Genomic DNA, 230,686 nt, shown 5'->3' with positions numbered 1-230,686 from the left:
TTTCAATGAAAAATATTTAAATGATGCTGATGCTGTTTTAGGCATGTACCATGATCAAGTGTTGCCAGTATTAAAATACAAAGGCTTTGGTCGTTCAGTAAACATTACTCTTGGTCTACCTTTTATTAGAACATCGGTGGATCACGGTACTGCATTAGACCTGGCAGGGACAGGTCAAGCGGATACAGGGAGTTTCCGAACAGCGCTCACGCATGCGATAGATTTGGTAGAGAAGAAATAATGAGAAATGATGTCCATTTAGGACACAAAGCGCGTAAACGTTTTGGTCAAAACTTCCTGAACGATCCATACATTATTGATGGAATCGTATCAGCGATTAACCCAAAACCAGGTCAAAACCTGGTTGAAATCGGTCCTGGTCTCGGTGCAATCACTGAGCCGGTAGGTCGTGAAGTGGATAAGTTCACAGTTATCGAATTAGACCGCGATCTGGCAGAACGCCTACGTACTCACCCTGAACTGGCGGATAAGTTGACCATCCATGAGGGTGACGCTATGCGTTTTGACTTCACTCAATTAGTGAAGCCAAACAACAAGCTACGCATTTTCGGTAACTTGCCGTACAACATCTCTACACCATTGATGTTCCACCTTTTTGAATTCCATAAAGACATTCAAGACATGCACTTTATGCTGCAAAAAGAAGTGGTAAACCGCTTAGCCGCCGGCCCTGGCAGCAAAGCTTACGGCCGTTTAACGGTAATGGCTCAGTACTACTGTAAAGTGGTACCAGTACTGGAAGTGCCGCCAACGGCATTCGTTCCACCACCGAAAGTGGACTCTGCCGTTGTTCGTTTAGTGCCATATGAAGAGCTACCATGCCCTGCGAAAGATCTGCGTTTGCTGGATCGCGTTTGTCGTGAAGGCTTTAACCAACGTCGTAAAACAGTTCGTAACTGCTACAAATCGTTGTTAAGCACAGAAGTACTAGAAGAGCTAGGTGTTAATCCAAGCATGCGTCCAGAGAACCTGACGCTAGAACAATTCGTCGCGATGGCGAACTGGCTTGCGGATAACCCGCAGCACTAAGAACTCAAACAATGAGCCAAACCCTTGCCGGTTTGGCTTATTATTATTGGGATATTACGTTTCTGAGGAGTGCACATGGACTTCATTCAACCTTGCATCAAAATTCAAGTTCACACCAAATACATCGAAGAACAGTCCAATCCTGAGCTACAACGCTACGTTTTCGCCTATATCATCACCATCAAAAACCTTAGCCAACAAACCGTGCAGTTAGTGAGCCGTCGCTGGTTAATCACAGACTCGAATGGCAAGCAAATGACGGTTGAAGGTGATGGTGTGGTGGGTCAACAACCTTTTATTCCAAGCAATGATGAATACACGTACAGTAGCGGAACCGCGTTAGAAACCCCTGTCGGCGTTATGCAAGGGCACTACAAAATGCTGGATGAAAAAGGACAGGAGTTCATCACCGAAATTGAACCCTTTCGTCTTGCTATTCCAAATGTTTTAAATTAGTAAATTGGAGATTCAGTGGCTACCTATATTGTTGGTGATATTCAAGGCTGTTTTGATGAATTGCAGCGACTACTAGAACAAGTCTCTTTCTCTGCGAAAAAAGACCAACTTTGGCTCGCTGGTGATTTGGTCGCCAGAGGGCCTAAATCACTAGAAACTTTACGCTTTGTGAAGTCGCTTGGCACAAGCGCAACCGTGGTGCTTGGTAATCACGACCTTCACCTGCTCGCCGTTGCTCACGGGATAAAAAAGGTCAAAGATAAAGATAAAACCGCGCCTATTTTCACTGCACCCGATAAAGAAGATCTATTGGCATGGCTAGCTCAGCAACCTCTTATGGCCGAGCATGACGAGTTCGTGATGTGTCACGCTGGGATATCACCGCAGTGGAATCTAAAAACCGCAAGAAAATGTGCCCGCGAAGTTGAACGCATCATCCAAAGTGAAGAGCTGCCTTGGCTCTTAAAAAACATGTACAGTAATCAACCTGATTCCTGGGATGACTCTCTACAGGGTTTGGACCGATACCGTTATATTATCAATGCTTTTACGCGGATGCGCTTTTGTTTCCCCGATGGTCGTTTGGATATGGATTGTAAACTACCACCACAACAAGTTTCCGGTAACGAACTTATTCCATGGTTTGATGTACCTCAGCGCGTTCACCTCAATAAAACGGTGTTATTTGGTCACTGGGCTGCACTACAAGGCCATGTAGACGAAGAGATCATCGGTCTGGATACTGGCTGTGTTTGGGGCGGAAGCCTAACCATGATCCGTTGGGACGATAAGAAAATCTTTACTCAGGATGCGTTAAGTTAAACACTGAATAATAGTCGATAATCCATCGTAGGGAGAATGCCTGTCACCTAACATCTCCTGTAGGGTCATTCCAGCGAGCCTTAGCGAGACTAGGAATCTAATATCCGCACGCTGCGGGTAGATAGAGATACCTTTAACAACAAAGTACTCGTATAGAAGATCCTGAATCACGCTCCTCCGTCGCTTTCAGGATGATGGCAGGCCGGGATGGCCGCTCGCTGTTATACGAACGGCATTACCGTATTAAATACGCTGTTTTAATCTCGAATTACTTTTCTAACACAGTAAAGCGCATGTTGTAGGCGTTCTTCTCATCGGCTTGATACGTTTCTGAGTAAGTTTCCTTAAACTCGTCTCCCCAATCTGGGAACTGAGTATCACCATCAATCGCGGCTTCAATGTGTGTTACATACAGTTTATTGGCCATCGGTAGGCAAGCTGCGTAAATCGCACCACCACCAATGATCATCACTTCTTCCACGTCACCAGCAACTTCTAAAGCTTGCTCAATCGATGTTACGGTAGTAACGCCTTCGATCTTTAGTGTCTCATCACGGCTGATAACAATATTCAAGCGACCAGGTAAAGGGCGACCAATAGACTCATAGGTTTTGCGTCCCATCACAACCGGTTTTCCCATGGTACAACGCTTAAACCAAGCGAAATCGGCGGGAAGATGCCAAGGCATTTGATTGTCTTTGCCAATGATGCGATTGTCGGCCATCGCGGCAATCATACTAATGATCATGTTAGGTCCTTATACAATTGGTCTGCGGCGATAGAATAACAGCCCTGGAACAGCAAGACCAACAGCTAAACCTGCAATAATAAACATGGCCTTAAGAAAGTTCTCCATACAAGTTGCAACGAGCTCAGGTGAATAACCGATATGGTTGATCTCAACCATGGCTATCATTGCTTTGTAAGCAAACACGCCAGGTACCATCGGGATCAAAGCTGCCACAGTGAACACTTTTGGGTGCGCGAGAAAGCGGCGAGACCAGTACACACCAATCATCCCAACTAGCGTCGCGGCAAAAAAGGTCGCCCATTCAATGGGAATACCAAACTGCATCATCAAATAACGGCTGCCGTGTCCAATCGCGCCGCCAACAGCGCAATACACTAAAGCTCTTTGTGGCACGTTAAAAACCAGTGCAAATCCAACTGCGGGAATCGCAGCGAAAAACATGTCATTCAGCAGGCCAAGCATCAAATCAAACAAACTCATTAGATTGCCCACCCCCAAATTCCAGTAACGCTCATCGCAGCAACGATGCCCAAACACGTCGCCAACGTCAGTAAGCTGGCCATCACAAACCGGGCAATACCCATGTTAATGTGCCCTTTCAGCATGTCTGCCACCGAGTTAATCAACGGGAAACCCGGTACGAGCATTAATACCGACGATGCCATTGCAACGGTGGGCAGATTGCCGATTTGGTAGATTTCCGCTTGCGCAGAAATTAAGGTCGTGACAAAGGCGGTCGCTGCAAAGTTCAGTAAAGGATTAAAGTGACGATGACCAATTTCTTGGCGAACGATCATGCCACCAGCTGATGCTAAAAAGGTCATAACAAATACCCCCAAATCACCACCTGCCAGATGACTGAATGCCGCACATGACAAGCCAATCATAAACACCACCAGCCAGCGGTTATAACGCTCTGGACTGATGGCGTTCAGCTTTTTCTGCGCCATGGTTGCATCGAGCAGCCCACGCTCCATCATGATGCAGATACGTTGAATTTGCGTAATAACGCGCATATTAATGCCACGATCGGCACAACTTCGGGTAGTGGTGATGCAGTGTCCATCCATTACCGTCGTTACAACCAATGCATTGGCTGATAGCGCAACCGCAACTTCATTAACCCCACAAGCAAGGCCAATACGGCGCATAATATCGCTCACCAGAGTACTTTCAGCACCATGAGCGAGTAGCATTTGCCCGGCCTGGGCAACAAGGCGAGAAATAGATCGTTGAGTGGATACCGCCAACTCTCCAGACGGTATGGTTTCTAGAGTCATAAATAAGTCTAATTCCTTTTAGGGTGTTGCTCATTCATACGCGAGAGGTCCAAACTAGCCCTCAAAAATCACGACGTATCGGCTATTGTGCCGTAAATCACACCATCTAAATATGATTTAGATACAAAAAAAGCCGCAATAAATAATTGCGGCTTAATGAATTATAGACAAACAGGCATTATTTGACGGTTCTGATTAGTCACGAACGTAGACAACGTGACCGTCATCTTCTTCATCGTCCCAGTCATCCCAATCGTCGTCATCATCTTCAGTGATAACGTCTTTACCCGCCATCGCATCTTTATGGTAGTCATCCCACATGAAGTTAACTTTATCTTCTTCAGCCACTTCTTCCTCTTCGCGAGGTAGATTATCCATAAAGTCAGCCAGTTTGTAACAAAGCTCTTTAGTGCCGTTACGGTTGATCGCCGAGATCTTAAAGTACTCGTCTTCCCAGCCTAGTGCGTCTAAGATTTCTTGGATCTTCTCATTCGCTTCTTCTTCAGGCATTAAATCAACTTTGTTGAATACTAACCAGCGTGGCTTGCTTGCCAGTTTTTCACTGTATTGCTCTAGCTCATCAATGATCGTTAGTGCATTTTGCACCGGATCAGACTGATCAATTGGCATAATATCGATCATGTGCAGCAACACTCGGCAACGCTCTAAGTGCTTCAAGAATCGAATACCAAGACCAGCGCCATCTGCTGCACCTTCGATAAGACCTGGAATGTCTGCAACAACAAAGCTTTTCTCTGGTACGACACTCACTACGCCCAAGCTTGGGATCAACGTCGTGAATGGGTAATCAGCGACTTTTGGTTTTGCTGCTGAGACTGCGCGGATAAAGGTTGATTTACCTGCATTAGGTAGACCAAGCATACCAACGTCAGCAAGAAGCAATAGCTCAAGGCGAATTTCACGTACTTCACCTTTTGTGCCTAATGTTCTTTGACGAGGCGCGCGGTTTACTGAAGATTTGAAACGCGTGTTACCTAGACCGTGCCAACCGCCTTTTGCGATCATCACTTTCTTACCGTGTTCAGCAACTTCTGCCACGATTTCATTTGTGTGGATATCCACTGCGCGCGTACCTACAGGCACACGAAGAACGATGTCTTTACCACGTTTACCAGTACAGTTACCACCGCGGCCATTCTCACCACGCTCCGCTTCGTAGAAGCGCTGGAAACGATAATCAATCAGAGTGTTAAGGTTTTCATCGGCTTGGATATAAACATCACCACCGTCGCCACCATCACCGCCATCAGGGCCACCTTTAGTGATGAATTTTTCACGCCAGAAACTGACAACGCCGCTACCGCCGTCGCCAGCCTGAACTTTTACTACCGCTTCATCTACGAACTTCATCTTTTACTCCGACTACTTCGTGCGTGGATTAAATCTACTTTGTCATCTGACAATTTTAGCAGATGACAGATCTAAGCTCCCAGCCCACAAATAAGGTGGAAACGAGAAACTTCGATATGTCGACTGCCATAAATAAAAAACCCCGCCGATTCGGCAGGGCTTTTGAATTCAGCTTAAAGCTATTAAGTAACTTGGTAAAAACCTAATTACTCAGCTTCGATGCTTACAAACTTACGGTTCTTAGGACCTTTCACTTCGAACTTCACTTTACCTTCAGTAAGAGCGAATAGAGTGTGGTCTTTACCGATACCTACGTTGTTACCAGCGTGGAACTTAGTACCACGTTGACGAACGATGATGTTACCTGCAAGTACAGATTCACCACCGAAACGCTTAACACCTAGACGTTTGCTTTCTGAATCGCGGCCGTTACGAGTAGAACCACCAGCTTTTTTGTGTGCCATTGTTAAACTCTCCTAATAGATTAAGCGTTGATACCAGTGATCTTCACTTCAGTGAACCACTGACGGTGACCCTGTTGCTTACGAGAGTGCTTACGACGACGGAACTTAACGATTTTAACTTTATCGCCACGACCGTGTTGTACAACTTCAGCAACAATTTTGCCGCCCTCTACAAGAGGAGCACCAACTTTGATGTCTTCGCCGTTAGCAACAAGAAGAACTTTATCAAATTCTACAGTTGCACCAGTTTCAACGTCTAATTTCTCTAAACGAAGAGTTTGACCTTCGCTTACACGGTGTTGTTTACCACCAGATTGGAAAACAGCGTACATATTTTACTCCGCTTTTTCCGCACAGCCTTTCTTGAGGGTGTGCGCTAAACTAATCATCAATAGGGCGCAGATTCTACAGAATAGATGCTCCTATGACAAGCCATATTTTGAAAAAATTGGCGAAAAGCTAATCGCCAAAGAAAAGTGCGGCAATCATGCCCTTTAGTAATGTATTAATCAACGTTTTTTAGTGTATTATTCGACAATTATATAAATCGAATAAGCCTTGCAGGGTCTAACTTCAGCCGGATATACGATGGATTTTAAAACTATCCAAGCGCTTACTGCCGATGACATGGCAAAAGTGAATGAAACAATTCAAGCCCAACTTAATTCTGATGTCTCTTTAATCAACCAGCTCGGTTTTTATATCGTGAGTGGTGGAGGCAAACGTCTGAGACCGCTTTTAGCGATACTGTCAGCCCGCGCACTTGGTTACCAAGGCAACGGTCATACAATGGCAGCTGCGTTTATTGAGTTCATCCATACAGCGACTTTGCTGCATGATGACGTGGTCGACGAATCAGACATGCGCCGCGGTAAAGCAACTGCGAATGCTGCATTTGGCAATGCTGCTAGCGTGTTAGTTGGGGACTTTATCTATACTCGCTCATTCCAAATGATGACGGAGCTAGGATCCATGAAGATCCTTAAGCTAATGAGCAACGCCGTAAACGTGATCGCCGAAGGTGAAGTTCAGCAGTTGATGAACTGTAACGATCCTGACACGACAGAAGAAAGCTACATGCAAGTCATCTACTCTAAGACAGCACGCTTATTTGAGTCTGCAACTCAAATTGGCGCAATCTTAAACGATGCTCCTGAGCATGTTGAAATCGCAATGCAAAATTACGGTAAGTATTTGGGTACTGCGTTTCAGCTTATTGATGACGTCATGGATTACACCTCTGATGGCGAAGACATGGGTAAAAATGTGGGGGATGATTTGGCTGAAGGCAAGCCAACTTTACCTCTACTTCACGCTATGCGTAATACCACGCCAGACAATGCCATCATGATTCGCGAAGCAATTGAGAAGGCCAATGGCATGGATCGCTTAGAAGAAATTCTCGCGGTGATGAAAGAGGCCGGATCTCTGGAATACACGACGCAAAAAGCACTAGAAGAAGCAGACAAAGCAATCGAAGAACTATCAGTATTGCCGGAATCTGAATACAAGCAAGCGCTTATTACTCTGGCTCATGTCGCGGTACAACGCACGAAGTAATCATAGCAACCCATAACGCAAGACTTAAAACAAAAAGGAAGAGCAAGCTCTTCCTTTTTTGTATCTGATACCTAATGCCGTGATAGGCGCTAGTAATATCTGTCACTACCGCCATGCAGTTGTGGGTCATCTTCTATTTCATCAAAGCTAACCGCAATCTGCTGATCAGAGCCTTGTTTCGACAACAGTACCGTCTCTGCTTCACGGTCGACCACCAATATAGTACCTACGCCCTGCTGGCACTCAACAACCATGCCTTTACGGATTCGACTTGCTTCCATCATCTTCTCCTTCACCACGTTGTTTTTATCAAGTAATTTTACGAAGCAGAGAAGCCAAAGATCAAAAAAGCCGATCATTTTGATCGGCTTTCTTCTTATTCGAGCTTTCTAGATTACTTTGCGAATTCAACACCAATGTTGATGTCGCCATTTAGTGTTTCTAGCATACCGTCTAGTGCAGACTTTTCGTAGTCGCTGAGTTTGCCGTAGCTTAGTACTTCTTCTACGCCTTCTTTACCCAGTTTCACAGGCTGTGCGAAGTAAGTCGCATGTTCACCGTCGCCTTCAACGTATGCACATTCAACTACGCCTTCTTCACCTTGAAGAGCACGAACTAGAGACAGACCAAAGCGACATGCAGCTTGGCCCATTGATAGTGTTGCACTACCACCACCCGCTTTCGCTTCTACAACTTCGGTACCTGCGTTTTGAATACGTTTCGTTAATGCTTCTACTTCTTCAGCTGTAAACTCAACGCCTTCCACTTGAGACAGTAGAGGTAAGATCGTTACGCCAGAGTGACCACCGATAACAGGTACGCGAATGTCACCTGGATCTTTGTCTTTTAGCTCTGCAACGAATGTTTCTGAACGGATAACGTCAAGTGTTGTTACACCGAACAAGCGACGCTTATCGTAAACACCCGCTTTCTTAAGTACTTCAGCGGCAATTGGCACTGTTGTATTTACCGGGTTTGTGATGATACCAACACAAGCTTTCGGACAAACAACCGCAATCTTCTCCGCTAGCGACTTAACAATACCAGCATTTACATTGAATAGATCCGCGCGATCCATACCAGGCTTACGAGCAACACCTGCAGAAATCAGCACAACATCCGCACCTTCTAGTGCTGGAGTAGGATCTTCACCCGCGTAACCTTTGATAGAAACTGGCGTCGGGATGTGGCTAAGATCAGCAGCCACACCAGGAGTTACTGGAGCAATATCGTATAGGGCTAAATCAGAACCAGCAGGAAGACGGTTCTTAAGTAGAAGGGCCAGGGCTTGACCGATGCCACCAGCGGCACCAATAACGGCTACTTTCATGTAGTTCTCCTTGAGAGTATTCTCTTATAAACGTATTCGTAGGGTAGTTTGTAACCAACTTAAATAAAGCTATCGGAATCACAACTTGATTACAATCAATTAACGCTAGCTTTGCGACCTCGCGCAACTCGCTGTTACCGTGCTACAAATGGGGCTTGGATTATTCTTTTATTCTGTTGAAATGACAAGGAATTCAAGAAAACAAAAACAGCCCTACTTCATATAGTTAAAGAATTCCATGTGGTATATAGTTTACAGTGACGTAACTAACATAATACTGGGACTCTTTGGCACCGCATGAATATATATGCGAGAATATGCAAAATTGCTGACCCGTAATAAGAGATTCGTAATGACTATGCGCAATTCAGAAAAACAAGACAACTTAGTCCGCGCCTTTAAAGCCCTATTAAAAGAAGAGAGCTTTGGCTCACAGGGTGAGATTGTTGATGCACTCAAACAACAAGGATTTGAAAGCATTAACCAATCGAAAGTATCACGCATGCTGACTAAATTTGGCGCCGTCCGCACACGCAATGCAAAAATGGAAATGGTTTACTGCCTTCCTGCTGAGCTAGGCGTACCGACTGTAAGCAGCTCTTTGCGTGAACTGGTGCTAGATATTGACCATAACGCGGCATTAGTTGTTATCCATACTGGCCCTGGTGCTGCGCAGTTGATTGCTCGCTTGCTTGACTCACTGGGTAAATCCGAAGGTATTCTTGGTGTTGTTGCAGGTGATGACACTATCTTTATCACTCCAACGATGGCGATTACGACTGAACAGTTGTTCAAATCAGTGTGTGAACTGTTCGAATACACTGGCTAAGTTCTTTCACATTTAGATCAGCTAACTCTTTGTGGGCTATAAAAGAAATCTCATTTTGTAGCCCATGATTTATGTAAATTTTTTGCTTATCCAGACCATTATTTAACCACCTATTTTGTGATTAACATCACGCAATTGATCTTTTTCACTTCGTTCACTTAATACTTATTAAGTGTTTGTTATAAAAAGAATTAAATCACAAATCTAACACTATCCTCCTGCACAAGATTCAGACTTATCAACTATAACATTTAACAATTGGATAATTTTCTGCCAATTTTTTGTTATGATTCGCTCGCTTTTTCAAACGATTGGATTGGAAAAGATGCCGTTTCCAAATAGGAAACTCCAGAAGTGATTTATGGTTATTTCCGGGTAAATAATGAATATAAGGAAGGGAAATTCATGGCATTTAACAAACTTCTCAAAGTAGGCGCTATCGCTGCAGCAGTAATGGGTGCAGGCGCAGTTAACGCTCAAGAGTTTATTACTATCGGTACTGGCTCTGTTACAGGTGTTTACTACCCTACTGGTGGTGCTATCTGTAAATTGGTCAATAAAGGTCGTAAAGAACACAACATTCGTTGTTCAGTAGAATCGACTGGCGGCTCTATTTACAACGTTAACACTATCCGTGCTGGCGAGTTAGATTTTGGTATCGTGCAATCGGATTGGCAGTACCACGGCTACAATGGTACGAGTAAGTTTGCGGAACAAGGCCCGTACAAAAAGCTACGTGCAATGTTCTCTCTTCATACAGAACCTTTCAACATCATTGCTCGTGCAGATTCAGGTATCGAAAACGTTGAAGACCTAAAAGGTAAGCGCGTAAACATCGGTAACCCTGGCTCTGGTGACCGTGCAACCATGGGCGTTGTTATGGAAGCGATGGGCTGGACAAACGACAGCTTCAAATTGGCTTCTGAACTAAAGGGCTCTGAGCGTTCTCAAGCACTTTGTGACAACAAAATTGACGCATTCATTTACATGGTGGGTCACCCGAACGGTTCAATCAAAGAAGCAACAACATCATGTGATGCTAAGCTAGTTTCTGCAACAGGTCCGAAAATCGATAAGATTGTTGCTGATAACCCATACTACGCCTTTAGCTCAGTGCCGGCTGGCATGTATCGTGGCACAGACAAAGACGTAAACAGCTTTGGTGTTGCGGCAACGATGGTTACAACAGCAGACGTTTCAGACGATGTCGCTTACAACGTTGCAAAAGCCGTGTTTGAAAACTTCGATACGTTCAAACGTCTACACCCTGCGTTTGCAAACCTGAAAAAAGAAGACATGGTGAAAGCGGGTCTATCTATCCCTCTTCACCCAGGTGCAGAAAAATACTACAAAGAAGTGGGTCTACTTAAGTAACTTCCTCAGACTCCAAACTCACAGGCAGGAAAAGATGGTTTTCTGCCTGTTTGAGCATGCAGGTTGTAGCACGTGCTAACCGCATGCTTCATTCGCCAGTTTTCTTCCGAAAATTGCGAGTTCATACCCAAGAAAAACTTAAACGCCGCCTAGCAGAGTCTCCAAAATTCAACACTTTGAGTTCAGGCAGCAAAATACTCGAAAGCAAACTTCGCTCCATTCGCTACACTGATAAAGGCGAAGTGTGGTTCTCGATAAAAATCCGACAGGACCATCAATAATAAGGAAAAAGTACATGGCGACGAATCAAGCTCCGTCACAAGATGTGCAAGAAATGGTGGCTCAGGCAGACACAGGTGCACGTAGCCCCTCGGGAATGCAAGGACGAATCCTTTGGTTTGTTCCTCTGTGTTGGTCACTATTTCAATTATGGTACGCATCTCCGCTACCATTTATTTTTAATTTCGGCGTACTGAACGACACGGAAGCGCGATCAATCCACCTCACTTTCGCGATCTTCTTGGCTTTCACTGCTTATCCAGCGATGAAAAATTCCCCTCGCGATCATATCCCTCTTGTCGATTGGATATTGGCGCTAGCAGGTAGTTTTTCTGCGGCATATATTTACCTTTTTTATACCGAGCTAGCTGGACGTTCCGGTGCACCAACAACGGTAGATATCGTCGTTGCTGTCATCGGTATGGTTCTCCTTTTAGAAGCAACACGCCGAGCGCTCGGTCCACCACTGATGGTGGTTGCTGCTGTCTTCCTTACTTACACCTTTGCCGGCCCTTACATGCCCGATGTTATCGCGCATAAAGGAGCGAGCTTAAACAAGGCCATGTCTCACTTATGGCTAACAACGGAAGGTGTATTCGGTGTCGCATTAGGCGTTTCAACCTCTTTTGTGTTCTTGTTTGTATTGTTTGGCGCCATGCTGGAACGCGCTGGCGCAGGTGCTTACTTCATTAAAGTCGCCTTTTCTTTACTGGGTCATATGAAAGGTGGTCCTGCAAAAGCGGCCGTTGTTGCATCTGGTTTATCCGGGCTTGTTTCTGGCTCTTCAATCGCAAACGTGGTAACCACTGGTACCTTTACCATTCCATTGATGAAACGTGTCGGTTTTCCGGGCACCAAAGCGGGAGCCGTTGAAGTTGCCGCCTCAACCAATGGTCAGTTAACGCCACCAATCATGGGCGCGGCGGCATTCTTGATGGTGGAATATGTCGGTATCTCCTACGTTGAGGTGATTAAGGCTGCCCTACTTCCGGCACTTATCTCTTACATCGCTTTGATTTACATCGTTCACCTTGAGGCGTGTAAAGCGGGTATGACAGGTCTTCCTCGTCGCCACAACCCAACGTTAGTACAAAGTTTGCTTTCCTTTACTGGCACAATCTTGGGACTGTGTGTGATCAGCGCATTGGTTTACTACGGAGTGGGTTGGACGAAAGATGTCTTTGGTGATGCCGCGACGCCAATTGTTACGGTTGCCCTGTTAATTGCGTACGTTGGCTTGGTGAAGATCTCAGCAAATCATGTGCAAGATGGCGCAATTGAGATTGATGCAGAGTTAACAGAAGTACCAGATCCTGGCCCAACGGTTAAATCTGGTTTGCACTATCTACTGCCTATCGTTGTATTGGTTTGGTGTCTGACTGTAGAGCGCTTCTCGCCAGGTCTTTCAGCATTCTGGGCAACAGTGTTCATGATTTTCATTTTGCTGACTCAGCGTCCATTGATTGCTCTGTTATCAAAGCAAGGTGACATGATGCAGCAAACCAAAGATGGCTTCGTTGATCTGGCTGAGAGCTTGGTTGCTGGCGCTCGTAACATGATTGGTATCGGCGTTGCAACGGCAGCGGCAGGTACCGTGGTTGGGGTCGTCACCCTAACGGGTATTGGCCTAGTTATGACCGACTTCGTTGAGTTTATCTCTGGCGGTAGCATCATTCTTATGCTGCTGTTTACTGCAATAATCAGCTTGGTTCTTGGGATGGGTCTACCGACAACGGCGAACTACATCGTCGTCTCTACGTTGATGGCACCGGTTATTGTCACGCTAGGTGCAGCACATGGCTTGATCATCCCACTCATTGCGGTGCACTTGTTCGTTTTCTACTTTGGTATTTTGGCCGACGACACCCCACCCGTAGGTCTTGCGGCATTTGCGGCGGCTGCGATTGCTAAATCAGACCCAATTCGTACCGGTATCCAAGGCTTTACTTACGATATTCGAACCGCCATTTTGCCATTCATGTTTGTGTTCAATACCCAACTACTATTGATGGGGATAGACTCTTGGTGGCATTTAGCACTCACGGTTATCTCATCGATCATTGCGATGCTGATCTTTTCCGCCGCTACACAAGGATGGTGGTTCACACGTAACAAGTGGTGGGAAACCGTTCTATTATTAGTACTGACATTTTCGTTTTTCCGTCCTGGTTTTTGGTGGGACATGCTGTATCCAGCGAAAGTTCTTTCTCCTGGCGTTGAGGTAGCTCAAATCACGGAAACGCTAAATGTAGGAGAATCATTGGAGCTACGTGTTGCCGGCGAAAACCTTGAGGGCGACTACATCGAGAAAACGGTTCGTCTTCCATTCGAAGACAGTGCGACAACAGCGGAAGCACGTATTTCGTCTATGGGTCTGATGCTGACCGAAAGCGACAACAAAATGATTGTCGATATGGTCGAGTTTGGTAGTCCGGCAGAGTCTGCAGGTATCGACTTTGATTGGGAGATCAAGTGGGTGATCCAAGATGCAGAACGTCCGATGAAAGAATGGGTATTTGTGCCATGCTTAATGATTTTGCTGGTGCTTGCCATGAACCAAAAACGTCGTGCTCGTAAGGAACAATTGAGCGCATAACCGATTTGGCCCCGAGGACAAGGGGCCTTAGTGAGAGACATTGAATGTACAAACAAATTCTTGTTCCGGTTGATCTAAATGACCAAGGCTTTTCAGACCGAGCGGTTGAACTAGCGGTTTGGCAGGCAAAGCAAGCGAATGCGCAAATCCACCTCCTAACAGTACTACCTGGTATTCACATGTCGATGGTTGCTACATACTTCCCAAAAGATGCAGCAGCCAAAATGAAGCAAGACGTGAAGCAGCAATTAAAAGCTTTTGCCAATAAGCATATTGCTGAAGATGTTGTGTACCAAGTGCATGTTGCTGAGGGCAAAGCCTACGCGACGATTCTTGATTATGCAGAGCGCTTGGGCGCTGATCTCATCATTATGCCAAGTCACAAGCGTTCTAAAATCAATAAAGTAATGCTTGGCTCTGTCGCAAGTAAGGTCGTGGAATATTCTCCAATCAATGTGATGGTCGTGAAACCGCAAGGTTAAACAACTAAAGAAACGAAAAAGGACGCTAACATTAGCGTCCTTTTTATATTGAACAAGTAATGATTATGCCATTACTGGGTAATCAGTATAACCTTCTGCTCCACCTAAATAAAAGTGCTCAGGTTTTGCCTCATTAAGAGGTGCATTTTTCTTAAATCGCTCAACTAAATCAGGGTTGGCGATAAATGGAACGCCAAATGCGACCACATCAACTTGATTTTCTGCAATTGCCGTTGTCGCTTCTTGTGCACTGTAGCCCACATTGGCCATTAGGTAACCTTGATAGTTTTCGCGTGCTGGCTTGAGAACATCTGCTTTTTGTACGCCCTTTAGATCCGCACGCATCACGTGCCAATAAGCAAGATCGAAAGCATTAAGTTGCTTAGCTAAGTAACGAACCAAGCCAACCGGATCGCTGTCTTTCATGTCATTAAATCCATTTAATGGTGATGTGCGCAGCCCTACTCTTCCAGGTCCCCATACCTCGACCACTTCTTTAACTATCTCAAGTAAAAAACGGGCACGATTTTCGACTGAGCCACCGTATTCATCAGTACGTAAATTCGATCCATCACGAAGAAAGTTATCGATAAGATAACCATTGGCGCCATGTATCTCCACACCATCAAAGCCTGCTCTCTTAGCGTTTTTCGCACCTTGCTTAAACGCTGCCACAATGGAAGCTATCTCATCCACTTCGAGTGCTCGTGGTACCGTATATGCTTGCTTACCTGAAGGGGTATGAACTAACTCATCACGAATGGCTAGTGCGCTCGCTGCAACAGGCGTTTTCCCGTCATTCAGTTCAGGATGACAAGCGCGTCCCGCATGCCAAATTTGCAATACGATCTTACCGCCTCTTTCATGAACCGCATCCGTTACCTTTTTCCAAGCTGCAATTTGTTCTTCGTTATAAATGCCCGGTTCTGCCATAAAAGCAGACGTTCCTTCCATCACCATGGTGCATTCAGCAATGATAAGTCCAGCACTCGCGCGTTGAGCATAGTACTCAACCATAAGGTCATTCGGGATATGATCTGCGCTGGCACGAGCGCGCGTTAAAGGGGCCATAATGGCACGGTTATTTAATGCTAATTGACCGAGTTCGATAGGAGAAAATAAGTCTACAGAGTTGGACATGTTGTTTACCTCAAATGACAATAACTTGATGGCTAAGGATGAAGAGCCAGACTATAATCAGATCAATATTGAAACAATATGGATAATTGAAAGTGATTGTTCGAAATTTAGAAACAATTGACTTTAGGACGCTCTCTATCTTTGTCACAAGCTGTCGACTACTGAGCTTAACCAAGTGCGCGCTGGAGTTAAACCTACCAAAATCTACTGTTAGTAAAGCCATAACCAAACTCGAACAACACTTTGAAGCCAAGCTCCTAGAGCGCACGACCCGAAAGTTGGTGATTACCGAAGCTGGTCAAATGGTTTTAGAGCGTGCTGCAAGCTTAGTTGAGGAATTTCACTCGATTGGTCAAGACGTTCAGGAAATGGAACAGCAGATCCAAGGTCGGCTTCGCATTGCTGCGCCACCAGCCTTGGACGCGTATATGGCTGAGCACATCTTTTTACCATTTTTAAAACAATGGCCAAAAGTACAAATTGCGTTAGAAGCATCGAACGATTTTGTTGATCTATTTTCACACGGTTTTGATATGGCAATTCGAGTCGGCCAGATCGTCGATGATCGACTGATTGCTAAAAAATTGGGTTACACCACCCGAGTATTGGCCGCCAGTCCTGAGTATTTAGCTGAGTGTGGCGTACCTAAAACGCCAGAAGATCTGACAACACACAACTGTTTGAGATATCAGTATGTTTCAGAGATAGGCCCTTGGACGTTGATTTCGCAGGACAGCACCGTCAACGTCTCGGTAAGCAGTAACTTCTCTAGCACCACCGTAGAAGCGGTATTAAAAGGCGCACTCAAAGGATTGGGAATCGCTAACTTACCTATGCAAAACATGACGCAAGAGCTAGAAAATGGCTCCTTAGTCAGAGTCTTACCTCAATGGCACACGGTACCAATGCCCATTTATTTAGTCTATCGTCCTGGCGCAAACCGAACGCGACGAGTACAAGCGATGATTGACCATATCATGAGCCTAAGATCTCAATTTGAATTTGGTCCTCGACATGGTTTGTGTTGCGGAGAAGCATAACCCAGCCACCATTGAGCATTAGCGTGCGGCTCGGATAAATGCCGAAAGCTTCTCACTAGCATGCTGCTCACTCAATGCAGACATACTATCCGCCGCTTCCACTTTGCCATCAGCCACAAACACAAAGTGGCTGGCAATGGCTTTGGCATCGCTTAAATGGTGCGTGACCATCAATACGGTTATTCCCCGCTCTGCCGCCAGTTTTTTTACCAAGCTCAGCATCTCTTCACGTAAAACCGGATCAAGCGCCGAGAAAGGCTCATCCAACAGCCACATGGGATGAGGCTGAACAAAACAACGCGCCAAGGCAACACGTTGACGCTGCCCTCCAGAAAGGTGCTCAGGCAAACGGTCGAGGTACTCTGCAACGCCAACTTGCTGCGCCGCTTGTTCAATCTGACGCTTTTGGTCTACAGTGAGCTTTAGCCCTGGGTGTAAACCTAAGCCAATGTTGTCACGCACCGACAAGTGAGAAAACAAGTTATGCTCTTGGAACAGCATGGAGAAAGGACGCTGATAAGGCTCTTTACGCACAATAGACTCACCATCAACCCGAATGTCACCTTGGTCAGGATGGATAAACCCAGCCACCAACGCCAGCAACGTCGACTTTCCAGCCCCACTTGGTCCCATCAGCGACACTATCTGACCTTGCTCAATCGTTAAGTCAAAACGAAACAGCTCACGTTGGTAGGTGTACTGCACATCATCCAACACTAACATTACGCTCTCTCCTTCGTTTTCAATACTTTCTCAATCAAGGCAAAACAGCCCACACTCAACAACAACAAGGTCACCGATACCACCGCAGCCGCGTCCATCTGATAGCTGCCAAGCAGCTGGAATAAATACAGAGGTAAAGTGCGGAACTCTTGCCCGCCAAACAACGCGATAGCACTTAAATCGCCAATCGCAAACATAAAGCTGATCGCAAACGCATGTGCGAATGGCTTGCGCAGAGCCTGCCACTCCACCACTTTAAAGCGTTGCCAGCCACGCATGCCTAAGCTGGCACACACATACTGGTACTGTTGCTCAATATGCAGCATTGGCTGTGCCAGCGTTTTGATCACGTAAGGCAAAGCCATCAAACCGTTCACCAAAATCACAACAAAAAACGCCAAGCTAAAAACATCGGTAAATGATCGCAACAGCAAGAATAATCCGGTGCTAATCACCAAACCTGGCGTCACCAAAATAATGGTGCCGATTAACTCAATCTGATCGGCTCGCGTGTTTTTGTACTGCAACCGCCAACGGCGACTGGTCAATAGTATGGACACCCCTGCAGCGACCGCAAGCGCACTGGCTAACCCTGCCACTTTGAGTGAGTTAGATAACGCAGACCAAAAACGTTCATCGGTTAACACCGTCCAAACTTGTTGGTTGATGCCACTCAGTAACACCATCAATAACGGTGGTATCACCAGTAAAAAGGCACCTATGATCCAAAAGCTATCCCAAGCTTTTGACCACCCATGATCCTTCGTTAAATATTGCTGTACCGATGTGCTGCCAGCACTGATAGAAACAGGCTTTGTTAACTTCTGCACTCCAATCGCAAGCAGTCCACATAACAGCATCTGCCACAGCGCCAATAACGCCCCAGCTTGTAAATCAAAATCAAACTTAATCGCTTGGTAAATTGCCAATTCAATGGTGGTAGATTTTGGCCCGCCCCCCAATGCCATTACAGTGGCGAAACTGGTAAAACACAGCATAAATACCAAACCACAAACGTGGGGAAGTTGCTGTCTTAAACGCGGCCATTCCACCCAACGAAACTTATTCCAATGGTTCATACCTAAATGCGCACACAGCTTATGTTGCTCGGCAGGAATAGATTCTAATGCTTGCAACAGCAAGCGCGCCGCGTAAGGTAAATTAAAGAACACATGGGCGAGTAAAATGCCGTTCAAACCGTAAATAGAAAATGGCAGTTTGCTATCGAAACTCTGTAGCCACTGCGCTAACAAACCGCTGTTGCCATAAATCGCTAATAGCCCGAAAACACCAACCAAAACAGGCAAAACTAGCGTCGATGCAAACAGCTTAAGCAGTAATGATTTACCAATAAATTGGCGACGCGAAAGCGCGTGCGCAACTGGAATGGCCAAGCCAACACTGAGCAATGTGGAAAGAAAAGCTTGGTAAAAGCTGAACTTGGTGACATGTTGATAATACGGGTCGTCCCATACCACAGACACATCAAGTGAAGGGGCTTGAACAATCAAAGCACCTAGGGCAGAAACAACAAAGGTCGCGATGATCATCGCGACCCCTAAACCTATTTTTGGAACAGAATTCAAAGGTAAAACCTATCTCATTCAGATGAGGGGTGGAACGTCAGCTAAAATGTCAGTGCGCTTTGCCATTCGCGAATCCAAGACTTACGCATTTTTGCCACTTCATCAGCACTAAAGCTCAACGACTTGTTTGGAACGCTCAAGGTTTCAAAACCTTTAGGTAACTCAACGTCAGTAACAGGGTACATCCAGTTACCCGTTGGCATCGCTGACTGGAACTCATCACTTAAAATGAAATTCATAAATTGATCAGCAAGTTCTGAATTTTTTGCCCCTTTCACTTTAGCGGCGACTTCAACTTGCATGTAGTGACCTTCAGCAAAATTCGCCGTCGCAAACTTTGAATCGTTTTCCGCAATTAAGTGGTACGCAGGTGACGTAGTGTAAGAAAGCACTAAGTCCGACTCGCCGTTAAGGAACATGGAATACGCTTCTGACCAACCTTTCGTGACCGTTACGGTTTTGCTCGCTAGCTTCTGCCACGCTTGCGTCACATCGTCGCCATAAATGGATTTCATCCACAGCATCAAGCCTTGGCCCGGCGTTGACGTACGCGGATCTTGATAAATCACTTTCAAATCGTCGCGCGTTTCCACCAGCTCTTTCATGCTTTTCGGCGGATTAGCCAGTTTCTCTGTGTTGTACACAAACGCGAAGTAGCCGTAATCGTACGGTACAAACGTCGTGTCGCTCCAACCATTTGGTAACACTGTGTTAGCCGTATCCACATTGTGCTCGGTAAGCAGACCGGTTTTCTTCGCTTCTGCCATCAGATTGTTATCCAAACCTAACACGATGTCGGCTTTGCTATTACCGCCTTCAAGACGAAGACGATTCAGGATCGACACACCATCGTCCAACGCCACGAAGTTAACGTCACAGCCACATTTTGCTTCAAAAGCTTGCTCGATTTTAGGACCTGGTCCCCAATCTGCGGCAAAAGAATCGTAGGTATAAATAGTTAATGGGTTTTCAGCAGCAAACGCTGAAGTTGAAGTAATTGCAGCTAAGGCAATCAGACTTGAAGTGGTTTTCACTGCTCGCTCTCCATGAGTATTTCAGAGAAATAAGTTGAGCGGCACAGGGTTGAGGCGGCTATTAAGGACTTCCAATATCCAGACTCAATTCCTACGCCAGCATTATCTGGTTCAGGTAATACGGGTCCCTAGTAAAGCACTTAGGTCTCAGCGCCCAAATGCATTGATTGACTCAATGCTAAATGGGTTTGCTCCCCGATGAGTTGGATGGATTGTAAAGGTATTTGAGTGGTTACACAATCAGCTCACGAACGCTGGTCATAACCCCAACGAGGCACTAAACCTTGCTCAATACCTAAGTGGTCGAGAATTCTCGCCACCATAAAATCCACTAAGTCTTCAATGCTCTTTGGCTGATGGTAGAAACCCGGAGCCGCTGGCATGATGGTGACGCCCATTTGCGATAGCTTGTGCATGTTCTCCAGATGCAGCGTTGAAAATGGTGTTTCGCGAACGACGAGCAACAACTGCCCACGCTCTTTCATCACCACGTCAGCGGCGCGCTCAATCAAGTTATCCGACATACCATGCGCGATCGCCGCAACACTTCCTGCTGAACATGGGCAAACCACCATTTGCTTGGGTGCCGCAGAGCCAGACGCTACCGGTGAGAACCAGTCATCTTTACCGCAAACGGTGATGTTATTTGGATCACAGTTGAGATGCTCCACCAACGCTTGCTTTGCGGCTTCAGGCCCACTTGGCAACTTAAGGTTGTGTTCGGTTGCCATCACGACACGAGCCGCTGAAGAGATCAGAACGTAGACATGATAATCCGCCGCGACCAAACATTCTAAAAGGCGCAGACCATAAGGCGCACCAGATGCTCCAGTTAACGCTAAAGTGATGGCTTTTTCTGCTTGCTGCTGTTTGTTTTGCATAAAATCAGGCTTTTTGTTTAAGTTGCTCGAGGATCTTGCCGTGAATACCGCCAAAGCCACCATTACTCATCACGAGGATTTGGTCACCTGGCTGCGCACGTTCAACGATTTTCGCTACAAAGTTATCGATGTCAGCGTCAACAAAAGCAGGTTGCTGACATTGTTCCGCGATATCTTGCACCGACCATTCGATGTTGTCTGGTTGGAATAAGAACACTTCATCTGCGCTGTGTAGCGAATCCGCGAGTGTGTTTTTGTGCACGCCGCGCTTCATAGTGGCAGAACGAGGTTCCAACACGGCAAGAATGCGTTTTTCGCCTACCTTGTTACGCAAACCACCGACGGTGAGTTCAATTGCCGTTGGGTGATGCGCAAAATCATCGTAAACCGTCACACCTTGCTCTTCACCTTTTAACTCAAGACGGCGCTTGGTGTTAATGAAACGGCCCAGAGCCTGACACGCAAGCTCCGGCGTTACGCCAACGTGTCGCGCCGCGGCAATCGCCATTAACGCATTATCAACGTTATGATCACCCACCAAATCCCATTCGACGGTACCGACCTTCTCGCCTTGTAGAGCAACTTCAAATTTTGAGCCATCGACCACTAATTTGTGCGCCTGCCAGTCGCCATCAACACCTGAAAACTGCTTTTCTGTCCAGCAACCACGCTCTAATACATCCGCCAAAGCTTGGTCTTGCTTCGGAGCTAAGATTAAGCCATTGCCGGGAACCGTTCGCACTAAATGATGGAATTGGCGCTTGATCGCCTCTAGATCATCGAAGATGTCTGCATGATCAAACTCAAGGTTGTTCATGATTAAGGTTCGAGGATGGTAGTGCACAAACTTAGAACGCTTATCGAAAAAAGCACTGTCATATTCGTCCGCTTCAACGACAAAAAACATGCTTTCGCCCAAACGAGCAGAGACTCCAAAGTTACCAAGTACTCCACCAACTAGGAAACCAGGTTGATAACCGCAGTCTTCGAGTATCCAAGCCAGCATGCTCGACGTAGTCGTTTTACCGTGTGTACCCGATACCGCCAATACCCAGCGATCGTGCAGCAAAAACTCGTTGAGCCACTGCGGACCAGAGGTGTAGCGCATGTTGGTATTGAGCACATGTTCAACACATGGGTTACCACGGCTCATGGCATTACCAATCACCACAAGGTCTGGTTGAGGGTCGAGTTGAGACGGGTCGAAGCCTTCAATAATTTCAATACCTTGAGACTCAAGCAACGTGCTCATCGGTGGGTAAACGTTGGCATCAGAACCAGTGACTTTATGCCCTAATTGGCGAGCTAAAATCGCAGCGCCGCCCATAAATGTGCCACAGATACCCAAGATATGAATGTGCATAAACTAAACCTTGTAATGCGTTCTTTAATGCTTTCATTATCGCGATCACAACCAGAAAAGCGAGAGACTTTAGCCTTCTTCTTGCAGTCCCTTTCACAAATATGACAAGGTTGAACACAGACTGTACAACCTCTTGCTTACTGATGAATCCCTCAAACAAGTCTACAAATAAATTGAGATCTCAAACAGTTACTTCATTACCATTAAAAAGATCTGCGACTTAAACTTACATCTAGCGCAATCGTTTAACATCCATAAAGAGATGCTCACTTGCGCACTACCCCCAATGAAATGAAAATGTAAGGATTAACCATGTCAGGACTGCGCACCCTAGGCGAGTTCATTGTCGAAAAACAAGCGGATTTCCCCCACGCTAGCGGTGATCTATCATCCCTTTTAGCCTCCATTCGTTTAGCTGCAAAAATCGTTAACCGCGAAATCAACGCAGCGGGTCTCGGTGATATCACTGGTGCTGTAGGCACGGAAAATGTCCAAGGTGAAGACCAGCAAAAGCTCGATGTTTACGCAAACGATAAGTTCAAAGCCGCGCTTGAAGCTCGTGACCAAGTGTGTGGCGTTGCCAGTGAGGAAGAAGACGAAGCGGTTGCTTTCAACAAAGAGCTCAACCAAAACGCCAAATATGTGGTACTGATGGACCCACTTGATGGTTCTTCTAACATCGATGTTAACGTCTCTGTCGGTACTATCTTCTCTATTTATCGCCGTGTTTCACCTATTGGCACACCAGCGACAGAAGAAGATTTCCTTCAGCCTGGTCATAAGCAAGTTGCCGCTGGTTACGTGATTTACGGTTCATCAACCATGTTGGTTTACACCACGGGTAACGGCGTAAACGGCTTTACTTACGACCCATCTATCGGCAGCTTCTGCCTTTCTCATGAAAACATGATGATTCCAGAAGAAGGTAAGATTTATTCGATCAACGAAGGTAACTACATTCGCTTCCCTCAAGGGGTGAAGAAGTACATCAAGTACTGCCAAGAGAATGTGCCAGAAGACGGTCGTCCATACACTTCTCGCTACATTGGCTCATTGGTTGCTGATTTCCACCGCAACTTACTGAAAGGTGGTATCTACCTTTACCCTAGTACGCAAAGCCATCCACAGGGCAAACTGCGTCTGCTTTATGAATGTAACCCAATGGCGTTCTTAATTGAGCAAGCGGGCGGTATTGCATCAGACGGCGTCAATCGCATCATGGATATCAAACCAACCGAATTGCACCAACGTGTGCCTTTCTTTGTTGGTTCTAAGAACATGGTTCGCAAAGTTGAAGAGTTCCTTGAACTGCACCGCGACGAAGAATAATTTCAGACCTTTGTCCAACGCGGCAGGTGTTTACCTGCCGCGTTTTTGTCGCTAAAGTGAAACGCGAATTTATCATCAGATGAAGCCGCTTCTGTGTGACTCATCGTTAATGAAAAGGAATATTCTAATGAGCTTAAACCATGTGCCAGCAGGCAAGTCGCTGCCTGAAGATATCTATGTCGTGATCGAAATTCCTGCAAATGCAGATCCAATCAAGTACGAAGTAGATAAAGACTCTGGTGCGGTATTTGTCGACCGTTTCATGTCTGCACCAATGTTCTACCCATGTAACTATGGCTACGTGAACAATACGCTGTCTCTTGATGGCGACCCAGTCGACGTACTGGTACCAACACCATACCCACTCATGCCAGGTTCAGTGATTCGCTGCCGTCCTGTTGGCGTTTTGAAGATGACGGATGAGTCAGGTGAAGACGCAAAAGTGTTTGCGGTTCCACACACCAAAATCTCGAAAGAGTACGATCATATCCAAGATGTGGACGATATCCCAGAACTACTGAAAGCGCAGATCACGCAATTCTTTGAGCGTTACAAAGAGCTTGAAGCAGGTAAATGGGTGAAAGTGGATGGTTGGGCAGATGTTGCTGCCGCTAAAGCTGAGATCCTAGAATCTTACGAGCGCGCTCAGAAAAAATAAGCATCACTGCTAATACAAAATTAAAAAGAGCTGCTTTAAGGCAGCTCTTTTGCTTTTCATCTTGTGTAAGTCAACTAGATAGGCGCGCCTGCAGAAGACATTCGGCCGGCGTCATAGTCATGCTGAAAGAAAGGGTCTAGGTCATCACAAATACCAAAATACGGACGCCCGATAACACCAAGCATATACGCGCTTTGTTCACAATACTCTTGCTTCCCTTGCTGATAACCCATTTGATAGGCCATGATCAGTTCAGGCGTAGCATGATTAGTACCATCCAGTGCAGCGATACGATCTTCAGATAAAACTCTTAATCCATCTAAGGCAGACTGCTTACCAAACGCTTGCCAGTCGGTAGCATTACTCGAGGTCGGCAGGGTTGTTTGCGCGCATGCAGCAAGAATCAACGCCATTGCTCCAATTACGAATACCTTCATCATGACTCCTTAGTGACCAGCTCGTCGCTGTTGATAATGTCAGTATAGCTCACACCTTTTGACACCAATCTCCGGAAGCGATTTCTTCGGTCAGTTGTTCAGTATCTTGATACAAGTAGATCCAAGCTTGGCCAAACGGCGTGACGATACTCTCTCGACGATACTCTACTGGCACATCTTCCAACTTATCTAGCTCGGATAAGGTTTCATCATCAATCAGATACACTTCACCTTGTATCGAGCGCTGCCCAACAGACAACGCGGGATAAGGACCTAAGTCATACAGTGCGAACTGAGCGTCCGTTTCATGCTGACCAAGAAACTGGGCCGAGCTCAGAAAGTGATGATTACACTCTCCTTTACGCAAGGTCCCATATACAAAAACTAAATGCTGCATAACCACTCCTTAGTCATGAACTTTATGTACGCAGGCGAACAAGCTCTAATCGAACTCAAATTGATAGAGTAGGTCAACCGCACTATCTACACCAGAAACCGCCTCTAAATACAGATCTTGCATCAATCGATAACGCACTGTGAACTCGCCTAGTGAGTTAAAGATGCCGACGCCGTATTTCACCTGTAATCCCGGCAGAATGTAACCACTGACGGTCACTTGAGAATCATCGCCCGACCCCGCTGTATCCAATTGTAAATCTTGAACCCCAAAGGCTTCGCCGATTTCACCAACCACGCGTCCACTCTTTGCCAAACTTAGGCCGATCAACGTGGTCGTCATAGCATTGCCTCCCGCTTCGCCATCAATGTCTTGACCACGAAGTAGGTAAGAGAGCGCATTCGCTTGAGGCATCGCTGGCTCAGAGAATATCTCCACATTTGGATCCGATGCTGGTCCTGTTACACGCACACCAGCAATCACGTCATCTTGGGTATTATCTGGATTTCGAATCGCCTTAATAGAAACGTACGGCTGATCTGCCGGACCATTCATTAAGATCTTACCTTCTTCAATCACCAAATCCTGACCAAAAGAGCGGTAAGAACCGTCGACGATATTAACCTCACCAACGATGAACGGACCTTTATCTTTCTGTGTCACATTGAGGTTACCTTTCAGACCACCTTTCAAGCCAAAGGCGGCCAGTTGAAAGTCATCACCGATCTTAATGTTGATATCCGTTTCAACATCAAATGGCATTGGCTCGATATCACTCACAGGCTGTAAGTTCTGGTCCAAAATCACGGTGTCGCTTGAAACACCAACCGCACTTGGTGGCAGCTCTTCAACCACAACTCGTCCCCAAGGCAGATTAATATTACCTTCGACCTTAGCAAGCTGTGGTGTGACATCAATGGTCATGTCCGGCTCAACTTTGATTTTTACCATTGGTGGAAGATCCACCTGAAGCTCTTTCGCAAATACGCGCGCTTTGGTATGCCAATTTTGTAGATCCTGCCAATCGGCCTCACCGGTCACTTCCAACTCACCATCTGGCGTCATGATACCCGCATCAAGATCCGCTTGGTGACCTTTAAAGTTGATCGCGACCTGACCGGAGTTAATGTCTATCGGCGTGACTTCACCTTGTAGCTTCATTTGATCAATCAAGAACTGACCGTTGACCTTAGGGTGCATAACATCACCAGATATCGCCAAATCAGTATTCATATTCGCTTTGAATAGGCTGTACTCACCTATCAACGGCGCTAAGAAATCCAGATGGAATGTCGATAGCGAGACCTTACCGTCAATCTCAGGCTGCTCAGACGTTACATCGACCAAAGAAACCTGACCAGATAAGTCACCGTTGTCTCTCACATCAAATAACCACTCAGCATCTAACTTGTCTTTTGCCAGCGCCGCTTTAAAGCTAAAGCTTTCCCAACCAAGAGTTATCGGCTGCTCTAGTGCTTGCTCTACTTGACCTTTAGGCATATCAACGTTCACCGTGACTTCCGGCTTCATCTCTGGTGCCCATTTTGCTGTCGCTTGCGCGTTGACCGACCCTTGTAATTTCGTCTCTGGCGGCAGGAACTGCTTGATTTGTTCAAAGTCAAAGTCGTTCACGGCTAACTTGGCTTCGCCACTTTGACCAACACTAATATCTTCGGTCAAACAAACACTCGAATTGGCTTGCAGCCAACAATGTGCTTGAACATCAGCGATTTGTTTATCGATGTTGACTTTAACCGCCGTCGATTTCTGCAACGCCCAAGGTCCCTGCGGCGTGCTCAAAGTAAGACGACGCAATGCACCATCCCAGATCATTTGCGGCTTCTGTATGAATGAGCCTTCAATTTCTAAGCTGGTTGATACAATGTCAGACACCACATCTAGCGTCAGTTGGTGCAGTTTTTCATCCCCAGAAACTTCAAGGTCTGCACTATCAACTTTAATGTCGTCGTAGGTAATGTTGTTCGCAATGAGGCTTAAGTTCGCTTTCGGTGCTGGCAGAGGCGTCACATCCCCCTTCAAGGTTATGTTTTCAACGTTCGCTTGCTGCTGCCAGTTCACTTGGTTTAGCGCTAGGTCTAATTTGATGTCAGGCTCTTTCAAGCTACCACGCAGCGCAACATTGCCCTGCATCTTACCTGCAAGATCCGGAACACTTTTCGCAAAATCGGGGAAGTTAACCTCAACATCCATTAATATCTGCTTATCAATCTTACCCTTGGCACTCAATTGGTTAGGGCCATGAGAAAGCGCTAAACCTTGCGTGGTAAGCTGAATGTCTTCACCTTTGCCATTCTTATCAGACGCTTCCAGTTGGCCTTCCACATTCAGCGGATAACCGCGCAAAATGCCATCGATATCTAACTTAGGTAAACTGACTTGCCAACCGCCTTGTTCTGTTAAAGAACCTGAAGTCGAGAGGCTACCACTGATATCGCCTTCCGCTTCTTCCCATTGAAGCCCTGGTTGAATATGTTGCAAATTAAGGTCAGCTTGCCAGTTGATTGGCGCAGCCCAATTCGCCATCACCTGACCGGATAGCTCACCGCCCAATGTTTTGACTACCAGGCTTTCAAGATCGATTTGCTCTAATGTGCCATTGCCGTTTAGTGCAACATCTACAGCAGGAATATCTTTACCCGAAGCTTGTGTTTCTAGTGCCACAGTGTATCCATCCAGGGAACCTTTTGCAGATAAACTTGGTACCGATACTTGATAATCACTTTGACCGATTAACGGCCATTGCGCTTGCACATTTTTGATTGCAACATCAAAAGGTAACTGCGCTTTCAGGAGCTGAAGTTCACCTTTGATCTCCGCTTCGACTAATTCAGATAAGGTCGCAGTGAGAGAAAGGTCTCCCACCGAACCAGCAGCTGACAGCGACAGCTTTTGCCCTTTCGCATCCGCTTGCTTCACCAGCGCATCGAGCTGAGCTTTGAGAGGATAGTCAGCAGAAAGCGTTACTTGCGTGCTTAACTTACCTTCCACTTCAGGCATATCGAGCTCTAATGTTTTCAGATCAACACGGTCGCCCCCCGCTTTCGCTACAACACCAAGGTGGTGAACGATCACCGGCTTCTCACCTGCAAGCTTGAAGTTATGAATATCGAGGCGTCTTGCTTCCACAGTGAGTGGAATCCACACCTCGGGTAACACAATATCTTGCGGCGGAGCGTCAGCGTCTTTCGGCTCGTCTGTGGCCGCTTCAGGTTCAGCTTCACTTGAAGCCAGTGCAACATTGATGTCTTTTAATGCCGTCGGCGCAATCACTAAACGGTCGCCTTGCATAGAAAGACCGGTAGAGAAATCTTGCCAGTCAATTTGGTTGCCTAAAATGTTTAAGTTAATGTCATCAAAACTGACCTTATTAACAAAAATAGGGACTGGTGTACTGACTGTACGTAATGGCGGTGTCTCCTCTGGCTCTTCGCCTGCCGGAGGGAGCTCTGGCATCTGAAAGTTAACACCTTGCAGGGTTAGCTCATCGACACAGACTTTAGGATCAAAGAAACAACGGAAGTTAACCGCTAACGCTAAACGATCGACTTTTGCGTCGATGTTCAAAGATTCGTCGATAAAACTGACGTTCTGTAGCTCAAAACGAGGAAATAATGAACCCTGAACTTTCTCTATCTGTAGTTGCGGTAAAGCCTTTTCTGCTCCCCACAACGCGAGCTTAAGACCAGGGTGAGTAAATAGCACTGTCGCAACAAAAATGATGAGCAACAGCAATAGACCAATCAAACTTAGCGACAGCCATTTGGTCCACTTAAACATCATTTTGATCATAACTCAGGCCCCAATGAGAAGTGGATGCGGAACTCTCTTTCTGGTTTTTCATCCAGTCCCCACGCAAAATCAAAGCTAACCGGTCCAACCGGAGACGCCCAACGGATACCCACACCAGCACCCGATTTCCATTCAGGTGTTTCGTTAAATGCATCGCCAATATCGTAGAAGGTGGCTGCCCACCAGTTTCCATACACGCGATATTGATATTCTAATGTGCTGCTAACGATGTATTTACCACCCGTCAAGGCGCCACTTTCATCCACAGGTGAAATAGACTCATATCCATAACCACGAATGTTGTTATCACCACCAGCGAAGAAACGCAGAGAAGGCGAAAGCTTTTCAAATTCGTCAGTGATGTTCGCACCACCTTCTAAACGGAACAAACCACGATGATTATCACCGATCCCGCGGATCCAAGATGATCGCCCTAATAGGCGCAATACTCGCGTTTCTGACAGCAAAGCAGGATCACCATATTCGATCGTTACACTTTGCTTATCCCCCCACATTGGCATGTTGCCACCACGGACACGAGTTCGTGAAAAAGTGGCTCCGGGTAACACAAATTGCACCCCATCATCTTGCAGACCTTGAGAGAAGTTTTCGTACAAGTGACGAACATAAATGGTTTTATGCCAGCCGCCATCAGTTAGCCAATGTCGCTCAACTGCCAGGTTGGATTCCAAACTCTCCGTATCTCGATTATCAAGGTGCTTTAAACCAAATTGCAGTTGGTAGTATTCACGCAATACATCATCAAGCGGGATTTTGTAGCCTGCCGTGATCGTCTGTTCTGGCTTTGATAGTGATAACGCCGTATTAAAGCTGTGACCACGTGAACTAACCCATGGTTTTTTCCATTTTAACGTGCCACGCACACCAGTATCGGTCGAGTAACCAAGGCCGGTTTCTATTTGGTTTTTTGACGCTGGCGCGAGCGAGACCTTAATTGGCAATTCGCGTCCCTCATCCAATTTACTTAAATCAGGCTCCACAAAAACCGATGAAAACCAATCGGTATTAGACAGGTTTTGGTTGTACTCCCCCACTTGCGAAACTAAGTAAGGTTCACCAATTTCAAAAGGTCGCATTGATTCAACACGGTTTTCCCAAATCTGACTGCCAGTAATGTTAATCGGACCAAAGTGATAACGAATACCACTGTCATAATGCAAACGCACATTCGCTTCATTGAAGTCAGGAATCACTTCAAGTTTGCTGAGCTTGTAATCACCATTGAAATAACCACGCTGCAACGCCAAGTTACGAATACCCGATTTCAGGCTATCGTATTCGCCTTGATTCAATACTTTGCCGACTTTAAGCGGTGAACGTTCAATAAGTTTGGCGAACTCTTCATCGTCTTTTGCTTCACCTGTGATCACCACATCCATGACTTTCACTTTCACAGGTAAACCCGGCTTGATGCTGACGATCAACTCATCATTCCCTTCCGGAATAGAGTATGAAATTTTTGCATGATAATACCCAAGCGCATTGAGAGCTTCAGTGATACTTTGATCTAATCTCGCTTGAAAACGCAGAGAAGTGGAGTAGTCCTTCGCTGGAATGGACGACAGGTACGCACTGACATTCTCTTCTAAAGCGCCATCGATGCCTTTTAAAGTCAAAGAAACATCGGCATAGGCACCATGAGAAAAGGCAAACAGGCCAACAATGGTGAGGAGAGCTTTTTTTATCATGCTTTTTTGGCTGAATGAGGTTAAGTAAACGTAAATAATGATAACGCCAATTAAAGTCTAAGTCTGTAATATTAATAGGTTTAACGCGGTCTATGTCATCACAGCATCAGATACAGACGAAATGAAAAAGTTCGCAAATTTAAGACACGTATTGAAGGACAAATACCATGCTCAACAAACAAACATTGATCAGTATAGAAGATGCCTTGCCAGGTAGAGATCAACCGATGCAGGTTGAAGATCATCATTTTGTAAATAAATCTAACTTAAAGGCACCATTGGAGCCGCATCAACAACAAATTCTGCTGGGAATGGGCTGCTTTTGGGGGGCTGAGCGCGTATTTTGGCAACTGGATGGGGTTATCTCCACTTCGGTTGGCTACGCCGGTGGATATACACCCAATCCTACTTATGAAGAGGTGTGTACGGGTAAAACAGGCCATACAGAGGTAGTACGAGTCGTCTTCGATGAACGCGTGATTTCCTTAGAAAAACTACTGGCCGTTTTTTGGGAGAAACATGACCCAACCCAGGGGATGCGTCAAGGTAACGATTTGGGCACACAATACCGTTCGGCTATTTACACTTATTCCGCGAAGCAGCAAGAGAGCGCAGAAAAATCGAAGCTCTTGTATCAACAAGCACTGCAAGAGGAACTACGCGCGAATATCACCACTGAGATACAGCCAGCGGGCCCGTATTATTTTGCCGAAACTTACCACCAGCAATACCTGGCTAAAAACCCTGACGGTTACTGCGGTATCGGTGGCACAGGTGTTTGCTTTCCACCCAGCTTACAAAGTTAGTTCCTAGGACTAACTGAAACCAAAAAGAGCGACCGAATAGGTCGCTCTTTTTTGAAATCGAAAACTAAATTCAAGCCAACGGGCTCTTAAACAGACAACGAAGCAATCACTTGGTTGACTTCTTTAAAGATGGTGAGTCTTTTCTGATCGTTGACGTCAGGGAGCAAAACTTTGCCATTGTCGAACTGAAAACATCCAACCCCAGCAATAAAGAATTGACCTTTGAACAACGTTTTAACGAAACGTGCCACTTGTAATGGTCGGTATACAGCAAACTCACGTAGCATAACTCACCTCAATTCCTTTGAGAAAACACGGATTGCTTATTTATCCTCTGCAATCTTGATGCGCAATCTGCGACGAGGTTCATTTTAGCAAATTCTAAATATAACGCAATATTACACCACCCCATACGTTAAATAAATGTTATCAACAGTTCTACAAATTTCCTAGATCTGGATATATACTGGAAAACTTCCAACTCGTACGGAATATAACAATATGAAAACTAAGACTCTCCTACCTTTACTATTGGCTATAACGCCAAGCTTTGCGTTTGCACACAACCTATCTGTCGGTGAGACCGTTCCTTCTGCCAAGGTCGCGGCTTATGGCGAGATTGTTTTGCAAGGTGAGGGCGTGGCATACCAACCATGGGCAACCCAGCATATGCAGGGTAAGGTTCGTGTTATTCAAGCAATCGCAGGTCGTAGCAGTTCAAAAGAAATGAACGCCCCTTTGATGTCAGCAATAACCGCCGCGCAATTCCCGCAAGAAAGCTACCAAACAACTACGATCATTAACCAAGATGATGCCATCTGGGGGACAGGTTCGTTCGTGAAATCTTCAGCCCAAGACAGCAAAAAAGAGTTTCCTTGGTCATCTATGGTTCTGGATGAAAATGGCGTAGTCGCCAACACTTGGGATCTTAAAGAAGAAAGCTCTGCCATTATTGTTCAAGACAAAACAGGCAAAGTGCTGTTTGTAAAAGAAGGCGCACTTGAGCAAGATGAAATTGCAAAGGTGATCGAGCTAATTAAACAGAACATCTAGTCTCGTTGCTTGGCTCCTTAATATCCGTAATACGCAATATAAGGAGCCATGCGACCAAACTTAAAGCTGAGATTTCTGTTGCCCCTAGTTGAACGCTTAGTGATTCCACCAAGGAGACTGTCTCAGATTCGGCGACATCACATGTGTTGACGTAAATTTTCCCACTAGCCAACAAAAGAGTGAACTTTTACTCATTATGGGTGTTATATTATAACAGTCGGTAAGAGGAGCTCAGATGTACCACCACCAGCAAAAGATACGGAAGCATTGGCATCGCACTGTTTTATTTTTCAGTGTCGCGTTGCTGATCGCTTGGAACTTTGCGGTAATCCTTCATCAAGTTGATCTGACTCCCGAACACCACACACACCATCATTGCCAGCTATTTTCTGGGGTTCAGCACGGCATAGCCAAAGCTCAACCGACCCTATCGACGCCAACATTTACGCGCATCCAATACCATGATGTCTTTCAGCGCCTTGTTAATAGTGAAGACATTCGTGGTGCAGCTCGTGCCCCGCCTTATTTTGCTTAATTTCCAAACTATTCCACACTCAACATAATTTGTGCGTATTCCTGCACCTCACGTGTCAGCGAATCGCACCTTAGTAAATACAAATCTGATCCGGTATTGCTCGGGTTAGTGCCAGCAAAATTAGGAAACACAAAATGTCATCGAAACATATTTTAGCGCTTGTCATTGGTCTCTCTTTATCGACAGCAGCAAATGCGGACGAATACCGCCAGCACGGTGCTCATGTGCATGGTCACGTCGAATTTAATATCGCCCAAGATGGAAAGGATCTGTTAGTGGAGATTACTGCTCCCGGTGCCGATGTGGTCGGTTTCGAGCATGCTCCAGAAAATGAACAACAAGAGCAAGCACTTAAACAAGCCATTGCCACCCTAGAAGACAGCAACACACTGTTTGCGATTAACGCGCAAGCCAATTGTGATATTGAAGAAGCTTACGTAAACCATAACCTCAGCACCCCTCATGAAGACCATGATCATAGCGAGCACGGCCATGATGACCATGCAAATCACAATCATGAAGGGCACGAACACCATGATCACCACAATGAACATCATGATGAACATGAGCACCATGACGGTCACGATGCTCACCATGAGGAGCATGAAAATGGCGGACATGGTGAGTTTTCGGTGCAATATCGCTTCAGCTGTGACCAAGTTAACCAACTCAGTCACATTCAAACCGACTGGTTTAATCAATTTCCAACGACAGAGTCAATCAACGTCAATATATTCACTGACACCATGCAATCAGCCATCAAACTGAGCAAAGATAACTCCCAAATCGTAATCAAATAACACGAGTGGCGTGTAAGTACACACTTACACGCCAATGCTTTGGTGATTTAGTATGACTGAAATCATGTCAAACGTTGTTGAGCTAAATAATGCCCAGTTTGTCTGGCCCGGTTCAACACACGCAACCATTCATATTCCACAGTTACATATTGCCCAAGGTGAGCACGTATTTATCAAAGGTCCCAGTGGCTGCGGTAAATCTACGCTGCTTGCCCTACTAACTGGCATCAACACGTTAACATCAGGCTCTCTATCCGTACTGAATACTGACCTTGTTAGTTTAAGTGCAAGTCAAAGAGACAAATTTCGCGCCGATCACATTGGCTATATCTTTCAGCAGTTCAATTTATTGCCTTATTTAAACGTACTTGAAAACGTACTACTGCCTTGCCAATTCAGTCAAACACGACGTGGCCGCGCGCTTTCAAGAACGTCATCTCAAACGTTAGAAGAGCAAGCTCAAGCTCTGCTTGAAAGGCTCCACCTACCCAGCGAGCTTCATGCTCGTCCGGTATCGGAACTGAGCATTGGCCAACAACAACGTGTTGCGGCTGCACGAGCACTCATTGGGTATCCGGGGTTAGTGATTGCTGACGAGCCAACCTCCGCTCTAGACCACGATAACCGTAAAGCGTTTATTGAACTCCTGATGGAGCAAACGAATCAAGCCAACGCTACGCTGATCTTCGTCAGTCACGATCCAACGCTTGAGCCCTTATTTGACCGCACACTTAACCTACCAGATATTAACCAAGCATCTAACCTAGGAGCCGCATCATGAGCGCTGTTGCAAAGCTCGCGTGGAAGAGCTTAATCAATCGTAAGGCGACGGCAATATTAACCATCATGACAGTCGCGATTTCTGTCATACTCCTTTTAGGAGTAGAACGCATTCGTACTCAGGCAAAAGATAGCTTCGCCAATACAATTTCAGGCACCGACCTCATCATTGGTGGCCGTTCTGGACAAGTGAACTTGCTGCTCTACTCTGTATTTCGCATTGGCAATGCCACCAACAACATTGACTGGAAGAGCTACCAAGAGTTTGCCAATCATCGAGCAGTAGATTGGGCGATTCCAATCTCACTTGGCGACTCGCACAAAGGATTCCGAGTCATGGGAACCAACCACAGCTATTTTGAACACTATAAATTCGGAAGTAAGCAATCACTAACCTTTTCAGAAGGCCAAGAATTCAATGGTTTATTTGAAACCGTGCTCGGTTCTGATGTCGCAAAACAGCTGGGGTATCACGTCGGTAGTGAAATCATCATTGCCCACGGCATTAGTGATGTAGGCTTTAGCCGACATGACAACCTACCATTCAAAGTTGTCGGGATTCTTGCGCCCACAGGCACGCCAGTCGACAAAACCGTTCATGTCTCGCTAGAAGCCATCGAAGCCATCCACGTCGGATGGGAAAGCGGTGCACGTTTAGGCCCAACACCCAAGGCACAAGACCTCAAAAACAGAGACTTTCAGCCCAAGCAAATTACCGCGATGCTGGTCGGTTTGAAATCTCGTATTCAGACTTTCGCCCTACAAAGGCAAATCAACACTTATCCCAAAGAACCGCTTAGCGCGATTATGCCCGGGGTTGCGTTGCATGAACTGTGGGGAATGATGTCTGTTGCCGAGCAAGCCTTAATGGCAGTGTCTGGCTTTGTGGTGATTGCAGGATTACTCGGCATGCTAAGCAGCTTATTAACCAGCTTGCAGGAGCGCCGCCGTGAAATGGCGATTTTGCGCGCTATGGGAGCAAGACCTCGTCATGTTTTCTCATTGTTGATCAGCGAAGCCAGTCTACTTACTGCTGCCGGAATTGTGACCGGAGTGGCAGGGCTGTATGCCATTCTCGCCATCGTGCAACCCATCATTCAACAACATTATGGAATACATCTGACTTTAAGCCTCTTATCGCCCTATGAATGGATGCTATTAGGTTTCGTACAATGCGCTGGAATTGTAATTGGTTTCATCCCGGCTTTTCGCGCCTACCGACAGTCACTAAGTGACGGAATGACAATAAGGATTTAATAAAATGTGGAGAAAAATACTCGCAAGTTGCTTGCTGATCGTCTCATTTATAGCACCAGTACTCGCAAGCGAGGAGCCATTAACGCTCGACTGGATTGATCTAGTACCAGAGAAAGAACGCAAACTGTTCGACAGTATGGGCATGCCAGCTTCTGATCACAGTGGCGGCGCAGCGCAACAGTCTAAAATTGGTAACGTTCGACCAGAGCTAAATGGAAGCCAAGTTAAAATCCCAGGCTTTGTCATCCCGCTTGAAGGTGACGCGAATACCGTCACAGAGTTTTTGTTGGTGCCATACTTTGGAGCTTGTATCCACGTTCCACCACCGCCACCAAACCAAATCATTTACGTGAAGTTTCCCAAAGGCGCACCCGTTCAAGAACTGTGGGATGTCATATATGTGGTTGGGGAGTTGAAAACCGAGACGATAAGCCACGAGCTGGCTGAAACGGCTTACGTTATTGAGGGATCGAAAATAGAAGCCTACGACGATATGTAGTTTAAGTCGTTGACATGCATCGGTACACCTAAGGCGTCACATCGGCGCCTTTTTTAGTTCTGTGTTACACGATATAACGAGACAAATACGCTAATACGCCAACATAAATAACCAAAAGAAACGCTATCGACAGGTGCTTTTTGAGTTTACCTGCTTCTGAGAACTTCATTGTCCCTCCAAAATAACGATAACAATTTTAACAACTCATTATCATTTTGGATAGCCCTATTCGTTCAAAAACTGAGAACTCCTATCTGGTCGCCTGGTTAGATAAGGTGTAAATTTAAACAAGCGAACAGCGCAGTTCTTGGTAGGAAAATTAATGGCAGAACCGACAAAGCAACCTGTTGTCATCGAACATCAGTCAAACGCACAAAAAAATACGCAACAAGAAAAGAAGCAGGGCTACATCAAAGACAGTGCCAGCAAGGTAAAAACCATTGCCCAAATACACGGTCTTGATGCCTTACTACAAACCGATCCACCAGCCAAATCCGCGCTTGAAAGAGCCCAACTGCGTGAACAGAGACGCCAAGAACAGCGACAAAAAAACCTAGAGCAGATTTTAAAGCTAGCACACAGTTCATGCCGAGATGAAACTGCCGGAGAGCCTGACCAAGACTGGTTGTATCGTTTTTTTGAAATGGCTCAAGACATCCATAACAGCGCGATGCAAAAGTTATGGGCTCAAGTGATGAAGCGTGAAGTGACAAACCCAGGCTCGACGTCTATGAAAGCGCTCAAAGTCCTCAAAGATATGTCACCAAAAGAAGCGCAAACTCTGCAAAGAGCCGCCTCTCTGGCGTGCAGTTTTGGAGGGGATCACAGTCGCAAGCTGTTAATTGGTTATAAAGCGCAAGGAGGAATATTTAGCTTCGGCAAACGAGACATCGCCAACAGCTTAAACATGGGAAGTTTTCAGCTGCCCTATTCAAGTTTGTTGCTGTTGATTGAACTAGGGTTACTGCATAGTACCGAGCTTGAATCTGGCGAAATTGGTATCGAGACGCCATTGATCCTCACCTACCAAGGTAAAAACTTGTCGCTGAACGTGAACAGCAAAGGCGTCCGTCTTTTATATTACCGCTTCACGCCAACAGGCAATGAGCTCTGTACCTTGCTCGGTAACAAACCACATGCCGACTACTACGACCAAATGCTTGCGCTTTTAAATCATAGGTTTAGTGTCCATAGTGACGCTAAAAGTACGGTTCATCATACCGTGTAGGCAGTTTGAGAAGCATTTGACCACCCATGATCCAAATGCTTCTTAAGCCGTTCAAAGAGCTTGAGGTCACCAATGATCCAAATGATTATTTATCGGATCACTGCACGCGACTTAAGCGCTTCCAAGCACAAGTCCACCAGCTCATCGACGCTTTTTTCGCCCGCTGGTAAATCGACTTCCGGATTCTTCGGTGCTTGATATTCAGAATCAATACCAGTGAAGTTAGGAATTTCTCCCGCACGTGCTTTGCGGTACAAACCTTTAGGATCGCGACCTTCGCAGACTTCTAGAGATGCATTGACGAACACTTCGATAAACTCACCTTCTGGCAATAAGTCGCGCACTAGTTGTCGCTCTGCACGATGCGGTGAAATGAACGCCGACAACACAATTAAGCCTGCATCCGCCATCAGTTTAGCCAGTTCACCAATACGACGAATGTTCTCGCGACGATCCTGTTCAGAAAAGCCCAAATCACTACACAGGCCATGTCGCACATTGTCACCATCCAATAAATAAGTGTGGTAACCCAATGCTGCAAGGCGATTTTCCAACGCCCCCGCTACGGTTGATTTACCCGCTCCAGATAAGCCGGTAAACCACAGTACGGCAGGTTTTTGTTTCTTTAATTCAGCACGAAACTGTTTATCAACCGAATGCTGGTGCCAAACAATGTTTTCATCTTTTACCGTCGTTTCGGCAGTCATAACGTATCCTTGTAAATATCGGAATTAAAACGGGAAGAAGACCGGAATCAAAGTAAGTACTAATACAGAGTACACAATCGAAATCGGCACACCAATTCTCACATAGTCGGTCAATTTATAATTTCCTACGCTGTACACCAGTAAGTTGGTTTGATAACCGTAGGGAGAAATAAAGCTCGCACTGGCGCCAAACAAGACCGCCATAATGAATGGCATCGGATCTACGCCATAACCGATCGCCATGCTATAGCCAATAGGAAAAGAAAGCGCAGCCGCGGCATTATTCGTCACCAGTTCAGTGAGAACTAATGTCATGATGTAAGTTGCGACCAAGGCTCCAAACACGCCCCAGCCATTGAACGCTTCAATAAACATCGCTCCCATTCTCTCTGACAAGCCGGAAGAGATCATCAATTGAGCGATGGACAAAGCAGAGCCGACAATCACAACGATATCAATTGGGAAACGGCGGCGCAGTTCTGAAATCTGTACAATGCCAAACGCGATAAGTGCGATAAGATACGCGGCAAGGCCTTTAATAATCGGTACTAGCTCTAATAGCGCACACCCAATTACGGCAGCAAAGCCCAGTAGCACGATGGAGGATTTATTTGTATCAAGCCGAGCGCTAGAGTCCAAATCATGCACTAAAACAAACTCTTTACGATGAGCTCGGCGCTCCGATTCAAAACGCTTCCCCGGAACCAGAACTAACGTGTCACCTGGCGCTAAGGTAATGCTACCCAAACCGCCCTCTAGGCGCTCATGGCCACGACGAATAGCGACAACAACGGCATCAAAGCGGTCACGGAATCGGCTCTCTTTAAGTGTTTTATAGCAAAACGTCGCGGATGAGCTCACCACAACTTCAATAAAATTTTGCCCATTCAAGTGCTGCTGACCAAAAAGCTTGAGGCCCGGAATTTCTTGCAGGGTCGCGACGCTCTCAACATCACCACAAAACAACAATCGGTCTTTCGCATTGAGTACGAAATCCGGTCCTACAGAGGAAACCGTCACGCCATCTCGTACAACCTCCGCAAGAAACAGTTTGCGCAGCGCACGTAAATTATTCTCGCTGACCGTGCGCCCAACTAACGGTGAACCAGGCTCTACGCGAGACTCAAGAAAGTACGGTAAATCTTCTTGGCTTTGATCATCGTAGTTCGGCAGTAAGTAACTGAGCGGGATAAGAATCAGCATTCCTCCCACCAACACCGCCAAGCCAATCATCGTGGGTGTAAAAAAGCTCAGGCTCGGCAAACCGGCATCCTCAACAAAGCTGTTGATGATTAAGTTAGTCGACGTACCTATCAAAGTTAATGTGCCACCAAAAATGGCGGCGTAAGACAGCGGGATGAGTAATTTCGAAGGCGCATGCTGCTGATTACGCTTAATCGCCCCAATCAATGAGACAACCACGGCGGTATTATTCGTGAATGAAGAGAGCAAGGCCGTTGATACACCGAGCTTAGCGATCACACTACCTAACTGGCCTTCAGAAATACTACGGCTCACCCAACTGATTAGTAACGTTTTTTCTAAAGCACACGATGCAAGAATCAGCAGAACCAGAGTCAATAACGAAGAGTTGGTAAAGTTGGATGCGATCGTGGCTGAATCCATCATTCCCGCCATAAATGCAATAAAAGCGGCACCCGCAAAGACATAACTAGGCTTAATTTTTGTGACAAGCAAACAAGTGATAATGCCAAGCAAAATCGCTAATACAAACCCTTGTTCCCACATAGCCTTTCCTTACCAAATCGCCCAAAGGGCACAACAACGACTCATTTATCCGTGAGACACCAGACAAACGAGTAAACAGACCAAAATCAGCGCAAGCGAAAAGAACATCAGAATGCTCGGTTTTCTTGGGCTTCACCGAAGCATTCTGGTATTAGGAGAATAACCTAACTGCATTTCGCAACTCAGTTAGGCAACGACGCCCCAAGCACAACAACAGACAGAATCAGAGCTTATCGTGCTCGGGCGCACCAATTACTTTTTCAGCAATTGGCTGACGTCTTTTGCTTCCCAGTGTGGGAAGTGTTTACGCACAAGTGCATTCAGCTCAACTTCAAACGCAGAGATGTCCGTCAAATCGCGCTCAACCACCGCGAGGCTTTCTTTGACCATGCCAGCACCGACCGTCACGTTCGTCAGACGATCGATAATGATGAAGCCGCCGGTATCAGCACAGTCTTGGTAATTGTCCAGCGCAACTGACTCATTGAGAGACCATTCACACAAGCCAATACCATTCAATGGCAGCTCTGCCGCACTATGAGTCGATAGGTTGTTGATATCATATTGGTGACGAATCGCTTCAACATGGCCCACAGTTTTCTTACCCGCGATTTTGATGTCGTAGTCACGGCCCGGTTGCAGAGGTTGCTCTGTCATCCATACCACATCGGCAAGCAAGTGGTTTGTGGTTTCCACTTGAGCATTGTCTAGGACAATCAAATCGCCACGGCTAATATCGATCTCATCGCTTAGCGTCAGAGTGACCGCTAACCCAGCACGAGCTTCCTCAATATCACCATCAAACGTAACAATGCGTGCAACAGTTGACGTTTTCCCCGATGGCAATGCTTTGATGGCATCACCGACTTTGATCGAACCTGAAGAAATCGTCCCCGCAAAACCACGGAAATCGAGGTTAGGACGGTTAACGTATTGCACTGGGAAGCGGAACTCACCCGCACCTTTTTCTTGATCCACATCGACCGTTTCAAGAAGTTCAAGCAATGACGGGCCTTTAAACCAGCTTAGGTTTTGCCCTTTATCCACCACATTGTCACCTTCAAGCGCCGAAATCGGGATGATTTGAATATCAATATCCCCGGTCAGGTTCTCAGAAAACTTAAGATACTCATCGCGGATTTCTTCAAAGCGCTCTTGCGAGTAATCCACTAAATCCATCTTGTTGATCGCCACAACAAAGTGTTTCAAACCCAGTAGGTTGGAAATAAAAGAGTGACGACGAGTTTGATCAAGAATGCCTTTACGTGCATCAACTAAGATCACCGCTAAGTCACACGTCGATGCGCCTGTTGCCATATTGCGCGTGTACTGCTCGTGCCCAGGAGTATCGGCGATGATGAACTTACGTTTCTGCGTCGAGAAATAGCGGTAAGCCACATCAATCGTGATCCCCTGCTCGCGCTCAGCTTGTAAGCCATCGACCAACAACGCAAGGTCAGGCTTTTCACCCGTGGTGCCCACACGTTGGCTGTCTGAGTGCACTGCCGCTAGCTGATCTTCATAAATTTGTTTTGAGTCATGGAGTAAGCGACCGATTAATGTACTTTTACCGTCATCCACCGAGCCACAAGTCAAGAATCTAAGTAACGACTTGTACTGGTGTTGTGTTAAATAGCCTTCGATACCAAGCTCGGCTAATTGAGCTTCAACTGCACTGTTCATTATCTTTCCTTAGATCCTTTAGAAGTAACCTTGACGTTTCTTAAGCTCCATCGATCCTGACTGATCGTGGTCGATCGCTCGGCCTTGGCGCTCACTCGACGTTGCCACCAGCATCTCTTCGATAATGCCGGTCAAAGTGTTCGCTTCAGACTCGATAGCCCCAGTTAATGGATAACAACCAAGAGTACGGAAACGCACACTCTTCTCTTCGATCACTTCACCCGGTTGAAGCTCCATACGATCATCATCAACCATGATTAGCATGCCGTCGCGTTCAACAACTGGACGTTTGTCAGCGAGATAAAGCGGTACGATCTCGATATTTTCTAAATAGATGTATTGCCAAATATCAAGCTCCGTCCAGTTCGAAAGTGGGAATACACGTATGCTCTCCCCTTTATTGACCTGACCGTTGTACGTCTTCCACAGCTCTGGACGTTGATTTTTAGGGTCCCAGGTATGGTTCTTGTCACGGAACGAATACACTCGTTCTTTTGCGCGTGATTTTTCTTCATCACGACGAGCGCCACCAAAAGCAGCATCGAAGCCATATTTGTTTAGCGCCTGCTTAAGACCTTGCGTTTTCATGATGTCCGTATGCTTTGACGAGCCATGAACAAACGGACTGCAGCCCATTGCTAGACCTTCTGGGTTCTTATGTACCAAAAGCTCAAAGCCGTATTTGGCAGCGGTGCGATCGCGAAACTCAATCATCTCGCGGAATTTCCAATCGGTATCGACATGCAAAAGTGGGAATGGAATTTTGCCCGGGTAAAACGCTTTACGCGCTAGGTGCAGCATCACTGATGAGTCTTTACCAATCGAATACATCATGACTGGGTTATCAAACTCAGCCGCAACTTCGCGGATAATATGGATACTCTCCGCTTCGAGTTGTTTAAGGTGAGTTAAACGTTGTTGGTCCATGTTTTGTATTTCCTTTTTAAGCTTGAAGGCGCATTACGTCTCTAATCTTTGGTCTGAAATTATATGGAGTTGGCAATAGCACTTTTGTTGAATTCAGTACTAGACAAAAACCAGTCTAACTTTTGAGACAGTCGCACTACCTCTCCGACAACAATCAAAGATGGCGATTGAGCTTCCTTCGATAAATCAGAGAGTTGGGAGAGCTCTCCCGTAAATACTTTTTGTTGAATCTGCGTACCACGCTCAATAATGGCAATCGGAGTCGACGCAGAACGACCATGCTTAATGAGTTGATTCTGAATATAGTGTGATTTCATCAGCCCCATGTAGATCACTAAAGTCTGATTCCCACGAGCCAACGTTGACCAATCCATCTCATCGCTTTCTTCTTTCAAGTGGCCGGTCACAAAGATGGCCGATTGCGCGTAATCGCGATGAGTCAGTGGAATCCCAGCATAGGCCGTTGCGCCAGCTGCCGCGGTAATGCCAGGGACGACCTGAAAACGGACGCCTGCATCAGCAAGCACTTCCAGCTCTTCACCGCCACGACCGAATACAAATGGGTCACCACCTTTAATGCGCACTACTTTGTAGCCCTGCTTGGCAAAGTCCACCAATAGCTGGTTCGTCTTCTCCTGCGGCACACTGTGATGCCCAGCTCGCTTCCCAACGCACACTAAAATCGTATCGCTAGGGATCAAGGCCATGATTTCTTCAGACACCAAGTAGTCGTACAAAACCACATCGGCTTGCTGCAAACAATTCAGTGCTTTCACTGTCAAAAGTTCAGGATCACCCGGCCCCGCCCCCACTAAGGCGACTTCACCAGGCTGTAGCGATTGCTTTGCAAAACGAGTAACACCAGCGACTGGGTTGTCAGAAACTAACCGAGGCTTTGGTTTAGGAAAAGAAGTGACTGAATCGTTCGTTGCCATGTGCTTGCTCATCGTCCATTGATATCGTTATGCAAGCATTATGGCGGGGCGTTTATATTACCTGAAATTCTAAAATTTCATTTTTTATTCAAAAATCTGCTAAGAAGTTTTTGTTTGGTCTCATTCAAAAAGCGTGAAAAAGTCGGCGGTTAATATGAATAAGGTTCAGTAAACTGATTTCTGTTCACAGTTTTCTGTATCTTTATCATTAAGTTGCACCAGCGTTTGATACATTACGCGGTACGATTCCCCCTTCCCATTGAATTGGAGCACCAAATGAAAGTGGCAGTTCACCCTATTTCCCTCGCAGTGTTAAGTAGCATGCTAACGCTTGCTGGCCCTGCGATGGCCGATACCATCAAGCTTCGTATCATCGAAACCACCGACATTCACACCAACGTGATGGATTACGATTACTACAAAGACCAACCATCACAGCAAATCGGTTTAAGTCGCGCTGCGACTATAGTGAAGCAGGTAAAGTCCGAGGCAGAAAACACTGTATTAGTAGATAACGGCGATTTAATTCAGGGCAGCCCAATGGGTGATTACATGGCGGCGAAAGGGATTAACGCTGGCGATGTGCACCCAGTCTACAAGGCGATGAACCAACTAGACTACGATGTGGGCAACATTGGCAATCATGAGTTCAACTATGGCTTAGGTTTTCTACAAAAGACGTTGGCGGGCGCTAACTTCCCTTACATCAACGCAAACGTATTTGATAAAAAAACCGGTGAGCATTACTTCAAGCCTTACCTGATCAAAACCCACACCTTTAAAGACACAAACGGCGAAGCGCATCAAATAAAAGTGGGTTATATCGGCTTTGTACCACCACAAATAATGGTGTGGGACAAGAAGAACTTAGAAGGCAAAGTCTTTGCTAAAGACATTAAGGAAACAGCAGAGAAACTGATTCCTCAAATGAAGAAAGAAGGCGCAGACGTGATTGTGGCGATTCCACACTCGGGCATTTCTACTGACCCATACAAGCTTGGCGCTGAAAACTCAGTTTACTACCTCACAGAAGTTGAAGGTATTGATGCGATTGCTTTTGGCCACTCTCACGCGGTCTTCCCAGGGAAAGACTTCGCAAACCTACCTGGTGTTGATACCGAGAAAGGGACCATCAATGGTGTGACGTCAGTGATGCCTGGTCGCTGGGGAAGTCATGTAGGTGTGATGGATTTGATGCTGAAAGAGAAAGACGGCAGATGGCAAGTCGTCGAAGGCCAAGCAGAAGCACGCCCTATCTTCGATAAAGTGAATAAGAAGTCATTAGCTAAAGCCGATGAAGATATTGTGAAAGCGTTAGAAGAAGATCACAAAGGCACTCGTGAATTTGTAAACCAACCAATCGGCAAAGCAAATGATGTCATGTACAGCTTCTTGGCATTAGTGCAGGACGACCCCACCATTCAAATCGTTAACCTTGCTCAGAAAGACTACGTAGAACGCTTTATTCAAGGCGACCCAGACCTTTCTGACATTCCAGTACTGAGTGCGGCAGCACCATTTAAAGCCGGCGGTCGTAAGAACGATCCGAATAACTTTACAGAAGTAGAGTCCGGTCAGCTCACCTTCCGTAATGCGGCCGATCTTTACTTATACCCAAACACCTTGGTTGCGATGAAAGTGAAAGGTAAAGAAGTTCGCGAATGGCTAGAGTGCAGTGCGGGTCAATTCAACCACATCGACATCAACTATCCTAAACCGCAATCTTTGATTGATTGGGATAATTTCCGTACTTACAACTTCGATGTTATTGATGGGGTTAACTACCAAATCGACGTTACCCAACCGCCGAAGTACGATGCGGATTGTAAAGTGATTAATCCAGATTCTCAGCGTATTGTGAATCTGACGTTTAATGGTAAGCCTGTCAATCCGAAGCAAGATTTCATCATCGCAACCAATAACTACCGTGCTTATAGCAATACTTTCCCTGGTACAGGCCCAGATTTCATTGCATTTGACGCACCAGATGAAAACCGCTCTGTCGTCGCCACTTATATTTCTCGCGTGAGTGAAGAAAAAGGAGAAGTGACACCAAGCGCTGACAACAACTGGTCTTTCGCACCGATTAAGTCCGATAACAAGCTAGATATTCGTTTCGAAACCTCCCCTAGCGATAAAGCGGCGCAGTTCATCAAAGAGAAAGGACAATACCCAATGAAACGCGTGTCAACAGACGACATTGGTTTCGCAATTTATCAAATCGATCTGAATAAATAAGGTTGATTTGACAACAACACTAAGCGGCTCTCATGAGCCGCTTTTTTGTTATCAATAAAACCCGTTAAAATAAAGAAAACCGTTTCTGAGTTATCACATGCACAGCGATCTTTTTTCAGACTTAGTCAATCATGGCTTCTTAGACACAGAAGCAAACCAACTTATCGAAAATGGTGAGTTACTCGAACTGCCTACGCGCCACATTCTTAACCACCAAGGAGAGTTTAGCTCGCACCTTTACTTCATTATTGAAGGGTTATGCCATGCAAGCTATCTCACTGAGCAGGGCAAAGAGTTCAGTAAAGAGTTTTATTGGGAGAAAGACTGGGTTATCGGCTTTGAGAGCATAATTAAGAACCAACCTTCGCCTTACTTATTGGAAACGCTGAGCGCTTGTCAGCTATTTTGCTTACCAATTGAAACGCTGCATCAATGGCGAGCAGAAAAACACGCCATTTACTTAAAGCTACTCGAAAACCAACTGGTTAATAAAGAGAACAAAGAACGCTTTATGCTGCTCTACTCCCCAGAGGAACGATATCAACTATTTTGCGCCCATTACCCAGACTTAAAGCTACGTATTACCGATAGCCAAATAGCTGCTTATCTTGGGATCACGCCTATCAGTTTGAGCCGAATTAAAGCTCGCTTAACTAAAGATCACACATCCAAATAAACTCGAAAAAGAAAAGGCTCTTCAAACGAAGAGCCTTTCTATGCTATTTAAGAAGCCGCGCCCGGAACTGACGCCCTTTCATCTTGCCATTACTAATGGTTTGTAGAGCCTTTTTGGCAGCTGACTTCTCGACCGCAACGTAGGCGCGCATCGGGAAAAGGTGAATCTTGCCAACTTGAGAGCCTGGGATACCATTTTTTCCAGTCAGACATCCTAAGATATCACCCGGTCGTACTTTCTGTTTCTTACCGCCATCAATGTTAATCGTCACCATCTTCGCTTGGTATGGCTGCTGATTTGATTTGGCAGGCAATGTTGCTGGTACCACGTCCATGTCCAGGTATTCTTCAATACGAGCTACACGCAAACCGTCTTTCTCTCCAAAGAAGCTGAACGCCAAACCTTTACTACCTGCACGGCCTGTACGACCGATACGGTGTACATGAACCTCAGGATCGCGCGATAGCTCAAAGTTAAAGACTGCATCAAGGTTATCTACGTCCAAACCACGCGCCGCGACGTCTGTTGCGACAAGGATAGAAACACTCTTGTTAGCAAACTGCACCAATGCTTGATCGCGTTCACGCTGTTCTAAGTCCCCATGGATATCGATAACGCTGAACCCTTTGCGATGCAACTCATCTGCGACACTTTGCACTTCTTTTTTGGTATTGCAAAAAACCACAGCGGACTCTGGTTGGTGAGTCAGTAGCAAGTTCGCCAACGCTTCATCACGCGCTTCCGAACCTTCAACTTTGTAGAAATGCTGAGCAATGCTTGAGGTATCATGAGTCGATTCCACCTTAATGACTTCAGGCGTCTGCATAATACGCTGCGCAATTTGCTCAATTTTCTCTGGGAAAGTAGCACTGAAAAGTAGAGTTTGACGCTGCTTTGGCGCTGCATCAATAATCGCATCTAATGCGTCTTGGAAACCCATGTCCAACATGCGATCAGCTTCATCTAGCACCAAGGTATTCAGCTCGCTCAGGTTAATTCGGCCTTTCTCAAGGTGATCCAAAATACGGCCAGGTGTGCCGACTAAGATATGCGCGCCATGCTCCAGAGAACCAATTTGTGGCCCCATTGGCATCCCACCGCAGAGAGTAAGCACTTTAATATTATGAATGCCACGACCTAAAGTACGAATTTCCTTCGCGACTTGATCCGCAAGCTCACGAGTTGGACACAATACTAATGACTGGACACGAAAGCGTTTGACGTTAAGGTTCGATAAAACACCCAAACCAAATGCAGCGGTTTTACCTGAGCCCGTTTTACCCTGCCCGATGACATCACGATGTTTTAGGATTGCAGGCAAACTCAAAGCTTGAATTGGCGTCATGTGGGTGTAGTTCAGGGAATCAAGTGTGGCGAGTAACGCTGGGTTTAGCCCGACTTGATCAAAAGTTTGTTTGCTCACGGGAATATCCTCAGGTGAGATGAAAAGAGGGCACATTATCACCAGATTTGGTGGGAAAACCAGTGATAATTAACCTTTGTTAATGAGTATGAGTACAAAACAAAGTAAAGTCAGTCACTCTACTCTCATGACGGATGACAACATGCTCACTTGGATTACTTTGCCCTTTGCTCAACTGACAACCACACAATTGTATACAATGATGAAATTACGTGTGGATGTATTCGTCGTTGAACAAACCTGCCCTTATCCTGAACTGGATGGCAAAGACACACTGGAAGGTGTTTATCATCTAATAGGTTACCACGGTGATGAACTGGTTGCTTGCGCACGATTGCTACCCGCTGGCACGACGTATGACAATGTGAGCATTGGTCGAGTCGTCACCAAACAAACTGCGCGTGGTGATGGTCTGGGACATAAGTTGCTGGAAGAGGCATTAACACAGTGTGAAATATTGTGGCCAGGACAGACGATTGATATAGGAGCTCAAGAGCATCTCATCCAGTTTTATGCGAGTCATGGATTCAAAGTTATTTCTGATAGCTACCTAGAGGATGGTATTCCTCATGTGGATATGCGAAAAGAAGCCGTAGCGATATAACGCGTTCATTGCTAGGTCAACTAATTCAAAGATAGATAAACTAAAAAGACGCGATACCTTCGCGTCTTTAGCTCATTTGAAGCATCTACTTATTGCGCCCAAAGGTCCCATCCGATAAGCGGAAAAACATGACGGACCGGCCGCTTTTCTCTAGTTGCAGCATATCCAACTCGCCTTCATCGCTAAGCTTAAAGCGAATCAATTGTCCTTGTTTAATTTGGCTCAGCGGCTTATCACTGCCTTCGATTTTTACTAGAGCGCTAAGATCCGCCATCGAGAGCTGATTACTTCTGAAAACCTGCGCCAACGTGTCGCCATTTTTAACCGTGTACTCTTTCCAGTCTTCGGATTTCGGCCCAGAATTCTGAGAGGTTCTTTGCTGGCTTAAACTCTGTGCGTTCAGCTGAATCGCTACGCGCTGATGATCGACCTCAGCTTGCTCAACTGATTGTTCTGTTTTATTCGGCAAAGGAATAACAAGGAGTACCAGAATCAATGGTACTAAAACCATCAAAGCTCGTTGATGGAATTTCGGTAGGCGCAGCCAAAACTGCTTAACAGGCTGTATACGCTCCAACCACTGCTCTTTGTTGAACGGCTGCTTCCAGTCGATAGCAGCGAATTTTTGTTTAACCAATTCGACATAGTCGACTTGCTGCTTTTTCTTTCTGCGACGATTCATTTTAATGAGTCCCTTAATACTTCTACTGCCAGTATAAAAATACCGACGCGGAGAGTATATGTTTTTCACTAAACTAAAATGGAATTTGGATTAAATTAGCAGAAATTTCACTTGGAGTAAGAGATAAGTCACACCCTGGCCGCCTCAATTAAGCATTCAGTAGCAATCATTTAAACCTAAGCTCGAAACTGATATCCTGTTGCCTTTATCACTCCTAACAAGAGCGACATTCATGTCTGAAATTAAATTTGAAACTGCAGAACAAAAAGCAAGCTACGGCATTGGTCTGCAAATGGGTCAGCAACTTGCCGGTTCTGGTCTTGAAGGTCTTAGCGTTGATGCTATCGCAGCGGGTATTGCAACAGCACTAACTGGTGACATGCCATCAATCGAAATTGATGAAATCAACAAAGCACTACAAGAACTTCACACTCGTGCAGAAACCGCTCGCCAAGAAGCAGCGAAAATTGCAGCAGCAGAAGGCGAAGCGTTCCTAAAAGACAACGCACTACGCCCTGAAGTTAACGTTCTAGACTCTGGCCTTCAGTACGAAATCATTTCTGAAGGTACTGGTGCAGTTCCAACAGCAGAAAGCTCAGTTCGCGTTCACTACCACGGTGAGCTAACTGACGGTACTGTATTCGATAGCTCTGTATCTCGCGGTCAACCAGCTGAGTTCCCTGTTACAGGCGTAATCAAAGGCTGGGTAGAAGCACTACAACTAATGCCTGTTGGTTCTAAGTGGAAACTATACGTACCACAAGACCTTGCGTACGGTGAGCGTGGCGCTGGTGCAGCTATCCCTCCATTCGCAGCACTAGTTTTCGAAGTAGAACTACTAGATATTCTTTAATTGAAACCATTTTCAATTATGATTTAATAAAACGGCGCATTAGCGCCGTTTTTTTGTCTAAACTGAATAGACTTTCTCACCTCTAAACCTTTCATTCTGATAGCCTTTAAAACAATAAAATCACGTTAAAAACGCTCAACCTTCGGAGGTACTATGCGTAAAACACTCCTGACTCTGGCACTCTTATCAATGAACATTGGTAGTGCACACGCATTCTTAGATTCCGTCACGCAAAAAAGTAAAGAAAGTGGCCTAATGGATATGGTAGGTAGTAGCCTGAACACTGAATCATCTCCATTGACAGACATGCTAACTAGCCAATTACCTGTATCTACAGAACAAGCGGCTGGAGGTAGTGGCGCACTACTCGCTTTGGCTCAAAGCCAGCTTTCACAAGAAAATAGCAGTGAATTACAGTCTTTGATTCCTGGGCTTTCAAACTTGCAAGGAGCACAAAGCTTACTAGGGAATATTGAGAATATTAGTGCAGTAAAAAGTGCATTCGATACGTTGGGTTTAGATCCCTCTATGATCAGTCAGTTTGCTCCAGTAATCTTGGATTACTTGAGCAAGCAAGGCGCTAGCGAGGGACTTCTAAGTTCGTTGGGCGGGTTGTGGAATACTAGTAAATAAGCGCAAGTGATAATCACTTTTTAAATTGCCAGTCTGCATGGAGTAAAATAAATGCAGGCTGGATATAAAGATTTACTGAATCGCAGATACAAAAAAGCCGAGCGTTAGCTCGGCTTTCTCGTTCTTACGAACTGATTACTCAGCAGCTTCTTCAGCAGCTGGGCGATCTACAAGCTCAATGTAAGCCATTGGAGCTTTATCACCAGCACGGAAGCCAGCTTTTAGGATACGAGTGTAACCGCCCTGACGAGCAGCAAAACGTGGACCTAGTTCGTTAAATAGTTTTGCAACTACTTCGTTGTCACGAGTACGTGCAAATGCTAGACGACGGTTAGCAACACTGTCAGTCTTAGCTAGTGTAATCAAAGGCTCAACTACGCGACGTAGCTCTTTTGCTTTTGGCAAAGTAGTCTTGATAACTTCATGACGTACTAGAGAGCTAGCCATGTTGCTGAACATCGCTTTGCGATGTGAGCTGTTGCGGTTGAGTTGACGACCACTCTTACGATGGCGCATGACCTAATCCTTCTAACTAGTATCGATTAATCTTCAGCGATTGATGCAGGTGGCCAGTTTTCTAGGCGCATGCCCAGAGACAGACCACGTGACGCAAGTACGTCTTTAATCTCAGTAAGAGATTTTTTACCAAGGTTAGGCGTTTTAAGTAGCTCAACCTCAGTACGTTGTACTAGATCACCGATGTAGTGAATCGCTTCTGCTTTCAGACAGTTAGCAGAGCGAACTGTTAGTTCAAGATCGTCTACAGGACGCAGTAGGATCGGATCGAATTCTGGCTTCTCTTCTTTCTCCTCAGGAACTCGTACATCACGAAGATCTACGAATGCATCCAATTGTTCAGCTAGGATTGTAGCTGCACGACGGATTGCTTCCTCAGGTTCTAGAGTACCGTTTGTTTCCATATCGATAACAAGCTTGTCTAGATCAGTGCGCTGTTCTACACGAGCTGCTTCTACAGCGTAGGCAATTTTGTCTACTGGGCTGTAAGTAGCATCTACTAGTAGGCGACCGATTGGACGCTCGTCTTCTTCGTTATGGATACGCGCAGAAGCTGGAACATAACCACGACCACGTTCTACTTTAATACGCATTGCGATTTCAGCGTTGTCATCCGTTAGGTGACAAATAACGTGTTCAGGGTTAGCGATCTCTACATCACCATCATGGGTGATGTCACCTGCAACCACAGGGCCCGAGCCTGATTTGTTCAAAGTAATGAACACTTCATCTTTGCCTTCAGCAACACGCACTGCCAAACCTTTAAGGTTTAGAAGGATTTCAAGAATATCTTCTTGTACACCTTCTTTAGTGCTGTACTCGTGAAGTACGCCTTCGATTTCTACTTCTGTCACTGCACAACCAGGCATAGAAGATAGAAGAATGCGGCGAAGTGCATTACCCAGAGTATGACCAAAGCCACGCTCTAATGGCTCAAGAGTTACTTTTGCGTGAGTCGAGCTGATTTGTTCGATGTCAACTAGACGTGGCTTAAGAAATTCTGTTACAGAACCCTGCATTGTGTCCTCTCTTTAGTTTAAACCTTACTTAGAGTAAAGCTCGACGATCAATTGTTCGTTGATGTCAGCTGATAGATCAGAACGCTCAGGCATACGCTTGAATGTACCTTCCATCTTGCCACCATCTACTTCAATCCAAGTTGGTTTTTCACGTTGTTCAGCAACTTCTAGAGCCGCTTTAATACGAGCTTGCTGTTTAGCTTTCTCGCGAATAGAAACAACGTCATTAGCCGCTACTTTGAAAGAAGGAACGTTTACAACTTTACCGTTTACTAGGATAGCTTTGTGGCTAACTAGCTGACGTGCTTCTGCGCGAGTTGCACCAAAGCCCATGCGGTAAACTACGTTATCAAGACGACCTTCAAGAAGCTGAAGTAGGTTTTCACCAGTGTTGCCTTTTAGGCGAGCAGCTTCTTTGTAGTAGTTACGGAATTGTTTTTCTAGAACGCCGTACATACGACGTACTTTTTGCTTCTCACGAAGCTGAACGCCATACTCAGATAGACGACCGCGACGAGCGCCGTGTACACCTGGTGCGTTATCAATTTTACACTTGGTATCGATCGCGCGAACACCAGACTTAAGGAATAAGTCAGTGCCTTCACGACGGCTAAGCTTCAGCTTAGGACCCAAATATCTTGCCATGATTCTTCTCCAATTGTCCTAGAAACGTTATACGCGACGTTTCTTAGGTGGACGACAACCGTTATGAGGGATTGGTGTAGCATCAACGATGTTTGTGATGCGGAAACCAGCGGCGTTTAGTGCACGAACAGTTGATTCGCGACCTGGACCAGGACCCTTAACCATAACTTCCAAGTTCTTTAGGCCGTATTCTTTAGCCATTTCAGCACAACGCTCAGCAGCAACCTGTGCAGCGAACGGAGTAGACTTACGAGAACCACGGAAACCAGAACCACCTGCAGTAGCCCATGCAAGAGCGTTACCTTGACGGTCAGTAATGGTTACGATTGTGTTATTGAAAGAAGCATGGATGTGCGCAACGCCATCTGCAACTTGCTTGCGTACGCGCTTACGAGCGCGAGTTGGTTGTTTAGCCATTGTACTCTACCTTCCCGATTATTTCTTGATCGGCTTACGCGGACCCTTACGGGTGCGAGCGTTGGTTTTAGTACGCTGTCCACGTAGTGGTAGACTGCGACGATGACGAAGACCACGGTAACAGCCAAGGTCCATAAGACGCTTGATGTTCATAGATACTTCACGACGTAGATCACCTTCTACAGTGTACTTAGCTACACCATCACGCAGTTGATCGATCTGCTCTTCAGTTAGTTCACTGATCTTAACATTTTCAGCAATACCCACTTCAGCTAGAATAGCTTGAGAGCGAGTTTTACCGATGCCGTAGATCGCTGTTAGAGCGATTACTGCATGTTTCTGATCAGGAATGTTAATGCCTGCTATACGGGCCATTATTCACTCCTAAGTGTTTCTATAAAAGAATTAGCCGCAGCAAAGCCCGTTATGGATACGCTGCGGAATACTACTTCTTTTGCACGCAAAAGGTAGGCCGAGGAATATACTCGACCCAACCTTCATTTTCAAGTAAAAATTTCTGCTAATTAGCCTTGGCGCTGTTTGTGCTTTGGCTCACTGCAAATCACGCGAACGACACCGTTACGCTTGATTACTTTACAGTTACGGCAGATTTTTTTAACGGAAGCACGAACTTTCATTGCTAAACTCCGTAAATGAAACTGAGTCTACCGCCGGATTAACGGCCGTAGCCTTTCAGATTCGCTTTCTTCAACACAGAATCATACTGTTGAGACATCAGATGAGTCTGTACCTGTGCCATAAAGTCCATAATTACAACAACTACGATTAGTAGCGATGTACCGCCGAAGTAGAAACGTACGTTCCACGCGACCATCATGAACTCGGGAATCAGACAGATAAAGGTAATGTACAGTGCACCAGCAAGGGTTAAACGTGTCATTACTTTATCAATGTACTTCGCTGTCTGCTCACCTGGGCGGATACCGGGTACGAATGCACCAGACTTCTTCAAGTTATCTGCTGTTTCACGCGGGTTGAAAACCAACGCCGTGTAGAAAAAACAGAAGAAGATAATTGCTGCTGCATAAAGCATTACATACAACGGTTGACCTGGGCTAAGAGCCAAAGACACGTCAGTTAACCAACCGAACGCGCTGCTCTCGCCGTTTTGACCAAACCACTGAGCCAATGTTCCTGGGAACAAGATAATGCTTGATGCAAAAATCGCTGGAATTACACCTGCCATGTTAATTTTAAGAGGCAGATGCGAACTTTGTGCAGCAAATACTTTACGACCTTGTTGACGCTTAGCGTAGTTAACGACGATTCGGCGTTGACCACGTTCCATGAAAACAACGAAGTAAATGACTGCAAAAGCTAATACCGCGATTAGCAACAGAAGAAGTACATGCAATTCACCTTGACGCGCTTGCTCGATTGTTTGACCGATTGCAGAAGGCAATCCAGCAACAATACCTGCAAAAATCAGTATCGAAATACCGTTACCAATTCCTCGCTCTGTAATTTGTTCACCTAACCACATTAAGAACATGGTACCGGTTACTAAACTTACGGTAGCAATTAGCGTAAACATGGTTTGGTTGATAACAACCAGATTGTCGACCATGTTTGGTAGGCCAGTTGCAATACCTATAGCTTGGAAGGTTGCAAGTACAAGCGTGCCGTAGCGTGTGTATTGGCTGATCTTACGACGGCCTGCTTCACCCTCTTTTTTGAGTTCAGCTAACGCTGGATGAACTACAGTTAGCAATTGGACAACAATAGATGCCGAAATATACGGCATGATGCCCAATGCTAATATAGATGCACGCTCAAGAGCACCACCGGAGAACATGTTAAACATTTCAACGATGGTACCTTTTTGCTGTTCGAACAAATCGGCAAGTACAGCAGCGTCAATACCAGGAATCGGCACAAAGGAGCCGGCTCGGAATACTAAAAGTGCACCAATTACGAATAACAAGCGCGACTTTAGTTCACTTAAGCCGCTCTGAGCACTACGAAAATCTTGTCCTGGTTTCTTAGCCATCTGTACCTCGTTCCTCGAGATTATTCCTCGATTTTACCGCCTGCAGCTTCGATTGCAGCTTTAGCGCCTTTAGTCACACGTAGACCTTTCACAGTCACTGCTTTGTTGATTTCACCAGAAAGAACAACTTTTACAAATTCGATGTTCTTAGTGATGATGTTAGCAGCTTTAAGACTGTTTAGATCAACTACGTCACCAGAAACTTTCGCTAGCTCAGCTAGACGAACTTCAGCAGACACTAGGCTCTTACGAGAAGTGAAACCGAATTTTGGTAGACGTTGTTTCAGAGGCATCTGACCGCCTTCGAAACCTGGACGAACACTGCCGCCAGAACGTGATTTTTGACCTTTGTGACCACGGCCACCAGTTTTACCTAGGCCTGAACCGATACCACGACCTACTCGCTTCGCAGAAGTTTTCGCGCCAGCAGCCGGTGCTAGAGTATTCAAACGCATTCTGATTACTCCTCAACTTTAACCATGTAGTAAACCTTGTTGATCATACCGCGAATACACGGAGTATCTTCAAGTTCTACTGTGTGGTTGATTTTACGAAGACCTAGACCGCGCAAAGTAGCTTTGTGCTTTGGCAGACGACCAATTGAGCTTTTAGTTTGAGTTACTTTAATAGTTGCCATGGTGTTCTTACTCCGAAATAGATTCAACAGTTAGACCACGTTTAGCAGCAACCATTTCTGGTGACTTCATGCTACCTAGTGCATCGATCGTTGCACGAACGATGTTGATAGGGTTCGTAGAACCGTACGCTTTAGATAGTACGTTGTGTACACCAGCAACTTCTAGTACTGCACGCATCGCACCACCTGCGATAACACCAGTACCTTCTGCAGCAGGCTGCATGTAAACTTTAGAGCCCGAATGGCGACCTTTCACTGGGTGGTGAAGAGTGCCTTCGTTTAGAGCGATCGTAGTCATGTTACGACGCGCTTTTTCCATTGCTTTTTGAATCGCTGCAGGTACTTCACGAGCTTTGCCGTAACCGAAACCTACACGACCATTACCGTCACCAACTACTGTTAGTGCAGTGAAGCTCATGATTCGACCGCCTTTAACCGTCTTAGATACGCGGTTAACTGCGATTAGCTTTTCTTGCAAATCATTCGCTTGAACTTGTTGTTCTTTAGCCATCTTCCAACCCTACCTTAGAATTTCAGACCAGCTTCGCGAGCAGATTCTGCTAGCGCCGCTACTCGACCGTGGTATTGGAAACCAGAACGATCAAATGCAACTGCAGTTACGCCCTTCTCAAGAGCGCGCTCAGCAATAGCTTTACCCACTGCTTTAGCTGCATCAACGTTACCAGTGTATTTCACTTGCTCACGGATCGCTTTTTCTACAGTAGAAGCTGCTGCGATAACCTCAGAGCCGTTAGCCGCGATAACCTGTGCGTACACGTGACGAGGAGTACGGTGTACAACTAGGCGAGTCGCACCCAGTTCTGCAATCTTACGACGTGCACGTGTAGCACGACGGATGCGAGATGCTTTCTTATCCATAGTGTTACCTTACTTCTTCTTAGCTTCTTTAGTACGCACATTTTCATCTGCGTAACGAACACCTTTGCCTTTGTATGGCTCAGGCTCACGGTAAGAACGAATGTCAGCCGCAACTTGACCAACTAGTTGCTTGTCAGCACCAGTGATCACGATTTCAGTTTGGCTTGGACATTCAGCTTTAATACCCGCTGGCAACTCGTGCTCAACTGGGTGTGAGAAGCCTAGTGTTAGACCTACAGCATTGCCTTTGATAGCAGCACGGTAACCTACACCTTTAAGAGTTAGCTTCTTAGTAAAGCCTTCAGTAACACCAACAACCATGTTGTTAACTAGAGCGCGAGCAGTACCTGCTTGAGCCCATGCGTTAGCAACACCTTCTTTAGGACCGAAAGTCAGGTTATTTTCTTCCTGAGCGATTACAACTGCATCGTTAAGAACGCGAGTTAGTTCGCCTTTCGCACCTTTTACAGTGATTTCTTGGCCGTTTAGTTTCACCTCTACGCCAGCTGGAATAGCGACAGGTGCTTTTGCAACACGAGACATAGTCTACTCCTTATTAAGCTACGTAAGCGATGATTTCACCACCAAGACCTGCTTTACGTGCAGCGCGGTCTGACATAAGACCCTTGGAAGTTGAAACGATAGCAATACCAAGACCACCCATTACAGAAGGAAGTTCATCTTTCTTCTTGTAAACACGTAGACCTGGACGAGAAACACGTTTAAGTTGCTCGATTACTGGTTTAGCTTGGAAGTACTTAAGTGTAACTTCTAGCTCAGGTTTTGCTTCGCCTTCAACAGCGAAGTCAACGATGTAACCTTCAGCTTTTAGTAGTGCAGCAATTGCAACTTTAAGCTTTGAAGAAGGCATTTTTACAGCAACTTTGTTTGCTGCCTGACCGTTACGAACGCGGGTCAGCATATCCGAAATCGGATCTTGCATGCTCATATGATTTACTCCAAATGATTAAGTGGCAATTACCAGCTAGCCTTACGAAGACCCGGAATCTCGCCTTTCATGCAAGCTTCACGAACCTTAATACGGCTTAGACCGAACTTACGTAGGTAACCGTGTGGACGACCAGTTTGGTTGCAACGGTTGCGCTGACGTGATGCACTTGAATCACGTGGAAGAGATTGCAGTGTAAGAACCGCGTTCCAACGATCTTCTTCAGATGCGTTTACATCGCTGATGATAGCTTTTAGCGCTGCACGCTTTTCAGCGAACTTAGCTACTAGCTGTGCACGTTTAGCTTCACGTGCTTTCATTGATTGTTTAGCCATAACAGTAACCCTTCACCTTACTTACGGAATGGGAAGTTAAAGGCAGCCAGCAGAGCACGGCCTTCCTCATCAGTACCAGCAGACGTCGTAATAGTGATGTCTAAACCGCGTACACGATCAACTTTATCAAAGTCGATTTCCGGGAAGATGATTTGCTCGCGAACGCCCATGCTGTAGTTACCGCGACCGTCAAAAGACTTAGCGCTAACACCACGGAAGTCACGTACACGTGGAAGAGCGATGTTAATTAAACGCTCAAGAAAATCCCACATACGTTCGCCACGCAAGGTTACTTTACAACCGATAGGGTAGCCTTCACGGATTTTGAAACCTGCAACAGATTTGCGCGCTTTTGTGATAAGTGGCTTTTGACCAGAGATCGTTGCCATATCAGACGCTGCATTTTCTAGCAGTTTCTTGTCGTTGATTGCTTCACCAACACCCATGTTTAGGGTGATTTTCTCGATTCTAGGGACTTGCATGACGCTTGTGTAACCGAACTGTTTGGTCAGTTCAGCGACTACAGACGACTTGTAGTAATCATGCAGTTTCGCCATAGTAGAACTCCAAATTACTTCTATTAGTTAGAAACGGTTTCGCCGTTAGACTTGAAGAAACGAACTTTTTTGCCGTCTTCAAAACGGAAACCGATACGGTCAGCTTTACCAGTAGCTGCGTTGAAAATCGCCACGTTAGAAACGTCGATTGCTGCTTCTTGCTCTACGATACCGCCTTGGATACCCATAGCTGGAACAGGTTTCTGATGCTTCTTAACTAGGTTGATACCTTCAACGATAACTTTACCAGTTGCTAGAACCTTAGTTACTTTACCTTTCTTGCCTTTGTCTTTACCAGCAAGAACGATTACTTCGTCATTACGACGGATTTTAGCTGCCATTTCTACGTGCTCCTTACAGAACTTCTGGAGCCAGTGAAACGATCTTCATGAACTTATCGCCACGAAGTTCGCGTGTCACAGGACCAAAGATACGTGTACCGATTGGTTGCTCAGTATTGTCGTTTAGCAATACGCAAGCATTTCGGTCGAAGCGAATGACAGAACCGTCAGGACGACGTACGCCTTTACGGGTGCGCACTACCACCGCCTTCAGAACATCACCTTTTTTAACTTTACCGCGAGGGATTGCTTCCTTCACAGTAACTTTGATGACGTCACCGATATGTGCATAACGGCGGTGAGAGCCACCCAGAACCTTAATACACATTACGCTGCGTGCGCCTGAGTTATCAGCTGCGTCCAGCATACTTTGCATTTGGATCATGTTAGTGCTCCGCTAAATATTAATAACTAGACCCATCACGGGTCGGGCTGCCTCTTTAAAAGGGACGCGAATTGTACCACCCTTTTTTGTGATTGGGTAGTCAAAAAATAAACGGCTCCAAAAATATTTTGGAGCCGCTTTAGTTTCATAGAATTAACGAGATTAAATCTTCGCCTTTTCTAGAACTTTTACCAAAGTCCAAGACTTAGTCTTAGACAGTGGACGACACTCTGCGATTTCAACTGTGTCGCCTAGGCCACACTCGTTGTTCTCGTCATGTGCGTGTACTTTAGTCGTACGTTTTACGTATTTACCGTAGATTGGGTGTTTTACGAAACGTTCGATAGCAACAGTGATAGACTTGTCCATCTTATCGCTAACAACACGACCTTGTTGAGTACGTTTTACTTCGCTCATTATGCGCCTGCCTTCTCAGTCAAAACAGTTTTCACACGTGCGATATCACGGCGTACAGCTTTCAGAGTATGAGTTTGCTGTAGTTGACCAGTCGCAGCTTGCATGCGCAAGTTGAACTGTTCACGTAGCAAATTCATTAGCTCAGCGTTAAGCTCTTCAACGCTTTTCTCGCGTAGATCTTGTGCTTTCATCACATCACCTGCTTAGTTACAAATGTAGTTTTGAAAGGCAGTTTACGTGCCGCAAGACGGAACGCTTCACGTGCCAATTCTTCAGGTACACCACCCATTTCGTACATAACCTTACCAGGTTGGATTTGGGCTACCCAGTACTCAACGTTACCTTTACCCTTACCTTGACGAACTTCAAGTGGTTTTTCTGTGATTGGTTTGTCTGGGAACACACGGATCCAGATTTTACCTTGACGCTTAACGTGACGTGTCATTGCACGACGTGCCGCTTCGATTTGACGAGCAGTTAGACGACCACGGCCAACAGCTTTAAGACCGAATTCGCCGAAGCTTACATCAGTACCTTTAGCTAGACCACGGTTACGACCAGTCTGAACCTTACGGAACTTAGTACGTTTAGGTTGTAGCATCTGTCGACTCCTTACTTACGGCCTTTACGCTGCTTCTTAGGCTTGTCGCCTTTAGGCTCTACAGCGTTAGCTGCTGGCATACCACCTAGGATTTCACCTTTGAAGATCCAAGTTTTAATGCCGATCACACCGTATTGAGTGTGAGCCGAAGAAGTTGCGTAATCAATGTCAGCACGTAGAGTGTGTAGAGGCACACGGCCTTCACGGTACCACTCTGAACGTGCGATTTCAGCGCCGCCTAGACGACCGCTTACTTCCACTTTGATACCTTTAGCGCCTAGGCGCATTGCGTTTTGTACTGCGCGCTTCATAGCACGACGGAACATAACACGACGCTCTAGCTGAGACGCGATGCTGTCACCAACAAGTTGCGCATCTAGTTCAGGCTTACGTACTTCAGCGATGTTAATTTGCGCTGGTACACCTGCAATTTTAGCTACAGCTGCGCGTAGCTTCTCAACGTCTTCACCTTTCTTACCGATAACAACGCCTGGACGAGCAGTGTGAATAGTCACACGGATGCTCTTAGCAGGACGCTCGATAACGATACGTGATAGAGACGCTTTTTTCAGTTCACTTGTAAGGAACTGACGTACCTTGAAGTCGCCGTCTAGGTTGTCAGCGAAATCTTTGGTGTTAGCAAACCATGTAGCATTCCAAGGCTTAACGATGCCTAGACGAATACCATTTGGATGTACTTTTTGACCCATTGCTTACTCTCCTAGTCTCTAGCGATCTGCTACAACAACAGTGATGTGGCTTGAACGCTTCAAGATACGATCCGCACGACCTTTAGCACGAGGCATAATACGCTTCATGGTTGGGCCTTCATCTACAAAGATTTTTGCGACATTCAGATCGTCAATATCTGCACCTTCGTTGTGCTCCGCGTTAGCGATAGCAGACTCTAGAACTTTCTTAACTAGTGCAGCAGCTTTTTTGTTGCTGAACGTTAGGATTTCTAGAGCTTGGTCAACAGATTTACCACGGATTAGATCCGCAACTAAGCGAGCTTTCTGAGGCGAAATGCGAGCAAAGTTATGTTTAGCAATTGCTTCCATTATTTACTCCTTAGCGCTTCTTAGCTTTCTTATCCGCAGCGTGACCGCGGTAAGTACGTGTTGGTGCGAATTCACCCAGTTTGTGACCGATCATTTCATCAGTTACAAATACTGGTACGTGCTGACGACCATTATGGACAGCGATGGTCAAACCGATCATCGTAGGGATGATCATTGAACGACGGGACCAAGTCTTAATAGGCTTTTTGTCTCCGCTTTCCACCGCTTTCTCTACCTTCTTCAGCAAGTGTAGGTCAATAAAAGGACCTTTCTTGAGAGAACGTGGCATGGCGATTCCTCTTTATATAGATTACTTGTTACGACGACGTACGATGTACTTGTCAGTGCGTTTGTTCTTACGAGTCTTGAAGCCTTTAGTAGGCATACCCCAAGGAGATACTGGGTGACGACCACCAGAAGTACGGCCTTCACCACCACCGTGTGGGTGGTCAATCGGGTTCATTACAACACCACGAACCGTTGGACGGATACCGCGATGACGTGATGCACCTGCTTTACCAAGTTCACGTAGCATGTGCTCAGAGTTACCAACTTCACCGATTGTTGCACGGCCTTCAGAAAGAACTTTGCGCATCTCGCCAGAACGTAGACGGATAGTTACGTACGCACCGTCGCGAGCAACGATTTGAGCGTAAGCACCAGCCGAACGAGCTAGCTGACCACCTTTACCAGGCTTAAGTTCAACGTTATGTACTGTTGAACCTACTGGGATATTACGCATTGGTAGAGTGTTACCAGCTTTGATTGGTGCATCAACACCAGACTGAATAACATCACCAGCTACAACACCTTTAGGTGCCAGGATGTAGCGACGCTCACCGTCTTTGTAAAGAACTAGAGCAATGTTTGCGCTACGGTTTGGATCGTATTCAAGACGCTCAACTGTCGCTGGAATACCATCTTTAGTACGTTTGAAGTCAACTACACGGTAGTGGTGCTTGTGACCACCGCCGATGTGACGTACTGTGATACGACCCTTGTTGTTACGACCACCGTTCTTAGAGTTTTTCTCTAGAAGAGGTGCGTATGGCTTGCCCTTGTGTAGGTCAGCGTTAACAACTTTAACAACGTGACGACGACCAGGGGAAGTCGGCTTACATTTAACAATAGCCATTTTTAACTACTCCTGTTATTCCGCGCCGCCAACGAAGTCAAGATCTTGACCTTCTTTCAAAGTAACGTACGCTTTCTTAACGTCGCTGCGGCGACCTTGGCGTAGACCTTGACGTTTGGTCTTACCCTTAGTGATAAGAGTATTTACAGACTTAACTTCAACTTCAAATAGCTTTTCTACAGCTGCTTTGATCTCTTTTTTAGTCGCATCTTTAGCTACTTTGAAAACGATAGTGTTCGCTTTCTCAGCTGCCATAGTTGCTTTTTCAGAGATGTGCGGTGCACGTAGAACTTTTAGGATACGCTCTTCAGTGATCATGCTAGCATTTCCTCTACTTGCTTAACTGCTTCTGCAGTCATTACAACTTTGTCAAACGCGATTAGAGATACTGGATCGATACCAGCAACATCACGTGCGTCAACTTTGTATAGGTTACGAGCAGCTAGGAATAGATTCTCATCTACTTCGCTAGTCACGATTAGAGCGTCAGTTAGCTCAAGCTCTTTAAGCTTAGCAACTAGCTCTTTAGTCTTTGGTGCTTCAACTGAGAAGTTATCAACAACGATTAGACGCTCTTGACGAACAAGCTCAGAAAGAATGCTCTTCATAGCACCACGGTACATTTTTTTGTTTACTTTTTGGCTGTGATCTTGTGGTTTCGCAGCAAAAGTAACACCACCTGTACGCCAGATTGGGCTACGGATTGTACCAGCACGCGCACGGCCAGTACCTTTTTGACGCCATGGCTTAGCGCCACCGCCAGAAACTTCTGAACGTGTTTTTTGAGCACGAGTACCTTGACGAGCACCTGCTGCGTACGCAACAACTACTTGGTGTACAAGAGCTTCGTTAAACTCACGTCCGAAAGTAGTTTCGGAAACAGTTAGTGCATCGGCACCTTTAACCATTAGTTCCATTACTTACTCCTGAGACGTTATGCTTTAACAGCTGGTTTAACGATCACGTTGCCGCCAGTTGCGCCTGGGACTGCACCTTTAATAAGAAGCAGGTTGCGCTCAGCGTCAACACGTACGATCTCTAGGTTTTGAGTCGTTACACGCTCAGCACCCATGTGACCTGCCATTTTCTTGCCTTTAAATACGCGACCTGGAGTCTGACATTGACCGATAGAACCAGGAGCACGGTGAGACAATGAGTTACCGTGAGTCATATCTTGAGTACGGAAGTTCCAACGCTTAACAGCGCCTTGGAAACCTTTACCCTTAGATGTACCAGTAACGTCTACTTTCTTAGTTTCGTTGAATAGTTCAACAGTTAGTTCTGAACCAACTTCGAACTCTTCGCCGTTTTCTAAACGGAATTCCCAAAGACCGCGACCAGCTTCAACGCCAGCTTTAGCAAAGTGACCTGCTTCAGCTTTGTTTACGCGGTTAGCTTTCTTAGAACCAGCTGTAACCTGGATTGCTGCGTAGCCGTCAGTTTCAAGAGTTTTCACTTGAGAAACACGGTTAGCTTCAACCTCAACAACAGTTACTGGGATAGAAACGCCTTCTTCAGTAAATACGCGGGTCATGCCCACTTTACGACCGATTAGACCAATCATACTTCTAATCTCCCTTAACCTAGGCTAATTTGAACGTCAACGCCCGCAGCAAGGTCTAGACGCATTAGAGCATCAACAGTCTTGTCTGTTGGCTCAACGATGTCGATTAGACGCTTGTGAGTACGGATTTCGTACTGGTCACGTGCTTTCTTGTTAACGTGTGGAGAGATAAGAACTGTGAAACGCTCTTTACGAGTTGGCAGTGGGATTGGACCACGAACCTGTGCGCCAGTGCGCTTAGCTGTTTCAACGATTTCCGCTGTAGAAGCATCGATTAGTTTGTAATCGAAAGCTTTTAGGCGGATACGGATACGTTGGTTCTGCATGAGACAGAGCTCCAAATTTAATAAATTACACAAACAATATCGCCACTCAAACTCGTCAAGACGAGAGAATGCCGATTGATTTATGTGAAACCGTAGCATCCAAGATTAGGACGCATTGTCAGTTAATTTTCGATTAACTATCCCTATATGCCAAAGTCACCTTTGGGGATAGTTTTTCCGAAGAAAAGATAGCTAATTGTATTAACCGCGAACATAAGCTGAGTATACATTACCTCGCAAATCCTTAGATTTGCTCGCTCCTCACTGCTCATTGGTTCACAACTGGCTTAACCAGTGCGTTGCATTATACAGATCACACTTTAGGTTGCAAGCGCTGAGTGAAAAATAATCGGGAATATTCCAAACCCTATACATCCCTCTTCGCTTGGTAGCCATTAAACAAAAAGGACGCCGAAGCGTCCTTTTCTAAACTGTAATCGTAATAGCGGCTGCTATTATTTCTTACCGCTTGATAGTGCACCGAAACGCTTGTTGAAGCGATCAACACGGCCGCCTGTATCAACGATACGTTGCTTACCAGTGTAGAATGGGTGACACTTGTCACATACGTCTAGGTGGATAGACTCTTTACCTAGAGTAGAGTTGAACTCAAAAGAGTTGCCGCAAGAACAAGTCGCTTTTACTGCTTTGTATTCTGGGTGGATACCAGCTTTCATGGGATAACCTCAATAGTAGGCCGTGTCGCTATACGAATCTAAGCCGCACACCACACGCAATTAATAATAAAATGGGATACCGCATCAACTAATTGCCGAAGCCATATCTCAAGGCGCGATATAGTAAAGAATCACATTGCTCGGATCAACACATTTGGCAACTTTTTCGCCACTTTTTTAGCCAGACTAATCATAGAGGCACGATTCACGCTGAATCACATAGCTTTACTCGAATTTCCATACCGATTTTAATAGACTCTCATTTCCTTTCCCTCTTTTTAATAGCTAAGAATTTATGCGTCCAACCATTGCTAGAGTGGCATTACCCGTTCCGCTCGACAAACAATTTGATTACGCCATTCCGGGGCACCTGTTTCCGATCATTGGTGGACGCGTTTCCGTACCTTTTGGACGCCAAACCTTAGTCGGCATCGTCACCGCAATGGTGAACGACTCCGACTTTCCTAAAGATCAACTTAAGCCAATCAAAGCGGTATTAGACTCCCAACCGATATGGCCAGAGACGCTTTATTCACTGCTAAATTGGTGCAGCCAGTTCTATCAGTACCCTCTAGGTGACACTCTACACAATGCAATGCCTGCCGCGCTGAGGAAAGGCAAACCGGCCGACTTTGCAACGCTACAAGAATGGCAACTGACAGAAGCAGGAAGAAATAAGCTCATGCAAGGGCTTGGACGTGCGATAAAACAACAGCGTGCACTCCAAATGATGATCAACGGCCCAATCTCGCATCAAGAGCTCTTGGATCAAGAAGTAAACTCGACCATCTTAAAAAATCTCGAAGAAAAAGGTTGGGTCGAGCGCATCGAGAAAAAGCCGACCATTACGAAATGGAGTCAAAATGTAGAGTGTGCGGTAGAGAAACCAAAGCTTAACCATGAACAAGCACTCGCGATTGCCAGCGTAAATAGCCAAACGGGCTTTGCTTGCTATTTATTAGAAGGGGTAACTGGCTCTGGTAAAACCGAAGTTTACTTAAACCTTATCAAGCCCGTTCTAGAGCAAGGGAAACAAGCATTAGTTTTAGTACCTGAGATCGGTCTAACGCCCCAAACCATCAACCGCTTTAAACATCGATTTAATGTCCCGGTAGATGTGATTCATTCCGGTTTGAATGAAACAGAGCGTTTGAACGCCTGGTTATCGGCTCGCGATAAAGCCGCGGGGATCATCATTGGTACGCGCTCAGCCCTACTGACACCTTTTGCTGACTTGGGGATTATTATCGTTGATGAAGAGCATGACGCCTCGTATAAGCAACAAGACAGCTTGCGTTACCATGCCCGTGATGTTGCCGTCATGCGTGCCCATAAAGAGCAAGTACCGATTGTCCTTGGCTCAGCGACGCCAGCGTTAGAAACCCTACATAATGCACTGTCTGGTAAATATCACCATTTAACACTAACCCAACGAGCTGGCTCTGCCGTGCCAACCACCAATAAAGTGTTAGATGTAAAAGGTCAGTATTTAGAAAGTGGCTTATCCGCCCAACTGATTGCAGAAATGCGCAAACACTTAAAAGTGGGCAATCAGGTTATGTTGTTTCTTAACCGCCGAGGTTTCTCGCCCGCTTTGATGTGCCATGAATGTGGTTGGATTGCAGAATGTAAACGCTGTGATGCGTACTATACGTTCCACCATTACAGCAACGAAATACGCTGCCATCACTGCGGCTCACAACAACCTGTCATTCATCAGTGTCAGGGATGTGGTTCAACTCAACTGGTTACCGTCGGCGTAGGAACGGAACAGCTCGAACAACAATTGGCTCAGTTGTTTCCAGAATACAAAGCCATTCGCATCGACAGAGACAGCACACGTCGCAAAGGTAGCTTGGAAGATGCCCTTGAGTCGATTCGTAAAGGTGAATACCAAATACTGATAGGCACTCAAATGCTGGCTAAGGGGCACCACTTTCCAAATGTAACGCTCGTTGCTCTTTTGGATGTTGATGGCTCTCTATATAGTAGTGACTTCCGCGCTTCGGAGCGATTAGCTCAGCTGTTTATTCAGGTCGCAGGTCGTGCTGGCCGAGCAAGTAAACCTGGCGAAGTGATCCTACAAACTCACCATCCTGAGCACAGCTTGCTGCAAGCCCTACTTCAAAAAGACTATCGTCACTTTGCTATGACAGCTCTGGAAGAACGTAAGCTCGCCCAGCTTCCGCCTTATAGTTTCTTGACTCTGTTTAAAGCAGAAGCAAACCAAAGTGAAGTGGTTGAAGACTTCTTACGTCAGGTTCGCTTTACCTTAGAATCGCATCCTTTATTTGACAACACTTGCATGGTGCTGGGTCCAACACCATCACCTCTCGCCAAACGTGCAGGCAAATACCGCTGGCAGCTGTTACTTCAAACCCAGCATCGTTCATTGATGCAAAAGTTATTAACCAGTGCCAAACCTGCTATTGAGTTGTTGCCAAATGCCAAGAAAGTTCGCTGGAATTTAGACATAGAGCCACAAGATCTCAGCTAGCAAACGTTTAACTATGTAATGAATTACCATTTAATGTGATAAACATCACAACGGGATTGCAATTTTTGTTAAACAGACCGTAACTTTCACTTTAGAAATGAATAGACTATCCAAATTAGAAAAGTCTAAAGTGACTTGTTCGCACAGGCTTAGATTAAAACAATGACTATTCCCACAAATTGATGTCGCAGTGAAGAATCCATTTTTCCACTTGTTAACACGAACTGAGCGAAGAGCAAACGATGCTCTAACTCAGCGTGATTATTATGATTTCAAACAGGAATAACGTCATCTTGGCAAAAAATAAACGAGAGGTTAAAAACTATGGCGACAATGAAGGATGTTGCCCAGCTTGCGGGAGTGTCTACGGCTACGGTATCTCGAGCATTAATGAACCCAGAGAAGGTCTCTTCTTCAACGAGAAAAAGAGTAGAAGATGCCGTACTTGAAGCGGGTTATTCTCCAAACTCATTAGCGCGTAACTTACGTAGAAACGAATCAAAAACCATTGTCACTATCGTTCCCGACATCTGTGATCCTTATTTTTCTGAAATTATTCGCGGTATTGAAGATGCTGCCATGGAACATGGCTATCTAGTCCTGCTGGGCGATAGCGGACAACAGAAGAAACGTGAAAGTTCTTTCGTTAACCTCGTATTTACTAAGCAGGCAGATGGAATGCTACTGCTTGGCACAGATCTACCGTTCGATGTCAGTAAGCCAGAGCAAAAGAACTTACCTCCGATGGTAATGGCGTGTGAATTTGCGCCTGAACTCGAGCTTCCGACAGTACATATTGATAACCTGACCTCAGCATTTGAAGCGGTGAATTACCTAACCCAATTAGGTCATAAACGCATTGCTCAAATCTCTGGACCAGATACAGCAATATTGTGTCAGTTCCGCCAGCAAGGCTACCAACAAGCTCTGCGCCGTGCCGGCATCAATAAAGATCCACAATATAGTGTCATTACTGAGTTCTCTTTTGATGGCGGAGCAAAAGCCGTTCGTAAACTGCTCGAATTGCCAGAGCCACCAACGGCTATTTTCTGCCACTGTGACACAATGGCCATCGGCGCAATTCAAGAAGCGAAAAAGCTTGGCTTACGAGTACCGCAAGATCTCTCTGTTGTGGGCTTTGATGACATTAACTTCGCTCAGTACTGCGATCCACCGTTGACCACTATCTCTCAGCCTCGCTATGAGATTGGTCGACAAGCGATGCTAATGATGCTTGAGATGTTAAAAGGACACGACGTGCATTCAGGCTCGCGCCTACTTGAAACTAACCTCGTCATTCGCGGAAGTGCAGCGCCACCACAGCGCCCTTAACCTAAAAATTAGGTATTCATACCCAAAGCGGTGCTAAGGCGCCGCTTTTTATTTGCCCCTCCTGCTTTTTGTGTATCCCCGAATAAATATAAGCAAGAACGGAAACACACTCCTACACTCGGGCGTTGTCGCGCTTTAGCTATCAAGATTCTATCAATAGGGTGTTTTCTCAACTCGTTCTGGATTAACATATTTGCAAGAATCCTTGATGACCAGAAATAACCGTGGCAAATAGAGATTATGTAAGACGGGGGCGAGGCGCCCCAAAAAAGTCGACAAAAAAACAGCCGCCGAGAAGAAAAAAACCTTGGCGTAGTGGCCTGCTCGCTATCTTGCTCGTGGGTGGTTTTGGCTATGGTCTTTACCTTTTGAGTAGCGACCCAGAACCCAAACAACCTGTCGTGAAGCAGCCAACAACCACTGTAAGCAAACCAAAGCCGAAAAAAGACTTGCCGCCACCACCAGAAGAAAAGTGGGAATATGTTGAGTCACTACCGAAACGTGAAGTTGAAGTTGTGGCCAAAGAAATTGAAGTTTCTAAAATTCCTTACATCATGCAGTGTGGCGCGTACAAAACCCAGGCACAAGCGGAAGAGCGCAAGCTTGCAATCGCGTTCCAAGGGATGTCGAGCAAGATTCGTAAGAAAGAAGGCAGTTCATGGTATCGCGTGGTGCTAGGTCCGTATAAGTTCAAACGTGATGCAGAACGTGACCGTCATAAACTGCAACGCGCGAAAATCGAGCCATGTGCGATTTGGAAAGAAAATCTTTAAACTCAGGCCCTAGGAGCTAAGATCCTAGGGCCTTTCTTTTTGCCCCCTTGAATCCCCATTTCTCCTCCCCCATATACTGAATTAAATCCAAAGAGAAATAATCAAGAGGTCGACTGTGACTACCATTGTATCTGTACGTCGAAATAATAAAGTCGTCATCGCGGGTGATGGCCAAGTATCTCTAGGCAATACCGTAATGAAAGGTAATGCGCGCAAAGTTCGCCGCCTATACAACAACCAAGTACTAGCGGGCTTTGCTGGCGGCACTGCAGATGCCTTCACCCTTTTCGAGCGCTTCGAAAGCAAGCTACAAATGCACCAAGGCCACCTAACTAAGGCTGCGGTTGAGCTAGCCAAAGACTGGCGTAGCGATCGTGCTCTGCGCAAGCTCGAAGCCTTGCTTGCCGTTGCCGACGAAACCGCATCGTTAATCATTACCGGTAATGGTGATGTCGTACAGCCAGAACACGACCTGATTGCGATTGGCTCTGGTGGTGCTTACGCACAAGCTGCAGCAACCGCCCTACTAGAAAACACAGATCTAGATGCTCGTGAGATCGCGGAAAAAGCCCTCAACATCGCGGGTGATATTTGTGTCTTCACCAACCACCACCACACAGTAGAAGAGCTAGACTCAACGGTAGAGCCTGAAAAACCAACCGCGTAATCGTAACGAAGTAAGGAAAGAATATGTCTGAAATGACGCCTCGCGAAATCGTTCATGAATTGAACCGCCACATTATCGGTCAAGAAAAAGCCAAGCGTTCGGTTGCGATTGCACTTCGTAACCGCTGGCGCCGTATGCAGCTTGAAGAAAGTTTGCGTGCCGAAGTGACGCCAAAAAACATTTTGATGATTGGTCCTACTGGTGTTGGTAAGACTGAAATAGCACGCCGCCTAGCAAAACTGGCAAATGCACCATTCATCAAAGTTGAAGCGACAAAATTCACAGAAGTGGGTTACGTTGGTAAAGAAGTTGAAACCATCATCCGTGACCTGACTGATGTCGCGGTAAAAATGACGCATCAACAAGCGATGGAAAAAGTAAAATTCCGCGCTGAAGAGCAAGCGGAAGAACGCATTCTTGATGCGCTACTGCCACCAGCACGTGATAGCTGGGGTCAAGCAGAGCAAACGGAAGAGTCTTCTCACACTCGCCAGATCTTCCGTAAGAAACTGCGTGAAGGCCAACTAGACGATAAAGAAATTGAAATCGACGTAGCCGCACCACAAATGGGCGTAGAGATCATGGCGCCCCCAGGTATGGAAGAGATGACTAACCAGCTGCAAGGCATGTTCCAAAACCTGGCAGGCGACACTAAGAAAAAGCGTAAGCTGAAAATCAAAGACGCAATGAAAGCGTTAGCGGAAGAAGAAGCGGCGAAACTGGTAAACCAAGAAGAGCTAAAAGAAGCTGCGATTTTCAACGTTGAAAACAACGGCATCGTATTTATCGATGAGATCGACAAGATCTGTAAACGCGGTGAGAGCTCAGGGCCAGACGTTTCACGCGAAGGTGTTCAGCGCGACCTACTTCCATTGATTGAAGGCAGCACGGTATCAACCAAGCACGGCATGGTAAAAACAGACCACATTCTGTTTGTTGCATCTGGTGCATTCCAAGTGGCAAAACCATCTGACTTGATCCCAGAATTGCAAGGTCGTCTACCAATTCGTGTTGAGCTAGAAGCACTAAGCAGCAACGACTTCAAACGCATTCTGACAGAGCCAAAAGCCTCTCTAACAGAGCAGTACGTGGCGTTGATGAAAACGGAAGATGTGGACATCGAGTTCACAGAAGATGGCATCACGCAAATCGCGGAAGCGGCATGGACGGTCAACGAAAGCACAGAAAACATCGGTGCTCGTCGCTTACACACCGTTATGGAACGCTTAATGGATGAAATCTCTTACGATGCGGCGGAGCAATCTGGCGCGAAGTTTGTTATCGATGCCGCTTATGTGAAAGAGCGCCTAGGTGACACGATTGAAGATGAAGATCTAAGCCGCTTTATTCTTTAATCGCAATCTATCCCACCAAAGCCCAGAACCTTGTTTCTGGGCTTTTTTGTTTAGAATGACGGTCACTTAAACAACATCTAAATCAAAAGATCTGGTCATTCTAGCGAGCTCAAGCGAGACTAAGAATCTAGTAACAGCACACCCTATTCTTTCCCACCCACCTTAACCACCGCACAATCGGATGATAGATTCTGAATCACGCTCGTTCCTCGTTGTTCAGAATGACGGTCATTGTGACAACACCTAAATCAAAAGGTCTCGTCATTCTAGCCGGCTCAAGCGAGACTAAGAATCTGCTAACAGCAGGCGCCTACTCTTCCGCTCTCACCTTCACCACCGCACAGCCGAACGATAGATTCTGAATCACACTCGTTCCTCGCTGTTCAGAATGACGGTGACTTTGACAACACCTAAATCAAAAAGATCTCGTCATTCTAGCGAGCTCAAGCGAGACTAAGAATCTGCTAACAGCAGACGCCTATTCTTTCCCACTCACCTTCACCACTGCACGACCGGACGATAGATTCTGAATCACACTCGTTCCTCGCTGTTCAGAATGACGGTGACTTTGACAACACCTAAATCAAAAAGATCTCGTCATTCTAGCGAGCTCAAGCGAGACTAAGAATCAGGTAACAGCAGACGCCTATTCTTTCCCACTCACCTTCACCACTGCACAACCGGACGATAGATTCTGAATCGCCCTTTGACTTCTAGTTGAGTTGTTTTAGGTCAATAGCGTATCTGCCTCTTTGTGCTTATACTGGGCACATTGGTTACTAGCACGAAATTTCCATGAAACAATCTTTACAGATCTGGCTTGAAGCCGCTCGCCCAAAAACACTACCTCTGGCATTAGTCTCTATCTTAACGGGTAGCGTACTCGCCTACTCGGCGGGTCATTTTTCACTGACAATTGCCATCATGGCTTTCGTAACCGCGACGTTGCTGCAAATTCTGTCCAACCTGGCAAACGACTATGGCGATGCTGTTCAAGGTACAGATAACGACAAACGCCTTGGCCCATTACGAGCGATGCAGTCTGGCGCGGTAAGTGCGAAACAGATGAAACAGGCGATTATCTTTAACATCGTTCTGACCGCTATTTCTGGCTTAGTGTTAGTTTTCTATTCACTAAGCTCACTGGAAAGCATTGTGACGTTTATCGGACTGGGAATTTTAGCCATCCTCGCGGCGATTGCTTACACCATGGGTAGCAAGCCATACGGTTACGTGGGGCTTGGCGATATTTCAGTTTTCTTGTTTTTTGGTTTACTCGGCGTATCCGGTACCTACTTCTTGCATACCGGTCACGTAGACACCACTCTATTCTTACCTGCTTTAGGCTGCGGTTTACTCGCTGTTGCAGTACTCAACATCAACAATATGCGTGATATCGAGAACGACCGAGAGTGTGGTAAACGCACGGTCGCAGTACGCTTGGGTCAACGTAAAGCCAAGCAGTACCACTTTATCTTACTTGGCGGAGCTATCCTTGCCTTTGCGGCTTACTTGTTAATTCAAGACAAACCCGTTTGGATTAGCTTGCCATTTTTACTTAGTATTTATTTCGTGGCCGATCATGGTAAAGCGGTTTGGCATACACAAAAGCCCGCTCAGATAGCACCAATGATGCCAGTCATCGTGAAATGCTCTTTAGTCACCAACGTTTTGTTTGCAACAATTGTGGTAGCTCAAACTCTAGTAAGTTAAAAAAGGATTGTCATTGCATTGACTTAATGCCTAGATATACTCAAAGACAACCAATTTCTGTTTAGAAAGGTACGCTATGGAATACAATACCTCAGCACTCTGTGATATCTACCTCGATCAGGTAGATGTGGTTGAACCAATGTTCAGTAATTTTGGCGGTCGCGCTTCATTTGCCGGGCAAATCACCACCATCAAGTGTTTTGAAGATAATTCGTTGATCCGCGAGACATTAGAGCAAGACGGACTTGGTCGCGTTTTGTTAATTGACGGTGGCGGTTCCCTACGTAAAGCCCTTATCGATGCAGAAATTGCAACTATTGCGGAAGAAAATGAGTGGGAAGGCATTGTCGTTTACGGCTGTGTTCGTGAAGTTGATGAGCTCGAAGATATGAACTTAGGTATTCAAGCCCTCGCTTCGATTCCTGTTGGTGCGACCAACCAGGGTATTGGCGAATTAGATGTACCAGTCAATTTTGGCGGCGTCAGCTTCTTACCTGAAGATTATATTTATGCCGATAGCACCGGAATTATCCTGTCGCCTGAACCATTGAATATTGATTTAGAGTTGGATGAAGAAGAATAACGAGTCTTAGGTACCTAAGTTATAGGACCTTCTCTTGGCTATCAGAATCGAGCTTGTCCCAACGATTTTCAACTTGCCCAAAACACAAACACCCGCTTAACGCGGGTGTTTTTAATTTGGAATGAAGAAGCCGGATTATTCCACTTCGTCCATTTTGCCAAGTAGTGCACGAATGCGCTCTTGCCATTGCGCATGCTCTTGCTGTGCTTGTTGTGCTTTTTGCTCTAGCTCTTCTCGTTGAGAGCGAAGCTCGTTCGCTTCTTCCGCAAGTTTTGCTTTATCTTCTTTCAGCTCTTCGACTTCCATCTGAAGAAGAGTGATTGTGTCAACTGCAGTTTGAATTTTAGATTCTAGTTGTTCTAGTACTTCAAAAGACATCTTGGCCTACCTATGTTATTCCGTTGGGACGATGTGCGAGATTGATGCACACCTAACCTATATAAGGTTCATTCTACTCAGCGTCGCGATGAGAAACACTCACTATATTCGATATTTCGCATCATTCGGTCAAAAAATCGGCGCAATCTCACTAAACGCTGACTTTTCTTATCGCCGAAGCATTTTTGAGCAAGGATTTTGCCTCCCGCCACGCTAAAAATCGCCCTAAGTATTGATCAAATTCAAGTTAGATAAAGTAAAAGCTCCGCAAAAAGGCAAACGTTTACCCTACGTTGTGATAGAATCGCCGCGCAAATTCTTCTTCCCTCTTGCTTACTTGGAGACATCATGAAACGCGATTTAGCAATGGCATTTTCCCGTGTGACTGAAGGTGCAGCTTTGGCTGGTTACAAATGGCTTGGCCGTGGCGATAAAAATGCAGCCGATGGCGCAGCTGTTGAAGTTATGCGCACCCTACTGAACAAAACAGATATCAGTGGTGAAATTGTCATTGGTGAGGGTGAAATCGATGATGCGCCAATGCTATACATTGGTGAGCAAGTGGGTATTGGTGGTGATGAAGTAGATATTGCAGTCGACCCGATTGAAGGGACGCGTATGACGGCAATGGGGCAATCTAACGCACTAGCCGTACTTGCCGCAGGTGAGAAAGGCAGCTTTCTTAAAGCGCCAGATATGTACATGGAAAAACTGGTTGTTGGCCCTGGTGCAAAAGGCGTGATTGACTTAGAAAAGCCGTTAAAAGAGAACCTAGAGAACGTAGCAAAAGCCCTGAACAAACCACTTGATACCCTCGTCGTTATTACCCTTGCGAAACCTCGCCACGATGACGTTATTGCAGAAATGCAAGCAATGGGCGTACGTGTCTTTGCGGTGCCTGATGGTGACGTGGCTGCCTCTATTCTGACTTGTATGCCAGACAGTGAAGTGGACATGATGTACTGTATTGGCGGCGCGCCAGAAGGGGTCGTATCAGCCGCGGTGATTCGAGCGCTAGACGGTGACATGCACGGTCGTCTACTTCCGCGTCACGAAGTAAAAGGCGATACTGAAGAAAACCGCATTTACGGCGCAGACGAACTAAAACGCTGTGATGAAATGGGCGTAAAAGCGAATGTTGTCCTCAAAATGGAAGACATGGCCCGTAGCGACAATGTGGTATTTTCAGCTACAGGCATCACTAAAGGTGACTTGCTAGAAGGCATCTCTCGCCAAGGCAATATCGCAACCACAGAAACGCTGCTCGTGCGTGGTCGATGCCGTACTATTCGTCGTATTAAGTCGACTCACTACCTAGATCGTAAAGATCCAGAAGTGCGTGATATTATTCTTTAAGCATTTCTCGAGGCTCTAGCCAATCTGAGTTGGAGCCTTTCTTTCTCACACTCGTTCCTCGCTGTTCAGAATGACGGTGACTTTAATAAGCTCTAAATCAAAAGAACTCGTCATTCTAGCGAGCTCCAGCGAGACTAAGAATCTAATAACAGCAAACTCCTATTCTCTCCCTCTCACCACAACCATTGCACAACCGAACGATAGATTCTGAAGCACACTCGTTTCTCGCTGTTCAGAGTGGCGATATATATTGGTTCGCATGAACATAGACCCAACAGCTCCCCACTCAAACTAAGTCAACACTTTTCTTTACTAACCCTATCGCGCATAATATGTACTGACGTATAAATGGTGGGTATATGAAGACTGTAGATAGGATATTGCAAATCGTTAAGCGTGATGGTTCCGTCACTGCAAAACAACTCTCTTCTGAGCTGGGTATGACAACTATGGGGGCACGTCAGCACCTTCAGAGTTTAGAAGATGATGGCATCCTGTCTATTCATGACGTCAAAGTCAAAGTGGGTCGCCCCGCTCGCCATTGGTCTCTCACTCAAAAAGGTCATGAGCAATTTGCTGACCGTCACGGTGAGTTGACCATTCAGTTTATAGAGGCTGTCGAACACATTTTTGGCAAAGATGGACTGGACAAAGTCACATCGGAAAGAGAAAAACTCACGTTACAAAGTTATCGTCAGCACCTTGAGCAATGCAACTCTCTGCAAAGCAAACTAGAAACTCTTGTGACACTAAGAGAGCAAGAAGGCTATATGGCCGAGCTTGAGCAAGATGAGAACGGATTTATCTTGATCGAAAATCACTGCCCGATTTGTAAAGCCGCAACTCGCTGCCCAAGCTTGTGCCAATCAGAATTAAGTGTCTTTCAGTCTTTACTTGGACGTGACACCAAAGTAGAGCGCACCGAGCATATCATCAGCGGTCAAAGACGCTGCGTGTACCGCATCCAACAACTGCAGTAACCACCACAACCAAACATCGACATGCCGCACTTATTCAATCTCAAGCTTAAAAGCTTCTCTTATAAGTGAGACGGCTGAAGAATTCATCCTCTCTCCTCTTTCTAGTGGTATAGGCTTTTAGTAACTAAAGGCAATTTCCATAAGGATTTGGAGAGCATCAATGTCTACTCTACGTCACTACTCTTCTCAAACGCTTCCGCCATTCGATGAAATGGTTCGAATGGCAGAGCGAGATCCAGAAGCTTTTGAGCAATTTCGTCATGAAATGGCAAAAGAGATGATCGAAAGTGCATCAGAAAACATGCAAGAAAGACTGTGGGCTCAGCAAAGCCACATCGATAGGGTCATCAGCACGTGTAAAAACCCTCACCACACCAATGTGGTATTGATGAACGAATTACAAAAACAGGTCGTGAAGTTCAGAGCGGCGCTACAAGGGGAAACGGCACCGACTCAAAAAGCGGATGTGGTTAGTTTAGAGGCATTTAAAGGTAGGGATGATTTTTACTGATACTCAGTAGATAGATCGAGAAAGTTAGGGTTCGTTTCTCTTACCAAGGCTAACTTCCACTCACGCTTCCACTGCTTGAGCTGCTTTTCTCGGTTTATGGCAGTAGCCATATCGTCGAATAACTCAAAGTAAACGAGCTTATGAACGTTGTATTTCTTGGTAAATCCCTCAACTACTCCGTTTTTATGCTGCCATATTCTTTGAGGCAACTGACTGGTAACACCAATGTAAAGAACGGCGTTGTTGTTTGACGTTAGGATATAAACGCAAGGTGTCCTATCGATGATTCATTCTCCTTCATGATTCGCTGTTACTTTTCCATTGTAATTCACTCGCTCAGTTCAAACTCGGAGCGCTCTGTGCGTAGATTCTGAATCACGCTCGTCCCTCGCTGTTTAGAATGACGGTTCTATTTAATAAGAGAAAGTCGTCATTCTAGCGAGCTCAAGCGAGACTAAGAATCAAGTAACAGCAAACTCCTATTCTTTCCCACTCACCTTAGCCACAGCTCAAGCGGACGATAGATTCTGAATCACACTCGTCCCTCGCTGTTCAGAATGACGGTGAGTTTAACAGCCTCTAAATCAAAAGAGCTCGTCACTCTATCGAGCCTTAGCGAGACTAAGAATCTGGTAACAGCAAGCTCCTATTCTCTCCCGCTCACCTTAGCCACTGCTCAAGCAGACGATAGATTCTGAATCACCTCGTTCCTCGTTGTTCAGAATGACAGTGGCTTTAACAGTCTCTAAATCAAAAGAGTTCGTCATTCTAGCGAGCTCAAACGAGACTAAAAATCTGGTAACAGCAAGCTCCTATTCTTTCGCACTCACCTCAGCCACGGCTCAACCGGATGATAGATTCTGAATCACCTCGTTCCTCGCTGTTCAGAATGACGGTGGCTTTAACAGCCTCTAAACCAAAGGGGATCGTCATTCTAGCGAGTCTTAGCGAGACTAAGAATCTACTTTCAGCGAGCACGTTACTTAAAGCGATTACTCCGGCTCAGGGCCATATTGGTTTGGTCCTGATGTCCCCTTTAAGAAGCCACATTCAATTAGAATCCATAAACCACAAATCAGAGAAATGGATGCAACGAACATTTGCGGTGTCGACGGCTCTTGTGCGACAGGGCTGGTCATTGGCGTGGCGATTCGTCCGATAATCAGCGGAATATTCAGTGCTAGCCAATAGATTGATTTGTTGCGGTCATGCCAACGCTTGGTGGTGATCGCCAAATCAGGGATTAACAAAATCACCAAGAAAATAGGGAGAAGTAAATAGGAGAAAGTAGGAAATAGCTTACTGATTCCAGCACCAAAACCTAGAATAGAGACATAGTAAATGACGTTCCAAATCCAGTAGGTTTTACGGTTTATACGCCCTTGAAAAGAAAACAGTAACTCTTTAGTCGACATCAAATTTTACCCCAAAATAGAAAGGTTATAGATTAGCCGAGTCGATATAATTTGGAAAGTACACCTGCAGTGTAAGCGCCAACAGCGCCGTTACAACAAGCAGAGCGAGACTAAGCTCAAGCAACGATAAACACTCGATAAGGCCTATTAGCCTTCAGCTCCCTTGCATCTCGCGATGCTTAACCCTGCTCGCTATTCTCAAGAAACTCGGTTCAACCTAATTCACTACCTTCTGGAAGCTTTCTACGTCCATGTCTCGGATATTGACCGTTAAGCTGTGCACGTGACTGGCTTGCGTTTGAAGTGTCGCCATCAAGGCTCGTGACAGTTCTCGCTTCTGCTCTTGGGAACGGCCAGATAGCAAATCAAAGTTGATATGGATAAAGTCGAGGCTATCGCCCTCTTCCCCAATTAACCAATTGTGGCACCTGAGCGTTCTAGATTTCACTGACGCGAGTTCAAAAAGGCCACTCTCTAACGCCGTTTTATGTAAGTCCTCCAGCAACCCCTGAACATTGACACGTTCTTCAACCGAGTTTGAATACTCTAAAACGAGATTTGGCATTTTGATTCCTTTCTACAACAATTAATTCCAGCGCGTAGTAATACCAATCTCAGCAGCAATTTCCGAGGAATGAACTATCATTCTGTCTACGTGATCACCAATCGATTGCTTTTGACAAAAATAACAGGATCGATGCTTGGTCGAATCAGTAAAGAAAGCCGGACAAGACATGACGCCAATCATGATCTGTTCACATTATTCTGTTATATTCCTACGTAGATTTTTTACATTAATTGACTATTTACATTAAAGATAAGGGAGATATTCCTATGCGTCGTCCTGTAGTGATGGGTAACTGGAAACTAAACGGCAGCAAAGCAATGGTAACTGAGCTGCTAACTGGTCTTAACGCAGAACTTGAAGGCGTTGAAGGTGTTGACGTAGCAGTCGCTCCACCAGCACTTTACATCGACCTAGCAGAGCGAGTAATCGCTGAAGGCGGTAACAAGATCATCCTAGGTGCTCAAAACACTGACCTAAACAACAGCGGTGCGTTCACTGGCGATATGTCTCCAGAAATGCTGAAAGATTTCGGTGCTACTCACATCATCATCGGTCACTCAGAGCGTCGTGAATACCACAACGAATCTGACGAGTTCATCGCGAAGAAATTCAACTTCCTAAAAGAAAACGGCCTAACTCCTGTTTTCTGTATCGGTGAATCTGAAGCGCAAAACGAAGCTGGCGAAACTGAAGCTGTATGTGCACGTCAAATCAACGCAGTTATCGACACTTACGGTGTTGAAGCTCTAAACGGCGCAATCATCGCTTACGAACCAATCTGGGCTATCGGTACTGGTAAAGCAGCAACCGCTGAAGATGCACAGCGCATCCACGCTTCTATCCGCGCACTTATCGCTGCGAAAGACGAAGCAGTTGCAGCACAAGTAATCATCCAATACGGCGGCTCTGTTAAGCCAGAAAACGCTGAAGCTTACTTCTCGCAACCAGACATCGACGGCGCTCTAGTTGGCGGTGCTTCACTAGACGCGAAAAGCTTCGCAGCAATCGCAAAAGCAGCGGCTAAAGCAAAAGCTTAATCTCGTTTTTACTGAGAGTAGAAATAACAAAGGGATGCATCATGCATCCCTTTTTGTTTGTGTATTAGATTACACACGATCATCGTAACTAAAGTCTAATCACTACCAAATAGGTCTCGCGTGTACACCTTATCAGCCACATCAGTAAGTTCTTCAACCATACGGTTAGAGACAATCACATCGGCGCTTTGTTTAAACTCATTCAGATCGTTGATTACACGTGAGTTAAAGAACTCGTCTTCCTGAAGTACTGGTTCATACACCACCACTTCAACGCCCTTTGCCTTGATACGCTTCATAATACCTTGAATAGACGAAGCGCGGAAATTATCTGAGCCAGCTTTCATTATCAAACGGTATATCCCAACCACTTTAGGTTCTCGTTTGAGAATAGACTCAGCAATAAAGTCTTTACGAGTTCGATTGGCTTCCACTATGGCCCCAATAATACTGTTTGGGACATCTTGATAGTTTGCACGAAGTTGCTTGGTATCTTTTGGCAGACAATAACCGCCATATCCAAACGAAGGGTTGTTGTAGTGGTTACCAATACGCGGGTCCAAGCCAACACCTTCTATAATTTGGCGAGAATCAAGATTATGTGCCTCAGCGTAAGAGTCTAGTTCATTGAAATAAGCTACGCGCATCGCAAGGTAAGTATTTGAGAATAACTTAACCGCTTCTGCTTCTGTAGAGTCAGTAAACAGGACTGGGATATCTTCTTTTATCGCTCCTTCAACGAGAAGGTTGGCGAATGTCTCAGCACGCGCACTACGCTCCCCGACAATTATACGAGAAGGATGCAAGTTATCGAAAAGTGCCTTTCCTTCACGCAGGAATTCTGGTGAGAAAATAATGTTTTCACAACCTAGCTCTTGCTTAATACGCGCAGTGTAACCCACTGGTACTGTAGATTTAATCACCATTACAGCACTTGGGTTAATCGCCATTACATCCTTTATCACCGCTTCGACGGAAGCAGTATTAAAGTAGTTGGTTTGTGGGTCATAATCCGTTGGCGTAGCTATAACAACAAAATCGGCCCCTTTGTAGGCAAACGCTTTATCCGTGGTAGCAGTAAAGTCTAGTTTTCTATTAGAAAGAAAATCTTCAATTTCTTTATCTACAATAGGTGAGCATTTGTTGTTAAGCTGCTCAACTTTTTTTTCTATAATATCAAGTGCAACAACTTGGTGGTTTTGGGCTAACAACATCGCATTAGAGAGCCCGACATATCCCGTACCGGCAACTGCTATTTTCATTCCAATACCCTAATCTTTAGTTCTTATATCAGAATATCAATAGTTTTAATTTTTGGATAGTGAAACAATATTGTGCAACCTAAGCTTCATACATTAGAAAATAAAAAAGCGGCTCATTGGCCGCTTTTTGCACATCGTATTACTCTATGAGTTTAGTCTAACTGAGTTGATAGGTAACGCAGGTAGGCATTACGTAAGCGAATCTTATTCTCTTCAAAGTAATCACTACCATAGCGACCACGGTTGAAGTAACGACGTAGCATGCTGTTGTCCATGATAAGCTCATCACCTTGCCCATCACTTAAGTAATTCACGTCATTGCCTACTCGTGTCATCACATTAAAGTCATAGGCCTCGTTGCCTCGAACCTGCAACAAACCAGGAGACATATCGCGCCAAGGTGTTAGTGGTAACTTGACTGAAACAGCCACAAACTGCTCTTCATCAGTATCTTTGTACTTAGTAACCTGATAAGTAGCGGAAACCTCAATATCCTCAAACCAATGAGAGGTTGTTAGCTTGGCACCGACATCACCTCGCCAAAACTCACCCGCTGTCGCGTTAAACTGCCAATCCCATTCAGGCATTGAGAAAGTATAGCGAGCTAGCGAAGTTTGACGATCGAGAGTCTCGTATCCATTTTCATCTTTCTCATCAACGTGCTGGAAATAACTCATTTCTAAGCTAAAGGCATGCGCACCGGACTGAGAAAACCATGTTGATTCACTTCTCGCGCCAATATAATCTGTTTTCGCCAAACCGACGGATACTTGGTTCGCGATATCAACATAAGGCAAACGGAAGAATTGATGCAACATTGCACGCTCGATATCATTCTCGTACGCGCTATCTTCAAAGTATCCCCATTTTTCATAATCGTCACTTTCTGCTAACGGCAGAATATGGCGAACATCGACAGCGGCACCAGACCAAAGATAGGTATATAAGTTGCTCGACATGGCAAAGGAGTAGTCATAGACCCCAAACTCTGTCGCAACGGCATGGCGAACCATAGGAGAAAAAACAAGTTGAGAGTCTAGTACACCGCTATTTACGCGCTCTGTTTTCCAATTAACCAGCTCAAGTTTCTCGGCTAAATCTCGTGTCGTGAACTTAATATCCTCGCACGCAGCAGAACCATTGATAAAACTTTGATAACAAGACGAATTCGCTTGCACACTAACAACAGGCTTTTGGTTTGCGAGCATAATTAGCTCAATGCGATCCGACTCACCGCCCACTTCTGATACGGCATTTTGACCTAGGTGACTAGAAATGATCCCCATAGCAACACCTAAACCGTCGACTTGGTTATGGTTATAACGACGGTTTTCTAGTGCAACTACCGTCGTTTGGTTCAACAGACCAATTTGAATATTCACGAAGCCTTCATTACGAAGCGTGCTCACCAAAGTAGAGATAGAAACCTCTTTGGCTTTCTTCTGCTCCAAAGACAGCCTTTCCATCAACGTGACATTATTGCGAGAGTAATCGCGAGAACGCGTGTACCCGGTGACTAGAGGTACTGAAAGTGCCGCGTTCCAGATATTTTGCTCATCTGTATTGTGGCCTGAATATAGCTGATAACTGAGTGAAGCTGTCACATCATAAGGCAGTGTACCTTGTGGAGTAAAAAGTTTTACCGATGAGTTGAACTCCACAGCATCGTATTCCCCACTAACCTGTAAAAAGCTCAATGGTTGATACTCAATACCACCGAATGGGCCATCCATCACACCCAATTCGATATCAGAGAACCCGTAACCTGCCGACACTCGAACTGGAGCAAAGTCGAAAGAGTAGTCCGCAACCGCATATTTAGTGCTGAACTGATTGGCAGAACCACCTAGATCTTGAATACCTAAAGCAAAGTCTAGATTCTCAGTTCCCCAAAAGTTAGGAACCTGATATTTGAAAGACATCGATAGATCACGAATGTCTCCACAATCGTAAAAACAGTTAGAGGTATAATCGTCAGTGACAATTCTTCCGTGGGCCTCTAAACCCTCCAGCAAACCAAACGAAAACTTGAGAGAGTCTAAATCCTGAACGGCTTTTCTCCATGGTAAGCCTTGAGCATACGTAAAAGAAAAGTCTCCGTAATTTAACGACTGCGCATTAGGGGTAAAAGTCAAACCCGTAAAGCTTTGGTTGGAAGGTAACGTTTCCAACTCGTGAGCGGTAAGGGAGGTACTTACCAGTAGCGGCAGCGATAAAGCTGCTATCCCTGTTTTAATCGTTTTCTGTGCCATCAGTTTTAGCCACTGTTAATATATTGAATACAGAAAAAGGCACTCAGAAGTGCCTTTTTGATATTGTGATATGCCGATACTGGGCTCGTCATAGGTAAATCTCCACAGCGAGCACCACGAAAGCATATCTTATTAATTTTTCTATTATTTACCAATCAAACAAAAGCATCAAGTTTCACTTGCATTACTTTGCTTTAGTTCAAAAGTATATAACTCCGCAGTGCGAGTATTTTGCTTCCATACAAGGTCTTCAATGCCATCTACTGGGTTAAAATCTGTAGGGGCCTCGAGCAGTAAACGACGAATCACTTCGTGTTGGAAGTTGTGGCAAGCAACATCGAGCTTGTCGATCAAGGTCTCATACTCTTTCAATGGCAAATAACTTTCTTGGGCTGTCATAATGCGAGCATGTGCCGTTTCGGAAACATTATCATCCCCAATCAACAGCTCTTCATATAACTTCTCACCAGGCCTCAAACCAGTGAAGAGAATTTCTATATCGCCATGAGGATTGTTTTCATCTTTAACTTCAAGGCCGGATAAATAAACCAAATTCTTCGCTAGATCGACAATCTTAACTGGCTCCCCCATATCGAGAACAAATACATCGCCACCTTTACCCATTGCCCCTGCTTGAATGACCAACTGAGCGGCTTCCGGGATCGTCATAAAGTATCGAGTAATGTCTTTATGAGTGACCGTAATAGGCTCTCGCTTTTCAATTTGTCTTTTGAATACAGGAATTACCGAGCCTGACGAACCCAGTACATTACCAAAGCGCACCATACAAAAGCGCGTGCCAAGGTTTGGGTTGCTCTCACGAATTCGATTTTGTTGCTCCGCTAACGCTTGTAACCCCAACTCAGCCATGCGTTTAGTCGCACCCATGACGTTCGTTGGTCTAACGGCTTTATCGGTAGAAATGAGAACGAAATTCTTCACACCAGCATCAATCGCGGCTTGCGCTGTGTAGTAAGTGCCAAATACGTTGTTTCGCACACCTTCAACAACGTTATACTCCACCAGAGGAACATGTTTGTACGCTGCAGCATGGTAAACTGTGTCCACTTCAAACGCCTTCATGGTTGTTTCTAAGCGATTTTGTCGCTGTACAGAGCCAACTAGAGGCACAACCACAATGTTTAGCTTCTTAGCCTTGATGATTTGGCTTAGCTCACTGTGAACCTGATACAAGGCAAACTCAGACAGCTCAAATAAGATCAATGATTTTGGCGAGTAGTTCAAAATCTGACGACATAACTCAGAACCAATTGAGCCACCAGCCCCCGTCACCATGACCACTTGGTTCTTGATGTTTGCTTCCATCAAAACTTGTTGCGGCTGAACAGGATCACGACCTAACAAATCACCAATCGGAACCTCTTTCAATTCATCAATTTTCGCCTTACCCGTAAGGATATCTTTCATATCTGGAACGGTTTGGATTTCAACCGGAAGTTTAGAGATTCGATCCAAAACCTCCTTACGACGTTTATTCGAAGCGCTAGGAATGGCCAGTAAGATTTTTTTCACTTCATGCTTTCTGATCGCCTTTATCGCATTATCTGCGGTATAGACTCGATAACCCATTAACATTGTGTTTTGCAGGGTTTTATCTTCATCCACAAAGCTGATAACTCGGTAGGTTTCTGATTGTCGCAGCGCAAACGCAAGCTCACGACCAGCACTACCTGCACCATAAATGAGGACTGGATCTCCGGCCTTATGTACCGATTGAGCAACCAAACTTCTTACTAACAGACGGCTAGTCCCTACTCCTATTGCTAGAAAAGCGGCATAAATAAAAGGAATCGAGCGTGGTAATTGGGCATCGAATGCGAAAGCAAAACTGGCCACACAAAGCGCAGATAGAATAGTACCCAACCCGACGACTGCCAGCACATGAAAGCCTAAATAGCGTAATACCGCTCGGTAGAGGCCAAACGCGACAAAGACAGCAAGGGTACAAACAACGGTGGCAAGCAATACGTAGTGACTGCTTGTATCTGGAAGTGGACGGAACTCACCGATGCGAGACCAATAAGCAAACATAAAAGCTGCAGAGATAATAAAGAAATCCACTCCGATACTAATAAGGCGCTTTTGATATCTCGGTAAAGACCAAATGACGTTAAGTTTGGAATTATTTTCAATCATGACAGTATGTAAGCCTCATTACCCCAAGTTTATTTTTTAAGAGTTTGGTGGTAATGCTAGTTAATGTTATGAGATAGCCTGAGCAAAGATTATACAACCTGATGATTATGTATAGAACCATTATTTGCATATTATCTCGCTGCATTGCATCTTTTAAGCAATATGCGTAACAGACGTTTTACATTTTTCATCAAGTAGTGGGACGCATTGGTAGGAAAAAATTATAGATAACGATGCGTTAAGGCATTGTTATTTATGCATCCCACTCAGACTGAACAGGTTTACTTCTGCGCCTCTAACAACACTTCACGGATCACGCAGCTGATTTTAGCAACTTCTTCTGGTGTTAATGTCGGATGGACCAAAAACATCAAACTGGTTTCACCTAACTGCACCGCATTTGGTAGGCGTTTTTCTGGTCGCCATGGCGTATTATCAAATGCTTTTTCTAAATACACCTCAGAACAGCTCCCCTGATAAGCCGGAACGCCACGTTCTACAATGGTTTCCACAATGCGATCTCTCGTCCAGCCCTCTGCCAAATGTTTAGGCTCAACAAATAGGTAGTGTTTGTATTCTGCGTGCTGCGAATGCTCAGGCACGTGAACACGGCGAACGATATTGAGATCTGCAACCGCCTCATCGATTTGTGCCGCATTGGCTTGACGTTTTGCCGTCCATTCTGACATGCGAGTCAATTGAATACGACCAACCACGGCTTGTAGCTCAGTCATACGCCAGTTGGTTCCAAAGCTGTCGTGCAACCAGCGAAAGCCCGGTGGATGTTGACGGTTATAAATCGCGTCATAGTTTTTACCATGATCTTTGTAAGACCACATTTTTGACCACAAATCTTTATCATTTGTGGTCACCATGCCACCTTCACCGCCTGTGGTCATGATCTTATCTTGACAGAAAGACCAAGCACCAATGTGACCAATTGTGCCTACACTGCGCCCTTTGTATTTTGCGCCATGTGCTTGGGCACAATCTTCAATAACAGAAAAACCATGTTTTTCTGAAAGTGCCATAATGGCATCCATTTCTGCAGGCATGCCAGCTAAATGAACAACAATGACCGCTTTCGTCTTAGGGGTTAGCACCGCTTCAATCGACTCAGCCGTGATGGCTTGGCTATTGAGTTCCACATCCGCGAACACAGGATTGGCGCCAGCCGTAACAATAGAAGAGGCAGAAGCAAGAAACGTTCTAGGCGTCGTAATGACCTCGTCCCCTTCACCAATCGCTAACGCTTTAAGCGCGACATCGAGTGCAAGGGTACCGTTGCTTAGTGCAACAGCATGATCACATCCAACCCAAGCTGCGAATTCTTTTTCGAACTCACGGCACTCACTACCCGTCCAGTAGTTTACTTTGTTTGACAGTAGTACACGACTAACTGCATCAGCTTCTTCTTGAGTAAAAGAAGGCCATGGAGAAAATGGAGTATTAAGCACGATGTCACCTAAATAAAAATTATTCTAAGAATGTTATTTTGACTTGTTTACGAGCTGTGCAGGCGTACCCACAACAGTTTGCAAATCTGGTACATGGTTCACGACAGTCGCACCCGCTCCTACCATAACCCCCGTACCAATGGAAATAAGTTGTTTAACTTGGCTTCCGATACCGAGCCAAGTACCCTCCCCGACAGTTACCCCACCAGCAAGATTACAACCAGGGCTAACATGTACGCCATCCTCTAAACGGCAGTCATGATCTATCGTTGAGGACGTGTTAATAATGCATGCTTTACCAACTTTGACAAAAGGGTTGATGACAGCACCAGCCATGACCACCGTACCTTTATCAAGCTGACTATGCCGACTAATTGTGGCCCTAGGGTGCTCTAGTACAGAGAATTTAGCGCCAGCTATACTCAGTTGCTTCTGCTTTTCTAACCTGACTTTATTATTGCCGACTGCTATGACCGTCAGATCAAACTGCGCCGCTACCTTTAACAAGGTTTCGGAATTCCCTTTGACTGGCCAATGCTCAACATTTTGCAACTCTGGCCAGCGGTCATCAAAAAACTCAATGTTTGTATAACCATTTAGCTCCGCAATTTCAGCAACGACTTTACCGTGACCACTAGCGCCTAAAATTGCGCAAGTTCTATTCATTGATTTCGCTCTGCTTTGATTGACCAGTAAAAGGTTCTATCGTGACATGGCCATCCGCCGATATTCCTTCCTTCACAAACACTTTTTTAACGGTTAGGAACAGAATTTTGATATCTAGCCACAGGTTACGATTATCGACATACCAGACATCGAGCTTAAACTTATCTTCCCAGCTGATTGCATTACGCCCATTAATTTGAGCCCAGCCCGTTACGCCTGGCCTTACTTCGTGACGTCTTGCTTGCTCTTGACTATAAAGCGGTAAGTACTGCATTAATAAAGGACGTGGCCCCACTAAACTCATCTCACCTTTCAATACGTTCCACAACTCCGGAAGCTCATCAAGGCTTGAATTTCTCAACTTGTCTCCAAACGGAGTCATTCGCTCGGAATCAGGAAGTGGATTTCCTTGTGCATCGACCGCATCTTTCATGGTACGGAACTTAACCATTTCAAATGGTTTACCATTCAAACCAGGGCGAGTTTGACGAAACAACACTGGCGAGCCTAAGTTTTTACGTATTTTCCAAGCCACGAGCGCGATAATTGGCGAAAGCAAAATAAGCCCAAATAAAGAGGCACAGAAATCAAATAACCTTTTCATTATTTACCTCTGCAGATTTCACATCTGATTGAGCCGTTCCTACTACCCACTGAACCCATTTATCAGCTAACAACTGACGGTCAAACTGACTTTCGGCAAGCTGTCGAGCGGATGCCCCCATGTTAACAAGCGCCTCTCGATTATCTGCCGCCTGCTCTAAGGCATTTGCAAATGCCTGCGGATTTTCCGGAGCCACAGTAAAGCCACACTGAGAATCTTCTATCATCCCTGCTAGCCAACCTGGATAGTTATTAATCACCGGGAGACCCGCAGAAATATAATCGAAAAATTTATTCGGAGATGTTCCGTAATAAAAAGCAGGGATATTTGCCAACACTTGCATTCCAACATCAGCACTTGCCATTAACCCCGCCAACTTCTGCTTATTTACAGGAGGGTGAAATACAACGTTATTCAGCTGCATCTCTTGAGCTTTGGCCTCCAATTGTGGTTTTAGCTTACCTTGCCCCACCAAAACTAACTTAATATCATTTCGGCCACGGCTTTGTAACTCTGTCGCTGCATCTAAGACAGCATCCAAGCCGTTCGCCATACCATGAGTGCCAGTGAAAACCGCCATCAAATCTTCTTGCGTGACACCCTCTGGTCGCCATGGTTCGCTTGGTTGAGTAAAGATGGAGAGATCACAGCCATTGGGTACCATCGCTATTTTGTCTGTAGGCACTCCACGCTTCTTGATTCCCTCGACAATGCCAGGAGAAAGGCCAATACAGCGATTCGCACTTCGATAAGACGCCCATTCTAATAGAGACATCAAACCCAAAATGATAGGGTTTTTGATTACCCCCATTTCTTTTGGTAATTCAGGCCACAAATCCCTTACTTCAAATACAAACGGCTTTCCACGTAACCAACGTGCAAAGATACCTGGAATACCCGCTGTTAATGGGGTTGTTGTTGCAAACAATACATCGTATTTTTCCGTAAAAGCTAAGCCGATACTTTTTAGGGCAAATTTAACAAATGTCATGCTTCTTTTAAGAAAGCCATCTGAGTTGGAATACGCCAAATCAAATTCAATAATGCGGATACCATCGACGACGCCCTCACGTTTGCCACCAATAAACTCTGACTCTAACCCTGTCTCTCCTCCACCATATGTGCCACATACCATAGTGACATTATGCCCATGGTGAATGAGGCGCTTTGACATCCCGTAGGAACGTATTCCTGTGGAACCCTTAGGTGTTGAAAAGTGCTGGTGAAAATAAAGAATATTCATTATCTGTAATTATACTCTGTCGTTATTTTGCCATCTGACGTTACTTCGATTTCCAAAACAGGAATGGAAGTTTCTTGGTAGTAATAGCGAGACTCTTTTCCTTCGACTAACTCAAGTCGTTTGATGTCGGTATTACTATTTATCGTTATAGAATGAATATGGTTGGTGATGCGATTGCCTTCTATCATCCATTCCCCTGGACTCAGGCGCCAACGTAGTATCGCTTTGTTCTGTACACCTTGAATATCATCTACAACTCGCAGCGCACTGTTCGAAAGAGAAATCTCTCTTTTATGACTGCACCCCAAATAGTCACGGTAACTAGCGCTACAATATTGGCGATCTTCATCCCAATGGACATTTTCAGCCTTAAGCCAAGCACCTAAGAGAAATCTGCTCAAGCGTGGCATTTGTTCATGCTCATCAAACTGAACAGTATTATGACTTTGCGTTCCACCATAGTAATCGATATATGCTTGACCAGCATTGTAACTAAAGGTGCCACCGTCTCTTAACAGGTTTACACCATCAAGCCAAAAGTCCACATGTAGAGCATCGTTTTGAGCAGGTCGAAAACGAAATATAGGGTAATTGAATAGTGCAAACGCTCCAGTTTGGCTTCTTAATCCGGCGTATCCACCTTGCGCAAAATGGAATGAGCTCGGTTGGTTGAGTACTCGCTGAGATTTACTTAATCCCAGAAGTTTAAGTGGCTCATCATAGCTACCTGCTTTTTCCCAAGCAGATGACTGTAAGAACAGGACTGAGGCAAGCTGAACCGTTGGGCGAAAATCTCGATAATCCGAGTCACTTAAAGGTAACAACCTTGCGCCATCATTATGACCTAAATTAGGTGCATCCCCATTTACTTCTTGAATCAACTGATATAACCATTGAGTCGCCAAACCAATTTTTGTATACAACGACGGACTAAACGACTTGAGATTAAGTTCCCGCCTCCATAGCTCAGCCATTGAGTAAGTATCTAACATAACTCGGTGATAGTTGACTGAATACTGGCTGAATGTTCCATCACAATCGATTAAATGCTTTGCTCGATTCTCTAACCACTTACGCCCCATTTTTTGCCAGCGCATAGCGCTTTTATCGCCATTGGAAACAAGCCAACTTCCACCGATAAATAGGGCTGCAGCTTCCGAAGTGCCATGGTTGTTATCTTGAGCAACGGCATAAGAGATGGTCGGGGCAATGCGTTTTAAGTGGGCTTTAACAAATGCCAACAGTCCAGGTTCAGGACTTTCAACTTGATTCAGTAATTTAGCAGCCATAGCCAAATGCATGACTCTTATTGACGCTTCTTGACCACACTTCCAGTTCGGCCCCAAATAAGGAGAATTGTGTTTTAGCCAATCTTTCGTAGTTGCATTCAGCTCATCAAGCGCTTGCTCTCTTCCAGAAAGATAATCCTTCGCTAAGCCTAGTACCCAGTCGAATCTAGATGCTTCCCAAATCCCTTTAATATCACCAACATTAGAATCAAAGTCAGACAAACAAAACCAAGGTTTATTCATGTTGGAGTAGCATTTTCCAGTTAATGCGCTCTCCGCCCATCGCAATTCACTGACTAATCGCTTCGGCTTCCAACCAAAAGGGGAGAATTGGTATCGCTGACTAGATTTACATTGAACTGAAGCAGATAAAGGACGAAACAAAAGCCCCGATATCGAGGCTTGATTGAGACGCTTAACTGGGTTTAATCCACTTCGGACACCTAGTTGGTAAACTGCCACTCTGGCTAAATTGAGAACACCCAAGTTCTTTGCAGTTTGCGCTTTTAGTTTGAGACTCATTGTTTACGCAATTGCTCTGCTATTTCAATTGTCACTCTTGCTACTTCGAATAGCTCTCGAGGTGGAATCGGCGACTCTTTACCTGATTCAATAGCACTAAGGAAAGCAGCCGCACAACCTGTTTGCCCTTTGTCTTGTTTCCATAAATTCATTTTACTAAAGCCAGGCCAACCAAAACCTTTTAACTTACGGAAGTTGTCTAGTTGAAGCACTCTACCTGCTGCGAAAACTTCTACGCGCTCTTTCGGGAAGTTAGCAGCACCATTAGCTAAGTAGTGGATAGTGCCGAAAGAACCATCAGCAAAACCAAGAATAATCGCAGCTTTATCTTCCGTGATATCAACACTATCAACATCACCCATACGACGACACTGCACAGAAACAATCTCTGAATCAGCTAGGTATCTCATTAGATCAATGAAATGGCACGCCTCGCCAATAATACGACCGCCGCCAATTTCATTATCTTGCGTCCAGTGATCCGCAGGGATAGATCCAGCATTCATGGTCATCATAAAGCTCTTAGGTTCTTTCACTGACGAAAGTAGCTCTTTCATTTTTTGCACTTGAGGCGAAAAACGGCGGTTAAAGCCAACCATTAACTTTGGCGCTGAAGCAGTAGATGCTTTCGAATAATAGGTAGCTTCCACTTCCGCAAGCTCTTCTAGAGTGACGGCTAAAGGCTTTTCTACAAATACGTTTTTACCTGCATTGAGCGCTTCAGAAACAAAATGAGCATGGCTGTTATGGCGCGTAACAATTGCAATTGTGTTAATTTCTGAGTCAGAAATCATGGCGCTTGTATCAGTGGTGGTTTTTGCAAAACCAGCTTTTTCGCCATGAGTTACTCCATTAATACCACCAGAAGTGGCAATAGTATGTAGTTGAGCGCCTCCCGATTTAAACGCAGGGATCAACATGCGAGAAGCGTAGTTCCCTGCCCCAACAAACCCAACAACAGGCTTAGATGCTTCAAAAGTCGCTTCGCTGTTAAGTGTGATAGACTTTTCGTGGCGAACACTGGAATCACTCTGATATTGAAGCAAAATACCTAGCGCTGACTTATCAGAAGTTAGTAATTCATATGCTTGCGCTGCATCTTCAAATTTAAATCGATTAGTAATAAGTGGTTTAACATCAACTTGGCCAGAGGCCATCATGTCCAAGATAGCTTCGAAATTTCGTTGTTCAGTCCAACGTACAAAAGCATATGGGTAATCTTGACCATTATCTTCGTAGTTGGCATCGTAGCGACCAGGGCCATAAGAACAAGAGACTTGGAAGGTTAGTTCTTTCTCATAGAAATCCGCACGATTTAGCTCTAAGCCAGTCACACCAACAAGGATAATGCGGCCGCGCTTACGACTCATTCGTGCAGCTTGTGTCACTGGATCATTTGATTTTGTCGAAGCAGTAATAATTACGCCATCGACGCCGTTTCCACGGCTAAATGCCATACCAGCTGCAACAGGATCTTCACCTTTACCAGGGTTACAAACTTCCGCGCCGAATTGCTTCGCCAGCTCCAACTTCGCATCATCGTAATCAATCGCCAGTACCCGACAACCTTGAGCACGCAGCAATTGAACGGTTAGTAAACCAATTAAGCCAACACCAGTAACCACAAACGCTTCACCTAATGTTGGTTCAGCTAAACGAATCCCTTGTAGACCAATACTCGCCACAACCGTAAACGATGCTTCCTCATCGGATACGTTGTCTGGAATTAAAGCGCACAAATTTTTAGGCACACGAACGACATCTGCATGAGGGCCGTTCGATACAACGCGATCACCTTCTTTGAAGCCCTGAACACCCTCACCAACGGCGTTAACGACACCAACGTTGCAATAACCCAAAGGTAATGGTTGTGCCAACTTAGACTGCACTGCTTCCAATGTTGTCATCAAGCCATCTGTCTGCACTTTTTCCAACACCATTTTTACTTTGTCTGGCTGCTGGCGGGCTTTATCTAACAAACTCGCTTTACCAAAATCTACGAGCATACGTTCTGTGCCTGCAGAAATTAATGAGATACTGGTATCGATTAATAAATTACCTGTTGAGGCTTTTGGTGCAGGCGCTTCCACTAGGTTAGAACCGCCTTTAGCCATGTCTTGTAGTATTTGTTTCATTTAATGAACCTCAGAAATTACAAATTTTATCTTTCCATTATTAGTTCTTTTAAACTTCTCAGAATAATCAAAATGCAAGTCCAACTCATTATTAAAAATGGAGTTTAACTCTTTAAAGAGTCTTTTTTCACATTCATTTCCCCAGGATTTATTAACAGATAAAATAATAGTCAATCTGGTTATATCATCTTGAACCAATTGAACTTGTTCAATAGAAGTGAAGTTTTTAAACACATGACCAATTCTAGCAATTTTTCTACCGCTGCTCAGTGTTATAGTGTCATCTGCTCTGCCATCTACGGAGCTTACTTTCCTAGGAAATGAATTCTCTTCAACTCCTATTGCGATATCCCCTGTCTTGTACCTAAACAATGGAAATACTAGATTATTAAAGTTTGTACCTATGATTTCTTTTTGGCCATTCTCATTTGTATTGAACTCTACCATAGAGAAGTCTTCATCAATTGTGAGGTACTCATCATTAGGCCTTTGTGAAAAGTTTGCAACTGATTCAGCAAGGCCATAGTGTTGCTTAGGCTCACATAAAAAAAATTGACTTATAACTGAAGACTGCCACGATTTTAAGCTCTCAGACCCGATAGTAACAAGAGTCGGCTTATAATCTAAAGCATACCCGGATGAAATTGCTAAACTAGAAAGTTGAGATAATAAAGAAGGATAACCATGAATCCATTTAGGCTTCTTTCTATTTAGTTCATCTACGTAGTGCTTTATATTATTTTTAGAAATATTATAGGCACAGAAATATATCTGGCGAGAGGATGAATTATATCTACAAAACGGAGGAACGTTATTAAAAACAAATCGTCTTCCAGAGAAAATCGCACTAATAGTTTTTTCATCCACCCCATATTCTCGCCGATACCTCCACCAAGTAGCCCAGCGATGCCACTCCGTTTCTCTAGTTTCATAAAAAGATAAGCCGGCACCGGTGGTACCACTAGTGCTAATTTTTAGAATTTTATTTGAAAAATTAGAAACATATATATTAGAAACATTTTTCCTGACTTCTTCTTTTGATAGAAGTGGAAGTTTTTTTAGTTCTTCGAAAGGATCATTTCCAATGTTTATATCATAATCTGAGAATTTTTTTGCCCAGTACTTAGATTGTTTTGCGACTTCAAATTGAATGTTTAATTTTTCTGTTTGAAGTTTCAATATTTCATCTTTATTAGAAAGATCACGCGACAATATGTCATCCATAATGGATTTGTAGTTTCCTCCATACCTTCGATAATCATTATAGTAGCCGTAAAGAGAAAAAATTGAGTTTTGCATAGAAATTGGAAGTTTAGAATAAATTTTTTTCAAGGTAAATTCCAACTAAATAGTCTTAATAAAATCAAGTAGGCTAGAGACACTTGAAACATGTAAATCGCTCACATTATTGCCATGCCCCGTTAGGCATTTTTTTAAACCTGTTAAAAAGCTAACTCTGTTTTCAGATTTATATATATAACAAGCAGAAGGGCGATCAATAACATCACTAACAAGTACAGGTGTATTAGATTGAATAGCCTCTAGGACGGCAACAGACGAACCGTCATAGTTAGTCGTCCTAACGTATACATCAGCCAAAGATAAAGCATACTTAAAGTCAATTGCATCTGAAATATAAAGATACTTGCCAGTTTTAAATTCTTCTTTAATTCTACTTTCGAATGTTCCACTCAAATCAATAAACAAGACAAATATTTCATTGTTAACAACCATTTCCTTTACTGAATCAATAAAAAAACCAGTTCCATATACTTCTTTTCCGTTTCTAAACTTATTATTATTCGTATAAAAAAGTACTATAGGCAATATATTAAACTTAGTTTTTCTTTCAATTTCCTCATGAATATGGTTGTTCAAGAACTTACTATCAGTACTTTCCATACCCTCTAAAAATATCGAAGTTTGCTTGAAAATTTTCATCTTAGGGTGTTTATTATGAATATGATCATAAACCTGCTGATTCAATACGATAACGCCGTTGGCAACTTTCAAAGAAAGATTATTGAAAAAATTTTTGGAATTAAAATTCGACCCATGAACAACAAAAACAGTCTTCTTGCAAATTAGTTTAGAAATCAAACAATATATGAGCCTTTTTTTAGGATTAGACCAGTTAACATGACCAACATTATTACTTCTTCCCCAAAAGTAACTTACCAGTCTTCTTACATCAAATAGATCCCTTTCAAATGAAAGATTAGATAAAGACAACATTAGATTCAAGATAGATATTGTGACGCCACCTATAGGTGGGGGAATCTTTCCAAAAATTATAAATCTCATAACATTTCCTTTCACTCAACGTTATTATAATAATATTCCCAAGTGTAACGATTTAGTTTACTACTTATGTTATTATAGTCACATAAAGAAATAGCACGCTCCCAATCTTTATAATCCATATTATCTATAAAACTAGTGAATATAACATTGTTTGAGAAATAACTAGAATAGTCACCAATTTCATTTGAAATAATTGGTACAACTCCACGACTAAGATATTCAAGAAACTTAATTGGTGAAGCTGTCGAATTTATGACATTTTCATCTCTAATCAAAAATCCGAAATGAGACCGATCTAGTTCCTTAAGTACAAAATCACGATCACCTGATAATACTTCATATGATTCTATTGTGTAACTCCTTATAATTTCTTCAGCCTTTTCTTGGTCAGGTGTCACTACGATCAGGTGTTTATTTGACATATTCAAACTTTGATAAATATTAAGGATTTCTTCAAAATTCTGCCACTTTGACAAGCCGCCGACATAAATAAAATTGAAAGTCTTACTGCCATAACATAGTTTTTTTGTTTTCTTGTTAATATCTTTATCTGAGATACAACAAGGTATGACCTTTATATCACGTAAACCAAACTCTCTAATGAGATACGACTTCATATTCTCAGAAACACAGTAGACTTCATCTGCAAAAACGAAGCAGAATTTTTCTAAGGTCCTCAATATACTCTTTCTTATTTTAGATTTATTTCTTAAATATGACTCTTCTGAAATCAATCCTCTAAAATCAAAAATCAGTTTGATACGACCAAATGAAATTAACTTTAAACATAAAGAAAAAATAAAATCAAAAACGGATCTCGTATATATGCTTTCAATATGACATTTATTTGAAAGCAAATTTAAAGCACCTACTACAATGTTGGCTCTTGTTTCGTTAAGAAAATATTTATCAATTAGTTTACTATTTTTAACGTAGATATAAGAGTTGCTTGAATAGTTGTATCTAGACAAAAATTGAGATTTAAACACACCAACTGTAATACTTGATGGCAGAATAAAAACATTAGCTCTTCGCACTTCTGTTACCTATAACTTTGGCAGGGTTACCTGCAACAATACTATTATCTAAAATATCCTTAGTTACAACAGAGCCTGCACCAATAATTACCCCTTCTCCAATTTTCACCCCAGGTAATATAGTTACTCGAGCTCCAATCCAAACATTGTCAGAAATTATTATTTTCTTGTAGTTATTCATTCCCTGATAAATAATCGGAATATCCAAACTTTCAAAATGATGATTTCTTCCATATATAATGCAGTCTTTCGCCATCATTACGTTATCTCCAATATCTAAATCTGCCCTTATCCAACAATTAGCACCTAAATCAGAATTATTTCCAATTTTTATACTTTGCCCCCAACAAAAGTTAGCTTTTTTATGTACATTAAAAAATCCATTAGAGTGTGTAACTAAGTTTCTGACGATATAATATCTAAGTAACTGACTAATGCGACCCAAAAAAGGTACATTCGAATGAGGGAAGTGCTGTAGAAGGCCGTAATATATAGCGTAGGAAATCCACCTTTTACATTTATGTATTAGTTTTTTCATATAGGCCCAATGCTCTAATTGTGAAATACCCAAAGAAAGTAATATAAAAAACTTGTTGTAGTGTTATTGTTGCACACATTAAAAGCAATCCTAAATACCCCAAAAACAAACAATTAGAAACTGATGATCTTCTTTTAAATTTGAGCATAGGGAAAATATATACCAATAGAAATAATATCAATCCTAAGCTCCCGAACTCAGCGAGGTTTTGGATATATGTATTATGCGCAGAGTCATTAATAACACCATAAACCCCACCCACACCTATGCCTAAAACTGGATTATCATACCAAGAATCAAGTGCCATACTCCAAAAGTCAAATCTCCCTGAAGCACCATTATTTATTATTGAATCTTCAATCGTGTATATTCTTGCATAAACATAATCACCGAGAAAAAGAAGAGAGCTGAAAAACACTCCAATAATTAGTATTAATATATTTTTCTTTTCACCAAAACTTGAGCTTGTTACTAACGCTAAAAATATTAGCAATGACAAAATCACAAACGCACTTCGACTCATTGTCCCAACTACTTGCATAATATTAAATGCAATAAAAGTAATAAAAATAAGACCGCCAGAACTTTTTGAACTATTCTTTTTTAAGTAAAATCCAAGTGATATCAAGGCCGGAAACATGTGTAGTGCTGCCGTATAATTTGGCTCCTGGCCTATCCATAAGAGCCTACTTACTAACTCCCCATCAAGAAGATATTCTGTTCTTGTGTTCCAATCGATATCACCAACCATAATTACGTTATTCAATGCTGATTCCTGACCCTGATACAAATAAATAGCTTTATATATCAGAGCTAATGAGGAAGCGAGCATAATATGATACAAAGCACTTCCTATATTGTTGGGGTTTACAGATAAAAACAGAAGAGACAATAAGATTAATGAAAGGACATAAGGGACGTAATATTTAATCCCAACATCAGTTAAATTAAAAACAACAGAAAATGTCACAAAAACTAAAAGAAGAACATTGATCAAATAATAATAATAATCAAACCTTGTTATTTGTAAATATTTCCATGTTTTTAAAATAAAAATATTCACAAACATACTTATCATAACGATTATTGTAAACAAAGGGAACCCTGTTATAGCAGGGAGAGGGGAATATAATAAATAAGGAATGAGATATATTAAGTTTATACCTTTTAAAACCGAGTAAGAAACCAATAACAAGAAAATAATCGCTGATATTTTTTCATTTGAAGTTAGGAAGAACTGACAAGTACTTATAAAAAACAATAGGGGGATAAAAATTTCTTTATTTAACTTCATCATATATACTTGCTATTCTATCAGATACAGCTTCCCAAGTTAGAATAAAAGAGGTATCAAAATCTTTTTTTTCTTCTCCTTTTTCTAATTTCAATAATGCATTAGTGATTGATTTTTCATTGTTAGGGTTTATTAAAAATGAGTTTGACTTTATTTCACTTTGAATAGGAAATGATTTTGATACAATGAGCTTACAATTAGACGCGGCTGCCTCATAAAGTACAAGAGGCATGACCTCACTAAACGAAGGTAATATAAACGCATCTGCTTTTTTATATTCATTTAGTAACTCTTTAGAAGAATAAGGGATTGGACCTTTTAAGACAACATTATCCTTTGCATGAACCAGTAAATCTCGATGATATTTAATATCCTTAATTGGCCCTACAATAGTGTAATTAAACCTAGTTTCTCCGCTCGAAATACTATTAATTGCTTTAACCACTGAAAGCTGATTTTTTCTTTTTTCTACAGTGCCAACCTGTAGTAAATTAATGACATTATTTTTTCTTTTACCTTTAGATTGAAAAAACCTTGCTTCTGTACCATTAGGTACTACTTCAATCTTACTCCTAGGGATATTGAAAACAAAAGATATCAACTCTTTCTCTTGTAAATTAAGAGCGATAATTTTATCTGATATAAAAAACACCTCTTTCGTTCTCTTTATATCACTATATACACCTGGTAATTTTGAGAGGTATGTTTTCATTTTATAAAGGTATTTACTTTGACTGAACGCATTTAAAACAGGGCTTATAACTACCTTTATACCTCTATCTTTTGCTTTTTTCGCAAGATAATTGTTCGATGAGTCTGTCGCAAAAAGATGTAAAATATCGCAATCACAATCTAAATCCTTCCACTGATCATGCAACGTAACCTCTATTCCTTTTTTTATTAACTCAGCTCTAGTCAAAGATATCTGGTTTTGCAGTCCACCAATATTTAAACCTATCCTTGAATAGGTAGAAAAAACCACTTTCATTTTATATTCCTATATCTAAACAAATATAATGATGACATTAGCAATGACAAAGATGCCATTATATTAATACTATAAAATGCTCCTAAAAAACCCATATTTAAGATAATAAAATAAGAGACAAATATCGATACAATAGAAAAGACCAGATTAATCATTGATAAGGCTCCAGATTTCTTTATCTGTATGATTTTCAAGACGAATATATAGTTTGTTATTGTAATTACGATCCAGTTACATAGAAACAAAAAGCCATTCATTATATCTTCATCATTATTATGATACATCATTACAAATATTCTTTCTAAAATTTCACGAGTTATATATATACCGAACAATCCTACAGATAAAAAAACTCCCCCCCTAAGTATTACAGAAGCACAGTTGTATCTAGATAGTAATTTTAATAAACTGCCTTTTAATAGTTCAAAGACTCTCAATGCTGCTGATGGCATTTGCATTGCAATATTATATTTGGCCAAAAAAGCACTTGAAAGCAAAGAAGCCAATAAAATATCATTAACCTTAGTACTTCCTAACGAAGTTAATGATAGTAGATAATTTGATTTTGTCTTATTAAAAATCTTAATTATTAACCTCAAACCAATACGAAAAGTTAATTTAGATTTAGAGAAAAATTTGTATTCTACAAAAAACGGAAGGATTGCAATAATTCTTGCTGCTATATTACATATAATGAGATTAGTAGAGTTAATTTCAGAATATAGAATTAATGAAGTTACAGATGTTAACCTTATTATATCAAACAATAATGAAGAAAATCCAGATAATAATCCTCTCCCTCTTATATAGTTTGACTGCACTAGAAATGTATTATTATATGTAACAACTCCAAAAATAAAGGCAGTTATTAGAAGAGCCATTTCATTATAAAAAATTGAAGCAAGAAAAGCCATAAAAAACAAAGTTATTGAAATAACTATTGAAAATGACATCAATCTAGGAATGATGACTTTTAGGTAACCGGCCTCTTTGTCTCTTACTTTTGAATAAAAACCCAAATAATAATTTCTAAATCCAAGATCAAATATAATCATCCCTATCTGTGAAAATAATAAGAATACAAAAAAATCACCTATAACTTCAAAAGTAGAACTCCTGACTATTAAGATATTAAATACTAAAGAGGATATTAATGTTATAAAAGCGCTAACTATATTAATATACATAGGTAAGTCATTTATTGCCAAATACCCTTGGTATCAATAATCAGTCTATTGTTTATTGACATTACTTTAAAATCCTTGTGATCCACCAATAAAACTTGCACATCAGCTTCTTTTGCGGCTATATCAAACTCTACCAGTTCAACATTCTTGAGTTTCACAGGAATAGCTTCGATATTTGGCTCTACAGCGATTACACGACCTGCATGCATCTCTGCGATTTTTTGTGTAATTGCCATTGCTGGGCTTTCACGCAAATCATCAATATCAGGTTTAAAGGCCAAACCGTAACAAGCAACCGTCACCTCGCGGGCTGTTTTGTCTGGGTTTGCTTGTAAAAACTCGGCAATTGCCAGTTTTACTTTATTAATTACCCACTCCGGTTTGCCGTCATTCACTTTACGTGCCGTGTGGATAATTTGTGCTTCTTCTGGTGTTTTTGACACAATGAACCAAGGATCAACCGCAATACAGTGGCCACCTACACCAGGTCCTGGCTGAAGGATGTTTACGCGAGGGTGGCGGTTCGCCAATGCGATCAATTCCCATACATTGATGTCTAGCTTGTCGCAAATGATTGAAAGTTCGTTAGCAAAAGCGATTTGAACATCACGCGAGCTGTTTTCTGTCAGTTTTGCCATTTCCGCTGTGCGCGCATTTGTCACGACACAATCACCTTGCACAAAAGTACGGTACAACTCTACTGAGCGCTCAGAGCAGCGAGTAGACATACCACCAATAACGCGGTCATTTTCTACCAACTCACGAACAACGTGGCCAGGCAATACACGCTCCGGACAGTGAGCGATATTCACATCCGCTTGTTCACCATGCGTTTGTGGGAAAGTCAGATCACCACGAACTTCAGCTAGCCAAGCGGCCATTTGCTCTGTGGCCCCCACTGGTGACGTAGATTCAAGAATAACGAGGTCACCTTTTTTAAGAACTGGTGCAATGGCTTTACTTGCCGCCTCAATGTAAGACAAATCAGGCGCTGGTACTTCACCTTCTTTACATGGCAAAAATGGCGTTGGAACCGCAATTAAGAATGCATCTGCCGGCTCTGGCGCTGTGGTTGCTTTCAAGTAACCTTCAGACACGGCTGCATTTACGATCATATCGAGATCCGGTTCAACAATATGGATTTTACCTTGGTTGATGGTATCAACCGCGTGCTGGTTTACATCAACACCTATTACCCTTTTCTTACGTGATGCAAACATCGCTGCGGTTGGCAAGCCAATGTACCCTAAGCCAATAACTGAGATTGTTTCAAAAGACATAATTTTTCCTAACTAAATGATTATTTTGCTAATTCTTCTAAAATGCGCTGACATGCTAGACCATCACCATAAGGGTTGTGTGCAAAGCTCATCGCTTGGTAAGCATCTTTGTCATTAAGTAATACATCTAAACCAGTGACAATCTTATCTACATCTGTACCCACTAGTTTTACTGTGCCCGCGGCAACAGCTTCTGGTCTTTCTGTTGTGTCACGCATGACTAATACTGGTTTGCCTAGCGAAGGGGCTTCTTCTTGAATACCACCGGAGTCGGTTAAAATGATATGCGCGCAACTCATTAGGTAGATAAATGGCAGATATTGTTGAGGCTCGATAAGATGCACATTATCGACGTTTGACAGAATGCGATTTACTGGTTCTCTTACATTCGGGTTTAGGTGTACTGGGTATAAGATTTGTGCTTCAGGGTGGTCTTGCGCGGTTTTAGCTAAAGCTTCACAAATGCGTTCAAAGCCGCCACCAAAACTTTCGCGACGATGACCAGTGACCAAAATCAGCTTTTTGCTTTCATCAAGCATTGGGAATTGGCTTGCCAACTGTTGGTTAAGCGCACTGTCGCTATCAATTTTGTCTTTAACCATCAATAAAGCATCGATAACGGTATTACCCGTCACACAGATGTGTTCAGAGCTGATATTTTCTTGTAGCAGGTTGTGTTGCGAGGTTTCTGTAGGAGCAAAGTGATACTTAGTTAGTGCTCCTGTTAGCTTTCTATTGGCTTCTTCTGGCCATGGGGAGTAAATGTTACCGGTGCGAAGACCGGCTTCTACATGACCAACAGCAATTTGCTCATAATACGCGGCCAAGCTTGCTGCAAAGGTGGTGGCCGTATCACCATGGACTAACACGACATCCGGTTGAAACTCCTGAAGTACGGGTTTTAGTTCCAGTAAGATACGGGCCGTTACATCGTTCAGTGATTGACCAGCCTTCATCAAGTTAAGATCGTAATCTGGCTTTATTTCAAATAACTCTAATACCTGATCCAGCATTTCTCGGTGTTGAGCGGTAACGCAGCACTTCGCGTCAAATCGCTCATCATTTGCAAGCGCATGAACTAGCGGAGCCATTTTAATGGCTTCCGGACGTGTACCAAATACGGTGAGAATTTTCTTTTTAGACATTGTAAATAACCTAGGCCAAAGAATAGGACGTTGATGTGAATAATCGCGAGTGATGGATACAACGCTTCTGCTTACATTAAAAAAGCATTGTTGCCGGACAGCACAATAACCCCAGAGGAAAATACACAAACGAATGCGCCACAAGTGCGCAAGCGATACCTTTGGGGGAATAGAAATCTAGGTAGATAATTTAGGCGGGTCAGTCATTATCAAAAAAAGAAACTTTTATGAAGACTGTCGTTGATAGGTATTAGTGATAAACCTGATGCCTAGCCATTATCTTTTCAAAACAGTATTCATTACTGTTTTGTCCTCCTCTGACGTAACAGGAGGTGTTTTAAGTGTTTGTTTGAAGCCTCTATTTTAATTATAGAGCCTTGCCAGAAATGCAACTATGTGCTTAATTGTATTTATATTTATCTGGTGACATTTTTATGTCACTTAGAGAGCTTTGTTTTGCTTTTTGGCACGCTACCGCCCTTAGGTCTGGCTCCTAAAGGCAATGCATTTGGTTTTTTATCATTTGTGCTCAAGGCAAAGGATTGTATAGCAAACAGGTTGCAACGAAAAGTACAAGACTGACAAAAAAATGGCTTTTTTATGACAACTAACCAAGATATAAGGTGCCAGTTTAACCAGAAAATCGTAAATTCTGCCTACCTAAAGTGCGTTTTATAATACGCATTTATTCGTTTATATTTATTACAAAATGCAAAAAGTTGCCTATGTGGAATATGCATCACAATTTAATGCAACTTAAAGCAACTCTTAACACTCCCCTAGCATTTTGACTCCTACTTTCGTGTTTATCTGGTCGGTTACCCTCCCTCTTCTTTCTTCGATTCATTACATTGATGCCTATGAAAAGGAGATAGCTATGAAAGTACTTCATCATGGTGGGAAGGATACGGTGACAGGCTCTTGTCACGAACTGCGACTTGAGCAAGGGAGCATTTTGATCGACTGCGGGTTATTTCAAGGAAAAGATGCATTGGTAGGTCGTCATGATCGTTCGCTGGCGATAGAGTTTTCTTTAACCAAGGTAAAAACGCTGGTACTGACCCATGCTCATATTGACCATATAGGCCGATTACCATGGCTACTCGCTGCTGGTTTTAAAGGCAAAATCTACTGCACACAAGCAACTGCTGAGTTGGTCCCTCTTATGTTAGAGGACGGATTAAAGCTACAGCTGGGTTTAGGCAAACATCAACGGCAACATATATTAAATCTAATTAAGCAACGATTGGTGCCATGTCAGTACAATACATGGCTTCCTCTTAAGGGGTTGGCTTATATACGCTTTCAACCTGCGGGCCATATTTTAGGTTCTGCTTATTTGGAATTTAAACTCTCAAATAATGACGTAGTGGTATTTTCTGGTGATCTCGGTCCAAGTGATACGCCTTTACTCCCAGATCCGAAACCTCCTGAAAAAGCAGACTATTTGTTTATTGAGTCGACCTATGGTGATAAGCACCATGAAAGCGTGAAAAGTAGAAGCACTCGATTGCTCTCTATTATCGAACATGCGCTGGAAGATGGTGGTGTGATTGTTATTCCTGCTTTTAGTGTCGGTAGGACACAAGAACTGTTATTCGATATCGAACAGCTTCTGCACCAGGAGTCTTTATATGGTGCCCTGCCAATTATTCTTGATTCGCCTTTAGCACGAAAAGTGACAAAGACTTATCGGCGCTTTAAAAAGCTTTGGGGTAAAGAAGCAAAAAGGCGTTTGGATCAACATCGTCATCCTCTCGGGTTTGAACAATGTATTACGATTGAGACTCATACTGAACATATGAGATTGGTGAATCGTCTGGCGAGCACTTCTGAACCGGCTATTGTGGTTGCTGCTTCTGGGATGTGCGAAGGTGGTAGAGTGGTGAATTACCTCAATGCATTGTTACCAGATAGTCGTAATGATGTGCTGTTTGCTGGCTATCAAGCTGAGGGAACGCTAGGGAGAGAAATTCAAGAGGGTGCGAGTGAGGTTGATATCGAAGGAAAGAAAATTAAAGTTAAAGCTCAAATACATACGATGTCTGGCTATTCTGCTCATGCAGATCAATCCGATCTAATTCGCTTTGTAGAAGGAATTAATCCACCACCGAAAGAAGTGCATTTAATTCATGGTGAAGCGGAAGCACAAAATACTCTGTATAAGATATTGCAGAACTATCCAAACAAATAACAAACGACAAATTGACAATAACATCACAATCAAAGTCAAGAATGAGTTGCAGATATAATTATTAAAGCACCCTTTATATGTGATACATGTTTACGTCAAATCGGAAAAAGAGTTTGTCATAATAAATCACATAAAAGCTAAAAAAATACCCTCCTTCAACATCTAGTTCTTAGCGCCAAACTCCAGTCGTTCAGTTATTTATATGTATTCTCTCTCCTGTCTATACTTAATGCATAATAAACTACTTATTTCACATCAACTACTTATGAAACATTCCCCTAGAAAAACCAAAAGAACGCATACCACCCTGATACTTATAAACCTTCACGCTCAACCTCCCCCAATGATAACGTTTTTCAGTAGTACTAACTCGTTGCCCTCTTGCTGAGACTAGGAGTTTCGTAGTAACCTACTTCGCTATATTAGATAGTTGTCCTCGGCATAGGATAAAACTCCGTATGCTTGGCTACTCAACCTTGACAAGTAGCGACAACTAAACGGCTCATCCACAAAAAGATAAACCATTGGAGGCCCTGCGTGTTATGGATTACGCAAAACCGTAGGGCGGTAGCGTATCAAAATGAGATTAAAAACACCTCTTTACAAATTGATATCGATTGTATCAGTTTCTCTGCTACTCACCGCTTGTAGTAGTAAACCTAGAGAAGTGGTAGCAGGAGTTCCCTTAGTTTCTTCTTCACTTCAGGAGTTCAATGGTCAAATCATTCCAGAAAAATATTGGCCTGTTTTAGCAAATACAGATTCTACTGTCCTTCAACATCCAGAAGCTTCGATTCGTCTAGGCCCCTTCTATACATCGGCATTAGGTAACATGTGTCGAAATTTTGAGGTAGTAAACAACCACGGCAAAACGTCAAGAGTTGCATGCTTATACAAAAACCCTGAAGCCCCTAATGGCAAATGGTACATCATGAAAAACATCGTCGAAGACGCTACGTTTCTGAACCTTTAAAATCAATCAATTATGAGCAAAACAATCAAACAATGCTTAAGCGCGGTAGCTGTTTCCCTAATTTCTCTAACCGTAACATCAAATGAATTGACTAATTCACACTCTCTACAACCTTCTTTATCAGATCTTTCCGGAACCTCTCAGTCAAAGTCAATATCCCACAGTCAACCCACCCCCAATCAAGCTCTGGAAAACGGTACTTACACATCAGAAAATAGGAACAACTTACTTCTCCCCGGCGAGACTGATGTGAGACTACTGCTCCCTTCTTCTGGAGAAAACCTTCCTCCTCCCTATGGAGCAAACTTGTTTGCTGGAGGTTACGAGTCAGAACGAAGTGATGGATTAAATGAAAACTACTTGATTGCACCCGGTGACAAAATCAATATTTGGCTCTGGGGAGCGGTAACATATGCAGATGTTGTAACTGTAGATAATCAAGGAAATATTTTCATTCCTGAGATTGGACCAATTAAAGTTCAAAATGTAAAAGCAAGTGAAGTCAATAATTTTGTCACTCAACAAATTAAAAAAGTATACACAAACAACGTAAGCATTTATGTAAATCTATTAACTGCAACGCCTGTAAGTATCTATTTATCCGGTCCCGTCATCAGACCAGGTCAATATGCTGGTATGGCCTCCGATAGCCTCCTTTACTTTTTAAAACGAGCTGGCGGTATCGACTCAGAACGTGGAAGCTACCGAGAAATAGAAATAAAAAGACAAGGGGAAGTTATCGCAACGGTCGACTTATACAATTTCATTAGTACGGGGACACTACCTAAAATCAGTTTCAAAGATGGTGATGTAATCCTTGTAAAACCACAAAAATCAGCAATTACAGTTTCGGGTGGTGTCAGAAACCCTTTCCGTTTTGAGTTAGAAAGTAACAAATCAACTGGTAAAAAGTTGACCGAATATTCAAGGCCTTTAGCAAAAATCAGCCATGTTGGCGTCGTCGGAAATCGGGATAGTGGTCCATTCTCACTTTATATGACATACCAAGACTTTCAGTCATTTGAGCTAAAAGATGGCGATAAAGTCATTTTCAACGATGATCTGCATGCTCAAGTTATTGATGTTCAGGTTTCAGGAAGCTATTTAGGTCCTTCCTACTTCGCAGTTCAAAAACGGACTAGGCTACATGATCTGCTAAACTACATTCCGGTCGACCCTCAATTGGCTGACACTGGTTCAATCTACATTCTACGTAAAAGTGTTGCTGAGCGCCAAAAAGAGATGATTGAAGAATCATTAAATCGACTAGAAAGAAGCGTTTTCACTTCACCTGCATCTTCTGATGGTGAAGCAGCGATCCGAGCAAAAGAGGCAGAAATGGTGCTTCAGTTCACCGAACGAGCAAGACGAGTTAAGCCTCTTGGAAAAGTCGTTATCTCAGACGGTGGTCATATTGCAAACATATTACTAGAGCAAGGCGATATTATAACCATCCCAAATAAAACTGATTTGATCCAAGTTGGTGGTGAAGTCCTTATGCCACAAGCAGTTGTATATAATCCAAAAGCCACAATTGATGATTACATTGCATGGGCAGGTGGGTTTACTGAAAGAGCTGAAGACTCGAGAATCGCGATTGTAAGAGCGAATGGACTGGTCGAGTTTGATAGCCCAAATCAGATAAAAAAAGGGGACCAAATATTAGTATTGCCAAAAGTAGACGAAAAAACTATGCAAGCGGTTAAAGATATCACTCAGATTATTTATCAAATTGCCGTAGCGGCAAACGTGGCAATTAACTAAACCCATAACGTAGGAAACGTGGGAAGCGAGACAGAAACTTCCCTAACATATACATAATTATGGCAGTAGTAAAAAAACGAAGTACTTTGACAATATGGGGAGATGTAATCTTCGCCATATTTCTACGAGAGATAAAAAGTAAATTCAACGATAAACTTGGTGTAAGCTGGTCTGTCATATCACCAGTCGCATTTATCATGATTCTTTCCCTAATGCGTGGAAAAATGGACGGTGGAGAAACACACGGTGTTCCCACTTTCTTTTTTATGGTTTACGGCATGGTACTGGTGCAAATGTTTCTTTCAACGGTTAGCGCAGTTTCTTCTTCAATAACAAGAAACAAAGCCCTATTTGCTTTCCGCCAAGTTCAACCTATCAGTTCGGTTATTGCTATCGCAGGTTTTGAGCTGCTTTCAAAAATCTTTGTCTTACTCATCATATTTATTATTGCGTATTTCCTGCATATGGACGTTCACTTAAGTGATCCCCTTTTAGCATTGAGCAATTTAATCCAAGTATGGTTGATCGCTACGTCACTAGGGTTGATATTTGCTTTAGGTCATTCATTTGTTCCTGAAGTCGAAAAGTTACGGAGCCTGGCTATGCGTCCTATGTTTTTTATTTCCGGGACTTTTTTCAGTTTACAGGACATACCCAAAACACATTGGCACTGGCTGGACTGGAACCCAGTTCTTCATGCTGTTGAATTAACACGCTTTTCTGCATACTCATCCTACGGAAGCGTAGGCGTAAGTCAGGCTTACCTAGCAGTATGCTGCTTATTACTCTTACTACTTTCACTTTCTCTCTATCAAATTCTTTGGAAGCAAGCGATCAGTCGCTAAGAAATATCACGATGATTGAACAAAAATTTAGAAAATTCAGAAATTCATTGACAGATGAGCAGTTTGAAGATCCAGTATATTTGGAAGGGCAAGCAAGAATTATTGCCATTAGCGATGCCGCTTTATCCAATCGAATTCTTGAAAAGGCAAAAAGCCTACAACAACAAAAAGTTAATAAAATCAATGCGGTTATTCGTAGAAATAATCGAGTGTTGGAAAATGAATCTCTTGAGAATCCTTCACAGGAAAACGTTGAAGTAGAAGAAAGCTCTTCAGATGAGCAAAAGAAGCCACAGAATGAGAGTTCATCACTAACCGAAATTCAAAAAGATGATGTTACGCCAACAGCTGAAAGTGAAGAAAAACCGTCTGTCGAAGAACAGCCTGAACATGTTAAAACAGGCAGCAGAGGACTGTTGGTAAAATATCCCCTTTTAAAAAAGCAGTTGCCTGTTTTAGTTATTATTTCTTTTATATTTCTGTTTGCTTTTTATCAGGTATTTGCCGCTTCTCCTCGGTTTGAAAGTCGAGCCCAATTAATTGTAGAACAACCAGATGCAATGGCCACAATGGATACGTCTATGGCACTGTTAACTGGTTTAGGCGTTCAAACAGCCACCTCGGACAATCAACTACTAAAAGCATACATACTTTCAAATGATATGCTTGCGTACCTAGAAAGTCAGTTGGCCTTAAGAGAGCATTACACCAGTTCAGGCATAGATGTATTCTCCAGACTTCCGGAAAATGCAAGCTTAGAAGAGTTTGCTGACTACTATAAAAAACATATCAAAGTGGATATTGATGAAAAGTCGAGTGTTATTACAATTCTAGCCCAAGGTTTTGATATCAATTTTTCTCAGCAACTCGTCGAAGCTATTGTTGAAAGAGCAGAATGGTACATCAACTCAATTAGCCATCAGCTAGCAGAGTCTCAACTAGAATTCATCCGCAATGAACACCATCTCGTTGAAAAGCGCTTAGAAAAGTCACAGATCAACCTTCTCAATTTCCAACAAAAATATAATTTGCTTGATCCCACTGCCGAAGGTGTTGCTATGCAGCAAATCGCCTACAGTTTGGAAGGAGAAATTTCAAAAAAAGAAGCTGAGTTAAAAACTTTAAGAAAGATCATGAGCGATGAATCTTCACAAGTACAAGGCTTAAAGATACACCTTAAAGCTCTTTACGAACAACTCAATAATGAAAGAAGTAAACTATCAAACGAGAATGGCAATAATATTGCTGTCAGTGAGTTGCTTGCAAAATTCACGGACTATAAAGTTAAAATGGAATTGGCTTTACAAGCTTATACTTCATCGCAAATCTCTCTAGAGAAAGCCAGAATTGAAGCATACAAACAAATTAAATATTTAATTGTAGTAGAAGCCCCAACTAAACCAGAAGAAAGCACCTACCCAAGGGCAGTATATAATATTTTGCTGTTTTCCGTCGTGATAATAGGACTTTCTTTGATTTTAAAAATAATCGTTAGTGTAATTAGAGAATTACGATGAAGAAAATTTTAACCGTATTCGGAACCCGCCCAGAAGCAATCAAGATGGCACCTCTTGTGAAAGCATTAGAAGCAGATGCTCGTTTTGACGCTAAAGTATGCGTTACTGCGCAGCATAGAGAAATGCTAGATCAGGTATTGGAGCTATTTTCAATTGAGCCAGATTACGACTTAGATCTAATGAAAGCAGGTCAAACCTTAAATGACGTGACTGCCCGTATTTTATTAGAGCTAAAACCCGTTCTGCAAGAGTTTAAACCGGATGTAGTGTTAGTCCATGGTGATACTGCCACCACCTTTGCAGCAAGCCTTGCAGCTTATTATGAACAAATTGCAGTCGGTCACGTTGAAGCCGGATTACGAACCGGAAACATTTACTCTCCGTGGCCAGAAGAGGCTAATCGTAAGCTCACAGGAGCACTAACCAAATATCACTTCGCACCAACCGAAACGTCAAAAGAAAATCTTTTAGCGGAAGGCTACCCTTCAGATGCCATTACAATTACCGGCAATACAGTAATTGATGCTCTTCTGACGATAAAAGACAACATCGAATCGAATACCGAACTGACTTACAGCCTGGCTGAAAACTTCCCATTCCTTAAAAAAGATTCAAAACTAATTCTCGTGACCGGGCATCGAAGAGAGAGTTTTGGGGGAGGGTTTGAACGTATCTGCCAAGCTCTGGCAAATGTCGCAAAAACACATCCAACAGTGCAGATCGTTTACCCTGTTCATCTCAACCCTAATGTTCGTGAACCTGTTAACCGTATTCTTACAGGCATCAATAATATTCACCTTATTGAGCCTCAACAGTACCTGCAATTCGTTTATCTAATGAATCGTTCTGACATCATTTTAACTGACTCGGGTGGTATTCAGGAGGAAGCGCCTTCTCTTGGTAAACCTGTACTTGTCATGCGTGACACAACAGAGCGTCCTGAGGCGGTTGCCGCAGGAACGGTAATACTGGTAGGGACAGATATCGAGAGAATCACCCTCGAATTAAACACGCTACTTTCAGACTCGACAGCCTATGGGGAGATGAGCAAAGCCCACAACCCATATGGTGACGGCAAAGCTTGCGAGCGCATTTTAAACGAACTTGCTAAATAAGCTTAATTTTTATTTTTAATATTAAAGGATACAAAAATGTCATTTGAAACTATTTCTGTAGTTGGCTTAGGCTACATCGGACTTCCGACTGCTGCTATGTTTGCATCTCGCAAAAAAAAGGTTGTTGGTGTTGATGTAAATCAGCATGCTGTCGATACAATTAACAAAGGTCAAATTCATATCGTTGAACCTAAACTAGATATGATTGTACATGCAGCCGTAAACGAAGGTTTCCTGAAAGCAGTCACTACTCCAGAGCCTGCTGATGCATTTTTGATCGCTGTACCCACTCCTTTTAAAGGTGAGCACGAGCCGGATCTTTCATACATCGAAGCAGCTTGTAAAGCAATCGCACCTGTTTTGAAAAAAGGCGACTTAGTAATTCTTGAGTCAACTTCACCAGTAGGTGCCACTGAACAAATGGCTGAATGGCTAGCAGAAGCCCGCAACGACTTGACTTTCCCTCAACAAGTAGGTGAAAGTGCTGACGTTAACATCGCACACTGCCCAGAGCGTGTACTTCCTGGTCATGTTGTCCGTGAACTTGTAGAAAACGACCGTGTAATCGGGGGCATGACTAAAAAATGCTCAACTCGCTCTGTAGAACTATACAAGACTTTTGTCGAAGGTGAGTGTGTTGTTACAAACGCCCGTACGGCCGAAATGGCGAAATTAACAGAAAACAGTTTCCGTGATGTTAATATCGCATTCGCAAATGAACTGTCTGTCATCTGTAGTGAGCTAGACATCAACGTTTGGGAACTAATTGCCCTTTCCAATCGCCATCCGCGAGTAAATATTCTTCAACCAGGTCCGGGGGTAGGTGGCCACTGTATCGCAGTTGACCCTTGGTTTATTGTTTCGAAAACACCAGAACTTGCCCGCTTGATTCACACTGCACGTCTTGTGAATGACCAAAAACCTGATTGGGTTATCGATAAAGTTAAAGCGCAGATTGCAGATCGTCTTCTTGCACAACCAAACAAATCAGCAGACCAACTGACGGTCGCTTGCTACGGACTTACGTTTAAGCCTGATATCGATGATCTACGAGAAAGCCCATCGCTGAGCATTGCAAGACGCGTTGCTCAGCTTAACCTTGGCACAGTTCTTCTAGTTGAACCAAACATAGAGACATTGCCATCAGGCTTCACTGCGAACTCTGAGCTGGTTTCAACAGAAATCGCTCTCCAACATGCAGATATCCATGTACTTCTTGTTCCTCATAAAGAATTCGTTGAAGTATCAGTGAAATTCAATGAGCAAGCTAACGTAGTTGATACAGTAGGACTAACTAAGTAACTTATCTGATTAACAAGTGGGGAGCATTTGTTCCCCACAATTCTTTAGAAAGAAAAACACCATGCTATCAAGAACAAATAACTTAGTCGCAAAGATTAAGAGAGCTTTAAAGAGAAGAATTGACGAAAAGAAGAGAGCGTCTGAGTTAGTACTAAATTATAACGAACGTTCACTATCAAATAAGGCACTATCACATCGTTGCTTAATCAATAATAACTGCAATTTCGTTGAACTATATGGCGATATTAAGTCAGCCGATGAGGGAGACTGTGCATTTTTAGCGATCGATTTCTATGATGAACTAGCAAGACCAACATCTTGTAAGCAACCCTTCCATGGTTTAAAAAGCAATGATAGATATTCCTGCTATTCATATTTATCTAAAGATAAGTTTAAGCTTCTAGTAAAAATCCCAGACAATGCTTCTAGTATGTCTTTTAGAATCAGCTCTAGAAAAAACAAAGAAGCGGTGCTACTGCCAGGAACTTCTCTTTTCCAATTTTCTCTTAACTTTGCAGATGACGTATCGAATACGATAGCGACTTTCGATAGCTTAGATTCTAACTCGAATATTAATCAAAAAAGTATTGATAACACCTTATCCCAATACAAGGATAAGCATTTAAGAGTCTTACTATCTTTCCTATATGACCACTACAAAGATCTAAACTATAAAATAGCGTACCACATCGGATTCAATAAGCTGCAGATAACTAAATCGCTAGGATTAGCACAAGAGTTAAAAACCTTGTTAAATTTCAATGGCGAAATGAGAGAGTTAGCTAAGTTTATCGATACGGTAAACACAATGGAAATTCCAGGATGGAAGATGTCATCACGAAGAATCAATGATGATATTGATAAAATGGATAATGGATTCTCCTTTGATGAAACTGGGGAAAGAAAATACCCAAAATCAAATGTCGCATTCTATCTCCTCCATAACTCACTTCCTTACAACTCTGGTGGGTATGCAACACGAAACCCATGGACTCTTAAAATGCCTGAACAACTCGGGGTATGATGTTCACGGTGTCAGTCGTCCCGGTTTTCCTAGTGATCACAAAAAATATATCAGCAAAGACTTACCTGATGTGATCCCAGAGAAAGACACGATTGACAATGTTGACTATTTGCGATGTGACCAAAAAACACGGAAAAGCAGCTTGACAATAAGTGAATATGTAGACACTTACAGCGATCAATTAATCAAGCTTTCCGATACACATAAACCATCAATCATTCATGCAGCCTCAAACCACCCTAATGGTCTGGCAGCAGTAAAAGCAGCAAAGAAACTCGGCATCAAGTCAGTCTATGAAGTTCGCGGTCTCTGGGAGATAACTCGCTTATCTCGTCAAGATGGCTGGGACAACACTGAACAATATGAGTTTATGGCGAAGATGGAAGCGGAAGCCTGTATTCACGCGGATAGAGTTCTTACGATTACGCACGCTTTAAAGGATATCATGATTGAACGTGGTGTTGATAAAGACAAGATTTCCGTGGTACCAAACTGTGTAAATGTAAGTGACTTTACTCCATTTAAGGAAAAAAATGCCACATTAATGAACGAACTTTCAATTAAAGATTCGGACGTTGTCATTGGCTATATTGGTAGTATTGTAAACTATGAAGGACTTGACGACCTAATTAAGGCACTGCATCTACTAAAATCTCAAAACGTAAATAACTTCAAGATGCTAATTGTCGGTGACGGTGCTTACCTTAGCCACATAGTAGATTTAGTTAACACATTCAAGTTACAAGACCGAGTTATATTTACTGGCCGCGTTCCGCATGAGCAAGTAGATGACTACTACTCTTTGGTAGATATTACTCCTTTCCCTCGTAAGCCATTCTTGGTATGTGAAGCTGTTTCACCGCTAAAACCTTTCGAGGCAATGGCTAGTGGTAAGGCTGTCCTTGTATCTAGTTGTGCAGCTCTGACTGAAATCGTGAGTGACGGCTACAACGGAGTTGTATTCGAGAAGGGTAATGTTGATAGCTTTGCAAATAAGTTACGTGAATTAATTGAAGATCCTGCATTGCGACAGAAATTAAGCCGCAATGGTTATGAATGGGTTGTAAAAAATCGAGATTGGACTTATTCAGCAGGAATTATCGATAACGTATACCAAGAACTATTAGCGGAGCAGTAATTGATGACCCTACCTACTGACGTGTTTAACGAAACATATGACTCTCTCATTCCTATCGAGTGTTTTTTGAATAGAGTTTTCCCACCTGGTTTCTATGATAATGAAATTGAGGGTATTGTTCACAAACGCCTATTTAAACCAAGAAAGGATTGCGAGCCATACCAGTTAGTATCACCTATCGATTGGGAGGGCTCAATCCATAGTTCAGATAGAAACTGGCGCATGCAACTCCAGGGATGGGCAATGTTCCATCCTATAATGAATATTTTCGATACATTTGAAAATAAGGAACTTCTGGTAGATTATTTCTTTGACATCGTCACGGACTGGATGGAAAAGCATGGTACTGATAATGACCATACCACTACCTCAAGAATGCCTTCGAGTTATGCCTGGTATGACATGTCGGTAGGTTTCAGGGCGCTGGTTCTAGCATTTTTTATAAATAGAATCAGCTATCATAAGCTTAATATTGATCAAAGTAGATGTAATTTACTCGCGCGAGCAGCTGAGAAACATTTAAACAATCTGTGTTTCAGCGATGCATTTAGCTTAAACAATCATGGCCTATTCCAAATTCAAGGACTTATGGCCTTAATTAATTTAACTACGTTCAGTGAAAACTCAGAACGGAAGAAATATGCTTTAGAAAAAATGGAAGAGCTTATTTTTTCACAGTTCACTAGAGAGGGTATTCACAAAGAACATTCTCCACACTACCATTTCTACGCCACTGACACGGCCTTGTCTATTATTAAGACTGGTTGGTATAGCAGTTCAAAAACAATAGAAGACATTGTTTTATTGGCTGACAAGAATAAATGCTGGATGGTTGACCCATTAAAACGGCCAGTATGCGTTGGAGACTCAATATTAACTGAGCAAAAGAGACTCACACTTCCAGATGGTTCTGGAGAAAAAACAATCGTAGGCGATTTTTCTGAGAGTGGTTATAGCATTGTAAAAAGTGATTGGCAGGGTGATGTTGATACTTCTCATATGCTTTTCCTGACTGGTATGTATCATACTAAATCACATAAGCACAGAGACTGCCTGTCATTTGAACTATTTAATAATGGTACTCGCCTACTATGTGACTCAGGTAAATACGGTTACCGAAGTGATAAATACCGTAACTACTTCCTAAGCCACCGAGCTCATAACACTGTCGAGATTGAAGGGTTTGACATTATAAAAATCAAACCATATCAAACTTGCCTAAATGCGGTTGTCAAAGACAAGAACGACAACTACATTCTGGAAGGTAAACTAGACTACCCTGCAATAAAACATCACCGTAAGCTCAGCTACAAGCCAAATAATTGGCTTCTGGTGGAAGACAATTTACAGTTTGCTCGTGGTAGATCGTTTACTCAATGGTTCCACTTAGGGATTGGCTTTGAACTGGTCAGCTATAAGAACGGCTACTACAAGTTTATCAATAAAAGCAATCAAGTTATTGAAATTGAATGCCTGAATAAAGAGTTAGAAACTACGTTTAGCTTTGGCGATGAATCAGCCATGCAGGGATTTATCTCTGAGAAGGACTACATGTACGAAAAGGCGGTTGCTATCGGGTTTTCTGGTAACGCTAAAGCATGTAACGTACAAACTATTATCAGATACAGCAATGACACGAGTTTTAAAGAGTACCTTTCCACAGATAGAGGTGCTGGGCAAATCGTTTCTGATGAGCTGAAATCAAGTCTGAAACAGCCATTACTGAAAAATATTAAGAATTTTTTTTTTGAAAATGAAAATATTAATATTCCGCAGGGAAAATCTACAATTTCTTGCCTAGTTGATGACGTTCCTTTACAGTTTTACTCCGAGCGTAAGAAAAAAGCCGATTCTCTTTTAATTATGTTGCCCGGTGCAACCAACAGGGCTAAAGGCTATGTTGATTTTCAACGGCACTCATGGTCGGAAGATATAAATTGTCATGTTGTTAGCTTTTCGGATCCGACCATATCCTCAGAAAATGAGCTATCAATTGGTTGGTTCCAGTACAAAGAGAAAGTAAACTGTATAGCGTCACTTTCAAAAGCAATTACAGCAATTGCCAAAAATTTGAATATTGATCAGAAAAATGTATGTATCTTCGGCTCATCAGCCGGAGGGTTTACTTCACTGAAAGTATCAGAATACCTTCCTGAACCGACAGTGATTGCCATTAACCCTCAGCTTTATCTTAACTTGTATACTCGTAGTCATTTTGAGTCAATGGTAAACTACTCTTACAACGGTAAGGATATAGAGTCTAAGACTCACCCTCTTCACGAAAGAATAAGTATTTCGTCAGAAAAGATAAAACAGAGAAGCAATCATACTTATATTGTGCAAAATAGTGACGATGTTAGACATTATGAAAGACATCTTAAGCGATTTATTAATGAATACTCAGATGAGAACTTAAACCTCAATGAAGTGAATAATTGGCATGAGATAAAATCAACAGATGGGCTTAACATTGTAATTTATAAAGACCCAGAGCTTAGTCATTCACCACCAAACCGAAGTGACACATTAGAATTGATTAAATTTATATTTAAAAACGCATAAAAACAGATAGAGTTCAGTTAAACTGAACTCTATCTAAACTCAACCATAATATAATAAACGTCGAAAAATTATTGGTATAAATGCTGTATGAGTAAAAGAATATCCATGATTGTATGGAATGAATTCCTTAATGATGCACGAGTATTAAAAGAAGCACAAACACTACAGCAATCTGGCTACCAAGTTAGTATTTATGCTCTCCATACTCCCGGAGTTACGCAGGAACATGAAGTATTACCTGAAGGTATACATGTAATACGGATAGGAAGGAGTCCTTTATGGAAATTCAGAAAAAATAAAACCTCAGCTTCAAGGAAGAATGTTACTACAACACCAAACAAACCTAAGTCTATGGCTGCACACAGGCAATTACTGAGACTCGCAGCACGAACGTGGACACATTGCGGTCTTTGGTATGGCCTGATTAAGAGTAAGCCAGATGCTATTCATGCTCACGATGTAAACGTCTTACCGACAGCATGGTTAGCATCAAAAATCAGAAGAGTACCTTTGGTGTATGACGCTCACGAGATAAGCACCAGCCGCGAAGGTTATCAATCCTTTAGAAAAATCGTAGGTTGGATCGAAAAAAAGATCATGCCTAAGACTGCTGGGACCATTACAACTACGGACATGCGAGCCAAATATTTTGCGCTAGCATATAAAATAGAGCGCCCTTTAGTACTGCAAAACAGACCTCGCTTCATTGCATCTGAAAAGCAAAGCGATTACTTACATGAGTATTTAAACCTACCTGAAAAAAGCTGGCCTATTGTCTTATATCAGGGAGGATTACAGCCAGGTAGAGGGTTACGAAAGTTAGTTCAAGCCGCCGCCTTAGTACCTAACTGTTACTTCGCCTTCATTGGCGGAGGGCGACAGGCACTTGAACTTCACAATCTTACAGCATCGCTCAACTTAGAAAACCGTGTTAAATTTATTCCTACGGTCCCATTAGCAAAGTTACCTCTGTTTACGGCTTCCGCTGATGTAGGAGTTCAACCAATAGAGAATACATGCTTAAACCACTACACGACTGACTCTAATAAACTGTTCGAGTATGCATTAGCTGGCATTCCTGTATTAGCAACAGATTTTCCTGAAATTCGTAAAATTGTAACATCTTTTGAAATCGGTCAAGTCGTCAAGGGACAGTCGTACCATGCCTTAGCTGACACATTAAGGCTTATGTTGAATAATCCAGAGCAACTGAATAAATATAGAAACAATGCAATAAAGCACAGAGAAAACTTATGCTGGGAAGAACAAGAGCATAAATTAGTTAATCTATATCGTTCTGTTTTGGGGGAATAGTGGTAGTCAAACGCCTCCTCATTTTGAGTTATTATTATGAGCCAGATCTATCGGCCTGTTCATTTCGAACCACAGCTTTAGTTAGGCATCTGACCGAGAAGTATCCAGAGTTGGAGATTGATATTCTAACGACTTTGCCCTCTCGTTATTCTTCTTACAGACCCACAGATGTGAGTAGCATTGAACAAAGTAATGTTCACGTTCATCGTATTGCAGTACCTGAGTTCAATGTGGGACTTAAAGGCGAACTAATCTCAGGATTATACTATTATCGGCAAGTTATGAAATTTACCAAAGGAAAACATTATGACTTGGTATACGGTACTAGTTCAAAACTTGCAACAGCTACACTGGCAAAAAGAATCGCCTCCCAAACGTCAGCCCGTGTTTTCCTCGATATTCGCGATTTATTTGTTGAAAATATACGTGATATGTTTAACCCAATGCTCAGTCGCATGCTCTTGCCAACGCTAAAACTAGTTGAAAAATATACATTTTCAAACGTTGACAGAGTGAACATCGTATCAGAAGGGTTTAGACAGCATATTGAGCGTTATGTTGACAGCAATAAAATTAGCGTGTTTACCAACGGCATTGATTGTAGCTTTATTCCACTGGATAAACCACAATACCATCAACCTAAAGGAACGACTATCAGACTCGTCTACGCTGGTAATATTGGACGCGCGCAAGCCCTGGAAAAAATAATACCTAAGCTGGCAAAGCGCTTAAAAAACAATATCGAAATAACTATTATCGGAGATGGACGTAAGAATGCGAAACTTATCTCGGTATTGCAAAGTGCAAAGCTAACCAATGTCATTGTTCATCCACCAGTACCTAGAGATGAACTACTTAATTATTATAGTCACGCTGATGTTTTATTTTTGCACCTGGATTCTTGTGCATGCCTAGAGCATGTTATTCCTTCTAAAATTTTTGAGTATGCAGCAACGGGACTTCCACTGCTTTGTGGTGTACAAGGTTATACTAAACAGTTTATCGAACAAAATGTTTCAAACGCCAAAGTTTTCATACCGAATGATGTGGAACACTGTATTACCCAATTAAAAAGCCTTAATCTAAAACAGATAACCAGAACAGAATTTATACAACAGTTCTCTCGAAATAATATTATGAATGGTATGACAAAAGAGATTGGCAGGCTTCTATACGTAGCAGAAAACCATGAATAGGTTCCGTATATTAAACTCACTACGCAATTATGATTAAACTAGATAACTTAACTAAATACTACCCTTCCCAGCTAGGCAATCAGTATATCTTCCGAAATGTATCTTTCCGATTTCCAGAAGGTCATAATGTTGCAATTCTTGGCTCAAATGGTGCTGGTAAGTCAACGTTATTCCGTATTATTGCGGGTAGTGAATATCCTAATTCAGGAAAAGTAATCACTGACAAAGCCATTTCTTGGCCGGTTGCTTTGGCAACAGGTATTCATCCTCAAATGACAGGAAGAGAAAACACCCGTTTTATCGGTCGTGTCAATGGAGTAGCAAATCTAGATGAATATGAAGAGAAAGTTAAAGCATTCGCCGAGCTAGGTATAAAGTATGACTTGCCAGTAAAAAGTTATTCCAGTGGTATGCGCTCCCGTCTAGCTTTTGGGTGCTGTATCGCAATTGACTTTGATGTTTACCTCATTGATGAGGCTACATCGGTAGGGGACCAAAAATTTCGTAAAAAGGCAAAGCAAGCGTTACTTAACAAGAGCAAAACCGCTAATGTCATCATGGTTAGTCATGATATAAAGGAAATTCGAGAGTTTTGTGATAGTGCTGTTATTCTACACAAAGGCAATTTAACTTTCTACCACGAGCTAGAACAAGCGCTAAAGATATACAGATCTCTATAATGTCAGAAAATAGTTAATATTTTCAATAAAAACACTGAGAGCCAACCCCGTCACCAACCAATGTGAGGAAAGATGAAAAACCTGCAAGGTTACGTTACAATTGAGCGATTGTCTGTATGTACTACTATATAATAATTTACAAAACGCCGTGCCTAGCTTTAACATGTTACTCTTGATTTTAGTTTCACTCACTATCTCGACTTTTAGCCTCCTTTCCTTGAGAAAAGTGGCTTTAGCTTTTGGATTAGTAGACAAACCAGACGTAAGGAAGCGACATCAAGGTGATGTCCCTTTTATTGGGGGAATTTCTCTTTTTATTACACTTACAGCCGTCTCTTTAATTTCCCCTGAGCTCATTCCTAACAGAGATTATTTTCTTGTGTGTGGTTTGATTTTGACGTGTATTGGAACGCTAGATGATAAGTTAGATATCAATGCAAAAACTAGGTTAATATTGCTTTGTGCCATCTCTGTTTGTTTGGTGCTCACTAAAAACATTTCCCTTACAAATCTAGGTAATCTTTTTGGTGAAGGTGATGTAGTTCTCTCATACGGAGATACTCTGTTAACAACCGCAGCTGTGATCGGTTGTATTTCTGCCTTCAATATGGTCGACGGAATTGATGGATTACTAGGAGCGCTCGCATCCGTCGCTTTTGGGGCTTTAGCGTTTTTATTTTATTCTGCCGGTAACACTCAACTCACTATTTTTTGTATTATTTTCATAACATCGCTATTTCCCTACATTTTATTCAACCTCGATTTGATACCAAAGCGCTCATTTAAGGTCTTTATGGGTGATTCTGGAAGTTTTTTGATCGGTTTCACAATCATTTGGTTGATAATACACAGCTCTCAAAAGGTAGACGGGGGGGCACTTGTACCTATCATGAAACCTGTGACTGCGCTTTGGATTATTGCCCTACCCCTTATGGATATGGTCATTGTCATGATGCGCCGAATAAGAAAAGGAAAGTCTCCTTTAAAACCAGATAGACTGCATCTACATCATATCTGTACACGACTAGGCCTATCTTTTCGTCAAACATTGATGCTGCTTTTTACTATTTCCTCTTGCCTTGCACTCTTTGGAGTATGGGGGCAGATGTCTGACAAGCCCGAAAGCATTATGTTTTTGCTATTTCTATCCGCCTTTCTTATTTATATCCTAATCATGAATAACATATGGCGCTTTACTGTTTTTGCTAGGAAAGCAAAAACTAAAATAAGTACATCGTCTACAATTAGCTAGCACTTATATAATTTTAATGTTTATTACTATCAACATCATAATAAACCACAAACAAGCTTCGATTCTAGCAATCATACTTTGAGGCATCGATAACCGAGTAAGATAGCCAGCTTTCTGAATAGAAAGCTAACTTGTAATCTTTCAGTTATTTACAAATACCAATTACCTAGCCTAAAATACCTATTGAGCTCTATATAAGCTCAAACATCGATGTTTTAAAAACGTATACACAAGGATCAACAATGAAAAATACAGCTCTAGCTATTCTTATGGCTCTAAGCGCATCAACTGCATTTGCAGCAGAAGAAGCAGGTTCAGCAGGCGCAGCTTCTGCATCTGCAACAGGCACAACAGCTGTAGCAGTAGGTGCGGCAGCAGCAGTAACTGTAGTAGCAGTTGCAGCGTCAGATAGCGATTCAACATCTACTTCAACATCTACTTCTACTTCTACTTCTACTAACTAATTTCGTTTTGTAGACAGAAGATAATCGCCCTGAATGATTCAGGGCGATTTTATTTGCAAGAGGGATCAATGAACATCTTCAGAACGTCCAAATGGATACAACTACTCCTCACTCTTCCGCTACTAGGTTTGCTCTTTGGCTGCACACAGAAATTCAATGATGTTTCAGCAACCGTCCAAGAAGCTTACGGTAACTACATCGATGTAGAGATGACCCCAGAAGAAATAAATGCCGTTCCTTATGCCAGTGCCTATTTGAGACTTGGGAATCAAAAACAGGTCTTTGTTGTTTTAGCTTTTGCAGAGCAAAACCCTCTCAATGGAAAAACACAACTAAAATGGGTAAGTGCTGACAAAGCTATGATCGTTACGGAGAATGGGCATATCGTCAAAACGATAGGTCTACAGAATGGGGACTTAGCGGGTGTTTATGGTGATGTGCCAGATTTTTCTTCTGATTCAGCCTCTGCCAACTACGCACTCTCATACGACTGGGCGACACAATATCGTTATGGCTTTCCAGCAAGTGTGACTCGTTCTTACTCTGGTCAAGAAACGTTGACGACACCAATGTCTAGCGCGACGACCAATGTATATAAAGAAACTGTTGAGTTTAGTAGTCTTTCCCACAGTGTCGAGAATATTTATTGGGTTGATGAACTAGGTCAGGTTGTTAAAACCTTACAATATTTAGGTCCTAATATGATTCCGGTTGAGTTGACCATTTTAAAGGGGTATCGTAAATCATGAGCAAGCGACTAATCACATTATTCTGTTTGGTCATGCCACTTTTGAGCTCATATAGTTTAGCTCAAACAGAAACCTCTACAACACAGTCATTAAATGTTGAGTTGCTGGAGGTAGGCAAACAGCTACAATTTCGAGGGCCGGCTCGTTTAGAAAGCGTATTAGCACTTGCTAAGGAGCAAAGCTTCTCACTGCAATACTCTCTTGGTACGACTTTGTTTGATAAATCAGATCATGCCGAGAAAACCTCTACCGCTTTAAAGAACTCGGTACTCAATCAAATGATTCAACACAATTTGGTTGCACATCCATTCTACAAATTTATTCAGAAGCAAAACTTTGCACCACGCTTACTGTCTGCGATCGATGTTGATAAAATTCGACTAGATAAATTCGACAACCCTCTGTTGCACGGCGATTACCTTCTCGCAAGCCCTATACGTGAAGAACAAGTGTATTACTTAGGAAACCTAAATAGCGTGTATTCCATCACGGCTCAAGCAGGCATCCCCTTGCAAAGACAAATAGAGAATTTGAAAGGTAGCATTGGTACGTTGTCAACGCCGCCAGTGTTAATCTATCCAGATGGTCACGTAGTTAAGCCTCATCATGGCGCCTGGTTAACGACACAATATTACTTACCACCTCTGACATTGGTATATATCCCGTTTGGTGATCTTGAACGTTCTGAAATTGACCAAGATATTGTCCGCCTACTCACTCAACTGATACCAAATTCCGCAAAGAGACCACAATGATGCCAATTAGAAAAAGCTTAACTCTTTCTTTAATGGGCCCAGCATTGGTTTGGGCTCAAGAAGTACCCTTTGAGGCTCCCTCGTTACAGCCTTCTCAATCTGATTTTGGTGGTGTTGGCTTAATGCAGATGCCAACCGGACGTATGGCTCCTGAAGGGGAATTCAACTTTTCTGTTACCGGTAGTGATGAGTACCTTTTTTACAACGTTACTCTGCAACTAATGCCTTGGTTAGAAACAACCATTCGTTATACTTCGGTGCGAGATTTGCTCTATAGTAAGGATCCTAGTTTCTCGGGAGATACAAACTATACAGATAAAGGTATTGACTTTAAAATTCGATTGCTAAAAGAATCTCAGTATATTCCTGAGCTATCACTGGGTGTTCGAGACTTTGCTGGTACCGGCTTATTCGATGGAGAATACATAGCAGCTACGAAGCGGTATTCCAACTCTGAGCTAGGGACCTTTGATTTTACTTTAGGTATGGGCTGGGGCTACCTAGGAACTAGAGATACGGTCACAAACCCTTTTTGTAAAGCATCAGACAAATTCTGCGATAGACCTTCAGAATTTCTATCTACTGGCGGAACAACTAACTTCGATAGAGCCTTTAAAGGCCCTGCTGCCCTTTTTGGTGGTATTGAATATCAAACTCTTCATAAGCCTCTTCGCTTCAAGCTTGAATACGACGGTAACGATTACAGCACAGACTACCCTGTAGTTCAGGCCGGTGTAGATATGTCTCCCCACACGCCATGGAACTTTGGTGTGCTCTATCGTCTAGGAATGGCCGATTTTCGTTTAAGTTATGAACGTGGAGACACGCTGGTCGCAGGCTTAACGCTAAACACTAATTTCAATGACATGCCATCATTCTGGCGAGACACACCAACACCAGAAGTAGAAAGCAATCAGCCAGAAGAACTGTCTGATGTTGACTGGGAACGTGTAACAGAAGATTTAGACAAAATTGCAGGTTACCAAAACACGCGCATTTATGTTGATGACAACACCGTAACTGTCGTTGGTGAGCAGAAGAAATATCGTGACCGTACAGAGGCACATGAAAAAGCGGCAGCTGTACTCCATAATGAAATGCCTGACGATATTGATACCTATGCGATCAATGAACGCAGCCGAGGCTTAGTCGGCGAACAAACGATTATTTCCAAAGAGAAATATCGCGACTTTACACAAGTTAATTACATCAATCCGAAAATAGAAGATGCAACCGAAAAAGCTAGCAATAAGCCTAGTGGAGAGTCTGTCTATGATGGTTTTGAACGTTTTGATTGGAGTTTTGCACCTAAGCTTGTTCAAACTCTCGGTAACGCAGAAGATTTCTACCTCTTTAGTGTAGGGCTAAGCGGTAATGCCTCATACTGGCTGACGGACAACCTTGAAATTGGCGGTTCGTTATACTGGGATTGGTATAACAACTACGATAAGTTTATCTATGTCACTCCACCTGATGGCACTACCGTTCCTCGTGTTCGCACCATGTTCCGCGCTTACCAAAATGAACATGCTGTAACCATGTCAAACCTACAATTGACTTGGTTCCAAGAGTATTCCAATACGATGGACCAGCAATTCTACGCTGGCTATCTGGAGAGCATGTTTGCCGGAGTCGGTACCGAGTTTCTTTACCGACCACAAGGAGCTAACTGGGCGATTGGCGCTGACGTCAACTTAATTTCTCAACGTGATCCACAAAGTTACTTCGGTGTTTACGATGAGAAATGGCAAAACGTGCCAGAATATGGACGTCCGTTCCAAGTTATTGATAAAGGATTCACTGGTTTTGTATCTGGTTACTACTACCCTCAATGGGAATTCCTGCAAGATTTGATGATCCAAGTCGATGTTGGTCAGTTCCTAGCTGGCGATGTTGGTACACAAATCAATGTTTCTAAGCAGTTCAAGAGTGGCGTAATTGCTGGCGCCTTTGCCTCATTTACAGACTTGTCTGCGGATGAATTTGGTGAAGGTAGTTTTACTAAAGGTTTCTACTTGTCGATTCCGTTTGACATCATGACCGTTAAGCCAAGTAACAATCGTGCGAACTTTAGTTGGCAGCCTCTTACTCGTGACGGAGGGCAGAAGCTCGGCCGCAAATACAGCTTAATTGAGTTAACCGACGAACGAAATCCTTGGTACCAAAGACCTAACCGTTCGGATGTGGAATAATAAAGTAATCAAGGGAGCTGAGGCTCCCTTTTTCATATCTAGATACTGAGCAATAGAAGACTCAAACCTATCTTCCTGCTTCCAATAGCGCTACTTTTCGTTTCTTGCTAGAATTCCTGAGAAAATTTTAATCTATGGTGGAAGTTCTATGATCATCGTAACTGGTGGCGCTGGCATGATCGGCAGCAACATTGTTAAAGCACTAAACGAAGCTGGTATTAACGATATCCTGGTTGTCGACAACCTAAAAAATGGCAAAAAGTTTAAGAACTTAGTTGATCTGGACATCACAGATTACATGGATCGTGACGACTTTCTGACCCAAATTATGGCGGGCGATGATTTTGGTCCGATTGAGGCAATTTTCCACGAAGGTGCTTGCTCTGCAACGACTGAGTGGAATGGTAAGTACATGATGCTAAACAACTACGAGTACTCTAAAGAGCTGCTTCATTACTGTTTAGATCGCGAGATTCCATTCCTATACGCTTCTTCAGCAGCCACTTACGGCGATACAGATACTTTCGTTGAAGAACGCGAATACGAAGGCGCACTGAATGTATACGGTTACTCGAAACAGCAGTTTGATAACTACGTTCGTCGCCTATGGCAAGACGCTGAAGAACATGGTGAGACCCTTTCTCAAATCACCGGCTTCCGCTACTTCAACGTATATGGCCCACGTGAAGACCACAAAGGTAGCATGGCATCAGTTGCGTTCCACCTCAACAACCAACTTAACGCAGGTGAAAATCCTAAATTGTTCGCGGGCAGCGAATCATTCAAACGCGACTTCGTTTACGTTGGTGATGTCTGTAAAGTAAACCTGTGGTTCTTAGAAAACGGCGTATCAGGCATTTTTAACTGTGGTACTGGCCGTGCTGAATCTTTTGAAGAGGTAGCAAAAGCAGTTATCAAGCATCATGGCAAAGGCCAAATTGAAACCATCCCATTCCCTGAGCACCTAAAAGGCGCTTACCAAGAATTCACACAAGCGGATCTGACCAAACTGCGCACCGCAGGCTGTGATGTTGAATTCAAGACAGTTGCAGAAGGCGTTGCCGAATACTTGACTATCCAAAACAGTTAAGCACCACAAGGTGGCAGAACCATAACCTGCCACCTTTACTCAAGTGCAATAGCCTGTATCATTCCTTAATATCTTTTTTCTCATTTAAACCACTTCGCCAGTACACGAATAGGTAACTAGACACGCCATGACCATAAAACGTGATGACTTCGACCATAAAGCATATAACCCTGAGTTTAAGCGCCACTTCCTGTCGCCTAAGTACTGGGGCACGTGGTTAGGTGTTCTCTTATTTTTACCTTTATCATTAATGCCACTGGGTTTACAAAAGTGGTTGGCGAAAACCATAGCCAAAAAACTGTCGAAATCCCACAAAGGGCCAGCTCACCGAGCGAGGGTTAACTTTGAGCTGTGTTTTCCAGAAAAGTCGTTCCAAGAACGTGAAGCTTTAATAGAAAAAACACTCTACACAGCAGCCATGTTCTTTTTTCGCTTCGGGTTACTAAGTTTACGCTCACCAAAGTGGCTTCAGAACCGTTGCCAAATTCGCGGCCTAGACATTTTACGACAGCACATTGATAACAACGAAAATGTGATTTTAATGGTTCCCCACTCTTGGGCTATCGATGTGCCTGCTATCTTGCTCGCTTCAATGGGAATGCCAGTTTCTGCAATGGCGAAAAAGCAAAAGAATGATGTTGCCGACTGGCTGATGCACAAGCAAAGAGTTCAATACGGTGGCCGTGTTTATGAACGCTCAGGTGGCATTAAGCCTTTTCTGAAATCCATTCGAGATGGCTATGTAGGGTATTATCTACCCGATCAAGATCACGGCCCAGAGCATAGTGTGTTTGTCGATTTTTTTGCCACACGTAAAGCAACGCTACCTGGTTTAGGCAAAATTGCAAAACTATCACGCTCAAAAGTATTGCCTCTATTTGCGTCGATGAACACAGAAGACGGTACGTTTGATATTGAGATTTTACCGGCGTTTGAGCTGGATAAAGGCGAAGAGCAAGACGCTCGTACCTGTAATGAAGCCATTGAATATTTTGTCGGTGATAAGCCCGAACAATATATGTGGGTACTGCAGTTGCTGCACTCTCAAGAAGACGGCAATAACTATTACAATATCTTTAAGCCTAGATATGATACTGATTGGCAAGTAAATAAATGAAAAAGATTTTAATTATTGGCCCTGCGTGGGTCGGCGATATGGTAATGTCGCAATCGTTATATATCGTATTAAAGCAACGTCATCCAGATAGCCAAATTGACGTTATCGCTCCAGGATGGTGTAAACCGATTCTTGAGCGTATGCCTGAAATCCACCAAGCGATTGAAATGCCTATCGGTCATGGTGAATTTAACTTATTAGGCCGCAGGGAAATTGGTAAATCATTACGTGAAAAGCAATATGACCACGCCTATATCTTGCCTAAATCGGCGAAATCAGCACTGATCCCATGGTTTGCCAACATTCCTCTTCGTACTGGCTGGAAGGGAGAAATGCGCTATGGTTTATTGAATGACTTACGCCCCAACATGAAGTCTTTTCAATACATGGTAGAACGCTATGTAGCATTAGCTTATCCAAAAGCAGAGATGGTGGACTCCAACTCCCTTGGCGGGCTTGAAACCTTGCCCCGCCCACGCCTTGCAATCAACGCGGCTGAGCAACAAGCCACGCTCAAAAAGTTCAACTTAACGCAAGACCAACCAATCATTGGACTGTGCCCAGGAGCAGAGTTTGGTCCTGCCAAAAAATGGCCCGAAACACACTACGCTGAAGTTGCGACGCAAATGGCTCGATCTGGGCATCAAATCTGGTTGTTTGGTTCTCAAAAAGACTTAGAGACTTGTAACAATATCCGCGCACTTGTCCCGACGCAATTCCATGAGAACATTCATGTTCTAGCAGGCCAAACCAGCTTAATTGAAGCGGTCGATCTACTTGCTGCATGCAAGGCTGTTGTCGCGAATGACTCAGGCTTAATGCATGTGGCTGCTGCGGTTGGTTGTAATGTTGTTGCCGTGTATGGCTCAACTTCACCGAAGTACACCCCCCCACTCGCAGAAAAAGTGGAGATTGTTCATACCGATATTGATTGTCGCCCTTGTTTCCAGCGTGAATGTCAATACAAACACCTTAAGTGCTTGACAGAACTTTCGCCTAAGCAAGTGCTAGATAGTATCCAAAAACTTGACGCCATTACGATAAGCTCATGTTAGTTCGTATTGTTTATACCTTACTACTCGCTCTAGCATCACCGCTGCTTTTATTTGGTTTGTACAAGAGCAAACCAAATAAGCCTAAGTTCGGCTCTCGCTGGAGAGAGCACTTTGGCATAACTCCCAAGCTAAAAAGCAACGACAAACCTATTTGGATACATTCCGTATCTGTTGGTGAAAGCATAGCAGCAACACCTTTAATCAAAGCCCTTAAGGAACAAAACCCCGAACAATCTATTCTAGTTACTACAACAACAAGTACCGGAGCTGAACAGATTGCTAAGTTGGGTGATTTAGTTGAACACCGCTATATGCCAATTGACTTTGGGTTCGCTATCAAAGGTTTTCTTAAAGCAGTGCAACCAAAACAGATGTTGATCATTGAGACTGAGCTGTGGCCAAACACGCTTCACAATGTTCACAAAGCGGGTATCCCTATAACTGTCGTGAATGCGCGCCTATCTGAAAAATCGTGTAAGAACTACGCCAAAATACAGCGGCTTTTTAACCAACTTCATCCATGCCTAACTCAAGTACTCTGCCAAACAGCTTCAGATGCCGAGCGCTTTGAACGCTTAGGCGTCGAGAAAAAGAAACTATCCGTTACCGGTTCTATTAAGTTCGATATTCAAATATCAGAGCAAGTGAAACAGCAAGGACAGCAGCTTCGAGCCCAGCTTGGAGACGATCGTCCGATTTGGATTGCCGCTAGCACCCACAAAGGCGAGGACGAACAGGTATTAGATGCACATAGACAAGTTTTAAAATCTCATCCAAATGCTTTACTCGTTTTGGTTCCTCGCCATCCAGAACGATTTGATGATGTATTCACGCTTTGCCAACAGCAAGGCTTTAACACTGTGCGTCGTACTTCAACGCATGCAGTAGAGACAAATACTCAAGTATATCTCGGCGATACTATGGGTGAGATGCTAACTTTGATGGGTGCAGCAGACATCTGCTTTATGGGTGGCAGTCTAATCGGAGATAAAGTCGGTGGACACAATGTGTTAGAGCCAGCAGCTCTGGGAGTACCTGTAATCACCGGACCAAGTTATTACAATTTTACAGAAATTGTTAATCTTCTTAAAAAACATTCGTTCTGCAATATCATTACAAAAGTTAACGAACTCAGTAACTTGATAGATAATCACTTTTCATTAAGTACAAACTCTATAAGTTTGCATAGTGCAAATTTCATCGCTAATTATACAAATGTTGTGAATAAAATAGTAACAATAATCTTTGAGAAAAAATAATGAAAAACATCATTACGTATAAGAGAATTCAATCTAATTATGAGAACGTATGTTACGTAAACTCAATTTTCGCACTTTTTTTATACTTATATATTAATAAAGGGGGCCATAATACACTGTTCGTTAGCCATATTGACTTCCAGGCTCTGTTAGCGAATAGTAAGTTAGATAACGTAGTCATTGTTAACACTAAGCTCAACAAAAATTGGGACTCTTTTCTTTACAAAATGGGACTTCTACAATATGACATTACAACTCTAATTAAAAAGAAAAAGTTTTTTGGTCACGATCACCTAACCTATGCGTTTCTATTCGATTTATCTCATGGCTCAGTTCTAGAAGATGGTGCTGGAAACTATAATGGCCCAATACCATACAAAAAAAGAGTAAAACGCGCTTTAAAAGGCAGAGTTGTCTCTCCTTTGGGCTATGGAAATAAAATAACTAGCATCTATTTATCAAAACCAGAACTTGTAGACTCTCAATTACAAAGCAAAACAAAAGTCTTCGATGTTGTTGATATGTTAGACTACACCAGAAATTTTAGTTTGCAGATGATCCTAACGCACAGCTTCGAGTCTCTTAGTGGAAAAAACATTTTATTTACTCAACCTATCAGCGATCTGGTGACGGAAGATGGAAAAATAGAGCTGTACAAAGAAATTGCTGAGAAATATAACATTACAGTAATAAAGCCACATCCTCGCGAATGTACAGATTATACTAAGCACTTTTCTTGTTTGGTTCTAGATAAATTTATACCAGCTGAAGTTCTTATTTCTCCAGATGATAAAAATGTTCATCTTTATACTTTGAACTCAACCTCTGTACTGAACCTAAAAGAGGTCAATGATAATATACAAGTTGATTTACTTGCACAGGATCTACACGATTTCCTTACTCAATGGAAAACAGACAAAAACCTGAAATAAGAAAATTTGAACCATTAAGTAATATAATGCCTTGTAACAAGGCATTATATATCAGTTCGTTTTGCCCATAAAAAACTCAGCCAATTCAAAATCCAACTTCTGATCGATATCAAAAGAGACTCGGTTATCCATAACATAGGCGTATGACTTAGCGGTATAATGAATTTTTTTTTGTTCCAGCAGATCTCTGGCATCAAAAATGTATATCGCTCCATTTAGTCGGTAAAACTCTCCGAGGTCTTGTGAACGATTAAGTGCTTCTGGCCTCAAAAATCCCCCCATCGAACCATCTTCCGGAAGCGTGTTCGACCATAGCGGGGAGTGCTCACATGGTGTAACAGAAACCACTGACAAAGCTTGCTTTTCTATGAACAACTCCAGAGCTTCATTAATGTGCTGAGTGGTGCGTAAAGGGGATGTCGGTTGTAACAAGACAAGTATCTCATCACCTTTACCAAACTTTTCAAGCGTGTAAATCAACACACTTTCTGTTTTCGCTGTATCAGAAGCCAAATGTTCCGGCCGCAATTCAGGAACTTCAGCCCCGAATTGTAATGCAATATCTGCGATTTCTTGATCATCAGTACTCACCAAGACTTTGTCGATGTATGGGCAATTATTCGCAGCATCAATAGACCAAGCAATTAAAGGTTTACCGTTTAGCGGTAACACATTTTTTCTAGGCAAGCGCTTACTACCCCCACGAGCAGGAATGAGCGCAATTACTTTTTTACCATCGATCACTACAGTACACCTAACGTATGGATATCTGCTTGAGCGCGATTAAAATCATCCATTCTACCAATGTCAAGCCAGTACTCGTGAATTGGAAACATGAGTACATTTTCACGTTCATTCATATGTTGCTCAAGTAAAGTCGGCATATCAATATGATGATTTTTCGGTACGGATTGGATGACTCTCGGAGATACAACGTATATTCCGGCATTAACAAAAAAACGTTGGATTGGTTTTTCTACCATGCTGGTAATTCTATTGCCATCGCCATTGATGACACCATACGGGATCTGATAATCATATTCACGGACACACATCGTTGCATCAGCTTGATTTTCTGTATGGAACTCCAGAAGTCGCTGAAAATCAACTTTCGTTAAGACATCGCCATTCATCATTATTAATGGCAGGTCTGCTGGTAAGTCCTTAGGTAGCAAACCCAAAGCACCACCAGTACCTAACGGAGACTCTTCATAAACGTAGGTGATATTGACCCCGAGCTTAGAGCCATCACCAAAATACTGCTCAATCTGCTCCGGCATGTAATGAGTAGAAATATAGAAATTAACAAAACCAGCCTTAATGAAGCTTCGAATAACCGTTTCTAAAATAGGCTTACCACCAATTTTGAGCATTGGCTTAGGACATGTATCAGTCAGAGGTTTCAACCGAGTCCCGAAACCACCAGCCATGAGAAAAACGGGATTTTGATAGGTTGGTTGACGTAGCGCACCGTGCAAAGTTTCTAAACCAACCACTTTTCCGTTTTTTATCAATGGAATAGAAAGAACGCTACGGCTCTCCATTGCTGAAATTAACTCTTCACGAGGGGTGTTAATGTTAGCCGTCAATGGGTTAGTGTTCATCACTTGCGCTACATCAGCAGTCAAAGGCAAGTTTTTAAGCAACCCACGACGAATATCACCATCCGTAACGACCCCCAAAAGATGGTCATTATCGTCAACAACTAGCACAACTCTCAACGCTTCATTGTTTATAATTTCTAACGCATCAAGTAATGAACTGGTTGGCTTAATTAAAACATTTTTCCAACAATGACTCATGCTTAACCTATTTTCTAAATCATTTAAAACTTTTCATTGTTACCCTATATGGGTAACAGATCGTATCCATTGGCACATTTTGAGTGATTGTCGCTCCAGCACCTACAATAGAGTTTGTATCTATTCGGACGTTTTGAATCACCGTAGCCCCAGCTCCAATATAAACATTATCGCCAGTCAGAACTTGACCACACAGCGTTGAACGAGGGGCCAAATGGTTAAAAGATCCAATATCACAGTCATGCTCAACTATAACGCCAGTATTCACTATTGTATGGCGACCAATTCTGGCTCCGGCTTGAATAATGGCACTGGAAAGAATTTGCCCCCCCATATGAACTTCCGCAAAAGGAGATACTTGAGCAGAAGAGGCAATCACTGTTTCGAACTGGTACCCACTCGCTGTATAAAACTCAGTTAGCTTGCTTCTTAAGCCCGATTTGGGGAGAGCACCAATGCCATTGACTAGCAAAACTTCGTTACAATCAAACCTAAAGACATCTTCGTCTTTGCGAAAATGGGGTAGCTCGTGAAAAATGCCGCGCTCACTCAGCTCATCCGGGCAAATAACCGCCAAGATCTCTCTTTGCTGCTGTAGAAGTACATCCACTAGTACACTAGCGTGACCACCTCCACCAATAATGACGAGAGGCTTCAAGCTCTCTCTATTCAAAGATTAAATCTCCTGCTTGATAAGCCTTACTGGCTGGCTTATCCAGTAGTTCCCAAAATTTATAAGGAGAAAGGCCCGTGCCAGGGCGTTTTATAGTCAGGTTATCCTGAGTAAAAACTTCACCTACAGCGATGTTCGTCGCTGCAATCAAGCTCTTCCTAGCTACCGCTTTGTTCTTTACCTCAGAAACCGTTGGGCTTTTCACTCCAACACCTAACGCAACTTCCACCTGACGAATAGCTGAAACCATTGCAGTCAACTCGCTCGGCTCGAGCGAAGCTTTATGATCTGGCCCTTCCATATTCTTATCTAGAGTAAAGTGCTTCTCTATTAGTACCGCTCCGCGAGCAACTGCCGCAATTGGGATTGTGATGCCTTCACTATGGTCAGAATAGCCAGCGGGTAGTTCAAAGGCGTTAGCAAGAGTATCCATCGCCTTAAGGTTTATCTCTTCCATTGGTGCAGGGTATTCTGTCGTACAATGCAGTAGCGTCACTTTTTCTTTTAAGGCTTTTTGCCCCACTTCAGAGGCATAAGCTTTTTGAAAATTTAGCTCACTTGGCGTGGCATTTTGATCGGCAGTGTAACCAAAAGCAATCACTCCCAAAACAGCTTCTATTTCCGAGAGTGTAGCCATTCCTGTAGAAACAATGAGATCACAACCTGTACGTGCATGTTCTAAAACTAGAGGGGCGTTAGTAATCTCGCCCGACGGTATTTTTAATCGGGTGAGATTCAAATCGTTAACAAGGAAATCTAGACTCTCAGAGTCAAAAGCTGTCGATAGAAACTCAATACCGATTGACTGACAATGCTCTACTAGTTGGTGATGAACATCATAAGAAAGTTCTAACCGACTAAGCATCGCAAGTTGAGACTCTTGCTTTTGCGTATTTGCTACTTGATATTCAGCTTGTTTTGCTTCAGCTGTAACTAAGTTTTTAGCTTTAAAAGTTTGAAACTTAACAATATCAGCACCAGCTTTATGCGCCGCATTGACTAGCTCAAATGCCAACGTCTCATCACCATTGTGATTTACACCAGCTTCAGCAATTATTAATGTCATAGAGTCTCTTTATATCGTCTTTAAATCTACAATGGAATAATTATACATTATCAAAATCTAGGTCGAAAAAGGCTTTACTCGGCTCAAAACGCAAAGTCTTAATCATGTCAATCACCTGCCCGCTTGTATCGCCTTGCCCATAAGGATTTAAGACAACCTCGTTGCTATCGCTTTTGTAAGCTCTCTGCACAGCCGCACTTATTGAAGCAGAAATATCTATCTGATTAGGCTTACAATTTAGGACACTCTTGGCGGCCAAACGCCCTTTTTGTCTTGAACCAATATTAACGGTAGGTACATCAAAAGCAGGCACTTCGATAATCCCACTCGAAGAGTTACCAATCACAGCAGCTGCATGCTTTACCGCACTCAAGTAACGTACTTGCCCAAGAGATGGAATAGCTAATACACGTTGTGGGTTAGCTTGAGCATATTGTTCCAAAATAGGGATAATACGTCGTCCTCCATCATCAGCATTCGGATAAGTAAGGATTACTTGATGATTGGGAAATTCATCTAATGCGCCTAAAAGCGCTTGAAAGCTTGCCTCAGGCTTCTCATCACCTAAGGTCACTGGGTGATATGTAACCACAAAAAATGGTTGAGTTAGGTTAAAGGCAAGTGACTTAGCAAGCTCATCTACCGTCATAAACGTTGCGCGTTTTAGGTGGTCTAGACCGATAGCACCCACATTTTTTACTCGGTCGGGCGACTCACCTAACTGAATAACACGCTGCCTGTAATCCTCTGTGGACGTAGCATGCAAATAGCTTAATTTGGTAATCGCATGGCGTATTGCATCATCATACGCTCCTTCAGTGATCTCCCCACCGTGCAAGTGAACTATAGGGATACGCAGTATCATTGCCGTTTGTGCTGCGGCAAGAGCTTCAAATCGGTCGCCTAAAATGACCAATACATCAGGTTGCAGTCTTGAAAGAGCATCAGCAAAGCCAAGTACTCCTAGTCCCATACTTTTCGCGGTCCCAACTGCCGAATCGGATGAAAGTAGAATCTCAATTTTTTCATCAATGACAAAGCCGTCTTGCTCTATCTGTTGATAAGTTTCGCCAAACTCTGGCGAAAGATGCATACCAGACACCAAGAGCTGAAGTTTCAACTCAGGATCATCTTGAATATCCTTTAGAAGCCAGTAAAGCAGCCCGTACTCTGCTCTCGTCCCGGTAAACACGGCGACTTTCTTTTGCTGCTGTGTCATGTTTAATCTTGCCTTAACGATTTAGTGCAACTGGAGTGCTTGGTAAGTTAATTAAATGCGCCTCGATGAACTCTGAGTGACTTAAATCACCACGCAGTGCACTTTCAAACATCGGCAAACGATGCATCAACTTCCAAATTGGACGAGTCATCACGCCCGCGGCATTAGTCTCTTGTAATATCGCTTCTCGCGATTCGATATCCGGACAAATGATCGCATTGAGCCAGTAGTTTGAGTGTGCGTACTCAGGCTCGGTCACAAACTGAACATCGCTACCAGAGAAGAAAGCTTGATACTGCTTTGCTAACTCACGCTTTTGTGCCAAGTACGTTTCTATCACTTCCATCTGCGCACAGCCAAGTGCAGCATTTAGATTTGGCATACGATAGTTAAACCCAGGTTCATCGTGATAAAACTCATAAGGATGAGGTACTTTCGCGGTCGTAGTCACATGCTTAGTATGTTGGCCTAACTCTTTGGTCTTACACAACACTATACCACCACCACCTGTCGTAATAATCTTATTGCCATTAAAGCTAACCGCACCAAAATCACCAATCGTTCCAGTGTGTTGACCTTTATAAAAAGATCCTAAGCTTTCTGCCGCATCTTCAACCAAATTAAGCTGCCACTTGTGACAAATCGCAATCAATTCATCTAACTCAACGGGATGACCAAACGTATGCATGGGCACAACAGTCCTAATGCGTTGACCCGTTGTTTGATGAAAACACCCTTCCTCTGTAAGCTTTGCGTGTTCCATTAAGTAAGCATCAACCGCTTTAGGGCACAAACCAAGACTAACTTTTGAAACATCAACAAAAATAGGCTCGGCCCCCATATGATAAAGGGCATTGCAGGTAGCCACAAAAGTGAGGGCCTGAGTGATCACCAAATCACCACGTTGCACACCTGCCATATACAGCGCAGCATGCAATGCAGCAGTACCATTAACAGTTGCTACCGCTTTTTCACTGCCAGTGTATTGCTCTATTTTCTGTTCGAATTGATCAACAAACTTACCGACGCTTGATACAAAAGTACTGTCAATAGTCTCCATCACATACGCTTTTTCATTGCCTTGGAAAGCTGGCGCGTGTAATGGAATAAAGTCTTCGGTTTTATACGTATCTTGCACAAATTCAACAATCGATGTTGGATTCATCATTCGCTCCGCTTACATCTTGCTGTCTAGGTATTTTCCCGTTTCTTTGTGGCCAAAGTCGGGAATCATGGTAAAGAACAATTCTACAATTTGCTCCTTGTTCCACTCACGTTTATCTTTCATCTCAGCAATGCTTTGCTCGAACAAAGTCAAAAGAGCTTGTTCGAAAAGAGGTTCATTTTTGATGATGCCTAAGTTTTCAAAGCGTTCCATATCAAGGACTTCTTTATCCGTGAAGAACTCCTCAAAATCTTTCTCACCCGTAGTATCACTTTCTGTAAACAAGCAAGGCCATTTACCTTGCTCAGGTAAAGTTTTCGCCAGTTCACGAGCCTCATCTTCACTGCTACAGAGATATGGTTCATAACCCAATTGCTCTAGATATTTCACTGCAATATCAGCAAATGAAATTAAGTGAAGCGCTTCACTCAATTTAGGGAAAAAGATGTCTCGGTTTTCACCAAAAATACAAGACATCAGGCAGAGCTCACCCGACTCTTGTGGCGTTACGAAATAGCGCTTTATGTCATTAGGAGCAACAATAGGTTGACGCTTTTGAATACGTTGATTGAAGCCGTGCAGTAAAGAGCCGTCAGAAAATGCGACATTGGCAAAGCGAGCGGTTGAAATCGACATTTGCTTACTTCTACGCATCAAGAACATCTCCATAATGCGCTTAGACGCTCCCATCATATTGACTGGATTTGCCGCTTTGTCTGTCGATACACAGAAATATTTCTTCGCTCCAGATTCTATTGATTGCTGGATGGTCTTATCTGTATTGAATATATTCACGTCGATCATACGCATAAGTGTGAAAGGATCTTTTTCACTGCGCACGTGTTTCAGCGCTGACAAGTTCAACACGTAGTCAAACTGCCCATCCGATTTGATAAACGCATCGTACTCAATGGAACCAATATCCAATGCGAATGTTTGAAAATCGCCATCAATGTAACCAAAAGAGCTACGAATATCACGAACCAACTCAACCATATTATTTTCACTAATATCAACAACATGAAGTTTCTTTGGGTTACGTTTAAAAATCTCTTTCGTGACCGCTTGACCAATAGAGCCCGCCCCACCTAAGACAAGAAAGCGAGATTCAGAGACAATCTTTGACAATTCAACTTCTTGATTTGAGATGTCTTGAGTGAATAAAGCATCGGTACGACCGATAAGAGAGAGAATATTGCTCATATTTAGCCTTGAAAATCTGGGTGTGGCCTAGCTATAAAGTGTAGCTAGCTCTTGAAGTGAACGTTGCTCTTCTGCATTTATTTTAGAGGCATTAGCTTTAACATCAATCTGTTTTCCTAAACTGCTCGCTAGCTCATCAAATGTAGAAAAACTACAGAGTTCAACATTTTGTGCATCTTTAAAGAACAGTTCATTGTGGCTTCCTTTCGCCACATAAACCTTACCTTGCCCCCACTTCATCAGTTGACGGGCGGTACTAGCTCCGCCTCTAGGTTGAAGCACAAGATGGGTGCACGACATCACAACGGCCGTGTAAGCTAGTGGGGGAAGTGAAGTTATGACAGACACATCGACTGTTTGCTTCTTTATCTTTTGCAAATAGGTTAAATAAAGATCTAAAAGAAGACGTTTTCGCCACTGCTTTACAGGCCACATCACAACAAACTTGTATTCCGTGTGCACTCCAGCTTTTATTAATGCACGCAACATCGCTTTAATGTTTTGATATTTAAATGCATTAGGTTTAGTACCTAAAAGGATACTTTTTTTCTTATTTTTTTCGTCTGCATAAACAGAAATCGCCAGAGTCTCAGCAGATTTAGTGGGTAATGTGTCGAAGACAACACTAGAATCAACAAGACAAAAATCACACCTTTCTAATACTTGGCTCAACTTCTCACGAAACGCACTATTTAAAGCAATAAACTGCTCTTGTTGACTTAAAACCCAAAGATCATTCTCTGTAATGTTAAGCTTAACATCTGCAACTAAGCGTCCATGTTTATCTTTGCACCAAAGCCATCTGTCAACCTCATCATCCGTGATAAACATATAACACTTGCTCTTCATTTGTGGACTAAGCTCGAGAACCTCTCGAATTTGAGCAGAGTTAAGTGCACTCAGAGAGAAATAAGTTATCGTTGAAGCGTTCAAAAAAATAGAGTTGTTCACCTTCTCGTAAGAAAAGTAAGTGACACCATCAATTTTCTTAGGGTACTGAGATTCAATATCACCACATCCGAAAATGACGACACCTAACGTCTCGTGATTAATGCCAGCTTTCTCAATTAAGGCATCAATAAACAGAGGGGAAAAGTAGTCTGTGCTAGACACTAAAAAAATATGTTTAATCTCGTTGCTTTGCATTTTTACAATTCCATGCGCCCTAAAACATTTTTTATAGCATTAATAACATAAGACTGCTCACTATCACTCATATTGAAGTACAGTGGTAGTCTTACCAAGCGCTCACTTTCTTGTGTCGTATATATATCACTGCCGACAAACCGACCAAACTGTTGGCCAGCTGGTGAGCTATGCAATGGAATATAGTGAAACGCAGAAACTATGCCCTCTTCACGAAGCATTTCAATAAACTGGCTTCTCAATTCCAGATTTTCCAGTTTCAAGTAGAACATATGCGCATTGTGCTGACATTCAAAAGGAACAGTTGGCACTTCTATATTGTGTTTTGCGGCAAGAGGCGTAAGCTCATCTAGATATTTTCGCCAAATTTGTAGCCGTCTTTGGTTAATCCCTTCAGCTTCTTCAAGCTGTCCCCAAAGGTATGCTGCTTGTATCTCACTTGGAAGCAAACTACTACCAAGATCAACCCAAGTATATTTGTCTACCATACCACGGAAGAACAAGCTTCGGTTCGTCCCCTTCTCTCTGACAATTTCTGCACGCTCAACAAAAGATTGGTCATTAATAAGAAGTAGTCCACCTTCACCACCGGACGTATAATTTTTCGTCTCATGAAAACTATATGCACCTAGATGGCCAATTGCCCCCAACGCTTTCCCTTTGTAAGTAGACATCACACCTTGAGCCGCATCTTCAATAACAATGAGTTTATACTTCTCTGCAATACTCATGATCGTGTCCATCTCACAAGCAACACCAGCATAATGTACAGGTACAATAGCAACCGTTTTTTCAGTGATTGCAGCCTCAATTTTGGTTTCATCAATGTTCATCGTATCTGGACGAATATCAACAAACACCACTTTTGCACCACGCAGTACAAATGCATTCGCAGTGCTAACAAAAGTGTAGCTTGGCATAATCACTTCATCACCAGGCTGAATATCGATCAGCAAAGCGGCAAGTTCAAGCGCATGGGTACATGAAGGCGTTAACAAAGTCTTAATACAGCTCGCTCTGTTTTCAAACCAACTCTCGCATCGTTCAGAAAGTGGCCCATCTCCCGAGAGTTTACTTCCTTGGATAGCTTGCTCAATAAAGCTAAGCTCTTTACCTACAACTGGGGGCTTATTAAATGGAATCATTAATCTATCTCTCTGGGGTTACAATCAATAGAATTTCATTCTAAATTTATTGATCGGCAAGAAATCTCGAGCTTGGTTTTCTTCCTTCACTACTGCTTTGGTGATTTTCAACAAGCCTTTACCACAAATTACAACGGGGCAGCCATTTTCAACAAATATCACTTTACCAACATGCCTATGCTCACAAACCACATCCTGTACTACTTCAGCATCCAAGACCACCACTTTATTCTCATCAACATTAGTAATAGCTCCAGAATATGGGTACCCTACAGAATCAATAAATCGTTTAATGTATGTAGAACTTTGATTCCAATCGATCTCATAATCAGATTCGTCTCGCCATATTGAATATGTCGCTAATGACTCATCTTGTTGTGAGGATTTTATTTCTCTTCCGGAATGTAAACTATTAAATATCAAATCTGCCAGTTTTATATAATTGAGGTTATTCACTTCAATTGCATCAGATAATTTTATTGGATAGTCAATAAATGAAGTAGCTTGTGCAATAATATCACCTTTATCATACTCATCTGAACCAAATAGAGCTGTAACACCAATTTCATGCTCACCATTAATTAAACTATTCACTAGCGGAGCAAAGCCTCTATATCGAGGTAAAATAGAGTCATGGAAAACAATTAACTTGCTATCTTCGATACTTCTAATCATCCAGCGCCATGACACTGCTAACACATAGGATTCTTGAGGTATTGTGTAAGTGTCATTATGATAATAATACTGAACACCGTAGTTGATAGCTAATTGTCTCAAATTTTCACTATAATCATCTTTAATATTTTTATCTTTTCCTATAACAAGGAAATCAACAATTTCTCGATATTTTTCAAATAAAAGGGTAGCAACTTCATACCCTTTTTTAGTCATCGCATGTAATACTATTTTTTTACACATAACAATACCTGAAGCTTGGACTCGTTTTGGGTAATCTCTATTTAGCTTGATGAGCAATCATCACAAATAATTTTATTTAAGTATTGTCCGTAGTCATTTTTTAACATTGGTTGAGCAAATTGGATAACTTGAGAAGTTGATAACCACCCATTGCGCCACGCAATCTCTTCTAAACAGGCAACTTTAAGACCTTGAACATTTTCAATGGTTTGAACAAACGAAGAGGCTTCATGCAGGCTTTCATGTGTTCCAGTATCTAACCAAGCAAAGCCGCGCCCTAGTAATTGAACATTCAGGTCACCTTGCTCAAGGTACATTTGGTTTAGCGTCGAAATCTCTAACTCACCACGAGATGAAGGTTTGACTTTTTTTGCCAATTCGACGACTCGGTTATCATAAAAATATAGCCCAGTGACAGCATAATTGGATTTAGGCTTTACTGGTTTTTCTTCAATCGAAATCGCCTGCATATTGGCATCAAATTCTACAACGCCAAATCGCTCTGGATCTTTAACCTGATAACCGAATACCGTCGCACCACGGCTCTTCATCGCAGCTTGCTGAAGAATAGGAGTGAACCCTTGTCCATAAAAGATGTTGTCACCCAGCACTAAACATACTGAATCATCGCCAATGAATTCTTCGCCAATGATGAAGGCTTGAGCTAAGCCGTCTGGACTTGGTTGAATCGCGTATTGCAACTCAATGCCAAACTCTGAGCCATCACCTAATAGGCGCTGAAAACCCTCCAGGTCTTCTGGCGTGGTGATGATCAAGATTTCACGAATGCCAGCAAGCATGAGTACCGACAACGGGTAGTAAATCATTGGTTTGTCATAAACCGGCAGTAACTGCTTAGAGACACCGCGTGTAATAGGGTAAAGGCGAGTGCCCGAGCCGCCTGCTAAAATAATACCTTTCATTATTCGCCCGCTCCTAGTCGCTCAAGACTGTATGAGCCATCAAGCACACGCTGCCACCATTGCGGATTATTGAGGTACCATTCGACGGTTTTGCGAATACCGCTTTCAAAGGTTTCTTCTGGCGTCCAGCCAAGCTCTTGAGCGATCTTGGTGGCATCAATTGCGTAACGCACATCATGACCAGGGCGATCTTTGACATAAGTGATCAAAGATTCATAAGAGTCGACCCCGGCCGGCTTGTCTGGTCGCAACTCTTCAAGCAAAGCACAAATGGTTTTCACCACTTCGATGTTGGCTTTTTCGTTATGGCCACCAATGTTGTAGGTTTCACCGACTTCACCTTCGTTGACCACTTTGTACAGCGCGCGTGCATGATCTTCCACAAACAGCCAATCTCGGATTTGCATACCATCGCCATACACAGGCAACGGCTTGCCGTCGAGGGCATTTAAAATCATCAGAGGGATCAACTTCTCTGGGAAGTGGTACGGGCCATAGTTGTTGGAGCAATTGGTGACAAGTGTCGGTAAGCCATAAGTACGTTGCCAAGCGCGAACCAGATGATCGCTCGAGGCTTTTGACGCTGAATATGGGCTACTCGGCGCGTATGAAGTGGTTTCGGTGAACAAATCATCCGTTCCCTCAAGGTCACCATACACTTCATCCGTAGAAATATGATGAAAACGGAATGCCGATTGGCGCGCTTCATCTAGGTTCGACCAATATTGTCGGGCCGCTTCAAGCAAATGGTAAGTGCCCATCACGTTGGTCTCAATAAAAGCAGCAGGACCATCAATAGAACGATCGACATGAGATTCGGCGGCCAAATGCATCACCATATCGGGTTGATGCTCTGAAAACACGCGGTCTAGTTCAGCTCGGTCACAGATATCCACTTGCTCGAAGTAGTAACGTTCACTATCTGAGACATCAACCAATGACTCTAGATTCCCTGCGTAGGTCAGTTTATCTAAATTGATAACAGTATCTTGAGTGTCACGAATGATATGTCGGACAACAGCTGAGCCGATAAAACCAGCTCCACCGGTTACTAATATTTTCTTCACGAATGTTACCTACGTTAATTTGTGTGTCATCAGATACACATGAATACTTTATGATTATTGTAGTTTATAGACTCACTCGAGCATCGTTAGACTCAAGAAGGCTTACTTAGGGCAATCAATTATAAAATGATAAAAAACCCAATTAAATTTGAGAAGCGTAACCGTCCTGCAAATGCTCAAAATCGGATTCTTGCCAAATAATCTGTCGCTTTAAACGCTCTTTATTAAATGAACGCAGGAGTCTATTTAGATTTTGAGCCTTCCAGTCACCAGAAGCTTCAAAACGGCACTTATCAAAATCGATAATCCATACCTTATCTTTGTCGTCGATCAAGATATTGTGGATATTCAAATCGGTATGGTTAACGCCAACCTGATGCATCTTGGCAATTTCTTGCCCTATTTTTTGATACATGTCTGCCGATAAAGACTGTTCTTGCAAGATGCTCACCAAATCTCTGGCGTTTGGGATTCGCTCACTTAATAAATCAGCTTGATAGAAGAGTCCTGACTTTACGGCTCTTGCTGCAATAGGACGAGGAACGTGCACCCCAGCCTCGATTAGCGCCAACAAAAGCTGAAACTCTTGCGCACAACGGGTGTTATCCCAGCCAGAGAACCAATAATGATCGTTAACTAACTTCCCAAACAAACCACCACGACGGTAATGACGCAGTGCCGCTTGCATGTTCTCTAGTTGGATAAACCATGTCGTGCCTCGCCCCGTCGCACTGCCAACCACCTTGTCTAAGGACTGCCAGTATTCCGCATCAAATATCGGTTGGCTAGGGTCTGTAATGATCTCGTCATCAAACCAGATCATTTGGTTGTTGTTTTGATACTGTTGAGTCACGCGCTTACCCTCTAGCCGAAATATCGGCTGGCTAATATATACAACCAAGTAAATCCGGCGAACGCCAATGCAACCATAACGGCAGCAGAACCTATATCTTTAGCTCGACCACTGAGTTCATGCCGTTCAATACCGATACGATCCACTACCGCCTCAATCGCTGAGTTTACAAGCTCTACAATCAAGACTAATACCACGACCCCGATCATTAAGATACGTTCAACCATGCCGACATCCACTAGCCAAGCCAAAATCACAGCAATACTCAACAGAGCCAACTCTTGTCGAATGGCAGCTTCATGCTTAAAAGCCGCTTTTAATCCTTGGATCGAATAACCCGTCGCTTTAACGATGCGCTTTAGCCCGGTGTTACCCGGCTTGCCAGATTCTTGCGATTGATGTGGTGTTGTCTTTGACATTGCAGAACACTTATCAGTACTTAGCTATATTCGAGCCGTGTATTTTACATTTATTGGGGATGTCTGCATAATTTACCTGCCTCTATTCATCGAATCAGACAATAATTATGTTCACTTCTGCCCCATCGTCACTATGCGTCTTGCGTTTGTCCGCTATCGGAGACGTTTGCAATACTATCGCCACCATTCAAGCTATTCAGAAACACTGGCCTTCGACCCAGATTACTTGGATAACGGGTAAACTTGAAGCCCAGTTATTAGCCGCCATCGATGGTGTAGAAGTGATTGTTTTTGATAAAAAAGCGGGACTAGATGGCTACAAATCACTTTGGCGACAGCTGAAAGGCAGAGAGTTTGATGCGCTATTGCATATGCAGTACGCGATTCGAGCGAGTGTCGCAACGTTGGGCATTAAAGCAAAATACAAACTTGGTTTCTCTTCTGATAGAAGCCAGGACTTTCAAACACTATTTACCAATGTCAAAGTGCCTTCCCCGCAATCTCTGCATGTCGCAGATGGCTTAATGGCCTTTGCCCATCAAATTGGGGTACCAAAGGCAGAACTAGACTGGGTACTTTCTTATTCAGACCACGACCAAGCTTGGGCAGAGTCTCATATTTCTCGTAGTAAACCTAACCTGCTGATTGTGCCTGGTGCGAGCAAAGCTTATAAGAACTGGAACGCGGAAGGTTATGTGGATGTGATTCATCACGCCAGAGCAAAAGGCTGGAACGTGATTCTGGCAGGCAGCCCTGCTCAGGTAGAATTGGACCTGGCAGAGACCATTCAATCTCGCTTGGAAGAACCGTGTCTAAATTTAGTTGGACAAAGTTCAATTCTGCAAATGCTTGCGTTAATAGATAAGGTTGAAATGGTCATCGCCCCCGATACCGGACCAGCACACATGGCGAATGCAATGAAAACGCCAATCATCGGGCTCTATGCACACCATAATCCGCTGCGAGTAGGACCTTACCGTTATCTAAAATACGTTGTCTCAGTGTATGAAGAAACGATCTTTGCGGAAACAGGCAAAAACAGTCACGAGTTAAGCTGGCGAACTCGCGCTAAAGATGAAACGGCAATGAACCGCATTACTAACACTCAAGTAATGAGCATGTTCGATCAAGTCTTAGAAGATTTGTATCCTCAATACCAGTAAACTTACTGTCTTGATTTGTTAAGAAGGAAATGACCTTGTCCAAACCAACCTTAGCCGTTGCCTTAATTGTAAAAAATGAAGAGAAGCACTTACAAGCTTGTCTAGACACAGTAAAAGATTGGGTCGATGAGATTGTCCTTCTAGATTCGGGCAGCACTGATCGTACCGAAGAAATCGCCCGACAATACACAGATAAGTTTTACACCAACCTAGATTGGCCAGGATTCGGTAAACAGCGCCAACTTGCGCAGCAATACGTTACGGCAGACTACGTTTTATGGCTTGATGCAGACGAACAAGTCACTCCAGAGCTAAAAGAAAGTATCTTACACGCGGTATCAGCCAATAAGCCGAACGTTTTATACAAGCTTAACCGACTAAGCTCAGCGTTTGGTAAGTTCATCTACCATTCTGGTTGGTCTCCAGACTGGATTGTGCGCTTATATCGCACCGAATATACGCAATATAATGATTCGCTCGTTCATGAAAAAGTTGATGAGAAAAACTATCAAACTGAAAAACTGGATGGTCGACTGCATCACTACACTTACGAGCACCTTCATCATTACATCAATAAAACCACTGGCTACCTCAAGGCCTGGACGGATGAACGTGAAGGTAAAAAGAAATCCGGCTTAACCACTGCAATTGTTCACGCTCTTGCGAGCTTTTTGAAGATGTATGTTCTCAAACGAGGCTTCCTTGATGGCAAACATGGTTTCATTCTAGCTTGGCTAAGCATGCACTCTACTTTTGTAAAATATATCGATCTCTACTTACGTGAACAGGCAAAAAAATCATGAAAACGACTTTAATTATCACCACTTACAACTGGAAAGAAGCATTAAAAGCGGTGTTAGAAAGCGTGAAACGTCAAACCGTTTTGCCTGATGAAGTCATTGTTGCAGATGACGGTTCTCGAGACGATACCAAAGCAATGATCGACCAACTTCGTGACGGCTTTCCCGTGCCACTTATCCATAGCTGGCACGAAGATAATGGCTTTCAACTTTCGATGAGCCGCAACCGTGCTATCGCAAAAGCATCAGGTGACTACCTCATCATGATTGATGGCGACATGGTATTGTCTCAAACGTTTATTGAATCACATAAGCAAGTCGCAAAGCCAAATTGGTTTGTACAGGGTGGACGTGTGTTAACGGATGAAAACTGCAGCAAGGCCATCATGGAAAACGGCTTAGTACCTTCTATCTTCAGCAAAGGCATTCGCAATCGTAAAAACTGCATCACCAACGCTTTGCTATCGAAATGGTTCTCTTACGAGCGCAATAACGATAAAGCCACTCGCGGTTGCAACATGGCGTTTTGGCGACAAGATGTCATCGAGGTGAATGGCTTCAACCAAGATTTTGTTGGATGGGGACGCGAAGACAGCGAGTTTGTTCATCGCATGTTGAATGCGGGTAAGTCACGTCTTTACCTAAAATTCGCAGGTGTAGGCTACCACTTGTACCACGTAGAAAACTCTCGTGCGTCACTCGGACAAAATGACGAGATTTTAGAGAACACCATTAAAAACAAGCTTAAACGCTGTGAGAATGGTGTTGATCAGTTTATTTCAGAGGATTGCAGCGATGAATAAAAAGGTTATCTATCCTGGAACTTTCGATCCAATTACCAATGGCCATTTAGATTTAATCGAACGCACAGCAAAAATGTTCGACTCAGTAACAATTGGAGTTGCAGCTAGCCCTTCGAAAAACACCATGTTCTCATTGGATGAGCGTGTAGAACTGGTCCACCAATGCTGTCAACACTTAAGCAATGTCAGCGTTGTCGGCTTTAGTGGTTTACTTGTGGATTTCGCCAAAGAACAACAAGCTTCGATCCTAATCAGAGGACTTCGCACAACAATGGACTTTGAGTACGAGTTTGGTTTGACGAGTATGTACCGTAAGTTACTACCCGGACTAGAAAGTATTTTTCTTACCCCTTCAGAAGAGTTCGCGTTCTTGTCCTCAACAATAGTAAGAGAAGTAGCGATTCATGGTGGAAATGTCGCCCAATTCGTTCCGAGCCCTGTAAACACAGCCATCTTAGAAAAACTACATTCAGCATGAAAAAGTTAAAGTATTACTTATCTAACGGAATACTCGCTTATTTACCTTCTTTTTTGTTTCGTTATTCCGCAAAAAAACTATTAGCACAAGCCCCAAGTTATGATGAAAAGTACTTGCGTGAACGCGTTAATTATTACAATAAACATACCACGAGCTTCGAACTGACTCCTCCAGATCTTACGAAAGTAAAAGACTTTAAAAAAACGGGCGGCAGCGCTTATTACTATGATCTATTGAAGGTTATTAAATGCTTCCCCAAAAAGGCTGTCTTCAAATATGTCAATGGCGATGTCATTGATGTACCAAACGAGCCGAGTTTTTTAAAAAGTCGACCTATTAAAGGAGAGAACACCAACTCGGTCCTACTAAAGCTAAACGCCGTTAGACACTACTTTTTTGTGGACAAAGACAAGCCGTACCAAACTAAAAAAGACATGATTGTATGGCGTGGGACGGGATTTCGACCAAATCGAAGAAAACTACTTTCTCGTCATTTCCATAATCCTCGCTGTAATATCGGTCGAGTGGATACGCAGGATAAAGATCCAGAACAACTGAGCTACGTGACCCCTTCAATGAGTATCTCAGAACAACTTGAGTACAAATTCATTTTGAGCTTGGAGGGAATGGACGTCGCAACCAATCTTAAGTGGATCATGTCCTCCAACTCTTTGTGCTTCACCCCTAAGCTGCGCTATGAAACATGGTTTATGGAAGGCAAACTAAAAGCGGGTGTGCACTTTGTTCAAGTCAAAGATGATTTTTCTGACCTAGATGAAAAAATGGACTACTACTTAGAACACCCTGACAAGGCAGAAGAAATTATACAGAATGCTCATCAGTGGGTTGAGCAATTTAAAGACACCAAACGAGAAAGGTTGATTTCTCTATTGGTCGCAGAGAAGTATTTTAATCTTGCAGAAACGAAGAAAAGGGTTACCTAAATCTATTAGGTAACCCTGAAATAACTAGTAGTTGTACTTAATTTTATTGATAACACGCTGAATCATGTTAAGGGGATTAAAAGTCTTTTTCCCCTTACGTTTATTAGCAATACTAGTCAGGTTATCTTCTCTTTTCGCTACCACTATTGGGCTGATGTAACCATAACAACCACTTAATTTGGGAATCGCTAACCACTTGTCAATTGGCACAGCATAAGCCGTTTTTCTCATGCTGCTTAATAGATCTCTAGCTCTCAATGGTGTAATGCCATAACACACAGTTGGAAACGGCTTCTTTTCTTTTACATCTGATATTTTAAAAGGTTTTTCTGGGTCTAAAATGTAGCAGAAGTTAGTAAAATTCACTAAGCCACAACTTTGGATATAAGATAGTACGTCATCAGCAAGTAATCTTGATGCTTCACCGATGAACTCAATATTGTCTTCAAGAACAATCGCAGGCGTTCCAGACGCAACAATCAATTCCCATGCTTGAGAGTGTGTCTTAAAACAACCAATCTCTCCAGCCATGATCGCTTTTTGGCGAAACTTATGAGAGTAACTTTCATACTCTTTCTCTAGCTTAAGAAGATCATCATAAGAATCTGAGTAAACAAATTCAAAATCGATACCCTTTAGGTAATTTTGAATGCGATTTACTCGCTCTTCATTTCCAGTTGTAATAACAAACACTTTCAATGGTGTATTACTGCTTAGTTCCACCGTTAAACCCTCAGCTGATTTAGTGCAGCTCAATATAGTATCTACCCCTATAATTATTAGCAAGGATACTCATTGTTGAGCGTGAACTATCAATAACTCTCCAAGCCTATTATTTCTGACACTCACTACAAAAGAAGGTATTACGCTGCCCTATTTTTAGCTCTTGAAGTCGTTCGCCGCACTCTGGGCATGGCTCTCCGGCTCTTCCGTAAACTAGTAACTCTTGTGCAAAGTAACCCGGCTTTCCATCGGCTTGCGCAAAGTCTTTCAGCGTAGTCCCACCTTGCGTAATGGCAATCTCAAGTGTCATTTTGATATTTTCAACAAGTAACCCCCACTCTTGAGAAGTTAGCTTACCTGCAGGCCTTGAAGGGTGAATTCGAGATTTAAACAACGACTCATTCGCGTAGATGTTCCCGACACCAACCACGACTTTGTTGTCCATGATGAACTGCTTGACGGCAACACGCTTATTTTTAGCTTTCTCCGCTACATATTCCGCATTGAACTCTTCAGTTAAAGGCTCAGGCCCCATGTTTGCTAGTACAGCATGTGACTCGCCAGGAGCACACCACAGCCATGCCCCAAAACGACGCGGATCGTTATAACGCAGTATTTTTCCACTGCTTAGTTTGAGATCCACATGATCGTGCTTTGCTGGCGGAAAGTCGGCATCTAGGACACGTAAAGACCCAGACATGCCCAAGTGAACAATGGCTGTACCTGTGTTTGTCTCGATCAGTAAGTATTTCGCACGACGGCTAATCGCACGGATCACCTGCCCTTCCAATTTTTTAAGCTCTATAGGAATATCCCAGCGCAATTTAGGCGTTCGAAAAGTAAACGACTGGATCGTTTGTCCAACCATGTGGGGGCTAATCCCCATACGACTGACTTCAACCTCTGGCAACTCAGGCATTAGATTCTCCAATTCACCGGCTAATAGTTCTCGCTGCTAGCATAATCGAAAAGAAAAACGATAAATAGGGAAGCTTGTTAGGGGTATAGGCGCAAAAAGGCTCTACTCTGGCATAAGGTAGTTTTCATCGACGGAGATAGCGACCCATTTGTCTTGCCAGGTTTTAAATAGCCAGAAATCAGGTAAACGAAAGAAAGTCACCCGCTGCGGCTCTTCGAGATCCTGATACCAGACTTCTACCGTTTCAGGTACCGTCAGGTTAGGTTTTAAATGATCGAACTGTTCCGAGGTAAGCTCGGTCCCTTCCAATGATTGCCAGCGTGATACAAGTTCACTGATCGGTGCATCGACTTTGACGTTGGATTGCCATCGTCCATCATGCAGTTCGAACTCCCAGCCACTATAGTACAAAGACTCCACCGTATAGTCGGAGCGAAGTACATTTGGGTAGGGGTCTGCTTGGTCTGTTAATAGGTAAGTTTTGATCCACATCGGCGCATTTAAGATCACTATAAACGCGATAATGCCCAGAATAAGAATATTGTTCCATCGGCGGCGACGAGCCGGACTCACACGCATAACCATCTCTACTCTCTTATAGTTATGAGTAAACTACCAAAGAGTATTGAGCTTGACTAGAACAACGGTGTGCAAGTGTGTAGAGAATTGGTGGCAAAGCGGTAGAGAGCGATAAATCAAAAATTCTAGTGTAGCGTCGGACCGATAAAATGACTTCAGCAGTGCTTTATTATCCGATAACGTACTGAACACTTTTTCAGCACTTTTTTATTCAGGTAATAAAAAACCCAACTCGAAAGTTGGGTTTTTCAATTCATCAAAGAGACTGAAACCAATTATTTGATTTTTGCTTCTTTGTACATAACGTGCTGGCGAACTACTGGATCAAACTTTTTGATCTCAAATTTGCCTGGCATGTTACGCTTGTTCTTATCAGTTGTGTAGAAGTGGCCTGTACCTGCAGAAGATACTAGACGGATTTTCTCACGAACGCCTTTCTTTGCCATTGCTTATTTCCTCTTAAACGTTTTCGCCACGTGCACGCATGTCTGCAAGAACAGTATCAATACCTTTCTTGTCGATGATGCGCATACCTTTAGCAGATAGACGTAGTTTAACAAAACGTTTTTCGCTCTCTACCCAGAAACGATGAGTTTGTAGGTTCGGCAGAAAACGACGCTTAGTAGCATTTCGTGCGTGTGAACGGTTGTTACCCGTTACTGGACGCTTACCAGTTACTTGGCATACTCGTGACATGAATGTCTTCTCCAAAATCGTTTCAGCTCGATATCAACCTTGGTGGCCGAACCTCTCTATCTCTCGAAAAGAAGTTAGAGGTTAAGAACCGCTATGGAAAATCCATACAAGGCTATCAAAGGTCGCGCATTATACTAACTTGATATGCATTGCTCAAGACCCGAACAGATCCTTTTTACAGGTTTTCGTGATCTTTTTTTAGACAGCAGATTTTTTTAGCAGTCCAAGCTGAATTCAGTTAAAAATTTAGTGGCGTGGATGATAGCAGATTTTTAGCAACTAACAACCTAAAAAACGCACAGTTATATCCAGCCTCTTTCAGCAAAAGAGACACTTTCCCCATCTCCGATGACGAAATGGTCCAAAATACGAATATCCACCAATGCTAATGCGTCGGTGAGACGCCTTGTAATCCTTCTGTCAGCTTGGCTCGGCTCAGCGACGCCTGAAGGATGATTGTGCGCTAAAATCAAAGCCGCCGCGTTATGATGCAGAGCACGCTTAACAACTTCTCTCGGATAAACCGACGCGGCATCCAACGTTCCTTCAAATAAAATTTCATCTTTTATCACTCGGTGCTGGTTATCGAGAAAAAGAATATAAAAAGCCTCTCTTTGCCGATCCCTTAAAATAGAAGACAGATATAACTTAGTTTGGTCGGGACTGGTTAAGGCATCACCACGCTTTAGCGTCTCCGCCAAGTAGCGTTGCGTCATTTCTAGTACCGCTTGCAACTGAACATACTTGGCTTGCCCCAATCCTTTGTGACGACAAAACTCTTGCTCTGATGCTGAAAATAGTTGTCTGAGCGAACCAAAGTCTTGAATAAGGAAGTCTGCAAGCTCAATCACGTTCATTCCGCGGGTGCCTGTACGCAAGAAGATGGCCAGTAGCTCAGCATCGGTCAATGCTTGCGGTCCTCGTTGCAACAGCTTCTCCCTGGGCATGGACTCAGTTGGCATAGCTTTCAGTATCATCTGATGTCTCTTTATATGGAAAGTGCCCCTATTCCACAAAACAAAAAGCGAAAGTCGAGTGTGACTTTCGCTTTCTTCGTACCATCAGTGCTTTCAATGCAACTTAACAGTTCATCAGAGTTTAAAGTTGCCAACCAAGCCGTGAATTTCTGTTCCAGACTGTGATAGCTGCGTGCTGATTGACTCGGCATGCTGCAACGTCTCATTAATGTTGTTCACGATCTGTTGAATAGCCACTAAGTTTTGGTTGATGTCTTCTGCAACCGCACTTTGCTCTTCGGCGGCAGACGCGGTTTGAATACCCATATCTCGAATCGTACCGATAGAATGATGAACACCAGAAAGAGATTGCTGAATGAGCGCGGACTCTTCCGCCGTTTTTACACCTCGTTTTTGGCTCACCGACATTGTACTGACCGCTCTTGATACACCATTTTGCAGCTGCTTAAGCATGTCACCAATTTCATGAGTACTATTTTGCGTACGACTGGCTAGCGAGCGAACTTCATCCGCAACGACGGCAAACCCTCGGCCTTGCTCACCCGCTCTAGCCGCTTCAATCGCCGCATTTAGGGCCAACAAATTCGTTTGCTCAGCTATCTCGCCAATCACATCCAGCACTTTGGTTATTTTTTCGGTTTGTAAACTCAACTCAGAAATTGCATCTGACGTACTGTCTATCTCCCTCACTAGCTCGGTAATACCTTCAATTGCTTGTTCCACTTCACGCTGAGCTTCGGTAACTTGACTGTTGGCATCCTCAATCGCCTGTGCAGTCGCATTGGTATTGCTCGCTACTTCTTTCGCTGTCATGCTCATTTGTGTCACCGCAGTCACGACTTTGTCCGTCTCTAAACAGTGATCCTGCATTTGACCGCTCGCTTGGCTGGTCTGAGTGTTCAGGCTTTGAGAAACGGTCTGTACTGTCGTCGCAGAGCGGTGGATATCCTGCATCAGTGGGTGCAGCTTATCCATAAACTCATTAAACGCGGCCGCCACTTCACCGACTTCATCCTGACTTTCGACTTTTAAACGAGCCGTTAAGTCACCGCCGCCTGCGGCTACATCTTTCAATGACGCCGCGACATGTTGTAATGGCTGAATGCCTTTCGACACCACGATACTGGTGAGAACACTGGTAATGATCAACCCAACAACGGAAATCAACACGGCAGATAACGTATGCTCTTTTAGCTCTTGAGTCTTTAACTCTCTGTGCATCGCAACTTGCTGGTCGATGTCATCAATATAAACACCAGTGCCTAAAACCCAGTCCCATTTCGATAAATATTCTGCATAGCCTAGCTTAGGCGCTTGTGCGTCAATGGTCGGTTTGTGCCACGAGAAATAGAGGAACCCATCCCCTTTTTGAGAAGCATCAATCAAGCCCGCGATAACTGCGACCCCATTTTCATCTTTTAAATCGTAAAGGTTTTTACCCTCTAAAGAAGGTTTGATGGCATGTAACGTATTCACACCTTGAGAGTCGTAGGCAAAAAAGTAACCATCGCTTTCAAAGCGCATGGCTTTCAGAATTTCTTTTGCTGCCTCTTTATTACTTCCATTTACATCCGTGTCGTATAACGGTTTTATCGCTGTCACACCCATCATCATGTAGGCTTGTAACTCTTTCTTTTTCGTTTCGATGAGCTCTTGCCTGTCTCTTGCCAGCTCCGCTTCCAAACTTTTACTGCTGTTGATGTAATACACCACTGAGATCAACGTAGTGATCAACAACAACGGAATTAGGGTTATCAGCAGCAATTTGTTTCGACTTTTCAACACCATGGTTTCCAGCACCTCTTTTTCTTTTCAGACTTGCAAACTCCGCGCAACTTGTCTGTGAGGTAGGCGCGAATTTTCCCTTCCTCGGTCAGATTAATACTCTGGAGTTTGATGTGAATTATCTTCTCGTTATATATGCTCGGGCGGTCAGACTTTGAATTGTGTTAAAATCCGGTCATCAAATTGGAGATCTCACATGCAAACACTAGCAGGAAAGAAAATTCTACTCGGCATCAGTGGCGGTATTGCCGCGTATAAATGTGCGGAGCTAAGCCGTCGCCTCATAGAGAGAGGAGCGCAAGTTCAAGTTGTAATGACGAAAGCAGCAAAAGAGTTCATTACCCCTTTAACCATGCAAGCCGTTTCGGGCCGTCCTGTCTCAGACAGTTTATTAGACCCAGCAGCGGAAGCATCTATGGGCCATATTGAATTGGCCAAATGGGCAGATTTAGTACTACTAGCGCCAGCGACCGCGGACTTAATCGCGCGCATGTCTGCAGGTATGGGGAACGATTTGCTTACCACGCTCGTGCTCGCGACGGATTCCCCTGTTGCTGTTTCTCCTGCGATGAATCAACAGATGTATCGCAATATCGCAACCCAAGAGAACATCTCAACGTTAGCGCGTCGCGGTATGCACATCTGGGGTCCTGCGGCAGGAGAGCAAGCCTGTGGCGATGTGGGCCCAGGTCGAATGCTGGAACCAATGCAGCTAGTGCATCTATGTGAGCAGTTCTTTCAGCCAAAATTGCTAGAAGGTAAGTCGATACTCATCACCGCAGGCCCAACTCGCGAAGCGATTGACCCAGTGCGTTACATTACGAATCATAGCTCCGGGAAAATGGGCTATGCATTGGCGAGTGCCGCAGCGCAGATGGGAGCCAAAGTCACCCTCGTGAGCGGTCCTGTCAGTTTAAATACGCCCGTAGGTGTTGAGCGCATTAATGTTTCCAGTGCACAAGAGATGCACGAAGCCGTTATGACACACGCAAACCAGCATGATGCGTTTATTAGCTGCGCTGCCGTTGCGGACTACCGCCCACAAACGATCGAGTCTCAAAAGTTGAAAAAGACTGAAGACAATGACGACATGGTCATTAATATGGTCAAAAATCCTGATATTGTTGCTTCTGTAGCAGCAATGACGGATAAGCGTCCGTTTACCGTCGGTTTTGCGGCTGAAACTAATGATGTAGAGACCTACGCTCGAGGCAAGTTGACAAAGAAAAACCTCGATATGATCTGTGCGAATGACGTTTCGGTAGCTGGGCAAGGATTTAACAGCAACGACAACGCGATTACCCTGTACTGGCCTGAGGGTGAACTTGCGCTCGCTTTAGAATCAAAAGAAGCATTGAGCTTTAAAATTCTCGAAAAAATGCATCACTTGATGTAACTAACGTTTGAAAACCCTGCCAACTTTTCACAAAAGCTGGCATAAATTTGGTACAAACATGACAACTAAGGGTGTTAAATCTCCCATTCCACCCTTAGTGGTCTAGTTTGAGGCGAAATAGCGTCTTATAATCCCCTCCGCTCAACTTTGTATTTTGAAAGGAAGTAACTAATGGCCGGCAGTAAAAAATCCAACCGTCGTGAAGAGATCTTACAAGCATTAGCAGAAATGCTTGAATCAACAGAAGGCGCTTCACGCATTACTACGGCAAAACTGGCCAAGCAAGTCGGCGTTTCAGAAGCCGCGCTGTATCGTCATTTCCCAAGTAAAGCGCGCATGTTCGAAGGGTTGATTGAGTTCATTGAAGAAGCCTTGATGACACGTATCAACCGTATTCTAGACGACGAAAAAGATACTCTAGAGCGTATTCGTATGGTGATGCACCTGATTTTGGCGTTCTCTGAACGTAACCCTGGTCTGACACGCATTTTGTCGGGCCATGCTCTAATGTTTGAAAATGAACGCCTACGTGAACGCATCAATCAACTCTTTGAGCGCATAGAAACACAATTGCGCCAGATCCTGCGTGAACGTAAGATTCGTGAAGGGAAGTCTTTCCCTGTCGAAGAGCGCATCCTAGCCGCGCAAATTCTGGGACAAGTTGAGGGTAGCCTAAACCGCTTTGTGCGTAGCGACTTTAAATACCAGCCGACTGCAAACTTTGACGAGTACTGGGCGCTTTTGAGTGCACAAATAAAGTAAAAGATTATGAGTAAAGACAAATACACGCAGCCCGAGTTTTCTCTTTCGCTTCTTCACCCTCGTAACTGGGGCGTATGGCTTGGTTTTGGTCTGTTGGCCATCCTCGTCAATATTCTTCCTTATCGGCTGCTGCTTTCATTAGGTCGTTCACTCGGCAAACTTGGCATGCGCTACGGTAAAAAGCGTGTCCACGTTGCTCAACGTAACTTAGAGTTGGCCTTTCCAGACAAAACACCTGAAGAGATTCAACATATTGTTGAAGAGAACTTCAAAAATACCGGTATGGCACTCATAGAAACCGGGATCACTTGGTTCTGGCCGACTTGGCGCTTTAAAAACCTGATCGTCGAGAAAGATCTCGGCGCACTGCGTGAAAAAGCCAAAGAAGGTAAAGGCGTCCTACTTTGTTGTGTCCATGCTCTTAATCTAGAGATCACTGCGCGTGCTTTCGCCGTGTTAGGCGTGGCCGGGTACGGCGCGTTTCGTCCACATAATAATCCTGCTTATAACTTTATCCAGTATTGGGGACGGACACATAACGGCAATAAATTGATTGATCGTAAAGATGTGAAAAAGATGATTCGTGTATTACGCAGTGGTGAGCGTCTGTTCTATCTGCCGGATCACGATTACGGTCGCAAAAAATCAGTATTTGTGCCCTTCTTTGCCGTAGACGATGCGTGTACGACAACAGGCACGAGCATTCTGGCGTATACCTCAAAATGTGCGATCATCCCAGGCTCAGGGTTTCGCAATGACGAAGGAAAATACGACATCATCGCCGATAAGTGCATTGAAGCCGACTATCCACAAAAAGACGAAGTCGCCGCTGCCGCTTATATGAACAAGTATGTGGAAGAGGTCATTCTACGCGCCCCAGAGCAATGGATGTGGCTCCATAAACGCTACAAAACCATGCAAGATGAGCATGTCGAGAAAGGCATTCGCTATAAGTAAGTGGTCACGGCGATAAATCCAACAACAAAAAAGGGCAGATGAATATCCATCTGCCCTTTTTACTTTTTCAGAAAAAGTAACGAATTAAATGCCGTATTCCGAGCGATAGGCTTTAACTGCTTCCAAGTGCTCAGCAGCGTCACCTTTCTCTTCTAAGTAAGTCACAAGATCACCCAAACTTACAATTGAAATCACGGCACAACCAAAGTCACGCTCAACTTCTTGAATCGCAGAAAGCTCGCCCTTGCCTTTCTCTTGGCGGTCGATAGCAACCAACACACCCGCAAGGTCAGCGCCATTTGCTCTAATAATTTCCATCGATTCACGGATTGCCGTACCCGCCGTAATCACGTCGTCCACCAGCATGATGCGACCTTCTAACGCAGAACCAACAAGGTTGCCACCTTCGCCGTGATCTTTCGCTTCTTTACGGTTGAAACAGTAAGGCGTGTCGATATCGTGGTGATCCGCCAGAGCGACTGCCGTTGTCGTTGCAATAGGAATACCTTTGTACGCAGGGCCAAACAGTACATCGAATTCAATGCCAGAATCAGCGAGCGCGGCTGCGTAAAAACGGCCTAGACGTGCGAGATCACGACCAGTATTGAAAAGACCAGCGTTAAAGAAGTACGGGCTTTTACGGCCAGATTTCAAAGTAAACTCACCAAACTTAAGAACTTCTTTCTCAAGTGCAAACTCAATAAACTCACGCTGGTATGCTTTCATGGATTTCTCTCAATTTTCTTTTCGTGTGGGGATCAGATCCTAGGACCTAGTAATATGCAAAAAAATAGCTTCCTTTCGGGGAAGCTATTTAAATAAATCATTAATTTTCTAACGCCGCCTTCTGCGCTGCGACAATTTCCGTAATGCCGATTTTCGCCGACTCGAGCAATGCCATCAGCTGTTCGTGACTGAACGGTTCACCTTCTGCGGTGCCCTGAATTTCAATCATCTTACCTTCTTCGGTCATTACAACGTTCATGTCTGTGTCTGCCGCTGAGTCTTCAACGTACTCAAGGTCACACAGAACATCATCGCCTAGCAAGCCGACAGAAACCGCAGCTACGTGGCCTTTCATTGGATTCGCTTTTAGCTTACCGCTATCCACTAGGTGTTGGAACGCATCGGCCATTGCAACACTTGCGCCGCTGATAGATGCAGTACGCGTACCACCGTCAGCTTGGATAACATCACAGTCAACGGTGATCATGAACTCACCCATAGCTTTTAGATCGACAACGGCACGTAAGCTTCGCGCAATAAGACGCTGAATTTCCATCGTACGGCCACCTTGTTTGCCACTTGCCGCTTCACGACGAGTACGAGAATGTGTTGCTCGAGGTAGCATGCCGTATTCAGCTGTAACCCAGCCTTTACCTTGACCTTTTAGCCAACGTGGCACAGATTCTTCGACGGTCGCATTACACAACACTTTGGTGTTACCGAACTCAACTAGCACTGACCCTTCAGCGTAAGCTGTGTAGTTACGAGTAATTTTGATAGGGCGAACTTGATCCGCCTTGCGATCGTTTGGACGCATGGGCATCTACCTTAAATATGAGGAGAAGACGATTTGGTTGGGCGAAGATTATAACGGAATCGATTCCGGATTCATAGGTTACGCCGCTGGCACAACATAAACAATCCATACATCCCGCGCACCTATCGACGCAGCGTGATACACTCTTGAAGTAATTTTCAAAAAATGAAGACAGGAAAATTCGATGATTTACAGTATGACAGCATATGCACGCAAAGAAGTAAAAGGCGACTGGGGTTCTGCGGTATGGGAAATCCGCAGCGTGAACCAGCGTTATTTAGAAACATACTTCCGCATGCCAGAACAATTTCGCGGATTAGAGCCCGTTTTACGCGAGCGTTTTCGTAAGCGCTTAGCGCGAGGCAAAGTGGAATGTAATCTGCGCTTTGAAGCAAACCCTGCCGCAAAAGGTGAGCTTAGCATCAACGAAGCGCTTGCTAGCCAGGTAATTAAGGCCGCTGAACAAGTCATGCACATGACTGGTGAACTGAGCCGAATCAATCCATTTCAAGTCATGCAATGGCCGGGGGTAATGGAAACGCCAGAGCAAGACATGGATGCGGTAAATAAAGTGCTACTAGAAGCGTTTGATGGCGCAATGGATGAATTTATTGAAGCGCGCGCTCGTGAAGGCGAGAACATGAAGGCACTGATTGAGCAACGCCTAGAAGCGATCACATCAGAAGTTGTGAAAGTGCGCGCACGCATGCCAGAAATTTTAGAATGGCAACGTGAGCGACTATTCTCGAAGTTCGAAGACGCTAAAGTGGAACTGGATCCGTCTCGTATCGAGCAAGAGTTGATTTTGCTAGCGCAAAAATCGGATGTTGCTGAAGAGCTCGATCGCTTGGACTCTCACGTAAAAGAAACCACAAACATTCTGAAAAAAGGTGGCGCAGTGGGTCGTCGTCTGGACTTCATGATGCAAGAGTTCAACCGTGAATCGAACACGCTAGCGTCGAAATCCATCAGCACCGACATCACCGCATCGGGCGTTGAACTGAAAGTTCTGATCGAACAGATGCGTGAGCAGATCCAAAATATTGAATGATCTAAAAGTCATCGAGTATTGAAACAAAAAAGCCCCGCTAGTACGGGGCTTTCTTTTATTCATCTTTTTCCAAGGTTCTGTTATCAACGTAGGGCCAATAATGATGCCCGACTCTGATGAGCAACGTTGCCGCAGCTAAGATAAACGCTGCCAGAGATAACCACACAACCAAAACCGCATCCAGCTCTTTCATTCCGAGTGTGATATAGCGGGCGATCGCCATCATCGCGATATAGATAGGATAGCGTACCGGAATTTTACCGTTCATCACGAACTGCTGCACCATGGCGAGCACTTCCAGATAGATAAACATCAAAAGAATATCCGTGAGTAAGACACGCTTCTCGACAAATACGTGTACAAACTCTTGCATCATGGCGTACAACGTCGCCAAGGTAATAGAGACTAATAATACCGCCTCCAAAATATGGAAGATTTTCAGGAACGGTCGACTAAAGGATTTCGGTAAATTCGACGGCATGGTCCATTATCCAGACAAATAAGATAGGCCTTGAGTTTAGCATGCAACGATCTTCAATCAATCATAATACTCAGCGCCAATCGACACCAAGAGACCTAACATAGGCCTATAAAAACGCTCCGCTTATTTGGCGGAGCGTTTTTGTGTTATAGGACCTGTGGCATCACTTACGCCACTTGCTGCTTTTTTTCAGCCAGGCGCTTTTTCTTCCGATATTTAGGGTGGGTGATCGGAATCGCAGATAGGAGTTTCTTGGTGTACTCGTTTTGCGGGTTTGCATAAATTTCTTTCGCGCTGCCTGCTTCTACCACTTTACCAAAATACATCACGGCAACTTTGTCTGAAACGTGTTTCACCACAGAGAGATCGTGAGAGATAAAGATGATCGCCAAGTTCATCTCTTGTTGCAGTTGTAGTAATAGGTTCAAGATTTGTGCCTGTACCGATACATCTAGCGCAGATACCGATTCGTCACAAATCAGTAATTTAGGCTTCAATGCAATCGCACGGGCAATACCGATACGCTGACGTTGGCCGCCTGAAAACTCATGTGGATAGCGGTTGACTGCCGTTTCTGGCAAGCCCACTTTGATTAAAAGCTCTTTTACCCACTGTTTGCGCTCGGCTGGCGTACCGATTTTATGAATAACAAACGGTTCTTCTAGAATCATACCGATGGTATGACGCTGATTGAGTGATTCCATTGGGTCTTGAAAGACGATTTGCATGTCTTTACGCAGCGATCGCATCTCTTTGACAGACAGTTTAGTGATGTCTTTACCTTCAAAGAAAATCTTACCTTCCGTTGGCTCGTATAACTTTAAGATCGTGCGACCAAGGGTGCTTTTACCACAACCTGACTCACCAACTAGCCCCAGTGTTTCACCTTCAGAAACAGACAGTGAAACCCCGTCTACCGCTTTGATGGTGTAGCCTTTCTTGAACAGCCCTTTACCAGAAACAAAGTGCTGCTTAAGATTTTCAATTCTTAATACTTCTTTTGCCATAACATCCTCTTTTATGACTCGTTCACTTTGCTCAGTTAACTAGCAAACATACTGGCATCAATAGGCTTGATATCGATCATCTGCTTCGGCTCATTATCTAAGCTCGGCATCAACCCCATCAAACGCTCTGTATATGGGTGCTGCGGGTTATCAAACAACTCAAAAATTTCTGCTTTTTCGACAATACGCCCACCATACATCACGGCAACATCATCACACACTTCTGCCACAACCCCGAGGTCGTGAGTAATGAAGATCATCGCCATGCCCGTTTCTTCCTGAAGCTCGTTCATCAGTTCAAGGATAGACGCCTGAACCGTAACATCCAACGCCGTAGTCGGTTCATCACAAATCAGAATGTCCGGCTTACAGGCCAACGCCATCGCGATCATGACACGCTGGCGCATACCGCCAGATAGGTTATGGGGATACTCATTCAATCGCTTCTCTGGCATTGGGATTTTGACTTTTGCCAGCATCTCAATCGAGAAAGCCTCCCGCTCCTTTTTGTCGAGCTCTGGTCGATGGAGTTCAAGCACTTCACATATTTGACGACCAATAGTGTGTACTGGATTGAGCGCCGTCATCGGATCTTGGAAGATGATCGAAATGCGATCGCCACGCATGGCATACATCTCTTCCGCAGGCAAATCAACTAGGTTGGTGCCGCGATAATTCACTTCACCTTTGATGATGTTGCCATATGGCTTAGGTAAAAGACCCATGATCGACATTGAGGTTACGCTCTTACCACTGCCTGACTCTCCCACCAGACCGAGTGTACGTCCAGCTCTCACATCAAAGTTCACACCATGCAGCACCTTCACTGGTCCATCATCGGTGGTGAATTCAACTTCGAGATCTTTAACACTTAGGATTACATCGTTTTCCATAACCAATCCTTACAGCTTATAAGTGTCATCTACGACAACAACAGGTTCAAAAGCTTTGCCTGACTTCATCGCTTGTTTCGTTCCTTTCTTGATATCACTATCAATCCAGTAAGTGCCATCGCCTATGATTGCACCACTGAACAGCGCCTCTGTCATGCGATTCATTGGCTTATCTGGAAACTTTAACCAGCGCCAATGACCATAGCGGACATAAGGAACCATGTAGCCTGGGACGATAACGTGAGCATCAATGATGTCACGCTGAATCTCATGACCTAGCTGGATCTTTTTATCCATATCCATGCCAAAGCGATACTCGATGATCTTTTCATCCAGTTCTGGCGTGCTGTAGTTTGTGAAAGAGTTAGTTTGCGGCTTGTTCGCATTGACTGAATGGAAGTACTCCCAATACGTTGGGATCTCAGACGTACCCATATCTAAGAAAGCCAAATCGTGCTTTTTCTCACGTACGTATTTGAACATGGATGAGCCATCAACCAACTTGAGCTCAATATCCAGCCCTGCTAGCTTGGCTTGCTCACGCAAAAAGGCAATACGAGGAGTATGAACAGGTGTTCCGTAGGTCAGCTCGAAGCTTAAGCGCTCACCTTTATCATTGACACGAATACCATCGGAACCAATTTTGTTAAAGCCTGCGGCTGCGAATGCCTCGGCCGCTTTTGTGGGGTCAAATTTCGGTGCTTTTGCGTCTGGTAGGGTGTATTTACCATGGCCATAACCCGTCGGGTTTGGCTTACGGGAGTAGTCACCACGCATGATGTTCTCAATCATGCCATCAAAATCAATTGCGTAGGTAATGCCCTTGCGAACGTTTAAATCATCCAGTAAAGGCATCGCGGTGTTCATCCATACGCCGCCCGCACCGACTGGAAATTGGTTGTAACCCCAGAACTTTTGAATGTAGCCTTTTTGGTACGGTTCTGTGTTCGATTTATCGTGCCATAGACTTGGCAGAACCAGACCAAATGCATCCAACTTACCCTTTTCAAAATGCTTCATCGCAATATCGCTATCGCGGATCACTGTGATGCGAATCTTGTCGACATTGTAGCGATTTTGGTAGTACTTATTGCTGTAACCCCACCAATCTTCACCAACATGTTTGAAAGTCACACTTCTACCTTTTTTGATATCATCTAGGTAGTACGCACTGGTTGTTGGTTCACTCTTAAAGTTGTAGTAACGGACAAAGTTGTCGTGAATACCATCACCATTTTCATCCTTTGAAGGGTTGGCATAAAAGTGTGCGGGACGTGGGCGTAAAGCCCCCATTCGTAGCAACAATTCTTCCGGATTGAACTCTTTCGCGGCCTTAACAGCAAACGTATGAGCGTCGTACTTAATAACATCCGCAATGGTTTTGTTGTAATAATCGTTGTACCAAGGCTCTAGGATATCCTTAGAACGATAAAACTTAAGCATGAATACAAAATCGTCGGCAGTCACAGGCTTGCCGTCCGACCATTTAGCTTCTGGGTTGAGTTTGAAATAGACGGTTTTATTGTCGCCAGCTAATGCCCACTCGTTAGCAAGTTCAGGGATGAACTCTAAAGTATCTGGGTGGCGAACCACCAATCCAGGGGTCTCATCCAAGATAAAGGAACGCAACCCCGCATTAGCGTCTGGGCCAACACTACGTAACGTCTGAGGAAAACTTGACATGAAGGTGCGATAGGTCCCTCCACGTTTCGCTTCAGGCGAACCATATTGAGGCTCATCCCAGTTTGTTTGCCAGTTTAAGTCTGTCGGAAGCGTTGCTGACATTGCACCAAAACTCAGGGCGCTCAGCGTGGACGCTAAAAATAATTTCTTCATAAAACTTCCCTTTTTATGTTTTGCTCACAATGCTCGCTTAAACATAGCGTGTGAATTTTTTCGGGTCGAAGGCCGCTCGAATGGCTTCACCAATAAAGGTCACCATTACCAGTACCAACACAATGGAAGTAACCACTGAAGCAACAATCCATGGCGAGTCTAAGTTTGACTTACCTTGTTGTAGCAGCTCACCCCAACTTGGCGTTGGTGGCATCAAGCCTAAGCCTAGATAATCCAAAGCGGTCAGCGCAGTGATGTTTGCTGCAATAGTGAACGGAGCCAATGTCACAATCATTACCATCGTATTCGGTAGGATGTGATTAAACAAAATACGTCCCGTCGATGCCCCCAGAGCACGTGCCGCCATTACGTATTCTCGTGCCGCTTCTTTATAGGTCATGGTTCGCATGTACCATGTCATCCCCATCCAAGTGAAAAGCACGTTAATAGCGACAAAGAGAGCGAACGTCGGTTGAACGATTGAGACAAGAATCATAATGACGTACAAAAACGGCACCATTGACCAGATTTCGATAAGTCGCTGTACAAACAAGTCAAATTTACCGCCCCAAAAACCCATAGCACAACCAACTGCGGTACCAATCGCGTAGGAAATTGCCATAGTGAGCAACGCAAATCCCATTGCCGTTCTAAAGCCGTAGACAAGTCGCGCCAAAATATCGCGACCTATCACATCTGTACCTAAATAATGCTTGTTTTCGGCACTAGGCGCTGTTGGCGGGAAATCACCACTAAAATCTTGTTCATATGGGTTCCATGGCACAAGCGGCAAAATAACAAAGTTGTCGCCCCCTTCGGCCTCAAACGCTTTTTGCAGTACGCGATAATCCGCTTCGCTGGATGACTCTTGGCCAAATTCACTGCCTAAACGGACATCACTGACAACAGGAAAATAGTAGCTACCATCGTACTTGACGACTAGCGCTTTACTATTAATCAGAAGTTCAGCAAAGAGCGACAAGATCAACATGATTGAGAGAATGACAAACGACCAATAACCTCGTTTGATCTCTTTAAAGTGGCGAATTTTCTTTTGAGTTAATGGACTAACTTTAATCATGTTACGCTCCAAACTTCACACGTGGGTCGACTAAAGCAACACAAATATCTGAAATAATGTTACCAATGAGCAGCAACAGCGCATTAATGGCGACAATACCCATAACAACGGGGTAATCACGCTCCATGATTGATTCGTAACCCAATAAGCCAATGCCATCAATATTGAAGATAACTTCAATCAGGAAGGCACCAGTCATGAAGAACAACAAAGAGTTACCAAAGTGACTCGCGATTGGGATTAAGCTGTTACGCAACGCGTGCTTACGAACCGCCTTTTTGAAAGGTAAGCCCTTCGCGATAGCTGTACGGATATAGTCTGAAGAAAGGTTTTCCATCAGGTTGTTTTTCATCGTCATTGTCAGTGTTGCAAAGTCGCCAATGAGGTAACAGATTAAAGGCAACACCGCGTGCCACATGATGTCCTTGGCGCGTTCAAAGAAAGTTTCGTAATCGTCGAAGTCATCGCCGACAAAGCCTCCCATCGGAAACCATTCCAAGTGATAACTAAATAGCGTGATGAGCAATACACCCACCACATAGCCAGGCAAGGCATAGCCCACAAAGATGAGTATTGAAGAAGCGGAATCAAACACAGAGCCGTGCTTGAGCGCCTTGTAATAACCAAGAGGGATCGAGATAAAATAACTGATAAAAAAGGTCATGCCGCCATAAAATAACGACACAGGTAAACGCTCTGCAATCATGTCAGAGACAGGCTCGTAGTAACGTGTTGACTCACCAAGGTCTAGCACGACCAAGCGACTTAGCCACTCCACATACGCTTCTGTCACTGGCTTATCCAGACCGTAAAACGCATTTAGCTCAGCGATTTGATCATCAGAAAGGGCGGTATTGCCACCAGCAGACGTCATTGATGCGGCACCATCCCCTTGAGACTGCATTTGTGACAACATGCGTTCAACAGGTCCGCCCGGCACGAAACGAGTGATAGCAAAGATAAGAATAGTTATCCCGAGAAACGTTGGTATCACCAACGCCAAACGGCGTAAAAAGTACGACAGCATATACAACTTGCTCCTTGTCTACTGTCCAATTCAGGCGGAGTGAAAGAGGAAGTTCCCCGCCTAAAGTGGTGCATATTTATCTCGTAGTAACTAAAACTGTTGAAACACACTCCCTGCGTTTCAAGAACCAGACTTTTCTACTACTGCAATAATTTCAGCGTCATATTTATCTTGAATCCACATCAGCTTCAAGTGTTTGAAACCAAAACATGACAAACTTCCTCCGAAGTCGAAAAACAGAAATGTTTTTGTAAAAAATTATAAAAAACCACAAAAATAATTCACACAGAATATCAATCTAGGCTGTTTAGAGCCAAAACCCTACATAAAAATGCAAATATATGGAATAAATAGACATATCCACCACATGTATATTTGACCTAAAAATACGAGTGAGCCCTTTTACAGCAATGGGTATCATATTTTGATACCACCCTATAAGTTCGAGTCACCAAAGTATGGATTCGATATAAAACTCATCTCAGAACAATTCACTGGAAAAATATCTTTTTTCAGATTCAATTACCCACTAAAAAACCATAGGCAAGATAAGTCATTAAAGTTTATAAGAAACACAAAATACGGTGTTTTATTGAAATTTGATGTCGCCTTGGTAAGGCTATTTAGTTTTTTATTCCGCGTTTTAAACTAACCCTGGTTATTTACATCTTTTTTACATTTAAGCATCCCCGTTTACCACTGGTTTGACTTCCTTTTTTCATCTCGGTTATACATTGGCCGAACGTTAACGAAATATTAACGTCACAATTGGCCGCTATGCGGCCAGACATAGGAAATAATAATAATCGGAGCAACAAGGATGTATAAAAACACAACCGCTTTATCTGTTGCGATAAGCCTTGCGTTAGGGACAGCAGCAGTCGTAGCCCCAGCAACAGCACTGGCAGAAGAGCAACAAGTTGAAAAACTTCAAAAGATGAAAGTTACTGGTTCGCGTATCTCCACGACGGATATGGAAGGTCCTTCACCAGTTACTGTTATTAATAGTAAAGATATTGAATCTAAAGGTTTTAACAGCGCGCAAGACGTGTTGAACAGTTTGACTCAAAACACCGGTGGTGTAATGGCTCAAACGAACTCTTTCTCATTCACACCTGCAGCACAGTCAGTCAACTTACGTGGTCTTGGCGCTTCACGCACATTGATTCTTATCGATGGTCGTCGCCTTCCTCAATACCCACTGGCTCAAGATGGCACATCTAACTTCCAAGACATTGGTCAAATCCCTGTTGCCGCTATCGAGCGTGTTGAAGTAATGACTGATTCAGGTTCCGCTATCTACGGCTCCGACGCGATCGGCGGTGTCGTAAACTTCATTTTAAAGAAAGACTTTGATGGCGTTTCTGTAAAAGTACGTGCGGGTGACGCAACAGATGGTGGCTACCAAAATGGCCGTTTAGACGTTGTTGCAGGTAAAGATTTTGACGATAAACGTATTCTCTTCGTTGGCCAATTTGCGGGCAACGAAATGCTTAAACAATCTGACCGAGATGATTGGGCTGGCGATGACGGTTCAAGCCGTTCTCAACTAAGTGGTTACTCTAGCTACGGTGCAAACTTTGAAGGCGCAAACGGAACACTTCTAACACCCGCTGATGCTGGTTCTTCATGTAAAGAAGTCGTTGGTGATGCCGCTATTGAACGAGCGGATGGCAAGTGTGGTGTTAACCGCTCTGCATACCGAACGTTGAAACCAGAGAACAAACAAGTAGACCTGCTTTTACGCGGTGAAATGGACATTAACGACAATGTTACTGCCATGGCAGAAGCCCGTTTTGGCTACAAATCTACAGAATCTGAATTCGAACCTAACCCTTACAGTGTCGAAGTTGATGCCACTCACTTCCGCGGCGAAGGTGAATACACTCGCCGTATGGTCGAATTTGGCCCACGCGAAAGTAACACTGAAGCCGATTCTTTTGGCTTAACCTTAGGCTTGAACGGCCTGCTTGCTGATACGTATGATTGGGACCTATCAGCTGGTTACTCAGAGCAAAGCGTTGAAACAAGCAACCCAGCAATCTACCTAACTCTTGATCAAGCCGTACAAAATGGCGATGTCGATCTTCTAGGGCCTATCTCTCAAGACGTTGTAAACAAATACAGCGGCACATCAAGCAAAGAAGCCTACTCAAAGCTTTACTCTGTTAACGGCTCACTGGCCGGTGATTTGGTTGAACTGCCTGCTGGTATGTCTGGCGTTGCTGTTTATGGTGAATGGAACCGTACTGACTACAATGAAACGATTGATGCGACAACAGCAGCTGGTGGTTTCTCTGGTCTAGGCGGAACATCAGGTGGCGGTGACCGTGATCAAATTGGTCTTGGTGTCGAAGCCCTAATTCCTATCATTGAAGATTTGGAAATGAGAGTCGCTGGTCGTTATGACCACTACTTCGACGACTCGGCAACAGGCGGAGCCTTCACTCCTAAAGTAGCACTAGCATACCGTCCTACTGACACTCTATTGCTTCGTGGTAGCTACGGTCTAGGTTTCCGAGCTCCTGACTTGAAACGACTATTTGGCGATCAAACTCGAGGCTTTGGTTCTGGTTTTGACCCTGTGCTTTGTGCCAACGCTGGTGGTAGCGGCCCACAAGATAAAGATAAGTACCCAGAGTGTGATACTCAATACTTCGATACGCTTAACGGCCCTAACTCTGAGCTGAAAGAAGAAACAAGTACAAACATTAACTTGGGTCTAGCGTGGGAACCTGTGGATGACCTTGGCGTAACCGTTGACTGGTACCACATCAAGATGGAAGACGTCGTAACAGCACCAACTTACCAAGACGTAATTAACGATCCAGGTAAATACCCAGGCACAGAAGTAGTTCGTAATACAGACGGTACAATCAAGTCCGTATCTTACGGCCCAGTCAACCAGTCATATGAAGAGCGCTCTGGTGTTGACCTTGCTGTGAAATATGCTTACGACACTAATGAGTTCGGTTCATTCAATACGCGCGTAGCTGTAACTAAGATCTTGATTGCTGAATATCAAGAGAACGACAGTGAGCCAGTAACGGATGAAAGAGATTTCATGCCTGAATACACCGCAACGTTAAACCTTGGCTGGGCATACGAAGATGTCGCTATCAACCTATTTGGTAAATACCGTGACCGTATGTGTTCAAGCTATGCGAACCGTTACTACTTTGATGACTGTGACTCTGCTAAGAAAGCTGGTTACAAAGCAGAAATCGCTAGCATGACAACATGGAACCTAACGGCTTCTTACCAATTCAACGAGAGTGGTCGTGTAACTCTTGGTGCTATTAACATGTTTGACAAGGTACCGCCTGCCGATCCTCTAAATGATACCTCTCCATTCTATGCAACTGGATATGACGATCCAATCGGCCGTCAGCTTTACATCGAGGCATCATACGACTTCTAAAAAATATTTGGCGCGGGTTTTCCGCGCCCTTTTCGACTGACTAAAACACTGACAAGGATGCAACCATGAAATTCAAGGAATTTGGTCTCAGTGCCATAGCTGCAGCATTGCTTACTATCAGTAGTAGCTCTGTAGCGGCCAACTCTGGTGCTGTCGTTTCCACACAAGCAAAAGCAAATCAATCTTCAGAAGCTTCGCAACAAAAAATCGACAACTATGCCGAAAGCACTGAAGGCATGTTGGCAGAATACAAAGGCTTACTTCGTCAAATCGACAGTATGAAAGTCTACAACGAGCAAATTAACCGTATGGTTCAATCGCAGCAAGGCGAGTTGGACTCATTAAATAACCAAATTGCTCAAATCGATCAAACGGCAACAGAAGTGGTGCCACTTACATTAAAAATGATCGATGCACTCGACGAATTTGTGACTCTCGATCTGCCTTTCCAGAAAAAAGAGCGTAATAAGCGAGTTCAAGAACTGCGTCGTCTCATGGATCGCGCCGACGTAACAACTTCAGAGAAATTCCGTAAAGTGATGGAAGCGTACCAAATTGAAGAAGGCTTCTCTCGCTCAATCGAATCTTACAAAGCTAGCCTAGACCGAAATGGTGAAACCGTGACTTACGATTTCCTACGTATTGGTCGCACAGCACTTCTATTCCAATCTCCAGACGGTGGTGAGACAGGTATGTGGAACCAACAAACACGTCAGTGGGAAACATTACCGGAAAGCTACCGCATCGCGGTACAGCAAGGCCTTCGTATCGCGAAGAAGCAAGCGCCACCAGCGCTAATCAAACTGCCTGTATTTGCTGGGGAGGAATAAGAGATGAAAGGATTCAAAACTCTAGCCGCTGGCCTACTAGCGAGCTTATTTATGGTTTCTGGCGTACAAGCAGAAGCGCCTAAAAACTTATCTGAACTACTTAAAAACGTAAAATCAGAAAGCATCGTTGAGTCGAAAGAGAACAAAGCCCGTGAAGCTGAGTTCAAGAACAACCGCGATAAGCAAGCGGCATTATTGCAACAAGCTCGCGAAGAGTTAGCTGCGCAGCAAGCTCTGGGCGATCAACTTAAAGCAACCTTTGATGAAAACGATAAGCAGCTAACTGAACTAACAGAAACCCTACGTGTTCGCTCTGGTACTTTGGGCGAAATGTTTGGTGTGGTCCGCCAGTATGCGGGAGAGTTTAAGGGCTTATTTGCAGCCTCTCAAAACGCTGTTCAGTTCCCAGAGCGTGACGCTCTACTAACGAAACTGGCTGAAAGTAAAGAACTGCCGTCAACACAAGAGCTAGAAGCTTTCTGGCATACCATTCTTCAACAAGTGGTTGCTTCTGGCGAAACTGCAACAACCCAAGCAACGGTTGTTTATGGCGAAGGTAAAGAAGCGGTTCGCGATGTCACTCTTGTCGGTGAATTTAACGCGATTGCCGATGGTAAGTACGTTACTTATGTACCTCAAACAGGTAAGTTCGAAGAACTCTCTCGACAGCCTCGCACCAATATTACACGTCATGTTGCAGGATTTGAGTCAGCATCAAACAGCTATGAGCCATTGTTTATTGACCCATCCCGTGGGGTCATTCTGTCTCTACTTGTACAAAGCCCTACCGTTCAAGAACGTATTGATCAAGGTGGCATTGTAGGTTACGTCATCCTTGGTATGGGTGCAGTTGGCGCTATCATTGCTCTTGTTTGCTTCCTACGCCTTCAAGTGATTGGCGGCAAAATGCGTAAGCAAGCAAAATCAGAAACCGTGATTCCTGGCAACCCATTGGGTGAAGTTATCCAAGCTTACCAAGAGCACAAAGGTGACAACCTTGAAGATCTGGAAGCGAAGCTGGACGAAATCATTCTACGTAACGCTCCAAGCATTGAACGCTTCATCAGTTCAATCAAGCTATTTGCTTCTGTAGCTCCTCTACTTGGTCTACTGGGTACGGTAATGGGTATGATCGGCACATTCCAAGCCATCACTCTGTTCGGTACCGGCGACCCTAAACTGATGGCTGGCGGTATTTCTGAAGCTCTTGTTACCACTATGCTAGGTCTGGTTGTCGCAATTCCATTGCTGTTCCTTTACACCATCGTACACAGCAAAGGTCGTCGTTTGGTTCAAACTCTTGAAGAACAGAGTGCAGGCTTCATCGCTCGCTATCAGGAAAAACTGCATAAAGCCGAAAGCTAAGGAGGCGTTATGTGGTGGTTAGTTGGAGAACTTGAATCAATTAGGCGCTTCTTGGGAATGGGTGGCGATGTACTCGTCGCCATCTTCATCCTCAGCTTTATGCTGTGGGCAGTATTGTTAGAACGTTGGTTCTATTTTGCTGCCGTCGCTCCAAAAGCCATGAAAAAAGCCGTTGGCTCATGGCAAGGGCGCTCAGAGCATCAAAGTTGGAACGCTAAGATGATCCGACAAGAAATCGTTTCTCGTCAGGACATTGAGAATAAAAAGGGACTACCAATCGTGAAAGTATTGATTGCACTTTGTCCCCTACTGGGTCTACTCGGCACCGTTGTCGGCATGATCCAAGTATTCGACATCTTAGCGGTAACAGGAACAGGAAGCCCTCGAGCAATGGCCTCGGGGATCTCAAAGGCAACAATCCCAACTTTAGCCGGGATGGTGGCTTCTCTATCAGGACTGTTCTTTAGTTCACGTCTTGATCATTTAGCCAAAGTCACAACGCAAAAGCTGGAAGATAAGCTAAAGCATATTGCCTGAGTAAATGGAATTAGAGGTATAGGTCATGAAAAGACGCTATAGCAGTGATAGCAGTGATGAAACCGCTATCGATATGACACCGATGCTCGACATCGTATTTATCATGTTGATCTTCTTTATCGTAACAACATCGTTCGTAAAAGAAGCAGGTCTGGAAGTAAACCGTCCGACGGCAAGCTCAGCGCAAACCGTTAAGAAAGGTAACATCATGGTCGCAGTTGGTGCGGCGGGTGATGTTTGGGTTGATAAACGCCGCATCGAAGTGGACGCGGTTCGCGCGAATATTGAACGTCTTCGTGCAGAAAGTCCTGATGGCGCAGTTGTTATCCAAGCCGACACTGAAGCAAATGCTGGCGTAGTCGTGAAGGTTATGGACCAGATCAAAATGGCAGGTGTAGAAAGCATCTCCATTGCCGCAACCAATAAGGATTAAGCTTATGCGGTATCTGGCCTCAATTGCACTGGCGCTCATTGTCTCCCTCGGGTTGTTCTGGGGGATGGACAAGCTAGTAAACAAAGAGCGCCACGAGTTAGTGTCGAATGATGACCTGCGTATGGTCGAGTTTATTCGCATTAAACCAGAAGAAAAAATACAGGAGAAAAAACGCGAACTTCCAAAACCACCACCACCTAAGCGTCCGCCGCCGCCGCCAGAAATGAAAGTGACAGCGACAGTAAAACCGGTGATGGAGCAGACCCCAATGGATATGCCAAAACTTGACCTACCCGTAAATGTTACAGGTGGCTCGGTGCTTGGACATTATAGCCAGGGTGGAGGTGCACAATTAGCGGGTAGCGGAGGTCCGACCCCTCTTGCAACATTCCAGCCTCAAATGCCTAGAAAGGCTGCGAAAGCAGGAATTGAAAAAGGGGTTGTCTTACTAGAGTTTACTGTAAACGCACGTGGTGCCGTAGAGGACATCAAAGTTCTTAAAGAGCAACCACGACGCTTAGGCCTCGGTCGAGCGGCAAGAAAAACAGTCTCTAAATGGACATTTAAACCAAAATTGGTTGACGGGAAACCTGTTAGCTCACGCCTATCGCAAGAAATAGAGTTCTCAACCAATTAAGGAGTCACGATGAAAAGTTTATGGAAAAGCAAAGTGGCTTCTTTAATTCTCTTCGCAGGAGTGGCAATGGCCGCTCCTACGATGGCAAAAGAAGCTCCTCAGTTATCAGACCGGACATTTCGAACCGTCAACAAAGTGCAAGAGTTGATCGCAACTGAAAAATATTCAGCAGCGAAAGAAAAATTAGCAAGCGCTTTAGAAAGCACAAGTTCGAAAAAATACGACCGAGCAGTTTTACTTCAGCAAACGGGCTTTTTGTATTCGCTACAAGACAATTATGTGCAAGCCGCGAAATACTTTGCCGAAGCATTAAAGCTCGATGCGCTTCCCGTTCCAGTCGCTCAACAAGTTCGCTACAGCTTGGCTCAGCTTTACCTAGCTGAAGAGAAGTACACGTTGTCTGTGAAAACGATGAAAGAATGGTTCAAAGTTGCAGAAACAACCAAAGAGAAGCCTCAAGCTCATGCTTATATCACGTTAGCAAGCGCTTATGTCCAGTTGGAAGATTACAGAAATGCAATCCCACCAACCAAAAAAGCAATTGCGATGAGCAAGAGCCCAAGTGAGTCTTGGTACTTAATTCTCGTTGCCTCTCACTACGAGTTAGGCCAGCTGAAAAGCGTTGCCAGTGTGCTTAAAACCCTTACTTCAAAGTACCCTCAGAAAAAGCGTTACTGGATGCAACTTTCTGGCGTTTATATGGAGTTGGGTCAAGAGCAAAACTCTTTAGCAACCTTAGAAATGGTTTACAAAATGGGGAAACTGGAAGGAGAGAAAGAGTACTTACGTTTTGTAAACTTCTTAGCTTACCAAGGTATTCCATATAAAGCGGCCAAAACTCTTGAGAAGGAGATGGCATCTGGAAACATTGAAAAGACGAAGGAAAACTATGATCGCTTGGCCAGCTTCTGGCAGCAAGCTAAAGAGCTAGATAAATCGATTCTCGCTTATAAAAAGTCATATTACATCGCTCCTTCTGCTAAAACGCAAATTCAGATTGCTCGCTTAATGGTACAAGACAAGCAGTATTCTGAAGCGACTCGCTTTGTAGAAAACGCAGCATCGAATGCCTCTAAAGAGCAAAAGGCAGAACTTGAATACATTCGCGGAATGGCCTATTTCGAGCTTAAGCAGCCACAAAAGGCCTTACAGGCAATGAAAGGCGCGGCTCAATCGCCAAAATTTAGGTCTACCGTTAGCCCTTGGATAAATTTCCTAGAATCCCAAGGATAATTTGAAGATTAAGTGTGAGTCAGTCGCACGCCTGGGGAAGTGAAAGCTTCCCCTTTTTTCGTTTGTTTTTGCGCATGCGAGCTCTTTTCAACATTTAAGTAAGACGAAAAGATCAACTGGTAACAAAATAGAGATCATGATACTCTTCGCCTCCATTTTTCTGGCGGGATTATCACCAATATCCATCCCTTTGGTGGTTGATTTATCATTGCCAGTGCTATCGTTATAAGAATGTCGGACTTTCCTTCGGCACTCAATCAATCCAATCAAAAGTGGAACAGTACAATGGGCAAAGGTACTCTCTATATCGTATCTGCACCTAGCGGCGCAGGTAAATCTAGCTTGATCTCAGCGATGTTGGAACGCAATCCAACCTACGCAATGAAAGTGTCTGTGTCTCATACCACGCGTAACATGCGACCTGGTGAAGAAAATGGTGTCCACTACCATTTTGTAGCGAAAGATGAGTTTGAAGCGCTGATCGCTAAAGGTGATTTCCTAGAATACGCTGAAGTGTTTGGTAATTATTACGGCACCTCTCGTGTGTGGATTGAAGAAACGCTAAATAAAGGTATCGACGTTTTTCTAGATATCGACTGGCAAGGCGCACGTCAAATCCGTGAGCAAATGCCTGAAGCCAAAAGCATCTTCATCCTGCCACCATCAAACGGTGAGCTAGAGCGTCGCTTGAACACTCGTGGTCAAGATAGCGATGAAGTGATCGCAAAACGTATGGCTGAAGCCAAGTCAGAAATCTCTCATTACAGCGAATACGACTACGTGATCGTAAACGACGATTTTGATACCGCTTTGATGGACTTTAAAGCCATCTTGCGTGCAGAGAGATTGAAGGAAGAAAAGCAAGCTGCTAAATATAAAGGTATGCTTGACGCGTTGTTAGCAGAGTAACTTCAAAAAAGTCACGCTGTAAAACATAAAGAATTTCTCGTTTTTTGCTCAGTGCGAAAAACACAATAAACTACCTGAGAAAGTCCACAAACGGTGGCTTGTCTAATTGCTAGTAAATAAAGTAGTTAGGTTGTATACTTTCTCGTCATTCTAAAATTTTAGTTAACTATTTGGAGTCCTCATGGCACGCGTAACTGTTCAAGACGCTGTTGAAAAAGTTGGCAACCGTTTCGACCTAGTACTGATTGCGGCTCGCCGCGCTCGTCAAATGCAAACTGGCGGTAAAGATGCACTAGTGCCAGAAGAGAACGATAAGCCAACGGTTATCGCTCTACGCGAAATCGAAGAAGGTTTAATTACTAAAGAAGTTCTAGACGCTCGTGAACGTCAAGAACAGCAAGAGCAAGAAGCGGCAGAGCTAGCGGCAGTAAGCAGCATCGCTCACAACCGTTAATTCTGACTTTAGAATTCAACAACCTCCCGGGCCTATAATTTGTATCTATTCGATAGCCTCAAAGACGTTGCCCAAGAATACCTAACAGAGCCTCAGATTGAGGCTCTGCGTCAATCTTATGTGGTAGCGAGAGATGCCCATGAAGGGCAAACCCGCTCTAGCGGTGAACCATACATCATCCACCCTGTCGCTGTGGCTCGTATCTTGGCCGAAATGCGCCTTGATATCGAAACCCTCCAAGCTGCTTTGCTGCATGACGTCATTGAAGACTGTGATGTAACTAAAGAAGATCTCGAAGAGAAATTCGGCAACACTGTCGCAGAATTGGTTGATGGTGTATCTAAACTGGACAAACTCAAATTCCGCGATAGGAAAGAGGCTCAGGCTGAGAACTTTCGTAAGATGGTTCTGGCCATGGTGCAAGATATCCGCGTCATTCTGATCAAACTAGCTGACCGCACGCACAACATGCGTACGCTTGGCGCGCTTCGACCAGATAAAAAACGTCGTATTGCTCGTGAAACGTTAGAGATTTACGCGCCACTCGCTCATCGTCTTGGTATTCACAATATCAAAACCGAACTCGAAGAGCTGGGCTTTGAAGCGCTATATCCCAACCGCTACCGCGTACTAAAAGAAGTGGTAAAAGCGGCACGCGGCAATCGTAAAGAGATGATCCAACGCATTCACAGCGAAATAGAAGGCCGTCTGCAAGACTTCGGCTTGAATGCTCGCGTCGTTGGTCGTGAGAAAAACCTGTTCTCTATCTACAACAAGATGAAAACCAAAGAACAGCGCTTTCACACCATCATGGATATCTATGCGTTCCGAGTCGTTGTTGATACCGCTGATACTTGTTATCGCGTTTTAGGCCAAGTACACAGCTTGTATAAGCCACGTCCTGGTCGCATGAAAGATTACATCGCGGTACCAAAGGCAAACGGCTATCAATCGCTACACACTTCCATGGTTGGCCCACACGGCGTACCTGTTGAAGTACAGATCCGTACTGAAGATATGGATCAAATGGCGGACAAAGGTGTCGCGGCGCACTGGTCTTATAAAGACAAAGGCGACAAATCTGGCACCACTGCGCAAGTGAAAGCTCAGCGTTGGATGCAAAGCCTGTTAGAGCTACAACAAAGCGCGGGTAACTCATTCGAATTCATTGAAAACGTAAAATCCGATCTTTTCCCAGATGAGATTTACGTCTTCACACCAAAAGGTCGTATCGTTGAATTACCTTTAGGCGCAACGGCCGTCGACTTTGCCTATGCCGTACATACCGATGTAGGCAACTCTTGTGTTGGTGCTCGTGTTGACCGTAACCCTTACCCATTGAGTAAGGCATTGAAAAACGGTCAGACGGTGGAAATTATCAGTGCCCCTGGTGCGCGTCCGAATGCGGCATGGCTAAACTATGTCGTGACTTCTCGTGCCCGCACTAAGATTCGACAAGTACTGAAAACGATGCGTCGTGAAGAGTCGATTACTTTAGGTCGCCGCCTACTTAATCATGCACTTGGCCGCCACTCGATTGATTCAATTTATCCAGAAAATATCCAAGAAGTCTTGAATGATCTTCGTCTAGAAAGCATCGATGATTTATTGGCTGCTATTGGATTGGGTGAGTTGATGAGCATTGTGATCGCACGCCGTCTCCTTGGTGACACCGAAGAACTCACGACAACAAGCTCAATCCCAACTGACTCGAAGAAGAAGCTTCCGATTCGTGGCGCAGAAGGCTTATTGCTGACGTTTGCAAATTGTTGTCATCCTATCCCAGATGATCACATTATTGCTCACGTATCGCCTGGTCGTGGTTTGGTTGTTCACCGAGAAACATGTCCGAACGTTCGTGGTTATCAGAAAGAGCCAGACCGTTATATGGCTGTCGCTTGGTCTGACGACTACGACAAAGAGTTTATTGCTGAACTTAAAGTCGACATGCTGAACAACCAAGGTGCTCTTGCAGAACTGACCAACGTGATCTCGAAAACAGGATCAAACATTCATGGTCTTTCAACGGAAGAGCGTGATGGTCGTTTGTACACTGTGACTGTGCTGTTGACGACGAAAGATCGTGTCCACCTTGCTGGTATCATGCGTAAGATTAAGGCAATGCCTCAAGCAACCCGAGTCAGACGCAGAAAGAACTAACCTCTATCGCCACCTACTCTGTTAGGTGGCGATTTTTTATACCTCAATAAATATGAACCTAGAACGTTACAACCGTATTCACCAAGTCCTAAAAACTCGCCAAACTGATCTGACACTTTGTCTCGAAGAAGTACATAAGCCAAACAACGTCTCTGCCGTGATCCGCACCGCTGACGCGACAGGTTTACACAAAGTTCATGCCATTTGGCCTGACAAAATGCGTACGCTGAGCCATACCTCAGCTGGCGCGCGTAACTGGGTTGAAGTGGATACTCACGATTCCATTGAAACTGCGATTACCGAACTGAAAGCGCAAGGTATGCAGGTTTTGGTGACCAATCTTTCGGACACCGCCGTCGATTTTCGCGAGATCGACTACACCAAACCAACGGCCATTATTTTAGGCAGCGAAAAAGTTGGCGCTTCAGAGCAAGCCAAACAGCTTGCCGATCAAGACATTATTATCCCAATGGTCGGCATGGTACAGTCACTAAACGTATCGGTTGCCAGTGCCGTAATTTTGTATGAAGCGCAACGTCAACGTGAAGCCGCAGGCATGTACGACCGAGAAGAAAGCGCTCTACCTAAAGAGGCAATCAACCGTATTCTCTTTGAACGTGGCCACCCGGTGCTGGCAAAAGTCGCGAAACGAAAAGGGCTCGTTTACCCGCCACTCGATGAAGAAGGTCAAATCATCGCCGATGACGCGTGGTGGCAAGAGATGCAAAGCAAGTAACAGGCTTTCGTCATCCTGAACAGCGACGAAGGAGCGTGATTCAGGATCTAATTCCCGAGTGTGCTGATGCTGATAGTGTTAACTTCAACGACATACTTGTTGGAAATAGATTCCTGATGTCGCTAGGCTCCTCGGAATGACAGGTTATCAGTCAAATCATGACACTAACTAAAGCATGACTATTTTTTCCTGTACAAAAACACAGCTCCATGGTTAACATACTGCTATGTTAACCATTTTCTTGAGCCCTCTATGTCCGCCCAAATGTTATCTGCCGTCCCATTAACCTCCCTTTCTGGGGTTGGCGCGAAAGTCGCAGAAAAACTCGCCAAAGTTGGCTTACATAGCGTTCAAGATTTGCTGTTTCATCTTCCACTGCGCTACGAAGATCGTACCCGTATTTATCCTATTGCTAAACTGCATGCTGGCCTTTGGGCGGCCGTGCAAGGCAAGGTCATGGCAGTCGATACCATCTTCGGTAAGCGCAAAATGTTAACGGTAAAAATCAGCGACGGTAATGGCACTATCACGCTGCGCTTTTTCAACTTTACCGCGGCCATGAAGAACAATTTCACACAAGGTAAGTTAGTACATGCTTACGGTGAAATTAAGCGCGGTGGAATGGGCTTGGAAATTGTTCATCCTGACTACAAGTTTTACGTCAGCGATCAAAAGCCCGATGTAGAACAGAGCTTAACCCCTGTTTATCCCACTACAGATGGTTTACGCCAAATCACATTGCGCAACCTTACCGAACAAGCTTTAGCGCTGCTTGATAAAACCGCAGTGCAGGAATTACTTCCAGCCGGGCTGTATAACCATCAAATCACGATGTCGCAAGCGCTGCACACCATTCATCGCCCACCACCAACCATTAATTTAGATGAGTTTGACGAAGGCAAACATCCTGCTCAAATCCGCTTGATCATGGAAGAGTTGCTCGCACAAAACTTATCGATGCTGGCGGTGCGTAGCAAAGGCCAGAAGGATTCAGCGTTACCTCTCGGTCCTTGCAATAAACTAAAAACGCAGCTTTTAGCCCAACTGCCTTTCTCTCCTACGAACGCTCAAACCCGAGTAGTACAAGAGATTGAAACCGATTTAGAAAAACCCCACCCAATGATGCGCCTAGTGCAAGGTGATGTGGGATCGGGGAAGACGTTGGTTGCCGCTCTGGCCGCCGTTCGTGCCATTGAGCACGGCTATCAGGTGGCACTCATGGCACCAACCGAACTATTGGCTGAGCAACACGCGATCAACTTCGCCAACTGGTTTGAAACAATGGACATTCAAGTCGGTTGGTTAGCGGGCAAACTCAAAGGTAAGGCAAAGGAAGCCGAGCTGGCTCGCATTGCCAGTGGTGAAGCACAAATGGTAGTGGGTACTCACGCGCTATTCCAAGAGCACGTTGAATTTCATCACCTTGCTTTGGTCATCATTGATGAACAGCACCGCTTCGGTGTCCATCAGCGATTAGAGTTACGTGAAAAAGGCGCAAAACAAGGCGCCTACCCACATCAGTTGATCATGACGGCAACGCCTATTCCTCGCACGTTAGCGATGACCGCATACGCTGACCTGGAAACTTCCGTGATTGACGAACTGCCTCCGGGTCGAACGCCGATTCAAACCGTCGCCATTCCTGACACAAAACGTGACGACATCGTCGAGCGTGTCCGAAATGCCTGTTTAAACGAAGGTAAGCAGGCATATTGGGTGTGTACTCTGATTGATGAGTCGGAAGTATTAGAAGCACAAGCCGCGGCTGATACCGCTGAAGAGCTTCAACGTAAGCTACCGGACGTAAAAATTGGTCTAGTACACGGCCGAATGAAGCCGGCAGAGAAACAAGCGGTGATGCAAGATTTCAAAGACAATAAACTGCATTTGCTGGTCGCAACGACCGTGATAGAAGTGGGCGTAGACGTGCCAAACTCTAGCTTGATGATCATCGAAAACCCCGAACGTCTCGGTTTAGCACAATTACACCAGCTAAGAGGTCGCGTGGGCCGAGGTTCCGTTGCTAGCCATTGTGTGCTGCTGTACCACTCTCCACTGTCGAAAACCGCGCAAAAACGTCTCGGAGTACTACGTGAAAGTAACGATGGCTTCGTCATTGCACAGAAAGACCTAGAAATTCGTGGCCCGGGCGAACTATTGGGTACAAAACAGACTGGTCTTGCTGATTTCAAAATCGCAGACTTAGTTCGAGATCAACGTCTGATTCCCGAAGTTCAGCGCATTGCGCGTCATATTCATGACAATTACCCGAATAACGCAACAGCAATTATTGATCGCTGGTTGGGTGAGCGGGATATTTACTCCAAAGCATAGTGATTAAAAGCGAGCCAAATGGCTCGTTTTTTAATACACTAAAAACCAAAGCAATCGTTTGCTTTTTAGGTAAATCTCTCTATAATCGCGCACAAATTTTTAAGTGTGTTGCATCACACTCCACCAACCTGAGTTGACTCTGATTAACAGCAATCACAGGTAACGACGTCAACTCCACCCTGCTCTCCCATTCAGCGAGATCTGGGAATATATTGCGACTAGCGAGACAAACAATGACAACTTCAAACCGATCTTCGGAACTGGTCTATCAACTCAATGATCGACCACCTTTGCCTCAAACCATTTTTGCCGCACTTCAGCACTTATTGGCGATGTTCGTCGCGGTTATCACTCCGTCACTGATCATCTGTCAGTCTCTGGGTGTACCAGCAGACCAAACGAATACCATCATCAGCATGTCTTTATTTGCGTCAGGCGTGTCTTCGTTTATTCAAATTCGCACCTTTGGCCCAATTGGCTCTGGTTTACTCTCTGTTCAAGGCACCAGCTTTAACTTTTTAGGCCCTATTATTGGTGCAGGCCTATCGCTAAAAGCTGGTGGTGCAGACATCAGCACCATGATGGCAGCCATTTTTGGTACGATTTTAGTCGCATCATTTGCAGAGATTTTCCTATCTCGCGTATTAGAGCATGCTCGTCGCATTATCACTCCGCTCGTTTCAGGCATTGTCGTCACTCTTATCGGTCTCACACTAATTCAAGTCGGCTTAGTATCAATGGGCGGTGGCTACGCGGCATTAAATGAGGGAACCTTCGGCAGCTTAGACAAACTTGCTCTGGCTGGGACGGTACTTGGATTAATTGTGATTTTAAACCGCTCTAAAAACCCATACATCCGTGTGGCTTCGATTGTGATTGCGATGCTGGTAGGCTATATCATGGCGTATTTTATGGGGATGGTAGATACTTCTCAGCTAGGCACAACCGAGATCGTAGCACTGCCCGTACCAATGCAATATGGCTTATCGTTTGACTGGTCTCTGTTCATTCCGCTGGTACTGATTTTCTTTATTACCGCACTAGAAGCCATCGGCGATATTACCGCCACATCCGAAGTGTCTGGCGAGCCAGTAAAAGGCCCTGTGTACATGAAACGCATTAAGGGGGGTGTACTAGCAGACGGCTTAAACTCTGCAATCGCAGCCGTGTTTAACAGTTTCCCGAACTCCACCTTTAGCCAGAATAACGGCATCATTATGCTAACAGGGGTTGCGAGCCGCTACGTGGGTTACTTTATTTCTGGCATGTTAGTGATTCTTGGCTTGTTTCCTGGCGTCGCTAGCTTTGTTCAGCTGATTCCTGAGCCAGTACTTGGCGGCGCAACGATTGTCATGTTTGGTACGATTGCTGCCGCTGGTGTGCGTATTATCTCTCGTGTTGAGCTCGATCGCCGCGCAATTCTGATCATGGCCTTATCCTTCTCAATGGGACTTGGTATCGCACAAAAACCAGAGATCCTGCAATTTATGCCAGAATTTATTAAGAGTATTTTCTCAACTGGTGTTGCAGCAGGTGGCATCACAGCGATCATTTTAAACCTACTTCTGCCAGAGAAACTGGAAGACGAAGATGAACTTCCTCAAGAAGTGAAAGAGTCTTAATAAGATTGTAGAGAAAAGCAAAGCCCAACCTGTTTAGGTTGGGCTTTTTGTTTTAAATGGTACAGTCACCGACTTACTTGGTAGGAAAGCTGATTTGAGCGATTAAACCGCCTTCACTGCGATTACGCATCACCACAGAGCCTGAGTGCTGGCTGATTATACGCTTCACTATCGCCAGCCCAAGCCCTGTACCTTCACTGCCGCGAGCTGTATCACCACGCGTAAAGGGTTCAAATAATTTTGCGATTTGAGAATGCTCGATACCCGGCCCGTTGTCTTCTACCGATATCCACACTAGCTGCTTATCTGCCGTCACACCGGTACTGATTTTGACCCAGCCATTGCCGTAACGCAGTGCATTGACAACTAAATTACTGATCGCCCGTTTAATCGCAATGGCGCTTCCTTTGGCTGGTGGCAGGTTAGGATTAAGATCCGTTTCAATTTCAGCCTCATAACCACCTTCCGAACTGGCGACATCACTGGCAATCGTACTGATATCCACAGGTTCAAACGATTCTTTGTTCACCGGTTTGAGGTAGTCCATAAACTGACTAATGATCTCATTACACTCTTCCGTATCGCTAATGATCCCTTCAGCAAGGTAGCTGTCCTCGGGAGACATCATTTCTGTCGCTAAGCGAATGCGCGTCAGCGGTGTTCGCAAGTCATGGCTAATCCCCGCCATTAATAAGGCTCGGTCTTCTTCTAGCTCTTGAATACCTTTCGACATTTGATTAAAGGCTCGAGTTACAGAGCGAATCTCCGATGCGCCTTTCTCTGCTAAGGGGGGCGGGATCTCACCTCGACCGACGTCTTTCGCGGCTCTCTCTAAAGCCAAAAGTGGACGGTTTTGCAAACGAATAAACAACCAACCACCAGCAATGATCAGCAGCGCCATAATCAAACTGTTACGAAACAGCGGTGCAAAATCTTCTTCTTGCAGCTCAGATAACGGAATACGAATGATGGAGTTCGGCAACTTTTCGATGTGCATCCACAAAATGTAACTTTCATCGCCAAGCAATAAGCGTACTTCTGTAGGCGAACCCAGCTCTTGGCTCATTTCTTCAGACATCAAATCAATCGACATCGCGTGATGAAATTCAACCGCTTTATCGCTGTCAAGGCTGTGAACCGTCACCCCCAGCCTTTCTAATAATTGACGTCTCAGCGGTGCATCAGATTTTAATGGCCCTTCATCATCAAGCACCAAATTGAGCTCATGGGCGAGAATTTTATTGAACTGCTGCAAACTCGGCATCAACGCGTAGTTAAAAACGGCGTAGTAAGAGAAAACTTGGCTAGCGAGAAGCAAAGAGATGAACAGCAGAATAGATTGTGTCAGTGAACTTCGGATGCGCATGGAACGTTCCTGGTGGTCCTAATCGCGAAATTTCAGCCTTCGAAGGGAAGGACTTGAAGGCTGAAGTTGCTATAGCCAAGTGCTGGCTATGGAGTGAGGAGATTACACCTCTTTGCCGTCTGGGACGAAAACGTAACCTAAGCCCCACACGGTTTGAATGTAGCGTGGCTTGCTTGGATCGTCTTCTAACATGCGACGCAAACGTGAGATTTGCACATCAATAGAACGTTCCATCGCAGAATATTCTCGGCCACGTGCCATGTTCATCAATTTGTCTCGTGACATCGGCTCTCGCGCATTCGTCACGAGCGCTTTCAGGACAGCAAACTCTCCTGAGGTCAGTGGCATTGCCTCGTCACCGCGGAACATCTCGCGAGTGCCTAGATTGAGTCGGAACTCGCCAAACTCCACTACTTTTTCTTCGGTGCTTGGCGCGCCCGGCAACTCTACGGTTTGACGGCGTAGTACGGCTTTAATGCGAGCGAGTAATTCACGTGGGTTAAATGGTTTTGGCAAATAATCATCCGCCCCCACTTCCAGACCCACAATACGGTCCACTTCATCACCTTTCGCGGTGAGCATTAAGATTGGCAGCATGTTGTTCGCGTGGCGTAGACGACGACAAATCGACAAACCGTCTTCACCTGGCAACATTAGGTCCAGCACCATTAAATGAAAGTTTTCGCGCGTTAGTAGGCGATCCATCTGTTCGCCATTAGCGACACTTCGGACCTGAAAACCTTGCTCAGAAAGGTAACGCTCCAATAGAGCACGTAAACGAGCATCGTCATCAACCACTAAAATTTTATGATTTTCTTGCATTGAAACATCCTTTCAGAAGCATCTATTGTCGAAAATGTATCACTGTTTTTCCTAACGTGCTCAAGCAAATTGTTACTCTTTTTATCTTAAGCGCTTTATTTTCTCTCTAGCAGGTATTTTCAGCACCTACTATTGGCCATAATTCCATTCCAGTTCACGTTTGGCCTCAAGCAACTCTTGTTGTGCTTCTGCCAATTTGTGACGTTTTTTCTCGATTTTGTCTGCTTTCCCTGAACGCTGCGCTTCCGCTAGTTCTTGCTCACGCACCTCAACGTCTCGCGCCTTTTCGTCCACTTCCGCTTGCAGTTCTTGACGCAGTTCACCTTCCGAACATTCATTCTGGATAGCGGTAAGTGCCTGTTCTAAGCCTTTAATTCGATGTTCATTACCTTGTGCTTTCGCATACTCAAGCTGCTGTTCTACCGCTAACTCTTTGGCGTCACAGCCTTTCACTTCATCTTGAGCAAAAACTGAGAGTGAGAATCCTATTGTTAGTGCAGCACCACACATGACTGCTTTGTTCATTTTACTTCTCCGATAAAGGCACCATGCCTTTGTATCCAATAAGCTGACGTTGAGACTCAAGTCACTTCTAGTGAACTTCAAGAGACTTGAATCAGTGATAAAGCCTCAGTCTTCCAAGGCTGGTTTGTTGTATTCAATCGAGTTAATGAACCACTCTTTTTCACCTTCTGGGGTGCGTACCGTGAATTCTTCATCCACTTGCTTTTTCAACATCGCTCGCGCCATAGGTGAATCGATAGAGATGTAGTCTTTCGCATCTCCATAAATCTCTTCAGGCCCAACTATGCGGAACTTCTTCACCTCTCCAGCCTCATTTTCTATTTCAACCCAAGCACCAAAAAAGACTTTGCCTTCTTGCTGCGGAGAATAGTCAACGATCGTGACTTCAGGCAGAAACTTGCGAAGAAATCGAACACGACGATCGATCTGACGAAGCAGACGTTTGTTGAAGGTGTAATCCGCATTTTCTGAGCGATCGCCCAGGCTCGCCGCCCAAGTGACGATTTTGGTGATTTCAGGACGCTTTTCATTCCAAAGGTAATCATGCTCTTGTTTGAGTTTGTTATAACCTTCACGGGTAATCAGCTTAGTTTTCAAGTTAACTCCTATCTCAACTAAAAAATGCCGCTCTTGAGCAGCATTAAGGAGATGATATACCCAAAGCACTGGCTTCGTTCGGGCTTTGGGTATCAAGATAATAAGGCGGCCAGAGTGCTACTTTTCGTAATCTGGTTTTTGCGTCACGATGTAATTCGTATCACTCGAAACAACCGCGCCATGTTTTAGGAAGTTTTTACCTAAAATCATGCTGTAATGGAAGCGACCTCGGTCTTGCAAATTGACTCGGATCTTCTTCTCTAACTCGCCAAGCTTAACGTGCATTTCTACTACAGGCCGTTCATTGGCCTTTTCTCCTTTTTTGGCCGTTATACGCATGACATCCACCACCTCACGGGTAAACGCCTTGGTCATGCCTAGATCGTTTTCATAAGTAAAGCTCACCATATCTTTACCGTCTTTTTGAAAGCGCTTGATGTCCTTGGCATTAATCGAGCTCACGTCAGCACCAGTGTCCAATTTAACAGGGAAAGACATCCCTTCCACTTCAGCCACTTCGATATGACCAGCTTTGAAAAGCGGTCTTGCATCTAGTAAATGGTCGGCGCGAGTATTCAGCAGCACACCGCCTTTGGCGATGTCATGACCAAAAACGAAAAATGGTTGCGTCTCGTCTTCATCTAGCACATCGAGTGCAAATTCCATTGATGTCTCTTTGCTACCGAAAAGGAAATCGCCATCAACAACGGGACGCACAGTGCTACCCACTTTGAGCTTTTTCACCACGGGCTTGGTAATTTTTTCTTCTTTACCCTCATCGTTCATTAAATAAAACGTGACGGATTCATCCTTACCTTTTTCTGTTACTTCAAAGCCATTTACACGCAGTAATGGCGTTTTCACCGTAAACGTGGGGTAAGCAGGAACGGTATAACCATCAATGGTGACTTGTTCTTCCGGTGAAATCACAAGGGGCTTTGACTTGAGTGCGCTCTTGAACGTTTTTTCAACACCGCCCAATAGGTTTTCTCTGTCGGTATCAATCACAAAGTGTTGGCTCGCGACATCCTGACCCAAACGAATTTGTGAACTGAACTTACTGCGGTCACGCAAATAGACTAACCAACGTTGAGTTTCGTTTTCGTCGATTTTCACTGGTAAGTAGACCAACGGACGCTCGCTCTTAGTGGTTTTCAGCATGCGTACCAAAGGTAACGTCATTGGGTGGCGCTTGCCGTTTTCACCTTCTAGCGTGAAAGAAACTGCATTGTTCTTTTTATCAACCTTGATATCCAGTGCGTGAACGTTGGTGTAGCGGCTGGTGGTTGATATGCTGATCTTGTATGGCACGCCCTCGACTTCCACCGTCTCTTTTTTGCCGATCATTTTTGCGCTTGGTTGCTCTTGAAGATAGTCGTAGCCAGCGAATACCCACGCATTGTTATCGAGATAGGTTTTACCAATCAAGATAGGAGAAGAGAATTGCGTGCGCTTGGTCAGATTCACTTCTGTATCAACGGTATGGCCTGCAATCGTCATCGGCATTTTTATCGTCGGGCGTAAAATAGGCTTTTTGCTTGTTCGACTACGAATGGCGCTCACTCGCTCCAGATCATCGGTAATCTGTATTTCTTTTCCTGTGTAAGGATGAGGAACCGTAAAGCTCACCTTCACTTGATATGGTTTAAAAGTATCGGCATCCCACTTCGCCTTCGTCCCACCTAAATCATCGACAATCGCCCACAACAACTCGTTGTCTTTCAAGTTCTGGTAGTCAGGATGAGAGCTACTGACATGGATGTTCTCTGCATGCATAGACGTGGTGTCAGCACCAGTATCAATCTTGCCAATAAATGGTACCGCTTTTAGCTCTGGAATATCACTGTAGTAAACGCTCTCCACTCGTCCAAGCACCAACTTGTCATCAAGCTGATATACAGGGTCTTGTGTGGTTGCTGATATGGATTGTGCCCAACTAAGCGGGGCGACAAGTAAGGCACTCGTAAGCGCTAACGCCAAAGACATTTTTTTCATCATGATTATCCGTATAAGCCGAGGTACATTTAGTTATATCAATAACCGTGGATATAGGTTAGTCGATAGTTGCGGATATAAGTTCTCAATTTAATTACAGTTTTGACACAAATCTGACTGATGTCCACCAGCGCCCGGTAAATTTTTGTCTCGTTAATTTAAAACATTGCAAATTCTTCGAACGACCCCAATGTTCTATACAACCCAAACCGAATTGAAAGAGAAAACACGGATGAGCCAAGCTATCTGTCGTATGATTGCTCAAGAACTGAATGTTCGCCCTGAGCAAGTCAACGCCGCTGTCACCCTAATTGATGACGGTAACACCGTCCCTTTTATTGCACGTTACCGCAAAGAGGTGACGGGTGGCCTTGATGATACCCAACTGCGTACTCTGGACAGCCGTCTGTCTTACCTTCGTGAAATGGATGACCGCCGTCAAACCATTCTCAAATCGATCCAAGAGCAAGGCAAACTGACGCCTGAGCTTGAGCAAGAAATTATTCAAGCCGATAGCAAGACTCGTCTTGAAGACCTTTACTTACCTTACAAACCTAAACGCCGCACTAAAGGCCAAATCGCCATTGAAGCCGGCCTAGAACCGCTAGCTGACATGCTGTGGAATCATCCGCAAACCGATCCAGAAAGCGAAGCAAGTAAATATCTTGATGCTGACAAAGGCATCACAGATACCAAAGCCGCCCTAGACGGTGCCCGTGCGATCATCATGGAACGCATTGCTGAAGACGCAAACTTACTGGAAAAAGTCCGTAACCACTTAAATCGTAATGCGGAACTTGTCTCACGAGTCGTTGAAGGAAAAGAGCAAGAAGGTGAGAAGTTCAAAGATTACTTCAATCACAACGAACCGCTGAGCAAAGTCCCTTCTCACCGTGCACTGGCGATGTTGCGCGGCCGCAATGAAGGCTTTTTGACGCTGGCGATGAACGCTGACCCAGAGCAGGAAGAAGGTGCTCGCCAATCGTACTGTGAAACCATCATTGCCGACCATTATGGTGTGACGTTAAGTAGCGCACCAGCAGATGCATGGCGCAAACAAGTGATCAGCTGGGCATGGCGCATCAAAGTATCGATGCACATGGAAACCGAGCTAATGGGCGCAATGAAAGAGCGTGCTGAAATTGAAGCGATTGAAGTATTTGCGACTAACCTAAAAGATTTGTTGATGGCGGCGCCAGCAGGTCCTCGTGCAACACTTGGTCTCGATCCTGGTCTGCGTACCGGTTCAAAAATCGCGGTTGTCGATTCAACGGGTAAAGTTCTGGCTACGGAAACCATCTACCCTCACCCTCCGCAAAAACAATACGACAAATCAGCGCAAATCGTTGACCAGTTAGTGCGTAAGTACAACGTGGATTTAATTGCGATTGGTAACGGCACGGCTTCTCGTGAAACCGATAGCTTTGTCGCAGACGTAATCAAACGCGGCAACCTAAAAGTTCAGAAAATCATCGTCAGCGAAGCAGGCGCATCGGTGTACTCGGCCTCTGAACTCGCAGCGAAAGAGTTCCCGAATATGGATGTATCACTGCGTGGTGCAGTGTCGATTGCGCGTCGTTTGCAAGATCCATTGGCTGAGCTCGTGAAAATCGATCCGAAATCGATCGGTGTGGGTCAATACCAGCACGATGTAAGCCAATCTATGCTGGCAAAACGCCTAGATGCGATTGTGGAAGACTGTGTAAACGCGGTTGGCGTTGATGTGAACACGGCTTCTGCCGCACTATTAACGCGCGTAGCAGGCTTATCAAGCACCATCGCGCAGAACATTGTCGACTTCCGCGACGAAAATGGCCGCTTCGAAGCACGTACGACGTTAAAGAAAGTACCTCGCTTGGGTCCTAAAGCGTTCGAACAGTGTGCGGGCTTCCTACGTATTATGGACGGCAAGAACCCACTTGATGCTTCAGCAGTCCACCCGGAAGCGTACCCAGTAGTCAAAGCAATTGCAGAGAAAAACAGCAAAGACATCAAGGCACTGATTGGTGACTCAGCATTCCTCAAAGGCTTACACGCTGTGGACTATACCGATGAACACTTTGGTGTCCCAACGGTTACCGATATCATCAAAGAGCTGGATAAACCGGGCCGTGACCCACGTCCTGAATTCAAGACCGCTACGTTTGCAGAAGGCGTAAACTCAGTTTCTGATCTAGAACCGGGCATGATCCTAGAAGGCGTGGTGTCTAACGTAGCCAACTTTGGTGCCTTCGTCGATATCGGTGTTCACCAAGATGGTCTGGTCCACCTTTCTGCGCTGACTGACCGCTATGTTTCTGATCCACGTGAAGTCGTGAAAGCAGGTGACATCGTCAAGGTAAAAGTGATGGAAGTGGACGTACAGCGTAAGCGTATTGGTCTATCGATGCGTTTGAACGACGAGCCGGGTCAAGATAACCGTAGCCAACGCTCATCAGCAGCGCCACGTCGTAATGACCAAGCGCAACGTCGTCAGCCTCGCCGCGATGAGTCTTCATCGAACAGTGCAATGGGCGGTGCTTTTGCGGCGGCGTTTGCTAAAGCGAAAAAGTAACCTTACCTAGGTTTCACTGCTAAAAAGAAAACGCTCCAATCAGTTCAATCTGCTTGGAGCGTTTTTGTTTGAGTAGGATATTGAGTCGTCATAATACTGCTATCACTTCTGACGGGGTATGGGGAGCGACTGCATGACCATAATGAAACTTGATCACCTTCCTGCGCTTTTCCATTAATCCTTCATTGATCGCAGCATCCAAAATGCGCTTTGGTAAGCGAAAACGAATTGCGTAGCCCTTACCTTGGTCTTCACTGTACGACTTGAGCGCAAGCAAACTAAAAAGCCGTTCTAGTGTATCTTCCGGCTCTTCTTGATAACGCGTGTCGACTTCTGTTTCCATGTCATAATCAGGATGCTCTGAAGGATCCCAAGAAGACTGACGTCGGCGCTTGTCATCGCCTTTTACTTTTCGCTCTGCATTGGTTTTGGCCAATGCAACCGTTGGCGTCACAGGCTCTCGGACTTTATTGTCGCGAGCTGCTTGTTCCGTCTGCACATTCACGGATGGGGCGATCAGTGGCACACTTACGTTGGTCGGTGACACAATCATTGCGAACCCTCCTCAGAGTCGCCCAACTCGTCAATATGGCTTAGCTTTATTGGCTAATAAAACCTCACCAACATTTATATCGACCACTTTTTAAACAGCTTGAGCTTTTTCCGCTCATATTTGATTAATCGTGAGCAAACTCTCGAATCTGGGCACAGAACTCGTCATGTTCGGTCATAAAGGGCGCATGAGAGGACTGATTGAAAACAAACTGCTGGGTATGAGGTAACTGTTTACTTAAATCATTCGCCACTTTAATCGGCACCAATCCATCCAAACGGCCATAAAGACGCAGCATTGGTACAGAAAGAGACGTCAATGCATCGCGCAGATCCACATCAGCAAGGATGTTTAGCCCAACCAACAGCGACTCAGGGTTTGGCTGAGGGCGCGACAGTACCGCTTGCTTGAGTTGTTTCACATCTTTGCGTGCAGATGGACTGCCCATCGCTTGTAACGCCATAAAGCGCTCAATGGTCAGTGAAAAATCTTCTAGCAACTGAGAGGTGAACGCGCTCAGTACATGCGGTTGAATGCCGCGCCACGGTTTTTCTGCGGCAAATTTTGGTGAACTGGCTACGGTGATCAACTTAGTCACACGCTCGGGCATGTTTAATGCGACATGCGTCGCCACTAAGCCTCCGAGGGACCAGCCAAGCCAAATCGCTTTCTTTGGCGCACTTTGCGCGACCAAGTTAGCAATATGGTCTAAATCTTCACCATGATGCTCAGCACTGTGTCCATAGCCCGGAAGGTCAACAACATGAACACGGAAATCGGTTTGAAGTGATTCGACGGTTTGCTGCCAAACCGCGCCATTCATACCCCAACCATGTAACAACACCAGATCAGGTCCTTCACCAAACGACTGCCAATGTAATTTCGTGCTCATGCTCTCAATCTCTCCCACTTATTTTATTCCCTACGCCATCAGCCAAGCGTTAGGCTGAGTAAAATATCACCATGAATAAGCGCTATGTTATCTCATCACTGGCAAAACATCATGCATCGTGTGTTGAGCAGTCAATGCGGTCTGTGTCGATTCCCGATTCAAACACCAAACCACACGCATGCTCTGCGTTGGTGTGAGCACTGCTTACAACACCTAACTCCAATCAAGCGATGCCAACGTTGCGGTTTAACGTTACAGAAAGAAGAGATGAGTACGGATAGTATTTGTGGTGAATGCCTTTCAGAACCACCGCCATGGCAAAGGCTATATACGTTAGGCGATTACGACTTTCCCCTTTCACGGGAAGTACAACGCTTTAAAGATCATGGAGAGTCTTGGCATGTAAAAGCACTAACCCAGCAACTGGCGCAGCGCATTACAACACCAGCCCCAATCATTACCAGTGTGCCACTGCACTGGCAGCGCTACCTGCGCCGGGGGTTTAATCAAAGTGATGTTTTAGCCCGACATTTAGCCCAGCAATTGCAGACCAATTTTGATGCGAAGGTCTTTCGCCGGGTCAGACTCGCCCAATCACAGCGTGGTAATACCAAAGCAAGCCGTGAACAAAACTTAAAAGGAGCGTTTGTTCTCAATAAGCGACCGCCATCTTCCCACGTTGCCATCGTCGATGATGTAGTCACCACAGGCAGTACCGTCCGACAATTATGTCATTTACTACTTGAAGTTGGCGTAGAAAGCATCGATATTTACTGCATCTGCAGAACACCTGCTCCTCGTTCTCTCTAGATCGCTTCGCCATGCCTTAGCATCAAAAAGACTAGACCCATACGTCAACAAGAGTAGAATAGCAGCAGTAACCTACAAATTTACTCGGGTATTCGTCGTGTCAAATATTACTATTACAGAAACTGCGCAAACGCATTTCGCTAACCTTTTAGGTCAACAGCCTGAAGGGACTAACATTCGTATTTTCGTTGTGAACCCAGGTACACAAAACGCTGAGTGTGGCGTGTCTTACTGCCCACCAGAAGCAGTAGAAGCGACCGACACTGAAATCCCTTACAGCGGTTTTTCAGCTTACGTGGATGAGCTAAGTCTGCCATTCCTTGAAGACGCTGAAATCGATTTTGTTACCGATAAAATGGGCTCTCAGCTAACGCTAAAAGCTCCGAACGCTAAAATGCGTAAAGTTGCGGACGACGCGCCACTGATTGAGCGCGTTGAATACGTTATCCAAACTCAAGTCAACCCACAGCTTGCTGGCCACGGTGGTCACGTAAACTTGGTTGAGATCACTGAAGATGGCATTGCTATTGTTGCATTTGGTGGCGGCTGTAATGGCTGTTCTATGGTTGACGTAACACTAAAAGAAGGCATCGAGAAAGAGCTGCTAAACCAATTCGTTGGTGAACTCACCGCTGTTCGTGATGCAACAGAACATGACCGTGGTGATCACTCTTACTACTAAGAGTAAATACGGTCAGAAAATGGGAGGCTTCGGTCTCCCATTTTTGTATCGATACTGAGGTAACCTTGAGATGCTTAGTTCTGCCCGTAAAATCCGCTAGAAACTCAGGCGGAGTTCTCATATATTAAGAATCTTACGCATCTCGTAAACGCCAACGACACCAAGGAGCCAGCGCCATGTCGAAACGGACCCCACCAGAGATACTCTCATGCCAAACGGTCGCAAAATCCAAACTGTTTGCCGTGGAAGCGCTCGACCTTCGTTTTTCCAATGGTGAACACCGTACTTATGAACGCATGAAGCCAAGTGGGCGCGATGCGGTGATGGTGGTTCCTGTGACTGAGCAAGGCGATTTATTACTGGTACGTGAATACGCCGCTGGGACTGAACGCTACGAGTTGGGCTTCCCGAAGGGGTTGATTGACCCAGGTGAAACCCCACACCAAGCTGCGGATCGAGAGTTAAAAGAAGAAATCGGCTTTGGCTGCAATCAGCTGACTCCGTTGAAACAAGTTATCCTCGCGCCGTCTTACTTTTCGAGCAAAATGACTCTATTTTTAGGACAGGCGCTTTATCCAGAGAAGCAAGAAGGCGATGAGCCTGAGCCACTGGAAATTGTGCGTTGGCCACTTGCGCAAGCCGAAGAGTTATTAACTCACATGGATTTCTGTGAAGCACGAAGCATCACCGCGCTAATGTTGGCACTGAAACACTTACCAAACACCACTCACAAACATAACCAATAACGGTCATGAGAACCGAATAATACTGTGAGTAAGGACTATCACTTATGCCAATGACAAAAGATCTATCTCACCTGCTTCCTCAAGTCATCGAAATTGCCCGTAGTGCTGGGCAAATGATCCTCGAAATATATGAAAAAAAACAGTACGAGGCCTACACAAAAAGTGACGAGACTCCGGTAACGAGCGCAGATATCGCAGCTCACAAGCTCATCACAGAACGCTTGAGTGAACTCACACCCGACATTCCCGTATTGTCAGAAGAAGACGCAGACATCAGCCTCCAGCAACGAGCTCAGTGGGAACGGTATTGGTTAGTCGACCCTCTCGATGGTACTCAAGAATTCATCGCTCGCAGCGGCGACTTTGCGACTATTATTGCACTGGTCGACAACAACAAACCAACCATGGGGGTCGTTTATGGCCCTGTCTCTGGCGTGACTTATTACGCTTATAGTGGCAAAGGTGCTTGGAAAATTCCCGACATGTCGGACAGCGTAAAAATCCATACGCACAAACACGAGCAGCCAGGGCAAAGCATCGCGATTGCTATTAGCCGCCGTCAAGACATCAATCGCATCACTAGCCGCATGAGCAGTGCTTGGAATTACGATTTAATTCCGCTCGGCTCTGCGGCATTAAAAGCGTGTCTTGTTGCAGAAGGCGCTGTGGATTGCTATCTCAGACTAGGCCCAACAGGTGAGTGGGACACCGCCGCGACACAGTGCATTGTTGAAGAAGCGGGCGGTCGCATTCTCAGCACGCAATTGGAGCCGCTGTCATATAACGAGCGGGAAACGCTAGAGAACCCAAACTTTATTGTGCTTGGTGACGCGGATTTACCTTGGAATGAGATTTTACAACGCAAAGATTAAGCGCTCTATCCGTAAAGTTAGCGCCTAAATACTAGCAATTGAAAGGCCACGAATATGTTCGTGGCCTTTTCTTTTTACCTGTTTGTACAGCGTTAGGAGCATTTGGCCTACTATGTTCCAATCGCTTAAAGTGCTGAACAAAAGAAAACAACCCCCTTAGAATCATAACCTTATAATTAAATCTCATTATCACCACGATCTTTGTACAGCGAATAGAGGGTTTCGCCTACTATGATCCAAAAGCAAAAAGAGCTGCACAATCGCAGCTCTTTGAGAATTTTGGTTTTTGTCATGATAGGTTAGAAGCGACCTTGGTAATTAAACTCGTATTGACCTTGAGGGTTCGGCTTGCCCAACCATTTCAGTTGCTCACTCATGCTGGATGGGAACTCAGCTCCTGGCTTAAACCAAGCTTTGGTTGAGTATCGCTGATTAGGCATCAGCTCTGCCGAAAACGCCGCTGAGACTTGTTTGCTGCTTTGCTCACCAGTCGCTGTCAACACACTGTCCTGACAGTTTAGATCGGCAATCACAGGACCGAGTTCAAGGCTACCAACAGGGCTTTGAATACCACTGGCATTCCATACCAAAGTGCCTTCACCATTCTTACACCAAGGCGCGGCATAAGTCGCATGACGAATATTTAACTCAAGTTGCCCATCAACGCCGACGGGCACAGGGAGACGTGCTTGCTCAACAACTTTTACTGCCGGGATCGAGGCAACTAAGTTTTTGGCATAAGGACCACCACTCAAGCTATAGCCAACAAAACCGCGACCACGAACGTCCATTTCACTACCACGACCAAAGCGTACGGCAAACTCAGCTTTACCAGTTAGTAGACTCGACCATTGGAAATCCCAATTAACTTCTCCAAGGTTCTGGCGCTGCCAACGAACACTAGAAGCTTGACCTTGCCATACAGAGCCATTGGCTCCCTGAATGTCTAGTCCTCTCACGGTTGGTGCTTGCTGTAACACCCAAGAAACGGGTAATCCCATTAAAAGACTGACTGAAAAAAAGACGATAAAGATAACAACGTAAAGTACTGCTCGCTTCACCTTAACCTCGCTTAAACTGAAGGCGGTTCACATCAATCATGCCCGCTTGATCCGTTCGGTCGATATCTAAAAATTCGACTTCAATACCCTGTTGCTCTTTCAAGTAACGTAACCAATCCACCAGCTGATTAAACGCGAGTGGTTTGATCCACACCTGAACACTCTCATTGCGAGGTTGTACTCGAATCAACTCAACTTTATAACGACGGGCTGAAGAAGAAACCAGTTGATTCAACGGTTGGCTAGAGTAGCTCACACCGCTGCTTTTGCGCAGTGAAGTAATGCCATCCGCTTTATCTTGTACCCAAGCCAGCAACTGTTTTTCACTTTGAATACGTGATTGAGCTAGCTCCGCACGTTGGCTCATTGGCTGTAGCAACCCCCAATAAATAATGCCGATAACGGCAATAGCGCCACACCCCATGACCAAACGCTGCTCACGCTGAGAGATGCTGCTCCACCAAACCTGAGCTTGAGAAATTAAGTTTTTCATCATCACCTCACAAACGCTTCAAAACAAAGCTGCCAACCACAACGTTATCGCTACGGTTCAGCTGTCCTTGCTCAACATTAAACTTCTCTGCCAATTTCACACGAGCCTGCTCAAAAGGTTGGAAGTCTGAACTGCGAGCTTGAATTCGCACTTCGCCACGTTGACCATCATATTTAAAGCTGGTGATTTCCAAATCGCTGACCTGACCAAGTGTCGCGGGCAGTGCCGCCAACCAAGACAACATCGCCTGCTGACCGCCACCACCAGATAAGCGGCGCTCTTCATCATCCATTTGTCGTTTGAGATAACTAACGGTAGGAATTCGTCGTTTATTCGGGAACACCTGGCGGAAAATACGCTCACTCTCCTCACGATACGCTTGTGCTTGTGCTTCGTACTTGTGGACGACGAGCAACTGCTGCGCAACCATAACAACGATAAGCACGCCCGCAGCAATGGTGGCTTTTTGCCAGAGCTTCCAGTATTTACCCCAAGAAGATTTAGGCTTGAAGATCCCGGTCAGCAAATTGACTTTGCTTTCTGTAACCCCCTTCGCCAGTAACCCCATGGTCATTTCTTCTGGCTGCGGCTCCCATACTTCAGGTAACGCAGATTCAGGGACTGAGCTATAGCAATCGAGCTTCCAACCTTCATGATTTTGTAGATAAGAAGAGAGGTAAAGGTCTAACCAAGAAGCATCGACAACCGCACCCTCTGTCGCTGAGTGACGAATCAACCATTGATCACCAAGCATCGCGGCACTGCTATGCTCTCCCTGAACAGGTAACGCAAGCACATCTGGCAAGATGCGTTTGATGGTGATGCCTTGGCTTGAAAAACGCTGCAATACGGTCTGAATCCAAGCGCGTTCAACAGCGCACACTTGCGCTTTATCCGCTTGTTTACCTAACACGGTAAAGTGAAGGCCATCAACGTCCTGCGCGACTTCATCTTCCACGAGGTACGGTAACATCGCGTCGAACTGACGTGTTGCGCCTGGCGGTATATCCACTTGCGTCAAGACCACATCATTACTCGCCAATAGCGCCACAACTTGGCGCTGACCTGCATAAGAGATCAACTCATCTAAGTGTTCCCATCCGGCGATTTCACCGCTGGCAATCACTTCCTGTTGATCTGTCGACCACACCACCCAAGGAATGGTACTTTGTTGTTCGCTACTCAGCCGAACGGTCAGAAACTCGCTCACTGATCCCTCCAAAACGACGGCGAACTACGGTCACCGTCTCTCTATTTGTACTTTGCAAAAGGCTTCGGATACGTACACGTGATTCATCCACCAACACTTGTGCATCCAATTCAAAAAAGGCGCTATCCACACCCAAATAGCCTTTGGCGTTTTTCTTTACATCTTCACTTAAGCCAGCCATTTCTGACTCTGCTAAAAATTCATCAATGCTATCCCACCCATCAAATGGGCGTTTTTCAATTAGCTGAATCGCATCACTACTGCTTAAGTTTGGTGAGAACATTGCCACCAAAATCGGAGCTTGCTCGACTTCAATCGTATTTACGTTTAAACGCCAATCATCACTAGGCAATGCGCAGATTAGCGGTTCCAATTTTTGGAAAATCTCACCACTCACCTGATAAACCGCTCGTAACTCGGTGGCATCTGCCATCCAGCCATTTGACGCTAAATACGCGGGTTTCATCGCTTCATATGTGCTGTCTTCGACCCCGGTTGTGGAGCGAACGGTGTCATCAGCATCAATGTATTCCCAGGTAGAGTCTGCAATGATTTCTGCCTGATACGATTCAACATCCGATTCTTCCAATAAACGCTGCAGCACATTGACTAAATACGGTCTTGCGATTTGCTGTCCTGTCGGTTGCACACGGCTCAATACATTGAGGTTAAAGCACGCTTGTTTGTCTCTAATTCGTCCCGCCGCTTGACCATAATCTAGCGGATAGACTTGTTCTTTTATTGCCCACGGCTGACTCATATTGATCGTATCGGTGTCTTTGTAGCTTTGCTCGATACCGACTTTTGCCAACGCCTCTACCCCAAGGCTATACCAATACGCTTGCTGGTAGTTAACTTGATTGGCGCCCCGCTGAAACTGCAAAAACAAACGCTCCGACATACTGGCGGCAACTGTCGCCATAATCGCCAGTAACATCAGCACAATAATCAAAGCGACACCGCGCTGACGATTAACCATTATTGCTGCCTCCTGAACTTCCTTCTTTCTGACTCAATGTGCCATCAGGAGTCAGATAGGTGCGGGCAATCTCTCCATAATCTTTGAGAGTAAGGATCACAGAAACCGCTTTCGGTAGCGATTTTTCATCATCCCACTCTTTTTTCCATTGTTTACCATCGTAAAAACGCATATCAAACGATTCGACCTGCGTCAGCAATGGGGTAACGATGCCTTGTTGACCCACTGGCGTGTCAGGGTAGCGCCACCATACTCGTTGTAATGTTTCTTCTTTTAAACGATAGCCAACCTTAGTGACCTCCCCTCGGGGAAACTGCTGTTGAGGGTTGTGCCATCCTAAGCGAGCAAACATTAGCCCTTTAGTGTCGGAGTCGAGCAAGTAATCTGACCAAAAAATCAGTTGGCTCGCGGGCTCTTCACCATTTGTCCGCGTTTGGCGCATCGCCATTTGACGAAAGTCATTATCCATCATCACCATGGCGCGCTGAATTTCATTTAAGCGCTGAGTTCGCTCTTGTGATAGCGCATTGCTGCGCTGCACTTGCGATACCACTTGATACGCGGCGACACTTAAACTGGCAAAGATGGCAATCGAGACCAACACTTCAATAAGTGTAAAACCTTTTGCTAGTTGGCGCTTACTTGCGCGTGGATTCTTATTGCGCCACATAACTTCGTACCGTCACGACTGGGCTCGCGTTTTTCTCGAGCGCGACACTCACATCAAATGCTTTCAGCAATGGCTGCGTGGTGGCAACAGGCGTGATTTTCCAGTACCAAGTGCGCCCAGCCAGCTCTTCTGTGCCGTTCTTTACTTTAAGTTCACTGGTACTCAACATCACGTTGGCCATCTGATTATCCACAACCATGGCTGCAAACATTTTTTCTTCTAAATAACTGATCGTATTAATATGCTGGCTCACCGAGCGAATGACGCTGATGGCAGCGGTGGCGAAAATAGCCAGTGCGACCAATACTTCCAGTAGTGTCATGCCTCTCGTCCGGCGATGACTCCAGTGTGGGCGAGCTTGCTTAGAATTGCGCATTCTCATCCTCTTTCACTTCTTCGCCCGGCGCTAGTAACAAGATTTGTCCACTTTCTTTGCCGATGACTCGCCACCCGTCATTAAAGGCGTCACCATTTTGCGGAAAAAAAGACAGAGTAAATGGCGTAACTTCTGCACTGGAGAAGATAAACACTTGCGGTGGCTTAACTTTCTTTTCGTCGTCGTCTTCTTCAGCAAACATGTCTTCATCAAAAAGAGAGCCCGGTTTGAATAGGCGATCATCATTATCCCAAGCACCGCCACCTAGCTCGAGCAGTAGCGTAATGTCATCTTCCAACTTGGTTTTGCTCGGAATCTGCTTTAACTCCAGAGGCTGCCAACCTTCCGCGGTCAAACTCAGTAGAGCGTACGTTGATTTAGCGTCATCTACTCGAACGCCAAAGTCTTTACCGCTTAGTACGGCCTCTTCGTTAAGCAGCTGTAAACGCTGAAAAAAGCTTTGAGCATACTGTTTGGAAAGATCTTTTTGGCTGGTCGGTAATGTCGTGATCACGGCCACTGCCGTGAGGGATAGCAAAACCAGCACCAATAGAATTTCTATCAATGTAAAACCGTTGTGTTTTCGCATTTGCTTCATTAGTGCTGGCTTAGGCTCTATTTATTGGAAATCTTGCATGTTCCAGTTGCCAATATCTGCAGCTGGACCTTCTCCACCCTCTTGGCCATCTGCGCCTAGAGTGAAGATGTCAATCGTACCGTTATCGCCTGGGCTTAGGTACTGGTACTGGTTACCCCAAGGGTCATTAGGAAGACGTTTGATGTAACCGCCATCACGGTAGTTGCGAGGCTCTGGGTTAGAAGGCTTGCTAACTAATGCTTCCAGGCCTTGGTCTGTCGTTGGGTAAACGCTGTTATCCAACTTGTACATATCTAGGGCATTTTCCAGCGCTACGATGTCCGTAATCGCTTTTTGTTGGTCAGCCTTCTCTTTGTTACCCAATAGGTTTGGAACAACGAAACTTGCCAAAATACCAAGGATAACGACAACAACCATCACTTCTAAAAGTGTGAAACCGTGTTGTTTACTACGCTTAAATTTCATTTTTTTCTCCGAAAGTTAGATTCAAGCCATGCCGTAAGTAGACACGTCTTAATTCGAATTTATCCGCTCATCAAGTTATTCATTTCTAGCATTGGCATCAAGGTCGCCATCACAATAAACAACACTAATCCAGCCATTAAGGCAATTAATGCCGGAGTGAATACACCTAGCGCAATATTGACTGTAGATTCAAAGTTTTGATCTTGGTTATCGGCAGCACGCGTCAACATGCTCTCCAATTCACCACTTTGCTCACCACTGGCGATCATGTGTAGCATCATTGGTGGAAACAGACGAGTTTGATCTAACGCCTTACGCAGGCTGGCACCTTCTCGAACGTTATCTGCAGCAAGTAACACTTGCTGCTTCACATAGCGATTAGACATAACATCCACCGCGACACGCATGCCTTCTAGAATTGGAATCGCACTGGAAGTACAAATCGAAAGTGTTCGTGCGAATCGTGCGGTATTCAAACCTCGAGAGATTTTGCCCAATAGCGGTAGACTCAAGATTTTTCTATCCCAAGCTAAGCGAAAGTCTGGTTTTTGCAACGCCAGTTTGAGCCCATAGAAAAACACCACCAGCACGACGAAGATGATAAGCCCCCAATCTTGCACAAACTCACTGGCTGCCAGTAAGAACTGTGTTGACTGAGGTAACTCTTGTCCCATCTGAATGATTGGCTCAATGATTTTGGGTACCACTGTGGCTAATAAGAAAGAAACAATAACAACCGCAAACACCACTAAAACCACCGGGTAAATCATGGCTTGAAGCAGTTTGGAACGCATCTTCTGACGGTTTTCGACGTAGTCCGCCAAACGCTCTAATACCGTATCAAGATGGCCTGACTTTTCACCCGCCGCAACCATGGAGCGATAGAGCTCATCAAACACGTGTGGGTAATCAGCAAAGCTGTCGGCGAGCGGATAACCCTCGGTTACTTTCGAGCGAACCGCAGCCAGCATAGAACGAATTCTCGGCTTTTCAGCCTGCTCAGAGACAGCACGCAAACATTCTTCCAAAGGCATACCTGATTGGACTAACGTGGACAATTGACGTGTGATTAGTGCCAGCTCAGATGTTGAGATGCCGCGCTTAAAGCTGACTGAACCTGAAGACTTAGCCGATTTAGCTTTCGTCTCAACCACTTCAATCGGGATCATCCCTTGCTCTTTGAGTCGCTGGCGCACTTGTCGGGCGTTGTCCCCTTCTATCGTGCCTTTTTTATGCTTGCCTTTTGCATCTAGCGCTTTGTACTCAAATGCCGCCATTAGGTTTCCTTCGTCACTCGCATCACTTCTTCAAGTGACGTAATACCACGACGTACTTTGCTTAGACCATCACTGCGAATACTTGGCGTATGGGCGCGAACGGCTCTCTCAATTTCTTGCTCACCAGACTCTCGGTGAATCAATTCTTGCACTTGCTCATCGACCATAATGAGCTCGTGGATACCTGTTCGACCTCGGTAACCTTTTTGGTTACACGCTTCGCAGCCTTTAGCACGGTGTAGCTCTAGTGGTTCATGCGCTTCCATACCAAACAGTTTCTTCTGTTCAGCATCGGCTTCATACGGTTCTTTGCAACTCGGGCAAAGCGTACGAACCAAGCGCTGTGCTAACACACCCAATAACGATGAAGAAATAAGGAATGGTTCAATGCCCATATCGCGTAGACGCGTGATCGCACCAACAGCGGTGTTGGTGTGAAGGGTCGACATTACTAAGTGACCCGTTAAGGACGCTTGCACTGCAATTTGTGCGGTTTCTAAGTCACGGATCTCACCGACCATCACCACGTCAGGGTCCTGACGCAGAATAGCACGCAAGCCACGCGCAAAAGTCATGTCGACCTTCGGGTTCACCTGAGTCTGACCGATGCCATCAATGTCAAATTCGATCGGGTCTTCAACCGTTAAGATATTGCGTTCGTTACTGTTGATCTCTTGCAAGCCAGCGTACAAAGTCGTCGACTTACCAGAACCCGTCGGGCCAGTGACCAAGATAATACCGTGAGGACGCTGAATAAGATGACGGAAATTGTCGTGCACGGAAGGCGTCATACCTAAGCTATGCAAATCGAGACGCGTCGCGTTTTTATCCAACAGACGCATAACTACTCGCTCACCATGTGACGACGGCATTGTAGAAACACGCACATCAACCGCACGACCACCAATACGCAGCGAGATACGACCATCTTGAGGTACACGCTTTTCTGCAATATCCAGCTTCGCCATGACCTTCACTCGCGACACTAACAGTGGTGCAAGCTTACGACTTGGGGTAAGCACTTCACGCAATACGCCATCGACACGGAAACGAATCGAAAGGGTTTTCTCGAAAGTTTCGATGTGAATATCCGACGCCCCTTCTTTGATCGCTTCACCCAACATCGCATTGATCAACTTAATGATTGGTGCATCGTCTTCTGACTCTAGCAAGTCTTCATCATGCGGCAGCTCTTCAGCCAATGAGAAAAAGTCGTCGCTATCGGCACCGATGTCTTCCATCAATTGACGCGCTTCAGACGAGTCACGCTGATAAGCTTCGGTTAACTTTTTATCGAAGGCTTCTTTATCGATAGGTTGCGGCACGAAGCTTTTCTTCAGCACACGACGGACTTCGACCAGAGCCGCTGGGTTGAGCGGCTCGACATAGTAAAGAATGGGCGGACGCTCAGGATGCTCTGTCTCCAGCACCAGTTTAAAGCGATTGGCAAAACTGAATGGCAGACGACGCATACTTGGCGCTGTGTCTAACATATCAACCATTAGTTATTTTCCATTTGATCAATAAACGCTTGGATCTCGGTTGGGTGCTGACGCTCCTGGCCAAAGGCTGGCATGACTGGGATCTTCTCGTCAGCCATCAACTTCAATCCTTGATCCGCTTTGTAGAGCTGCTCTGCGCGAATAAAGTTGTATTTGCGCTGTGTAATGCCGTCTGCAGTCATACCATCACGAATAATCGTCGGCTTGATGAACACCATCAAGTTACGCTTTTCTGTTTGCGTGCTGGTTGATTTGAACAAATGACCAAGCACTGGGATGTCACCCAGTAGCGGTACTTTTGACTCACTTTCGAGTGCACGTTCATCAACCAAGCCACCAAGAACCAGCATCTGACCATCTTGGATCATAACTGAGGTATTTAGCTGACGCTTAGCAAATCGAACGTCAACCGCACCGTTTGCACCCAACACATTGGACACTTCTTGCTCAATATTTAACTGAACAGAGTCACCTTCGTTAATTTGTGGCACAACCTTAAGCTTGATACCCACTTCTTTACGATCAACCGTTTGGAATGGATTGTCGTTGTTTGAGCCAGCCGTAGAGCCTGTGATAACAGGCACTTCTTCACCAACAATAAATGATGCTTCACCATTATCCATTACGGTGATACTTGGAGAAGATAGAATGTTTGAGTTGGAGTCAGTCGCTACCGCACTGACTAAGGCAGTCCAGTCCCCCATCACGATGCTCATCGCAGCGCCGTTAACACCGCTCAGTGCTGATGCAAGAGTAGAATAGTCACCAGACTCAGTAACATCATATGGCGTTCGTTCGCCATTCGCATTTGTGTAGTATTCAGTTCGAGTTTGATCTTTTGCTTCTTCTAGACCAACCATTACCTGACCAATCGGTGCACCAGAGTTACCGTACTGAATCACCGCACCGGTTTCCAGTGAGCCCCACTGAACACCTAAGTTAATGCCGTCACCTTCTGACATTTCAACGATCAGCGCCTCAATCAAGACTTGAGCACGACGAATATCAAGCTGAGCAATAACATCTTGTAGCGCATTCATGATATCTGGTGGAGCCGTTAATACTAAGGCGTTGGTCGCTGCGTGCGCAGCAATCACCACTTCACCACGCTGGGCACCTGACGCTTTCTGGCCGACTTGCTTTTCAGCTTGTAGGTTATCGGAAACACCTTTTAGTACATCCACCAAATCTTCAGCTTTCGCGTTCTTCAGATAAACCACGCGGTTGTTACCTTTGGTCGCCATTTCAACGTCAAGTTGACGAATCAATCGCTTCAGACGCGCACGTACTTTAGGATCGCCAGAAATCAAAATCGCGTTGGTACGTTCATCGGCAACAATTTTAGGCTCAAGGAACTCAGGCGTGCTCTTCTGATTGGTGCTTTTATTCAGTGCTTCAACAATACGCACCATTTCGGCAGCAGAAGCATTGCGCAGTTCCACCAGCTCAATTTCTTTATCACCCGCTTGGTCAACACGCTTAATGATTTCCGCTAAGCGATTCACGACCGCCGCACGACCTGTGATTAAGATGATGTTCGCAGGATCGTAGTGAACTACGTTACCAGCACCAGCATTATCAATCAGTTGACGAAGTAGAGGAGACAACTCACGAACCGACACATTACGCACCGCAACAACTCGAGTGATAACGCTGTCGCCTTGCGCGCTGCCATCACCTAATACAGGGATTGCTGACGTTTTTGAGTCTTTCGCTTTGATAACCTTAAGTACACCGTTGTCCATTTCTACGACGGCGTAGCCGTATACTTCGAGTACGTTAAGGAAAAAGCTGTAGTATTGCTCTTCGTTAAGCACGTCATAGCTGCGGACATCGATTTTACCGCGCACTGAAGGGTCAACAATGATGGTCTTTTCGAGATTACGACCCACTATGTTGATGAATTCTTGAATATCAGTGCCTTTAAAGCTGGCACTAAATTCGTTTGCTATTGCACCTGGGACGCAGAGTAAACTTCCTGCTAGTAGCCAGGCACTTTTGCTGAACCAATGTTTCACGTATGTCTCCCTGAACTTACGCCGGTTGCCTAAGTCTTACAATTGGATATAGATATCGTACTGTTGGCCGTCGCGCTCAACAGTTAAATTTAATTCTTGCGGATCGCTCATCACTTGCATCAGTTGTACTGAAGAAGACGGGTCGCTTAAATCGATCCCGTTAAGTTGCACCGCAATATCACCAGGTTCTAGACCCACATCATTAAACAGCGCGGCATCACGACCAGGTGACACTCGATAACCAACAATGCCCCCGTCTCTTTTGACGGGTGAAATGGTGATGTATTTGAAAACGCTTTGTGGATCTTTCGCAATTTCCTCTCGGATTTGCTCTAATTTTTCTCCAACGTCAGACGCTGCTTCTGCTCGTTGAGATTGGGCTCTGGCTATCTGCGGCGACTCAGATAGCTTCTTATATTCTATACCCTGCATCATTAAGGTCTCGTCTCGACCTTGGTTGTCAATGATGACGCGATCCACTAATACGGCTTTTAGTGTCGCACGCGTACCTTCAATTTCTTCACCTAAACCATACGTTGCTTGCTTGCCACGGTTGGCAATGACAGCAAGGCTGGTATTCGCATCACTGCTTGCAACCGCGCCAACCAGTGTAAGGTTAAGGCGCGTCTTAGGAGCGTCTTTAACAACAGGTTGTTCTACAACTGCAGGCTTTTGTTCAGTGAATTTACCGAATAGGTTGGCATTCTGAAGGGCATTAAAATCTATCGCGTCGCCTTTATTGCTCGCAACAACGCTGCTCGTCGATGGACGCCATTGCGGCACTTCCGACGATTGAGGTATGGCTAACCATACAATTTTGCCAAGTATCCATCCGGTTATCGCAATAAACAGACAGGTGAGCAACAAGCTAAGTTTGGCTTGAATTGTATAATTATTGGACTTGATCTGAGCCAGTAGCGGTCTGCTTGATAATCCTGCACTTAGCTCTAAACGTTTCACTGAATGGATTCCTTTATTCTAACGTTCGTCATTTAAGCTATAACAATAGCTATCGACTTTAAATTGCTAAATTTGCAATAAAATTATTACTCAACAAAGAGCAGTGAACTATATCACAAGTTGTCTTTCATACCTTTTTCTTATGCAGTTTTTGCCAACTCCCTTGAAAAAAATACGCCTTGACTCCATCTGTAGGTGAATAATCCATCACTCATTGCCATATTCGGGCAGTGATTAGATAGCGTAGTGTTCTATGAGTTCCCTAAATGAAGCCGTTAGGCTAGATAAATGGCTATGGGCCGCAAGATTTTATAAAACCCGCTCTATCGCTCGTAACATGGTCGATGGTGGTAAAGTCCACTATAATGGCCAACGAAGCAAACCGAGTAAAATCGTTGAAGTGGGGGCCGAAGTAAGACTTCGTCAAGGCAACGAAGAAAAAACGGTGATCATCGAAAAAATTTCTGATCAACGCCGAGGCGCTCCCATCGCACAGACCTTGTATCGCGAAACTAATGAAAGTATAGCGAAACGTGAGGAACACGCGACTCAACGTAAGCTTAATGCCCACAACCCAAGTCCAGAACGCCGCCCAGATAAAAAGCAGCGCAGAGACATCATTAAGTTCAAACACCAATAAAAGCCGGAATTACCAACGAGGAAAGCACTCCATGGCAAATAATGTTTTAAACCGCTACCTATTCGAAGATCTTTCAGTACGTGGCGAGTTGGTACAATTGGATGAAGCGTACCAACGTGTTATCTCCAGCAAGGAATATCCGGCAGCAATAGAGAAACTGCTGGGTGAGCTACTCGTTTCAACCACTCTTTTAACTGCCACTCTTAAGTTCGAAGGCTCAATCACCATTCAGCTACAAGGCGACGGCCCTGTATCTCTTGCCGTTATCAACGGTGACCACAAGCAACGCGTTCGTGGCGTGGCTCGCTGGGAAGGCGATATTGCCGATGATGCAAGCCTCCACGATCTCATGGGCAAAGGTTACCTCGTTATCACTATCGAACCGAAAAACGGTGAGCGTTACCAAGGTGTCGTTGGATTAGAAGGTGATACTCTAGCCGACGTACTAGAAGGCTACTTTGCAAACTCAGAGCAGCTAAAAACGCGTCTATGGATCCGCACGGGCGAGCACGAAGGTAAAGCCCACGCAGCAGGTATGTTGATTCAAGTAATCCCTGATGGCACTGGTTCACCAGATGATTTCGAGCATCTAGAGCAACTGACTGACACGGTAAAAGATGAAGAGCTATTTGGTCTAGAAGCTAACGAACTACTATACCGCCTATATAACCAAGACAAAGTGCGCCTTTACGAACCGCAACCTGTCGAATTCCATTGTGGCTGTTCTCGTGATCGTAGTGGTGCCGCTATCATCACCGTTGAGAAAGCTGAAATTTATGACATTTTGGCTGAAGTAGGATCCGTTTCTTTACATTGTGATTACTGTGGCACGACCTATACGTTCGACGAAGCGGAAGTCACCGAGCTGTATGCACAAGCTTCTGCGGACAAGAAAACCCTGCATTAATTTACATAGCTTATCAAGCACGTAATTTACCCTACAAAATGCCAGCTTAATGCTGGCATTTTTGTGATCAACCCCTCGTAATGCCTCGCTTCAAGCGTAATAAAACAACTGCTTAATTTTAAACAATTAATAATGATTTTGCCCTAGCGCAAAGGATTGCGTGCACGATAAACTATTCCCACCAATATGTGACGGGTTACCTAAAACCTTATTGAAATCATGGATAAATTTTGAGCTATCTCCCTGTTTTCTCCCCGCCCCGTTGCTAGCATGGTGAGCAGATTAAAATTAAAACATTCTTACAAAATCCCTACAAAAATCCTTATAAGGAGCACCTATGACCGTTATGGAACATACTAAGGCTGCAACACTTGATCTAACCAAGCACGGACTGCATAACGTTAAAGAGGTTATTCGCAACCCTAGCTACGAAATGTTGTTTGAGGAAGAAACGCGTGAAGACCTAACAGGTTATGAGCGTGGCGTGGTTACTGAACTAGGTGCGGTTGCCGTTGACACTGGCATCTTTACTGGTCGCTCACCAAAAGATAAATACATCGTCAAAGACGCTACGACAGAAGAGCATATGTGGTGGACGTCTGATCAAGTAAAAAATGACAACAAACCAATCACTCCAGAAGTGTGGGACGAGCTGAAAGAACTGGTCACAAACCAGCTTTCTAACAAACGCTTGTTTGTTGTTGACGGTTACTGTGGTGCAAACCCAGATACGCGTTTGAGCATTCGTGTTATCACGGAAGTCGCATGGCAAGCGCACTTCGTTAAAAACATGTTTATCCGCCCAACGGAAGAAGAATTGGCAACATTTGAACCAGACTTCGTGGTAATGAATGGCGCAAAATGCACTAACCCAAAATGGGAAGAGCAAGGTCTGAACTCAGAAAACTTCACCGTATTTAACCTAACCGAGCGCATGCAACTTATCGGTGGTACTTGGTACGGCGGTGAGATGAAGAAAGGCATGTTCGCAATGATGAACTACTTCCTTCCATTAAAAGACATCGCATCAATGCACTGTAGCGCTAACATGGGCAAAGACGGCGACGTAGCGGTATTCTTTGGTCTCTCTGGTACGGGTAAAACCACACTATCGACTGATCCTAAACGTGCGCTAATTGGTGATGATGAGCACGGTTGGGATGATGACGGCGTCTTCAACTTCGAAGGTGGTTGTTACGCGAAAACCATCAAGCTATCGAAAGAAGCGGAGCCAGACATCTACAACGCAATTCGCCGTGATGCACTGCTAGAAAACGTAACGGTACGTAGCGATGGTTCTATCGACTTTGATGATGGTTCGAAAACAGAAAACACTCGTGTTTCTTACCCTATCTACCATATCGACAACATCGTTAAGCCAGTATCAAAAGGCGGTCACGCGAATAAAGTGATCTTCCTATCAGCGGACGCATTTGGTGTGCTACCTCCAGTGTCTAAATTGACACCTGAGCAAACTAAGTACCACTTCCTATCTGGCTTTACTGCAAAACTGGCAGGAACAGAGCGTGGTATTACTGAGCCAACGCCAACCTTCTCTGCATGTTTTGGCGCAGCGTTCCTAACGCTTCACCCAACTAAATACGCAGAAGTACTGGTTAAACGTATGGAAGCAGCAGGCGCTGAGGCTTACCTAGTGAACACAGGTTGGAACGGCACTGGCAAACGTATCTCGATTCAAGATACGCGCGGAATTATTGATGCGATCCTTGATGGTTCGATTGAAGATGCACCAACTAAGCACATTCCTATCTTCAACCTTGAAGTACCAACTTCACTACCAGGTGTGGATCCAAGCATTCTAGACCCTCGTGACACGTACGTTGATCCACTTCAGTGGGAAAGCAAAGCGAAAGACTTGGCTGAACGCTTTATCAATAACTTTGATAAATACACGGACAATGCGGAAGGTAAATCTCTGGTTGCCGCTGGCCCTCAGATTGATTAAGTCGAGTAACAACGACGTCGCGTAAACCACAGTGATAAGTGGGCAGCCACTTATCACTTTTACGTAGACCAAGTTACAAAAAACCGCTTCAAGCCCCTCTTTTGAGGGGCTTTTTATTGAATACCGCAGAATATTGATACAAGCTAAAGCCTATCTAGTTTTATTTAATAGCAAACGTAGGTTCTAGCAGGGATGAAAACAGCGCGTCGAGTTCTAATTCTGTTACTGGTTATCTTAGTTGCCATTCCGGCCACTACGATTGCGCTGTTAACAACATCTTACGCCGATGCAACTTGGCGTCTGCTATCAAACAGCATTTCCTTGCCCTTTCAAGCAGAAAGCGTGCGTTACGATTTTCCCTACCACTTAACTTTACAGGGTGTGAACACAAACGTAGACGACGGCTCTTACATCGAGCAAGTCGATTTATGGATGAATCCCGATGTTTATCGCGATGGTAAATGGATCGTTGATAGCTTATTGATTGATGGACTTAATTTGCAGTATGGCGCGCCAAAGCTCCCGCCTTTAGATAACGTTTTGTTCCATCAAATCGCGCTCAAAAATATTGATTACGCCGACGAGCAGTTTTCTGGTAATGGCATTGACCTTCAAATTCAATCACCACAATGGAATGGCCAGTTAATACCATATGGCGAGGTTCAACTTGCAGCCGACCAGATCTATTGGAATGGCGAAGCCTTTAATCAGGTCTTGGTCGACATGGACTACAAACCGCAAGACAGTACGCTCTATGGCACTTCATTTAACTGGCGTAACAGTCAAATTTCAGGGCAAGGCGAGCAGTATCCACAAGGCTGGTCTTTAGTGAATGTGACCATCAATAAGTTGCAACTCAATTATATCCAGCTCCAATCACTGCTTGCTAAGCCTTGGCAAGCAATACCATTCAAGATTAATCACATTAATAGCTTAGACTTACTGAACGCCGATATTGAATGGGGCGATTGGCACTGGCAAAACTTAGAGCTCTCCGTAGAAAACGCCACACTGCCACTATCTCTCTGGGAGACAACGGCTCAAGTTTCATTGCAGGCGGATAGCGTCCAATTCCAACAGCAAACCGCAATAGAGCCGCGTTTAAGTGCTGCTATAGAGCCTGGAAAAATCCAGCTCAACGATCTCAGCTTAGATTGGCAGCAAGGTCGTGTGCAGGTCTCTGGGGTGTTCACTCCAACGCAATGGCAACTCGAAGAAGCCTCCATTCAAGGCCTCAAGTGGGCAATACAACCTGAAGATAACCAAAACTGGTGGCACGCAGCCATCAGTAAGTTAGATCATGTCACAATCCAACGACTCGACATCGAGCGCAGCCAGATCATTCAGCTATCTCACGAACCTTATTGGCAGTTCTCCGGTTTAAACATCGAAGGGCAGCAGCTTGATCTTAAACAGGTCAATCAACGTTGGGGCCTTTGGCATGGCGATCTGGACGCTAGCGTTGTAAACGCCAGTTATAACCAAGTGCTCACGTCTCATGCTGCACTTGCCATGCAAAGTGAGAATGGCTTTTGGAAACTGACACGCCTTTTTGCACCACTCGAGCAAGGCTACGTAGAAGGCATCGGACAGATAAACCTAAGTACTCCGAGCCAGCCTTGGGCACTCAACCTCAATGCCGATGGCATTCCCTTATCACTCTTCCACGATTATTTACCCAACACACTGGCCATTGATGGTTTTTCCGATCTCAGCCTCGATTTACAAGGATTATCAGGTGATCGCAACATGCTGGCCTACAGCTTATCTGGTGAAGTGGAAGCCAACCTACGAGATACCCGTTTTAAATCCCAAGCGAATCATTCGCTCAAAGCCATTACCTTAAGTCCGCTGCGTTTAAGCGCGCAACGAGGGAAAGTCGCCATAGAACCAGTCACCATTTCTGGGAAAGCTATGAGTGGTAGGGTTTGGGGCGAGTTTGATATGGCCAACAACCCGCTAAATGGCATTGTTTATCAATTGAAAGAGTCGTGCGGGAGCGTTGAAGGCGATCTACTCAGTGGCGAAATCCATCATAATGAATGTTTAAAAGCACCAGCACCAAAAGCACCGGCTGATGTTGAAAGCACTCCACAAACAAGTGAATCAGCCATGGAGCTGCCAACTGCGATTGATAACATCAATGTGGAGATTCAAGAGGAAGAATTTTCCGAAGAAATTGTCGAAGAAGACGAAGCATCTGTCACTGATCCCACCACAGAGGAACAAATCCTCCCACCGACAGAGCGAGAAAACGAAACAGATAAGCGCCCTACAGATCAGTAAGGCGCCCTCTCAATTAACAGCTGAGTAATTGCGAATAGTTCGGTATCAGCATATAGGTACCAACAAAATCTACGGCTGGCGTGTCGCCACTATAAATCACCACGTGAATGACGATGCGTGCTTTGCGCCCTGACTCCAGTCGATCTAGGTCACCACTGATCCCATCCAACGAAGTGCTCGCCACAGGGTTTTGCTCGACTGGTTGACGATAACGAATCGAACTGTCGGCCAACACAATATCACCATGCAGACCGCGCTCTTTAAGCAGCAGCCACGTCATACCCCACCCCGTCAAGGTGGCTAAAGTAAAAGCCGACCCCGCAAACATGGTGTTATGCGGATTAAGGTTCGGATTAAGTTGCGCGCAGCATTCAAACTGATAACCCGTGTACTGGTTAATTTTGATCCCCATTTTGTCGCTAATTGGGATCTGTTGCTCCCAGCGCTGCTGAAGTTCAGTGCACCATTCTGGGCGACGCAACACATTCGCCATCGGATCCAATGGTTTCACCATTTGCTGGTGACGCACGGGACCGCGCTCGTCGGTCAGTTCACCACGACGCTCAAAGCCATTTTTCTCGTAAAATGCGATGGCATCTTCACGGGCATTACACACCAAGCGCTTCGCCCCTTCTTGGCGTGCTAACGACTCTAGCGCGACCAGAACCAGCGAGCCCATCCCTTTACTGCGGCGATTATTTTTAACAGCCATATAGCGGATTTGGCCATCATTATCCGGCGTAATGTATAAACGACCGATCGCCATAGGACGACCTCGGCCATCAACAATCATACGGTGATGGCTCATTTCATCGTATTCATCGCGTTCAGAGCCAATTGGCATACGCCATGGCTCACGAAGCAGTTGCCAGCGAAACTGATAATACTTGTTTATCTGATTATCGGTTTTGGGAGTAATGAGTTTGAACATATCAATCCTTTGAAAGCACAACACTAATAAATGTCGGGAAAATCACTCCAAGCCAATTCCATGAGCTTGGAGTTAAAGCTTAGACTATGGCACCGGTGTTACCAGACTAGACCTGCAACCAAAACGTCACCGGACCGTCATTCACTAAGGACACTTTCATATCGGCAGCGAAGCGGCCACGCTGTGTGGGTAAAACTTGTTCACACAAATCAGAAAAGTAATCATACAAGCGCTCAGCATCAGCAGGATGCGCACCGCGAGAAAAGCCAGCACGAGTGCCTTTTTTTGTATCCGCAGGTAACGTAAATTGAGAAACCACCAGCACTTTGCCTTCTACCTGTTTGACGTTCAGGTTCATCTTACCTTCATCATCTTCGAACACGCGGTAGGTCGTAACACGCTCCATCAAGCGTTTTGCTTTGGCCTCATCGTCGTCTTTCTCTACTCCTAATAAGACCAGCAGACCACGTTCAATTTCCCCTACGACTTCACCATCTACACGGACGGCAGCTTCACTGACTCGTTGAATTAGCGCTATCACTACTCTCGCTTCCTTCATCTGTTAACTGAGATTCAGCGGTCGAGTGTATCATGTCTAAATCTTCACTCCAGTGCTCTCGCTCACCAAGCGCTGCTGTGACTTCCGCACCCAATAACACGATCATCCAGCATAAATACACCCAAACAAACAAGATAGGAATCGCGGCTAACGCGCCGTAAATGAGCTGATAAGATGGGAACTGCGTGATGTAGAGTGCAAAGCCCTTTTTGCTTAATTCGAACAGTATCGCAGCGACTGCTGCCCCCATCGCGCCATGAGCCAGGTGCACTTTTTTATTCGGCACCAGAATATATAAGCCCAGGAAAGCGAAAAAAGACAACAACAGCGGTAACCAACGTAAAAACAGATTGAACGCACCAGATAATGTCTCGTTCTCTAAAATTTGCAGTGAGGTCACGTACGATGTCGCCGCGATACTCGCACCGACCATGATCGGCCCTAACGTGAGTACCATCCAATACATAGAGAATGAAAAGACTAAACGGCGCTTGTCTTTAACTCGCCAAATGTAGTTTAAGTTCTTATCAATGTTCGAAATCAGCATGACTGCAGCAATGAATAAAAACCCACCGCCAACCGCGCTCATTTTGCCCGTATTCGCCACAAATTCCTGTAATGCCGTATGTACAGCTTCTCCAGAAGCTGGCACAAAATTCTCAATAATGTAGCCTTGCAGCACCTCACCAACGTTCGCAAAAACGGGAAATTTCGACAATATTGATAACAATACCGTCAGCATTGGCACGATGGATAACAAGGTAATGTAGGCAAGATAGCCCGCGTTCACATTGACGCGATCATGCGTTAATCGCTTAAGAAGATACTTAAAAAACGCGACGCAACTTGGCAGTAGATTGATTAATCTTGCCTTGTAACTCTCTGATAACTGGTTCATAGTTCATCCCATAATTAGCGTCGAGGACATAAGAATGCCTTATTTATTAGCAATTGTACTATCAATTTTCACTTTAACAGGGTGTCAATCTGCTTATTACTCAGCGATGGAGCAAGTTGGGTACCATAAACGAGATATTATGGTCGACCGCGTTGAAGATGCCAAAGAATCTCAACAAGATGCACAAGAAGAATTCACCAGTGCACTCGAGGCCTTATCTGCGATCACTAATTTTGATGGTGGTGAGCTAGAAAGTGTCTACAACAAAATCAATGACAAGTACGAAGACAGCGAAAAAGCGGCGCAAGACGTTCGTGACCGCATTGCTGCGATTGAAGACGTTTCCGGCGCACTGTTTGATGAATGGCAAGACGAACTAGAGCTGTACTCGAGCGCGAAATTGCGCCGTTCAAGCGAACAAAAGCTACGTGAAACCAAAGCTTCGTACAAAACCATGCTTAGCGCAATGAAGCGTGCAGAGAAAAAGATGACGCCGGTACTAAATACACTGCGCGACAACACGTTGTACTTGAAACACAACCTTAACGCGAGTGCGATTGGCTCTCTACAAGGTGAATTTTCTAGTCTAGAGAAAGACATTCAGTTTGCCATCAAACAGATGAACGAAGCGATTGCAGAGTCTGATAAATTCCTACAAAAGCTCAATCAAAAGTAAATGATTCAAACCTCCTCCTAGCGAGGAGGTTTTAGTCTGTGACCTCACCGACTAAACCGATGACTCTTCGAACAAAGCCTACTCGTTCTAGCACACTGCCCCATGGCACTTCTACCACTTCGTAACCCAACTCAGCATAGATATCCACTAAGGATTGATGAATCTCCAATGCTTCTTCAAAGCTGTGTGGACGCACTTCATCTTGCACGTAAATGGATGCTTCAGGTCGACAAGTAAACACCTGACTATGGTACCCAGCACTTTCAGTTAAGAAAGCTTGGTCAACCTTACAACTGCCCACTTGTAAGTAAGCAATGATGTCTGGGATCGCGCGATCAACAAACGCAATGTCATGACAACGCGCATCCCTCTTTTGCTTGCTCATCAAGTCGAGACACAATTGAGCAAACTCAGGCAGGTTCGTCCACGGCAAGATACCGTCGTCTAACTGGTTTTGCTGTTCAATCAGCGTACGAGAGCTCTCTGCAAACGTCGCATACCCTTGCCGCTCTAATGCATTCAGTAGGGTGGTTTTCCCCGCACCTGGGCCACCAGTAATCACAATTGGCTTCATGCTGATATGTTCATTCTCTAGATACAAAAAACCCTGAGCATAACTCAGGGCTTCTTCTTAATTGAATCGTTTAACGAAAATTATTTCGCGCCACGAGAAGCACGTTTACGATCGCTTTCCGTTAGGAATTTCTTACGGATACGGATGCTTTCAGGTGTTACTTCTACTAGCTCGTCGTCATCGATGAACTCAAGCGCTTGCTCTAGCGTCATGATGATTGGCGGAGTTAGAACCTGTGCGTCATCTGTACCAGATGCACGAACGTTGGTTAGCTGCTTACCTTTCAGTGCGTTTACTGTTAGGTCGTTGTCGCGGCTGTGAATACCGATAACCATGCCTTCGTAAACTTCCACACCGTGACCGATAAATAGACGACCACGTTCTTGAAGGTTGAACAGTGCGTTAGTTAGCGCTTTACCCGCAGCGTTAGCAATCAGAACACCGTTGATACGCTGACCGATGTTACCGCCTTTGTGTGGGCCGTAGTGGTCAAACGTATGGTATAGAAGACCAGAACCAGAAGTCAGTGTCATGAATTCCGTTTGGAAGCCGATCAGACCACGAGATGGCATGATGAAGTCCATACGTACACGGCCTTTACCGTCTGGAGCCATATCTTTCAGCTCACCTTTACGTAGGCCGATATTCTCCATGATACCGCCTTGGTGCTCTTCCATTACGTCGATGGTTACCGTTTCAAACGGTTCCATTAGCTGACCATCTTCTTCTTTGATGATTACTTCTGGACGAGATACGGCAAGCTCGAAGCCTTCACGACGCATGTTTTCGATCAGGATAGACAGGTGAAGCTCACCACGGCCTGATACGCGGAATTTGTCTGGATCGTCTGTTTGTTCAACGCGCAGTGCAACGTTGTGTACCAGTTCCTTCTCTAGACGCTCAAGGATGTTACGTGAAGTGACGAACTTACCTTCTTTACCAGCGAATGGAGACGTGTTTACTTGGAACGTCATGGTTACTGTTGGTTCATCAACAGACAGTGCTGGTAGTGCTTCTACTGCGTTTTGTGCACAGATAGTGTCAGAGATTTTAAGCTCGCCAAGACCAGTGATTGCAATGATATCACCCGCGTTAGCTTGCTCAACTTCGTGACGCTCTAGGCCTAGGTAGCCCATTACTGTGCCCACTTTACCGTTGCGAGTTTTGCCGTCGGCCCCAACAACCGTTACTTGCTGGTTTGGCTTAACGCTACCACGAGTTACACGGCCAACGCCGATAACGCCAACGTAAGAGCTGTAATCCAACTGAGAGATTTGCATCTGTAGTGGACCATCTAGGTCAACTTCTGGTGCAGCTACTTCGCCAACGATAGTTTCGAATAGCGGTTCCATGTTCTCGCCAGTTTCGCCTTCTTCTAGAGAAGCCCAACCGTTAAGAGCAGAAGCGTAAACCACTTTAAAGTCTAACTGTTCGTCAGAAGCACCTAGGTTGTCGAATAGGTCGAACACTTGGTCCATAACCCAATCAGGACGTGCACCAGGGCGGTCAATCTTGTTGATAACAACGATTGGTTTTAGACCATGAGCAAACGCTTTTTGTGTTACGAAACGCGTTTGAGGCATTGGACCATCAACCGCGTCAACGATAAGTAGTACAGAGTCTACCATCGACATGATACGTTCAACTTCGCCACCGAAGTCCGCGTGTCCCGGAGTATCTACGATGTTGATACGGTAATCGTTCCAGTCGATTGCTGTGTTTTTAGCAAGAATGGTAATACCGCGCTCTTTCTCGATGTCGTTCGAGTCCATGACTCGCTCTTCAGCTTCACCGCGAGACTCAAGCGTGCCTGATTGTTGTAGCAGCTTGTCAACCAACGTGGTTTTACCGTGGTCAACGTGCGCGATGATCGCGATATTTCTTAATTTATCAATCTGTGGAGTAGCCATGGATATTGATTCACTTAGATAGATGAAATGCCCCCACGCTGAGAACGGGTGCTCTCTGGCGACATTTGCTGATTAAAAAAACGGCCATAATGTACCAGATTTTAGCAAAAAGCCTAGAAATATGTGATCTACTCCCGAGCATTTCTGCGATTTTTACGCTTAATGCCCATTTTCTTCCTCAGAACGAATTGATTAAACGCAACTTTATTCCAATCGATGCATAATTCAAATTGACTCTTGCTCAAAAACTGGGCTGAATAAGCAATGCGCCTGTCACATTATGGTGCAATAATAATTTTCCGCACCACAATGGTGCGAGTAAAGATCATTTTGGTGCAATCATCTGCACCAAGCTAGCGCCAAAAAACACAATTGCTTGAAATTAATGGAATATTTTTTTTGGCACGGTTTTGGCTTTAGTTAAAACAGCATCGATTAATGAAAAGTCAAATTGATTAATCAATGCCAGGTTTCATGAATAATTCATAAATCGAGCTTTTACCGCTTATTAACACTGGAGGTTATCCAAGATGTCAGTAGAAAACGTTCTATCGCTGATCCAAGAAAACGAAGTTAAGTTTGTTGACCTACGCTTCACTGATACAAAAGGTAAAGAGCAGCACATTTCGATCCCTGCTCACCAAATCGACGCAGACTTCTTCGAAGAAGGTAAAATGTTCGATGGTTCATCAGTTGCTGGCTGGAAAGGTATCAACGAATCAGACATGGTAATGATGCCTGACGCATCTTCTGCTGTGCTTGACCCATTCACGGAAGACGCAACACTAAACATCCGTTGTGACATCTTAGAGCCAGCAACAATGCAAGGCTACGACCGTGACCCACGTTCTATCGCAAAACGCGCTGAAGACTTCATGCGCTCTACTGGCGTTGCAGATACTGTACTTATCGGTCCTGAGCCAGAATTCTTCCTATTTGACGACGTGAAATTCGCGACTGACATGTCAGGCTCTTTCTTCAAGATCGATGACGTAGAAGCAGCATGGAACACAGGTTCTGATTACGAAGAAGGTAACAAAGGTCACCGTCCAGGCGTTAAAGGTGGTTACTTCCCTGTAGCTCCAGTGGATTCATCTCAAGATATCCGTTCTGCTATGTGTCTAGTAATGGAAGAGATGGGTCTTGTTGTTGAAGCACACCACCACGAAGTGGCAACAGCGGGTCAAAACGAAATCGCAACTCGTTTCAACACGCTAACAACCAAAGCTGACGAAATCCAAATCTACAAGTACGTTGTACACAACGTTGCTCACGCGTTTGGTAAAACAGCGACGTTCATGCCTAAACCACTTGTTGGTGACAACGGTAGCGGTATGCACGTTCACCAATCTCTAGCGAAAGATGGTGTAAACCTATTTGCTGGTGACAAGTACGGCGGTCTATCTGAAATGGCGCTTTACTACATTGGCGGTATCATCAAACACGCTCGTGCAATCAACGCATTTGCTAACCCATCAACAAACTCGTACAAACGTCTTGTACCAGGCTTCGAAGCGCCAGTTATGCTTGCTTACTCTGCACGTAACCGCTCTGCTTCAATCCGTATTCCAGTGGTACCAAGCCCGAAAGCACGTCGTATCGAAGTTCGCTTTGGTGACCCAGCGGCTAACCCATACCTATGCTTTGCATCAATGCTAATGGCTGGTCTTGACGGTATTAAGAACAAGATCCACCCAGGCGAAGCAATGGATAAAGACCTTTACGATCTACCAGCAGAAGAAGCAGCAGAAATCCCAACGGTTGCATACTCACTGAAAGACGCACTAGCAGAGCTAGATGCTGACCGTGAATTCCTAACAGCGGGTGGTGTATTCTCTGACGACTTCATCGACTCTTACATCGAGCTGAAATCTCAGGACGTAGAGCGCGTGAACATGACAACTCACCCAGTTGAGTTCGAACTTTACTACTCTGTATAAGGTCGACACTGTGTAAAATGTAAACACAGCAACAAAATATTAGGCTCGCCTCGCAGGCGGGCCTTTTTTGTATTCGTCAGTCAAGATTCGACGTTTAACATGAGGGGATAATAAAAATACGCTTGGACTTTTTACCTTGTAGGTCAAAGAGCTAAGCCATTGAAACGTGAAATCATCGATCAAAAGAAGGTGAGCAATGAAAGTTCAGCTTATTCCATCGCTATGTGCTCTCAGCGGATTATTAATCGTCTCCATCGCATCAGCGCAGGTTGCTTATACATGGGTAGATAAAAATGGCGTGGTTCATTTTAGTGATACGCCAAACCAAGGTGCAAAAGCCATCGCGCTGCCAAACCTTGAAGCCAGCGCACCGGCTCCTAGGGTAGAAAGCACGGAATCACTCGCCCCTCAGACCAAGCCATCGAAAGAGCCACAAGACAAGCCAGAAAAGAAAACCGATAAACCTCTCCCATTAAAGCTCTCGATGCTGACTCCTCAACATAACGAAACCATCCGCAGCAACCGAGGCATCATCAATATTCAACTGGAAACCAATCGCAAGCTTGGTATCGGTGAACAGTTGCAACTGCTGCTCGACGGAAAACCTTATGGTGCGCCACAAAGCCATATGACGTGGCAGTTAAACAATATTGACCGAGGCACCCACACACTGGCCGTGCACGCGAAAAGAAGCGGCAAGCTTATTGCATCTACTAGCCCTATAACGGTGCATTTACATAGAGCAAGTGTTAAGCCGACCGTAAAAGGGGCAAAATAGAATATCTGGTGAAAAAAATAGCATCACTGCGGTGCTTTTCACTTTTTCTTCTGAGATTTATTCGCCATACTTAACGTTCAATTGCACCATTATTGTGCAACGCACAATCTTAAAGCAAAACAAGGACGTAATGTGGATACCAGTCTTCCTAGTGCCATTCTCAACAACATGGTGACAGCAACGCTGATTCTTGATGATGGATTGGCTATCCGTTATGCCAATCCGGCTGCCGAGTTGCTGTTTTCTCAAAGCGCGAAACGTATTGTTGAACAATCGCTTTCTCAATTGATTCAACATGCGTCGCTGGATCTCGCGCTGCTCACTCAACCATTGCAAAGTGGCCAAAGCATCACCGACAGTGACGTCACTTTCGTTGTTGATGGCCGCCCCTTAATGCTAGAGGTGACAGTTAGCCCAATCACTTGGCAAAAGCAGTTGATGCTTCTGGTTGAGATGCGCAAAATTGATCAGCAGCGCCGACTCTCTCAAGAACTGAACCAGCACGCCCAACAACAAGCGGCGAAACTGTTAGTCCGAGGGCTTGCACATGAGATCAAAAACCCGCTAGGTGGATTACGTGGTGCAGCGCAATTGCTAGAAAAAATGCTGCCAGAGCCTTCTCTCACCGAGTATACGCACATCATTATTGAGCAAGCCGACCGTTTAAGAGCGCTCGTTGATCGATTACTCGGGCCACAAAAGCCAGGTAAGAAGACACAAGAAAACTTGCATCAAATTCTGGAAAAGGTTCGCCAGTTGGTTGAATTAGAATCGCAACGTTCAATCGTGATTGAACGCGATTACGACCCGAGCTTGCCAGAAATTTTGATGGATGCGGACCAAATCGAACAGGCGATGCTTAATATCGTCAGTAATGCAGCGCAAATTCTTAGCCATCAAGAACACGGTAAAATCACCATTCGCACCAGAACGGTGCATCAAGCTAATATTCACGGCAAACGCTGTAAACTCGCTGCGCGTGTCGAAATCACAGACAACGGCCCAGGCATTCCACCGGAATTACAAGACACGCTGTTCTATCCCATGGTCAGTGGCCGCGAGGGAGGAACTGGCTTAGGGCTGTCTATTTCACAAAATTTGATCGACCAGCACAATGGAAAAATAGACGTAGAAAGCTGGCCTGGTCACACAACATTTACTATTTATTTGCCGATCTGATTGCGCTAATGGGCTTCAAGTCGCATCAGTTTTTCGGTTTGCTGCAAGGATTACTACATGAGTAAAGGATATGTTTGGGTCGTTGATGACGACAGTTCGATTCGCTGGGTGATGGAGAAAACGCTCTCCTCTGCCAACATAAAATGCGAAACCTATGCCGATGGGGAAAGCGTTTTGATGGCGCTCGAACGCGAAGTACCAGATGTGCTGGTATCGGACATTCGCATGCCGGGCATTGATGGATTAGAGCTGCTAAAACAAGTACAGCGCGATTACCCAGACCTTCCCGTGATTATCATGACCGCCCACTCAGATTTGGATGCGGCAGTGAATGCGTACCAAAAAGGCGCCTTTGAATACTTACCAAAACCTTTTGATATCGATGAAACCTTAACTCTGGTTGAACGAGCGATTGCACACAGTCACGAAAATAAACGTGAGCAACTCTCTCCAGAAGACATTCCTGCGGAAACGCCAGAAATCATCGGTGAAGCGCCAGCCATGCAAGAAGTATTTCGAGCCATTGGTCGTCTTTCTCGCTCCTCAATTTCAGTATTGATTAACGGTGAATCGGGCACGGGTAAAGAGCTCGTTGCTCATGCGTTGCATCGCCATAGTCCTCGCGCCAACAAACCTTTTATTGCACTCAATATGGCGGCGATTCCCAAAGATCTGATTGAGTCAGAGTTGTTTGGTCATGAAAAAGGGGCATTTACCGGGGCGAACAATGTTCGTCAGGGTCGATTCGAACAAGCCAATGGCGGCACCCTATTTTTAGACGAAATCGGTGACATGCCGTTAGATATTCAAACCCGTTTGCTGCGTGTTCTGGCCGATGGACAGTTTTATCGAGTGGGCGGTCACTCCCCAATCAGCGTCGACGTAAGGATTGTCGCGGCAACACACCAGAATTTAGAAAAGCTGGTGCATGAAGGCGATTTCCGTGAAGATTTATTCCATCGCTTGAACGTGATTCGAGTGCAGATTCCGGCATTGCGTGAACGTAAGCAGGACATCGAAAAACTTACGCAGCATTTTCTTATCCGAGCGGCTGATGAGCTGGGGGTCGAAACCAAAACTCTGCATCCGTCGACCGTTGAAATTCTTAACCGCCTTGATTGGCCGGGCAACGTGCGTCAATTAGAGAATATTTGCCGTTGGTTAACCGTCATGGCCAGTGGTAGCGAGGTATTGCCAAACGACTTACCAAGCGAACTGCTCGAAGAGAAAAAATCCATTTCGGACTCTGGGCATGGCAGCTGGCAAGAACAATTGGCGGATTGGGCACGTCAATCACTCGCGGCAGGAGATAAAGAACTGCTTTCTTATGCTTTACCAGAATTTGAGCGCATTTTATTAGAGGCAGCTTTGGAGCACACTAAAGGTCACAAGCAAGATGCCGCTAAAGTATTAGGCTGGGGGCGAAACACGCTTACCAGAAAATTAAAAGAATTGTACTGACAATCACTTACGTGGTGCGTTAACAACGAGAGTCGTTTGTCACTCGATATTAACAAAAATATCAGTACAATTGTGGCGCACCACCATCTATGTGATTAGGCAATGTCTACTGCTACGACTCAAATTACACTGCGTACCGCTGTTCTCATTCCATTTGTCATGATCTTCTTACTGGCGATCGGTGTCATTGTCTACGTCCAAAAACAAAGCTACGAAGAAGTGGTCACAGATATCAGCGACAAACAACTTTCCGTGTTAACCGAAAGTGTCCACGACCACCTTAATAGCTATCTGCGCAAGCCGTTTACTGCGGTTATGGCTCTCGCGCATAACGTCAGCTATCACAACCTTTATCATCCTCACGACACCTCAGATATTCAAAGCTACCTGCTGAGTGCATTCAAAAACCTTTACCAATCGATACCGCAGTTGGATGTCATCGCATTTGGTTCAGAAAGCGGTGACTTTGCCGGGTTCCGCCGCGAGCTTTCCGACGATTACACCTTAATGGTTCAAGATCGATATACCGATGGTGATCTGATTATTTATGGCACCAACCATGTGAGTAATAGCATTCGAACGGTTATCTCTCCATACGACCCTCGCACTCGTCCATGGTATACGCCCGTCGCAGAGACTAAAACCTCGATGTGGTCTGAGATTTATACGAATGCCGATGAACGCCAGGATATTACGCTGTCAGCCATGACACCGGTGTATAAACACGACCAATTTGCTGGCGTTTTGGTGACAGACATTCGCATCAACACATTTAACGAATTTCTACGTGAGTTAAAATACAACACCAAAGCTTCGGTCTACATCATGGACCCAGAGCATCGTTTAATCGCTCACTCAGGCCCGGGAAGCGTCATCTCATGGGGTACAAAGTTTTCTGATAAAGGGCAGCGTTTGTTTGCGGCTGAAAACGCAGATCCGATCATCAAAATCAGTGCGAGCCGCGTTCGGTCGTTTGATCTCAACAATACTAAGCAACCTTACACCTTTTCATTTGAGCATGACGGCCAACGTATTTTCAGCCGACTAACCCCATACCGAGATCAAAACGGTTTAACATGGTTTATTGGCACCTCTATATCTGAATCCGAGTTGCTGGGTACATTGCCGAAAAGCCAACAAAAGAGTTGGCTAGTCGGGTTTATCGTCAGCTTATTTGGTATCGCCATCAGTTGGATCATTTTCAACCGAGTCACCAGGCCGATTAACGCGACGGCTGACGCCGCCCAACACCTTGCGAATGGCGATTGGGACAGCAGTATGCCAAAACCTGGTTATGTGTATGAGACAACGGTACTTGTGCATGCCTTTAATGAGATGACGAGTAACCTCAGAGCCTCATTTAAAGCGTTGCGTGAACAGTTGGTTTATGACTCTCTGACACGCTTATACAGTCGTCAGGGCTTGGTCGAAATCTGTGAGAACCAATCTCACCTGTGCCACGGCAGTTTATTTTTACTTGGTATCAACAAATTTAGAGATATCAACGACAGTGTGGGGCATCATAACGGTGATCAACTGCTGGTCAGCATCGCAGAAAGGCTAAAACAAGAGTTTAGTGATAACGCGTTACTGGCTCGGATTGGTGGTGATGAGTTCGCAGTATTTCTCTCAAACGCCGATACTGAAGCCAAAGTTAAACAAACCGAGCGTCGATTACAGCAACTCTTTTCCACCCCATTTATGGTGGAAGGCGAGAATGTAGTGATGAAGATTTCACTTGGCATTGTGCAAACCCAACCAAATGAAACCATGCCGCTGTGGCTTCGCAACGCCAGCATCGCATTAAGCTACGCCAAGCAAGACTCACTGACCGGTGTCTGTCATTACAGCCCTGAACTGGCAAGCGCTTCAAAGTTCCGCACCCAAATGCTGACTAAGATTCAAACTGGCATCGAAAACCAAGAGTTTGTCCCTCATTATCAACCTATTGTGGATCTCGCTAGTGGTAATGTGTGTGGCGCAGAAGCGCTGGCGCGCTGGCACAGTGACTCAGGAATGGTGTCACCACTAGATTTTATTCCAATCGCAGAAGAAAGCGGCATGATCAAAGCCATTGGCCAACAAATTCTGTTACAAGCTTGCCGCGATACATACCAAGCCATTCAAAGTAATCAGTGGCCGTCAGACTTCCAACTGCATGTGAACATCTCCGTTAATCAACTGTCCTGCCCTGATTTTGTCGATACAGTGACCAACGTATTGGATATCACAAAATTACCCGCCAGTAACCTAACACTGGAGATCACCGAGTCGCGCATTATTGATAGCGCACCAACCACACTGGAAAACATGACCAAACTGCGTGATATGGGGATTGGTATCGCGATCGATGATTTCGGTACCGGTTACTCATCACTGGGTTATCTTCACTCACTGCCATTTACTTGTTTGAAGATTGATCGCACCTTCATCAATCAACTCACGCAAGAAAACTTAGACAGTTCGGTCGTTGCTGCGGTCATCAATATCACCGCGGGCCTTAAAACCAATGTCGTCGCAGAAGGCGTAGAGGATAGCAATCAAGCACAATTACTGCGCTCTTTAGGCTGCAACCAAGTGCAAGGCTTCTATTACAGCCGTCCAATGCCGCTAGAAGAGTGGCCAACACATTTGGTTAACATGAAGTAGAAAAGAGCGAGAATCGTTGATTTCCTAGTCATCCTCTACTGACAATCTACCTAACTGTTATTTATACTTAACTGCAAATCTTACCCATGTATTGTCACAGATGATGTTTGGGCCCTGTTCCAGTTCATAACTATCCGGATCGACATAATGATAACGAAGAACCTCCCTCTTACTGATTTGCACCGCCACCTCGACGGTAACATTCGTACTAAAACGATTCTTGAGCTTGGCCAAAAATTTGGTATTGCTCTGCCAGCGTACGATATTGAGTCTCTAACTCCTCACGTTCAAATTGTCGAAGCGGAACCCTCTCTTGTTGCTTTCCTTTCTAAGCTCGACTGGGGTGTTGCGGTACTGGGCGACCTAGATGCATGTCGTCGTGTGGCGTACGAAAACGTGGAAGACGCACTAAACGCTCAAATCGATTACGCTGAACTGCGTTTCTCACCATACTACATGGCAATGAAACACAAGTTACCAGTAGCGGGTGTTGTTGAAGCAGTCGTGGACGGTGTGCAAGCGGGTATGCGCGATTTTGGCGTGAAAGCCAACCTGATCGGCATCATGAGCCGCACATTTGGCACCGACGCGTGCCAACAAGAACTGGACGGCATTCTGAGCCAAAAAGATCACATCGTTGCTGTCGACTTGGCGGGTGACGAACTGGGCCAACCGGGCGATCGCTTTGTGTCTCACTTCAAACAAGTACGCGACGCTGGCCTTGGGGTAACGGTTCACGCTGGTGAAGCAGCAGGTGCAGAGAGCATGTGGCAAGCAATCAATGAGCTGGGCGCAACTCGTATCGGTCACGGCGTAAAAGCGATCCACGATCCAAAACTGATGGATTACCTAGAAGAAAACCGCATTGGTATTGAGTCTTGCCTAACATCAAACTACCAAACAAGCACGGTAGAAACGTTAGAAAACCACCCTCTCAAACAGTTCCTAGAGCATGGCGTTCTTGCGTGTCTGAACACTGACGATCCAGCGGTAGAAGGCATCGAACTGCCATACGAATACGAAGTAGCGGCACCAGCAGCTGGTCTGAGCCAAGACCAGATTCGCCAAGCACAAATCAATGGCCTTGAGATTGCGTTCCTTTCAGAAGCAGAAAAAGCGGAACTGAAAGCAAAAGTAAAAGATCGCGCTTAAATCCAGCGAAAACATAAAAAAATGCCAGCATCTGCTGGCATTTTTTATATCTTGAATCGGCGTCTATGATTAGATAACACGAGAGAATTGTTGCTGACGCGCCTTCGCTCGCAGGTACTTATCGAAGCTCATACAAATATTACGGATCAGCAAACGACCTCGCAGCGTCACACGAATTTCATTGTCATCCACTTCCACCAGCTCATCGTTGATGAAGGTCTGAAGTAGCTGCAAATCTTCTTTAAAGTACTGATCAAACTTCACTTTAAACTCAGACTCAATCGCTTTCTTGTCTAGTTTAAAATTACAAATCAGCTGCTTGATCACTTCGCGACGTAGCAAATCATCAGAGTCCAGCGAGACCCCTTTCCACAGTGCATGACGAAGTTCATTGACTTGAGCGTAGTATTTCTTCAGCTCTTTCTGGTTTTGCGCGTACGCATCGCCAATCATCGAGATTGCAGAAACCCCAAAGCCAACCAAATCACATTCACCTTGTGTGGTGTAGCCTTGGAAGTTGCGATGCAAAATACCTTCGCGCTGGGCAACGGCAAGCTCATCGTCCGGCAAAGCAAAGTGGTCCATGCCGATAAATTGATAGCCCGCGCCAGTCAGTGTCGCGATGGTATCTTGCAGAATCGCCATCTTCTCTTCTGCTTTAGGCAGATCTTCGTCTTTAATCTTACGCTGCGCTGCAAATAGCTGTGGCATGTGCGCGTAGTTAAATACGGATAGACGGCCCGGCTGCATTTCCAGTACTTGTTCTAACGTCTTGGCAAAAGAGTCTTTGGTTTGCTTTGGCAAGCCGTAGATCAAATCTAGGTTTGTCGAACGGAAACCCAACTCTTTTGCGCGCGCAACCATCGCAACGATGAACTCTTCATCTTGCTCACGGTTCACCAGTTTTTGCACTTCTTTGTTGAAGTCCTGAACACCGATGCTCAAGCGGTTAAAGCCTTCACTACGCAGGTGATCCAGCATGGTGATCTGAATTTCACGCGGGTCAACTTCGATACTGATTTCAGCATCACTGCTAAAGGTAAACTCTTGGCGCAACAGGCTCATTACGCGTGTAATTTGCTTTTCAGAAAGGAACGTTGGCGTACCACCACCAAAGTGTAATTGCGTTACCGTTCTGCCCACCAATAAGGCTGCACGTTGACGAATCTCATGCTCAAGCACATCGAGGTATTCGTCCGCTTTGTGCGAGTGGCGCGTAATGACTTTATTACAACCACAGTAGTAACAAAGCTTGTGACAGAACGGAATGTGCACGTACAGCGATAATGGGCGGTCTGGGTACTGAGTGCATGCCATATCATAATCAGAAATGGTGAACGCTTCATGGAACTCCAGCGCCGTTGGGTACGACGTGTAGCGAGGACCGGAATAGTTGTACTTATCCAATACCGCTTGATCCCAGACGATTTGCTGCTTCGATTCAGTGTGTTGATTCGACATGGTGGTACTTTCCGTTAAATGCTAGGGCAACGAAAGCCGTCACCCGATATTCAGAGCCGCTATTTTGCCATACGACGATGACAAGCGTGGCAACGCCGACTGGCTTTTTAATTATAAAACTAAAGAAGTGCTAGCGTGATCACGATACCCCCAACAGTCATAAGGAAACCATTGGGGGTAACTATTAAATCATCTGAATATTGATTTGATTATTCAGTGG

At 44.5% G+C, this 230,686-nt stretch carries 229 protein-coding genes and 1 riboswitch (2 of these 230 only partly in view); of the genes, 97 read left to right on the top strand and 132 right to left on the bottom strand.

What is annotated here, in order from left to right:
- The 4 genes from pdxA to ACZ5ZC_RS09610 all read left to right on the top strand — a co-directional run.
- A protein-coding gene (pdxA, locus tag ACZ5ZC_RS09625) for a 4-hydroxythreonine-4-phosphate dehydrogenase PdxA (protein WP_054867294.1) crosses the window boundary here: on the top strand, window positions 1-241 show its 3' end. It extends 755 nt beyond the left edge of the window; only the last 241 of its 996 coding nucleotides appear in the window; its start codon lies off the left edge, out of view; it ends in the stop codon at window positions 239-241.
- Window positions 241-1,050: a 16S rRNA (adenine(1518)-N(6)/adenine(1519)-N(6))-dimethyltransferase RsmA gene (rsmA, locus tag ACZ5ZC_RS09620; protein ID WP_005379669.1), complete on the top strand. Its 810-nt coding sequence runs from the start codon at window positions 241-243 to the stop codon at window positions 1,048-1,050. The genes pdxA and rsmA overlap by 1 nt, the downstream gene beginning before the upstream one ends.
- Before the next feature lie 75 nt (window positions 1,051-1,125).
- A complete protein-coding gene (gene apaG / locus ACZ5ZC_RS09615) occupies window positions 1,126-1,506 on the top strand; it encodes a Co2+/Mg2+ efflux protein ApaG (protein WP_054867223.1) in 381 nt (126 codons plus the stop codon).
- Window positions 1,507-1,521: 15 nt separating this feature from the next.
- On the top strand, window positions 1,522-2,328 hold the full coding sequence (locus ACZ5ZC_RS09610; RefSeq protein ID WP_226421523.1) for a symmetrical bis(5'-nucleosyl)-tetraphosphatase: 807 nt from the start codon (window positions 1,522-1,524) through the stop codon (window positions 2,326-2,328).
- A gap of 268 nt (window positions 2,329-2,596) precedes the next feature.
- On the opposite strand, the gene folA is transcribed toward ACZ5ZC_RS09610, so the two are convergent.
- The 6 genes from folA to rplU all read right to left on the bottom strand — a co-directional run bounded on the left by folA (window position 2,597) and on the right by rplU (window position 6,526).
- A complete protein-coding gene (gene folA / locus ACZ5ZC_RS09605) occupies window positions 2,597-3,076 on the bottom strand; it encodes a type 3 dihydrofolate reductase (protein WP_139060156.1) in 480 nt (159 codons plus the stop codon).
- A 9-nt stretch (window positions 3,077-3,085) separates the two neighbouring features.
- Window positions 3,086-3,559, bottom strand: coding sequence for a threonine/serine exporter family protein (locus ACZ5ZC_RS09600; RefSeq protein WP_005392295.1), 474 nt, complete (start codon window positions 3,557-3,559; stop codon window positions 3,086-3,088).
- Window positions 3,559-4,359, bottom strand: coding sequence for a threonine/serine exporter family protein (locus ACZ5ZC_RS09595; protein WP_053809456.1), 801 nt, complete (start codon window positions 4,357-4,359; stop codon window positions 3,559-3,561). Before ACZ5ZC_RS09595 ends, ACZ5ZC_RS09600 begins: the two co-directional genes overlap by 1 nt.
- 195 nt (window positions 4,360-4,554) lie before the next feature.
- Window positions 4,555-5,730 carry an Obg family GTPase CgtA gene (gene cgtA / locus ACZ5ZC_RS09590; protein ID WP_005383091.1) on the bottom strand — a complete coding sequence of 392 codons (1,176 nt, stop codon included), beginning with the start codon at window positions 5,728-5,730 and terminating at the stop codon, window positions 4,555-4,557.
- A gap of 206 nt (window positions 5,731-5,936) precedes the next feature.
- Window positions 5,937-6,194, bottom strand: coding sequence for a 50S ribosomal protein L27 (gene rpmA / locus ACZ5ZC_RS09585; protein ID WP_005383095.1), 258 nt, complete (start codon window positions 6,192-6,194; stop codon window positions 5,937-5,939).
- A gap of 20 nt (window positions 6,195-6,214) precedes the next feature.
- Window positions 6,215-6,526, bottom strand: coding sequence for a 50S ribosomal protein L21 (rplU, locus tag ACZ5ZC_RS09580; protein ID WP_005383096.1), 312 nt, complete (start codon window positions 6,524-6,526; stop codon window positions 6,215-6,217).
- A gap of 256 nt (window positions 6,527-6,782) precedes the next feature.
- Here rplU and ispB point away from each other — a divergent pair, with 256 nt between their 5' ends.
- The gene (gene ispB, locus ACZ5ZC_RS09575; protein ID WP_395205587.1) at window positions 6,783-7,754 is read left to right on the top strand and encodes an octaprenyl diphosphate synthase; all 972 of its coding nucleotides are present in this window, start codon (window positions 6,783-6,785) and stop codon (window positions 7,752-7,754) included.
- 89 nt (window positions 7,755-7,843) lie between these two features.
- Here ispB and ACZ5ZC_RS09570 read toward each other — a convergent pair whose 3' ends face one another.
- Both ACZ5ZC_RS09570 and mdh read right to left on the bottom strand, forming a co-directional pair.
- Window positions 7,844-8,035, bottom strand: coding sequence for a hypothetical protein (locus ACZ5ZC_RS09570; RefSeq protein WP_005392299.1), 192 nt, complete (start codon window positions 8,033-8,035; stop codon window positions 7,844-7,846).
- A gap of 113 nt (window positions 8,036-8,148) precedes the next feature.
- Window positions 8,149-9,084, bottom strand: a complete 936-nt coding sequence (gene mdh, locus ACZ5ZC_RS09565; RefSeq protein ID WP_005392300.1) for a malate dehydrogenase — start codon at window positions 9,082-9,084, stop codon at window positions 8,149-8,151.
- Window positions 9,085-9,442: 358 nt separating this feature from the next.
- Here mdh and argR point away from each other — a divergent pair, with 358 nt between their 5' ends.
- The 4 genes from argR (at window position 9,443) to ACZ5ZC_RS09545 (ending at window position 14,644) form a co-directional block, all read left to right on the top strand.
- Window positions 9,443-9,913, top strand: coding sequence for a transcriptional regulator ArgR (gene argR, locus ACZ5ZC_RS09560; RefSeq protein ID WP_031780246.1), 471 nt, complete (start codon window positions 9,443-9,445; stop codon window positions 9,911-9,913).
- A 405-nt stretch (window positions 9,914-10,318) separates the two neighbouring features.
- Complete coding sequence (locus ACZ5ZC_RS09555; protein ID WP_005392302.1) at window positions 10,319-11,287, top strand: TAXI family TRAP transporter solute-binding subunit; 969 nt, start codon at window positions 10,319-10,321, stop codon at window positions 11,285-11,287.
- Window positions 11,288-11,582: 295 nt separating this feature from the next.
- Entirely contained in the window at window positions 11,583-14,162 is a 2,580-nt protein-coding gene (locus ACZ5ZC_RS09550; RefSeq protein WP_065644958.1) for a TRAP transporter permease, read from the top strand.
- Between the two features lie 44 nt (window positions 14,163-14,206).
- Window positions 14,207-14,644 (top strand): universal stress protein, encoded by a 438-nt coding sequence (locus ACZ5ZC_RS09545; protein WP_005392306.1) that lies wholly within the window; start codon window positions 14,207-14,209, stop codon window positions 14,642-14,644.
- A 63-nt stretch (window positions 14,645-14,707) separates the two neighbouring features.
- On the opposite strand, the gene ACZ5ZC_RS09540 is transcribed toward ACZ5ZC_RS09545, so the two are convergent.
- The gene (locus tag ACZ5ZC_RS09540; protein WP_248381530.1) at window positions 14,708-15,784 is read right to left on the bottom strand and encodes an alkene reductase; all 1,077 of its coding nucleotides are present in this window, start codon (window positions 15,782-15,784) and stop codon (window positions 14,708-14,710) included.
- Between the two features lie 92 nt (window positions 15,785-15,876).
- Between ACZ5ZC_RS09540 and ACZ5ZC_RS09535 the strand changes: the two genes are divergently transcribed.
- Complete coding sequence (locus ACZ5ZC_RS09535) at window positions 15,877-16,824, top strand: LysR family transcriptional regulator (RefSeq protein WP_054867221.1); 948 nt, start codon at window positions 15,877-15,879, stop codon at window positions 16,822-16,824.
- A gap of 18 nt (window positions 16,825-16,842) precedes the next feature.
- On the opposite strand, the gene thiQ is transcribed toward ACZ5ZC_RS09535, so the two are convergent.
- The 5 genes from thiQ to mpl form a co-directional block, all read right to left on the bottom strand.
- Complete coding sequence (thiQ, locus tag ACZ5ZC_RS09530) at window positions 16,843-17,547, bottom strand: thiamine ABC transporter ATP-binding protein (protein ID WP_395205586.1); 705 nt, start codon at window positions 17,545-17,547, stop codon at window positions 16,843-16,845.
- Window positions 17,547-19,133, bottom strand: a complete 1,587-nt coding sequence (thiP, locus tag ACZ5ZC_RS09525; RefSeq protein WP_079882924.1) for a thiamine/thiamine pyrophosphate ABC transporter permease ThiP — start codon at window positions 19,131-19,133, stop codon at window positions 17,547-17,549. Before thiP ends, thiQ begins: the two co-directional genes overlap by 1 nt.
- A gap of 41 nt (window positions 19,134-19,174) precedes the next feature.
- Complete coding sequence (gene thiB, locus ACZ5ZC_RS09520) at window positions 19,175-20,167, bottom strand: thiamine ABC transporter substrate binding subunit (RefSeq protein ID WP_006742963.1); 993 nt, start codon at window positions 20,165-20,167, stop codon at window positions 19,175-19,177.
- Between the two features lie 71 nt (window positions 20,168-20,238).
- Window positions 20,239-20,375, bottom strand: a riboswitch (TPP riboswitch).
- A 37-nt stretch (window positions 20,376-20,412) separates the two neighbouring features.
- On the bottom strand, window positions 20,413-21,048 hold the full coding sequence (locus ACZ5ZC_RS09515) for a flavin prenyltransferase UbiX (protein ID WP_006742964.1): 636 nt from the start codon (window positions 21,046-21,048) through the stop codon (window positions 20,413-20,415).
- 4 nt (window positions 21,049-21,052) lie between these two features.
- A complete protein-coding gene (gene mpl, locus ACZ5ZC_RS09510) occupies window positions 21,053-22,411 on the bottom strand; it encodes a UDP-N-acetylmuramate:L-alanyl-gamma-D-glutamyl-meso-diaminopimelate ligase (RefSeq protein ID WP_124007403.1) in 1,359 nt (452 codons plus the stop codon).
- Window positions 22,412-22,723: 312 nt separating this feature from the next.
- Between mpl and fbp the strand changes: the two genes are divergently transcribed.
- Together fbp and ppa are read left to right on the top strand one after the other, a co-directional pair.
- Window positions 22,724-23,740, top strand: coding sequence for a class 1 fructose-bisphosphatase (fbp, locus tag ACZ5ZC_RS09505; protein ID WP_005392321.1), 1,017 nt, complete (start codon window positions 22,724-22,726; stop codon window positions 23,738-23,740).
- A 127-nt stretch (window positions 23,741-23,867) separates the two neighbouring features.
- Window positions 23,868-24,398, top strand: coding sequence for an inorganic diphosphatase (ppa, locus tag ACZ5ZC_RS09500; RefSeq protein WP_012841160.1), 531 nt, complete (start codon window positions 23,868-23,870; stop codon window positions 24,396-24,398).
- A 74-nt stretch (window positions 24,399-24,472) separates the two neighbouring features.
- Here ppa and ACZ5ZC_RS09495 read toward each other — a convergent pair whose 3' ends face one another.
- The 4 genes from ACZ5ZC_RS09495 to tamA are packed head-to-tail and all read right to left on the bottom strand — an operon-like array spanning window position 24,473 to window position 30,751.
- On the bottom strand, window positions 24,473-24,835 hold the full coding sequence (locus tag ACZ5ZC_RS09495; RefSeq protein ID WP_054867219.1) for a DUF2799 domain-containing protein: 363 nt from the start codon (window positions 24,833-24,835) through the stop codon (window positions 24,473-24,475).
- A 49-nt stretch (window positions 24,836-24,884) separates the two neighbouring features.
- Window positions 24,885-25,232 carry a gamma-glutamylcyclotransferase family protein gene (locus tag ACZ5ZC_RS09490; RefSeq protein ID WP_012841162.1) on the bottom strand — a complete coding sequence of 116 codons (348 nt, stop codon included), beginning with the start codon at window positions 25,230-25,232 and terminating at the stop codon, window positions 24,885-24,887.
- A gap of 45 nt (window positions 25,233-25,277) precedes the next feature.
- Window positions 25,278-29,042, bottom strand: a complete 3,765-nt coding sequence (tamB, locus tag ACZ5ZC_RS09485; RefSeq protein ID WP_464931870.1) for an autotransporter assembly complex protein TamB — start codon at window positions 29,040-29,042, stop codon at window positions 25,278-25,280.
- A complete protein-coding gene (gene tamA, locus ACZ5ZC_RS09480; protein ID WP_046874047.1) occupies window positions 29,039-30,751 on the bottom strand; it encodes an autotransporter assembly complex protein TamA in 1,713 nt (570 codons plus the stop codon). The genes tamB and tamA overlap by 4 nt, the downstream gene beginning before the upstream one ends.
- Window positions 30,752-30,918: 167 nt before the next feature.
- On the opposite strand from tamA, the gene msrA reads away from it, so the two are divergent.
- The gene (gene msrA / locus ACZ5ZC_RS09475; protein WP_005392333.1) at window positions 30,919-31,557 is read left to right on the top strand and encodes a peptide-methionine (S)-S-oxide reductase MsrA; all 639 of its coding nucleotides are present in this window, start codon (window positions 30,919-30,921) and stop codon (window positions 31,555-31,557) included.
- A gap of 86 nt (window positions 31,558-31,643) precedes the next feature.
- Here msrA and ACZ5ZC_RS09470 read toward each other — a convergent pair whose 3' ends face one another.
- A complete protein-coding gene (locus ACZ5ZC_RS09470) occupies window positions 31,644-31,844 on the bottom strand; it encodes a DUF1107 domain-containing protein (protein WP_012841164.1) in 201 nt (66 codons plus the stop codon).
- 214 nt (window positions 31,845-32,058) lie between these two features.
- Here ACZ5ZC_RS09470 and ACZ5ZC_RS09465 point away from each other — a divergent pair, with 214 nt between their 5' ends.
- The 7 genes from ACZ5ZC_RS09465 to ACZ5ZC_RS09435 all read left to right on the top strand — a co-directional run bounded on the left by ACZ5ZC_RS09465 (window position 32,059) and on the right by ACZ5ZC_RS09435 (window position 37,709).
- A complete protein-coding gene (locus ACZ5ZC_RS09465) occupies window positions 32,059-32,610 on the top strand; it encodes a YtfJ family protein (RefSeq protein WP_005392336.1) in 552 nt (183 codons plus the stop codon).
- A gap of 235 nt (window positions 32,611-32,845) precedes the next feature.
- Window positions 32,846-33,145 carry a DUF2607 family protein gene (locus ACZ5ZC_RS09460; protein ID WP_005392338.1) on the top strand — a complete coding sequence of 100 codons (300 nt, stop codon included), beginning with the start codon at window positions 32,846-32,848 and terminating at the stop codon, window positions 33,143-33,145.
- Window positions 33,146-33,279: 134 nt separating this feature from the next.
- A complete protein-coding gene (gene zrgA / locus ACZ5ZC_RS09455; RefSeq protein ID WP_464931869.1) occupies window positions 33,280-33,945 on the top strand; it encodes a zinc uptake protein ZrgA in 666 nt (221 codons plus the stop codon).
- Window positions 33,946-33,997: 52 nt separating this feature from the next.
- Window positions 33,998-34,726, top strand: a complete 729-nt coding sequence (locus ACZ5ZC_RS09450; RefSeq protein WP_006742969.1) for an ABC transporter ATP-binding protein — start codon at window positions 33,998-34,000, stop codon at window positions 34,724-34,726.
- Entirely contained in the window at window positions 34,723-35,982 is a 1,260-nt protein-coding gene (locus ACZ5ZC_RS09445) for an ABC transporter permease (protein ID WP_053809471.1), read from the top strand. The genes ACZ5ZC_RS09450 and ACZ5ZC_RS09445 overlap by 4 nt, the downstream gene beginning before the upstream one ends.
- Window positions 35,983-35,986: 4 nt before the next feature.
- On the top strand, window positions 35,987-36,481 hold the full coding sequence (locus ACZ5ZC_RS09440) for a DUF3299 domain-containing protein (RefSeq protein WP_047009028.1): 495 nt from the start codon (window positions 35,987-35,989) through the stop codon (window positions 36,479-36,481).
- Between the two features lie 322 nt (window positions 36,482-36,803).
- Window positions 36,804-37,709 carry a TIGR03899 family protein gene (locus ACZ5ZC_RS09435; protein WP_006742971.1) on the top strand — a complete coding sequence of 302 codons (906 nt, stop codon included), beginning with the start codon at window positions 36,804-36,806 and terminating at the stop codon, window positions 37,707-37,709.
- 89 nt (window positions 37,710-37,798) lie between these two features.
- Here the strand turns inward: ACZ5ZC_RS09435 and cysC are convergent, their stop codons facing one another.
- The 5 genes from cysC to cobA form a co-directional block, all read right to left on the bottom strand.
- Window positions 37,799-38,416: an adenylyl-sulfate kinase gene (gene cysC / locus ACZ5ZC_RS09430; RefSeq protein WP_005392350.1), complete on the bottom strand. Its 618-nt coding sequence runs from the start codon at window positions 38,414-38,416 to the stop codon at window positions 37,799-37,801.
- Window positions 38,417-38,440: 24 nt separating this feature from the next.
- On the bottom strand, window positions 38,441-40,165 hold the full coding sequence (locus tag ACZ5ZC_RS09425) for an SLC13 family permease (protein WP_048626586.1): 1,725 nt from the start codon (window positions 40,163-40,165) through the stop codon (window positions 38,441-38,443).
- A gap of 252 nt (window positions 40,166-40,417) precedes the next feature.
- Window positions 40,418-41,848 carry a sulfate adenylyltransferase subunit CysN gene (gene cysN / locus ACZ5ZC_RS09420; protein ID WP_046874053.1) on the bottom strand — a complete coding sequence of 477 codons (1,431 nt, stop codon included), beginning with the start codon at window positions 41,846-41,848 and terminating at the stop codon, window positions 40,418-40,420.
- Between the two features lie 18 nt (window positions 41,849-41,866).
- Window positions 41,867-42,775, bottom strand: coding sequence for a sulfate adenylyltransferase subunit CysD (cysD, locus tag ACZ5ZC_RS09415; protein WP_005379592.1), 909 nt, complete (start codon window positions 42,773-42,775; stop codon window positions 41,867-41,869).
- Between the two features lie 59 nt (window positions 42,776-42,834).
- A complete protein-coding gene (cobA, locus tag ACZ5ZC_RS09410) occupies window positions 42,835-43,710 on the bottom strand; it encodes a uroporphyrinogen-III C-methyltransferase (RefSeq protein WP_031780800.1) in 876 nt (291 codons plus the stop codon).
- Between the two features lie 276 nt (window positions 43,711-43,986).
- Between cobA and cpdB the strand changes: the two genes are divergently transcribed.
- Both cpdB and ACZ5ZC_RS09400 read left to right on the top strand, forming a co-directional pair.
- Window positions 43,987-45,948: a 2',3'-cyclic-nucleotide 2'-phosphodiesterase gene (cpdB, locus tag ACZ5ZC_RS09405; RefSeq protein WP_464931868.1), complete on the top strand. Its 1,962-nt coding sequence runs from the start codon at window positions 43,987-43,989 to the stop codon at window positions 45,946-45,948.
- A 97-nt stretch (window positions 45,949-46,045) separates the two neighbouring features.
- The gene (locus ACZ5ZC_RS09400) at window positions 46,046-46,624 is read left to right on the top strand and encodes a Crp/Fnr family transcriptional regulator (protein WP_012841168.1); all 579 of its coding nucleotides are present in this window, start codon (window positions 46,046-46,048) and stop codon (window positions 46,622-46,624) included.
- A 43-nt stretch (window positions 46,625-46,667) separates the two neighbouring features.
- On the opposite strand, the gene dbpA is transcribed toward ACZ5ZC_RS09400, so the two are convergent.
- Window positions 46,668-48,047, bottom strand: coding sequence for an ATP-dependent RNA helicase DbpA (dbpA, locus tag ACZ5ZC_RS09395; protein ID WP_047009023.1), 1,380 nt, complete (start codon window positions 48,045-48,047; stop codon window positions 46,668-46,670).
- 142 nt (window positions 48,048-48,189) lie between these two features.
- Here dbpA and ACZ5ZC_RS09390 point away from each other — a divergent pair, with 142 nt between their 5' ends.
- On the top strand, window positions 48,190-48,651 hold the full coding sequence (locus ACZ5ZC_RS09390; protein ID WP_048626712.1) for a GNAT family N-acetyltransferase: 462 nt from the start codon (window positions 48,190-48,192) through the stop codon (window positions 48,649-48,651).
- 85 nt (window positions 48,652-48,736) lie between these two features.
- Here the strand turns inward: ACZ5ZC_RS09390 and ACZ5ZC_RS09385 are convergent, their stop codons facing one another.
- A complete protein-coding gene (locus tag ACZ5ZC_RS09385; RefSeq protein WP_046874056.1) occupies window positions 48,737-49,333 on the bottom strand; it encodes a LysM-like peptidoglycan-binding domain-containing protein in 597 nt (198 codons plus the stop codon).
- 232 nt (window positions 49,334-49,565) lie between these two features.
- Between ACZ5ZC_RS09385 and ACZ5ZC_RS09380 the strand changes: the two genes are divergently transcribed.
- Together ACZ5ZC_RS09380 and ACZ5ZC_RS09375 are read left to right on the top strand one after the other, a co-directional pair.
- Entirely contained in the window at window positions 49,566-50,186 is a 621-nt protein-coding gene (locus ACZ5ZC_RS09380; protein ID WP_005392370.1) for an FKBP-type peptidyl-prolyl cis-trans isomerase, read from the top strand.
- Window positions 50,187-50,339: 153 nt separating this feature from the next.
- Window positions 50,340-50,819 (top strand): DUF2780 domain-containing protein, encoded by a 480-nt coding sequence (locus ACZ5ZC_RS09375; RefSeq protein ID WP_053809478.1) that lies wholly within the window; start codon window positions 50,340-50,342, stop codon window positions 50,817-50,819.
- Between the two features lie 135 nt (window positions 50,820-50,954).
- Here ACZ5ZC_RS09375 and rplQ read toward each other — a convergent pair whose 3' ends face one another.
- The 29 genes from rplQ to rpmE all read right to left on the bottom strand — a co-directional run bounded on the left by rplQ (window position 50,955) and on the right by rpmE (window position 65,291).
- Complete coding sequence (gene rplQ / locus ACZ5ZC_RS09370; protein WP_005383141.1) at window positions 50,955-51,335, bottom strand: 50S ribosomal protein L17; 381 nt, start codon at window positions 51,333-51,335, stop codon at window positions 50,955-50,957.
- Window positions 51,336-51,361: 26 nt separating this feature from the next.
- Entirely contained in the window at window positions 51,362-52,354 is a 993-nt protein-coding gene (locus ACZ5ZC_RS09365; RefSeq protein WP_005383143.1) for a DNA-directed RNA polymerase subunit alpha, read from the bottom strand.
- A 24-nt stretch (window positions 52,355-52,378) separates the two neighbouring features.
- Window positions 52,379-52,999 carry a 30S ribosomal protein S4 gene (gene rpsD, locus ACZ5ZC_RS09360; protein WP_005383146.1) on the bottom strand — a complete coding sequence of 207 codons (621 nt, stop codon included), beginning with the start codon at window positions 52,997-52,999 and terminating at the stop codon, window positions 52,379-52,381.
- A 27-nt stretch (window positions 53,000-53,026) separates the two neighbouring features.
- Complete coding sequence (gene rpsK, locus ACZ5ZC_RS09355; protein WP_001118870.1) at window positions 53,027-53,416, bottom strand: 30S ribosomal protein S11; 390 nt, start codon at window positions 53,414-53,416, stop codon at window positions 53,027-53,029.
- An 18-nt stretch (window positions 53,417-53,434) separates the two neighbouring features.
- Entirely contained in the window at window positions 53,435-53,791 is a 357-nt protein-coding gene (rpsM, locus tag ACZ5ZC_RS09350; protein WP_005383154.1) for a 30S ribosomal protein S13, read from the bottom strand.
- A gap of 149 nt (window positions 53,792-53,940) precedes the next feature.
- Window positions 53,941-54,054, bottom strand: a complete 114-nt coding sequence (gene rpmJ / locus ACZ5ZC_RS09345) for a 50S ribosomal protein L36 (RefSeq protein WP_000868186.1) — start codon at window positions 54,052-54,054, stop codon at window positions 53,941-53,943.
- A 38-nt stretch (window positions 54,055-54,092) separates the two neighbouring features.
- Entirely contained in the window at window positions 54,093-55,427 is a 1,335-nt protein-coding gene (gene secY, locus ACZ5ZC_RS09340) for a preprotein translocase subunit SecY (RefSeq protein ID WP_005379562.1), read from the bottom strand.
- A gap of 20 nt (window positions 55,428-55,447) precedes the next feature.
- Window positions 55,448-55,882, bottom strand: coding sequence for a 50S ribosomal protein L15 (rplO, locus tag ACZ5ZC_RS09335; protein ID WP_005383155.1), 435 nt, complete (start codon window positions 55,880-55,882; stop codon window positions 55,448-55,450).
- 5 nt (window positions 55,883-55,887) lie between these two features.
- Complete coding sequence (gene rpmD / locus ACZ5ZC_RS09330) at window positions 55,888-56,064, bottom strand: 50S ribosomal protein L30 (RefSeq protein WP_005379565.1); 177 nt, start codon at window positions 56,062-56,064, stop codon at window positions 55,888-55,890.
- A gap of 7 nt (window positions 56,065-56,071) precedes the next feature.
- Window positions 56,072-56,575 (bottom strand): 30S ribosomal protein S5, encoded by a 504-nt coding sequence (gene rpsE, locus ACZ5ZC_RS09325; protein ID WP_004745894.1) that lies wholly within the window; start codon window positions 56,573-56,575, stop codon window positions 56,072-56,074.
- Window positions 56,576-56,589: 14 nt separating this feature from the next.
- Window positions 56,590-56,943, bottom strand: a complete 354-nt coding sequence (rplR, locus tag ACZ5ZC_RS09320; protein WP_005379568.1) for a 50S ribosomal protein L18 — start codon at window positions 56,941-56,943, stop codon at window positions 56,590-56,592.
- 9 nt (window positions 56,944-56,952) lie between these two features.
- Window positions 56,953-57,486 carry a 50S ribosomal protein L6 gene (rplF, locus tag ACZ5ZC_RS09315; protein ID WP_005392377.1) on the bottom strand — a complete coding sequence of 178 codons (534 nt, stop codon included), beginning with the start codon at window positions 57,484-57,486 and terminating at the stop codon, window positions 56,953-56,955.
- Between the two features lie 13 nt (window positions 57,487-57,499).
- Window positions 57,500-57,892 (bottom strand): 30S ribosomal protein S8, encoded by a 393-nt coding sequence (rpsH, locus tag ACZ5ZC_RS09310; RefSeq protein ID WP_005379572.1) that lies wholly within the window; start codon window positions 57,890-57,892, stop codon window positions 57,500-57,502.
- 29 nt (window positions 57,893-57,921) lie between these two features.
- Window positions 57,922-58,227, bottom strand: a complete 306-nt coding sequence (rpsN, locus tag ACZ5ZC_RS09305; RefSeq protein WP_012841173.1) for a 30S ribosomal protein S14 — start codon at window positions 58,225-58,227, stop codon at window positions 57,922-57,924.
- A 17-nt stretch (window positions 58,228-58,244) separates the two neighbouring features.
- The gene (gene rplE / locus ACZ5ZC_RS09300; RefSeq protein WP_005379573.1) at window positions 58,245-58,784 is read right to left on the bottom strand and encodes a 50S ribosomal protein L5; all 540 of its coding nucleotides are present in this window, start codon (window positions 58,782-58,784) and stop codon (window positions 58,245-58,247) included.
- Window positions 58,785-58,807: 23 nt separating this feature from the next.
- Window positions 58,808-59,125, bottom strand: a complete 318-nt coding sequence (gene rplX / locus ACZ5ZC_RS09295; protein ID WP_005379574.1) for a 50S ribosomal protein L24 — start codon at window positions 59,123-59,125, stop codon at window positions 58,808-58,810.
- 13 nt (window positions 59,126-59,138) lie between these two features.
- A complete protein-coding gene (gene rplN, locus ACZ5ZC_RS09290) occupies window positions 59,139-59,510 on the bottom strand; it encodes a 50S ribosomal protein L14 (RefSeq protein ID WP_004410450.1) in 372 nt (123 codons plus the stop codon).
- 162 nt (window positions 59,511-59,672) lie between these two features.
- Window positions 59,673-59,927, bottom strand: a complete 255-nt coding sequence (rpsQ, locus tag ACZ5ZC_RS09285; RefSeq protein ID WP_005379575.1) for a 30S ribosomal protein S17 — start codon at window positions 59,925-59,927, stop codon at window positions 59,673-59,675.
- On the bottom strand, window positions 59,927-60,118 hold the full coding sequence (rpmC, locus tag ACZ5ZC_RS09280) for a 50S ribosomal protein L29 (RefSeq protein ID WP_005379576.1): 192 nt from the start codon (window positions 60,116-60,118) through the stop codon (window positions 59,927-59,929). Before rpmC ends, rpsQ begins: the two co-directional genes overlap by 1 nt.
- A complete protein-coding gene (gene rplP, locus ACZ5ZC_RS09275) occupies window positions 60,118-60,528 on the bottom strand; it encodes a 50S ribosomal protein L16 (protein ID WP_005379577.1) in 411 nt (136 codons plus the stop codon). The genes rpmC and rplP overlap by 1 nt, the downstream gene beginning before the upstream one ends.
- An 11-nt stretch (window positions 60,529-60,539) precedes the next feature.
- Window positions 60,540-61,238, bottom strand: a complete 699-nt coding sequence (gene rpsC / locus ACZ5ZC_RS09270) for a 30S ribosomal protein S3 (RefSeq protein WP_005383161.1) — start codon at window positions 61,236-61,238, stop codon at window positions 60,540-60,542.
- A gap of 18 nt (window positions 61,239-61,256) precedes the next feature.
- Window positions 61,257-61,589 carry a 50S ribosomal protein L22 gene (gene rplV / locus ACZ5ZC_RS09265; RefSeq protein WP_005383164.1) on the bottom strand — a complete coding sequence of 111 codons (333 nt, stop codon included), beginning with the start codon at window positions 61,587-61,589 and terminating at the stop codon, window positions 61,257-61,259.
- Between the two features lie 10 nt (window positions 61,590-61,599).
- A complete protein-coding gene (rpsS, locus tag ACZ5ZC_RS09260) occupies window positions 61,600-61,878 on the bottom strand; it encodes a 30S ribosomal protein S19 (RefSeq protein WP_004394525.1) in 279 nt (92 codons plus the stop codon).
- A gap of 21 nt (window positions 61,879-61,899) precedes the next feature.
- Window positions 61,900-62,724 carry a 50S ribosomal protein L2 gene (gene rplB / locus ACZ5ZC_RS09255; protein WP_005383168.1) on the bottom strand — a complete coding sequence of 275 codons (825 nt, stop codon included), beginning with the start codon at window positions 62,722-62,724 and terminating at the stop codon, window positions 61,900-61,902.
- A gap of 15 nt (window positions 62,725-62,739) precedes the next feature.
- On the bottom strand, window positions 62,740-63,042 hold the full coding sequence (gene rplW, locus ACZ5ZC_RS09250) for a 50S ribosomal protein L23 (protein WP_004398471.1): 303 nt from the start codon (window positions 63,040-63,042) through the stop codon (window positions 62,740-62,742).
- Complete coding sequence (gene rplD, locus ACZ5ZC_RS09245; protein WP_005379556.1) at window positions 63,039-63,641, bottom strand: 50S ribosomal protein L4; 603 nt, start codon at window positions 63,639-63,641, stop codon at window positions 63,039-63,041. The genes rplW and rplD overlap by 4 nt, the downstream gene beginning before the upstream one ends.
- A 17-nt stretch (window positions 63,642-63,658) precedes the next feature.
- Window positions 63,659-64,288 carry a 50S ribosomal protein L3 gene (gene rplC, locus ACZ5ZC_RS09240; protein WP_005379555.1) on the bottom strand — a complete coding sequence of 210 codons (630 nt, stop codon included), beginning with the start codon at window positions 64,286-64,288 and terminating at the stop codon, window positions 63,659-63,661.
- Between the two features lie 14 nt (window positions 64,289-64,302).
- Complete coding sequence (gene rpsJ, locus ACZ5ZC_RS09235; protein WP_004410492.1) at window positions 64,303-64,614, bottom strand: 30S ribosomal protein S10; 312 nt, start codon at window positions 64,612-64,614, stop codon at window positions 64,303-64,305.
- Window positions 64,615-65,069: 455 nt separating this feature from the next.
- The gene (gene rpmE / locus ACZ5ZC_RS09230; RefSeq protein WP_005379546.1) at window positions 65,070-65,291 is read right to left on the bottom strand and encodes a 50S ribosomal protein L31; all 222 of its coding nucleotides are present in this window, start codon (window positions 65,289-65,291) and stop codon (window positions 65,070-65,072) included.
- A 295-nt stretch (window positions 65,292-65,586) separates the two neighbouring features.
- Between rpmE and priA the strand changes: the two genes are divergently transcribed.
- From priA to rraA, 7 genes are all read left to right on the top strand, one after another.
- Window positions 65,587-67,788 carry a primosomal protein N' gene (gene priA, locus ACZ5ZC_RS09225; RefSeq protein WP_464931867.1) on the top strand — a complete coding sequence of 734 codons (2,202 nt, stop codon included), beginning with the start codon at window positions 65,587-65,589 and terminating at the stop codon, window positions 67,786-67,788.
- 303 nt (window positions 67,789-68,091) lie between these two features.
- A complete protein-coding gene (gene cytR / locus ACZ5ZC_RS09220) occupies window positions 68,092-69,120 on the top strand; it encodes a DNA-binding transcriptional regulator CytR (protein WP_254901949.1) in 1,029 nt (342 codons plus the stop codon).
- A 224-nt stretch (window positions 69,121-69,344) separates the two neighbouring features.
- Entirely contained in the window at window positions 69,345-69,893 is a 549-nt protein-coding gene (gene ftsN / locus ACZ5ZC_RS09215; protein ID WP_017820300.1) for a cell division protein FtsN, read from the top strand.
- A 115-nt stretch (window positions 69,894-70,008) separates the two neighbouring features.
- On the top strand, window positions 70,009-70,560 hold the full coding sequence (hslV, locus tag ACZ5ZC_RS09210) for an ATP-dependent protease subunit HslV (RefSeq protein WP_005383176.1): 552 nt from the start codon (window positions 70,009-70,011) through the stop codon (window positions 70,558-70,560).
- Between the two features lie 23 nt (window positions 70,561-70,583).
- Entirely contained in the window at window positions 70,584-71,915 is a 1,332-nt protein-coding gene (gene hslU / locus ACZ5ZC_RS09205; protein ID WP_006742475.1) for an HslU--HslV peptidase ATPase subunit, read from the top strand.
- Between the two features lie 795 nt (window positions 71,916-72,710).
- Window positions 72,711-73,628: a 1,4-dihydroxy-2-naphthoate polyprenyltransferase gene (locus ACZ5ZC_RS09200; protein WP_005383178.1), complete on the top strand. Its 918-nt coding sequence runs from the start codon at window positions 72,711-72,713 to the stop codon at window positions 73,626-73,628.
- 76 nt (window positions 73,629-73,704) lie between these two features.
- Window positions 73,705-74,211, top strand: coding sequence for a ribonuclease E activity regulator RraA (gene rraA, locus ACZ5ZC_RS09195; RefSeq protein WP_114323088.1), 507 nt, complete (start codon window positions 73,705-73,707; stop codon window positions 74,209-74,211).
- Window positions 74,212-74,346: 135 nt separating this feature from the next.
- Here rraA and zapB read toward each other — a convergent pair whose 3' ends face one another.
- Window positions 74,347-74,589: a cell division protein ZapB gene (gene zapB, locus ACZ5ZC_RS09190; protein ID WP_005379536.1), complete on the bottom strand. Its 243-nt coding sequence runs from the start codon at window positions 74,587-74,589 to the stop codon at window positions 74,347-74,349.
- A gap of 348 nt (window positions 74,590-74,937) precedes the next feature.
- On the opposite strand from zapB, the gene glpX reads away from it, so the two are divergent.
- From glpX to ACZ5ZC_RS09175, 3 genes are all read left to right on the top strand, one after another.
- On the top strand, window positions 74,938-75,945 hold the full coding sequence (gene glpX, locus ACZ5ZC_RS09185; RefSeq protein ID WP_005383180.1) for a class II fructose-bisphosphatase: 1,008 nt from the start codon (window positions 74,938-74,940) through the stop codon (window positions 75,943-75,945).
- A gap of 359 nt (window positions 75,946-76,304) precedes the next feature.
- A complete protein-coding gene (locus ACZ5ZC_RS09180; protein WP_053809483.1) occupies window positions 76,305-76,925 on the top strand; it encodes a helix-turn-helix transcriptional regulator in 621 nt (206 codons plus the stop codon).
- Between the two features lie 160 nt (window positions 76,926-77,085).
- On the top strand, window positions 77,086-77,436 hold the full coding sequence (locus tag ACZ5ZC_RS09175) for a DUF3135 domain-containing protein (protein ID WP_085342723.1): 351 nt from the start codon (window positions 77,086-77,088) through the stop codon (window positions 77,434-77,436).
- On the opposite strand, the gene ACZ5ZC_RS09170 is transcribed toward ACZ5ZC_RS09175, so the two are convergent.
- From ACZ5ZC_RS09170 to ACZ5ZC_RS09160, 3 genes are all read right to left on the bottom strand, one after another.
- A complete protein-coding gene (locus ACZ5ZC_RS09170; protein WP_372051706.1) occupies window positions 77,430-77,696 on the bottom strand; it encodes a GIY-YIG nuclease family protein in 267 nt (88 codons plus the stop codon). The two genes, ACZ5ZC_RS09175 and ACZ5ZC_RS09170, sit on opposite strands and share 7 nt — an antisense overlap.
- Window positions 77,697-78,428: 732 nt before the next feature.
- The gene (locus ACZ5ZC_RS09165; protein ID WP_012841178.1) at window positions 78,429-78,851 is read right to left on the bottom strand and encodes a DUF805 domain-containing protein; all 423 of its coding nucleotides are present in this window, start codon (window positions 78,849-78,851) and stop codon (window positions 78,429-78,431) included.
- Between the two features lie 217 nt (window positions 78,852-79,068).
- Window positions 79,069-79,416, bottom strand: coding sequence for a 5-carboxymethyl-2-hydroxymuconate Delta-isomerase (locus ACZ5ZC_RS09160; protein WP_134647683.1), 348 nt, complete (start codon window positions 79,414-79,416; stop codon window positions 79,069-79,071).
- A 269-nt stretch (window positions 79,417-79,685) separates the two neighbouring features.
- Between ACZ5ZC_RS09160 and tpiA the strand changes: the two genes are divergently transcribed.
- Window positions 79,686-80,456: a triose-phosphate isomerase gene (tpiA, locus tag ACZ5ZC_RS09155; protein ID WP_005384863.1), complete on the top strand. Its 771-nt coding sequence runs from the start codon at window positions 79,686-79,688 to the stop codon at window positions 80,454-80,456.
- 95 nt (window positions 80,457-80,551) lie between these two features.
- On the opposite strand, the gene ACZ5ZC_RS09150 is transcribed toward tpiA, so the two are convergent.
- The 18 genes from ACZ5ZC_RS09150 to wecB (ACZ5ZC_RS09065) form a co-directional block, all read right to left on the bottom strand.
- Window positions 80,552-81,718, bottom strand: a complete 1,167-nt coding sequence (locus tag ACZ5ZC_RS09150; RefSeq protein ID WP_248381503.1) for a nucleotide sugar dehydrogenase — start codon at window positions 81,716-81,718, stop codon at window positions 80,552-80,554.
- 152 nt (window positions 81,719-81,870) lie between these two features.
- Window positions 81,871-83,970: a YjbH domain-containing protein gene (locus ACZ5ZC_RS09145; protein ID WP_464931866.1), complete on the bottom strand. Its 2,100-nt coding sequence runs from the start codon at window positions 83,968-83,970 to the stop codon at window positions 81,871-81,873.
- Window positions 83,971-84,138: 168 nt separating this feature from the next.
- Window positions 84,139-86,127 carry a polysaccharide biosynthesis protein gene (locus ACZ5ZC_RS09140; protein WP_464931865.1) on the bottom strand — a complete coding sequence of 663 codons (1,989 nt, stop codon included), beginning with the start codon at window positions 86,125-86,127 and terminating at the stop codon, window positions 84,139-84,141.
- 281 nt (window positions 86,128-86,408) lie between these two features.
- Window positions 86,409-87,584: a DegT/DnrJ/EryC1/StrS family aminotransferase gene (locus ACZ5ZC_RS09135; RefSeq protein WP_464931864.1), complete on the bottom strand. Its 1,176-nt coding sequence runs from the start codon at window positions 87,582-87,584 to the stop codon at window positions 86,409-86,411.
- A 33-nt stretch (window positions 87,585-87,617) separates the two neighbouring features.
- A complete protein-coding gene (locus ACZ5ZC_RS09130) occupies window positions 87,618-88,250 on the bottom strand; it encodes an acetyltransferase (protein ID WP_226421497.1) in 633 nt (210 codons plus the stop codon).
- Complete coding sequence (locus tag ACZ5ZC_RS09125) at window positions 88,243-88,854, bottom strand: sugar transferase (protein WP_226421496.1); 612 nt, start codon at window positions 88,852-88,854, stop codon at window positions 88,243-88,245. Before ACZ5ZC_RS09125 ends, ACZ5ZC_RS09130 begins: the two co-directional genes overlap by 8 nt.
- Window positions 88,838-90,028, bottom strand: coding sequence for a glycosyltransferase family 4 protein (locus ACZ5ZC_RS09120; RefSeq protein WP_331905259.1), 1,191 nt, complete (start codon window positions 90,026-90,028; stop codon window positions 88,838-88,840). Before ACZ5ZC_RS09120 ends, ACZ5ZC_RS09125 begins: the two co-directional genes overlap by 17 nt.
- 68 nt (window positions 90,029-90,096) lie before the next feature.
- The gene (locus tag ACZ5ZC_RS09115; protein ID WP_464931863.1) at window positions 90,097-91,908 is read right to left on the bottom strand and encodes a heparinase II/III family protein; all 1,812 of its coding nucleotides are present in this window, start codon (window positions 91,906-91,908) and stop codon (window positions 90,097-90,099) included.
- Complete coding sequence (locus tag ACZ5ZC_RS09110; protein WP_464931862.1) at window positions 91,905-94,043, bottom strand: bi-domain-containing oxidoreductase; 2,139 nt, start codon at window positions 94,041-94,043, stop codon at window positions 91,905-91,907. Before ACZ5ZC_RS09110 ends, ACZ5ZC_RS09115 begins: the two co-directional genes overlap by 4 nt.
- Window positions 94,044-95,375: a phenylacetate--CoA ligase family protein gene (locus ACZ5ZC_RS09105; RefSeq protein WP_464931861.1), complete on the bottom strand. Its 1,332-nt coding sequence runs from the start codon at window positions 95,373-95,375 to the stop codon at window positions 94,044-94,046.
- 12 nt (window positions 95,376-95,387) lie between these two features.
- On the bottom strand, window positions 95,388-96,347 hold the full coding sequence (locus tag ACZ5ZC_RS09100; RefSeq protein WP_464931860.1) for a glycosyltransferase: 960 nt from the start codon (window positions 96,345-96,347) through the stop codon (window positions 95,388-95,390).
- Between the two features lie 11 nt (window positions 96,348-96,358).
- A complete protein-coding gene (locus tag ACZ5ZC_RS09095; RefSeq protein ID WP_464931859.1) occupies window positions 96,359-97,384 on the bottom strand; it encodes a glycosyltransferase in 1,026 nt (341 codons plus the stop codon).
- Complete coding sequence (locus tag ACZ5ZC_RS09090) at window positions 97,371-97,565, bottom strand: DapH/DapD/GlmU-related protein (protein ID WP_464932133.1); 195 nt, start codon at window positions 97,563-97,565, stop codon at window positions 97,371-97,373. The genes ACZ5ZC_RS09095 and ACZ5ZC_RS09090 overlap by 14 nt, the downstream gene beginning before the upstream one ends.
- A gap of 337 nt (window positions 97,566-97,902) precedes the next feature.
- Window positions 97,903-99,219 (bottom strand): O-antigen ligase family protein, encoded by a 1,317-nt coding sequence (locus ACZ5ZC_RS09085; protein WP_464931858.1) that lies wholly within the window; start codon window positions 99,217-99,219, stop codon window positions 97,903-97,905.
- Window positions 99,203-100,204, bottom strand: a complete 1,002-nt coding sequence (locus ACZ5ZC_RS09080) for a glycosyltransferase family 4 protein (RefSeq protein ID WP_464931857.1) — start codon at window positions 100,202-100,204, stop codon at window positions 99,203-99,205. The genes ACZ5ZC_RS09085 and ACZ5ZC_RS09080 overlap by 17 nt, the downstream gene beginning before the upstream one ends.
- Window positions 100,201-101,391, bottom strand: coding sequence for a hypothetical protein (locus tag ACZ5ZC_RS09075; RefSeq protein WP_464931856.1), 1,191 nt, complete (start codon window positions 101,389-101,391; stop codon window positions 100,201-100,203). The genes ACZ5ZC_RS09080 and ACZ5ZC_RS09075 overlap by 4 nt, the downstream gene beginning before the upstream one ends.
- Window positions 101,392-101,402: 11 nt before the next feature.
- Window positions 101,403-102,671: a UDP-N-acetyl-D-mannosamine dehydrogenase gene (gene wecC / locus ACZ5ZC_RS09070; RefSeq protein ID WP_464931855.1), complete on the bottom strand. Its 1,269-nt coding sequence runs from the start codon at window positions 102,669-102,671 to the stop codon at window positions 101,403-101,405.
- A gap of 20 nt (window positions 102,672-102,691) precedes the next feature.
- Window positions 102,692-103,816, bottom strand: coding sequence for a non-hydrolyzing UDP-N-acetylglucosamine 2-epimerase (wecB, locus tag ACZ5ZC_RS09065; protein ID WP_464931854.1), 1,125 nt, complete (start codon window positions 103,814-103,816; stop codon window positions 102,692-102,694).
- Window positions 103,817-104,693: 877 nt separating this feature from the next.
- Here wecB (ACZ5ZC_RS09065) and ACZ5ZC_RS09060 point away from each other — a divergent pair.
- The 23 genes from ACZ5ZC_RS09060 (at window position 104,694) to ACZ5ZC_RS08950 (ending at window position 132,305) form a co-directional block, all read left to right on the top strand.
- Entirely contained in the window at window positions 104,694-106,010 is a 1,317-nt protein-coding gene (locus ACZ5ZC_RS09060; RefSeq protein WP_464931853.1) for an MBL fold metallo-hydrolase RNA specificity domain-containing protein, read from the top strand.
- A gap of 580 nt (window positions 106,011-106,590) precedes the next feature.
- Window positions 106,591-106,983 carry a hypothetical protein gene (locus ACZ5ZC_RS09055; RefSeq protein ID WP_134647650.1) on the top strand — a complete coding sequence of 131 codons (393 nt, stop codon included), beginning with the start codon at window positions 106,591-106,593 and terminating at the stop codon, window positions 106,981-106,983.
- A gap of 12 nt (window positions 106,984-106,995) precedes the next feature.
- Window positions 106,996-108,747 (top strand): polysaccharide biosynthesis/export family protein, encoded by a 1,752-nt coding sequence (locus ACZ5ZC_RS09050; RefSeq protein WP_134647648.1) that lies wholly within the window; start codon window positions 106,996-106,998, stop codon window positions 108,745-108,747.
- Window positions 108,748-108,806: 59 nt separating this feature from the next.
- On the top strand, window positions 108,807-109,592 hold the full coding sequence (locus tag ACZ5ZC_RS09045) for an ABC transporter permease (protein ID WP_464931852.1): 786 nt from the start codon (window positions 108,807-108,809) through the stop codon (window positions 109,590-109,592).
- Window positions 109,593-109,603: 11 nt separating this feature from the next.
- Entirely contained in the window at window positions 109,604-111,109 is a 1,506-nt protein-coding gene (locus ACZ5ZC_RS09040; RefSeq protein WP_464931851.1) for a KpsE/RkpR family capsule polysaccharide export protein, read from the top strand.
- On the top strand, window positions 111,100-112,224 hold the full coding sequence (gene wecB / locus ACZ5ZC_RS09035) for a non-hydrolyzing UDP-N-acetylglucosamine 2-epimerase (protein ID WP_464932131.1): 1,125 nt from the start codon (window positions 111,100-111,102) through the stop codon (window positions 112,222-112,224). The genes ACZ5ZC_RS09040 and wecB (ACZ5ZC_RS09035) overlap by 10 nt, the downstream gene beginning before the upstream one ends.
- Before the next feature lie 36 nt (window positions 112,225-112,260).
- Complete coding sequence (gene wecC, locus ACZ5ZC_RS09030; protein ID WP_134647640.1) at window positions 112,261-113,526, top strand: UDP-N-acetyl-D-mannosamine dehydrogenase; 1,266 nt, start codon at window positions 112,261-112,263, stop codon at window positions 113,524-113,526.
- 61 nt (window positions 113,527-113,587) lie between these two features.
- Window positions 113,588-114,550, top strand: coding sequence for a hypothetical protein (locus ACZ5ZC_RS09025; RefSeq protein WP_464931850.1), 963 nt, complete (start codon window positions 113,588-113,590; stop codon window positions 114,548-114,550).
- Complete coding sequence (locus ACZ5ZC_RS09020; RefSeq protein ID WP_464931849.1) at window positions 114,498-115,688, top strand: glycosyltransferase family 4 protein; 1,191 nt, start codon at window positions 114,498-114,500, stop codon at window positions 115,686-115,688. The genes ACZ5ZC_RS09025 and ACZ5ZC_RS09020 overlap by 53 nt, the downstream gene beginning before the upstream one ends.
- Window positions 115,689-115,691: 3 nt before the next feature.
- Window positions 115,692-118,250 carry a YqiA/YcfP family alpha/beta fold hydrolase gene (locus ACZ5ZC_RS09015; protein WP_464931848.1) on the top strand — a complete coding sequence of 853 codons (2,559 nt, stop codon included), beginning with the start codon at window positions 115,692-115,694 and terminating at the stop codon, window positions 118,248-118,250.
- A gap of 105 nt (window positions 118,251-118,355) precedes the next feature.
- The gene (locus ACZ5ZC_RS09010; RefSeq protein ID WP_134647634.1) at window positions 118,356-119,564 is read left to right on the top strand and encodes a glycosyltransferase; all 1,209 of its coding nucleotides are present in this window, start codon (window positions 118,356-118,358) and stop codon (window positions 119,562-119,564) included.
- Window positions 119,564-120,760, top strand: coding sequence for a glycosyltransferase family 4 protein (locus ACZ5ZC_RS09005; protein ID WP_054867820.1), 1,197 nt, complete (start codon window positions 119,564-119,566; stop codon window positions 120,758-120,760). The genes ACZ5ZC_RS09010 and ACZ5ZC_RS09005 overlap by 1 nt, the downstream gene beginning before the upstream one ends.
- A 29-nt stretch (window positions 120,761-120,789) precedes the next feature.
- Entirely contained in the window at window positions 120,790-121,440 is a 651-nt protein-coding gene (locus tag ACZ5ZC_RS09000; RefSeq protein WP_054867819.1) for an ABC transporter ATP-binding protein, read from the top strand.
- 163 nt (window positions 121,441-121,603) lie between these two features.
- Window positions 121,604-122,692: a UDP-N-acetylglucosamine--undecaprenyl-phosphate N-acetylglucosaminephosphotransferase gene (gene wecA / locus ACZ5ZC_RS08995; RefSeq protein WP_134647630.1), complete on the top strand. Its 1,089-nt coding sequence runs from the start codon at window positions 121,604-121,606 to the stop codon at window positions 122,690-122,692.
- Window positions 122,693-122,934: 242 nt separating this feature from the next.
- Complete coding sequence (locus ACZ5ZC_RS08990; RefSeq protein WP_005535462.1) at window positions 122,935-123,156, top strand: hypothetical protein; 222 nt, start codon at window positions 122,935-122,937, stop codon at window positions 123,154-123,156.
- Window positions 123,157-123,224: 68 nt separating this feature from the next.
- On the top strand, window positions 123,225-123,905 hold the full coding sequence (locus tag ACZ5ZC_RS08985; protein WP_464931847.1) for a YjbF family lipoprotein: 681 nt from the start codon (window positions 123,225-123,227) through the stop codon (window positions 123,903-123,905).
- Entirely contained in the window at window positions 123,902-124,660 is a 759-nt protein-coding gene (locus tag ACZ5ZC_RS08980) for a capsule biosynthesis GfcC family protein (protein ID WP_054867817.1), read from the top strand. The genes ACZ5ZC_RS08985 and ACZ5ZC_RS08980 overlap by 4 nt, the downstream gene beginning before the upstream one ends.
- The gene (locus ACZ5ZC_RS08975) at window positions 124,657-126,852 is read left to right on the top strand and encodes a YjbH domain-containing protein (protein WP_464931846.1); all 2,196 of its coding nucleotides are present in this window, start codon (window positions 124,657-124,659) and stop codon (window positions 126,850-126,852) included. Before ACZ5ZC_RS08980 ends, ACZ5ZC_RS08975 begins: the two co-directional genes overlap by 4 nt.
- Window positions 126,853-127,000: 148 nt before the next feature.
- The gene (gene rfaD, locus ACZ5ZC_RS08970; RefSeq protein ID WP_054867816.1) at window positions 127,001-127,942 is read left to right on the top strand and encodes an ADP-glyceromanno-heptose 6-epimerase; all 942 of its coding nucleotides are present in this window, start codon (window positions 127,001-127,003) and stop codon (window positions 127,940-127,942) included.
- Between the two features lie 127 nt (window positions 127,943-128,069).
- Complete coding sequence (gene lpxM / locus ACZ5ZC_RS08965) at window positions 128,070-129,059, top strand: lauroyl-Kdo(2)-lipid IV(A) myristoyltransferase (protein ID WP_006742508.1); 990 nt, start codon at window positions 128,070-128,072, stop codon at window positions 129,057-129,059.
- Window positions 129,056-130,114, top strand: coding sequence for a lipopolysaccharide heptosyltransferase II (gene waaF / locus ACZ5ZC_RS08960; RefSeq protein ID WP_182036248.1), 1,059 nt, complete (start codon window positions 129,056-129,058; stop codon window positions 130,112-130,114). Before lpxM ends, waaF begins: the two co-directional genes overlap by 4 nt.
- Window positions 130,108-131,373, top strand: coding sequence for a lipid IV(A) 3-deoxy-D-manno-octulosonic acid transferase (gene waaA / locus ACZ5ZC_RS08955; protein WP_006742510.1), 1,266 nt, complete (start codon window positions 130,108-130,110; stop codon window positions 131,371-131,373). The genes waaF and waaA overlap by 7 nt, the downstream gene beginning before the upstream one ends.
- Window positions 131,373-132,305: a glycosyltransferase family 52 gene (locus tag ACZ5ZC_RS08950; RefSeq protein WP_006742511.1), complete on the top strand. Its 933-nt coding sequence runs from the start codon at window positions 131,373-131,375 to the stop codon at window positions 132,303-132,305. The genes waaA and ACZ5ZC_RS08950 overlap by 1 nt, the downstream gene beginning before the upstream one ends.
- 51 nt (window positions 132,306-132,356) lie before the next feature.
- Here ACZ5ZC_RS08950 and ACZ5ZC_RS08945 read toward each other — a convergent pair whose 3' ends face one another.
- The 14 genes from ACZ5ZC_RS08945 to ACZ5ZC_RS08880 all read right to left on the bottom strand — a co-directional run bounded on the left by ACZ5ZC_RS08945 (window position 132,357) and on the right by ACZ5ZC_RS08880 (window position 145,904).
- Window positions 132,357-133,049: an acylneuraminate cytidylyltransferase family protein gene (locus ACZ5ZC_RS08945; protein ID WP_006742512.1), complete on the bottom strand. Its 693-nt coding sequence runs from the start codon at window positions 133,047-133,049 to the stop codon at window positions 132,357-132,359.
- Complete coding sequence (locus ACZ5ZC_RS08940) at window positions 133,049-134,107, bottom strand: nucleotidyltransferase family protein (protein ID WP_017449102.1); 1,059 nt, start codon at window positions 134,105-134,107, stop codon at window positions 133,049-133,051. The genes ACZ5ZC_RS08945 and ACZ5ZC_RS08940 overlap by 1 nt, the downstream gene beginning before the upstream one ends.
- 19 nt (window positions 134,108-134,126) lie before the next feature.
- Window positions 134,127-134,780, bottom strand: a complete 654-nt coding sequence (locus ACZ5ZC_RS08935; protein WP_464931845.1) for an acetyltransferase — start codon at window positions 134,778-134,780, stop codon at window positions 134,127-134,129.
- Window positions 134,773-135,846, bottom strand: a complete 1,074-nt coding sequence (gene neuB, locus ACZ5ZC_RS08930) for an N-acetylneuraminate synthase (RefSeq protein ID WP_134647617.1) — start codon at window positions 135,844-135,846, stop codon at window positions 134,773-134,775. Before neuB ends, ACZ5ZC_RS08935 begins: the two co-directional genes overlap by 8 nt.
- Before the next feature lie 40 nt (window positions 135,847-135,886).
- Window positions 135,887-137,065, bottom strand: a complete 1,179-nt coding sequence (gene neuC, locus ACZ5ZC_RS08925; RefSeq protein ID WP_464931844.1) for a UDP-N-acetylglucosamine 2-epimerase — start codon at window positions 137,063-137,065, stop codon at window positions 135,887-135,889.
- 13 nt (window positions 137,066-137,078) lie between these two features.
- On the bottom strand, window positions 137,079-138,230 hold the full coding sequence (locus ACZ5ZC_RS08920; protein WP_054867841.1) for a LegC family aminotransferase: 1,152 nt from the start codon (window positions 138,228-138,230) through the stop codon (window positions 137,079-137,081).
- A 12-nt stretch (window positions 138,231-138,242) separates the two neighbouring features.
- Window positions 138,243-139,433 (bottom strand): UDP-N-acetylglucosamine 4,6-dehydratase, encoded by a 1,191-nt coding sequence (locus ACZ5ZC_RS08915; RefSeq protein ID WP_464931843.1) that lies wholly within the window; start codon window positions 139,431-139,433, stop codon window positions 138,243-138,245.
- A 27-nt stretch (window positions 139,434-139,460) separates the two neighbouring features.
- Entirely contained in the window at window positions 139,461-140,579 is a 1,119-nt protein-coding gene (locus tag ACZ5ZC_RS08910; RefSeq protein WP_464931842.1) for a hypothetical protein, read from the bottom strand.
- A 2-nt stretch (window positions 140,580-140,581) separates the two neighbouring features.
- On the bottom strand, window positions 140,582-141,724 hold the full coding sequence (gene rffA, locus ACZ5ZC_RS08905) for a dTDP-4-amino-4,6-dideoxygalactose transaminase (RefSeq protein ID WP_006742520.1): 1,143 nt from the start codon (window positions 141,722-141,724) through the stop codon (window positions 140,582-140,584).
- Window positions 141,725-141,748: 24 nt separating this feature from the next.
- Window positions 141,749-142,642, bottom strand: coding sequence for a formyltransferase family protein (locus ACZ5ZC_RS08900; protein WP_031818724.1), 894 nt, complete (start codon window positions 142,640-142,642; stop codon window positions 141,749-141,751).
- Between the two features lie 41 nt (window positions 142,643-142,683).
- Window positions 142,684-143,565: a glucose-1-phosphate thymidylyltransferase RfbA gene (gene rfbA / locus ACZ5ZC_RS08895; RefSeq protein WP_054867812.1), complete on the bottom strand. Its 882-nt coding sequence runs from the start codon at window positions 143,563-143,565 to the stop codon at window positions 142,684-142,686.
- Window positions 143,565-144,632 (bottom strand): dTDP-glucose 4,6-dehydratase, encoded by a 1,068-nt coding sequence (gene rfbB, locus ACZ5ZC_RS08890; RefSeq protein WP_464931841.1) that lies wholly within the window; start codon window positions 144,630-144,632, stop codon window positions 143,565-143,567. The genes rfbA and rfbB overlap by 1 nt, the downstream gene beginning before the upstream one ends.
- A gap of 142 nt (window positions 144,633-144,774) precedes the next feature.
- Entirely contained in the window at window positions 144,775-145,485 is a 711-nt protein-coding gene (locus ACZ5ZC_RS08885) for a 3-deoxy-D-manno-octulosonic acid kinase (RefSeq protein ID WP_464931840.1), read from the bottom strand.
- A gap of 11 nt (window positions 145,486-145,496) precedes the next feature.
- Window positions 145,497-145,904: a diacylglycerol kinase gene (locus ACZ5ZC_RS08880; protein ID WP_213899401.1), complete on the bottom strand. Its 408-nt coding sequence runs from the start codon at window positions 145,902-145,904 to the stop codon at window positions 145,497-145,499.
- 107 nt (window positions 145,905-146,011) lie between these two features.
- Between ACZ5ZC_RS08880 and ACZ5ZC_RS08875 the strand changes: the two genes are divergently transcribed.
- Genes ACZ5ZC_RS08875 through ACZ5ZC_RS08855 form a run of 5 tightly spaced genes read left to right on the top strand, consistent with a single transcriptional unit; the run spans window position 146,012 to window position 150,092 of the window.
- The gene (locus ACZ5ZC_RS08875; protein ID WP_464931839.1) at window positions 146,012-147,067 is read left to right on the top strand and encodes a glycosyltransferase family 9 protein; all 1,056 of its coding nucleotides are present in this window, start codon (window positions 146,012-146,014) and stop codon (window positions 147,065-147,067) included.
- Between the two features lie 35 nt (window positions 147,068-147,102).
- Complete coding sequence (locus ACZ5ZC_RS08870) at window positions 147,103-147,870, top strand: glycosyltransferase family 2 protein (RefSeq protein WP_054867810.1); 768 nt, start codon at window positions 147,103-147,105, stop codon at window positions 147,868-147,870.
- Window positions 147,867-148,670: a glycosyltransferase family 2 protein gene (locus ACZ5ZC_RS08865; RefSeq protein ID WP_054867809.1), complete on the top strand. Its 804-nt coding sequence runs from the start codon at window positions 147,867-147,869 to the stop codon at window positions 148,668-148,670. Before ACZ5ZC_RS08870 ends, ACZ5ZC_RS08865 begins: the two co-directional genes overlap by 4 nt.
- Window positions 148,663-149,148, top strand: coding sequence for a pantetheine-phosphate adenylyltransferase (gene coaD / locus ACZ5ZC_RS08860; RefSeq protein ID WP_054867808.1), 486 nt, complete (start codon window positions 148,663-148,665; stop codon window positions 149,146-149,148). The genes ACZ5ZC_RS08865 and coaD overlap by 8 nt, the downstream gene beginning before the upstream one ends.
- A complete protein-coding gene (locus ACZ5ZC_RS08855) occupies window positions 149,145-150,092 on the top strand; it encodes a glycosyl transferase family 90 (RefSeq protein ID WP_464931838.1) in 948 nt (315 codons plus the stop codon). The genes coaD and ACZ5ZC_RS08855 overlap by 4 nt, the downstream gene beginning before the upstream one ends.
- Window positions 150,093-150,116: 24 nt before the next feature.
- On the opposite strand, the gene ACZ5ZC_RS08850 is transcribed toward ACZ5ZC_RS08855, so the two are convergent.
- From ACZ5ZC_RS08850 to ACZ5ZC_RS08820, 7 genes are all read right to left on the bottom strand, one after another.
- Window positions 150,117-150,815, bottom strand: a complete 699-nt coding sequence (locus tag ACZ5ZC_RS08850; protein ID WP_154647399.1) for a glycosyltransferase family 25 protein — start codon at window positions 150,813-150,815, stop codon at window positions 150,117-150,119.
- A 109-nt stretch (window positions 150,816-150,924) separates the two neighbouring features.
- Window positions 150,925-151,734, bottom strand: coding sequence for a bifunctional DNA-formamidopyrimidine glycosylase/DNA-(apurinic or apyrimidinic site) lyase (gene mutM, locus ACZ5ZC_RS08845; RefSeq protein WP_464931837.1), 810 nt, complete (start codon window positions 151,732-151,734; stop codon window positions 150,925-150,927).
- A gap of 102 nt (window positions 151,735-151,836) precedes the next feature.
- The gene (locus ACZ5ZC_RS08840; protein ID WP_301657748.1) at window positions 151,837-152,313 is read right to left on the bottom strand and encodes a hypothetical protein; all 477 of its coding nucleotides are present in this window, start codon (window positions 152,311-152,313) and stop codon (window positions 151,837-151,839) included.
- Between the two features lie 275 nt (window positions 152,314-152,588).
- The gene (gene rpmG, locus ACZ5ZC_RS08835; RefSeq protein WP_004410866.1) at window positions 152,589-152,759 is read right to left on the bottom strand and encodes a 50S ribosomal protein L33; all 171 of its coding nucleotides are present in this window, start codon (window positions 152,757-152,759) and stop codon (window positions 152,589-152,591) included.
- Between the two features lie 13 nt (window positions 152,760-152,772).
- Window positions 152,773-153,009, bottom strand: a complete 237-nt coding sequence (gene rpmB / locus ACZ5ZC_RS08830; RefSeq protein ID WP_005384783.1) for a 50S ribosomal protein L28 — start codon at window positions 153,007-153,009, stop codon at window positions 152,773-152,775.
- 302 nt (window positions 153,010-153,311) lie between these two features.
- Window positions 153,312-153,986, bottom strand: a complete 675-nt coding sequence (gene radC, locus ACZ5ZC_RS08825; RefSeq protein ID WP_005395784.1) for a RadC family protein — start codon at window positions 153,984-153,986, stop codon at window positions 153,312-153,314.
- Between the two features lie 114 nt (window positions 153,987-154,100).
- Entirely contained in the window at window positions 154,101-155,774 is a 1,674-nt protein-coding gene (locus ACZ5ZC_RS08820) for a methyl-accepting chemotaxis protein (protein ID WP_145473347.1), read from the bottom strand.
- 193 nt (window positions 155,775-155,967) lie between these two features.
- Between ACZ5ZC_RS08820 and coaBC the strand changes: the two genes are divergently transcribed.
- From coaBC to ACZ5ZC_RS08805, 3 genes are all read left to right on the top strand, one after another.
- Window positions 155,968-157,167 carry a bifunctional phosphopantothenoylcysteine decarboxylase/phosphopantothenate--cysteine ligase CoaBC gene (gene coaBC, locus ACZ5ZC_RS08815; protein ID WP_464931836.1) on the top strand — a complete coding sequence of 400 codons (1,200 nt, stop codon included), beginning with the start codon at window positions 155,968-155,970 and terminating at the stop codon, window positions 157,165-157,167.
- Between the two features lie 171 nt (window positions 157,168-157,338).
- The gene (gene slmA / locus ACZ5ZC_RS08810; RefSeq protein WP_005395778.1) at window positions 157,339-157,929 is read left to right on the top strand and encodes a nucleoid occlusion factor SlmA; all 591 of its coding nucleotides are present in this window, start codon (window positions 157,339-157,341) and stop codon (window positions 157,927-157,929) included.
- A 6-nt stretch (window positions 157,930-157,935) separates the two neighbouring features.
- The gene (locus ACZ5ZC_RS08805) at window positions 157,936-158,886 is read left to right on the top strand and encodes a Kdo(2)-lipid IV(A) acyltransferase (RefSeq protein WP_033905948.1); all 951 of its coding nucleotides are present in this window, start codon (window positions 157,936-157,938) and stop codon (window positions 158,884-158,886) included.
- An 84-nt stretch (window positions 158,887-158,970) separates the two neighbouring features.
- On the opposite strand, the gene pyrE is transcribed toward ACZ5ZC_RS08805, so the two are convergent.
- Both pyrE and rph read right to left on the bottom strand, forming a co-directional pair.
- Entirely contained in the window at window positions 158,971-159,612 is a 642-nt protein-coding gene (gene pyrE / locus ACZ5ZC_RS08800) for an orotate phosphoribosyltransferase (RefSeq protein ID WP_054867806.1), read from the bottom strand.
- A 100-nt stretch (window positions 159,613-159,712) separates the two neighbouring features.
- On the bottom strand, window positions 159,713-160,429 hold the full coding sequence (gene rph, locus ACZ5ZC_RS08795) for a ribonuclease PH (RefSeq protein ID WP_046874111.1): 717 nt from the start codon (window positions 160,427-160,429) through the stop codon (window positions 159,713-159,715).
- 184 nt (window positions 160,430-160,613) lie between these two features.
- Between rph and ACZ5ZC_RS08790 the strand changes: the two genes are divergently transcribed.
- Window positions 160,614-161,480, top strand: a complete 867-nt coding sequence (locus tag ACZ5ZC_RS08790) for a YicC/YloC family endoribonuclease (protein WP_005379378.1) — start codon at window positions 160,614-160,616, stop codon at window positions 161,478-161,480.
- Between the two features lie 55 nt (window positions 161,481-161,535).
- Here ACZ5ZC_RS08790 and ACZ5ZC_RS08785 read toward each other — a convergent pair whose 3' ends face one another.
- The 6 genes from ACZ5ZC_RS08785 to ACZ5ZC_RS08760 form a co-directional block, all read right to left on the bottom strand.
- Window positions 161,536-161,961: a phosphate-starvation-inducible protein PsiE gene (locus ACZ5ZC_RS08785; protein WP_012841209.1), complete on the bottom strand. Its 426-nt coding sequence runs from the start codon at window positions 161,959-161,961 to the stop codon at window positions 161,536-161,538.
- Window positions 161,962-162,128: 167 nt separating this feature from the next.
- Window positions 162,129-162,968: an ABC transporter ATP-binding protein gene (locus ACZ5ZC_RS08780; protein WP_005394930.1), complete on the bottom strand. Its 840-nt coding sequence runs from the start codon at window positions 162,966-162,968 to the stop codon at window positions 162,129-162,131.
- A 35-nt stretch (window positions 162,969-163,003) separates the two neighbouring features.
- The gene (locus tag ACZ5ZC_RS08775) at window positions 163,004-163,861 is read right to left on the bottom strand and encodes an ABC transporter ATP-binding protein (protein ID WP_005394932.1); all 858 of its coding nucleotides are present in this window, start codon (window positions 163,859-163,861) and stop codon (window positions 163,004-163,006) included.
- Between the two features lie 9 nt (window positions 163,862-163,870).
- A complete protein-coding gene (locus ACZ5ZC_RS08770; protein WP_464931835.1) occupies window positions 163,871-165,697 on the bottom strand; it encodes an extracellular solute-binding protein in 1,827 nt (608 codons plus the stop codon).
- Between the two features lie 37 nt (window positions 165,698-165,734).
- The gene (locus ACZ5ZC_RS08765; RefSeq protein WP_006741815.1) at window positions 165,735-166,778 is read right to left on the bottom strand and encodes an ABC transporter permease; all 1,044 of its coding nucleotides are present in this window, start codon (window positions 166,776-166,778) and stop codon (window positions 165,735-165,737) included.
- 1 nt (window position 166,779) lies between these two features.
- Window positions 166,780-167,805, bottom strand: coding sequence for an ABC transporter permease subunit (locus ACZ5ZC_RS08760; RefSeq protein ID WP_005394935.1), 1,026 nt, complete (start codon window positions 167,803-167,805; stop codon window positions 166,780-166,782).
- A gap of 820 nt (window positions 167,806-168,625) precedes the next feature.
- Between ACZ5ZC_RS08760 and ACZ5ZC_RS08755 the strand changes: the two genes are divergently transcribed.
- The 13 genes from ACZ5ZC_RS08755 to ACZ5ZC_RS08695 all read left to right on the top strand — a co-directional run bounded on the left by ACZ5ZC_RS08755 (window position 168,626) and on the right by ACZ5ZC_RS08695 (window position 184,476).
- Window positions 168,626-171,226, top strand: coding sequence for a TonB-dependent receptor plug domain-containing protein (locus ACZ5ZC_RS08755; protein ID WP_006741813.1), 2,601 nt, complete (start codon window positions 168,626-168,628; stop codon window positions 171,224-171,226).
- Window positions 171,227-171,291: 65 nt separating this feature from the next.
- Window positions 171,292-172,056 carry a DUF3450 domain-containing protein gene (locus tag ACZ5ZC_RS08750; protein ID WP_104971145.1) on the top strand — a complete coding sequence of 255 codons (765 nt, stop codon included), beginning with the start codon at window positions 171,292-171,294 and terminating at the stop codon, window positions 172,054-172,056.
- Between the two features lie 3 nt (window positions 172,057-172,059).
- Window positions 172,060-173,421, top strand: coding sequence for a MotA/TolQ/ExbB proton channel family protein (locus tag ACZ5ZC_RS08745; protein ID WP_065275018.1), 1,362 nt, complete (start codon window positions 172,060-172,062; stop codon window positions 173,419-173,421).
- Between the two features lie 9 nt (window positions 173,422-173,430).
- A complete protein-coding gene (locus tag ACZ5ZC_RS08740; protein ID WP_005379363.1) occupies window positions 173,431-173,958 on the top strand; it encodes a MotA/TolQ/ExbB proton channel family protein in 528 nt (175 codons plus the stop codon).
- 25 nt (window positions 173,959-173,983) lie between these two features.
- On the top strand, window positions 173,984-174,391 hold the full coding sequence (locus ACZ5ZC_RS08735; RefSeq protein WP_005379359.1) for an ExbD/TolR family protein: 408 nt from the start codon (window positions 173,984-173,986) through the stop codon (window positions 174,389-174,391).
- A 4-nt stretch (window positions 174,392-174,395) separates the two neighbouring features.
- A complete protein-coding gene (locus ACZ5ZC_RS08730; RefSeq protein WP_006741809.1) occupies window positions 174,396-175,028 on the top strand; it encodes an energy transducer TonB in 633 nt (210 codons plus the stop codon).
- A 9-nt stretch (window positions 175,029-175,037) separates the two neighbouring features.
- Window positions 175,038-176,261, top strand: coding sequence for a tetratricopeptide repeat protein (locus tag ACZ5ZC_RS08725; protein ID WP_464931834.1), 1,224 nt, complete (start codon window positions 175,038-175,040; stop codon window positions 176,259-176,261).
- Window positions 176,262-176,546: 285 nt separating this feature from the next.
- On the top strand, window positions 176,547-177,170 hold the full coding sequence (gene gmk / locus ACZ5ZC_RS08720; protein WP_005394946.1) for a guanylate kinase: 624 nt from the start codon (window positions 176,547-176,549) through the stop codon (window positions 177,168-177,170).
- Between the two features lie 181 nt (window positions 177,171-177,351).
- Window positions 177,352-177,624: a DNA-directed RNA polymerase subunit omega gene (rpoZ, locus tag ACZ5ZC_RS08715; RefSeq protein WP_005379346.1), complete on the top strand. Its 273-nt coding sequence runs from the start codon at window positions 177,352-177,354 to the stop codon at window positions 177,622-177,624.
- Between the two features lie 39 nt (window positions 177,625-177,663).
- Window positions 177,664-179,784 carry a bifunctional GTP diphosphokinase/guanosine-3',5'-bis pyrophosphate 3'-pyrophosphohydrolase gene (spoT, locus tag ACZ5ZC_RS08710; RefSeq protein WP_005394948.1) on the top strand — a complete coding sequence of 707 codons (2,121 nt, stop codon included), beginning with the start codon at window positions 177,664-177,666 and terminating at the stop codon, window positions 179,782-179,784.
- Between the two features lie 52 nt (window positions 179,785-179,836).
- The gene (gene trmH, locus ACZ5ZC_RS08705; RefSeq protein ID WP_054867799.1) at window positions 179,837-180,520 is read left to right on the top strand and encodes a tRNA (guanosine(18)-2'-O)-methyltransferase TrmH; all 684 of its coding nucleotides are present in this window, start codon (window positions 179,837-179,839) and stop codon (window positions 180,518-180,520) included.
- A 252-nt stretch (window positions 180,521-180,772) separates the two neighbouring features.
- Complete coding sequence (recG, locus tag ACZ5ZC_RS08700; RefSeq protein ID WP_464931833.1) at window positions 180,773-182,854, top strand: ATP-dependent DNA helicase RecG; 2,082 nt, start codon at window positions 180,773-180,775, stop codon at window positions 182,852-182,854.
- 233 nt (window positions 182,855-183,087) lie between these two features.
- A complete protein-coding gene (locus ACZ5ZC_RS08695; protein WP_046874138.1) occupies window positions 183,088-184,476 on the top strand; it encodes a uracil-xanthine permease family protein in 1,389 nt (462 codons plus the stop codon).
- 73 nt (window positions 184,477-184,549) lie between these two features.
- Here the strand turns inward: ACZ5ZC_RS08695 and envZ are convergent, their stop codons facing one another.
- From envZ to ACZ5ZC_RS08670, 5 genes are all read right to left on the bottom strand, one after another.
- On the bottom strand, window positions 184,550-185,842 hold the full coding sequence (gene envZ / locus ACZ5ZC_RS08690; RefSeq protein WP_047009400.1) for a two-component system sensor histidine kinase EnvZ: 1,293 nt from the start codon (window positions 185,840-185,842) through the stop codon (window positions 184,550-184,552).
- Window positions 185,843-185,944: 102 nt separating this feature from the next.
- Window positions 185,945-186,664: an osmolarity response regulator transcription factor OmpR gene (ompR, locus tag ACZ5ZC_RS08685; RefSeq protein WP_005394960.1), complete on the bottom strand. Its 720-nt coding sequence runs from the start codon at window positions 186,662-186,664 to the stop codon at window positions 185,945-185,947.
- A 129-nt stretch (window positions 186,665-186,793) separates the two neighbouring features.
- Window positions 186,794-187,189, bottom strand: a complete 396-nt coding sequence (locus ACZ5ZC_RS08680; protein ID WP_052708167.1) for a DUF1090 domain-containing protein — start codon at window positions 187,187-187,189, stop codon at window positions 186,794-186,796.
- 105 nt (window positions 187,190-187,294) lie between these two features.
- A complete protein-coding gene (gene greB / locus ACZ5ZC_RS08675; protein ID WP_005394962.1) occupies window positions 187,295-187,786 on the bottom strand; it encodes a transcription elongation factor GreB in 492 nt (163 codons plus the stop codon).
- Between the two features lie 117 nt (window positions 187,787-187,903).
- Window positions 187,904-189,784, bottom strand: a complete 1,881-nt coding sequence (locus ACZ5ZC_RS08670) for an ATP-dependent zinc protease family protein (protein ID WP_104971142.1) — start codon at window positions 189,782-189,784, stop codon at window positions 187,904-187,906.
- A gap of 229 nt (window positions 189,785-190,013) precedes the next feature.
- On the opposite strand from ACZ5ZC_RS08670, the gene ACZ5ZC_RS08665 reads away from it, so the two are divergent.
- Entirely contained in the window at window positions 190,014-192,335 is a 2,322-nt protein-coding gene (locus tag ACZ5ZC_RS08665) for a Tex family protein (protein ID WP_464931832.1), read from the top strand.
- An 88-nt stretch (window positions 192,336-192,423) separates the two neighbouring features.
- Here the strand turns inward: ACZ5ZC_RS08665 and ACZ5ZC_RS08660 are convergent, their stop codons facing one another.
- Together ACZ5ZC_RS08660 and bioH are read right to left on the bottom strand one after the other, a co-directional pair.
- On the bottom strand, window positions 192,424-192,888 hold the full coding sequence (locus ACZ5ZC_RS08660) for a hypothetical protein (protein ID WP_005379316.1): 465 nt from the start codon (window positions 192,886-192,888) through the stop codon (window positions 192,424-192,426).
- Window positions 192,889-193,012: 124 nt separating this feature from the next.
- Window positions 193,013-193,780, bottom strand: a complete 768-nt coding sequence (gene bioH, locus ACZ5ZC_RS08655; protein WP_464931831.1) for a pimeloyl-ACP methyl ester esterase BioH — start codon at window positions 193,778-193,780, stop codon at window positions 193,013-193,015.
- A gap of 84 nt (window positions 193,781-193,864) precedes the next feature.
- Here bioH and ACZ5ZC_RS08650 point away from each other — a divergent pair, with 84 nt between their 5' ends.
- The 4 genes from ACZ5ZC_RS08650 to cysQ all read left to right on the top strand — a co-directional run bounded on the left by ACZ5ZC_RS08650 (window position 193,865) and on the right by cysQ (window position 196,890).
- Window positions 193,865-194,590, top strand: coding sequence for a ComF family protein (locus ACZ5ZC_RS08650; RefSeq protein WP_258430431.1), 726 nt, complete (start codon window positions 193,865-193,867; stop codon window positions 194,588-194,590).
- Between the two features lie 97 nt (window positions 194,591-194,687).
- On the top strand, window positions 194,688-195,272 hold the full coding sequence (gene nfuA, locus ACZ5ZC_RS08645) for a Fe-S biogenesis protein NfuA (protein WP_054867794.1): 585 nt from the start codon (window positions 194,688-194,690) through the stop codon (window positions 195,270-195,272).
- 176 nt (window positions 195,273-195,448) lie between these two features.
- A complete protein-coding gene (nudE, locus tag ACZ5ZC_RS08640; protein ID WP_005394971.1) occupies window positions 195,449-196,018 on the top strand; it encodes an ADP compounds hydrolase NudE in 570 nt (189 codons plus the stop codon).
- A 44-nt stretch (window positions 196,019-196,062) separates the two neighbouring features.
- Window positions 196,063-196,890 (top strand): 3'(2'),5'-bisphosphate nucleotidase CysQ, encoded by an 828-nt coding sequence (gene cysQ / locus ACZ5ZC_RS08635; RefSeq protein WP_054867792.1) that lies wholly within the window; start codon window positions 196,063-196,065, stop codon window positions 196,888-196,890.
- Between the two features lie 299 nt (window positions 196,891-197,189).
- On the opposite strand, the gene ACZ5ZC_RS08630 is transcribed toward cysQ, so the two are convergent.
- Genes ACZ5ZC_RS08630 through gspC form a run of 12 tightly spaced genes read right to left on the bottom strand, consistent with a single transcriptional unit; the run spans window position 197,190 to window position 208,499 of the window.
- Complete coding sequence (locus ACZ5ZC_RS08630; RefSeq protein WP_054867791.1) at window positions 197,190-197,951, bottom strand: type II secretion system protein N; 762 nt, start codon at window positions 197,949-197,951, stop codon at window positions 197,190-197,192.
- A 1-nt stretch (window position 197,952) separates the two neighbouring features.
- Window positions 197,953-198,444: a type II secretion system protein M gene (locus ACZ5ZC_RS08625; RefSeq protein ID WP_464932130.1), complete on the bottom strand. Its 492-nt coding sequence runs from the start codon at window positions 198,442-198,444 to the stop codon at window positions 197,953-197,955.
- A 7-nt stretch (window positions 198,445-198,451) separates the two neighbouring features.
- Window positions 198,452-199,654 carry a type II secretion system protein GspL gene (gspL, locus tag ACZ5ZC_RS08620; RefSeq protein ID WP_005394975.1) on the bottom strand — a complete coding sequence of 401 codons (1,203 nt, stop codon included), beginning with the start codon at window positions 199,652-199,654 and terminating at the stop codon, window positions 198,452-198,454.
- Window positions 199,623-200,633, bottom strand: a complete 1,011-nt coding sequence (gene gspK, locus ACZ5ZC_RS08615; RefSeq protein WP_006741791.1) for a type II secretion system minor pseudopilin GspK — start codon at window positions 200,631-200,633, stop codon at window positions 199,623-199,625. The genes gspL and gspK overlap by 32 nt, the downstream gene beginning before the upstream one ends.
- On the bottom strand, window positions 200,626-201,303 hold the full coding sequence (gene gspJ, locus ACZ5ZC_RS08610) for a type II secretion system minor pseudopilin GspJ (protein ID WP_006741790.1): 678 nt from the start codon (window positions 201,301-201,303) through the stop codon (window positions 200,626-200,628). Before gspJ ends, gspK begins: the two co-directional genes overlap by 8 nt.
- Window positions 201,290-201,685, bottom strand: coding sequence for a type II secretion system minor pseudopilin GspI (gspI, locus tag ACZ5ZC_RS08605; RefSeq protein ID WP_031780439.1), 396 nt, complete (start codon window positions 201,683-201,685; stop codon window positions 201,290-201,292). Before gspI ends, gspJ begins: the two co-directional genes overlap by 14 nt.
- Window positions 201,666-202,268, bottom strand: coding sequence for a type II secretion system minor pseudopilin GspH (gspH, locus tag ACZ5ZC_RS08600; RefSeq protein WP_046874189.1), 603 nt, complete (start codon window positions 202,266-202,268; stop codon window positions 201,666-201,668). The genes gspI and gspH overlap by 20 nt, the downstream gene beginning before the upstream one ends.
- A gap of 30 nt (window positions 202,269-202,298) precedes the next feature.
- Window positions 202,299-202,742, bottom strand: coding sequence for a type II secretion system major pseudopilin GspG (gene gspG, locus ACZ5ZC_RS08595; RefSeq protein WP_005394985.1), 444 nt, complete (start codon window positions 202,740-202,742; stop codon window positions 202,299-202,301).
- Between the two features lie 59 nt (window positions 202,743-202,801).
- Window positions 202,802-204,019: a type II secretion system inner membrane protein GspF gene (gene gspF, locus ACZ5ZC_RS08590; protein ID WP_005394987.1), complete on the bottom strand. Its 1,218-nt coding sequence runs from the start codon at window positions 204,017-204,019 to the stop codon at window positions 202,802-202,804.
- Window positions 204,019-205,521 carry a type II secretion system ATPase GspE gene (gene gspE / locus ACZ5ZC_RS08585; protein WP_005394994.1) on the bottom strand — a complete coding sequence of 501 codons (1,503 nt, stop codon included), beginning with the start codon at window positions 205,519-205,521 and terminating at the stop codon, window positions 204,019-204,021. Before gspE ends, gspF begins: the two co-directional genes overlap by 1 nt.
- Window positions 205,521-207,539, bottom strand: a complete 2,019-nt coding sequence (gene gspD, locus ACZ5ZC_RS08580) for a type II secretion system secretin GspD (RefSeq protein WP_005394995.1) — start codon at window positions 207,537-207,539, stop codon at window positions 205,521-205,523. The genes gspE and gspD overlap by 1 nt, the downstream gene beginning before the upstream one ends.
- 36 nt (window positions 207,540-207,575) lie before the next feature.
- The gene (gspC, locus tag ACZ5ZC_RS08575) at window positions 207,576-208,499 is read right to left on the bottom strand and encodes a type II secretion system protein GspC (RefSeq protein ID WP_006741787.1); all 924 of its coding nucleotides are present in this window, start codon (window positions 208,497-208,499) and stop codon (window positions 207,576-207,578) included.
- 253 nt (window positions 208,500-208,752) lie between these two features.
- Here gspC and hslR point away from each other — a divergent pair, with 253 nt between their 5' ends.
- The 4 genes from hslR (at window position 208,753) to ACZ5ZC_RS08555 (ending at window position 214,298) form a co-directional block, all read left to right on the top strand.
- Window positions 208,753-209,139 carry a ribosome-associated heat shock protein Hsp15 gene (gene hslR / locus ACZ5ZC_RS08570; protein WP_031780440.1) on the top strand — a complete coding sequence of 129 codons (387 nt, stop codon included), beginning with the start codon at window positions 208,753-208,755 and terminating at the stop codon, window positions 209,137-209,139.
- A gap of 31 nt (window positions 209,140-209,170) precedes the next feature.
- Window positions 209,171-210,046, top strand: coding sequence for an Hsp33 family molecular chaperone HslO (gene hslO, locus ACZ5ZC_RS08565; RefSeq protein ID WP_046874147.1), 876 nt, complete (start codon window positions 209,171-209,173; stop codon window positions 210,044-210,046).
- 337 nt (window positions 210,047-210,383) lie between these two features.
- A complete protein-coding gene (gene pckA / locus ACZ5ZC_RS08560; RefSeq protein WP_005395000.1) occupies window positions 210,384-212,012 on the top strand; it encodes a phosphoenolpyruvate carboxykinase (ATP) in 1,629 nt (542 codons plus the stop codon).
- A 192-nt stretch (window positions 212,013-212,204) separates the two neighbouring features.
- Window positions 212,205-214,298 carry an AsmA family protein gene (locus ACZ5ZC_RS08555; RefSeq protein WP_464931830.1) on the top strand — a complete coding sequence of 698 codons (2,094 nt, stop codon included), beginning with the start codon at window positions 212,205-212,207 and terminating at the stop codon, window positions 214,296-214,298.
- Between the two features lie 13 nt (window positions 214,299-214,311).
- Here ACZ5ZC_RS08555 and ACZ5ZC_RS08550 read toward each other — a convergent pair whose 3' ends face one another.
- The 3 genes from ACZ5ZC_RS08550 to ACZ5ZC_RS08540 form a co-directional block, all read right to left on the bottom strand.
- The gene (locus tag ACZ5ZC_RS08550; protein WP_005395003.1) at window positions 214,312-215,229 is read right to left on the bottom strand and encodes a bifunctional GNAT family N-acetyltransferase/hotdog fold thioesterase; all 918 of its coding nucleotides are present in this window, start codon (window positions 215,227-215,229) and stop codon (window positions 214,312-214,314) included.
- Window positions 215,230-215,335: 106 nt separating this feature from the next.
- The gene (gene dtd / locus ACZ5ZC_RS08545) at window positions 215,336-215,770 is read right to left on the bottom strand and encodes a D-aminoacyl-tRNA deacylase (RefSeq protein ID WP_005395005.1); all 435 of its coding nucleotides are present in this window, start codon (window positions 215,768-215,770) and stop codon (window positions 215,336-215,338) included.
- Window positions 215,742-216,686, bottom strand: coding sequence for a virulence factor BrkB family protein (locus ACZ5ZC_RS08540; protein ID WP_005379281.1), 945 nt, complete (start codon window positions 216,684-216,686; stop codon window positions 215,742-215,744). Before ACZ5ZC_RS08540 ends, dtd begins: the two co-directional genes overlap by 29 nt.
- Window positions 216,687-216,720: 34 nt before the next feature.
- On the opposite strand from ACZ5ZC_RS08540, the gene ACZ5ZC_RS08535 reads away from it, so the two are divergent.
- Complete coding sequence (locus tag ACZ5ZC_RS08535) at window positions 216,721-217,362, top strand: DUF2959 domain-containing protein (protein WP_031780441.1); 642 nt, start codon at window positions 216,721-216,723, stop codon at window positions 217,360-217,362.
- A gap of 31 nt (window positions 217,363-217,393) precedes the next feature.
- On the opposite strand, the gene ACZ5ZC_RS08530 is transcribed toward ACZ5ZC_RS08535, so the two are convergent.
- On the bottom strand, window positions 217,394-217,936 hold the full coding sequence (locus ACZ5ZC_RS08530; RefSeq protein ID WP_464931829.1) for an AAA family ATPase: 543 nt from the start codon (window positions 217,934-217,936) through the stop codon (window positions 217,394-217,396).
- 80 nt (window positions 217,937-218,016) lie between these two features.
- On the bottom strand, window positions 218,017-219,846 hold the full coding sequence (gene typA / locus ACZ5ZC_RS08525; RefSeq protein WP_046874152.1) for a translational GTPase TypA: 1,830 nt from the start codon (window positions 219,844-219,846) through the stop codon (window positions 218,017-218,019).
- 530 nt (window positions 219,847-220,376) lie between these two features.
- Here typA and glnA point away from each other — a divergent pair.
- From glnA to add, 6 genes are all read left to right on the top strand, one after another.
- Window positions 220,377-221,786, top strand: coding sequence for a glutamate--ammonia ligase (gene glnA / locus ACZ5ZC_RS08520; protein ID WP_005395023.1), 1,410 nt, complete (start codon window positions 220,377-220,379; stop codon window positions 221,784-221,786).
- Window positions 221,787-221,982: 196 nt separating this feature from the next.
- Window positions 221,983-222,564 (top strand): DUF4124 domain-containing protein, encoded by a 582-nt coding sequence (locus ACZ5ZC_RS08515; protein WP_182033376.1) that lies wholly within the window; start codon window positions 221,983-221,985, stop codon window positions 222,562-222,564.
- 132 nt (window positions 222,565-222,696) lie between these two features.
- Entirely contained in the window at window positions 222,697-223,743 is a 1,047-nt protein-coding gene (gene glnL, locus ACZ5ZC_RS08510) for a nitrogen regulation protein NR(II) (RefSeq protein WP_005395035.1), read from the top strand.
- Window positions 223,744-223,800: 57 nt separating this feature from the next.
- On the top strand, window positions 223,801-225,204 hold the full coding sequence (glnG, locus tag ACZ5ZC_RS08505) for a nitrogen regulation protein NR(I) (protein WP_395204377.1): 1,404 nt from the start codon (window positions 223,801-223,803) through the stop codon (window positions 225,202-225,204).
- A 102-nt stretch (window positions 225,205-225,306) separates the two neighbouring features.
- Window positions 225,307-227,853: a phosphodiesterase GepA gene (gene gepA / locus ACZ5ZC_RS08500; RefSeq protein ID WP_268853796.1), complete on the top strand. Its 2,547-nt coding sequence runs from the start codon at window positions 225,307-225,309 to the stop codon at window positions 227,851-227,853.
- A 147-nt stretch (window positions 227,854-228,000) separates the two neighbouring features.
- Entirely contained in the window at window positions 228,001-229,005 is a 1,005-nt protein-coding gene (add, locus tag ACZ5ZC_RS08495; protein ID WP_464931828.1) for an adenosine deaminase, read from the top strand.
- A 69-nt stretch (window positions 229,006-229,074) separates the two neighbouring features.
- Here the strand turns inward: add and hemN are convergent, their stop codons facing one another.
- The gene (gene hemN / locus ACZ5ZC_RS08490; protein ID WP_046874156.1) at window positions 229,075-230,466 is read right to left on the bottom strand and encodes an oxygen-independent coproporphyrinogen III oxidase; all 1,392 of its coding nucleotides are present in this window, start codon (window positions 230,464-230,466) and stop codon (window positions 229,075-229,077) included.
- Window positions 230,467-230,650: 184 nt separating this feature from the next.
- Window positions 230,651-230,686 carry the final stretch of a DUF2489 domain-containing protein gene (locus ACZ5ZC_RS08485; RefSeq protein WP_054867783.1) on the bottom strand. Its footprint extends 453 nt past the window's final position, so only the last 36 of its 489 coding nucleotides appear in the window; its start codon lies beyond the right edge, outside the window; it ends in the stop codon at window positions 230,651-230,653.

It is taken from the genome of Vibrio sp. JCM 18905 (assembly GCF_055393305.1).
This window is presented reverse-complemented; position numbering and strand designations above follow the sequence as displayed.

Coding starts and splice junctions, on each gene's coding strand:
- rsmA (WP_005379669.1), top strand. CDS start 241: ATGAGAAATGATGTCCATTTAGGACACAAAGCGCGTAAACGTTTTGGT.
- apaG (WP_054867223.1), top strand. CDS start 1,126: ATGGACTTCATTCAACCTTGCATCAAAATTCAAGTTCACACCAAATAC.
- folA (WP_139060156.1), bottom strand. CDS start 3,076: ATGATCATTAGTATGATTGCCGCGATGGCCGACAATCGCATCATTGGC.
- ACZ5ZC_RS09600 (WP_005392295.1), bottom strand. CDS start 3,559: ATGAGTTTGTTTGATTTGATGCTTGGCCTGCTGAATGACATGTTTTTC.
- ACZ5ZC_RS09595 (WP_053809456.1), bottom strand. CDS start 4,359: ATGACTCTAGAAACCATACCGTCTGGAGAGTTGGCGGTATCCACTCAA.
- cgtA (WP_005383091.1), bottom strand. CDS start 5,730: ATGAAGTTCGTAGATGAAGCGGTAGTAAAAGTTCAGGCTGGCGACGGC.
- rpmA (WP_005383095.1), bottom strand. CDS start 6,194: ATGGCACACAAAAAAGCTGGTGGTTCTACTCGTAACGGCCGCGATTCA.
- rplU (WP_005383096.1), bottom strand. CDS start 6,526: ATGTACGCTGTTTTCCAATCTGGTGGTAAACAACACCGTGTAAGCGAA.
- ispB (WP_395205587.1), top strand. CDS start 6,783: ATGGATTTTAAAACTATCCAAGCGCTTACTGCCGATGACATGGCAAAA.
- ACZ5ZC_RS09570 (WP_005392299.1), bottom strand. CDS start 8,035: ATGGAAGCAAGTCGAATCCGTAAAGGCATGGTTGTTGAGTGCCAGCAG.
- mdh (WP_005392300.1), bottom strand. CDS start 9,084: ATGAAAGTAGCCGTTATTGGTGCCGCTGGTGGCATCGGTCAAGCCCTG.
- argR (WP_031780246.1), top strand. CDS start 9,443: ATGCGCAATTCAGAAAAACAAGACAACTTAGTCCGCGCCTTTAAAGCC.
- ACZ5ZC_RS09555 (WP_005392302.1), top strand. CDS start 10,319: ATGGCATTTAACAAACTTCTCAAAGTAGGCGCTATCGCTGCAGCAGTA.
- ACZ5ZC_RS09550 (WP_065644958.1), top strand. CDS start 11,583: ATGGCGACGAATCAAGCTCCGTCACAAGATGTGCAAGAAATGGTGGCT.
- ACZ5ZC_RS09545 (WP_005392306.1), top strand. CDS start 14,207: ATGTACAAACAAATTCTTGTTCCGGTTGATCTAAATGACCAAGGCTTT.
- ACZ5ZC_RS09540 (WP_248381530.1), bottom strand. CDS start 15,784: ATGTCCAACTCTGTAGACTTATTTTCTCCTATCGAACTCGGTCAATTA.
- thiQ (WP_395205586.1), bottom strand. CDS start 17,547: ATGTTAGTGTTGGATGATGTGCAGTACACCTACCAACGTGAGCTGTTT.
- ACZ5ZC_RS09515 (WP_006742964.1), bottom strand. CDS start 21,048: ATGCAAAACAAACAGCAGCAAGCAGAAAAAGCCATCACTTTAGCGTTA.
- mpl (WP_124007403.1), bottom strand. CDS start 22,411: ATGCACATTCATATCTTGGGTATCTGTGGCACATTTATGGGCGGCGCT.
- fbp (WP_005392321.1), top strand. CDS start 22,724: ATGTCAGGACTGCGCACCCTAGGCGAGTTCATTGTCGAAAAACAAGCG.
- ppa (WP_012841160.1), top strand. CDS start 23,868: ATGAGCTTAAACCATGTGCCAGCAGGCAAGTCGCTGCCTGAAGATATC.
- ACZ5ZC_RS09495 (WP_054867219.1), bottom strand. CDS start 24,835: ATGAAGGTATTCGTAATTGGAGCAATGGCGTTGATTCTTGCTGCATGC.
- ACZ5ZC_RS09490 (WP_012841162.1), bottom strand. CDS start 25,232: ATGCAGCATTTAGTTTTTGTATATGGGACCTTGCGTAAAGGAGAGTGT.
- tamB (WP_464931870.1), bottom strand. CDS start 29,042: ATGATCAAAATGATGTTTAAGTGGACCAAATGGCTGTCGCTAAGTTTG.
- tamA (WP_046874047.1), bottom strand. CDS start 30,751: ATGATAAAAAAAGCTCTCCTCACCATTGTTGGCCTGTTTGCCTTTTCT.
- msrA (WP_005392333.1), top strand. CDS start 30,919: ATGCTCAACAAACAAACATTGATCAGTATAGAAGATGCCTTGCCAGGT.
- ACZ5ZC_RS09470 (WP_012841164.1), bottom strand. CDS start 31,844: ATGCTACGTGAGTTTGCTGTATACCGACCATTACAAGTGGCACGTTTC.
- ACZ5ZC_RS09465 (WP_005392336.1), top strand. CDS start 32,059: ATGAAAACTAAGACTCTCCTACCTTTACTATTGGCTATAACGCCAAGC.
- ACZ5ZC_RS09460 (WP_005392338.1), top strand. CDS start 32,846: ATGTACCACCACCAGCAAAAGATACGGAAGCATTGGCATCGCACTGTT.
- zrgA (WP_464931869.1), top strand. CDS start 33,280: ATGTCATCGAAACATATTTTAGCGCTTGTCATTGGTCTCTCTTTATCG.
- ACZ5ZC_RS09450 (WP_006742969.1), top strand. CDS start 33,998: ATGACTGAAATCATGTCAAACGTTGTTGAGCTAAATAATGCCCAGTTT.
- ACZ5ZC_RS09445 (WP_053809471.1), top strand. CDS start 34,723: ATGAGCGCTGTTGCAAAGCTCGCGTGGAAGAGCTTAATCAATCGTAAG.
- ACZ5ZC_RS09440 (WP_047009028.1), top strand. CDS start 35,987: ATGTGGAGAAAAATACTCGCAAGTTGCTTGCTGATCGTCTCATTTATA.
- ACZ5ZC_RS09435 (WP_006742971.1), top strand. CDS start 36,804: ATGGCAGAACCGACAAAGCAACCTGTTGTCATCGAACATCAGTCAAAC.
- cysC (WP_005392350.1), bottom strand. CDS start 38,416: ATGACTGCCGAAACGACGGTAAAAGATGAAAACATTGTTTGGCACCAG.
- ACZ5ZC_RS09425 (WP_048626586.1), bottom strand. CDS start 40,165: ATGTGGGAACAAGGGTTTGTATTAGCGATTTTGCTTGGCATTATCACT.
- cysN (WP_046874053.1), bottom strand. CDS start 41,848: ATGAACAGTGCAGTTGAAGCTCAATTAGCCGAGCTTGGTATCGAAGGC.
- cysD (WP_005379592.1), bottom strand. CDS start 42,775: ATGGACCAACAACGTTTAACTCACCTTAAACAACTCGAAGCGGAGAGT.
- cobA (WP_031780800.1), bottom strand. CDS start 43,710: ATGGCAACGAACGATTCAGTCACTTCTTTTCCTAAACCAAAGCCTCGG.
- cpdB (WP_464931868.1), top strand. CDS start 43,987: ATGAAAGTGGCAGTTCACCCTATTTCCCTCGCAGTGTTAAGTAGCATG.
- ACZ5ZC_RS09400 (WP_012841168.1), top strand. CDS start 46,046: ATGCACAGCGATCTTTTTTCAGACTTAGTCAATCATGGCTTCTTAGAC.
- ACZ5ZC_RS09390 (WP_048626712.1), top strand. CDS start 48,190: ATGCTCACTTGGATTACTTTGCCCTTTGCTCAACTGACAACCACACAA.
- ACZ5ZC_RS09385 (WP_046874056.1), bottom strand. CDS start 49,333: ATGAATCGTCGCAGAAAGAAAAAGCAGCAAGTCGACTATGTCGAATTG.
- ACZ5ZC_RS09380 (WP_005392370.1), top strand. CDS start 49,566: ATGTCTGAAATTAAATTTGAAACTGCAGAACAAAAAGCAAGCTACGGC.
- ACZ5ZC_RS09375 (WP_053809478.1), top strand. CDS start 50,340: ATGCGTAAAACACTCCTGACTCTGGCACTCTTATCAATGAACATTGGT.
- rplQ (WP_005383141.1), bottom strand. CDS start 51,335: ATGCGCCATCGTAAGAGTGGTCGTCAACTCAACCGCAACAGCTCACAT.
- ACZ5ZC_RS09365 (WP_005383143.1), bottom strand. CDS start 52,354: ATGCAGGGTTCTGTAACAGAATTTCTTAAGCCACGTCTAGTTGACATC.
- rpsD (WP_005383146.1), bottom strand. CDS start 52,999: ATGGCAAGATATTTGGGTCCTAAGCTGAAGCTTAGCCGTCGTGAAGGC.
- rpsK (WP_001118870.1), bottom strand. CDS start 53,416: ATGGCTAAACAACCAACTCGCGCTCGTAAGCGCGTACGCAAGCAAGTT.
- rpsM (WP_005383154.1), bottom strand. CDS start 53,791: ATGGCCCGTATAGCAGGCATTAACATTCCTGATCAGAAACATGCAGTA.
- rpmJ (WP_000868186.1), bottom strand. CDS start 54,054: ATGAAAGTTCGTGCTTCCGTTAAAAAAATCTGCCGTAACTGTAAAGTA.
- secY (WP_005379562.1), bottom strand. CDS start 55,427: ATGGCTAAGAAACCAGGACAAGATTTTCGTAGTGCTCAGAGCGGCTTA.
- rplO (WP_005383155.1), bottom strand. CDS start 55,882: ATGCGTTTGAATACTCTAGCACCGGCTGCTGGCGCGAAAACTTCTGCG.
- rpmD (WP_005379565.1), bottom strand. CDS start 56,064: ATGGCAACTATTAAAGTAACTCAAACTAAAAGCTCAATTGGTCGTCTG.
- rpsE (WP_004745894.1), bottom strand. CDS start 56,575: ATGGCTAAAGAACAACAAGTTCAAGCGAATGATTTGCAAGAAAAGCTA.
- rplR (WP_005379568.1), bottom strand. CDS start 56,943: ATGGATAAGAAAGCATCTCGCATCCGTCGTGCTACACGTGCACGTCGT.
- rplF (WP_005392377.1), bottom strand. CDS start 57,486: ATGTCTCGTGTTGCAAAAGCACCTGTCGCTATTCCAGCTGGCGTAGAG.
- rpsH (WP_005379572.1), bottom strand. CDS start 57,892: ATGAGCATGCAAGATCCGATTTCGGATATGCTGACCCGCGTTCGTAAC.
- rpsN (WP_012841173.1), bottom strand. CDS start 58,227: ATGGCTAAACAATCAATGAAAGCACGTGAAGCTAAACGTGCACAGCTA.
- rplE (WP_005379573.1), bottom strand. CDS start 58,784: ATGGCGAAACTGCATGATTACTACAAGTCGTCTGTAGTCGCTGAACTG.
- rplX (WP_005379574.1), bottom strand. CDS start 59,125: ATGGCAGCTAAAATCCGTCGTAATGACGAAGTAATCGTTCTTGCTGGT.
- rplN (WP_004410450.1), bottom strand. CDS start 59,510: ATGATCCAAATGCAAAGTATGCTGGACGCAGCTGATAACTCAGGCGCA.
- rpsQ (WP_005379575.1), bottom strand. CDS start 59,927: ATGAGCGAAGTAAAACGTACTCAACAAGGTCGTGTTGTTAGCGATAAG.
- rpmC (WP_005379576.1), bottom strand. CDS start 60,118: ATGAAAGCACAAGATCTACGCGAGAAAAGCGTTGAAGAGCTTAACGCT.
- rplP (WP_005379577.1), bottom strand. CDS start 60,528: ATGCTACAACCTAAACGTACTAAGTTCCGTAAGGTTCAGACTGGTCGT.
- rpsC (WP_005383161.1), bottom strand. CDS start 61,238: ATGGGTCAAAAAGTACATCCAAATGGTATTCGTCTAGGCATCGTTAAG.
- rplV (WP_005383164.1), bottom strand. CDS start 61,589: ATGGAAGCAATTGCTAAACATAACTTTGCTCGCATTTCGCCTCAGAAA.
- rpsS (WP_004394525.1), bottom strand. CDS start 61,878: ATGCCACGTTCTCTCAAGAAAGGTCCTTTTATTGACCTACACTTGCTG.
- rplB (WP_005383168.1), bottom strand. CDS start 62,724: ATGGCTATTGTTAAATGTAAGCCGACTTCCCCTGGTCGTCGTCACGTT.
- rplW (WP_004398471.1), bottom strand. CDS start 63,042: ATGATCACTGAAGAGCGTATCCTAAAAGTTCTACGTGCACCGCACATC.
- rplD (WP_005379556.1), bottom strand. CDS start 63,641: ATGGAACTAATGGTTAAAGGTGCCGATGCACTAACTGTTTCCGAAACT.
- rplC (WP_005379555.1), bottom strand. CDS start 64,288: ATGATTGGTCTAATCGGTCGTAAAGTGGGCATGACCCGCGTATTTACT.
- rpsJ (WP_004410492.1), bottom strand. CDS start 64,614: ATGCAGAACCAACGTATCCGTATCCGCCTAAAAGCTTTCGATTACAAA.
- rpmE (WP_005379546.1), bottom strand. CDS start 65,291: ATGAAAGCTGGTATCCACCCAGAATACAAAGCAGTAAAAGCGACTTGT.
- priA (WP_464931867.1), top strand. CDS start 65,587: ATGCGTCCAACCATTGCTAGAGTGGCATTACCCGTTCCGCTCGACAAA.
- hslU (WP_006742475.1), top strand. CDS start 70,584: ATGTCTGAAATGACGCCTCGCGAAATCGTTCATGAATTGAACCGCCAC.
- ACZ5ZC_RS09200 (WP_005383178.1), top strand. CDS start 72,711: ATGAAACAATCTTTACAGATCTGGCTTGAAGCCGCTCGCCCAAAAACA.
- rraA (WP_114323088.1), top strand. CDS start 73,705: ATGGAATACAATACCTCAGCACTCTGTGATATCTACCTCGATCAGGTA.
- zapB (WP_005379536.1), bottom strand. CDS start 74,589: ATGTCTTTTGAAGTACTAGAACAACTAGAATCTAAAATTCAAACTGCA.
- glpX (WP_005383180.1), top strand. CDS start 74,938: ATGAAACGCGATTTAGCAATGGCATTTTCCCGTGTGACTGAAGGTGCA.
- ACZ5ZC_RS09180 (WP_053809483.1), top strand. CDS start 76,305: ATGAAGACTGTAGATAGGATATTGCAAATCGTTAAGCGTGATGGTTCC.
- ACZ5ZC_RS09175 (WP_085342723.1), top strand. CDS start 77,086: ATGTCTACTCTACGTCACTACTCTTCTCAAACGCTTCCGCCATTCGAT.
- ACZ5ZC_RS09165 (WP_012841178.1), bottom strand. CDS start 78,851: ATGTCGACTAAAGAGTTACTGTTTTCTTTTCAAGGGCGTATAAACCGT.
- ACZ5ZC_RS09160 (WP_134647683.1), bottom strand. CDS start 79,416: ATGCCAAATCTCGTTTTAGAGTATTCAAACTCGGTTGAAGAACGTGTC.
- tpiA (WP_005384863.1), top strand. CDS start 79,686: ATGCGTCGTCCTGTAGTGATGGGTAACTGGAAACTAAACGGCAGCAAA.
- ACZ5ZC_RS09150 (WP_248381503.1), bottom strand. CDS start 81,718: ATGAAAATAGCAGTTGCCGGTACGGGATATGTCGGGCTCTCTAATGCG.
- ACZ5ZC_RS09145 (WP_464931866.1), bottom strand. CDS start 83,970: ATGGCACAGAAAACGATTAAAACAGGGATAGCAGCTTTATCGCTGCCG.
- ACZ5ZC_RS09140 (WP_464931865.1), bottom strand. CDS start 86,127: ATGATTGAAAATAATTCCAAACTTAACGTCATTTGGTCTTTACCGAGA.
- ACZ5ZC_RS09130 (WP_226421497.1), bottom strand. CDS start 88,250: ATGAATAGAACTTGCGCAATTTTAGGCGCTAGTGGTCACGGTAAAGTC.
- ACZ5ZC_RS09125 (WP_226421496.1), bottom strand. CDS start 88,854: ATGAAAAGGTTATTTGATTTCTGTGCCTCTTTATTTGGGCTTATTTTG.
- ACZ5ZC_RS09120 (WP_331905259.1), bottom strand. CDS start 90,028: ATGTCAAAGCGCCTCATTCACCATGGGCATAATGTCACTATGGTATGT.
- ACZ5ZC_RS09115 (WP_464931863.1), bottom strand. CDS start 91,908: ATGAGTCTCAAACTAAAAGCGCAAACTGCAAAGAACTTGGGTGTTCTC.
- ACZ5ZC_RS09110 (WP_464931862.1), bottom strand. CDS start 94,043: ATGAAACAAATACTACAAGACATGGCTAAAGGCGGTTCTAACCTAGTG.
- ACZ5ZC_RS09100 (WP_464931860.1), bottom strand. CDS start 96,347: ATGAGATTTATAATTTTTGGAAAGATTCCCCCACCTATAGGTGGCGTC.
- ACZ5ZC_RS09090 (WP_464932133.1), bottom strand. CDS start 97,565: ATGAATAACTACAAGAAAATAATAATTTCTGACAATGTTTGGATTGGA.
- ACZ5ZC_RS09085 (WP_464931858.1), bottom strand. CDS start 99,219: ATGATGAAGTTAAATAAAGAAATTTTTATCCCCCTATTGTTTTTTATA.
- ACZ5ZC_RS09080 (WP_464931857.1), bottom strand. CDS start 100,204: ATGAAAGTGGTTTTTTCTACCTATTCAAGGATAGGTTTAAATATTGGT.
- ACZ5ZC_RS09075 (WP_464931856.1), bottom strand. CDS start 101,391: ATGTATATTAATATAGTTAGCGCTTTTATAACATTAATATCCTCTTTA.
- wecC (WP_464931855.1), bottom strand. CDS start 102,671: ATGTCTTTTGAAACAATCTCAGTTATTGGCTTAGGGTACATTGGCTTG.
- wecB (WP_464931854.1), bottom strand. CDS start 103,816: ATGTCTAAAAAGAAAATTCTCACCGTATTTGGTACACGTCCGGAAGCC.
- ACZ5ZC_RS09060 (WP_464931853.1), top strand. CDS start 104,694: ATGAAAGTACTTCATCATGGTGGGAAGGATACGGTGACAGGCTCTTGT.
- ACZ5ZC_RS09055 (WP_134647650.1), top strand. CDS start 106,591: ATGAGATTAAAAACACCTCTTTACAAATTGATATCGATTGTATCAGTT.
- ACZ5ZC_RS09050 (WP_134647648.1), top strand. CDS start 106,996: ATGAGCAAAACAATCAAACAATGCTTAAGCGCGGTAGCTGTTTCCCTA.
- ACZ5ZC_RS09045 (WP_464931852.1), top strand. CDS start 108,807: ATGGCAGTAGTAAAAAAACGAAGTACTTTGACAATATGGGGAGATGTA.
- ACZ5ZC_RS09040 (WP_464931851.1), top strand. CDS start 109,604: ATGATTGAACAAAAATTTAGAAAATTCAGAAATTCATTGACAGATGAG.
- wecC (WP_134647640.1), top strand. CDS start 112,261: ATGTCATTTGAAACTATTTCTGTAGTTGGCTTAGGCTACATCGGACTT.
- ACZ5ZC_RS09025 (WP_464931850.1), top strand. CDS start 113,588: ATGCTATCAAGAACAAATAACTTAGTCGCAAAGATTAAGAGAGCTTTA.
- ACZ5ZC_RS09020 (WP_464931849.1), top strand. CDS start 114,498: ATGCAACACGAAACCCATGGACTCTTAAAATGCCTGAACAACTCGGGG.
- ACZ5ZC_RS09015 (WP_464931848.1), top strand. CDS start 115,692: ATGACCCTACCTACTGACGTGTTTAACGAAACATATGACTCTCTCATT.
- ACZ5ZC_RS09010 (WP_134647634.1), top strand. CDS start 118,356: ATGATTGTATGGAATGAATTCCTTAATGATGCACGAGTATTAAAAGAA.
- ACZ5ZC_RS09000 (WP_054867819.1), top strand. CDS start 120,790: ATGATTAAACTAGATAACTTAACTAAATACTACCCTTCCCAGCTAGGC.
- wecA (WP_134647630.1), top strand. CDS start 121,604: ATGTTACTCTTGATTTTAGTTTCACTCACTATCTCGACTTTTAGCCTC.
- ACZ5ZC_RS08990 (WP_005535462.1), top strand. CDS start 122,935: ATGAAAAATACAGCTCTAGCTATTCTTATGGCTCTAAGCGCATCAACT.
- ACZ5ZC_RS08985 (WP_464931847.1), top strand. CDS start 123,225: ATGAACATCTTCAGAACGTCCAAATGGATACAACTACTCCTCACTCTT.
- ACZ5ZC_RS08980 (WP_054867817.1), top strand. CDS start 123,902: ATGAGCAAGCGACTAATCACATTATTCTGTTTGGTCATGCCACTTTTG.
- ACZ5ZC_RS08975 (WP_464931846.1), top strand. CDS start 124,657: ATGATGCCAATTAGAAAAAGCTTAACTCTTTCTTTAATGGGCCCAGCA.
- rfaD (WP_054867816.1), top strand. CDS start 127,001: ATGATCATCGTAACTGGTGGCGCTGGCATGATCGGCAGCAACATTGTT.
- lpxM (WP_006742508.1), top strand. CDS start 128,070: ATGACCATAAAACGTGATGACTTCGACCATAAAGCATATAACCCTGAG.
- waaF (WP_182036248.1), top strand. CDS start 129,056: ATGAAAAAGATTTTAATTATTGGCCCTGCGTGGGTCGGCGATATGGTA.
- waaA (WP_006742510.1), top strand. CDS start 130,108: ATGTTAGTTCGTATTGTTTATACCTTACTACTCGCTCTAGCATCACCG.
- ACZ5ZC_RS08950 (WP_006742511.1), top strand. CDS start 131,373: ATGAAAAACATCATTACGTATAAGAGAATTCAATCTAATTATGAGAAC.
- ACZ5ZC_RS08940 (WP_017449102.1), bottom strand. CDS start 134,107: ATGAGTCATTGTTGGAAAAATGTTTTAATTAAGCCAACCAGTTCATTA.
- neuB (WP_134647617.1), bottom strand. CDS start 135,846: ATGACATTAATAATTGCTGAAGCTGGTGTAAATCACAATGGTGATGAG.
- neuC (WP_464931844.1), bottom strand. CDS start 137,065: ATGACACAGCAGCAAAAGAAAGTCGCCGTGTTTACCGGGACGAGAGCA.
- ACZ5ZC_RS08920 (WP_054867841.1), bottom strand. CDS start 138,230: ATGAATCCAACATCGATTGTTGAATTTGTGCAAGATACGTATAAAACC.
- ACZ5ZC_RS08915 (WP_464931843.1), bottom strand. CDS start 139,433: ATGAGCAATATTCTCTCTCTTATCGGTCGTACCGATGCTTTATTCACT.
- ACZ5ZC_RS08910 (WP_464931842.1), bottom strand. CDS start 140,579: ATGCAAAGCAACGAGATTAAACATATTTTTTTAGTGTCTAGCACAGAC.
- rffA (WP_006742520.1), bottom strand. CDS start 141,724: ATGATTCCATTTAATAAGCCCCCAGTTGTAGGTAAAGAGCTTAGCTTT.
- ACZ5ZC_RS08900 (WP_031818724.1), bottom strand. CDS start 142,642: ATGTGTAAAAAAATAGTATTACATGCGATGACTAAAAAAGGGTATGAA.
- rfbA (WP_054867812.1), bottom strand. CDS start 143,565: ATGAAAGGTATTATTTTAGCAGGCGGCTCGGGCACTCGCCTTTACCCT.
- ACZ5ZC_RS08880 (WP_213899401.1), bottom strand. CDS start 145,904: ATGTCAAAGACAACACCACATCAATCGCAAGAATCTGGCAAGCCGGGT.
- ACZ5ZC_RS08875 (WP_464931839.1), top strand. CDS start 146,012: ATGTTCACTTCTGCCCCATCGTCACTATGCGTCTTGCGTTTGTCCGCT.
- ACZ5ZC_RS08865 (WP_054867809.1), top strand. CDS start 147,867: ATGAAAACGACTTTAATTATCACCACTTACAACTGGAAAGAAGCATTA.
- coaD (WP_054867808.1), top strand. CDS start 148,663: ATGAATAAAAAGGTTATCTATCCTGGAACTTTCGATCCAATTACCAAT.
- ACZ5ZC_RS08855 (WP_464931838.1), top strand. CDS start 149,145: ATGAAAAAGTTAAAGTATTACTTATCTAACGGAATACTCGCTTATTTA.
- mutM (WP_464931837.1), bottom strand. CDS start 151,734: ATGCCTGAGTTGCCAGAGGTTGAAGTCAGTCGTATGGGGATTAGCCCC.
- ACZ5ZC_RS08840 (WP_301657748.1), bottom strand. CDS start 152,313: ATGCGTGTGAGTCCGGCTCGTCGCCGCCGATGGAACAATATTCTTATT.
- rpmG (WP_004410866.1), bottom strand. CDS start 152,759: ATGGCAAAGAAAGGCGTTCGTGAGAAAATCCGTCTAGTATCTTCTGCA.
- rpmB (WP_005384783.1), bottom strand. CDS start 153,009: ATGTCACGAGTATGCCAAGTAACTGGTAAGCGTCCAGTAACGGGTAAC.
- radC (WP_005395784.1), bottom strand. CDS start 153,986: ATGATACTGAAAGCTATGCCAACTGAGTCCATGCCCAGGGAGAAGCTG.
- ACZ5ZC_RS08820 (WP_145473347.1), bottom strand. CDS start 155,774: ATGGTGTTGAAAAGTCGAAACAAATTGCTGCTGATAACCCTAATTCCG.
- coaBC (WP_464931836.1), top strand. CDS start 155,968: ATGCAAACACTAGCAGGAAAGAAAATTCTACTCGGCATCAGTGGCGGT.
- slmA (WP_005395778.1), top strand. CDS start 157,339: ATGGCCGGCAGTAAAAAATCCAACCGTCGTGAAGAGATCTTACAAGCA.
- ACZ5ZC_RS08805 (WP_033905948.1), top strand. CDS start 157,936: ATGAGTAAAGACAAATACACGCAGCCCGAGTTTTCTCTTTCGCTTCTT.
- pyrE (WP_054867806.1), bottom strand. CDS start 159,612: ATGAAAGCATACCAGCGTGAGTTTATTGAGTTTGCACTTGAGAAAGAA.
- rph (WP_046874111.1), bottom strand. CDS start 160,429: ATGCGTCCAAACGATCGCAAGGCGGATCAAGTTCGCCCTATCAAAATT.
- ACZ5ZC_RS08790 (WP_005379378.1), top strand. CDS start 160,614: ATGATTTACAGTATGACAGCATATGCACGCAAAGAAGTAAAAGGCGAC.
- ACZ5ZC_RS08785 (WP_012841209.1), bottom strand. CDS start 161,961: ATGCCGTCGAATTTACCGAAATCCTTTAGTCGACCGTTCCTGAAAATC.
- ACZ5ZC_RS08780 (WP_005394930.1), bottom strand. CDS start 162,968: ATGGCAAAAGAAGTATTAAGAATTGAAAATCTTAAGCAGCACTTTGTT.
- ACZ5ZC_RS08775 (WP_005394932.1), bottom strand. CDS start 163,861: ATGGAAAACGATGTAATCCTAAGTGTTAAAGATCTCGAAGTTGAATTC.
- ACZ5ZC_RS08770 (WP_464931835.1), bottom strand. CDS start 165,697: ATGAAGAAATTATTTTTAGCGTCCACGCTGAGCGCCCTGAGTTTTGGT.
- ACZ5ZC_RS08765 (WP_006741815.1), bottom strand. CDS start 166,778: ATGATTAAAGTTAGTCCATTAACTCAAAAGAAAATTCGCCACTTTAAA.
- ACZ5ZC_RS08760 (WP_005394935.1), bottom strand. CDS start 167,805: ATGCTGTCGTACTTTTTACGCCGTTTGGCGTTGGTGATACCAACGTTT.
- ACZ5ZC_RS08755 (WP_006741813.1), top strand. CDS start 168,626: ATGTATAAAAACACAACCGCTTTATCTGTTGCGATAAGCCTTGCGTTA.
- ACZ5ZC_RS08750 (WP_104971145.1), top strand. CDS start 171,292: ATGAAATTCAAGGAATTTGGTCTCAGTGCCATAGCTGCAGCATTGCTT.
- ACZ5ZC_RS08745 (WP_065275018.1), top strand. CDS start 172,060: ATGAAAGGATTCAAAACTCTAGCCGCTGGCCTACTAGCGAGCTTATTT.
- ACZ5ZC_RS08740 (WP_005379363.1), top strand. CDS start 173,431: ATGTGGTGGTTAGTTGGAGAACTTGAATCAATTAGGCGCTTCTTGGGA.
- ACZ5ZC_RS08735 (WP_005379359.1), top strand. CDS start 173,984: ATGAAAAGACGCTATAGCAGTGATAGCAGTGATGAAACCGCTATCGAT.
- ACZ5ZC_RS08730 (WP_006741809.1), top strand. CDS start 174,396: ATGCGGTATCTGGCCTCAATTGCACTGGCGCTCATTGTCTCCCTCGGG.
- ACZ5ZC_RS08725 (WP_464931834.1), top strand. CDS start 175,038: ATGAAAAGTTTATGGAAAAGCAAAGTGGCTTCTTTAATTCTCTTCGCA.
- gmk (WP_005394946.1), top strand. CDS start 176,547: ATGGGCAAAGGTACTCTCTATATCGTATCTGCACCTAGCGGCGCAGGT.
- rpoZ (WP_005379346.1), top strand. CDS start 177,352: ATGGCACGCGTAACTGTTCAAGACGCTGTTGAAAAAGTTGGCAACCGT.
- trmH (WP_054867799.1), top strand. CDS start 179,837: ATGAACCTAGAACGTTACAACCGTATTCACCAAGTCCTAAAAACTCGC.
- recG (WP_464931833.1), top strand. CDS start 180,773: ATGTCCGCCCAAATGTTATCTGCCGTCCCATTAACCTCCCTTTCTGGG.
- ACZ5ZC_RS08695 (WP_046874138.1), top strand. CDS start 183,088: ATGACAACTTCAAACCGATCTTCGGAACTGGTCTATCAACTCAATGAT.
- envZ (WP_047009400.1), bottom strand. CDS start 185,842: ATGCGCATCCGAAGTTCACTGACACAATCTATTCTGCTGTTCATCTCT.
- ompR (WP_005394960.1), bottom strand. CDS start 186,664: ATGCAAGAAAATCATAAAATTTTAGTGGTTGATGACGATGCTCGTTTA.
- ACZ5ZC_RS08680 (WP_052708167.1), bottom strand. CDS start 187,189: ATGAACAAAGCAGTCATGTGTGGTGCTGCACTAACAATAGGATTCTCA.
- ACZ5ZC_RS08670 (WP_104971142.1), bottom strand. CDS start 189,784: ATGATGAAAAAAATGTCTTTGGCGTTAGCGCTTACGAGTGCCTTACTT.
- ACZ5ZC_RS08665 (WP_464931832.1), top strand. CDS start 190,014: ATGAGCCAAGCTATCTGTCGTATGATTGCTCAAGAACTGAATGTTCGC.
- ACZ5ZC_RS08660 (WP_005379316.1), bottom strand. CDS start 192,888: ATGATTGTGTCACCGACCAACGTAAGTGTGCCACTGATCGCCCCATCC.
- bioH (WP_464931831.1), bottom strand. CDS start 193,780: ATGAGCACGAAATTACATTGGCAGTCGTTTGGTGAAGGACCTGATCTG.
- ACZ5ZC_RS08650 (WP_258430431.1), top strand. CDS start 193,865: ATGTTATCTCATCACTGGCAAAACATCATGCATCGTGTGTTGAGCAGT.
- nudE (WP_005394971.1), top strand. CDS start 195,449: ATGTCGAAACGGACCCCACCAGAGATACTCTCATGCCAAACGGTCGCA.
- cysQ (WP_054867792.1), top strand. CDS start 196,063: ATGCCAATGACAAAAGATCTATCTCACCTGCTTCCTCAAGTCATCGAA.
- ACZ5ZC_RS08625 (WP_464932130.1), bottom strand. CDS start 198,444: ATGAAAAACTTAATTTCTCAAGCTCAGGTTTGGTGGAGCAGCATCTCT.
- gspK (WP_006741791.1), bottom strand. CDS start 200,633: ATGGTTAATCGTCAGCGCGGTGTCGCTTTGATTATTGTGCTGATGTTA.
- gspJ (WP_006741790.1), bottom strand. CDS start 201,303: ATGTGGCGCAATAAGAATCCACGCGCAAGTAAGCGCCAACTAGCAAAA.
- gspI (WP_031780439.1), bottom strand. CDS start 201,685: ATGAGAATGCGCAATTCTAAGCAAGCTCGCCCACACTGGAGTCATCGC.
- gspH (WP_046874189.1), bottom strand. CDS start 202,268: ATGCGAAAACACAACGGTTTTACATTGATAGAAATTCTATTGGTGCTG.
- gspG (WP_005394985.1), bottom strand. CDS start 202,742: ATGAAATTTAAGCGTAGTAAACAACACGGTTTCACACTTTTAGAAGTG.
- gspF (WP_005394987.1), bottom strand. CDS start 204,019: ATGGCGGCATTTGAGTACAAAGCGCTAGATGCAAAAGGCAAGCATAAA.
- gspE (WP_005394994.1), bottom strand. CDS start 205,521: ATGGTTGATATGTTAGACACAGCGCCAAGTATGCGTCGTCTGCCATTC.
- hslR (WP_031780440.1), top strand. CDS start 208,753: ATGAGTTCCCTAAATGAAGCCGTTAGGCTAGATAAATGGCTATGGGCC.
- hslO (WP_046874147.1), top strand. CDS start 209,171: ATGGCAAATAATGTTTTAAACCGCTACCTATTCGAAGATCTTTCAGTA.
- pckA (WP_005395000.1), top strand. CDS start 210,384: ATGACCGTTATGGAACATACTAAGGCTGCAACACTTGATCTAACCAAG.
- ACZ5ZC_RS08555 (WP_464931830.1), top strand. CDS start 212,205: ATGAAAACAGCGCGTCGAGTTCTAATTCTGTTACTGGTTATCTTAGTT.
- ACZ5ZC_RS08550 (WP_005395003.1), bottom strand. CDS start 215,229: ATGTTCAAACTCATTACTCCCAAAACCGATAATCAGATAAACAAGTAT.
- ACZ5ZC_RS08540 (WP_005379281.1), bottom strand. CDS start 216,686: ATGAACCAGTTATCAGAGAGTTACAAGGCAAGATTAATCAATCTACTG.
- ACZ5ZC_RS08535 (WP_031780441.1), top strand. CDS start 216,721: ATGCCTTATTTATTAGCAATTGTACTATCAATTTTCACTTTAACAGGG.
- ACZ5ZC_RS08530 (WP_464931829.1), bottom strand. CDS start 217,936: ATGAAGCCAATTGTGATTACTGGTGGCCCAGGTGCGGGGAAAACCACC.
- typA (WP_046874152.1), bottom strand. CDS start 219,846: ATGGCTACTCCACAGATTGATAAATTAAGAAATATCGCGATCATCGCG.
- glnA (WP_005395023.1), top strand. CDS start 220,377: ATGTCAGTAGAAAACGTTCTATCGCTGATCCAAGAAAACGAAGTTAAG.
- ACZ5ZC_RS08515 (WP_182033376.1), top strand. CDS start 221,983: ATGAAAGTTCAGCTTATTCCATCGCTATGTGCTCTCAGCGGATTATTA.
- glnG (WP_395204377.1), top strand. CDS start 223,801: ATGAGTAAAGGATATGTTTGGGTCGTTGATGACGACAGTTCGATTCGC.
- gepA (WP_268853796.1), top strand. CDS start 225,307: ATGTCTACTGCTACGACTCAAATTACACTGCGTACCGCTGTTCTCATT.
- add (WP_464931828.1), top strand. CDS start 228,001: ATGATAACGAAGAACCTCCCTCTTACTGATTTGCACCGCCACCTCGAC.
- hemN (WP_046874156.1), bottom strand. CDS start 230,466: ATGTCGAATCAACACACTGAATCGAAGCAGCAAATCGTCTGGGATCAA.